The 230686-nt window shown below is 72.1% G+C and carries 212 protein-coding genes, 4 tRNA genes, 1 other RNA gene and 1 pseudogene (2 of these 218 cut by a window edge); 152 read left to right on the top strand and 66 right to left on the bottom strand.

Annotation, left to right across the window (positions count from 1 at the left end):
- Nucleotides 1–79, bottom strand: partial view of a transaldolase gene (gene tal, locus CcI49_RS01960; protein ID WP_054565740.1) — the 5' portion only. 1031 nt of this gene lie to the left of the window's left edge; the window shows 79 of its 1110 coding nt (coding positions 1–79); the start codon lies at nucleotides 77–79; its stop codon lies off the left edge, out of view.
- 850 nt (nucleotides 80–929) lie between these two features.
- On the opposite strand from tal, the gene CcI49_RS01965 reads away from it, so the two are divergent.
- The 4 genes from CcI49_RS01965 to CcI49_RS01985 all read left to right on the top strand — a co-directional run bounded on the left by CcI49_RS01965 (nucleotide 930) and on the right by CcI49_RS01985 (nucleotide 6902).
- A complete protein-coding gene (locus tag CcI49_RS01965) occupies nucleotides 930–1940 on the top strand; it encodes a heme o synthase (protein ID WP_054566523.1) in 1011 nt (336 codons plus the stop codon).
- 1032 nt (nucleotides 1941–2972) lie between these two features.
- Entirely contained in the window at nucleotides 2973–3872 is a 900-nt protein-coding gene (locus tag CcI49_RS01975; RefSeq protein ID WP_054565742.1) for an ArpA protein, read from the top strand.
- 116 nt (nucleotides 3873–3988) lie between these two features.
- On the top strand, nucleotides 3989–4831 hold the full coding sequence (locus tag CcI49_RS01980; RefSeq protein ID WP_076823859.1) for a class I SAM-dependent methyltransferase: 843 nt from the start codon (nucleotides 3989–3991) through the stop codon (nucleotides 4829–4831).
- Nucleotides 4832–4985: 154 nt separating this feature from the next.
- Nucleotides 4986–6902 carry a choline/carnitine O-acyltransferase gene (locus tag CcI49_RS01985; RefSeq protein WP_076824220.1) on the top strand — a complete coding sequence of 639 codons (1917 nt, stop codon included), beginning with the start codon at nucleotides 4986–4988 and terminating at the stop codon, nucleotides 6900–6902.
- An 82-nt stretch (nucleotides 6903–6984) separates the two neighbouring features.
- Here CcI49_RS01985 and CcI49_RS01990 read toward each other — a convergent pair whose 3' ends face one another.
- On the bottom strand, nucleotides 6985–7896 hold the full coding sequence (locus tag CcI49_RS01990; RefSeq protein WP_054565745.1) for an inositol monophosphatase family protein: 912 nt from the start codon (nucleotides 7894–7896) through the stop codon (nucleotides 6985–6987).
- Between the two features lie 103 nt (nucleotides 7897–7999).
- Between CcI49_RS01990 and valS the strand changes: the two genes are divergently transcribed.
- Nucleotides 8000–10663, top strand: a complete 2664-nt coding sequence (gene valS, locus CcI49_RS01995; RefSeq protein ID WP_054565746.1) for a valine--tRNA ligase — start codon at nucleotides 8000–8002, stop codon at nucleotides 10661–10663.
- A 158-nt stretch (nucleotides 10664–10821) separates the two neighbouring features.
- Nucleotides 10822–11340, top strand: a complete 519-nt coding sequence (locus CcI49_RS02000) for a gamma carbonic anhydrase family protein (protein ID WP_006539007.1) — start codon at nucleotides 10822–10824, stop codon at nucleotides 11338–11340.
- Nucleotides 11341–11610: 270 nt separating this feature from the next.
- On the opposite strand, the gene CcI49_RS02005 is transcribed toward CcI49_RS02000, so the two are convergent.
- Nucleotides 11611–11922, bottom strand: coding sequence for a DUF4235 domain-containing protein (locus CcI49_RS02005; RefSeq protein WP_054565747.1), 312 nt, complete (start codon nucleotides 11920–11922; stop codon nucleotides 11611–11613).
- Nucleotides 11923–12280: 358 nt separating this feature from the next.
- On the opposite strand from CcI49_RS02005, the gene dut reads away from it, so the two are divergent.
- From dut to CcI49_RS02025, 4 genes are all read left to right on the top strand, one after another.
- Nucleotides 12281–12859, top strand: coding sequence for a dUTP diphosphatase (gene dut, locus CcI49_RS02010; RefSeq protein WP_054565748.1), 579 nt, complete (start codon nucleotides 12281–12283; stop codon nucleotides 12857–12859).
- The gene (locus CcI49_RS02015; RefSeq protein WP_076823862.1) at nucleotides 12840–13532 is read left to right on the top strand and encodes a DUF3710 domain-containing protein; all 693 of its coding nucleotides are present in this window, start codon (nucleotides 12840–12842) and stop codon (nucleotides 13530–13532) included. The genes dut and CcI49_RS02015 overlap by 20 nt, the downstream gene beginning before the upstream one ends.
- A gap of 373 nt (nucleotides 13533–13905) precedes the next feature.
- Nucleotides 13906–14292 (top strand): OB-fold nucleic acid binding domain-containing protein, encoded by a 387-nt coding sequence (locus tag CcI49_RS02020; protein ID WP_054565750.1) that lies wholly within the window; start codon nucleotides 13906–13908, stop codon nucleotides 14290–14292.
- Nucleotides 14293–14323: 31 nt separating this feature from the next.
- Nucleotides 14324–15256, top strand: a complete 933-nt coding sequence (locus CcI49_RS02025) for a DUF3159 domain-containing protein (protein ID WP_076823864.1) — start codon at nucleotides 14324–14326, stop codon at nucleotides 15254–15256.
- Nucleotides 15257–15385: 129 nt separating this feature from the next.
- Here the strand turns inward: CcI49_RS02025 and CcI49_RS02030 are convergent, their stop codons facing one another.
- The gene (locus CcI49_RS02030) at nucleotides 15386–16141 is read right to left on the bottom strand and encodes a TrkA family potassium uptake protein (protein WP_076823866.1); all 756 of its coding nucleotides are present in this window, start codon (nucleotides 16139–16141) and stop codon (nucleotides 15386–15388) included.
- A gap of 25 nt (nucleotides 16142–16166) precedes the next feature.
- Nucleotides 16167–16829 (bottom strand): TrkA family potassium uptake protein, encoded by a 663-nt coding sequence (locus tag CcI49_RS02035; protein WP_054566524.1) that lies wholly within the window; start codon nucleotides 16827–16829, stop codon nucleotides 16167–16169.
- Nucleotides 16830–16995: 166 nt separating this feature from the next.
- Between CcI49_RS02035 and CcI49_RS02040 the strand changes: the two genes are divergently transcribed.
- The 4 genes from CcI49_RS02040 (at nucleotide 16996) to CcI49_RS02055 (ending at nucleotide 24865) form a co-directional block, all read left to right on the top strand.
- Nucleotides 16996–19119 (top strand): APC family permease, encoded by a 2124-nt coding sequence (locus CcI49_RS02040; protein WP_076823869.1) that lies wholly within the window; start codon nucleotides 16996–16998, stop codon nucleotides 19117–19119.
- Between the two features lie 278 nt (nucleotides 19120–19397).
- Nucleotides 19398–20720 carry a TRAM domain-containing protein gene (locus CcI49_RS02045; RefSeq protein WP_241839870.1) on the top strand — a complete coding sequence of 441 codons (1323 nt, stop codon included), beginning with the start codon at nucleotides 19398–19400 and terminating at the stop codon, nucleotides 20718–20720.
- Between the two features lie 817 nt (nucleotides 20721–21537).
- On the top strand, nucleotides 21538–23496 hold the full coding sequence (gene dxs, locus CcI49_RS02050) for a 1-deoxy-D-xylulose-5-phosphate synthase (protein WP_054565755.1): 1959 nt from the start codon (nucleotides 21538–21540) through the stop codon (nucleotides 23494–23496).
- A gap of 220 nt (nucleotides 23497–23716) precedes the next feature.
- Nucleotides 23717–24865: a lysylphosphatidylglycerol synthase domain-containing protein gene (locus CcI49_RS02055; RefSeq protein ID WP_076823871.1), complete on the top strand. Its 1149-nt coding sequence runs from the start codon at nucleotides 23717–23719 to the stop codon at nucleotides 24863–24865.
- A 92-nt stretch (nucleotides 24866–24957) separates the two neighbouring features.
- Here CcI49_RS02055 and CcI49_RS02060 read toward each other — a convergent pair whose 3' ends face one another.
- The 5 genes from CcI49_RS02060 to CcI49_RS02080 all read right to left on the bottom strand — a co-directional run bounded on the left by CcI49_RS02060 (nucleotide 24958) and on the right by CcI49_RS02080 (nucleotide 32159).
- Nucleotides 24958–27120, bottom strand: a complete 2163-nt coding sequence (locus CcI49_RS02060; RefSeq protein WP_054565757.1) for a 3-hydroxyacyl-CoA dehydrogenase NAD-binding domain-containing protein — start codon at nucleotides 27118–27120, stop codon at nucleotides 24958–24960.
- A 95-nt stretch (nucleotides 27121–27215) separates the two neighbouring features.
- On the bottom strand, nucleotides 27216–28421 hold the full coding sequence (locus CcI49_RS02065; RefSeq protein ID WP_054565758.1) for a thiolase family protein: 1206 nt from the start codon (nucleotides 28419–28421) through the stop codon (nucleotides 27216–27218).
- A gap of 518 nt (nucleotides 28422–28939) precedes the next feature.
- The gene (locus CcI49_RS02070) at nucleotides 28940–30565 is read right to left on the bottom strand and encodes an HRDC domain-containing protein (protein ID WP_054565759.1); all 1626 of its coding nucleotides are present in this window, start codon (nucleotides 30563–30565) and stop codon (nucleotides 28940–28942) included.
- Between the two features lie 111 nt (nucleotides 30566–30676).
- Nucleotides 30677–31330, bottom strand: coding sequence for a DUF3000 domain-containing protein (locus CcI49_RS02075; RefSeq protein ID WP_054566525.1), 654 nt, complete (start codon nucleotides 31328–31330; stop codon nucleotides 30677–30679).
- A gap of 475 nt (nucleotides 31331–31805) precedes the next feature.
- Complete coding sequence (locus CcI49_RS02080) at nucleotides 31806–32159, bottom strand: DUF3817 domain-containing protein (protein ID WP_054565760.1); 354 nt, start codon at nucleotides 32157–32159, stop codon at nucleotides 31806–31808.
- Nucleotides 32160–32360: 201 nt separating this feature from the next.
- On the opposite strand from CcI49_RS02080, the gene hemE reads away from it, so the two are divergent.
- The 4 genes from hemE (at nucleotide 32361) to CcI49_RS02100 (ending at nucleotide 38785) form a co-directional block, all read left to right on the top strand.
- On the top strand, nucleotides 32361–33443 hold the full coding sequence (gene hemE, locus CcI49_RS02085) for a uroporphyrinogen decarboxylase (RefSeq protein WP_076823873.1): 1083 nt from the start codon (nucleotides 32361–32363) through the stop codon (nucleotides 33441–33443).
- 301 nt (nucleotides 33444–33744) lie between these two features.
- On the top strand, nucleotides 33745–35157 hold the full coding sequence (gene hemG, locus CcI49_RS02090) for a protoporphyrinogen oxidase (protein ID WP_054565763.1): 1413 nt from the start codon (nucleotides 33745–33747) through the stop codon (nucleotides 35155–35157).
- Between the two features lie 139 nt (nucleotides 35158–35296).
- Entirely contained in the window at nucleotides 35297–36034 is a 738-nt protein-coding gene (hemQ, locus tag CcI49_RS02095) for a hydrogen peroxide-dependent heme synthase (RefSeq protein ID WP_054565764.1), read from the top strand.
- Nucleotides 36035–36889: 855 nt separating this feature from the next.
- Nucleotides 36890–38785 (top strand): sugar transferase, encoded by a 1896-nt coding sequence (locus CcI49_RS02100; RefSeq protein ID WP_235497812.1) that lies wholly within the window; start codon nucleotides 36890–36892, stop codon nucleotides 38783–38785.
- Here the strand turns inward: CcI49_RS02100 and cysC are convergent.
- Nucleotides 38779–40656 (bottom strand): adenylyl-sulfate kinase, encoded by a 1878-nt coding sequence (cysC, locus tag CcI49_RS02105; protein ID WP_054565766.1) that lies wholly within the window; start codon nucleotides 40654–40656, stop codon nucleotides 38779–38781. The genes CcI49_RS02100 and cysC overlap by 7 nt on opposite strands.
- Before the next feature lie 89 nt (nucleotides 40657–40745).
- Here cysC and CcI49_RS02110 point away from each other — a divergent pair, with 89 nt between their 5' ends.
- On the top strand, nucleotides 40746–41909 hold the full coding sequence (locus CcI49_RS02110; RefSeq protein ID WP_054565767.1) for an ATP-dependent DNA ligase: 1164 nt from the start codon (nucleotides 40746–40748) through the stop codon (nucleotides 41907–41909).
- Between the two features lie 104 nt (nucleotides 41910–42013).
- Here CcI49_RS02110 and CcI49_RS02115 read toward each other — a convergent pair whose 3' ends face one another.
- From CcI49_RS02115 to CcI49_RS02125, 3 genes are all read right to left on the bottom strand, one after another.
- Complete coding sequence (locus CcI49_RS02115; RefSeq protein WP_054565768.1) at nucleotides 42014–44062, bottom strand: hypothetical protein; 2049 nt, start codon at nucleotides 44060–44062, stop codon at nucleotides 42014–42016.
- A 31-nt stretch (nucleotides 44063–44093) separates the two neighbouring features.
- On the bottom strand, nucleotides 44094–44483 hold the full coding sequence (locus tag CcI49_RS02120; RefSeq protein ID WP_054565769.1) for a hypothetical protein: 390 nt from the start codon (nucleotides 44481–44483) through the stop codon (nucleotides 44094–44096).
- Nucleotides 44484–44651: 168 nt separating this feature from the next.
- The gene (locus CcI49_RS02125) at nucleotides 44652–45464 is read right to left on the bottom strand and encodes a pyrimidine reductase family protein (RefSeq protein WP_054565770.1); all 813 of its coding nucleotides are present in this window, start codon (nucleotides 45462–45464) and stop codon (nucleotides 44652–44654) included.
- Between the two features lie 173 nt (nucleotides 45465–45637).
- On the opposite strand from CcI49_RS02125, the gene CcI49_RS44050 reads away from it, so the two are divergent.
- Nucleotides 45638–45763 carry a hypothetical protein gene (locus tag CcI49_RS44050; RefSeq protein WP_255354713.1) on the top strand — a complete coding sequence of 42 codons (126 nt, stop codon included), beginning with the start codon at nucleotides 45638–45640 and terminating at the stop codon, nucleotides 45761–45763.
- 70 nt (nucleotides 45764–45833) lie between these two features.
- On the opposite strand, the gene treZ is transcribed toward CcI49_RS44050, so the two are convergent.
- The 3 genes from treZ to glgX form a co-directional block, all read right to left on the bottom strand.
- Entirely contained in the window at nucleotides 45834–47594 is a 1761-nt protein-coding gene (treZ, locus tag CcI49_RS02130; RefSeq protein WP_076823875.1) for a malto-oligosyltrehalose trehalohydrolase, read from the bottom strand.
- 136 nt (nucleotides 47595–47730) lie between these two features.
- Entirely contained in the window at nucleotides 47731–50322 is a 2592-nt protein-coding gene (treY, locus tag CcI49_RS02135; protein ID WP_076823878.1) for a malto-oligosyltrehalose synthase, read from the bottom strand.
- Nucleotides 50312–52555 (bottom strand): glycogen debranching protein GlgX, encoded by a 2244-nt coding sequence (gene glgX, locus CcI49_RS02140; RefSeq protein ID WP_076824224.1) that lies wholly within the window; start codon nucleotides 52553–52555, stop codon nucleotides 50312–50314. The genes treY and glgX overlap by 11 nt, the downstream gene beginning before the upstream one ends.
- Before the next feature lie 171 nt (nucleotides 52556–52726).
- Between glgX and CcI49_RS02145 the strand changes: the two genes are divergently transcribed.
- The 4 genes from CcI49_RS02145 to CcI49_RS02160 all read left to right on the top strand — a co-directional run bounded on the left by CcI49_RS02145 (nucleotide 52727) and on the right by CcI49_RS02160 (nucleotide 55618).
- Nucleotides 52727–53281 carry an NfeD family protein gene (locus CcI49_RS02145; RefSeq protein WP_054565772.1) on the top strand — a complete coding sequence of 185 codons (555 nt, stop codon included), beginning with the start codon at nucleotides 52727–52729 and terminating at the stop codon, nucleotides 53279–53281.
- Nucleotides 53282–53364: 83 nt separating this feature from the next.
- A complete protein-coding gene (locus CcI49_RS02150; RefSeq protein ID WP_054565773.1) occupies nucleotides 53365–54324 on the top strand; it encodes an SPFH domain-containing protein in 960 nt (319 codons plus the stop codon).
- Between the two features lie 278 nt (nucleotides 54325–54602).
- The gene (locus CcI49_RS02155; RefSeq protein WP_054565774.1) at nucleotides 54603–55136 is read left to right on the top strand and encodes a DUF3145 domain-containing protein; all 534 of its coding nucleotides are present in this window, start codon (nucleotides 54603–54605) and stop codon (nucleotides 55134–55136) included.
- A gap of 191 nt (nucleotides 55137–55327) precedes the next feature.
- Nucleotides 55328–55618: a DUF4193 domain-containing protein gene (locus tag CcI49_RS02160; RefSeq protein ID WP_006539043.1), complete on the top strand. Its 291-nt coding sequence runs from the start codon at nucleotides 55328–55330 to the stop codon at nucleotides 55616–55618.
- Nucleotides 55619–55667: 49 nt separating this feature from the next.
- Here the strand turns inward: CcI49_RS02160 and CcI49_RS02165 are convergent, their stop codons facing one another.
- A complete protein-coding gene (locus CcI49_RS02165) occupies nucleotides 55668–56258 on the bottom strand; it encodes an isochorismatase family protein (RefSeq protein ID WP_054565775.1) in 591 nt (196 codons plus the stop codon).
- Between the two features lie 185 nt (nucleotides 56259–56443).
- Here CcI49_RS02165 and CcI49_RS02170 point away from each other — a divergent pair, with 185 nt between their 5' ends.
- Together CcI49_RS02170 and CcI49_RS02175 are read left to right on the top strand one after the other, a co-directional pair.
- On the top strand, nucleotides 56444–57262 hold the full coding sequence (locus CcI49_RS02170) for a DUF3097 domain-containing protein (RefSeq protein WP_006539045.1): 819 nt from the start codon (nucleotides 56444–56446) through the stop codon (nucleotides 57260–57262).
- Nucleotides 57263–57506: 244 nt separating this feature from the next.
- A complete protein-coding gene (locus CcI49_RS02175) occupies nucleotides 57507–58337 on the top strand; it encodes an N-acetylmuramoyl-L-alanine amidase (protein ID WP_076823881.1) in 831 nt (276 codons plus the stop codon).
- A 155-nt stretch (nucleotides 58338–58492) separates the two neighbouring features.
- Here the strand turns inward: CcI49_RS02175 and CcI49_RS02180 are convergent.
- The 3 genes from CcI49_RS02180 to CcI49_RS02190 form a co-directional block, all read right to left on the bottom strand.
- Nucleotides 58493–58567 (bottom strand) — tRNA-Val (locus CcI49_RS02180).
- A gap of 14 nt (nucleotides 58568–58581) precedes the next feature.
- Nucleotides 58582–58653 (bottom strand) — tRNA-Cys (locus CcI49_RS02185).
- 44 nt (nucleotides 58654–58697) lie between these two features.
- A tRNA-Gly gene (locus tag CcI49_RS02190) sits at nucleotides 58698–58769 on the bottom strand.
- A 477-nt stretch (nucleotides 58770–59246) separates the two neighbouring features.
- On the opposite strand from CcI49_RS02190, the gene CcI49_RS02195 reads away from it, so the two are divergent.
- Nucleotides 59247–60404, top strand: a complete 1158-nt coding sequence (locus CcI49_RS02195; protein ID WP_054565777.1) for a chorismate-binding protein — start codon at nucleotides 59247–59249, stop codon at nucleotides 60402–60404.
- Between the two features lie 209 nt (nucleotides 60405–60613).
- Here the strand turns inward: CcI49_RS02195 and CcI49_RS02200 are convergent, their stop codons facing one another.
- Complete coding sequence (locus CcI49_RS02200) at nucleotides 60614–61045, bottom strand: SsgA family sporulation/cell division regulator (protein ID WP_006544472.1); 432 nt, start codon at nucleotides 61043–61045, stop codon at nucleotides 60614–60616.
- 557 nt (nucleotides 61046–61602) lie between these two features.
- On the opposite strand from CcI49_RS02200, the gene CcI49_RS02205 reads away from it, so the two are divergent.
- Nucleotides 61603–61674, top strand: a tRNA-Val gene (locus CcI49_RS02205).
- 594 nt (nucleotides 61675–62268) lie between these two features.
- A complete protein-coding gene (locus CcI49_RS02210) occupies nucleotides 62269–62835 on the top strand; it encodes an HIT domain-containing protein (RefSeq protein WP_054565778.1) in 567 nt (188 codons plus the stop codon).
- Between the two features lie 40 nt (nucleotides 62836–62875).
- On the opposite strand, the gene CcI49_RS02215 is transcribed toward CcI49_RS02210, so the two are convergent.
- Nucleotides 62876–65221, bottom strand: a complete 2346-nt coding sequence (locus tag CcI49_RS02215) for an elongation factor G-like protein EF-G2 (protein ID WP_076823883.1) — start codon at nucleotides 65219–65221, stop codon at nucleotides 62876–62878.
- Nucleotides 65222–65499: 278 nt separating this feature from the next.
- On the opposite strand from CcI49_RS02215, the gene pgsA reads away from it, so the two are divergent.
- The 4 genes from pgsA (at nucleotide 65500) to CcI49_RS02235 (ending at nucleotide 69487) form a co-directional block, all read left to right on the top strand.
- Entirely contained in the window at nucleotides 65500–66312 is an 813-nt protein-coding gene (gene pgsA / locus CcI49_RS02220; protein WP_054565780.1) for a phosphatidylinositol phosphate synthase, read from the top strand.
- Nucleotides 66313–66399: 87 nt separating this feature from the next.
- Nucleotides 66400–67263, top strand: a complete 864-nt coding sequence (locus CcI49_RS02225; protein WP_054565781.1) for a phosphatidylinositol mannoside acyltransferase — start codon at nucleotides 66400–66402, stop codon at nucleotides 67261–67263.
- A gap of 13 nt (nucleotides 67264–67276) precedes the next feature.
- Complete coding sequence (locus CcI49_RS02230) at nucleotides 67277–68461, top strand: glycosyltransferase family 4 protein (protein WP_076823886.1); 1185 nt, start codon at nucleotides 67277–67279, stop codon at nucleotides 68459–68461.
- A gap of 390 nt (nucleotides 68462–68851) precedes the next feature.
- Nucleotides 68852–69487: a hypothetical protein gene (locus tag CcI49_RS02235; protein WP_054565783.1), complete on the top strand. Its 636-nt coding sequence runs from the start codon at nucleotides 68852–68854 to the stop codon at nucleotides 69485–69487.
- A gap of 107 nt (nucleotides 69488–69594) precedes the next feature.
- Here CcI49_RS02235 and CcI49_RS44055 read toward each other — a convergent pair whose 3' ends face one another.
- Entirely contained in the window at nucleotides 69595–70407 is an 813-nt protein-coding gene (locus CcI49_RS44055; protein ID WP_076823889.1) for a hypothetical protein, read from the bottom strand.
- Between the two features lie 680 nt (nucleotides 70408–71087).
- Between CcI49_RS44055 and pdxS the strand changes: the two genes are divergently transcribed.
- From pdxS to cutA, 13 genes are all read left to right on the top strand, one after another.
- Nucleotides 71088–72050 carry a pyridoxal 5'-phosphate synthase lyase subunit PdxS gene (pdxS, locus tag CcI49_RS02250; protein WP_091274827.1) on the top strand — a complete coding sequence of 321 codons (963 nt, stop codon included), beginning with the start codon at nucleotides 71088–71090 and terminating at the stop codon, nucleotides 72048–72050.
- Nucleotides 72047–72658 carry a pyridoxal 5'-phosphate synthase glutaminase subunit PdxT gene (pdxT, locus tag CcI49_RS02255; RefSeq protein WP_054565785.1) on the top strand — a complete coding sequence of 204 codons (612 nt, stop codon included), beginning with the start codon at nucleotides 72047–72049 and terminating at the stop codon, nucleotides 72656–72658. The genes pdxS and pdxT overlap by 4 nt, the downstream gene beginning before the upstream one ends.
- Nucleotides 72655–73410, top strand: coding sequence for a YebC/PmpR family DNA-binding transcriptional regulator (locus CcI49_RS02260; RefSeq protein WP_054565786.1), 756 nt, complete (start codon nucleotides 72655–72657; stop codon nucleotides 73408–73410). The genes pdxT and CcI49_RS02260 overlap by 4 nt, the downstream gene beginning before the upstream one ends.
- Before the next feature lie 86 nt (nucleotides 73411–73496).
- On the top strand, nucleotides 73497–74036 hold the full coding sequence (gene ruvC, locus CcI49_RS02265; RefSeq protein WP_054565787.1) for a crossover junction endodeoxyribonuclease RuvC: 540 nt from the start codon (nucleotides 73497–73499) through the stop codon (nucleotides 74034–74036).
- Between the two features lie 37 nt (nucleotides 74037–74073).
- Entirely contained in the window at nucleotides 74074–74766 is a 693-nt protein-coding gene (gene ruvA, locus CcI49_RS02270) for a Holliday junction branch migration protein RuvA (protein WP_076824228.1), read from the top strand.
- 49 nt (nucleotides 74767–74815) lie between these two features.
- A complete protein-coding gene (gene ruvB, locus CcI49_RS02275; RefSeq protein ID WP_054566530.1) occupies nucleotides 74816–75883 on the top strand; it encodes a Holliday junction branch migration DNA helicase RuvB in 1068 nt (355 codons plus the stop codon).
- A 112-nt stretch (nucleotides 75884–75995) separates the two neighbouring features.
- Nucleotides 75996–76532: a preprotein translocase subunit YajC gene (gene yajC, locus CcI49_RS02280; protein ID WP_076823892.1), complete on the top strand. Its 537-nt coding sequence runs from the start codon at nucleotides 75996–75998 to the stop codon at nucleotides 76530–76532.
- Between the two features lie 211 nt (nucleotides 76533–76743).
- Nucleotides 76744–78867 carry a protein translocase subunit SecD gene (gene secD, locus CcI49_RS02285; RefSeq protein WP_076823894.1) on the top strand — a complete coding sequence of 708 codons (2124 nt, stop codon included), beginning with the start codon at nucleotides 76744–76746 and terminating at the stop codon, nucleotides 78865–78867.
- Between the two features lies 1 nt (nucleotide 78868).
- Nucleotides 78869–80104, top strand: coding sequence for a protein translocase subunit SecF (gene secF / locus CcI49_RS02290; RefSeq protein ID WP_076823897.1), 1236 nt, complete (start codon nucleotides 78869–78871; stop codon nucleotides 80102–80104).
- Nucleotides 80105–80290: 186 nt separating this feature from the next.
- Nucleotides 80291–80845 carry an adenine phosphoribosyltransferase gene (locus CcI49_RS02295; protein WP_054565791.1) on the top strand — a complete coding sequence of 185 codons (555 nt, stop codon included), beginning with the start codon at nucleotides 80291–80293 and terminating at the stop codon, nucleotides 80843–80845.
- A gap of 202 nt (nucleotides 80846–81047) precedes the next feature.
- Entirely contained in the window at nucleotides 81048–83591 is a 2544-nt protein-coding gene (locus CcI49_RS02300; protein WP_054565792.1) for a bifunctional (p)ppGpp synthetase/guanosine-3',5'-bis(diphosphate) 3'-pyrophosphohydrolase, read from the top strand.
- 23 nt (nucleotides 83592–83614) lie between these two features.
- Nucleotides 83615–86191: a RelA/SpoT family protein gene (locus CcI49_RS02305; RefSeq protein ID WP_076823898.1), complete on the top strand. Its 2577-nt coding sequence runs from the start codon at nucleotides 83615–83617 to the stop codon at nucleotides 86189–86191.
- Nucleotides 86192–86387: 196 nt separating this feature from the next.
- Nucleotides 86388–86717, top strand: a complete 330-nt coding sequence (gene cutA, locus CcI49_RS02310) for a divalent-cation tolerance protein CutA (protein ID WP_006540897.1) — start codon at nucleotides 86388–86390, stop codon at nucleotides 86715–86717.
- Between the two features lie 10 nt (nucleotides 86718–86727).
- On the opposite strand, the gene CcI49_RS02315 is transcribed toward cutA, so the two are convergent.
- Nucleotides 86728–88149, bottom strand: coding sequence for a helix-turn-helix transcriptional regulator (locus tag CcI49_RS02315; protein ID WP_235497813.1), 1422 nt, complete (start codon nucleotides 88147–88149; stop codon nucleotides 86728–86730).
- A gap of 228 nt (nucleotides 88150–88377) precedes the next feature.
- Between CcI49_RS02315 and CcI49_RS02320 the strand changes: the two genes are divergently transcribed.
- Complete coding sequence (locus CcI49_RS02320; RefSeq protein ID WP_076823900.1) at nucleotides 88378–90180, top strand: DEAD/DEAH box helicase; 1803 nt, start codon at nucleotides 88378–88380, stop codon at nucleotides 90178–90180.
- Nucleotides 90181–90354: 174 nt separating this feature from the next.
- Here the strand turns inward: CcI49_RS02320 and CcI49_RS02325 are convergent, their stop codons facing one another.
- A complete protein-coding gene (locus CcI49_RS02325; RefSeq protein ID WP_054565796.1) occupies nucleotides 90355–91224 on the bottom strand; it encodes a peptidylprolyl isomerase in 870 nt (289 codons plus the stop codon).
- 468 nt (nucleotides 91225–91692) lie between these two features.
- Here CcI49_RS02325 and serS point away from each other — a divergent pair, with 468 nt between their 5' ends.
- Nucleotides 91693–92955, top strand: coding sequence for a serine--tRNA ligase (gene serS, locus CcI49_RS02330; protein ID WP_054565797.1), 1263 nt, complete (start codon nucleotides 91693–91695; stop codon nucleotides 92953–92955).
- Here the strand turns inward: serS and CcI49_RS02335 are convergent.
- The 5 genes from CcI49_RS02335 to crtI (CcI49_RS02355) form a co-directional block, all read right to left on the bottom strand.
- A complete protein-coding gene (locus CcI49_RS02335) occupies nucleotides 92928–94007 on the bottom strand; it encodes a phytoene/squalene synthase family protein (protein ID WP_076823903.1) in 1080 nt (359 codons plus the stop codon). The two genes, serS and CcI49_RS02335, sit on opposite strands and share 28 nt — an antisense overlap.
- 37 nt (nucleotides 94008–94044) lie before the next feature.
- Entirely contained in the window at nucleotides 94045–95004 is a 960-nt protein-coding gene (locus CcI49_RS02340; RefSeq protein WP_006540903.1) for a VWA domain-containing protein, read from the bottom strand.
- The gene (locus CcI49_RS02345; protein WP_054565799.1) at nucleotides 95001–95969 is read right to left on the bottom strand and encodes a DUF58 domain-containing protein; all 969 of its coding nucleotides are present in this window, start codon (nucleotides 95967–95969) and stop codon (nucleotides 95001–95003) included. Before CcI49_RS02345 ends, CcI49_RS02340 begins: the two co-directional genes overlap by 4 nt.
- A 35-nt stretch (nucleotides 95970–96004) precedes the next feature.
- Nucleotides 96005–97180, bottom strand: coding sequence for a MoxR family ATPase (locus CcI49_RS02350; RefSeq protein ID WP_054565800.1), 1176 nt, complete (start codon nucleotides 97178–97180; stop codon nucleotides 96005–96007).
- A gap of 139 nt (nucleotides 97181–97319) precedes the next feature.
- Complete coding sequence (crtI, locus tag CcI49_RS02355; protein ID WP_076823905.1) at nucleotides 97320–98840, bottom strand: phytoene desaturase family protein; 1521 nt, start codon at nucleotides 98838–98840, stop codon at nucleotides 97320–97322.
- A gap of 341 nt (nucleotides 98841–99181) precedes the next feature.
- Between crtI (CcI49_RS02355) and CcI49_RS02360 the strand changes: the two genes are divergently transcribed.
- Together CcI49_RS02360 and metF are read left to right on the top strand one after the other, a co-directional pair.
- Complete coding sequence (locus CcI49_RS02360; RefSeq protein ID WP_083749274.1) at nucleotides 99182–99868, top strand: hypothetical protein; 687 nt, start codon at nucleotides 99182–99184, stop codon at nucleotides 99866–99868.
- 101 nt (nucleotides 99869–99969) lie between these two features.
- Nucleotides 99970–100872, top strand: coding sequence for a methylenetetrahydrofolate reductase [NAD(P)H] (gene metF / locus CcI49_RS02365; protein ID WP_054565802.1), 903 nt, complete (start codon nucleotides 99970–99972; stop codon nucleotides 100870–100872).
- Nucleotides 100873–101116: 244 nt separating this feature from the next.
- Here metF and CcI49_RS02370 read toward each other — a convergent pair whose 3' ends face one another.
- Nucleotides 101117–101368 carry a hypothetical protein gene (locus tag CcI49_RS02370; protein WP_006540910.1) on the bottom strand — a complete coding sequence of 84 codons (252 nt, stop codon included), beginning with the start codon at nucleotides 101366–101368 and terminating at the stop codon, nucleotides 101117–101119.
- Between CcI49_RS02370 and CcI49_RS02375 the strand changes: the two genes are divergently transcribed.
- Nucleotides 101331–102128, top strand: coding sequence for a CDP-alcohol phosphatidyltransferase family protein (locus CcI49_RS02375; protein WP_054565803.1), 798 nt, complete (start codon nucleotides 101331–101333; stop codon nucleotides 102126–102128). The two genes, CcI49_RS02370 and CcI49_RS02375, sit on opposite strands and share 38 nt — an antisense overlap.
- Nucleotides 102129–102147: 19 nt before the next feature.
- Here the strand turns inward: CcI49_RS02375 and crtI (CcI49_RS02380) are convergent, their stop codons facing one another.
- From crtI (CcI49_RS02380) to CcI49_RS02400, 5 genes are all read right to left on the bottom strand, one after another.
- On the bottom strand, nucleotides 102148–103701 hold the full coding sequence (gene crtI, locus CcI49_RS02380; protein ID WP_076823908.1) for a phytoene desaturase family protein: 1554 nt from the start codon (nucleotides 103699–103701) through the stop codon (nucleotides 102148–102150).
- 10 nt (nucleotides 103702–103711) lie between these two features.
- Nucleotides 103712–104917: a glycosyltransferase family 2 protein gene (locus CcI49_RS02385; RefSeq protein ID WP_235497814.1), complete on the bottom strand. Its 1206-nt coding sequence runs from the start codon at nucleotides 104915–104917 to the stop codon at nucleotides 103712–103714.
- A gap of 74 nt (nucleotides 104918–104991) precedes the next feature.
- Complete coding sequence (locus CcI49_RS02390) at nucleotides 104992–105864, bottom strand: carotenoid biosynthesis protein (RefSeq protein WP_054565805.1); 873 nt, start codon at nucleotides 105862–105864, stop codon at nucleotides 104992–104994.
- Nucleotides 105865–106004: 140 nt separating this feature from the next.
- A complete protein-coding gene (locus tag CcI49_RS02395; protein ID WP_083473122.1) occupies nucleotides 106005–106616 on the bottom strand; it encodes a GNAT family N-acetyltransferase in 612 nt (203 codons plus the stop codon).
- Between the two features lie 94 nt (nucleotides 106617–106710).
- Nucleotides 106711–107649, bottom strand: a complete 939-nt coding sequence (locus CcI49_RS02400) for a hypothetical protein (RefSeq protein ID WP_054565806.1) — start codon at nucleotides 107647–107649, stop codon at nucleotides 106711–106713.
- Between the two features lie 158 nt (nucleotides 107650–107807).
- Here CcI49_RS02400 and CcI49_RS02405 point away from each other — a divergent pair, with 158 nt between their 5' ends.
- From CcI49_RS02405 to CcI49_RS02430, 7 genes are all read left to right on the top strand, one after another.
- Complete coding sequence (locus CcI49_RS02405) at nucleotides 107808–108479, top strand: SAV_6107 family HEPN domain-containing protein (RefSeq protein ID WP_235497815.1); 672 nt, start codon at nucleotides 107808–107810, stop codon at nucleotides 108477–108479.
- On the top strand, nucleotides 108470–109174 hold the full coding sequence (locus CcI49_RS02410) for a hypothetical protein (protein ID WP_054566533.1): 705 nt from the start codon (nucleotides 108470–108472) through the stop codon (nucleotides 109172–109174). Before CcI49_RS02405 ends, CcI49_RS02410 begins: the two co-directional genes overlap by 10 nt.
- Nucleotides 109171–110883 (top strand): DNA polymerase Y family protein, encoded by a 1713-nt coding sequence (locus CcI49_RS02415; RefSeq protein WP_076823910.1) that lies wholly within the window; start codon nucleotides 109171–109173, stop codon nucleotides 110881–110883. The genes CcI49_RS02410 and CcI49_RS02415 overlap by 4 nt, the downstream gene beginning before the upstream one ends.
- Complete coding sequence (locus tag CcI49_RS02420) at nucleotides 110876–114172, top strand: error-prone DNA polymerase (RefSeq protein WP_076823913.1); 3297 nt, start codon at nucleotides 110876–110878, stop codon at nucleotides 114170–114172. Before CcI49_RS02415 ends, CcI49_RS02420 begins: the two co-directional genes overlap by 8 nt.
- 101 nt (nucleotides 114173–114273) lie before the next feature.
- Nucleotides 114274–114426: a hypothetical protein gene (locus CcI49_RS42410; RefSeq protein ID WP_162604157.1), complete on the top strand. Its 153-nt coding sequence runs from the start codon at nucleotides 114274–114276 to the stop codon at nucleotides 114424–114426.
- Between the two features lie 8 nt (nucleotides 114427–114434).
- Entirely contained in the window at nucleotides 114435–115637 is a 1203-nt protein-coding gene (dinB, locus tag CcI49_RS02425; RefSeq protein ID WP_076824232.1) for a DNA polymerase IV, read from the top strand.
- 192 nt (nucleotides 115638–115829) lie between these two features.
- The gene (locus tag CcI49_RS02430) at nucleotides 115830–116252 is read left to right on the top strand and encodes a DUF3040 domain-containing protein (RefSeq protein ID WP_054565810.1); all 423 of its coding nucleotides are present in this window, start codon (nucleotides 115830–115832) and stop codon (nucleotides 116250–116252) included.
- 190 nt (nucleotides 116253–116442) lie between these two features.
- On the opposite strand, the gene CcI49_RS02435 is transcribed toward CcI49_RS02430, so the two are convergent.
- From CcI49_RS02435 to CcI49_RS02445, 3 genes are read right to left on the bottom strand one after another with little or no spacing between them, the layout of a single operon-like run.
- The gene (locus CcI49_RS02435) at nucleotides 116443–118848 is read right to left on the bottom strand and encodes a DUF3488 and transglutaminase-like domain-containing protein (RefSeq protein WP_083749275.1); all 2406 of its coding nucleotides are present in this window, start codon (nucleotides 118846–118848) and stop codon (nucleotides 116443–116445) included.
- Complete coding sequence (locus CcI49_RS02440; RefSeq protein ID WP_076823919.1) at nucleotides 118845–120413, bottom strand: DUF58 domain-containing protein; 1569 nt, start codon at nucleotides 120411–120413, stop codon at nucleotides 118845–118847. Before CcI49_RS02440 ends, CcI49_RS02435 begins: the two co-directional genes overlap by 4 nt.
- 6 nt (nucleotides 120414–120419) lie before the next feature.
- A complete protein-coding gene (locus CcI49_RS02445; RefSeq protein ID WP_054565814.1) occupies nucleotides 120420–121448 on the bottom strand; it encodes a MoxR family ATPase in 1029 nt (342 codons plus the stop codon).
- 539 nt (nucleotides 121449–121987) lie between these two features.
- Here CcI49_RS02445 and mraZ point away from each other — a divergent pair.
- The 11 genes from mraZ (at nucleotide 121988) to murC (ending at nucleotide 138145) form a co-directional block, all read left to right on the top strand.
- Complete coding sequence (gene mraZ, locus CcI49_RS02450; protein ID WP_054565815.1) at nucleotides 121988–122419, top strand: division/cell wall cluster transcriptional repressor MraZ; 432 nt, start codon at nucleotides 121988–121990, stop codon at nucleotides 122417–122419.
- A 263-nt stretch (nucleotides 122420–122682) separates the two neighbouring features.
- Entirely contained in the window at nucleotides 122683–123702 is a 1020-nt protein-coding gene (gene rsmH / locus CcI49_RS02455) for a 16S rRNA (cytosine(1402)-N(4))-methyltransferase RsmH (protein ID WP_198955435.1), read from the top strand.
- Nucleotides 123699–125411: a hypothetical protein gene (locus tag CcI49_RS41890; RefSeq protein ID WP_076823922.1), complete on the top strand. Its 1713-nt coding sequence runs from the start codon at nucleotides 123699–123701 to the stop codon at nucleotides 125409–125411. The genes rsmH and CcI49_RS41890 overlap by 4 nt, the downstream gene beginning before the upstream one ends.
- The gene (locus CcI49_RS02465) at nucleotides 125408–127798 is read left to right on the top strand and encodes a penicillin-binding protein 2 (RefSeq protein ID WP_076823924.1); all 2391 of its coding nucleotides are present in this window, start codon (nucleotides 125408–125410) and stop codon (nucleotides 127796–127798) included. Before CcI49_RS41890 ends, CcI49_RS02465 begins: the two co-directional genes overlap by 4 nt.
- Before the next feature lie 195 nt (nucleotides 127799–127993).
- Nucleotides 127994–129559: a UDP-N-acetylmuramoyl-L-alanyl-D-glutamate--2,6-diaminopimelate ligase gene (locus tag CcI49_RS02470; RefSeq protein ID WP_076824234.1), complete on the top strand. Its 1566-nt coding sequence runs from the start codon at nucleotides 127994–127996 to the stop codon at nucleotides 129557–129559.
- The gene (murF, locus tag CcI49_RS02475; RefSeq protein WP_076823926.1) at nucleotides 129556–131106 is read left to right on the top strand and encodes a UDP-N-acetylmuramoyl-tripeptide--D-alanyl-D-alanine ligase; all 1551 of its coding nucleotides are present in this window, start codon (nucleotides 129556–129558) and stop codon (nucleotides 131104–131106) included. The genes CcI49_RS02470 and murF overlap by 4 nt, the downstream gene beginning before the upstream one ends.
- Nucleotides 131107–131113: 7 nt before the next feature.
- Nucleotides 131114–132181 (top strand): phospho-N-acetylmuramoyl-pentapeptide-transferase, encoded by a 1068-nt coding sequence (gene mraY / locus CcI49_RS02480; protein WP_076823928.1) that lies wholly within the window; start codon nucleotides 131114–131116, stop codon nucleotides 132179–132181.
- A 113-nt stretch (nucleotides 132182–132294) separates the two neighbouring features.
- Nucleotides 132295–133833 carry a UDP-N-acetylmuramoyl-L-alanine--D-glutamate ligase gene (gene murD, locus CcI49_RS02485; protein ID WP_054565820.1) on the top strand — a complete coding sequence of 513 codons (1539 nt, stop codon included), beginning with the start codon at nucleotides 132295–132297 and terminating at the stop codon, nucleotides 133831–133833.
- Nucleotides 133834–133891: 58 nt separating this feature from the next.
- Nucleotides 133892–135349, top strand: a complete 1458-nt coding sequence (gene ftsW, locus CcI49_RS02490; protein ID WP_076823931.1) for a putative lipid II flippase FtsW — start codon at nucleotides 133892–133894, stop codon at nucleotides 135347–135349.
- A 173-nt stretch (nucleotides 135350–135522) separates the two neighbouring features.
- Entirely contained in the window at nucleotides 135523–136653 is a 1131-nt protein-coding gene (gene murG, locus CcI49_RS02495; RefSeq protein WP_054565822.1) for an undecaprenyldiphospho-muramoylpentapeptide beta-N-acetylglucosaminyltransferase, read from the top strand.
- A 13-nt stretch (nucleotides 136654–136666) separates the two neighbouring features.
- Nucleotides 136667–138145, top strand: coding sequence for a UDP-N-acetylmuramate--L-alanine ligase (gene murC / locus CcI49_RS02500; RefSeq protein WP_076823933.1), 1479 nt, complete (start codon nucleotides 136667–136669; stop codon nucleotides 138143–138145).
- Nucleotides 138146–138218: 73 nt separating this feature from the next.
- Here murC and CcI49_RS02505 read toward each other — a convergent pair whose 3' ends face one another.
- Nucleotides 138219–138767, bottom strand: coding sequence for a nitroreductase/quinone reductase family protein (locus tag CcI49_RS02505; RefSeq protein ID WP_054565824.1), 549 nt, complete (start codon nucleotides 138765–138767; stop codon nucleotides 138219–138221).
- Between the two features lie 121 nt (nucleotides 138768–138888).
- A complete protein-coding gene (locus CcI49_RS02510; RefSeq protein ID WP_076823935.1) occupies nucleotides 138889–140622 on the bottom strand; it encodes a Mur ligase domain-containing protein in 1734 nt (577 codons plus the stop codon).
- A 303-nt stretch (nucleotides 140623–140925) separates the two neighbouring features.
- Between CcI49_RS02510 and ftsZ the strand changes: the two genes are divergently transcribed.
- The 7 genes from ftsZ (at nucleotide 140926) to CcI49_RS42415 (ending at nucleotide 146531) form a co-directional block, all read left to right on the top strand.
- On the top strand, nucleotides 140926–142530 hold the full coding sequence (gene ftsZ / locus CcI49_RS02515) for a cell division protein FtsZ (protein ID WP_054565826.1): 1605 nt from the start codon (nucleotides 140926–140928) through the stop codon (nucleotides 142528–142530).
- Between the two features lie 6 nt (nucleotides 142531–142536).
- A complete protein-coding gene (pgeF, locus tag CcI49_RS02520; RefSeq protein ID WP_054565827.1) occupies nucleotides 142537–143247 on the top strand; it encodes a peptidoglycan editing factor PgeF in 711 nt (236 codons plus the stop codon).
- Nucleotides 143244–144200: a YggS family pyridoxal phosphate enzyme gene (locus CcI49_RS02525; protein ID WP_076823937.1), complete on the top strand. Its 957-nt coding sequence runs from the start codon at nucleotides 143244–143246 to the stop codon at nucleotides 144198–144200. The genes pgeF and CcI49_RS02525 overlap by 4 nt, the downstream gene beginning before the upstream one ends.
- Nucleotides 144201–144210: 10 nt before the next feature.
- Nucleotides 144211–144774, top strand: coding sequence for a cell division protein SepF (gene sepF / locus CcI49_RS02530; RefSeq protein WP_054565829.1), 564 nt, complete (start codon nucleotides 144211–144213; stop codon nucleotides 144772–144774).
- Between the two features lie 94 nt (nucleotides 144775–144868).
- Nucleotides 144869–145123 (top strand): YggT family protein, encoded by a 255-nt coding sequence (locus CcI49_RS02535; RefSeq protein WP_054565830.1) that lies wholly within the window; start codon nucleotides 144869–144871, stop codon nucleotides 145121–145123.
- A gap of 93 nt (nucleotides 145124–145216) precedes the next feature.
- Nucleotides 145217–146254, top strand: a complete 1038-nt coding sequence (locus CcI49_RS02540; protein ID WP_054565831.1) for a DivIVA domain-containing protein — start codon at nucleotides 145217–145219, stop codon at nucleotides 146252–146254.
- Nucleotides 146255–146360: 106 nt separating this feature from the next.
- On the top strand, nucleotides 146361–146531 hold the full coding sequence (locus CcI49_RS42415) for a hypothetical protein (RefSeq protein WP_165615827.1): 171 nt from the start codon (nucleotides 146361–146363) through the stop codon (nucleotides 146529–146531).
- 310 nt (nucleotides 146532–146841) lie between these two features.
- On the opposite strand, the gene ileS is transcribed toward CcI49_RS42415, so the two are convergent.
- Nucleotides 146842–150198 carry an isoleucine--tRNA ligase gene (ileS, locus tag CcI49_RS02545; RefSeq protein WP_076823939.1) on the bottom strand — a complete coding sequence of 1119 codons (3357 nt, stop codon included), beginning with the start codon at nucleotides 150196–150198 and terminating at the stop codon, nucleotides 146842–146844.
- Nucleotides 150199–150698: 500 nt separating this feature from the next.
- Between ileS and lspA the strand changes: the two genes are divergently transcribed.
- From lspA to CcI49_RS02580, 7 genes are all read left to right on the top strand, one after another.
- On the top strand, nucleotides 150699–151565 hold the full coding sequence (gene lspA, locus CcI49_RS02550) for a signal peptidase II (protein WP_241839872.1): 867 nt from the start codon (nucleotides 150699–150701) through the stop codon (nucleotides 151563–151565).
- 235 nt (nucleotides 151566–151800) lie between these two features.
- The gene (locus CcI49_RS02555) at nucleotides 151801–152742 is read left to right on the top strand and encodes an RluA family pseudouridine synthase (RefSeq protein ID WP_054565834.1); all 942 of its coding nucleotides are present in this window, start codon (nucleotides 151801–151803) and stop codon (nucleotides 152740–152742) included.
- Between the two features lie 20 nt (nucleotides 152743–152762).
- Nucleotides 152763–153833, top strand: a complete 1071-nt coding sequence (locus CcI49_RS02560) for a hypothetical protein (RefSeq protein WP_083749257.1) — start codon at nucleotides 152763–152765, stop codon at nucleotides 153831–153833.
- A gap of 278 nt (nucleotides 153834–154111) precedes the next feature.
- Complete coding sequence (locus CcI49_RS02565) at nucleotides 154112–154756, top strand: DUF6308 family protein (protein ID WP_006544916.1); 645 nt, start codon at nucleotides 154112–154114, stop codon at nucleotides 154754–154756.
- Nucleotides 154757–154928: 172 nt separating this feature from the next.
- Nucleotides 154929–155891: an ABC transporter ATP-binding protein gene (locus tag CcI49_RS02570; RefSeq protein WP_054566537.1), complete on the top strand. Its 963-nt coding sequence runs from the start codon at nucleotides 154929–154931 to the stop codon at nucleotides 155889–155891.
- Nucleotides 155888–156907 (top strand): ABC transporter permease, encoded by a 1020-nt coding sequence (locus tag CcI49_RS02575; RefSeq protein WP_076823941.1) that lies wholly within the window; start codon nucleotides 155888–155890, stop codon nucleotides 156905–156907. Before CcI49_RS02570 ends, CcI49_RS02575 begins: the two co-directional genes overlap by 4 nt.
- 457 nt (nucleotides 156908–157364) lie before the next feature.
- Entirely contained in the window at nucleotides 157365–157943 is a 579-nt protein-coding gene (locus CcI49_RS02580; RefSeq protein WP_241839860.1) for a hypothetical protein, read from the top strand.
- A 109-nt stretch (nucleotides 157944–158052) separates the two neighbouring features.
- Here the strand turns inward: CcI49_RS02580 and CcI49_RS02585 are convergent, their stop codons facing one another.
- Nucleotides 158053–158727, bottom strand: coding sequence for an LON peptidase substrate-binding domain-containing protein (locus tag CcI49_RS02585; RefSeq protein ID WP_054566538.1), 675 nt, complete (start codon nucleotides 158725–158727; stop codon nucleotides 158053–158055).
- Between the two features lie 242 nt (nucleotides 158728–158969).
- Between CcI49_RS02585 and CcI49_RS02590 the strand changes: the two genes are divergently transcribed.
- The gene (locus CcI49_RS02590; RefSeq protein WP_241839861.1) at nucleotides 158970–159365 is read left to right on the top strand and encodes a hypothetical protein; all 396 of its coding nucleotides are present in this window, start codon (nucleotides 158970–158972) and stop codon (nucleotides 159363–159365) included.
- A gap of 106 nt (nucleotides 159366–159471) precedes the next feature.
- Here CcI49_RS02590 and CcI49_RS02595 read toward each other — a convergent pair whose 3' ends face one another.
- Nucleotides 159472–161808 carry a hypothetical protein gene (locus CcI49_RS02595; RefSeq protein ID WP_076823942.1) on the bottom strand — a complete coding sequence of 779 codons (2337 nt, stop codon included), beginning with the start codon at nucleotides 161806–161808 and terminating at the stop codon, nucleotides 159472–159474.
- Between the two features lie 125 nt (nucleotides 161809–161933).
- A complete protein-coding gene (locus CcI49_RS02600; protein WP_006545650.1) occupies nucleotides 161934–162155 on the bottom strand; it encodes a hypothetical protein in 222 nt (73 codons plus the stop codon).
- 160 nt (nucleotides 162156–162315) lie between these two features.
- On the opposite strand from CcI49_RS02600, the gene CcI49_RS02605 reads away from it, so the two are divergent.
- From CcI49_RS02605 to CcI49_RS02620, 4 genes are all read left to right on the top strand, one after another.
- Nucleotides 162316–163338: a Nif3-like dinuclear metal center hexameric protein gene (locus CcI49_RS02605; protein ID WP_076823944.1), complete on the top strand. Its 1023-nt coding sequence runs from the start codon at nucleotides 162316–162318 to the stop codon at nucleotides 163336–163338.
- Complete coding sequence (locus tag CcI49_RS02610) at nucleotides 163335–164078, top strand: C4-type zinc ribbon domain-containing protein (RefSeq protein ID WP_076823946.1); 744 nt, start codon at nucleotides 163335–163337, stop codon at nucleotides 164076–164078. The genes CcI49_RS02605 and CcI49_RS02610 overlap by 4 nt, the downstream gene beginning before the upstream one ends.
- Nucleotides 164079–164194: 116 nt before the next feature.
- Nucleotides 164195–165331, top strand: a complete 1137-nt coding sequence (locus CcI49_RS02615) for a bifunctional RNase H/acid phosphatase (RefSeq protein WP_054565840.1) — start codon at nucleotides 164195–164197, stop codon at nucleotides 165329–165331.
- Between the two features lie 256 nt (nucleotides 165332–165587).
- A complete protein-coding gene (locus CcI49_RS02620; protein WP_054565841.1) occupies nucleotides 165588–166649 on the top strand; it encodes a hypothetical protein in 1062 nt (353 codons plus the stop codon).
- A gap of 321 nt (nucleotides 166650–166970) precedes the next feature.
- On the opposite strand, the gene CcI49_RS43015 is transcribed toward CcI49_RS02620, so the two are convergent.
- From CcI49_RS43015 to rnpB, 6 genes are all read right to left on the bottom strand, one after another.
- Nucleotides 166971–167501, bottom strand: a complete 531-nt coding sequence (locus CcI49_RS43015; RefSeq protein ID WP_083749258.1) for a hypothetical protein — start codon at nucleotides 167499–167501, stop codon at nucleotides 166971–166973.
- Complete coding sequence (locus CcI49_RS43020; RefSeq protein ID WP_158230690.1) at nucleotides 167441–168079, bottom strand: hypothetical protein; 639 nt, start codon at nucleotides 168077–168079, stop codon at nucleotides 167441–167443. Before CcI49_RS43020 ends, CcI49_RS43015 begins: the two co-directional genes overlap by 61 nt.
- Nucleotides 168076–168678, bottom strand: coding sequence for a SigE family RNA polymerase sigma factor (locus CcI49_RS02635; protein WP_054565843.1), 603 nt, complete (start codon nucleotides 168676–168678; stop codon nucleotides 168076–168078). Before CcI49_RS02635 ends, CcI49_RS43020 begins: the two co-directional genes overlap by 4 nt.
- 285 nt (nucleotides 168679–168963) lie before the next feature.
- A complete protein-coding gene (locus CcI49_RS02640; protein ID WP_076823947.1) occupies nucleotides 168964–169365 on the bottom strand; it encodes a hypothetical protein in 402 nt (133 codons plus the stop codon).
- A gap of 50 nt (nucleotides 169366–169415) precedes the next feature.
- Complete coding sequence (locus CcI49_RS02645) at nucleotides 169416–170051, bottom strand: toll/interleukin-1 receptor domain-containing protein (RefSeq protein ID WP_083749260.1); 636 nt, start codon at nucleotides 170049–170051, stop codon at nucleotides 169416–169418.
- Between the two features lie 93 nt (nucleotides 170052–170144).
- Nucleotides 170145–170558: RNase P RNA component class A (gene rnpB / locus CcI49_RS02650), an RNA gene on the bottom strand.
- Between the two features lie 118 nt (nucleotides 170559–170676).
- Here rnpB and CcI49_RS02655 point away from each other — a divergent pair.
- Complete coding sequence (locus tag CcI49_RS02655; protein ID WP_054565845.1) at nucleotides 170677–171147, top strand: lipopolysaccharide assembly protein LapA domain-containing protein; 471 nt, start codon at nucleotides 170677–170679, stop codon at nucleotides 171145–171147.
- A 335-nt stretch (nucleotides 171148–171482) separates the two neighbouring features.
- On the opposite strand, the gene CcI49_RS02660 is transcribed toward CcI49_RS02655, so the two are convergent.
- Complete coding sequence (locus tag CcI49_RS02660) at nucleotides 171483–172130, bottom strand: MBL fold metallo-hydrolase (RefSeq protein ID WP_076823951.1); 648 nt, start codon at nucleotides 172128–172130, stop codon at nucleotides 171483–171485.
- A gap of 183 nt (nucleotides 172131–172313) precedes the next feature.
- Nucleotides 172314–173414, bottom strand: coding sequence for an S-(hydroxymethyl)mycothiol dehydrogenase (locus tag CcI49_RS02665; RefSeq protein WP_054565847.1), 1101 nt, complete (start codon nucleotides 173412–173414; stop codon nucleotides 172314–172316).
- A 717-nt stretch (nucleotides 173415–174131) separates the two neighbouring features.
- Here CcI49_RS02665 and CcI49_RS02675 point away from each other — a divergent pair.
- From CcI49_RS02675 to CcI49_RS02840, 36 genes are all read left to right on the top strand, one after another.
- Nucleotides 174132–175118 carry an AAA family ATPase gene (locus tag CcI49_RS02675; protein ID WP_006540347.1) on the top strand — a complete coding sequence of 329 codons (987 nt, stop codon included), beginning with the start codon at nucleotides 174132–174134 and terminating at the stop codon, nucleotides 175116–175118.
- Between the two features lie 234 nt (nucleotides 175119–175352).
- Entirely contained in the window at nucleotides 175353–176042 is a 690-nt protein-coding gene (locus CcI49_RS02680; RefSeq protein ID WP_054565848.1) for a Zn-dependent membrane protease, read from the top strand.
- A 107-nt stretch (nucleotides 176043–176149) separates the two neighbouring features.
- On the top strand, nucleotides 176150–177187 hold the full coding sequence (locus CcI49_RS02685; RefSeq protein WP_241839862.1) for a ScpA family protein: 1038 nt from the start codon (nucleotides 176150–176152) through the stop codon (nucleotides 177185–177187).
- Nucleotides 177184–177795 carry an SMC-Scp complex subunit ScpB gene (gene scpB, locus CcI49_RS02690; RefSeq protein WP_076823953.1) on the top strand — a complete coding sequence of 204 codons (612 nt, stop codon included), beginning with the start codon at nucleotides 177184–177186 and terminating at the stop codon, nucleotides 177793–177795. Before CcI49_RS02685 ends, scpB begins: the two co-directional genes overlap by 4 nt.
- Nucleotides 177792–178682, top strand: coding sequence for a pseudouridine synthase (locus tag CcI49_RS02695; protein ID WP_241839863.1), 891 nt, complete (start codon nucleotides 177792–177794; stop codon nucleotides 178680–178682). Before scpB ends, CcI49_RS02695 begins: the two co-directional genes overlap by 4 nt.
- The gene (locus CcI49_RS02700) at nucleotides 178679–179848 is read left to right on the top strand and encodes a prephenate dehydrogenase (RefSeq protein ID WP_083473127.1); all 1170 of its coding nucleotides are present in this window, start codon (nucleotides 178679–178681) and stop codon (nucleotides 179846–179848) included. The genes CcI49_RS02695 and CcI49_RS02700 overlap by 4 nt, the downstream gene beginning before the upstream one ends.
- A gap of 158 nt (nucleotides 179849–180006) precedes the next feature.
- The gene (cmk, locus tag CcI49_RS02705) at nucleotides 180007–180846 is read left to right on the top strand and encodes a (d)CMP kinase (protein ID WP_054565851.1); all 840 of its coding nucleotides are present in this window, start codon (nucleotides 180007–180009) and stop codon (nucleotides 180844–180846) included.
- Nucleotides 180843–181868 (top strand): lysophospholipid acyltransferase family protein, encoded by a 1026-nt coding sequence (locus CcI49_RS02710; RefSeq protein WP_054565852.1) that lies wholly within the window; start codon nucleotides 180843–180845, stop codon nucleotides 181866–181868. The genes cmk and CcI49_RS02710 overlap by 4 nt, the downstream gene beginning before the upstream one ends.
- Nucleotides 181869–181999: 131 nt before the next feature.
- Nucleotides 182000–183400, top strand: coding sequence for a ribosome biogenesis GTPase Der (gene der / locus CcI49_RS02715; RefSeq protein ID WP_054565853.1), 1401 nt, complete (start codon nucleotides 182000–182002; stop codon nucleotides 183398–183400).
- Nucleotides 183401–183605: 205 nt separating this feature from the next.
- A complete protein-coding gene (locus tag CcI49_RS02720; RefSeq protein WP_131830972.1) occupies nucleotides 183606–185306 on the top strand; it encodes a hypothetical protein in 1701 nt (566 codons plus the stop codon).
- 113 nt (nucleotides 185307–185419) lie between these two features.
- Nucleotides 185420–186553, top strand: coding sequence for a hypothetical protein (locus CcI49_RS02725; RefSeq protein WP_076823954.1), 1134 nt, complete (start codon nucleotides 185420–185422; stop codon nucleotides 186551–186553).
- A 129-nt stretch (nucleotides 186554–186682) separates the two neighbouring features.
- Nucleotides 186683–187168: a hypothetical protein gene (locus CcI49_RS02730; protein WP_054565855.1), complete on the top strand. Its 486-nt coding sequence runs from the start codon at nucleotides 186683–186685 to the stop codon at nucleotides 187166–187168.
- A 428-nt stretch (nucleotides 187169–187596) separates the two neighbouring features.
- Nucleotides 187597–187830 carry a hypothetical protein gene (locus tag CcI49_RS02735; protein ID WP_054565856.1) on the top strand — a complete coding sequence of 78 codons (234 nt, stop codon included), beginning with the start codon at nucleotides 187597–187599 and terminating at the stop codon, nucleotides 187828–187830.
- Between the two features lie 47 nt (nucleotides 187831–187877).
- Complete coding sequence (locus CcI49_RS41900; RefSeq protein WP_158230691.1) at nucleotides 187878–188048, top strand: hypothetical protein; 171 nt, start codon at nucleotides 187878–187880, stop codon at nucleotides 188046–188048.
- Between the two features lie 22 nt (nucleotides 188049–188070).
- Nucleotides 188071–189000, top strand: coding sequence for a hypothetical protein (locus CcI49_RS02745; protein ID WP_076823958.1), 930 nt, complete (start codon nucleotides 188071–188073; stop codon nucleotides 188998–189000).
- A gap of 61 nt (nucleotides 189001–189061) precedes the next feature.
- Nucleotides 189062–189346, top strand: coding sequence for a hypothetical protein (locus CcI49_RS02750; RefSeq protein ID WP_076823959.1), 285 nt, complete (start codon nucleotides 189062–189064; stop codon nucleotides 189344–189346).
- Nucleotides 189346–190149 (top strand): hypothetical protein, encoded by an 804-nt coding sequence (locus CcI49_RS02755; RefSeq protein WP_076823961.1) that lies wholly within the window; start codon nucleotides 189346–189348, stop codon nucleotides 190147–190149. The genes CcI49_RS02750 and CcI49_RS02755 overlap by 1 nt, the downstream gene beginning before the upstream one ends.
- Nucleotides 190146–190445 (top strand): hypothetical protein, encoded by a 300-nt coding sequence (locus CcI49_RS02760; protein ID WP_076823963.1) that lies wholly within the window; start codon nucleotides 190146–190148, stop codon nucleotides 190443–190445. Before CcI49_RS02755 ends, CcI49_RS02760 begins: the two co-directional genes overlap by 4 nt.
- Nucleotides 190442–191467: a hypothetical protein gene (locus tag CcI49_RS02765; RefSeq protein WP_076823965.1), complete on the top strand. Its 1026-nt coding sequence runs from the start codon at nucleotides 190442–190444 to the stop codon at nucleotides 191465–191467. Before CcI49_RS02760 ends, CcI49_RS02765 begins: the two co-directional genes overlap by 4 nt.
- Nucleotides 191468–191586: 119 nt before the next feature.
- Nucleotides 191587–191883: a hypothetical protein gene (locus CcI49_RS02770; RefSeq protein ID WP_131830973.1), complete on the top strand. Its 297-nt coding sequence runs from the start codon at nucleotides 191587–191589 to the stop codon at nucleotides 191881–191883.
- Nucleotides 191880–192314 carry a hypothetical protein gene (locus tag CcI49_RS02775; RefSeq protein WP_076823969.1) on the top strand — a complete coding sequence of 145 codons (435 nt, stop codon included), beginning with the start codon at nucleotides 191880–191882 and terminating at the stop codon, nucleotides 192312–192314. The genes CcI49_RS02770 and CcI49_RS02775 overlap by 4 nt, the downstream gene beginning before the upstream one ends.
- On the top strand, nucleotides 192311–192610 hold the full coding sequence (locus CcI49_RS02780; protein ID WP_076823971.1) for a hypothetical protein: 300 nt from the start codon (nucleotides 192311–192313) through the stop codon (nucleotides 192608–192610). The genes CcI49_RS02775 and CcI49_RS02780 overlap by 4 nt, the downstream gene beginning before the upstream one ends.
- Complete coding sequence (locus CcI49_RS02785) at nucleotides 192610–193170, top strand: hypothetical protein (protein WP_076823973.1); 561 nt, start codon at nucleotides 192610–192612, stop codon at nucleotides 193168–193170. The genes CcI49_RS02780 and CcI49_RS02785 overlap by 1 nt, the downstream gene beginning before the upstream one ends.
- On the top strand, nucleotides 193167–193493 hold the full coding sequence (locus tag CcI49_RS02790; protein WP_076823975.1) for a hypothetical protein: 327 nt from the start codon (nucleotides 193167–193169) through the stop codon (nucleotides 193491–193493). The genes CcI49_RS02785 and CcI49_RS02790 overlap by 4 nt, the downstream gene beginning before the upstream one ends.
- On the top strand, nucleotides 193490–193981 hold the full coding sequence (locus tag CcI49_RS42425) for a hypothetical protein (protein ID WP_198955437.1): 492 nt from the start codon (nucleotides 193490–193492) through the stop codon (nucleotides 193979–193981). The genes CcI49_RS02790 and CcI49_RS42425 overlap by 4 nt, the downstream gene beginning before the upstream one ends.
- Nucleotides 193978–194808, top strand: a complete 831-nt coding sequence (locus CcI49_RS02795; RefSeq protein WP_198955438.1) for a phosphoadenosine phosphosulfate reductase family protein — start codon at nucleotides 193978–193980, stop codon at nucleotides 194806–194808. The genes CcI49_RS42425 and CcI49_RS02795 overlap by 4 nt, the downstream gene beginning before the upstream one ends.
- A complete protein-coding gene (locus CcI49_RS02800) occupies nucleotides 194805–195029 on the top strand; it encodes a hypothetical protein (protein WP_131830974.1) in 225 nt (74 codons plus the stop codon). Before CcI49_RS02795 ends, CcI49_RS02800 begins: the two co-directional genes overlap by 4 nt.
- Before the next feature lie 162 nt (nucleotides 195030–195191).
- Nucleotides 195192–195587: a hypothetical protein gene (locus CcI49_RS02805; RefSeq protein ID WP_076823979.1), complete on the top strand. Its 396-nt coding sequence runs from the start codon at nucleotides 195192–195194 to the stop codon at nucleotides 195585–195587.
- Nucleotides 195584–196750, top strand: a complete 1167-nt coding sequence (locus tag CcI49_RS02810) for a DNA polymerase III subunit beta (RefSeq protein ID WP_076823980.1) — start codon at nucleotides 195584–195586, stop codon at nucleotides 196748–196750. Before CcI49_RS02805 ends, CcI49_RS02810 begins: the two co-directional genes overlap by 4 nt.
- Complete coding sequence (locus CcI49_RS02815; protein WP_076823982.1) at nucleotides 196750–196995, top strand: hypothetical protein; 246 nt, start codon at nucleotides 196750–196752, stop codon at nucleotides 196993–196995. The genes CcI49_RS02810 and CcI49_RS02815 overlap by 1 nt, the downstream gene beginning before the upstream one ends.
- Nucleotides 196992–197447: a hypothetical protein gene (locus CcI49_RS02820; protein ID WP_076823984.1), complete on the top strand. Its 456-nt coding sequence runs from the start codon at nucleotides 196992–196994 to the stop codon at nucleotides 197445–197447. Before CcI49_RS02815 ends, CcI49_RS02820 begins: the two co-directional genes overlap by 4 nt.
- Entirely contained in the window at nucleotides 197444–197983 is a 540-nt protein-coding gene (locus CcI49_RS02825; protein WP_076823986.1) for a hypothetical protein, read from the top strand. The genes CcI49_RS02820 and CcI49_RS02825 overlap by 4 nt, the downstream gene beginning before the upstream one ends.
- Entirely contained in the window at nucleotides 197983–198384 is a 402-nt protein-coding gene (locus CcI49_RS02830) for a hypothetical protein (protein ID WP_076823987.1), read from the top strand. Before CcI49_RS02825 ends, CcI49_RS02830 begins: the two co-directional genes overlap by 1 nt.
- Nucleotides 198381–198539 (top strand): hypothetical protein, encoded by a 159-nt coding sequence (locus CcI49_RS41905; RefSeq protein WP_158230692.1) that lies wholly within the window; start codon nucleotides 198381–198383, stop codon nucleotides 198537–198539. The genes CcI49_RS02830 and CcI49_RS41905 overlap by 4 nt, the downstream gene beginning before the upstream one ends.
- On the top strand, nucleotides 198539–198973 hold the full coding sequence (locus CcI49_RS02835) for an SLOG family protein (protein WP_131830976.1): 435 nt from the start codon (nucleotides 198539–198541) through the stop codon (nucleotides 198971–198973). Before CcI49_RS41905 ends, CcI49_RS02835 begins: the two co-directional genes overlap by 1 nt.
- Nucleotides 198970–199539 (top strand): helix-turn-helix domain-containing protein, encoded by a 570-nt coding sequence (locus CcI49_RS02840; protein WP_131830977.1) that lies wholly within the window; start codon nucleotides 198970–198972, stop codon nucleotides 199537–199539. The genes CcI49_RS02835 and CcI49_RS02840 overlap by 4 nt, the downstream gene beginning before the upstream one ends.
- A 29-nt stretch (nucleotides 199540–199568) precedes the next feature.
- Here the strand turns inward: CcI49_RS02840 and CcI49_RS02845 are convergent, their stop codons facing one another.
- Entirely contained in the window at nucleotides 199569–199931 is a 363-nt protein-coding gene (locus tag CcI49_RS02845) for a hypothetical protein (RefSeq protein WP_076824246.1), read from the bottom strand.
- A 99-nt stretch (nucleotides 199932–200030) separates the two neighbouring features.
- Between CcI49_RS02845 and CcI49_RS02850 the strand changes: the two genes are divergently transcribed.
- From CcI49_RS02850 to dnaE, 7 genes are all read left to right on the top strand, one after another.
- A complete protein-coding gene (locus CcI49_RS02850) occupies nucleotides 200031–200927 on the top strand; it encodes a DNA adenine methylase (RefSeq protein ID WP_198955439.1) in 897 nt (298 codons plus the stop codon).
- 53 nt (nucleotides 200928–200980) lie between these two features.
- On the top strand, nucleotides 200981–201493 hold the full coding sequence (locus tag CcI49_RS02855; protein ID WP_076823994.1) for a single-stranded DNA-binding protein: 513 nt from the start codon (nucleotides 200981–200983) through the stop codon (nucleotides 201491–201493).
- An 85-nt stretch (nucleotides 201494–201578) separates the two neighbouring features.
- Nucleotides 201579–202289, top strand: coding sequence for a hypothetical protein (locus CcI49_RS02860; RefSeq protein WP_131830978.1), 711 nt, complete (start codon nucleotides 201579–201581; stop codon nucleotides 202287–202289).
- Nucleotides 202286–202645 carry a hypothetical protein gene (locus CcI49_RS02865; protein ID WP_076823998.1) on the top strand — a complete coding sequence of 120 codons (360 nt, stop codon included), beginning with the start codon at nucleotides 202286–202288 and terminating at the stop codon, nucleotides 202643–202645. Before CcI49_RS02860 ends, CcI49_RS02865 begins: the two co-directional genes overlap by 4 nt.
- 87 nt (nucleotides 202646–202732) lie before the next feature.
- Complete coding sequence (locus CcI49_RS41910; protein ID WP_158230693.1) at nucleotides 202733–202888, top strand: hypothetical protein; 156 nt, start codon at nucleotides 202733–202735, stop codon at nucleotides 202886–202888.
- 67 nt (nucleotides 202889–202955) lie between these two features.
- Entirely contained in the window at nucleotides 202956–203243 is a 288-nt protein-coding gene (locus CcI49_RS02870; RefSeq protein WP_076823999.1) for a hypothetical protein, read from the top strand.
- 74 nt (nucleotides 203244–203317) lie between these two features.
- Nucleotides 203318–206980, top strand: coding sequence for a DNA polymerase III subunit alpha (dnaE, locus tag CcI49_RS02875; protein ID WP_083749278.1), 3663 nt, complete (start codon nucleotides 203318–203320; stop codon nucleotides 206978–206980).
- A gap of 3 nt (nucleotides 206981–206983) precedes the next feature.
- On the opposite strand, the gene CcI49_RS02880 is transcribed toward dnaE, so the two are convergent.
- Nucleotides 206984–207274, bottom strand: coding sequence for a hypothetical protein (locus CcI49_RS02880; RefSeq protein ID WP_076824003.1), 291 nt, complete (start codon nucleotides 207272–207274; stop codon nucleotides 206984–206986).
- A gap of 160 nt (nucleotides 207275–207434) precedes the next feature.
- On the opposite strand from CcI49_RS02880, the gene CcI49_RS02885 reads away from it, so the two are divergent.
- On the top strand, nucleotides 207435–207728 hold the full coding sequence (locus tag CcI49_RS02885; protein ID WP_131830979.1) for a hypothetical protein: 294 nt from the start codon (nucleotides 207435–207437) through the stop codon (nucleotides 207726–207728).
- Here CcI49_RS02885 and CcI49_RS40320 read toward each other — a convergent pair.
- Entirely contained in the window at nucleotides 207721–207939 is a 219-nt protein-coding gene (locus CcI49_RS40320) for a hypothetical protein (RefSeq protein WP_116437320.1), read from the bottom strand. The two genes, CcI49_RS02885 and CcI49_RS40320, sit on opposite strands and share 8 nt — an antisense overlap.
- 129 nt (nucleotides 207940–208068) lie before the next feature.
- Between CcI49_RS40320 and CcI49_RS02890 the strand changes: the two genes are divergently transcribed.
- Nucleotides 208069–208632 (top strand): hypothetical protein, encoded by a 564-nt coding sequence (locus tag CcI49_RS02890; protein WP_158230694.1) that lies wholly within the window; start codon nucleotides 208069–208071, stop codon nucleotides 208630–208632.
- Nucleotides 208633–208869: 237 nt separating this feature from the next.
- Nucleotides 208870–209220, top strand: a complete 351-nt coding sequence (locus CcI49_RS43025; protein ID WP_241839864.1) for a hypothetical protein — start codon at nucleotides 208870–208872, stop codon at nucleotides 209218–209220.
- 2 nt (nucleotides 209221–209222) lie between these two features.
- On the opposite strand, the gene CcI49_RS02900 is transcribed toward CcI49_RS43025, so the two are convergent.
- Entirely contained in the window at nucleotides 209223–209657 is a 435-nt protein-coding gene (locus tag CcI49_RS02900; protein WP_076824008.1) for a hypothetical protein, read from the bottom strand.
- 219 nt (nucleotides 209658–209876) lie between these two features.
- Nucleotides 209877–210185 carry a hypothetical protein gene (locus CcI49_RS02905; protein WP_076824010.1) on the bottom strand — a complete coding sequence of 103 codons (309 nt, stop codon included), beginning with the start codon at nucleotides 210183–210185 and terminating at the stop codon, nucleotides 209877–209879.
- A gap of 119 nt (nucleotides 210186–210304) precedes the next feature.
- On the opposite strand from CcI49_RS02905, the gene CcI49_RS02910 reads away from it, so the two are divergent.
- From CcI49_RS02910 to CcI49_RS02930, 5 genes are all read left to right on the top strand, one after another.
- Nucleotides 210305–210613, top strand: a complete 309-nt coding sequence (locus tag CcI49_RS02910; protein ID WP_158230695.1) for a hypothetical protein — start codon at nucleotides 210305–210307, stop codon at nucleotides 210611–210613.
- Nucleotides 210614–210712: 99 nt separating this feature from the next.
- Nucleotides 210713–210964: a hypothetical protein gene (locus CcI49_RS02915; RefSeq protein WP_131830980.1), complete on the top strand. Its 252-nt coding sequence runs from the start codon at nucleotides 210713–210715 to the stop codon at nucleotides 210962–210964.
- A gap of 99 nt (nucleotides 210965–211063) precedes the next feature.
- Complete coding sequence (locus tag CcI49_RS02920; protein ID WP_076824015.1) at nucleotides 211064–211366, top strand: hypothetical protein; 303 nt, start codon at nucleotides 211064–211066, stop codon at nucleotides 211364–211366.
- Between the two features lie 72 nt (nucleotides 211367–211438).
- Complete coding sequence (locus CcI49_RS41385) at nucleotides 211439–212089, top strand: hypothetical protein (RefSeq protein ID WP_131830981.1); 651 nt, start codon at nucleotides 211439–211441, stop codon at nucleotides 212087–212089.
- A 38-nt stretch (nucleotides 212090–212127) separates the two neighbouring features.
- Complete coding sequence (locus CcI49_RS02930; RefSeq protein WP_076824018.1) at nucleotides 212128–213093, top strand: hypothetical protein; 966 nt, start codon at nucleotides 212128–212130, stop codon at nucleotides 213091–213093.
- Between the two features lie 104 nt (nucleotides 213094–213197).
- Here the strand turns inward: CcI49_RS02930 and CcI49_RS41390 are convergent, their stop codons facing one another.
- Nucleotides 213198–214421 (bottom strand): ATP-binding protein, encoded by a 1224-nt coding sequence (locus tag CcI49_RS41390; protein WP_131830982.1) that lies wholly within the window; start codon nucleotides 214419–214421, stop codon nucleotides 213198–213200.
- A gap of 423 nt (nucleotides 214422–214844) precedes the next feature.
- Nucleotides 214845–215267: pseudogene (locus CcI49_RS02945) on the bottom strand (Clp protease N-terminal domain-containing protein); the annotation flags it as partial.
- Nucleotides 215268–215674: 407 nt separating this feature from the next.
- Between CcI49_RS02945 and CcI49_RS02950 the strand changes: the two are divergent.
- The gene (locus CcI49_RS02950) at nucleotides 215675–216730 is read left to right on the top strand and encodes a pentapeptide repeat-containing protein (RefSeq protein WP_076824025.1); all 1056 of its coding nucleotides are present in this window, start codon (nucleotides 215675–215677) and stop codon (nucleotides 216728–216730) included.
- Nucleotides 216731–216864: 134 nt separating this feature from the next.
- On the opposite strand, the gene CcI49_RS02955 is transcribed toward CcI49_RS02950, so the two are convergent.
- From CcI49_RS02955 to CcI49_RS02975, 5 genes are all read right to left on the bottom strand, one after another.
- On the bottom strand, nucleotides 216865–217158 hold the full coding sequence (locus CcI49_RS02955; RefSeq protein ID WP_076824026.1) for a hypothetical protein: 294 nt from the start codon (nucleotides 217156–217158) through the stop codon (nucleotides 216865–216867).
- A 77-nt stretch (nucleotides 217159–217235) separates the two neighbouring features.
- Nucleotides 217236–217442 (bottom strand): hypothetical protein, encoded by a 207-nt coding sequence (locus tag CcI49_RS02960; protein ID WP_076824028.1) that lies wholly within the window; start codon nucleotides 217440–217442, stop codon nucleotides 217236–217238.
- 178 nt (nucleotides 217443–217620) lie between these two features.
- Entirely contained in the window at nucleotides 217621–218934 is a 1314-nt protein-coding gene (locus CcI49_RS02965; protein WP_076824030.1) for a hypothetical protein, read from the bottom strand.
- Between the two features lie 157 nt (nucleotides 218935–219091).
- Nucleotides 219092–219778, bottom strand: coding sequence for a dihydrofolate reductase family protein (locus tag CcI49_RS02970; RefSeq protein ID WP_076824031.1), 687 nt, complete (start codon nucleotides 219776–219778; stop codon nucleotides 219092–219094).
- Nucleotides 219775–220542: a hypothetical protein gene (locus CcI49_RS02975; protein WP_076824033.1), complete on the bottom strand. Its 768-nt coding sequence runs from the start codon at nucleotides 220540–220542 to the stop codon at nucleotides 219775–219777. Before CcI49_RS02975 ends, CcI49_RS02970 begins: the two co-directional genes overlap by 4 nt.
- A gap of 224 nt (nucleotides 220543–220766) precedes the next feature.
- Here CcI49_RS02975 and CcI49_RS02980 point away from each other — a divergent pair, with 224 nt between their 5' ends.
- From CcI49_RS02980 to CcI49_RS03030, 11 genes are all read left to right on the top strand, one after another.
- Nucleotides 220767–221021, top strand: a complete 255-nt coding sequence (locus CcI49_RS02980) for a helix-turn-helix domain-containing protein (RefSeq protein ID WP_076824035.1) — start codon at nucleotides 220767–220769, stop codon at nucleotides 221019–221021.
- A 127-nt stretch (nucleotides 221022–221148) separates the two neighbouring features.
- Nucleotides 221149–221922 carry a Bro-N domain-containing protein gene (locus tag CcI49_RS42430; protein ID WP_076824037.1) on the top strand — a complete coding sequence of 258 codons (774 nt, stop codon included), beginning with the start codon at nucleotides 221149–221151 and terminating at the stop codon, nucleotides 221920–221922.
- Entirely contained in the window at nucleotides 221919–222188 is a 270-nt protein-coding gene (locus CcI49_RS02990) for a hypothetical protein (RefSeq protein ID WP_076824038.1), read from the top strand. Before CcI49_RS42430 ends, CcI49_RS02990 begins: the two co-directional genes overlap by 4 nt.
- On the top strand, nucleotides 222185–222484 hold the full coding sequence (locus CcI49_RS02995) for a hypothetical protein (RefSeq protein ID WP_076824040.1): 300 nt from the start codon (nucleotides 222185–222187) through the stop codon (nucleotides 222482–222484). Before CcI49_RS02990 ends, CcI49_RS02995 begins: the two co-directional genes overlap by 4 nt.
- Nucleotides 222481–222756, top strand: coding sequence for a hypothetical protein (locus CcI49_RS03000; protein ID WP_076824042.1), 276 nt, complete (start codon nucleotides 222481–222483; stop codon nucleotides 222754–222756). The genes CcI49_RS02995 and CcI49_RS03000 overlap by 4 nt, the downstream gene beginning before the upstream one ends.
- A gap of 219 nt (nucleotides 222757–222975) precedes the next feature.
- Complete coding sequence (locus CcI49_RS03005) at nucleotides 222976–224313, top strand: hypothetical protein (protein WP_076824044.1); 1338 nt, start codon at nucleotides 222976–222978, stop codon at nucleotides 224311–224313.
- Complete coding sequence (locus CcI49_RS03010) at nucleotides 224310–226022, top strand: DEAD/DEAH box helicase (protein WP_158230696.1); 1713 nt, start codon at nucleotides 224310–224312, stop codon at nucleotides 226020–226022. The genes CcI49_RS03005 and CcI49_RS03010 overlap by 4 nt, the downstream gene beginning before the upstream one ends.
- Complete coding sequence (locus CcI49_RS03015; RefSeq protein WP_076824047.1) at nucleotides 226019–228193, top strand: DUF3987 domain-containing protein; 2175 nt, start codon at nucleotides 226019–226021, stop codon at nucleotides 228191–228193. The genes CcI49_RS03010 and CcI49_RS03015 overlap by 4 nt, the downstream gene beginning before the upstream one ends.
- 234 nt (nucleotides 228194–228427) lie before the next feature.
- Nucleotides 228428–229609, top strand: a complete 1182-nt coding sequence (locus CcI49_RS03020; protein WP_076824049.1) for a DUF3987 domain-containing protein — start codon at nucleotides 228428–228430, stop codon at nucleotides 229607–229609.
- Nucleotides 229606–230130, top strand: coding sequence for a hypothetical protein (locus CcI49_RS03025; RefSeq protein ID WP_131830983.1), 525 nt, complete (start codon nucleotides 229606–229608; stop codon nucleotides 230128–230130). The genes CcI49_RS03020 and CcI49_RS03025 overlap by 4 nt, the downstream gene beginning before the upstream one ends.
- 352 nt (nucleotides 230131–230482) lie before the next feature.
- Nucleotides 230483–230686, top strand: partial view of a hypothetical protein gene (locus CcI49_RS03030; RefSeq protein ID WP_076824052.1) — the 5' portion only. The gene runs 150 nt beyond the window's last position; the window shows 204 of its 354 coding nt (coding positions 1–204); its start codon is at nucleotides 230483–230485; its stop codon lies off the right edge, out of view.

Below are 230686 nucleotides of genomic sequence, written 5' to 3' on the forward strand. Positions count from 1 at the left end.
TCCGGATCCGCTCCCGGCTGATGTCGTCCAGCCAGACCGCGACACCCGCGGCCGACAGGTCGGACAGTGGCTTGCTCATCGGACGTCCTCCTCTGCGCGGCCGTGTCGTCGCGCCGCAGTGGTCCGTGGTTGCGGTGGTTCGAGGCGATGGGTAGCCGGGGTGCTGGGGGAGCCGAGACTGCTGGGGATGTCGAGGTTCTGCGGGAGCTCCAGGTTCTGCGGGAGCTCCAGGTGCTGGCGGAGCCGAGGTGCCGGGTCGTCGGGTGCATGCGGGACGGGAGTCCTGCCCCACAATGATCGCATCTCGGCGGACGGCCCTCCGCCGCCGTGACACGCGCGGACACTGTGAGGCGACGGACATACGGTGCCCCTGGCCGAGCTCGTCACTGCCTTCGTGCCGCCTTCCTTACTGCTTACGGCGACCGTGCCGGATGTCCCTGTCCTCCGCCCTACCCTGTCGCGTGATCCTCACCCCAGTGTCCGTGCCCTGCCGGCAGGGAGGGAACGTGCCGAAGAACACTGGACTCGTTACCCGGGCCGGCCGGCGGCCGACGTCATGCGCATATCGTCGCGCAGCGTGGCGGGTCTGACAGCCCGGACGCACCGCCAGCCCGCAGCCCCCGACGGACGTCGCCCACAGGCGGGTTCGGAGCACTGTCGGGACGCAGCCCACGCGCACTCCCCGCCTCGCGGCGGCTAGACTCCGACACGTCGTAGAACCCACCCCACGCCCTACTCCGGGCACCGTCCCGCGCGGTTCGCTGGATGACCGCGCCGATCGCGAGGTCGTTCTGTCTCCCGAGGCCGTTGTTCGCCACCGGCAGGGCCTGCGCCGCCGCCCGGTGACGTCGAGCGGTGGCCGTTCGGCCACGGCGGGATCCGCGCTGCGCGGCTCCGTGCCGGGCGCGGTCCAGCCGACGAGCGCCGCTGTGACCGCTGCCGTCGTCCCGACGCCCGCCGTGGCGGGTCTGCCCGCCGCCGGCGCCATGGGCGCTGTCGGCGCGGTGTCACCCGCCCCGGCGGGGCCCTCCGATCTTGATCTCGCCGGCCCCCGAAGCCGCTGGGCCCGGGCCGCCGGCCGGACCCGCTCGTACATCGCGCTGATGAAGCTGCGGGTCGTCGAGCTTCTCCTGGTCTCCACCGTTCCGGTCATGCTCCTCGCCGAGCGCGGCATGCCGTCATGGTGGCTGATCGTGGTGACGCTCGTCGCCGGCACCCTGTCGGCGGGCAGTGCCAACACCATCAACTGCTACGTCGACCGTGACATCGACCAGCTCATGGGCCGCACCAAGCGCCGTCCGCTGGTCCGCGAGACGGTCGAGCCGGCGCAGGCGCTCAGGTTCGGCATCGTGCTGGGCATCGTCTCCACCCTGATGTTCGGCCTGCTGGTCAACTGGATCTCCGCCGCGCTGTCCGTGGGCGCGATCGCGTTCTACGTCTTCGTCTACACGCTGGGCCTCAAGCGGCGCTCGCCGTCGAACATCGTGATCGGCGGCGCGGCCGGGTGCTTCCCGGTACTGATCGGGTGGTCCGCGGTGACCGGAACCGTCGGCTGGGCCGCGGTGCTGCTCTTCGCCGTCATCTTCTTCTGGACACCGCCGCACTTCTGGGCGCTGGCCATCCGCTACAAGGACGACTACGCCGCGGCCGGGGTGCCGATGCTCCCGGTGGTGGCCACGACGGAGGTCGTCACCCGCCGCATCCTGCTCTACTCGTACGTGATGGTCGCGGTCTCGCTCGCCGTCGGCCCGGTCGCCGACATCGGGCTGGTGTACACGGTGCCGGCCGCGCTGCTCGGGGCCTGGTTCGTCGCGGAGGCACACCGGATGGTGGCCCGCGCCCACCGCGGTGAGGACATCCGGCCGATGCGCCTGTTCCACATGTCGATCTCGTACCTCACGCTGCTCTTCGCCGCCCTGGCCGCGGCAGCGCTGGTCTGAGAGCCCTGGGCCGGCAGGCCGTGGCCTGCCGGGCCACGGCCTGCCGGTCGCGTGACGGCCGGTCGCGGTCTGCTGGGCGCACGGCCTGGCGTGGGCGCACGGCCTGGCGGCCGTGCGACGGCGGCAGCCATGGTGAGGCTCGCGCTCCACCGACCCGGTTGGACCTCTGAGCGCCCGGTAGCCGGCTAGCCAGGTTTGGTGAGTCGCAAGAGTGAGCGATTTCGGTCGTTCCAACGACCGAAATCCTTCTTTCTTGCGGGTCGCCCGGCCGCTTATGCCCCTTTTGTTCCTCTTGGGGTAGGTTGTCGGTGCTACATGGCGGTGCGGGATCCTCGATGGGTGGCCGTACGGGTGCGGTTCGCATTCCGTCAGCACGGCTCCGCCAAGCCCATGCTGGTGGTCCGGATCCGCCGCGTCTCAGGATTCTGCTGCGAGCTCCAGAACGACCACGCTCCTCAACTCCTGCCAGCCAGCGGCGACTCCTGCCAGCCAGCGGTGACAGCCCGACGCGGGACGTTCTTCGCGCTGCGGCGCTGGACCCGCCTCCGCCGAAGGGCTGGATCTGACCGGCTCCCAACCGGCCCTCCCGATCGGCTGTCAACCGGCCGTCCCTCCAGCCAGCTTCTGGCCAGCCTGCCGGCCGAAGCCGTCCCGATCGGCCGCGCCGTCGTCTGAGAAGCCGGCGGCTGCACCGGATCGGAATGCCCAGCCGCGCGGAGGCCGAATCAGTCGACGGAACTCCGACGGTGGCCACTCCGATCCGGCCAAGAATGACACGTGGGCGCATCCGTGCAGGTCACAGTGTCGGCTACGGGTATCGAAAACGGCTGGTGGCGACGCTGGACGCACGGCCCGCCGGGGCGCATCCGCAGCTGGTGGCCGTGTTGCAGGTCACACCGCGCGCCGTTTCGTGCGGCTTGCGGGGAACACTGTGCGCATTCCCCGAATTCACGGCGGCCTTTCCGGTCGTCGCTGGATTCGCCGGTGGCCAGGCCGCCGTGCCAGGGTGACCGGCGGACGGAAGGATTTCCAATGGGCGGTACCGCGGCCGTGAACGTGAAAGCGACCTCGCCTTCGGCAATCGAGGACGTGATCGACACGGATCGCTATCCGCTGTGCTCGTGGCCCGACGGGGCCGCGGGTGAGCTTGTCGGGGACGTCCGCCGGCAGCTCGCGGATACCGGGTGCTGCGTGCTTCCGGATTTCGTCCGACCCAGCCTGCACGCCCGGCTGCGTGACGAGTGCACGACGCTCGCGCCGTCGGCGCACTACGACGCCGAGACCGTCAACGTGTACAACATCGACGCCGACGCGGAGCTGCCGCCGGGGCATCCCGGCCGGGTCGGAATGCTGCGCGGCAACGCCTTCGTGGCTCGCGACCGGATCCCCGCCGACCACGTCATCCACCGGCTCTACGTCAGCACCGCGTTCCGGTCGTTCGTCGCRGCCTGCTTCGGGCTACCGGCCGTGCACGAGCTCGCCGACCCGCTTTCGGGCCTGTGCCTGAACGTCGTCGTGCCTGGTCAGGAGCACCCCTGGCATTTCGACACGAACGAGTTCACCGTCAGCCTGCTCACCCAGGGTGCGGACGCCGGTGGGGTGTTCGAGTACTGCCCGGGAATCCGATCCGCCGAGGCGGAGAACTTCGACGACGTGTCCGCCGTTCTCGCCGGGGGAACCGAGGGGGAGCGTTTCGTCCACCGGCTGGACCTGCGGCCCGGTGATCTCCAGCTCTTCCTCGGGCGCTACTCGCTGCACCGGGTGAGCCGGGTCGCCGGCGCCACCCAGCGGCACAGCGCGATCTTCGCCTACAGCGAGCGACCCGGGGTGGTGGGCAGCGTGTCGCGCACGCGGCAGCTGTTCGGCCGGGTCCTGCCGGAGCACCTGGCGGCGGCACGCCGCGCCGTGCGGGTCGACGGACTGCTCGACTGAGTTCTCCGCGCGGTCGGACCGCGCATTCACCTCGCATCTCGGCCAGGTACCCGGCTGATCATCCAGCTTTCGTCGAGCGGATGGATCCGCTGAGTGGAAGGAGAGGAGCGCCAGCCATGGAATTCGACGCGACCGGAAAGGTCTCGCTCGAACACGTCTACACGCAGCCGGATCCGCGGGCCTATTTCCGTACGCTGCGGGTGCTGGATTATCACATTCCGCAGCTTGCCAAGCCGTACTTCTCGAAGGTCGTCGACGAGTGCCGGGAGACCCGCCCCGGCCGGCCCCTGCGGGTGCTCGACATCGGCTGCTCCTACGGGATCAACGGGGCGCTGCTGAAGCTCGACGTCTCCATGGACGAGCTGTACGACCGGTACGACGGAGCCGACGTCGGGCGGTCCCGGGCGGAGCTGGTCGCCCGCGACCGGGCGCTGGCCCGCGACCGCGGCGGGCTGCCCGACGTCGAGGTGATCGGCCTCGACACGTCCCAGCCGGCGCTCGCCTACGCGTACGAGGCGGGCTTTCTCGACGGCGCCGTGCACGCCGACCTGGAGACCCGGGAGCTGACCGAGCCCGAGCGTGCCCTGCTCGCCGACGTCGATCTGGTCGTCTCCACCGGCTGCCTCGGCTATGTCACCGATCGCACGCTCGCCCGGATCGTCGCGGCTGTCCGTGACGGCGGCCGGCGCCCGTTGCCGTGGATGGCGCATTTCGCGCTGCGGATGTTCCCGTTCGACCCGATCGCCGAGCTCCTCGCCGGGTACGGGTACCAGACGGAGGCGGTGGGCCGGCTGTTCGAGCAGCGCCGGTTCGTCTCCCCGCGCGAGCAGGCGCAGGTGCTGGAGACGCTCGCCGGGGTCGGGGTGGACCCGGCTGGCCTGGAGGCCGACGGCTGGCTGTACGCCCGCCTGTTCGTCTCACGTCCACCCGAACCGGACCCGGGCGTGGCCGCGCTATGAGAGCGTTTCGTGGATTACTCCCGGTATCTGATTGTTTCGCAATGGCCTGACCGGCACGGCGCGACCGGAGCCATCGCGCGACCGAGACACCACGCGACCAGAGACACCACGCGACCAGAGACACCATGCAACCGAGACGAGGATGACGCTGCGCATGACCGTCCAGACGAGCCAGGGACCGGCCGCGAACAGCGCCGCCACAGCGGCCGCCGCCGCTGCCGCTGGCACCTTCGACCACGAGGACGACCTGCCGCGCGTTCCGCTGCCCACCCTGGAGGACAGCTGCGCGCGGTTTCTCCAGTGGTGCGCCCCGCTGCTGTCCCCTGAGCAGCTCGCCGCGACCGAGGCCGAGCTGGCACGCTTCCGCGCGCCGGACGGCCCGGGCCCCCGGCTGCACGCCGAGCTCGCCCGCTACGACGTGAGCGACGGCGTGCACAGCTGGCTGGACGAGTTCTGGCCGGCCCGCTACCTCGGCCGCCGCGACCGGATCGCACTCAACGCCAACTTCATCTTCCTGTTCCGCGCTGCCACCGAGGCCGCCGGCGAAGGCGCCGGCTCGACCCCCGCCACCGCCGCGGGGCCGCAGCTGGAACGTGCCGCCGGCCTGATCGCGGCCGCGCTGGACTACAAGGTGCGCCTGGACGCGGAGCGGATCCCGCCGTTGCTGCGCCGCGGCCAGCCGCAGTCGATGGTGCAGAACCGGTACCTCTTCTCCACCACCCGCATCCCCGGCCTGGTGCAGGACACCGTCCGAGTGCCCTACAGCGCCGAGTGGCCGGGGCCGTCCGACGCCCGCCACATCCTGGTGTTCCACGGCGGCCGCATGTTCCGGCTGGACGTCCTCGGCCCGGACGGGTCGCCGCACACGCTCGACGAGCTGACCGCCGGCCTCGCCGCGGTGCGGGCGGCCGGCCCGGCGCCGGCGCCGGACGAGACCGCCGTCGGCCATCTGACGACCAAGGCCCGGGCCGCCTGGGCGGAAAGCCGCGCCGCGCTGCTCGCGCTCGACCCGGCGAACAAGGCCGCGCTCGACGAGGTCGAGACGGCGCTGTTCTGCGTGTGCCTCGAGGCCGTGACCCCGTCCGATGAGCTCGCCGCCTGCGATCAGCTGCTGCACGGCAGCGCCGCCGGCCGCTGGTACGACAAGGCCGTGTCGCTGATCGTTTTCCCCGACGGCCAGGCCGGCATCAACGTCGAGCACTGCGGGCTCGACGGCACCACGATCCTGAGCTTCGTCGACGAGCTGCTCGCCGCGCCCGCCGCCGAGCTGTCGGCCCGCTCCGGGGCCCGCCCGCACGGGCAGCCGGCGGTGCGTCCGGTCGAGTTCGTGCTCGACGACGCGCTGCGCGCGGACATCCGGGCGGCGGCGGAGTCGTTCGCCGCGTTCGGCGCCGGCACCGACTCGGTGACGCTGTCGTTCCCGGACCACGGCGCGAGTCGGGCCAAGGCGTTGCGGATCTCCCCGGACGCGTTCGTGCAGATGGCCTACCAGCTCGCCCACCACCGGGCGAAGGGGTTCGCCGGAGCGACCTACGAGTCGATCGCGACCAGGCAGTGGCGGTACGGGCGCACCGAGGCGATGCGCGTTGTCACGCCGGAGGTCCTGACCTTCGTGGCGACGATGAACGACCCGGCGGCCGACGCGGACGCCCGCCGCGCCGCGCTGCGCGACGCGGCGGCCGCGCATGTGCGCCGCGCCGGCGAGTGCCAGCGCGGCGAGGCGCCCGAACAGCATCTGTGGGAGCTGGCGTTCATCCAGCGCCGGGCCGGTGCCGAGCTGGGCGTGCCCGAGCCGTCGCCGCTGTACGAGACGCCCGGCTGGCTGGTGACGCGGGACGACTACCTGAGCACCAGCTCCGCGCCGTCGGAGAGCATCCGGTACTTCGGTTTCGGCTCGACCAGCGGCCACTGCATCGGCGTCGCCTATGTGCTGCTGCCCGACACGCTGAACATCTACCTCAGCACGCCGCGGCCGGCCGCCGCCGGGATGCACGCGTTCGCCGACCGGCTCCGCGAGGCCCTGCGCGAGCTCGACGAGCTGCTCGCCGGTGACCCCGCGGCAACCGGTTGATCCGGGGCGACGTGACCCGTGCCGGCAGCGACGTTCCCAGTCGCTGCCGGCCCAGTTGCTGCCGGCCCAGCCGCTGTCGGCGTTAGTCGCTGTCGGCGCGGGGGTGCTCGGCGAGCAGGGCGGTGAGGGCATCGAACAGCGGCGGGGGAGCGGCGACGACCAGGTCCTCGCCTGGCGCGCGCCCGTCGAGCCCACCGACCCGCAGGCCCGCCTCGGACGCGACCAGCGCACCCGCGGCGTGGTCCCAGGGATGCAGGCCACGTTCGTAGTAGGCGTCGACGGTGCCGGCCGCGGCGGCGCAGAGGTCCAGCGCGGCCGCGCCCATCCGGCGGATGTCGCGCACCCTGGGCACCACCCGGGTAAGCACCGCGACCTGCGCGGTGCGGCGCTGTTCGGTGTAGCCGAAACCGGTCGCGACCAGCGCGCCGCGCAGCTCCGTCACCGTGGAGCCGGTGAGCTTCTCGGGATCGGCCTCCCCGGGCGTGCCCGCGCCTGCACCCGCGCCCGGACCCGCGCTGATCCGAGCGGTGGCGGCGGCGGTGGTCCAGCGCAGGGCTCCGCCACCGCGGACGGCGGTGTAGGTGAGCCCGAGCGCCGGGGCGTGCACGACGCCCGCCACCACCTCGCCCGCGACCTCGGCGGCGATCGACACCGCCCAGTTGGGCAGCCGGTAGAGGAAGTTCACCGTCCCGTCGAGGGGGTCCACGATCCAGCGGACGCCGCTCGTGCCGGGCGTGTCCGAGCCTTCCTCGCCGAGCAGCCCGTCCTGCGGGCGCGCCTCGCGCAGCCGGCGGGCGACGAGGGCCTCGGACGCCCGGTCCAACGCGGTCACGATGTCGGTCGGGGAGGACTTCGTCGCCTCGGCCTCGACAGTTCCTTCTCGGCCGGCCAGCAGCAGCGCGCCGGCCTCACGGGCGACGTCCAGGCCTAGACCGAGCAGCTCGGCCGCGGCCGGCGGTGTGGTGATGTCGGGGGATGAGTCCACGGGCCCCATCCTGTCAAGGCGTCGGCCCGGCGCGGGGTCCGGTTGTGTCCGCCGCCCACCGTGCCGCCGCCGCCGTCGGGGAGACGATCGTGCGACCCGTAGGATTGGGCGCGTGGTGGCAACGGACAGTACAGAACGGCCGACCCGTGCGGTCCCCGCGAAGCCGACCCTGGATGGGCTCGAGGCGCGCTGGGCGCAGGAGTGGCAGGAGCGCGGAACCTATTCGTTCGACCGATCGGTTCCCCGGGAGCGCGTCTACTCGGTGGACACCCCGCCCCCGACCGTAAGCGGCTCCCTGCACGTCGGCCACGTGTTCTCGTACACCCACACCGACCTGATCGCCCGCTTCCAGCGGATGCGCGGCCGTGAGGTCTTCTACCCGATGGGGTTCGACGACAACGGCCTGCCGACCGAGCGGCGGGTGCAGAACTACTACGGCGTGCGCTGCGACCCGTCGCTGCCGTACGACCCCGACTTCGCCCCGCCGGCCAAGCCGGGCAAGGACCAGGTCCCGATCTCGCGGCGCAACTTCGTCGAGCTGTGCGAGAAGCTGACGATCGAGGACGAGAAGGGCTTCGAGGAGCTCTGGCGCCGGCTCGGTGTCTCGGTGGACTGGTCGTACACCTACGCGACGATCGACGCCCGGTCGCGGGCCGTCGCGCAGCGCGCGTTCCTGCGCAACCTGGCCCGTGGCGAGGCCTACCTGGCCGAGGCCCCGACGCTGTGGGACGTCACCTTCCGCACCGCGGTCGCGCAGGCGGAGCTGGAGGACCGAGAGCGCCCCGGCGCGTACCACACCATCGCGTTCCCGCGGCCCGGCGGCGAGCCGGTGGTGATCGAGACGACCCGTCCGGAGCTGCTGCCGGCCTGCGTGGCGCTGGTGGCCCATCCCGAGGACGAGCGCTACCAGCCGCTGTTCGGGCAGACGGTCCGCACGCCGCTGTTCGACGTCGAGGTGCCGGTGGTCGCGCACCGGCTGGCGGATCCGGAGAAGGGCTCCGGTATCGCCATGATCTGTACCTTCGGTGACCTGACCGACGTCACCTGGTGGCGGGAGCTGCGGCTGCCCGCGCGCGCGGTGATCGGCCGCGACGGGCGGCTCATCGCCGAGGCGCCGGATGCCATCACCTCGCCGGCGGGCCGCGAGTACTACACCCAGGTCGCAGGCAAGACGATTGCCTCGGGCCGGGTGGCCATCGTCGAGGCGCTGCGGGAGTCCGGTGCCCTGCTCGGCGAGCCGCGGGCGATCAGCCACCCGGTCAAGTTCTACGAGAAGGGCGACCGGCCGCTGGAGATCGTCTCCACCCGCCAGTGGTACATCCGCAACGGCGGCCGGGACGATCAGCTGCGTGAGCAGCTGCGGGCGCGCGGCGGCGAGCTGCGCTGGCACCCGGACTACATGCGGGTGCGGTACGAGAACTGGGTCGACGGGCTCAACGGTGACTGGCTGATCAGCCGGCAGCGTTTCTTCGGCGTGCCCTTCCCGGTCTGGTACCCGTTGGACGAGGCGGGCGACCCGCGCTATGACGAGCCGATCGTGGCAGCCGAGTCCGCGCTGCCGGTGGACCCGTCCAGCGACGTCCCGCCCGGGTACACCGCCGAGCAGCGCGGGGTGCCGGGTGGCTTCATGGCCGACCCCGACGTCATGGACACCTGGGCCACGTCGTCACTGACCCCGCTCATCGCCAGTGGCTGGGAGAGCGACGACGCCCTGTTCAACCAGGTGTTCCCGATGAACCTGCGGCCGCAGGCACACGAGATCATCCGAACCTGGCTGTTCTCGACCGTGCTGCGCAGCCACGCCGAGTTCGGCGCGCTGCCGTGGTCGGACGCCGCGATCTCCGGCTGGATCCTCGACCCGGACCGCAAGAAGATGTCGAAGTCCAAGGGCAACGTCGTCACCCCGATGGGCCTGCTGGAACAGCACGGTTCTGACGCCGTCCGGTACTGGGCGGCGTCGGGTCGGCCCGGCACGGACACGGCCTTCGACGTGGGCCAGATGAAGACCGGCCGACGCCTCGCCATCAAGATCCTCAACGCGAGCCGGTTCGTCCTGGGGCTGGCCGAGGCCGGGGAGGCCGACGGCGCGGGTGGTTCGGGCGAGCTGCCCGCCCCGCGGGAGGTCAGCGGCTCGGGCGCGGCGGCCGTCGGCGGCACTCCCGGCGTGGAGGCGATCACCGAGGCGTTGGACCGGGCGCTGCTCGCCGAGCTGGCGAAGGTCGTCGCGACCGCGACCGAGTCCTTCGACGGCTACGACTACACCCGGGCTCTCGAGGTCACCGAGACGTTCTTCTGGCGCTTCTGCGACGACTACGTCGAGCTGGTGAAGGGCCGGGCCTACGGTGCGCACGGGCCGGCCGGCGCCGCCTCCGCGCAGGCCACGCTTTCGCTCGCGCTGGCGACGCTGCTCACCCTGTTCGCGCCCTTCCTGCCGTTCGTCACCGAAGAGGTGTGGTCCTGGTGGCAGGAGGGTTCGGTGCACCGGGCTCGGTGGCCCGAGGCGGAGCGGATCCGCGCGGTGGCCGGTGACGGCCGTCCCGAGCTGCTGGACGCTGTCGGCGCGGCGCTGTCCGCGGTGCGCCGGGCCAAGTCCGAGGCGAAGGTCTCGATGAAGGCCGAGGTCGCGACCGCCCGGGTCGGCGGCCCGGCGCAGACCGTCGCACTGGTCGAGCAGGCGGCCGCGGACCTGCGCAGCGCCGGCGGGATCTGGGAGCTCACCCTGGACGCGACCGACGGCGAGCTGACGGTCGACGTCGTCCTGGTGCCGACGAGCTGATGGCGACGCGACCGCCGGCCGGCTGATGCCAGCAGGCCGGCGGTCGCCAGCAGGCCGGCGCTCTCCTGGGCGGTCGTGTCCCTGGGCGGCGGTGTTTCGTGGGCGGCAGTGGTCGCGGGCCGGGGGCGGGTGCCGGGGCCATCGGGCAGGATGGAAGCGTGGCCATCTACGCTTTGGGGGATCTCGTCCCCTCCATCGACCCGTCCGCCTACGTCCACCCCGACGCCACGATCATCGGGAACGTCTCGATCGGGCCGGAGTCGACAGTGTGGCCGGGTGTCGTGATGCGTGGCGACCATGGCCGGATCATCGTCGGGGCGCGGACGTCCATCCAGGACGGAACGGTCATCCACACGACCGCCCTGCACCCCACGACCGTCGGCGACGACTGCGTGATCGGGCACATCGTGCATCTCGAGGGCTGTGTGATCGAGGACGGCTCGCTGGTCGGCTCGGGCTCGATCGTTCTGCACGACGCACGGGTCCGCAAGGGTGCGCTGGTCGGTGCGGGCGCGGTGGTGGGTAACCGGGTCGAGGTCCCGGAGGGGGCCATGGCGCTCGGCGTCCCGGCGAAGATCCGGGAAGGTGCCGCCTCCCAGGAGATGATCCGGATGGCGGCCGAGTCCTACGTCGAGAACGGCCGGCGCTTCCGCAAGGAGCTCCGCCGCATCGACTGATGCCGAGGCCGTGGTACCGGATCTCGCTGAGGCACTGCACGTCGCCGGGGCGCGAGTGCAGCGCCTCAGCAGTTCCTGGCCGCCGGCCACCTCTCCTGCCGCCGCTGCTTCCAAGCAAGAAGTGAGGATTTCGGTTGCTGCAGCAGCCGGAATCCTCACTTCTTGCGGCTTGTCAAGCGGCTCCGCGCCCCATAAATCCGATTTGGTGTGAATCGTTGGCGCTGTGTGGCGGCACGGGATGCCTGGTGCCCCGACGAGTACCGCCTCGGGTCAGACGTCCGTCTTCGGGCTTGTCGACGCCGGGCGCATGCCGGGTGGCAACGAGCCCGTCGCCCGGACCCAGCCACGTGCCGCCGTCCGCTCGGCGGCCAGCCGGCCAAGGCCCACGGCGAGCCCGGACACCGCCGCCCAGACGATCGCCTCGGACCAGGCGGTCTCCGGGTCGGCCGGGTTCTTCGGCGGGTCGGCCTTGCGCACCCTGCGGTACGCGACACTGGCCCCTCGGCTCGCCGCGGTGCCGGCGAGTGCGGTCGCCGCCCCGCCAACGACCTTCCATCCCATCTTCGACGCCGGTCCGGCCACCCCACACCTCTCGTCAGTCCGCCCCGGGACGCGGTCTCCGGGGCGCGTTGCCTGTCCGTCCTGGTAGTTCCCAGGCACTGCGTGTTCCGAGCGCAGCGCCGTTGCGAGCACTGCGCCGTCCCGAGCACTGCCCGTTCCAGCCACTGCGTGTTCCGAGTGCTGCCCGAGCATTACCCGCCAGGGCACGAATACCCCGCTCGGCCGGCCCCCGACCCCGCTCGTGCCTCTCACGCACGCCTCGCTGCGGTGTCTGAAGTGTCATGGCCCCGGGCCACCGGCCAGGCGCCGACTGCTGCCAGCCGGCGAGTCGTTAGTGTCGCGGACAGCCCCACCCGGGTGAGAACAATCCAGGAGAATCATGACCGCGACCACCCCCACGCCGCCGACCGCCCCACGCTCGGGTGAGTGGCCGACCGGCGAGCCGCCTCCGTCGTCGCCAGCCTCCCTGGAGGTGCTGGTGCACAGGCTGGATCCGGGCCTGCCGCTTCCCACCTACGCCCAGCCGTCCGACGCCGGTGCCGACCTGGCGACCACGCAGGACGTCACGCTGGCACCGGGAGAGCGGGCCATCGTCGGGACGGGGCTGTCGATCGCGCTGCCTGCGGGTTACGCGGCCTTCGTGCATCCCCGTAGCGGACTTGCCGCGCGTCATGGACTCACTGTGGTCAACGCCCCCGGTACTGTCGACGCCGGTTACCGTGGAGAAATCAAGGTGAATCTCATAAACACCGATCAGAGTGAGTCGATCACTCTACGTAGGGGTGATCGGGTGGCCCAGCTGGTGATCCAACGAGTGGAGCACGCGGTCTTCCGGGAGGTCGCCGACCTGCCCGAGTCCGTGCGCGGCACGGGCGGCTTCGGGTCGACCGGCGGGTTCGGCCACTCCTCCGACGGTGGACCGCGAAGGGAGGACCACGGTGTTCGGTCGCGGTCGTAAGGCTTCGGTCGAGGCCTCGGCGGATGCGGATGCGGCCCGCGGCACCAGCCGGGACGTCGATCGGGTCGGGCCCTTCGATGCCGGTGACGCGCCGCAGGACGACGTCCACCGCCTGGACCTCGGCGCGTTGCGGATACCGACGCTGCGCGGCGTGCAGATGCAGTTCCAGGTGGAGGAGGCGACCGGCCGGCCGGTGACGATCATCATCACGGACGGGCGCAGCGCGATGGAGGTGGCGGTGTTCGCCGCCCCCAAGACGACGCCCCTGTGGGACGAGGTCCGCGCGGAGATCCTGGAGACGCTGCAGGCGGTCGGTGGCGCGGAGGGGGAGGGCCCCTTCGGCCCGGAGCTGCGGATGCGCCTGCCCACGAACCGGCCCGGTGAGACCATCCCCGGGCGCATGATCGGTATCGACGGTCCCCGCTGGTTCCTCCGTGCGGTGGTGACCGGCCCCGCCGGGCAGGATCTCAGTGCGGGTCCCCTGCTGGACGAGACTCTCCGGCGAACTGTGGTGGTACGGGGCGACGAGGCCATGCCGGTCCGTGACCCGCTGCCGCTGCGGTTGCCGAAGGAGGTCGCGGAATCCGACGGCGAGCCCCAGGAAACGGAGCAGGGCGCGACTGCCCGGCCCGAGATGCCGGGCCCCGGCCTGCGGATCAGCGAGACGCGCTGATCCGAGGCGCGCTGATCAGCGAGCCTCTTCCGGCCCACGGCCCACGGCCCACGGCCCACGGCCCACGGCCCACGGCCCACGGCCTGGCAGGCCGCAGGTCCGAGCCGACGGTGGAAGGGCTCAGCGGTGTGGCCGAGCGTGGAACAGTCCGGTAACGGCGCTGGAACGCTCGGCCATCCACCGGTGGCGCTCCGCGAGTTGTCCCATCCTGGGCGGGATCAGTGGTGGCGGGGGTCCGTCCACCGCATAATCCCGGTTCAGGGCGCTGACGCATGGCCACCTGGTGGGACCTTCCTCACCCGTTGGCCCGGTGACGTCCCGAGGTTCGGATTCCGTCGCCCGGCTACGGGAACGGTCGATGATCGGAGGAGCCGTGGGCGAAGGGCGCGGCTGGTTGGGACGGCGGTTCCACCGGCTGACAGCGGACAATCAGGAGTTGGAGGACGAGGACCTGCAGCGGGCCTCGGTCGCCGCGGGAGCGGAGCCGATGCTTGCCTGCCGGGATCGGGAGGAGGCCTGCGTCGCCGGGTCGATACGCTCGGTCACCGTTCGGGCGCGTTCCGGGGGGCCGAGTCTGGAGGTCGACCTCTATGATGGATCCGGAACCGTGACCCTCGTGTTTCTCGGCCGCAAACATATCGCGGGCATTGAGGCCGGTCGGTCGGTCAAGGCATCCGGTCGAGTGGTCGTTCGTGACGAGCGGACCACGATCTTCAATCCGCGATACGAGTTGCTGCCGGTCTCGTCGACCAGCGCCTGAGCGGCGCCCGGAGGACAGGACGTCTTCACCTATGCCACCAGCTCTCCCGTCGGATCCCTCCCAGTCGCGCCCGGAGCCGGAGCAGGCTGACCTCGGTGCGGCGAGGGGCCCGCTCGCGGGCTCCACTGAGCTGATGGGCGGTCCGTTCGCCCGGGTCGCCCGTGCCGCAGCCGCGGGGGACCGGAGCAGGGCCAAGGGCGGCGACGGGGCCAAGCGCGGTGACAGGGCCAAGGGCGGCGACAGGGACGACAGTGGCGAGGGCGCCGACGGCGCGGAGCCGGTACTGAGCCTCGCCGACGCCATCGGTGGGCCGCGCGGGATCATCGACAGCGCGATTCCGACGGTTGCCTTCGTCACGGTGAACGCCGAGAGCGGGCTGACCGCGGGGATCATCGTCGCCATCGCGGCGGCCGTGGGTCTGGTCGTCCTGCGCCTGGTTCGGCACGAGCCGCTTCAGCAGGCGTTCTCCGGGCTCTTCGCGGTCGGGTTCGCCGCCTTCATCGCCTCCAGGACCGGGCACGCGGAGGGCTTCTTCCTGCCCTCGATCGCCAAGAACGCCGTCTGCTCCGTCGCGGGGCTCGTCTCCGTGCTGGTGGGCCGGCCGATCGGCGGGTACGTGATGGCCGGCTTCGACAAGCGCTATGCCGACTGGCGGGAGAATCCGCCCGTCCGACGGGCGGCGGTGTGGGCCACGCTGGTCTGGATCGCCGTGTTCGGGGTGCGGTTCGTCGTGCAGGGCCTGCTGTACCTCGCCGGTGAGACCGGTTGGCTCGCGGCGGCGAACATCGCGCTGGGCCTGCCGCTGTTCGGAGTCGCCGTGCTGGCGACCTTCGCGATCGTGCGGCGTCTCGCGCCGCCGGCGGACGAGGTCCCGGAGGCGGCTGCCGAGTCGGGGCAGCCTGCCCAGGGGATGGCGCAGCTGGCCGCTCCTGACGAGCGGGCCTCCGCCTCTCGCCCGGACTGAGGCTCCACCCCGCCTGCCACGAAACGGCGCCGGGAGTTCGCTCGCCTGCCACAGCGCCAGCCGCTCGCCTGCCTCGGTACCACCGCGGCTGAGCTGCCGCCGGGCTCGGGGCTCAGTGCAGACCGGGGCTCAGTGCAGGCCGGCAGCGTCCCGGGAGCGTTCCCCGGCCGGAACGGCACCGAGCAGCTCGGCGAGGCTTTCCTCGGCCTCGCTCGTGGTGGCGACGGCCAGCACCTCGTCACCCGGCTCCAGGGCGCAGTCCGCGGACGGGACGATGGCGTGCCCGTCGCGCAGGATGACGACCAGCGCCGAGTCGGGCGGAAGCGCGACGTCGCCGACGCGCCGGCCGATGACCGGGGCGGTCGCGGTCAGGGTGAGCTCGACCAGCGACGCGTCGCCCTGGCGGAACTTCATCAGGCGCACCAGGTCACCGACGCTCACCGCCTCCTCTACCAGCGCGGTCAGCATGCGGGGCGCGGAGACGGCGACGTCGACGCCCCACGAGTCGGTGAACAGCCACTCGTTCTTGGGATGGTTGACCCGTGCCACGACCCGTGGCACGCCGAACTCGGTCTTCGCGAGCAGCGACACCACCAGGTTGACCTTGTCGTCGCCGGTCGTCGCGACCATCACGGCGCACTCGTCCAGCCCGGCACCGTCGAGCGAGGACAGCTCACAGGCGTCGGCGAGCAGCCACTGTGCCGCCGGCAGCGCGTCCCGGCGGATCTTGACGGGATCCCGCTCGATGATCAGCACCTCGGCGCCGTTCTCCAGCAGCTCCGCGGCGATCGAGCGGCCGACCTTGCCCGCGCCGGCGATCGCCACCCGGCGTCCTCTGTGCGAGCTCGTGGTGGTCCGCTGGTGTTCGTCCGGTTCCAGTGTCATCGCGCGGTCTCCCGTCCCTTGTCGCTCAGTCGTGCCCGGGGCCGGCGTGGATGATGGCGTCGGCCTCGACGGCCCGCGCCTTCACCACCGCGATGTGCAGGACGTCCCCGTCCTGGACCACGGTGCGTGCGTCGGGGAGCAGGCCGTCACCGAACCGGGTCACGCACACGACCCGCACCTCGGCCCGCGCCTCCAGGTCGGCCAGCCGCTTGCCCACCCAGCCCCGGGCCGGGGTGACCGCGGTGACCAGCACCGAGCCGGACGTGTCCGTCCACTCGGGGGCGACGGCATCCGGGATGAGGCGACCGAGGATCTGGTCCCTGGTCCAGCGGACCGTGGCGACGGTGGGGATCCCCAACCGCTCGTAGACCTCGGCGCGCCGGGGATCGTAGATCCGGGCCACGACCCGCTCAACGCCGAACATCTCCCGCGCCACCCGGGCGGAGATGATGTTCGAGTTGTCGCCGCTGGACACGGCGGCGAACGCGGCGGCCTCCGCGATGCCGGCTTCGATCAGGGTGTCCCGGTCGAAGCCGACACCGGTCACCCGCCGGCCGCCGAAGCCGGGGGACAGCCGGTTGAAGGCTGCCGGGTTCTGGTCGATGACGGCCACCGAATGGCCGAGCCGCTCGACAGCACCGGCGAGGGACGAGCCGACCCGGCCGCAACCGAGGATCACGACGTGCACGGGAAGTGAGCGTAGTCCGGTCGGGGTTGTCCGGTCGATGCCCAGGCCGTGGCCGTTCCAGGCGCCTGGCCTCGCGATGGCCTGCGGACGGAGGATCGCGTGTTCCGTGTAGTGCCCCACGTCACACCGTTGAAGGAGCTGTGACGACGGTCGGTAGCATCGCCGCGTGGCGCTCACAGACCGACTGAAGCGCGGATTCGTCGGTCGTCCCATCGGTAGTGATCGGCTCGGGGAAACCTTGCTGCCGAAGCGGGTCGCGCTTCCCGTCTTCGCCAGCGACGCGCTCTCCTCCGTCTCGTACGCGTCGGAGGAGATCCTTCTCGTCCTCGCGCTCGGCGGGATCACGCTGCTGCACTACACGCCGTGGATCGCGGCGGCGGTCGTGATCCTCATGCTGACGGTGGTGGCCTCGTACCGGCAGAACGTGCACGCCTACCCCAGCGGCGGCGGCGACTACGAGGTGGCGTCGGTCAACCTGGGGCCGCGGGCCGGTCTGATGGTCGGCAGCGCGCTGCTCGTCGACTACGTCCTGACCGTCGCCGTGTCGGTGTCGGCCGGTGTCGCGAACCTGACATCCGCCGCGACCGGGCTCGCCGAGCACAAGGTGCTGCTGGCCAGCCTCCTGGTCGTGCTGTTGACGCTGGTCAACCTGCGCGGCGTGCGGGAGTCCGGCACGGCCTTCGCGGTTCCGTCCTACGCCTTCATCGTCGGCGTGCTGGTCATGATCGTCACCGGGCTGGTCAAGACCGCTCTCGGTGACGCTCCGCGTGCCGAGAGTGCCGAATACCACATCCATCCGGAACAGAGCTTCACCGGCCTGTTCCTGATCTTCCTCATCCTGCGCGCGTTCGCCTCGGGCTGCACGGCGCTGACCGGGGTCGAGGCGATCAGCAACGGTGTGCCGGCGTTCCGGCGGCCCAAGAGCCGCAACGCCGCCACGACCCTGTTCCTGATGGGCGCCATCGCCGTCACGATGTTCGCGGGCGTGACGGCGCTCGCGCTCATCTCGGATGTGCACGTCGCCGAGAACCCCGCCGATCTCATCGGCAGCAACGGCGAGGAGCAGCGGACGGTCATCGCCCAGATCGCGGCCGCCGTGTTCGGTGACGGCTCGCCGGGTTTCGTCTACGTCGCTGCGGTCACCACGCTGATCCTCATCCTGGCGGCGAACACGGCCTTCAACGGCTTCCCGGTCCTCGGCTCGATCCTCGCCCGGGACGGATACCTGCCGCGCCAGCTGCACACCAGAGGCGACCGGCTCGCCTACTCCAACGGGATCATCCTGCTGGCCGGGTTCGCGATCCTGCTCATCGTCGTGTTCGACGCGCAGGTCACCGCACTGATCCAGCTGTACATCCTGGGCGTGTTCATCTCCTTCACCCTCAGCCAGACCGGAATGGTCCGGCACTGGGCACGTCTGCTGCGCGGCTCGGTGGACGCGGGCGCGGGCGCGGGCGCGACCGGGGCTGGTGCCGCGGCCGGTGCTTCGGCCGGCTCCGGTGACAGYGGGGAGAAGCTGGACGACCAGCTCACCGGGCGGGTGCCGCTGGAGCCCCGCATGCGTGGCCGGGTCCGGCGCTACCAGGTCGTGAGCTTCCTGGGCGCCTGCATGACCGGCGCCGTGCTCATCCTGGTGCTTCTCACGAAGTTCACCCGCGGTGCCTGGATCGTCTGCATCGCCATCCCGGTGATCTATCTCTGCATGCAGGGCATCCAGCGGCACTACGAGCGGGTCGCCAGCGAGCTGACCCCCGAGCCGGGCCCGCCGACGCTGCCGTCCCGTGTGCACGGTGTCGTGCTGGTGAGCAAGATGCACGCGCCGACCCTGCGGGCGCTGGCCTACGCGAAGGCCACGCGCCCCCACACGCTGGTCGCGACGACCGTCGCCGTGGACCCGGCCGAGACGGAACGGCTGCGGCAGGCCTGGGAGGAACGCGACATCAAGATCGACCTCGTCGTTCTCGCGTCGCCGTACCGTGAGGTCACCAGGCCGGTCCTGGAGTACGTCGCACGCATCCGCCGGGAGAGCCCACGGGACGTCGTCGCCGTGTTCGTCCCGGAGTACGTCGTCGGGCGCTGGTGGGAGCACCTGCTGCACAACCAGAGTGCGCTGCGCCTCAAGGCCCGGCTGTTGTTCCAGCCCGGCGTCATGATGACCAGCGTTCCCTGGCAGCTTGAGTCCAGCTCACATGCTCAGACGAGGCGTGACCACGCTGGGGCCGGCGCGGTCCGGCGCGGTCGGGTGCTGCCTTCGGACCAGGTACGGCCAGGTAACGGGAGCGGGACGTGACCGGGCGTCCGCCGCGCCGTGGCGGCCCGAACCGCCGTCGGACGGACCAGGGCGCCGCGCCGGCGCGGGCCGACCGGACGGCCCCGCGAGACCAGACGCCGTCGCGGGGGCAGGCGCCGCCGCGAGACCAGGCAGCACCGCGAGACCAGGCAGCACCGCGAGACCAGAAGGCGCCGCGAGACCAGGCGCCGCCGCGCCGCCAGACACGCCCGCGGGCCCAGACACCCCCACAGCCTCCGACGCCCCCGGACGAGCTGGTCGAGCTGGAGATCGGACCGGTGGCGCACCACGGCCTGTGCGTCGCGCGGACTGACGGGCGGGTCGTGTTCGTCCGRCACGCGCTGCCGGGTGAGCGGGTCCTGGCGCGGATCACCGACGTCTCCCACGACCGCTACTGGCGGGCGGACGCGACGGAGATCCTGGTCGCCTCCCCGGACCGGGTCGAGCCGCCGTGCCCGCACGCCCGCCCCGGCCAGTGCGGGGGCTGCGACTGGCAGCACGCGACACTGGACGCGCAGCGCCGTCTCAAGGCCACGGTGGTCGAGGACTCGCTGCGCCGCATCGCGGGCCTGGAACGCGCCGTGCGGGTCGAGCCACTGCCGGCGAAGGCGGATGACGGTCTCGGCTGGCGGACCAGGATGCGTTTCGCGCGCACCCCCGACGGCGGGGTGGGGCTGCGCGCGCACCGTTCCCACCAGGTGGTCGCGACTCCGGACTGCCGGATCGCGCACCCGTCGCTCGCCCAGGTGATCGCCGACCCCGTGTTCCTCCAGGGCCCGGCCGCGCCGGAACGGACCGGGCAGGCCGTCGACCTCGTCGCGGCGAAGCTGACCGAGTCTGGGACGACGTCCGACGCGGTGGCCTTCTCCACCAGTTCCGGCAGCTGGCAGCTGGTCCGGCTGCGTCCCGAGGGAGGCCCGGAGCCGGCGGCGCCCGAGGCGGGCGCGGCGGCGGAATCCGCCGGCCTGGCGGGACCTGTCGACGTGGCGGGACCTGTCGACGTGGCGGGAGCCGTCGAGGTGGTCGAGACGGTCGAGGGGCGTTCGTTCCGTCTTGAACCGGGTGTTTTCTGGCAGGTCCATCCGGCGGCGGCCGCGACGCTGGTCGACGCCGTGCGGACGGCGGCCGCGGCGGCGCCCGGTGAGACGGCCCTCGACCTCTACAGCGGTGCCGGGCTGTTCGCGGCGTTCCTCGCGGAGGCGGTCGGGCCGACCGGTCGGGTCATCGCGATGGAGTCCGACGAGGCCGCGGTGCGTTCCGCGGCCCGGAGCCTCGCGGATCTGCCCTGGGTGTCGCTGCGTTCGCTGCGGGTGACGCCCGCGACCGTGCGCGGTCTGGTCGGCGGGTCCGACCGGCAGGGCGGCGGCGTCGACGTCGCCGTGCTCGACCCGCCGCGCACCGGCGCCGGCCGTGAGGTCATGGCGGAGCTCCTCGGCCATCGGCCGCGCCGGGTCGTGTACGTGGCATGCGACCCCGCGGCACTCGCGCGAGATGTCGCGGCTGCCGCGGAGGAAGGCTACCGGCTTACCGCGCTGAGGGCTTTCGACCTTTTTCCCATGACCTCACATGTGGAGTGCGTGGCGACGTTGGAACCGGCGTAACCGGAACCGGTCACAGCCGTTTGTGACGGAATTTCCGGATCGCGCCTTTCCGGCGACGCCCGATGGCAGGCGGCCCGCGCGACTGTCGGCTCCGAGGTCCTCAGTCCCCCGGCCGGTAGTCCTGATTGCCTGCCGCGGCGGTCTTCCCGACGGTGTCCCCGGTGGCACCGATGGTGCCCCCTGTCGGCTTCGGCGGTACCGCTCATGGCCTTCGGTGGCCCGACCCGTGGTCTTCAACCGTCCCGCCCGTGCTCTTCGACCGTGCCTCTCGGGCGTCTCGGGCGTCTCGGGCGGACTCCGTCGGAGGCCGCGACGCCGGGCCGGCGGCGGCAGGAGCCGGTCGGCCGGTCCACTCGGCCCGCATCGGGGCCGCGCGGACCGGCCGGAGCGACCGGCTCCGGCGGCGGTTGCTGACACTGGGTAGTCGCGGAAGTCACGATCAGGGGTACTCGTAACGGCCGTCGGGATGTCACGAGAATGTCACGAAAAGATGACGCGGGTATGGAAGACTGACCGACGAACCCATGAGCCCGAGAAAGAACCCCGCCGGGCGGCTCGTTCCGCCGCCGCCGTGCTGGGCCGAGGCGATCGGTCTGTCACCGCCGCCAACGCGTCACGCCTGGTTCATGCCGTCTCTTCCGCGGTTACCCGTCGCACATTCCCGACAGCGGGAGGCGGATTCTACCGCGACCGGGCAGAATACCTGACGCTCTTCGGGCAGCTCACATGTCGGGAGCCCGTCTGCGGAGCCCACGGCCTGCTGCGTAGACTTTGCCGGACCCGGACCGATCCCCTTTCGGGGGAGGGAGAGCACGCCGTGTCGCTTCTGTCGACGATCGACAGCCCGCAGGACGTCAAGCGCCTCGACCACGAGGAACTGGTGGCGCTCGCGGCCGAGATCCGTGATTTCCTCATCCATGCGGTTGCCCGTACTGGCGGCCACCTCGGGCCGAATCTGGGCGCTGTCGAACTGACTCTCGCAATTCACAGGGTTTTTGACTCACCTTTTGACCGAGTCCTGTGGGACACCGGACATCAGTCATATGTCCACAAGATTCTCACCGGTCGTCGGGATGCTTTTGACCGCCTTCGCCAGCGCGGCGGGCTGTCGGGCTACCCGTGCCAGGCCGAGTCCGAGCACGACATCATCGAGAACTCGCACGCCTCGACCGCCCTGTCCTACGCGGACGGGTTGTCGCGCGCCTACGCGCTGCGCGGGGAGAACCGGGCCGTCGTCGCGGTCGTCGGTGACGGCGCGCTGACCGGCGGCATGTGCTGGGAGGCGCTGAACAACATCGCCGCCTCCGACCGGCAGGTCGTCATCGTCGTCAACGACAACGGCCGGTCCTACTCGCCGACCATCGGCGGGCTGGCCGACCACCTGGCCTCGCTGCGCCTGGCGCCCGAGTACGAGCAGGTCCTCGACGTCGTCAAGCAGGTCCTGGGGCGCACCCCGCTGGTCGGGGCGCCGCTGTTCGACGCCCTGCACGGCATCAAGCGGGGCATCAAGGACGTCGTGACCCCGCAGGGCATGTTCGAGGACCTCGGCCTCAAGTACGTCGGCCCGATCGACGGCCACGACGTGGTCGCGATGGAGTCGGCGCTGCGCCGGGCCAAGGACTTCGGCGGCCCCGTGATCGTCCACGCGATCACCCGCAAGGGCTTCGGCTACCCGGCGGCCGAGCAGGACGAGGCCGACAACTTCCACGCCGTCGGCGTCATCGACCCGGCCACCGGCAAGCCGGTCGGGGCGGCCAAGGGCACCACCTGGACGTCGGTCTTCTCCGACGAGATCGTCCGCATCGGTGCGGAGCGCCCGGACGTCGTCACGATGACGGCCGCCATGCTCCAGCCGGTCGGCCTGAAGGCGTTCGCGAAGGCGTTCCCGGACCGGGTCTTCGACGTCGGCATCGCCGAGCAGCACGCGGTCACCTCCGCGGCGGGCCTGGCGATGGGCGGCCTCAAGCCGGTCGTCTGCATCTACGCGACCTTCCTGAACCGGGCCTTCGACCAGGTCCTGATGGACGTGGCGATGCACCGCCAGCCGGTGACCTTCGTGCTCGACCGGGCCGGCATCACCGGTGAGGACGGCGCGTCGCACAACGGCATGTGGGACATGTCCTTCCTGCAGGTCGTGCCCGGCCTGGCGATCGCCGCGCCGCGTGATGAGGCGACCCTGCGCGCCGAGCTCGACGAGGCGATCTCCAACGTCGACGGGCCGACGGTCGTCCGCTACCCCAAGGGCAAGATCGCTCCGGAGACCCCGGCGATCGACCAGGTCGGCGGGGTGGACGTCCTGTACCGGGCGCCGGCGGTGGCGCGCCACCGCGAGGTGCTGCTGGTCTCCGTCGGGGCGATGGCCACGACCTGCCTCGACGTCGCCGCCCGGGTCGCGAGCCAGGGCATCGGCATCACCGTCGTCGACCCGCGGTGGGTCAAGCCGCTGGACCCGGCGCTGGTCGACCTGGCCCGTGAGCACGACCTCGTCGTCACCGTCGAGGACAACGGCCGCGTCGGCGGCGTCGGCGCGTCCGTCGCGCAGCTGCTGCGTGACGCCGACGTCGACGTCCCGGTGCGGGAGTTCGGTGTGGCCCAGCGCTTCCTTGACCACGGCAAGCGTGACGAGGTCCTCGCCGAGGTCGGCCTGGCCCCGCAGGACCTCGCCCGCAAGGTGATCGAGGCCGTCGCCCGGCGCCAGAACGCGCTGGTGGACGCCGAGGTCGGTGCGTCCGGCGCGGACGAGCCCAACCAGACGCCCGCCGCCGGCCAGGCCTGATCGCCATCCGGCAGGCATAGCGCAGCGCACTGCGGCAGGCACAGCGCACCGCGGCAACCGGGCCACGTCCTCGTCACGTGGCCCGGTTGCCGCGTTTTCTGGCTGCTTGTCTGCCGGCGCCCGGTGTGCGGCACGGCTGGCCCTTCTGACCCGGCTGACGTCTGCTGGCACCGTGGTGGGCGGCCACGACGGCGGTGCGCCGACCCCATAGTCTGACCAGGTGAGTCATGTCGACGGGGCGGGCCCGCGAGGGAAGAAGCAGGCCGCGCAGCCTCGCCGCCGGGGCGCGCGTTGGTGGGCGGTGCGGGGCGCTCTGCTGCTCGCGGCGGTGCTGCTGGTCGTCGCGCTGGTGGGGCAGTGGAACGACGTCCGCGACTCGGTCGGTGAGCTGACGGCGGCCGGCCTGGCCGGGTCCGCCGCCGCGACGGTGCTCGCGGTCGGCGCGACGGTGCTGTCCTGGCGGTCGGTGCTCGGCGGGCTCGGCGCGTCGTTGCCGCTGCGCGCGGCCGTTCGCATCTTCTGCGTCGGCCAGATCGGTAAGTACATCCCGGGCAGTGTGTGGCCGGTGCTCGCGCAGATGGAGCTGTCCCGCGACTACGGGGTCTCCCGGCCGAAGTCGGCGTCGGCGAGCCTGGTGGTGCTGGCCCTGGCGGTGCCGTGCGGGGGAGTGACCGCGGCGGCGACCCTCCCGTTCGTCTCCCGCTCGGCGCTCGCGGACTACTGGTGGGCGCTGGCGGTGGTGCCGCTGTTCGCGGTGGTTCTGCACCCGCCCGTGCTTTCGAGGCTGCTCGACCTCGCGTTCCGCCTGCTGCGGCGTCCGCCGCTGGACGAGCCGCTCACCGCGCGGCCGATCCTGGCCGGGGCCGGCTGGCTGATCGCGGGTTTCGTCTGGTACGGCGTCGGGACCTGGCTGCTGGTGCGTGACCTCGACCCGGCCGTCGGCGGGGCCCGGCTGGTGGCGCTGTGCGTCGGCGCGTACGCACTGGCCTGGACGGCCGGTTTCCTGGTGTTGGTGCTGCCGGCGGGGGCTGGGGTGCGCGAGGCGGTCCTGGTGCTGGCACTGGCCCCGGCGCTGGCCAGCGGCCCGGCCACCCTCATCGCGGTCGTCGCCCGGCTGCTGGCCACGATCGCGGATGTCGTCTGGGCGCTCGTCGGGGTCGCGCTGCGGCCCCGCGGCACGTCGACAGCGGGCCGTTACGCCGACGCCGCCGCCCACGCCGACGCCCACGCGGGCGCCGGCGTCAGCACGGATCTCGCCGAGGCGGTCGAGCCCGGCTCCGCCCGCCTCAGCGCGCGGCAGACGGGCGGAACCGGACCGGGGAGCCCGGGAGCCGCGGCCGTCTCCGGGACGGCACCTGGCGGCCGCTGAGGGCCACCAGAGGCCACCGAGGAGGGCCGCCCGCGCCGGCCGTCGCGCAGGCGGTTCCTCGGTGGTCGGAGACGGGTCCGAGACGGGACGGGTCAGGAGATGGTGGCGGTTCCGGGCGGGCTGAACCGCCGGCCGGTCACCCGCTCGCTGATGCCGGTGCGGTCCAGGTAGGGCGTGATGCCGCCGAGGTGGAACGGCCAGCCGGCGCCGAGGATCATGCACAGGTCGACGTCCGCGGGCTCGGCGACGACCTTCTCGTCCAGCAGCAGCCGGATCTCCTGCGCGAGCGCGGACAGTGCCGCGTCCCGGACCTGCTCCGGGGTCAGCGCCGCGCCTGTGCCTGAGCCGTCGGATCCGGTGCCTTCGCGGACGAGCGCGGCGGCCTTCGGGTCGACGATCTGCCGGCCCTGCGGGTCCGTCGTGTAGAAGCCGCCGAGCCCCGCGTCGACCAGCCGGGCCAGGCCCGCCGGTGAGCGGAACCGGTCCGGCATCGCGGTGTGCAGCGTCTCGGCCACGTGCAGCGCGACCGGCGGCCCGACCAGCGACAGCAGAACGAGCGGCGACATCGGCAGGCCGAGCGGGTCCAGCGCGGTGTCGGCGGTGTCGATCGCGGTGCCGGACTCCGTGGCGGCGAGCACCTCGCCCATGAAACGGGTGAGCAGCCGGTTCACCACGAAGGCGGGCGCGTCCGCCACCAGCACGGCGTTCTTCTTCAGCTTCTTGGCGACGTCGAGGGTGGTCGCGATCGTGGCGTCGTCGCTGCGCGGCGTGCGGACGACCTCGACCAGCGGCAGCACCGCCACCGGGTTGAAGAAGTGCAGCCCGGCGACCCGCTCGGGATGAGTCAGCTCGGCCGCCATCTCGGTCACCGACAGCGCGGAGGTGTTGGTGAGCAGCAACGTCTCCGGCTTGACGTAGGTCTCCAGCTCGGCGAGCACCGACTTCTTGATCGCCATGTCCTCGAAGACGGCCTCGATGATGAGGTCGGCGTCCGCGAAGGCGTCCTTGGTGAGCGAGCCGGTGACGTTGGCCTTGAGCCGGTTGGCCCGGTCCGCGGAGATCCGCTTGCGCTGCAGCAGGTTGTCGAACTCCTGGTGGACCCGGGCGACACCGGCGTCCAGGCGGGCCTGGTCGAGGTCGGTGAGCACCACCGGTACCTCGAGGCGCTGGGCGAACAGCGCGGCGAGCTGGCTGGCCATCAGGCCGGCACCCACCACACCGACCTTGGTCACCGGTCGCGCCAACGAGCGGTCCGGCCCGCCCACGGGCCGCTTGGCCCGCTTGTTCACCAGGTCGAACGCGTAGAGGCCGGCGACCAGCTCCTCGCCGGCACCGAGGTCGGCCAGCGCCGCGTCCTCCGCCGCGTACCCGGTGTCACGGTCCGCGGTCTCGGCCAGCGCCAGCAGCTCCAGCGCCCGGTAGGCGGCCGGCGCCGCTCCGTGCAGCCGGGCGTCCGCCAGGGTGCGGCCACGTTCGAGCGCCGCCGCCCAGGCCGGGCCGCGCTCGACGGTCGGGCGGCCCGCGGTGGGGTCGACCTCGCCGCGCAGCACGCGGCCCACCCAGCGCAGCGCCTCCTCCAGGAAGTCGGCCGGCTCGAGCAGGATGTCGCCGATGCCGAGCTTGAAGGCCTGCGCGGCGCGCAGCGTCCGGTTCTGGCTCAGCGCGTTGTCGATCATCACGGTGACGGCGTTGTCCGCGCCGATGAGGTTCGGCAGGAGCTGGGTACCGCCCCAGGCCGGCACCAGGCCGAGGAACACCTCGGGCAGCGCGAGCGCGGCGATGTCGGTGGACAGTGCCCGGTAGTCACAGTGCAGGGCCAGCTCGAGGCCGCCGCCGAGCGCGGCGCCGTTGACGAGGGCGAAGGTCGGCACCTTCCGGTCGCCGAGACGTCCTTCGCCGACCCGCCGCAGGGCGGTGTGCCCGAGCTCGCCGAGCGCGGTGAGCTTGGGTCGTACCTCCGCCGGGTCGGTCAGCGACGACCGGTACGACAGGTCGGCCCCGACGCAGAAGATGAACGGCTTGCCGGTCACCGCCACCGCGGCGACCGGCGGGTCGTGCGCCTCGATCTCGTCGACCGCGGCGATCAGGGAACGCAGTCCTGCCGGGCCGAAGGTGCTCGGGCGGGTGTGGTCCAGCCCGTTGTCGAGGGTGATGAGCGCGACGGGTCCGTCCACGCCGGGAAGCCGCGCGTACCGGACATGGGCCTGTGTGACGACCTCGTCCGGATGCTCAAGAGTCACCGCGGCGCTGCTCATGCTCCGTCTCCCATTCGGGCGAAGATTTCGGGGTGCGGGGTGCGGGGGTCGGGGTTCGAGGTACGGGCTTCGAGGTGCGACATGTGGGCCACCGGTCAGACGGCCTGGTGGTGCGGGTTCTCCCAGATCGTCGTCGCGCCCATGCCGATGCCCACGCACATCGCGGTCAGGCCGTAGCGGACCTCGGGGTGCTCCTCGAACTGCCGGGCGAGCTGGGTCATCAGGCGCACGCCGCTGGAGGCGAGCGGATGCCCCAGCGCGATCGCGCCGCCGTAGGGGTTGACGCGCGGGTCGTCGTCGTCGATGCCGAAGTGGTCGAGGAACGCGAGCACCTGCACGGCGAACGCCTCGTTCAGCTCGAACAGTCCGATGTCGTCGATGGTCAGGCCGGTGCGGGCGAGCGCCTTCTCCGTGGACGGGATCGGGCCGATGCCCATCACCTCGGGGGAGACACCCGCGAAGCCGAAGCCGACCATGGTCATCTTGCGGCTCAGGCCCAGTTCGGCGGCGACGTCGGCGGCTGCCAGCAGGCATCCGGTCGCGCCGTCGTTGATGCCGGCGGCGTTGCCCGCGGTGACCCGGCCGTGCGGCCGGAAGGGCGTCTTGAGCCCGGCGAGGCCCTGCAGCGTGGTGCCGGGTCGCGGCGGCTCGTCCGCGGTGACCAGCTCCCACCCGTTCTCGACGTGCCGCGCGGCGACCGGGACGAGGTCGGGCTGGATCTGGTTGTTGGCGTAGGCCTTGGCCACCTTCTCCTGCGAGGCGACGGCGTAGGCGTCGGCCCGCGCCCGGGTGATGCCCGGGTAGCGGTCGTGCACGTTCTCCGCCGTCATCCCCATGACCAGCGCGGACGGGTCGACGAGCTTCTCGGAGACGAACCGGGGGTTGGGGTCGACCCCCTCACCCATGGGATGGCGCCCCATGTGCTCGACGCCGCCGGCGATCGCGACGTCGTAGGCGCCGACCGCGATGGCGGACGCGGTCGTGGTCACCGCTGTCACCGCGCCCGCGCACATCCGGTCGATCGCATAGCCCGGGACGGACTTCGGCAGACCGGCGAGAATGCCGGCGGTCCGCCCGATCGTCAGGCCCTGGTCGCCGATCTGGGTGGTGGCCGCGATCGCCACCTCGTCGACCCGCTCCGGCGGCAGGCCGGGATTGCGGCGGATGAGCTCCCGGATGACCTTGACCACCAGGTCGTCCGCCCGGGTCTCGCTGTAGACGCCCTTCGCCTTGCCGAACGGCGTCCGCACGCCGTCGACGAACACCACATCACGCACCGAACCCCGCGCGCTTACGAACACACCGGCCTCCTCGACGCCCTTGTCCGTCGACGGCGCGTGTCCGACCCGCCGCCACCGGTGTCGGGCCGGATGCCTGAAGGTGTGTGCCGGCCGCGACGGGCACCAGCCTACGACAGGAGTTACCCGTGGGTAGGTAAGAGGTGTCACGATCGCGGACGGATCGGTGGTCGTATTTGCGAGGTAAAATCCGGCGCCCTCGGCGAACGCTGAACCGCCGCCGGGCCCTGGCGGTACGTCTCAGTGGTTCTTTTCTCGCATCTGGTCACGATGCGTGATGTGAGGTGCGGATTCTGGTCGTTGGGGAGTCCGCCGCGAGATCCCGGACCTCTGGCTGTCGTTGCTGCTGAGCAAGATCTGAGGATTCTGGTCGCGGGAACGACGAAAAGCCTCAACGCTTCGCGCCGCCGCTTCGGGCGGTCGCCGGCGACGTCGCTGCTGCCGCTGCTACCGAGCAAGCGTGAAGGATTTCGGTCCCGAGAACGACCGAAATCCTTCACGCTTCGGCCGGGCGGTGGCGGTCAGGAAGCGGAGGGCTCGTCGCTCGCCGCGGGCTGGGTCGGTGAGCGGCGAGGGCGCGTCGCCCGCCGCGGGGCGGCCCGGCGAGGAGCGCCGCCGGCGTCGGGCTCGGGACGTCCTCCTACCAGGCCTTCCGCCGCGCCGCCCGGGGCAGCAGAGGCGCCCGGGGCCGTGCTGTCCGCTGTCGTGTCGTTCGCGGCCGGCCCGGCCGTCGGCGTCGACGTCAGCGTCGGCAGCGGTGTCGACGGTGTCGACGGCAGCGGTGTCGGCGACGTCGACGGAGCGGTGCCCGTCGCCGGAGGGTCGACCAGCGCGGTCGCCACGGCGGTCGCCGTGAGCTCCACCTGCCAGGAACGTGCTCCGCCCGCGACCAGCGCGGCCGTCACCGACGCGGTGTCGCGCGACGCCGGCGGCGTCCAGGTGACGCGGCGGGCGAGTGCCGGCTCCAGCAGGTTCTCCACCGGCATGCCCTGCGCGGTGGCGATGGTGTTCAGAGCGGCCCGCACCCGGGCCAGCCGGGCGGCAGCCACCGGATCACGTTCGGCCCAGCGGTTCTGGGGCGGAAGCCCGTCTCCGCCCGGCCCGGCCGTGCTTGGGAGCTGGCTTTCCGGTAGCTCCGCCGCTGACCGCAGCGCGTCCATCCAGGTCTGCGCCGAGCGACGGATCTTCGGCCCGGAGAAGACCGGCAGCCGGGTCAGCGCGGCGACGTCCGCGGGCGCCTTGAGGACGGCGTCCATGATCGCGCCGTCGGGCAGCACCCGCCCTGGCGCGAGGTCACGGGTCCGGGCGACCTTGTCGCGGGCCTGCCACATCGCGCGGACCGCCGCGAGCTGGCGCCGGGTGCGTGCGCGGTGGATCCCGCTGGTGCGACGCCACGGCTCGGCGCGCGGTTCCCGCGGGGGAGCGGCGGCGATCGCCGCGAACTCCTGCCGGGCAAAGGCGATCTTGTCGCGYTCGACGAGCTCCGCCTCCAGCCGGTCGCGGAGCTCCACGAGCAGCTCCACGTCCAGCGCGGCATAGCGCAGCCACGGCTCGGGCAGCGGCCGGGTGGACCAGTCCGCCGCGGAGTGCCCCTTCTCCAGCGCGAAGCCGAGCACCCGCTCGACCATGGCGCCGAGCCCGACCCGCTCGTAGCCCAGCAGCCGCCCGGCGAGCTCGGTGTCGAACAGGCTGGTCGGGTGCAGGCCCAGCTCGGCGAGGCAGGGCAGGTCCTGGCTGGCCGCGTGCAGCACCCACTCGGTCGGGCCCACCACCTCCTGCAGGCTGGTGAGGTCGGGCAGTGCCACCGGGTCGATGAGGATGGTGCCGGCGCCCTGGCGGCGGATCTGCACGAGATAGGCGCGCTGGCTGTAGCGGTAGCCCGAGGCACGCTCGGCGTCGAAGGCGATCGGGCCGGTGCCGGCGGCCAGGCGCTCCGTCGCGCGCGCGAGATCCTGCGGATCGTCGAGGACGGGCGGGACGCCGTCGGCCGGCTCCAGCAGGGGGATCGGGACGGGCGCTGACGGCTCGGCGGCAGCATCGGCTGCCGCACCCTCGCTGACCAGGTGCGTTGAGTCAGGAACCGTCGACGTCACGATCGGCGATGGTACGTGTGAATGAGCGGGCTGGCAGCCCAGTCGGCCGAGCATTCCGACTAATTATACGCTTAGTGTTCGTCTTTGGCGTCGAGGTAGTCATCCCGGACGCGTTCTGTTGACATAGCGGGTGCGCTGTGTCTCCGCACGGAGGTGCCCGGCGGCTCAGGCCCGGCGCGCAGGTAGCGGAACGACCCCGGAGAGACGTGGTGGAAGGCCTGCCATCGCGGCCAGCAGATCGGCGAACGAGTGCAGATGCGCCGCGACGTCCGAATGGTTGAGCCCGCCCGCCGGTTCGGCCCCCCCGGCCGGGCCGGCCTGACCGGGCTCGGTCGCGTCCGTGCCGGCCCAGGTGGGTGACCACGAGCAGCGCAGCTCCACGTCGAAGTTGTCGCCATCGGTGGCCAGCACCCCGAAACGACGCGACGACGTGGTTGTCACCGTCCCGCCGAGGGCGTGGGTCTCGGCACCGTGCGACTGGAGCGACTCCCGCAGCCAGGACCAGGCGACACCGGGCAGCAGTGGATCGTCGGCCACCTCCGGGTCGACCGAGGCCCTCGCGTAGCAGACGACTCGGGCCAGCCCTTCCCAGGCGTCCTGGCCATCAGGGTCGAACAACAGCACGAACCGCCCGGACGCCGCCTCGTCATCGTTGGTGAGACCACCGGCGAGCGCGAAGGCGAACGGCGCGATGCGAGTCGGCGCGGGGATCTCCCGAATGGTGACGTCGGGCCGGAGCTCGTCCAGCGAGCTCCGCAGCGCGTCGGTGGCTGCGACGAAGAGGGCAGGCGCGGTGAGCTGCAGCCGTGTTCCCCCCATGGCCGCAACGTTAGGTGCTGCACCGTGATCACGCTGGTCGGACGTCGGAGAGTGCCGCTTGGAACCGTCCGTGCGGGTCTGGCCGGTTCGGGCGGGACGCAGCGGCGGGCGGRACGAGTCCGTGGGCTCGGCGGTGCCCGGCTCCGTGCTGTGCAGGCTCACGCCGGGCTCCTGCCGGTGCTGCTCTCGAAGCGCCGGTCACGCCCGCAGTCCGCGCGGTCGCGGATGTGATCGTCCGGGCTCACCAGGACCTGGTCCACTCGCGTCACTCCCCGGGCACGCCGTTGGCCGGCCGGAAGTGGGCGACGTGGGACATCGCGGACCGGGTGGGCATCGCGGACCGTTGTCGCACATTCCGACTGGACTGACGGTGCCACGGGTGGTGCGGTTCTCCGCGCATTCCCACCGGCGTGTCGCGTGCGGGCGGCTGTGCGCGGTGCGGGGCCGAAGCCCCATCCGCGAGAGTGCGGGTGATTCAGGCGGTTGCGCCGGACGCACCCGGTCCGCTCGCGGTGGAGGCGTCGAGCGGCCGCAGCCAGTGGCGTTCCACGAAGAAGGGCGCGAAGGGCACCACGGACGCACCGAGGGCGAGCAGGGTGCGCCCGATCTTCCACTGCCGCAGCACCGACACGTACAGCACCAACAGGCAGTACGCGATGAACAGGGTGCCGTGCGTCGGCCCGAGGATCCGGACCCCGATCGGCTCGTCGGCGCCGTACTTGATCGCGCTCGCCACCAGCAGCAGCACGAAGGAGACGGCCTCCGCCAGCGAGACGACGCGCGTGGCGCCCACCGGCCAGAAACCGTCCCGAGCGGAAGGGTCGGTCATCGGGAATCTCCTCGACGGTCGCCGCGGTCGGACCGCGGCCCGCTGTGGTCTCTGCGGGGTCGGTGACGGGCTCGGCGCCCAGTGGTGCCCTGGCCGCCCGGCTACCGTTCACCCGATTGGCTTCTACTGTCAGTAGAAGATATCGCACACAGTCGTGTGCCCAACCCGGCATCTGCTCGCCCGTCGTGCAACGATCGGGCTATGTCCCTCGGAAACACCGCCGTCGCGCCGCCCCGTGAGGGGGCTCCGCCCCGACGTCGTGACATCGTCGCGACATCGCCGTTTCTGCGCGCCGCGGCAGGGGACCGCCCGGACCGGGTACCTGTCTGGTTCATGCGGCAGGCCGGTCGGGTGCTGCCCGAATACCGCGCGCTGCGCGCCAACACGGCGATGCTCGACTCCTGCCGGAACCCGGACCTGGTCACCGAGATCACGCTGCAGCCGATCCGTCGGTTCCGCCCCGACGCGGCCATCTTCTTCTCCGACATCGTGCTGCCGCTCGCCGCGGTCGGGGTGGACGTCGACATCGTCGCCGGAGTGGGCCCCGTGGTGGCCCACCCGATCCGGTCCCGGGCCGACCTGGACATCCTGCGCCCGCTCGAGCCGGACGACGTGCCCTACGTGCAGACGGCCGTGGGCTCGCTGATCCGCGAGCTCGGCACGACACCGCTGATCGGTTTCGCGGGCGCCCCGTTCACCCTGGCCAGCTACCTCATCGAGGGAGGGCCGAGCCGCAGCCACATCAGGACCAAGGCCCTGATGTACTCCGAGCCCGAACTGTGGCACGACCTGCTCGGCCGGCTGGCCGACATCACCGCGGCGTTCCTGCGAGTGCAGGTCGACGCGGGCGCGGACGCCGTTCAGCTGTTCGACTCGTGGGCCGGCGCGCTCAGCGAGGACGACTACCGGTGCTACGTGGCCCCGCACAGCTCCCGGGTGCTGGCGGCCTTCGCCGACGACGGCATCCCGCGCATCCACTTCGGCGTGAACACCGGGCAGCTGCTCGGCGCGATGGGCGAGGCCGGCGCGGACGTCGTCGGGGTCGACTGGCGGGTCCCGCTGGACGAGGCCGTCAAGCGCATCGGCCCCGGCCGGTCCGTGCAGGGCAACCTCGACCCCGCCGCGGTCTTCGCGCCGGCCGACCTGCTGGCCGAGAAGGTGCGCGACGTCTGCCGCCGCGGCTCCGCGGCGCCCGGCCACATCTTCAACCTCGGCCACGGCGTGCTGCCGGAGAGCGACCCGGGCGTGCTCGCGCACATCGTGGACCTCGTCCACCAGTTCTGATCGTGGACCTCGTCCACCGGTTCTGATGGCCCCTCCGGGGGATCGCCCGGAGGGGCCAGCCGACGCGCGCGGCGGCGCGGCCGTGGCGGGTACCGGGACGGACACCCGTGGAGCGGGCCGCCCGCGCGGGCGAGCGGTGTGCTGAGGAGACCCGCGGCACCGCGGAACCGGATCCACCGACAAGACTGAAGGTCGACCGCGGCACCCGACGGGTCCGTCAGCGCGAGGCCGCCGCCTTCGCGCTCGACGGGCACACGTCGGAGGCGGCCGGACCGGTGACGGCTGAAGGGGCTGGAGACACGTGCGGGTCGTGATCATTGGTGGGGGCATCGCGGGCCTGGCGGCCGCGAACGCTCTGGCGGGCAAGGCCGAGGTCACCGTGATCGAGGCTGGTGACCGGGTCGGCGGCAAGCTGCGCACGACCCCGATCGAGGGGCTCGCCGTGGAGGAGGGCGCGGAGTCCTTCCTGATGCGCGTGCCGGAGGGGCTGCGGCTGGCGCGGCACGTCGGTCTCGGGCACGCGATCGTCCATCCGGCCACGACCGCCGCCGCGCTGTGGGTGGGTGGCCGGCGTCGACCGATTCCGCCCAACACACTGCTGGGCGTCCCCACGGACGCCCTCGGCCTGGTGCGGTCGCGGGTGCTCTCGCCGTGGGGGCTGCTGCGGGCCGCCGCCGATCTGGTGCTGCCGCGGACGACGCTGCCCGACGATCCGACCGTGGGCGGGTACGTCGGTGCCAGGGTGGGGCGGGAGATCGTCGACCGGCTGGTCGATCCGCTGCTGGGCGGGGTGTACGCCGGCCGGGCCGACGCGCTCTCGCTGCAGGCGACCGTGCCCCAGCTCACCCCGATCGCGACGGAGGACCGGTCGCTGCTGCTCGGCGCGCACCGGGTGCGGGCACGGACCGGCCCGGCACCGGCGCACACGCCGGTGTTCGCCTCGCTGCGCGGCGGGCTCGGCGCGTTCGCGCAGCGGGTGTCCGACACCAGCGGCGCGATCGTGCGCACCGGCCTGATGGCCCGCGAGCTGCGGCAGACCTCGGATGGCTGGCAGGTGCGCTGCGAACCGATCGGCGGTGGGGAGGCCCCACCTCCGTTCGCCGCCGATGCGGTGATCATCGCGGTGCCGGCCGGCGCGGCGCGGGACCTGCTCTCCCCGATCGCGCCGCACGCGGCGGCGCCGCTGGCCGGCGTGCCGTACGCATCGGTGGGCCTGGTCACCCTGCTCTACCGGGGGGTGACGCCGCCCGCGGGCAGCGGGCTGCTGGTGCCGTCCCGAGCCGGGTTGTCGATCAAGGCCGTGACCTACATGTCCGCGAAGTGGCCGCACGTGGCCGCTGGCAGTGATCTCACGGTCGTGCGGGCCAGTGTCGGCCGTGCCGGCGCCGAGGGCGAGCTACGGCGCGGCGACACCGAGCTGATCGGGGTGGTCGCGGCGGAGGTCGCCCAGGTGACCGGGATGATCGCACGTCCCGTCGCCGGCCGGGTCAGCCGTTGGGGAGGTGCGTTGCCGCAGTACCTGCCGGGCCACCTGGGCCGGATCGCGGCCGTTCGCCGGGCGTTGCCCGCAGGTCTCGCGCTGGCCGGCGCGGGCTACGACGGGGTCGGCATCCCCGCGTGCATCCGGTCCGGGGAGGCCGCCGCGGCGGCGGTGGCCGTCGGGCTGCCCGCCGGAGGCGCGGCGGCGACGGAATCGGAGCCGGCGGGAGCCTGAGCGCCGGCCAGGTGCCTGAGCGCCGGCCGGGAGTCCGAGGGCCGGCCGGGAGCCCGGGCGCCGGGCGGGGGCGGGAGCACCCGCGCGGTGGTGGGCGGTGACCACTCGCCACCGGGCGGCCGGGGTGGACAATGGTGTCATGTCAACAGGCGACGACGTCCAGCGCGGCGGTACCTCACCGCAGCACAGTGGTACCTCCTCGGCGCGGGAGCTCAACGACGAACTGCTCTACACCGGTTGGTCGGTCTTCGCTGCCCGGCGTCCGCTGCCCGCGGACCGTGCGGAGATCGTCACGGAGGTCGCCGCGCTCCTCGAGGGTGCGCTGGCCAAGGACGTGTACACCCGCGGTATCTACGAGATCTCCGGCTACCGGGCCGACGCCGACGTGATGATCTGGTGGACCTCGCCGAATCCGGATCTTCTGCAGGAGACCTACCAGCGGTTCMGGCAGACCGGCCTGGGTCGCTGCCTGGAGCCGGTCTGGTCCTCGGTCGGTCTGCACCGGCCGGCCGAGTTCAACCGGAACCACATTCCGGCGTATGTCCGCCGGGAGGACCCGCGCGACTACATCTGCGTCTATCCGTTCAACCGTTCGCTCGAGTGGTATCTGCTTCCCGACTACGAGCGGCGCGGTCTGCTCGCCGAGCACGGGATGATGGGCCGCGAGTACGAGGATGTTCGTGCGAACACGGTCGCGGCCTTCGGTCTCGGTGACTACGAGTGGCTGCTCGCCTTCGAGGCCGACGAGCTGCACCGGATCGTGGACTGCATCCGCCACCTTCGTGCCAGTGCGACGCGGCGTCATACCCGGCTCGAGACGCCGTTCTACAGCGGGGCACGCAAGCCCCTCGCGGATGTCGTCGCGGCGCTTCCGTAACGGCCTGAGGGCCTCGTCGCATTCCTCCTCAGGCGGGCCGATACCGCCTGTGTGACAGGAGAGGTCGGCACCTGCCCGGGCGCCCCCACCCGTCCGGCAGGCGCCGACCGCCCCGTTGCTGCCCCCACGGCCAGGTGACGCAGTCGACCTGGGCGGGCAGAGCCCACCGATCTCCGCCGGGCCCGTCGGGGCCCGGGTGATCGATGGTCGGCGGCCGGGTGCGCCCCGGACCGGCCATGACTGACAGTAGCATCGCCGTGGGTTTCTGTCTGCTACTCGTCAATGCGTGGAGCCGCAGGGTAGGTGCATTGCACCGCATTTCGGGTGATCGGACGCCTGTTTTACACAGCGTTACTGGCTGGTAATTCAACTGTCGTCACTGTTGGTTACCAGTGTTCCGGTGGGGTCTGTCGGCCAGCTGTCGTGAAGAAGGCGTTCGGGCTGGGCGGGGCGATGGTCCGCTGTGGTGCGCGTGCCGGTAACGTGGCCGCCTGACCATCGAGCGCCGCATGTCGGGGCTGGCGCAGGCCGTCGTCGGCCCAGGCCGGGCGCTGGTTTCGCGTCGGTTGCCCAGACCGCGCGCGCCAGGCCTGTCGCGACGTCCGCGCGGCTGCCCGGGTCACACGATCGCTGGAGGGCGGAGTCGGTGAAGCCGCGAGTGGACAGGCCAGTGGGGAATACGCGCCCGGCAGCCGCCGGGGCGTGGGGGGGCCGCGCCCGCGCGTACCGACTACAGGACCGGACGTGTATGAGTGAACCGCTACACCGGCAGGTGAGTCCTGATCGACAATTGGCCCGGCGGGGGGGTACCTGGGGGGTCGTCGCCGCGCGCCCGGTCCGTCGATCAGAACTGACATGCCGAAGGCCAGGGGGGGTCCTGCAGTGACGGATGTGTCCGGGGGAACGAGATCATTCGGGGGTGGGCGGCGGCGGTCTGACGAGCCCAGGCCGTCCGGCAGCCCGTGGCCGGCCAGCGCGACGGGCGTGGTGCCCCAGGCTCGCGGCTACTACGACCAGGACGAGCGCGGCTACGGCGAGCCTGGTTACGGCGAGCCTGGTTACGACGAGCGCGGCTACTACTACGACGAGGACGGCCCGGGGCGCGCCGGGCCTTCGGCGCGCCACGACTGGGCGGCCGCACCGGCCCCGCCGGCGTGGCCCGTCCCGCGGGTCGGGCCGGACGGGCCTGGCGGGCCGCGAGGGTTCGGCGAGCCAGGGCGTCCCGCCGGGGGGCGCCATACCGGCCCGGGGGCCCAGCAGTTCGCGTTCTCGCAGGTCCAGTCGTCGTCCGATCCGAAGAACTACCGCGCGCAGGTCGGCTGGGAACGTCGCTACGTGCGGTTGCTGGTGCTCTTCGACGCGGTCGCCTGTGTGGTCTCGGTGGGCCTCGCCTACTTCGTGCGTTTCGGTGACGTCGTCGAGTTCGACACCAAGCCCGTCTCGTCGACGCCCTACATCGTGATGACGGTCCTGCTGCCGCTGGCCTGGGTGCTGTCGATGTCGCTCAACCGGGCCTACGAGAGCAGGTTCCTCGGCGGCGGATCCGAGGAGTTCCGGCGGGTCGTGAACGCCGCGGCCCGGCTCACGGCGCTGGTGGCGGTCGCCTCGTACGCCACCAAGGCGGAGATCGCCCGAAGCTACGTGCTCATCGCCTTCCCGGCCGCGACACTGCTCTCGGTCGCGGGGCGCTCCGCCGGGCGCGGCATCCTGCACAGGATGCGGCGCCAGGGGCGTTGCCTGCACCGGGTGCTGGTCGTGGGTGCGGGTGAGTCCGCGGCGACCCTGGTCCGGCTCGCGCAGCGTGACCCCACCACGGGCTGGTCGGTCGTCGGGGTCTGCCTGGACCGGCTGCCCGGCCGGCACAGCCACGACCGACCCGAGCGCAGCGGCTTCGACCTGCTCGGTGTCCCCATCGTCGGCACTTCGGAGAACCTGCACACCGCCATTCAGGCGACGCACGCGACCACGGTCGCGATCGGCCCCCAGATGGACGGCGAGACGCTGCGACGGGTGCTGTGGGCGCTGGAGGGAAGCGATGTGGACGTCCTGGTCAGCTCCGCGCTGACCGACGTGACGGGCCCGCGGATCTCCATCCGGCCGGTCGCCGGCCTGCCGCTGCTGCACATCGAGGAGCCCGAGCTCAGCGGGACACGGCGGCTGATGAAGATGGCCTTCGACCGTCTCGTCGCCACCGTCGCGATCCTCCTCTTCTCACCGCTGCTGATCGGGCTGGGCCTGGCGGTGCGGCTGACCAGCCGCGGCCCGGCCATCTTCAAGCAGACGCGGGTCGGCCGCGGCGGTGCCGAGTTCCGGATGTACAAGTTCCGCTCGATGTACGTCGACGCCGAGGCGCGCAAGGCGGAGCTGGAGTCCCACAACGAGCGGGCCGAGGGCCTGCTGTTCAAGATGCGCGACGACCCGCGGATCACCAAGGTGGGCAAGTTCCTGCGGAAGTGGTCGCTTGACGAGCTTCCCCAGCTGTTCAACGTGGTCAACGGAAGCATGTCGCTGGTCGGTCCGCGGCCGCCGCTGCCGTCGGAGGTCGCCCGCTACGAGGACGACGTCTACCGCCGGCTGATGGTCAAGCCCGGCCTCACCGGCCTGTGGCAGATCAGCGGCCGCAGCGACCTGGAATGGGATGAGTCGGTCCGGCTCGACCTCCGGTACGTCGAGAACTGGTCGTTGGCGATGGACTTCGTCATCCTGTGGCGGACCCTGTTCGCGGTGCTGCGCCGCGAGGGTGCCTACTGAGGCGGCTCCTCGTCCCGAGGCGCCTGCTCGACCCAGCCGGCCTGGACCAGATGGGCGACCACCTGGTCCACGGCCTCGGTCGCGGACAGATCCGCCGTGTTCACGACGACCTCGGCGTCCACAGGTTCCTCATAGGGGTCAGACACGCCGGTGAAGGCGGGAATCACACCTGCCCGTGCCTTGGCGTAAAGGCCCTTGCGATCCCGCCCCTCGCACACCTCGCGTGGGGTCGACACGTGGACGAGGACGAATCCCGCCCCGCGGGCGGTGCTCATCGCCCGCACCTGCTCCCGAACCGCGCCATAGGGGGCGATCGGGGCGCACACCGCCGTCCCGCCGGCGCCCGCGACCTCGGCCGCGACGAAGCCGATGCGGCGCACGTTCGTATCCCGGTCGGCGCGGGAGAAGCCCAGTCCCTGGGACAGATGTGTCCGGACGATGTCCCCGTCCAGCAGGGTGACTCGCCGGCCCCGTTCGAGCAGCCGGCAGGCCAGCAGCCCTGCCAGCGTCGACTTGCCCGCGCCGGACAGCCCGGTGAACAGGATCGTGAGACCCCGCCGGGAACGTGGTGGCACGGCACGGACCAGCTCGGCCGCCACCGTTGGTGGGGTCAGCTCGGCCGGCAGCGGTGCACCGGCGTCCAGCAGGGCGGTGATCTCGTCGGAACCTGGAGCGCCGATGGCGGGCCCGGTCAGACTGCCGGCGCAGCCATACACCTCGGCCAGGTGCGCGCGCAGCGCGGTGAGCTCGGCCATCGCATCCAGCGCCGGTCCGCCCGCGTCGAGCTCGTCGGTGAGGCCGCCCGGCGAGGTGGCGCTCATCGTCGGCTCGCGGGGAGCCGCGAGCTGACTCGCCGGGACGACCGGCACGAGCACGAGCATGCCGCGTTGCTGCGGCGGTCCGGGCGACTGCGTTGCCCGGCTGGTGGATGATCCGTGACCGGAGGGACCTGCCTGGCCCGTCGGCGGCAGGTTCCGTCGGCCGCCCCTGGCGACCGCCTCCGACGCGAGTGGCTCGTGGGCCAGCGTGGCCTCGGTCGGGCGCAGCGGCGCGTCGATCGCGTCCAGCGCGGCGAGCAGGCAGCGCACGCGGAGGTGATGGGTGGCATCCGCCGGATCCGTGCCGCCGACGGGGACGAGGATCACGCAGTGCTTGCCCCGGCGGGTCAGCGCCCGGATCCGACCCACGTCCGCGGTGTGCAGCAGACCGTCGGCCCACACCGCCCACGGCGCGCCGGTGCCGGACGCCGTCCAGCCCCGCGCGGCGAGCTGGGCGCGCAGCTGCGGTGGGGTGAGGCGCAGCGCCGGATAGTCGGGGTGCCCGGGCAGCTCGAGACCCTGCACGGTGCCGACCAGGAGAGCCTGCCCCGTGCCGTCCGCGGCGGCTTCCGACGGGCCCGGGGTTTCCGACGGGCCCGGGGCTTCCGCCGGGCCCGGGGCGGCCGGCGGGGCAACGGGCTCGACCGCCAGCAGCCGCAGCGCGGCGATCATCACCCCTTCTCTGTCACGCAGGGCCACCTCGGAGCCGACGGTCAGGCCGGCGGCGACGTCCGCCGCGACGGGGAGGCTGGGTACCGGCGGGCCGTCGGGCTGCCGAAGCTGGCCGAGGTAGCTTGGCGCGGGCCCGAACACGCCGAGCAGCATCAGCTCGAGGTCGGCGAGCTGATGCGGGTCCAGCGTGACCGAGGGCCAGGCGATGGACGCCTCCCGCAGCTCGCGGGCTCGTCCGGGATCGACAAGCGCGAGAGCCTGGCCCGCGGACCCGGCGATCTGGTCGGACTCGATGGACGTGGCGGACAGACCGGCTGCATCATGCCCTCGGCGTGGCGTCCGGGCGAAGGCGCCGACGTCGTTGTCGGARGTGGCGCTCACACTCGCGACGGTAGCGGCTCGGCCACTCGGCCGCGTTCCGGGTCGCGACACGCTCGCGGCAGACCGGTGCGGTGCGGGAGTATCCGCACATGGATCTTCCCGTGATGCCGCCGGTGAAGCCGATGCTCGCGCGGGCCGCGTCCGCGATCCCACCGGGCATGCTGTACGAGCCGAAATGGGACGGATTCCGGGCGCTGGTGTTCCGTGACGGCGCGGAGCTGGAGATCACCTCCCGCAACACCCGGCCGATGACCAGGTACTTTCCGGAGCTGGTCGAGATCCTGCTGGCTGTTCTGCCGGAACGCTGTGTACTGGACGGCGAGATCGTGGTCATCGCCCCCGGCGGCCTCGACTTCGAGGAGCTCAGCCAGCGCGTTCATCCGGCGGCCAGCCGGGTGGATCGGCTCGCCCGGGAGACACCGGTGTCCTTCGTGGCCTTCGACCTGCTCGCGCTCGGTGACACGGCACTGGTCGGGGAGCCGCTCGCGCGGCGGCGCGCAGCCCTGGAGGACCTGCTCGCGGGCCGGACGGGCCCGGGCGTGGCGAGCTCGACCCCGCCGGGGTCCGGGCCGGCCGACACACAGCTCCCGCCGGGCCGCCCTCCGGCTGGTGTCTACCTCACCCCGGCGACGGACGACCCGGACCTGGCCGCGGACTGGTTCCGGCGCTTCGAGGGCGCCGGGCTCGACGGCCTGGTCGCCAAGCCGCCGGCCGGGCATTACGAACCAGACAAACGAGCCATGATCAAGGTGAAGCACGAGCGCACGGCGGACTGCGTCGTGGCCGGCTACCGGCCGTACAAGAACGACCCGGCGGCGGTCGGCTCCCTGCTGCTGGGGCTCTATGACGGATCGTCGCTGCTGTCGGTCGGGGTCACCTCGGCGTTCCCGATGGCGCGCCGCCGCGAGCTGGTCGGCGAGCTCGCGCCCCTGGTGACGGTGATCGACGATCACCCGTGGGCCCGGCCCGGCGGCCCGGACGGCACCGAGGGCGCGGACGGCGCGGCGACGCGGACTCCGTGGGACGCCGGGGAGAGCAGGTGGGCCCGCGGCCGGGACCTGTCGTTCGTCCCGCTGCGCCCGGACCGTGTCGTCGAGGTGCGCTACGACCACATGGAGGGCCCGCGGTTCCGGCACACCACACAGTTCGTTCGGTTCCGCCCGGACCGTGATCCGCTCGAGTGCACCTACGAGCAGCTCGAACGCCCAATCGGGTTCGAGATCGCCGACGTCCTGAGCGGTTCGGGTGGCTGACCGAAAGGTCGGTTGACCGGCCTGGCCGCGGACACCGGCCTGGCCGCGGACACCGGCTTGGCCGCGGGCACGGAACGAGGCGCGCGGACCCGGGCTGCCGGCGGTCACGGCCGGGCCCAGTCCGGCGCCCACCCGGGCACCACGTCCGAGGGCAGCACGCCGAGTATCGAGGCGACCCGGTCGTTGTTCGCCACGATCGCGGGGCTGGCCAGCCAGCGCTCGTAGGCCGCCCGCTGGCCGCGGCTCATGGCCTCGACGGCGATCGGCTCGTCCGTGGGGCCGAGGAAGTCGTCCGCCGGGCCCGCGATGAAGCCGTCGGCGCGGGGATCGCCGGTGTAGACGCGGGTCGCGCCGTCGGCCGTCGTGACCAGGACCGGGCGGAGCGGATCGCTGCCACGGCGCCGCCACAGGTCCGCGACCGAGGCACGGTAGCGGGCCTGCCAGTCGGGGAAGCGCCGCAGCCCGGCCCGAAGCTCCTTGAGAACCGCCTGGGCTGGCCCGGTGGGCTGGTTCGCGGCGGCCCGCCGGATCCGGTCCTCGACGATCTCGACCGTCAGGCCACGGGCGAGATTCGCCAGGGTGCGCACGAGGCTCGTGGGGTCGATCGATTTCACGGTCTCCGCCAGCACGTCCAGCAGCACCGCGGTGCGCCGCTGGTGCGCCGCCTCGTTCGCGGCGTGGTCACGAAGCTCCGCCTCCGCCACATCCGTGAGAGCGGCCCCGAAGAACGTCGCCACCTCGTTGGACTGGTGGTAGGCCAGGGCACGCGGGCTGGCCGGGTAGTAGCCCGTGTTGGGCCGGTTGTAGCCGCGGGTCTGCTCCCACGCCCGCAGGTCGAGACCGGCGGCGAAGGTCACCGCGTCGGCCGCCAGCAGCGGGGCGCTGGCACCACCGCGCAGGCTCTCGCGGAGCAGCGTGGCCCACTGGCCCGGCGTGAGGCCCAGGCCCGGCGCGCCCGGTGCCGAGGTGTCGGGCGGCAGCGGAGAGGTCACCGCGGCGTAGAGATCATCCCGCCAGGCGTGGAGGATCTGGCCGAAAGCGGCCCGCATGTGCGCGGACACGTGCGCGGCATCGGGCCGGGCCGTCATCTCGACGAGCCGGACGACGAACTCCCGCGCCGCGGCGGGCTGGTCGTGGCGCGCCGCCGAACCGCCTGCCGCGGCTATCAGGGCCGCGCGCGCGGGCTCGAGCTGCGCGGACCAGGCGTCGCCGTCCGGGCGCAGGGCGCGGGCCAGGCCACCACGCTGCAGATGGGACGCGGACAGGACTTGGGAGAGGTGGCGGGTGGCGAACTCCGTAGCCAGTCGCGGCTGTGCCGCGATCGCCCGCAGAAGTGCGGCGGCGTAGTCCCGGTGCATGGAACCGGCGGTCCACCGGCTCCCGTCGGCGGTCCCCCGCGGGCCCGGCCGCAGGCCGGCGTCGTGCAGCGAGCCGTCGGCCGTGCCGAAGAACAGATCCCCGAGGCGCTCGAGCAACGCGGGCGCGAACTGCCCGTGTGCCAGCAGTGGACCCAGCAGGGATGTCTCGACCTCGCCGGGACGGCCCGCCCGACTGAACCCACGCAGCCACGCCCCGGCCAGATCCCGCACCCCGCTGTATGTGGCGAGCCCACGCCCGAGGATGACCGCCGCCCGCTCCTGCGCGGCCGGCCCCGCCGGCACGAACAGCCGGTACAACAGGCGGGCGAGGCCGGTGGGACCCAGCCGGTCGAAGAACCCGGCCACGAAGTCCGGGTCGGTGACCCGTGCCCCGAGGTCGGTGAGGGCGGCGGTGATCCGCTGGCCGCCCGGGCGATCGGGATCGGGGCGCAGCAGTTCCTCCGCGAGCGCTCGGCCAGCGCCTGACGCCTGCTCGGAGGTCTCATACCGGTCGGACGAGGTGGGCATGAAGACCAGACGTGGACTGTCCCGGACCGCGGGGTCGGCGGCCTCTGCCAGCACCAGGCGGCGGTGCAGCCGGGCCTCCTGCTCCGCGGCCCAGGTGTCGACGGCCCGCAGCCGGTTCGGTGTGTCCACTGCCAGCGGAACGGCGGCGACCTGCGCCGTGAGTACCTGCGCCTGCGCCTGCAGGGTGCCACGGAGATCACCCAGCCTGCTGATCATTCGTTGCAGCGCCTCGGGATCGACGACGACGCGGTCGTCTGACATGGGCATGGACGTGGACCTGGCCCGCCGCCTGCGCTGCCTACCGGCGCCCGGCTGGCGCCATGGGCACCGCCCGGGCCGGGCCGGGATGGCGTGCCCGGGGGTCGTCGAGGCCCACCAGCTCGGACTGGCCGGCGAGCAGGCCGCGGCACTCGGTGACGCACGCCTCGAGATTGCCGAGGGCGGCCGCGCGCTGGTCCGCGGCCTGGCGCCACCAGTCGTCCGCCACCCGGCCCTGCCAGCCACCCGCGGTGGCCTCGACGAACAGCACGTCGAACGCGTCGGACACCGCTTGGCGCCCCGCCACCGCGACCGCCAGCGCGGCCTCGACCGCCTGCAGATACCGGTTCGGGACGCTGGGTTGGGGTGCTGTGCCGATCTGGGGTGCTGTGTTGATCCGGAGTGCCGCGCCGGGCTGAGGTGAGGGCATTGTGCCGCCGTCCGTAGCAGTGATCCGTCAGGGCGGGGCCGGCGTTCCGCGGTGCGGTCGCGCGGCCCCGAAGGACGTGATCGACGCTAGGCGTGGCCGATGGTGGCGGCCCGCTTCAGACCCGGACTGTGGACAACGTGAAGTCGTCCAGAGACCGCGTCCCGGGATTCACCGCCCGGCCGAGTCGGAATCGGCATCGGGCGTCCGGGCGAGCCGCAGGAAGAGGACGTCGCTCTCCTCGAGCACGTGCACGAGCCGCAGGCCGAGCGGTGCCGCCCAGGCTGGACCGGTCATCATCCCGAGCCGCCCCGGGCCGGCCAGCACCGGAGCGAGCGTCACGCAGGCCTCGTCCAACAGCCCGGCCCGGGCGAACTGGGCATGCAGGCTCGGGCCGCCCTCGGTCAGCACCCGCAGCAGGCCCCGGGCGGCGAGGGCGGCGAGCACGGCCGGCGGCTCGACGGTCCGTTCCCCACAGATCACGATGTCCGCGACCGGCTCCAGGGCACGCCGCGCCTGGGCCGGCGCCGCCTCGGAGGTCAGCAGCAGCGGGCGTACCGCCCCGCCGAACAGCCGGGCCTGCGGGTCGAGGTCGAGCCGGCCGCTGACGACGGCGACCGGGGGCACGGCCGCAAGCCCCGCGGCGACCCGCCGCTCCTGGCGTTCGGCCGGCACGGGAACGGGGCCGTAGTCCTCGACTCGGACGGTGCCCGCGCCCACCAGCACCACGTCGGACAGCCAGCGCAGGGTGCGGAACACCAACCGGTCGGCCGGTCCGCCGAGCCCGCCCGACCGGCCTTCGATCTCGATGGCTCCGTCGACGGAGGTGACGAAGTTGGACCGTACGTGGGGGACGCCCGGCACCGGCTCGGGCAGCGCGTACGCGGTGTCGAGATCGACGGTTCCGGTACCGCTCGCCTCGGTGTGTGTACTCCCGAAGGCACCCGCGGCAGCAGGGGCGCTGGTGGACAGAAGGACACGCATCTGCCCGACTGTAGCCGCCACCCGGTGGTACCGGTGTCCGGCCGCAGGTGCTTTCGCCAGGCCCGCCARACGCCCGCGGACACCCGGCGAAGGCACCGCGGACACCCGGCGAAAGCACCGCGCCGCACGGGCCGCCGCCGTCGGTGTCCCCGCGGGAGTGCCAGGATGAATGCGTGAACACGTACGTGCTGCTTCTGATCTGTGTTCTGATCGTCAGCCTTGCCGGGCTCGGCTCGCTGTACTACCTGCTGAACCGCAACGCGGCCCGCCGTCGAGCCGCCCGCCGACCCGGCCGTTGAGCCGCCCGCCGGCCCGGTCGTCGATCGGGCTGCCGACCGGACCGTCGGGCCGGCCAGGCCGGCGAGTGGGTCAGGCCGTCGGCAGCAGGCGCACCACGACGACGGACTCGCCCGCCAGTTCGACCCGGCCGGGCATGTAGGTGAAGCCGGGCCGGGAGGCCGCCGGCGCGTCGAAGGGCACCCCGTCCACCGGCACACTCTGCCGCTCGGTACCCAGGTTGCACACCACGGCGACGTCACCGTCGCGGGAGAGCCGGCGCAGCACGAACCAGTTCGCTCGCTCGTCGTAGGAGCAGCGCACGGAATCCAGCGCGGGATCACTGAGCTGCGGGAGCCGCCGGCGCAGGGCGATCAGGCGCCGGTGCCAGTCGAGCAGCGAGGCAGGACCGGGCTGGTCACGTTCGACCCAGTCCAGCCGGGACCGTTCGAAGGTCGCCGGGTCCTGCGGGTCGGGGACGTCCTGGGGCCCCCACCCGTGGGCGGCGAACTCGCTGCGCCGCCCGGTCCGCACCGCCTCCGCGAGCCCCGGGTCGGTGTGGTCGGTGAAGTACTGCCACGGTGTGGTGGCCCCCCACTCCTCGCCCATGAACAGCATCGGGGTGAACGGCGCGGTGAGCAGCAGCGCGGCTCCGATGCGCAGCCGGCCGTCGCTGAGCGTGGCGCTGGCGCGGTCACCGGTTGCCCGGTTGCCGATCTGGTCGTGGTTCTGCAGGAACGTGACGAACCGGTAGGCCGGTGTCCGGCGTGGCACCGGCCGGCCGTGGGCCCGGCCGCGGAACGTCGAGTACTCGCCGTCGTGGACGAACGCGGAGCTCAGCGCCTTGCTCAGCGTCTCGAACGAGCCGAAGTCCCCGTAGTAGCCCTGCCGCTCCCCGGAAAGGGTGGACCACAGCGCGTGGTGGATGTCGTCCGCCCACTGCCCGTCGAGACCGTGGCCGCCCGCCTCGGGTGCGGTGATCATTCGTGGGTCGTTGAGGTCGGACTCCGCCACCGCGAACAGCGGCCGGCGTTGCTGGGTGCCGAGCCGGTGCACCGCGTCGGAGATCTCCTCCAGCAGGTGCCGGGCCCGGTTGTCGACGAACGCGTGCACCGCGTCCAGGCGTAGCCCGTCGCAGTGGTAGTCCCGCAGCCAGGCCAGCGCGCTGTCGATGATGAACGCGCGGACCTCGTCCGAACCGGGGGTGTCCAGGTTGACCGCCGGGCCCCACGGGGTGCTGTAGCGGTCGGTGAAATAGGGGCCGAACCGGCCGAGGTAGTTGCCGTCCGGTCCGAGATGGTTGTAGACGACGTCCATGATCACGCCGAGGCCGCGGGCGTGTGCGGCGTCCACGAAGCGTTTGAGGCCCTCCGGGCCGCCGTAGGGCTCGTGGACGGCGAACAGCCCGACCCCGTCATAACCCCAGCCGTGCCGCCCCGGGTACGCGTTGACCGGCAGCAGCTCGACGATGTCGATACCGAGGTCCGCGAGGTGGTCGAGCCGCTCGATCGCCGCGTCGAAGGTGCCCTGCGGCGTGAACGTGCCGACGTGGAGCTCGTAGAGCACGCTGCCGGCCAGCGGCACCCCGCGCCAGTGGACGTCCGTCCAGGGGAAGCGGGCGTGGTCGACGAGCCGGGAGCGGCCGTGCACCCCGTGCGGCTGCCAGGCTGACCGCGGGTCGGGCAGCTCCTGCTCGCTGTCATCGAGGAGGTAGGCGTAGTCCGTCCCGTGCCGGGCGGACGGCACCTCGACGGTCCACCACCCGCCGGGGGCACCGGCCATCTGGTGCACCGTGTCCGACACGACCAGGCTGACGGTCTTCGCGGCCGGTGCCCACACCCGGAAGTAGCTCATGGTCTCCTGTCCTGAAACCGTGGATGTCCTGCAACCACGGATGCCCTGGAACTACGGATGCGCTGGAACCACGGATGCTCCGCAACCACGGATGATCCGGAACTACGGCGACTCTGGAACTACGGCGACTCTGGAACTACGGGGTGCGGATCAGCAGGCTCACCGGGAAGTCACGCAGCAGTCGCAGCACGTAGGCGGTCCCACCGTCGTGCCGGCGGCCGGTGAGCACGTCGGCCCAGCGGCCCTCGGGCAGCGTGACGGTGGTGTCACGCCAGCCGCCGCCGCGCCGCAGACCGAGCACGAGCCGCGGGACGACGGTGACCACCGACTCCGCCCGGCAGAAGGCGACCACGTGCTCGGCGGCCGACCCGGACGCCCACAGCGGCCGGTAGCTGCCGTGCTCGCCGAACCACTCCGGATGGTCCCGGCGGATGCGCAGCGCCCGCGCGACGACCAGCAGCTTCGCCGCGCCCGAGTCGTCGAGCAGGGGCGGGCGTTTCGGTGCGGCGAGCTCGGATCCGGGCTCCACGCCCAGCTCGGTGAGCATCTTGGTCCGCTCACCGAAGTTGACCGGACGCCGGTTGTCGGGATCGACCAGCGAGTGGTCCCACAGCTCCTGGCCCTGGTAGACGTCCGGTATGCCGGGCATCGTGAGCTGGAGCAGCTTCTGCGCGAGGCTGTTCTGCCGGCCGAGCTCCACCAGCGTCGAGACGTAGGTGTCGAGGGCCGCGACGAAGTCCTCGTCCTCCAGGGCGCCCTCGATGTAGTTGGTCAGCGCCGCCTCGTACGCGGGGTCGGTGTCCGCCCAGGTGGTGAAGTGCTTGGCCTCCCGCACCKCCTTGACCATGTACTGGGACACCCGTTCGGCCGAGATCGGCCACGCGCCGACCAGGGTCTGCACCAGCAGGTACATCGTGACCGGATCGGGCCAGCCCGCCTCCGGGTCGGCGTGCCGCTCGCCCAGGCGGGCCAGCCGCCGCACGATGTCGGCCCAGCCCCGCGGGTCCTCCGACAGCACGGCGAGCCGGGCCCGCACGTCCTCGGAGCGCTTGGTGTCGTGGGTGGACAGGGTGGTCATCGTCAGCGGCCAGGTGCGCTGGGTGCTGATGTTGGCTTCGTGGAACTCGTTGACGGCGCTGCGCGGATGCCCGGTCGGGTAGGCCGGGAAGTCGCCCGGAGCGCCCCCGACCTCGTTGAGCGCGACCATCGGGACGTACCGGTAGAAGGCGGTGTCCTCGACGCCCTTGGCCATCACCGGGCCGCAGGTCTGCTGGAAGCGCACCACGAACTCGGGTGGCCCGGCCAGTGCCAGATCCTCGATGAGATCGATCTCGCTGGTCCGGCCGGGCAGTGTCAGCCGGGCCTGCTCGCAGGCCCGGACGATGTGCCCGCGGGCCTCCAGGCTCGGTGTTCCGTCCGGTCGGATGTAGGCGCGGTACACCTCGAAGGCGGCGAGGACCTCCCGCAGCGCCTCCCGCAGACCGGCCCGGGTGAGGTCGGCGCGGTCGCGGCGGGCCTCGGCCAGCGCCAGGCCGGTGAGCCGGTCGACCTCGGGCCGCAGCACGCTGGTCAGGACGTCCATCTTGGCCTGCCGGGCCACCAGCGCGAAGTCGGGGGAGCGGCCGGTGACCTCGGCGTAGAGGGTGCCCATCGTGCGGGCGGACACCGGGTCCAGGAAGAGCCGGGTCAGCCGGTTCAGCGCTTCGTAGCCGGTGGTGCCGTCGCAGGCCCAGTTGTCCGGCAGGGCCTCCTCACGCTCGATGATCTTCTCGATCACCGTCCAGACACCGCCCGTCGCGTCGGACAGCTGGCGCAGGTACTCCTCCGGGTCGGCGAGGCCGTCCGGATGATCGATGCGCAGGCCCTCCAGGTTCCCGGAGCGGACCTGCTCGATCAGCAGGCGGTGGGTGGCGGCGAAGACGTCGGGGTCCTCCTGCCGCAGCCCGGCGAGCGAGGAGATGTCGAAGAAACGGCGGTAGTTCAGCTCCGTCCCGCCGACGCGCCACCAGCACAGCCGGTAGTACTGCGCGTCCAGGGTCGCTGCGACGTCGGACGGGTCGGCCGTGCCCGCCGCGACCGGGAGCACGTGGTCGTAGTAGACGATGACCCATTCGCCGTCCTCGTCCTGCTCGACGCTGATCTCGTCGGCGGCGAGGCTGTCGGCGAGCGACTGGCCGAGCAGGGGCAGCAGCACCCGCCCCGGGTTCTCGGGGGAGTCCCAGTCGATGTCGAACCAGGAGGCGTAGGGGGAGTCCGGCCCCTCGCGCAGCACCGACCACCAGGCCGTGTTCGTCGTTCCGGGAGTCAGCACGGCCATGTGGTTGGGGACGACGTCCGCGATGAGGGCCAGCCCGGCGCGGCGGGCGGCCGCCACCAGCCGGCGCAGGCCGCCGAGCCCGCCCAGCTCGGGGTTGATCTGGGTGTGGTCGACGACGTCGTAGCCGTGCGTCGACCCGGGCGCCGCTTCGAGGATCGGCGACAGGTAGAGGTGGGAGACCCCCAGCGCCGACAGGTACGGAATGATCACGGCGGCGTCGGTGAACCCGAACTCCATGTGGAGCTGGAGCCGGTAGGTCCCGGTGGGGATGCCCCGGCGCTCGCCGCCGTCGTGTGGGCCGCCCTGCCCGGGCCCGCCGACCCGCCCGGCCCCGCCGTCCCGACGGCGGTCGGGGGCGTGTCGCTCGGCGGGCCCGGTCCGGTCCGGGCCGCCGGGCCAGTCAGCTGACACGGCGCAGCACGAGGGTGGCCCGAGCGTCGATCTCGAGCGGGTCCTCGGCCTTGATCACCTGCTCGGCGTCGGTGGCATAAGCCCCGACGCCACCGAGCATCGCCGCGATCTCGGCGCTGGATGAGCGCGTGTCCACGATGATCTCCCAGGTGGTGCCGAAGTTGCCCGGTGGTACCACGAACCTGATCGGCTCGTGGTGGGCGTTGAAGAACAGCAGGAAGGAGTCGTCGACGATCGCCTCTCCGAGCGCGTTGGGGTCCGGTATGCCGTGCCCGTTCAGATAGCAGCCGAGCGAGCGCGCCGTGCCGGACTCCCAGTCGGTGTCGGACATCTCGCTACCGTCGGGACGAAGCCAGACTATGTCCTTCGCGGCCGGGTCGGAGGTTTCCGCGCCGCCCGGCTGTTCACCCGCGTTGGGGTCGCCGGCTGCGTCGCGGGTGCCAGCAGCGTGGTAGCCGCCACCGGCCGAGCCGCGGCCCGCCTCGCCCTGGAAGTACCGGCGACGCTGGAAGACCGGGTGCGCCCGCCGTAGATGGGCCACCTGGGCGGTGAACTCGACGAGATCGGCGTTGCGTTCGGCGTCCGCCCAGTCCAGCCAGGAGACGGCGGTGTCCTGGCAGTAGGCGTTGTTGTTCCCGTGCTGGGTGCGGCCCATCTCGTCGCCGGCCACCAGCATGGGCACCCCCTGTGAGAGCAGCAGGGTGGTGAGCAGGTTGCGCGCCTGGGCGCCCCGCAGACGGTTGATCACGGGATCGTCGCTGGGCCCCTCGACCCCGCAGTTCCAGGACCGGTTGTCGTCCGAGCCGTCCCGGTTCTCCTCGCCGTTGGCCTCGTTGTGCTTGTCGTTGTAGGAGACCAGGTCCCGCAGGGTGAAGCCGTCGTGGGCGGTGATGAAGTTGATGGATGCCCACGGCCGCCGGCCGCTGCTCTCGTAGAGGTCCGAGGAGCCGGTCAGCCGGGAGGCGAACTCGGCGATGCCGTGGTCCTGACCGCGCCAGAAGTCACGGACGGTGTCGCGGTACTTTCCGTTCCATTCGGTCCACAGCGGCGGGAAGTTGCCGACCTGGTAGCCGCCTTCGCCCAGGTCCCACGGCTCGGCGATCAGCTTGACCTGGGAGACCACCGGGTCCTGCTGGACGAGGTCGAAGAAGGAGGACAGCCGGTCGACGTCGTAGAACTCCCTGGCCAGGGTCGCCGCGAGGTCGAAGCGGAATCCGTCCACATGCATCTCGGTCACCCAGTACCGCAGTGAGTCCATGATCAGCTGAAGGACGTGCGGATGCCGGACCCGCATGCTGTTCCCGGTGCCGGTGTAGTCCATGTAGTATCTCTGGTCGTCGTCGACCAGCCGGTAGTAGGCCTGGTTGTCGATGCCGCGGAAGCACAGCATCGGGCCCATGTGGTTTCCCTCGGCGGTGTGGTTGTAGACCACATCGAGGATCACCTCGATGCCCGCCTCGTGCAGGTTGCGCACCATGGACTTGAACTCCTGGACCTGCCGCCCGTCGCCGCCGGCGGACGAGTAGCCGTTGTGCGGCGCCAGGAACGCGATGGAGTTGTAGCCCCAGTAGTTACGCAGGCCGCGGCGGACGAGGTGCTCGTCGTGGACGAACTGGTGGACGGGCAGCAGCTCGATGGCCGTCACGCCCAGACGGTGATAATGGTCGATCATCACCGGATGCGCCACCCCCGCGTAGGTGCCGCGGTACTCCTCGGGCAGGCCCTCGTGGCGCATGGTCAGACCGCGCACGTGGGCTTCGTAGATCACCGTCTCGTGGTACGGGCGACGGGGCGGGCGGTCGCCGTTCCAGTCGAAGAACGGGCTGATCACCACCGACTTCATCATGTGCGGCGCGGAGTCCGCGGTGTTCACGCTGTCCGGATCGCCGAAGTTGTAGCCGAAGACGGCCTGGTCCCAGTCGACCTCGCCGTCCACCGCCTTGGCGTACGGATCCAGCAGAAGCTTGCTGGGGTTGCACCGGTGGCCACGTGCGGGATCATGAGGCCCGTGGACGCGGTAGCCGTACCGCTGCCCGGGCAGCACGGCGGGCAGGTAGGCGTGCCACACGAACGCGTCGCGCTCCCGCAGCTCGATCCGCCGCTCGGTGCCCGCGGCGTCGAACAGACAGAGCTCGACACGCTCGGCGACTTCGGAGAAGATCGCGAAGTTGGTGCCCGATCCGTCAAAGGTGGCGCCGAGGGGGTAAGGGCTGCCTGGCCAGACCTGCGACATACGCACGAAGCCTACGGCTCGCCACCCGTCGCTGACCGGCTGGCGCGCGAACCGCGGGCGGCCGTTGGCTGCCACCACTGCGTTTCTTGTTGATCGTTTGACTGGTCGCCCTGTCCGGCGCCCGGTTGTTTCGCCGATCGCTGCTGTGGTGGCCGCGGGAGGGGGAGTCCCATGGCGGATGAGGTCGTCTGGGTCGTCGTGGCCGGTGCCCTGCTGGTGGGGGAGCTGTTCACCCTGAACCTGATACTGATCATGTTCTCGGTCGCCGCTCTGCTCAGCGCGGGCGTCGCCGCCCTGGGCGGGAATCTGATCGCACAGCTCGTCGTCTTCGCCGCCGCTTCGACCGGCCTCACCCTCGGCCTGCGGCCGGTCGCGCGGCGCCACCTACAGCACGGGCCGGAGCTGCGGACCGGAACGGAGGCGCTGGTCGGTGCGCGAGCGGAGGTCCTCGAACGGGTCGACGGGCGGGACGGACGGGTGCGGCTGGCCGGCGAGGTCTGGTCCGCGCGATCGTTCCCGGACACCGACGTGCTGGACGTCGGCGCGACCGTGCTGGTGCTGCGGATCGAGGGCGCCCGGGCCGTCGTCTGCCGCAGCGAGCCGAACCTGCCGCCCGGCCTCGACCTGCCCGGCCTCGACCCGCCCGACCCGGGTTCCGGCGGGCCCGGTTCCGGGGGGCCCGGTTCCGGCGGGCTGGGCGCAGGCGGGCCGGTGACTCCCGCCTAGGCCGGTTCCGGGCGTGCCGTTGCATCGTCTCGGACGTATGCCGGGGATCGGGACCTCGGCCTTGACCAAGGAAAGGAGTAGAGATGGGCGGAGTCATCGCGGCCGCGGTGGTGGCGCTGGTAGTTCTGATCTTCCTGGTTCGGTCCGTGCGGATCGTTCCGCAGGCGCGGGCGATGGTGGTGGAGCGGCTGGGCCGCTACCACCGCACGCTGACACCGGGGCTGGCGATCGTGGTACCGATCATGGATCGGATCCGGGAACGCATCGACCTGCGGGAGCAGGTCGTGAGCTTTCCGCCCCAGCCGGTCATCACCGAGGACAACCTGGTCGTGGGCATCGACACGGTCATCTACTTCCAGGTCACCGACCCGCGTGCGGCGACGTACGAGATCGCCGACTTCATCCGCGCGATCGAGCAGCTCACGGTCACCACGCTGCGTAACGTGATCGGCGGCATGAACCTGGAGGCGACGCTGACCTCGCGGGACCAGATCAACGGGCAGCTGCGCGGCGTCCTCGACGAGGCGACCGGCCGGTGGGGCATCCGGGTGAACCGGGTGGAACTGAAGGCGATCGACCCGCCGCGCTCCATCCAGGACTCCATGGAGAAGCAGATGCGGGCCGAGCGGGACCGTCGGGCCGCGATCCTGACCGCCGAGGGGGTGAAGGCCAGCGAGATCCTTCGCGCGGAGGGTGAGAAGCAGGCCGCGATCCTGCGAGCGGAAGGCCACCGGGAGGCACAGATCCTGGCCGCTGAAGGTGAGGCGAAGGCGATCGGGACGGTCTTCGGTGCCATCCACGAGGGCGACCCGGACCAGAAGCTCCTCGCCTACCAGTACCTGCAGATGCTGCCGCGGCTGGCTCAGGGGCAGGCGAGCAAGCTGTGGATCGTGCCGAGCGAGCTGACCTCCGCGCTGGGGGGCCTGGCCGGCCCCGGCGGGCTGTTCGACGTCGAGGCCCGCGCCGACCGGGCCACCCGCGGCCCGGCCAACGGCCCCGCCGGGCAGACCGGCCCCACCACGGCGGAGGAACCCATCGCCTGATCCGGCCCGTGCTGGTCCGAGGTGGGCCCTTTCCACCTCACGGCCCACGGTCAGGGAGGCCGAAGCCTGAGCCGACCACGGAAAAGGCTCACTGGTCCGGGCGGGCGATAGAACCAGTCACTCTGTTGGGGTGGGGCACGCCACAACTGGCACCAGGGGAGGGGGCGGGTCTAGTCCTGGCCCGCTGGTCATGGCACGATCGACTGGTATTCGAGGGGCTCACGTGACGAGACGCAGGGGAAGGCGTTCCTCGTCGACGGAGGTCCCGCGTGGTGGCAATGTCATCGACGGCTCGTGAGCTGTCATCCGGCACGTCGTCCTACGTCGTGCCGGGCAAGCTGGCCGTGCTGGCGTGTCCGCCGGCACTGTGCCCRCACCTGGAGTTCGCCGTGTCCGGCGCGCTGACCGCCCCGGTCTCCCTGACCTGGACGGCGCAGCCGGGCCAGCCCGGCTTCCTGTACGCCGGCCTGGAGTGGCGCGCGGCCCCGGGGACAGCGGGCCGGTTGGCGACCGTTCTGCGCCGGCTGGGGCACGTGACCTTCGAGACGGTCGAAGGCCCCTCCCCGGGGTGTGACGCGGAACGGTACTCCTTCACTCCCGAGCTGGGGCTGCACCGCGCCGCCATCGCCGCCAACGGGGACGTCGTGGTGGGCGAGGCGGCGCTGCTCGCCCTGCTGGAACGCGGCGAGGCGCGGGAGTCCCTGTCCCGGGGCCTGCATCGGCTGCTCGGCACCGCCTGGGATGATGTGCTGGAACCGCTGCGCCGCGGGGCACACGGCGCACCGGTCACCTGGCTCCGGCGCACTGGATGAGCCGTTTTTCCGGACAGACCGTGATCAGCCCGAAGCGTCCTTAGTCGGGCGTCCGCGCGGCGATGAGCGCCTGCTCATCTTGCTGTGGTCAAGCCCACATCGTGTTCCCGTGGGTCGGACGGGCACATACCCCCGGGGTCGTGCGTTGTGGGTTGCGCACGACAAGAGCACAACCTTTCTGGGAGAACTCAGTGGCCACCGATTACGACACCCCCCGAACAGCCGATCTCGAGGATTCCGAGCAGAGCCTGGAGGCCCTGAAGGCCCGGCGGGCGGACGCGGCGGCGGACCTTGGTGACGACGCTGATCCGTTCGAGACCGAGCTCGGCCTGCCGGGCGCCGATCTGTCCGGGGAGGAACTGACCGTCCGAGTCCTGCCACGGCAGGCGGACGAGTTCACGTGCACCAGCTGCTACCTGGTCCACCACCGCAGCCAGCTGCATGACGCTCGCCGCATGGTGTGCCGGGACTGTGCGGCCTGACCGCGGGTGAGGCCGCGGGGCCGCGGCGGGCGGTACTGGCCGGCGCAGGTCAGGCCGGTACCCGTACCCCCGCCTCGATCATCCGGGCGACCGCGCGTTCGCGGTCGCCCGAAACGCGTTCCACGAAGCGTGTGAGCGCGAGCGGGACAGTCACCTCAAGGCCCTGTTCCCGGGCGTCGAGGGCCGTCTCCAGCACGCAGTAGTCACCCGCCAGGCCGACCACGACGACGCTCGTCACCGCTCCTGCGGCGAGCCGCTGACCGAGCACGGTCGCGGACCGCTCGCCCGAACGCGGGTCCCGGACAGAGAAGGCCGAGTAGCCGTCCGCTCCGTCGACACCCTTGCGGATGACCTCACCGGCGATCACCACGCCGGGATGGAAATCCGCCCCGGGCGTGTCACGTATGCAGTGGGGCGGCCAGATACCCCCGTCGGTGACGAAGTGCGGTGTGGCCGGCGGATGCCAGTCCTGGCTGTAGAAGACCGGACTGCCCGCGTCGGCCGCCGCGGCGATCTCCTGGTTGACCCCGGCGACGATCTCCTCGCCACCGGCGACGTAGAGGCTGCCGCCGACCGTGGCGAAATCGTTCTGCAGGTCGATGACCAGAAGCGCCACCCCGTCGCCGTAACGCGTGCCCATCGCTGCGCTCCGATCCTCGGCCGGCCGGCCGGCCCGATCCCGCACCCGCTTGGCCGGACTCCGCGGGCGGGCTTCGCGGGCGGACGCCCAACGGCCCGCCCCACGGCGGCGGCTGATGGCTCGATCGGGACACCGGCGGCGTGTCGTCGGGAATGCCCGTCCCTGTCCCACTGTAGGTTGCGGGCGTGCGCAGCCGCGACTACGGATCCGATGTCCTGGCCCAGTCCAGCGCCGGCGCCAGGGCGCCCAGGCCGCCGCGGGCGGTCGAGATCGAGCGAGACCTGGTCGTGGAGGACGCCGAGTCGGGCTTCTGCGGCGCCGTGGTCGGTATCGAGGCCGGCGGCGTCATTCTTGAGGACCGGCACGGCCGCAGGCGGTCCTTCCCCCTGGACGGGGGCGTCTTCCTGCTGGACGGGGAGCCGGTGACACTCACCCGAGCCCGGTCGGCCGCGCCGCGTCCACCGGGGCGCACCGCCTCGGGCTCGATCGCCGTCCCAGGCCTGCCCGCCCGGGTGGCCCGGGCCAGCCGGATCTACGTCGAAGGCCTGCACGACGCCGCGCTGGTCGAACGAGTGTGGGGTGACGACCTGCGGATCGAGGGAGTCGTCGTCGAGCCGCTGGACGGTGTCGACGACCTCCCGGAGATCGTTCGTGGCTTTCGGCCCGGCCCGGGCCGTCGGCTCGGGGTGCTTGTCGACCACCTGGTCGCGGGCTCCAAGGAGAGTCGGATCGCGGCGGGCGTCACCGGCGAGCATGTTCTTGTCACCGGGCACCCGTACATCGACATCTGGCAGGCCGTGAAGCCTGCCTCGGTCGGCATCCAGGCCTGGCCCACGGTTCCGCGTGGGCGGCCCTGGAAGGAAGGTGTCTGCGCCGCGCTCGGCGTCGCCGATCCCGTCGAGATGTGGCGGCGGATCCTCGCGGCGGTCGACTCGTACGCCGACCTCGAGCCCGGCCTGCTGCGTGCGGTGGAGGAGCTGATCGATTTCGTCACCGCGCCCTGACTCCGTCCTGAGACTCCGTCCTGCGACTGCGTCCTGCGCCCGGCCGAGCTGTCGGGCCTGACACGGGAGGGCTGAGAACTAGCGCGTATATGGTTCTATACGGCTAGTTCAGATTGTCCGGCCCTTCGGTGGCTTCGTGGTGCGGGGCACTGGGCTGGTCGGCCTGTGGGGGGCGGACAGGAGCGGAGGGCGTCCATTGCCCAGAAGCAGGCCCGGGAGCAGGCCCCGGAACACGCCCAGAGCGGTGTCACCCTTTGCCGTACTCGCCGGCGCTGCGCTCGCGCTCATCGCCGTCGCTTCGGCAGGACTGGCGTTCTGGCCCGACGGCGCCAGCTCACCCGGCGCCCGGCCTCCCGGTGTCGAGGTCGCCTCCGCGCAGGATTCCCGGACCCTGCTCGGGCGGACCGTGGTACTCGATCCGGGTCACAACGGTGGCAACGGCGCCCACCCCGCAGCCATCAACCGGCGCGTCGACGCCGGTGGTTTCCAGAAGGAGTGCGACACCGTCGGCGCTTCGACCGACGACGGGTACGCGGAGCACGCGTTCGACTTCGACGTCGCGATCCGAGCGGCGGACGTCCTGCGCGCCCTGGGTGCCACGGTGATCCTCACCCGCAACGAGGACGACGGCGTCGGACCCTGTGTCGACGAGCGGGCCCGCATCGGCAACGAGGCCGGCGCGGACGCCGTGGTGTCGATCCATGCGGACGGGGGTCCGGCGGAGGGCAGCGGATTCCATGTCATCGCGCCCGCGGCCAGCCCGGACGGGTCGAACAACGCGATCCTGGACAGCTCGGGCCAGCTGGCGGACCTGCTTCGGGCGTCCTTCGGCGCGGCCACCGGGCAGGCCCGGTCCGACTATCTGGGTTCCGACGGCATCGCCATCCGCTCGGATCTCGGAGGGCTGAACCTCTCCCGGGTACCGAAGGTCTTTCTGGAGTGCGGCAACATGCGCAATCCCGGCGACRCCGCGCGGATCAAGGATCCAGCCTGGCGTCAGCGGGCGGCAGAGGGTGTCGCCGACGGGCTCGCCGCGTACCTGACCAGCAGCCCGCCGGGCGACGGCCGCTCGTAGGTGCAAGTGCCCGCCCGCGACGGATGATGTCCGTTCCTGATGTCCGTTCCCACCCAGTTCCCACCGGGTGATCCCAACAGGGGAAGTGATCTCGGACAGCAGAACGGCCACCCCGCCGGGGTGGCCGTTTCCGTTGCGCCGCAGCGCATCCGGAGTGGTGGGCGATACTGGGATTGAACCAGTGACCTCTACCGTGTCAAGGTAGCGCTCTCCCACTGAGCTAATCGCCCGCAATTTGGATCAGAGGCGGAGGCGGGAATCGAACCCGCGTACAGGGCTTTGCAGGCCCTTGCCTAAACCACTCGGCCACTCCGCCGCGAAAGGCCGTGATGGCTGCAATCTCTGACCACACCGCTTCCGAGCGGACGACGGGATTCGAACCCGCGACCCTCACCTTGGCAAGGTGATGCTCTACCACTGAGCCACGTCCGCATGTTCCGCTTGATCCCCCTTGGGGGACCCGGTTCGCCGATCGGATCGGCTTCCCGCTTGGCGGTGTAGGTAGCACTCTAGCGGACGATCGGGGCGGTCGTCGAATGTGAACGCCGCCGTGCCGGGATGTCGCTCGAATGTCGCCCGATCGTTGGTGGCGAGTTGGGCTGACAGTCACTTTTGGCGTCGGAAGCGGCGCCGGCGCTGGTCGAGGCGGTCGGTCGTCACTCTCGGTCGCCGGAAGGTCGCGATGGCGGCCCGCCCTCGTGGTGCAGGCGCCTCCCCTCCGGCTGGCCGGAGGGCGCCGGTCGGTGGGCAGAGGCCGGAGCACGGCCGACTGGCCGGCCGGTAGGCGCTGTATATCGGGTGGTGACGGGGTGAGCGCGGCCACGTCGACCGCGGCGATACGGTCAGCGGAATGAAGTACGCGAACAGGGGCATCACGACGGGGGGACGACTTTCAGGGAGCGGCGCGCAATGCGGTCACGGGCGGCTGGAGTGACCGTCCCAGGGGCGGTCCGGGGCCGGGAGTCCTATCTCCTGGCGGGAGGACTGCTCGCCACCGGCGTGGTGGACGTCTCCGACGACCTGCGCGTGCTGGACGGCGGCGGCTTCTGGGGAGTGGTCGTCGACTTCGAGGGCGGCTGCCGTTGCGTCCGCTTTCGCGAGGTGCGCCCGGCCCCGGCGGCCGCGGTGGAGGCCGCCGGGCCCTGGCAGGGGCCGGCACATGACTCGTGGGTCACGAGCATGGACGCCGCGGCCTATGTCGCGGGGGTCGGTGCGATCCGCGCGGAGATCGCCGCCGGCGAGGTCTACCAGGTGAACCTGTGCCGCCTTCTGTCGGCACCGATCGCCCCGGGCCCGGCGGGATCGGATCTCGCCGCCCTCGCGGCCGTTCTCGCCGCGGGCAACCCCGCGCCCTACTCGGTGGTGCTCGATGCGCCCGAGGCGGATCTGCGCATCGTCGGCGCCTCTCCCGAGCTGTTCCTCTCCCGAGACGGTGACGTGGTCCGTTCCGGCCCCATCAAGGGCACCGGCCGGACCGCCGCCGACCTTCGGGACAAGGACGTCGCCGAGAACGTGATGATCGTCGATCTGGTCCGGAACGATCTGGGGCGGGTGGCGCGACCGGGAAGTGTCACGGTGCCGGCGCTGTGCAGGGTCGAGCAGCACCCGGGCCTCGTCCATCTCGTCTCGACTGTGCAGGCGACACTTGCTCCCCAGGTCGGCTGGGCCGAGCTGCTCGCCGCGACCTGTCCGCCGGGATCCGTCTCCGGGGCGCCGAAGTCGAGCGCGTTGCGGATCATCAACCGGCTGGAGCCGGTCGCGCGCGGTCACTACTGCGGCGGCATCGGGTGGGTCGACGCCGACACCCGGCGTGGCTGGCTGTCGGTGGCCATCCGGACCTTCTGGCTCGCCGACGAGCGGATCTGGTTCGGTACCGGCGCCGGAATCACCTGGGGCAGTGACGCGGAAGCGGAGTGGCGTGAGACGGAGCTCAAGGCCGCCAACCTGCTGTCGTTGGCCTCCGCCGCGCCCTCGACCGCCACGAGCTGGAGCGGTCGGGCCGGACCGACGGCCGTCTCCCGCGGATCCGGGTACGACACGTCCGGGCGTGTCTCGGCGACAGGCTGAGGATCTCCGCGCCGGGGGATCTCCTTTTCGGTCGGGAGATCTCCCACGGATCTACCCGGACCCACCGGCCCACAGACCCACGGACACAGCGAAGCGCCTGGTGGGGGAGAGTCCCCACCAGGCGCTCATGTCGACGGGAGCTGACTTGTGTGCCGGATGTGCCCGCACCGGCCTGCCCGGGATCGGACACGACGCCGACCCCGGTTGCGTCACCGTTCGGGGCCGCCCCAGATCAGGAGGGCGAGCTCGGCGTCCAGATCGATGACATCGCTCTCTCCGCCGAGCGGCACGGCCGCATACGTTCGGCGGAGGAACGCCAGCACCTCGGCACGTGGCATCTCGAAGAGCGCGTGACCGGACGGACTCGACAACGACAGGCACACGATCCGCCCACCCGACTGGGCGGCGGGCCAGACCTGTACGTCGCCATCGCCGGCTGGCCGGCGGACGCCGTCACTGAGGAGCTGCCGAGCGAAGGTCCATTCCACGACCTCATCGGCCCCGGTGCGGAAGCCGATGCTGACCGCGTACGGGTCGGCCGGCTCGTATCGGACCGTGGCGGCGACCGGAACCGGAGCGCCACCGGGAACGACGAGCCGAAGGGCGAGTTCTGCGGTGATCGAATCGTGACGAATAGTCATCGGGCGGCCTCTCATGGTGCGTGGTGCGGGCGAGCACCCGTGTAACGAGATAGTTCCCYCTCTGAGTCCCGTTTGAAACAAGGTTATGCCAGGACAACATCCGTTACGGCGGTTCGGGCGAGTTGCCCTGCCCGGGAAGACCGACCGAAGTCCCCTGAGAAGACCCGGTCGGTCGCGGTGGTGATCGCCGAGCCGAAGGTGTCGCTCGGTGATCGTGTTCCGCGTTCGACTGAGGGTTCCCCCGAGCACAATGGCCGTTCTGCCGAGGCCGTGCCACTCATAGCCTTCCCTGTCCGGACCCGTCTCAACCACGGCGAGTCCCGGCCAACCCGGCGTGTCCCGAGGATCAGCCGGAGGGCAGACATGCCCCCATCCGTCCGTTGGCCACCCCCTGTCCGTCCCTCGGTCGTGTCCGTGTAAGCTGAGCCCAGGCTCGGTGAGGGCGCAACACGTCCGGCCGGAGCTGCTGGTCTGAGAGGCTTTGGGGTAGTTTGGAGGCGGCGCCGGCCGGTCCGGTGCATCGGTTCCGTTCTGTCAGGTAGCTTGTTGGATCGCGCGGGCGTATAGCTCAGGGGTAGAGCGCTGCCTTCACACGGCAGAGGTCCGTGGTTCGAAACCACGTACGCCCACACACCGCGCGGTATCTCCGCGTCATCGCTGCGTCGCCCGATGGCGGCAGCCCTCTCCGCTCCCTACGGTCGGCCACCCTCCCATCTGCGCTGTTGGGCTGTGACCTGCGCCCCTCCAGGGAGCCGACCGGTACCCCTGAGGGGTACCGGTACGTCCGATTCGGTGATCCCACAGTCGTCTCGAGGTCTCCGTGACGAAGGTCCTCGGGCCGGTTCGACGCCCAGAAAATCAGATGCCTCGTGCTGCGCGGTGGTGGCACTTTGGTGGTGGCGCGGCCTTTCGGCATAGCGGTATGGACCTTCGGCCGGTCCTGAACCGACGGCCGGATCTGTCCCGGACGTGCCCTCGGGGGAAGTCGCCCGGCCGGCTACCGGGCCCGGCCAGGTGCGGAGACGGCCTGCCGAGCGCCAACCGGTGGCGGCTCGTGGATGGGTACCGTGGTCCCGGACGGAAGCAGCGGAGGAATCCATGGCCGGTCGTCGGTGGGGCTGGTCCCGGGGCGTGCGGGAGGCGGCAAGCGTGGTGAGGTTGGCTCACGTCCGAGCGGCGGGCCGGCGACGGCTCGAGGTCGCGCGCCCGGCAGGCCACTCCCGATGACCGCGGCCACCGCTCCGGGCGGCGCGCCGCTGGACGAGCAGGCGGGTGTCGGTCATCCGGACGCCTTTCAGCGCCTCTACACACCGCATCGCATGGCGTACATAAAAGGGGAGGGGCGGTCGCCCGGCGACCAGTGCCCGTTCTGCGCCATCGTCGCGATGACGGACGAAGAAGGGCTCGTGGTCGCCCGCGGAAAAACGGTCTACGCCGTCCTCAACCTCTACCCCTACAATGCGGGCCATCTGATGGTGGTTCCCTATCGTCACGTCGCGGACTACGCGGAGATGAGTTACGACGAGACGGTGGAGATGGCACTCTTCGTGCAGCACGCGCTGCGCGCATTGCGGGTGGCCAGCGGCGCACACGGCTTCAACACCGGAATGAACCTCGGCACGGTGGCCGGTGCGGGTATCGCCGCGCATGTGCACCAGCACGTGGTGCCGCGGTGGGGCGGCGACACGAACTTCATGCCCGTGGTCGGGGCGACCCGGGTCCTGCCGGCGCTCCTCGGCCAGACCCGGGAGCTGCTCGCCGCGGCCTGGAGCCGCACAGAGCAGGTGTGAGGCCCGCGCACGGGCCTCACATGCGCCACCGCGACGAGGCTCAGGCCAGCCCGGTCACCTTCGCCACGAGCTGCTCCGGAAGCCGCTCGTAGCCATGGGGCCGGCGGGTGAACACGCCGGTCCCATGGCTGACGGAGCGCAGGTCGATCGCGTAGCGGGTCATTTCCAGCGCCGGCACCTCGGCGTGAATCATGGTGCGCCCTGAACCGCGTTCGAGTCGTTCTGTGCCGGCACCTGCGCCCTCCTGGGACGTCACGCCCACGACTCGGCCGCGGCGGGTCGCGATGTCGTTCATCACCGCGCCGACGTGTTCGTCGGGAACGTCGACGTCGATTTCCAGCACGGGTTCGAGCAGCACCACGCCGGCGGCGTTGGCGGCCTCGCGCACCGCCAGCCCGCCGGCCGCCTGGAACGCCAGGTCCGATGAGTCGACACTGTGTGCTTTTCCGTCGACGAGCCGTACCCGCAGATCAACGGCGGGGAATCCGGCGACCAGCCCGCGTTCCAGCTGGGCGCGCACACCTTTCTCGACCGACGGCACGAACTGGCGGGGTACGGCGCCGCCGACGACCTCGTCGACGAACTCGATGCCGCTCCCGGCGGGCAGCGGTTCCACGACGATCCGGCAGATCGCGTACTGGCCGTGCCCGCCGGACTGCTTGACCAGCCGGCCGACGCCCTCGGCGCTGGCACGGACGGTCTCGCGCAGCGGCAGGCGCAGCGGCACCTTCTCCAACGTGACGCCGAAGCGGTCGTGCAGGTGTTCCAGCACCAGGTCACCGTGGGCCTCGCCCATGCACCACAGGACGAGCTGGCCCGTGTCGGGGTCATGGCGCACGGTCAGCGTGGGGTCTTCGGCGCCCAGGCGTCCGAGCGCAGCGGAGAGCTTGCTCTCGTCGGATCGAGCCTGTGCCTGCACAGCCATGGGTAGCAGCGGCTCGGGCATGGTCCACGCCGGGAGGTACCGCGGGTCAGCCGGGTCGGAGAGAGTGTCCCCGGTCTCCGCGGTGGCCAGCCGGGTGATCACACAGAGGCCACCCGCGGCGCACTCGTCGACCGAGTGCAGGGACAGCCCGATCGGTTGGGAGAGGGCGCCGATCCGCTCGCGGTCCTCGTGGTCGGGGTGGCCCGCGGCGGCCCGGCCGTGCCCGGACACGTGCACCGACACGTCGGGGCGCAGCGTGCCGGAGAACACCCGGACCATCGACATCCGGCCGATGTACGGGTCGGTGGTGGTACGCACGATCTCGGCGACGAGTGGCCCGGACGGGTCGGCATGTGCGGGTGGGCAGGGGGATCCGTCCGGGCGGGTGAGCCTGGGCAGCGGGTGCTCGCTCGGGGCGGGGAACGCGTAGGTGAACAGGTCGAGGAGCTCCACCGTCCCCAGACCGGGCTGGAAGTCGTGCGCCCCCCGCTCGGGACCCGGTGGGATCATGAGCGGCAGCACCGGGTAGAAGGAGCCGCGGGCCACCGCGGTCTCCAGATCGTCCAGCAGGATCTTCGGATCGAGTTCGGCGCCGTCGACATACCGGTCGAGCAACGCCTCGTCCTCGCTCTCGGCGATGACCCCCTCGAGCAGCGCGCCCCGTGCGTCGGCCGCGGCTCCGGTGAGCTCGACCGGGTGTTCGTGCTCGTGGCGGCCGTCGGCCGTGTAGTCGATCAGCCGTCCGGTCACCAGGCCGATCAGCCGGCGGGGCGGTGTTCGCCGCGCCGCCCCGGCGCCGCCCGCGCCGTCGGTCCCGGCGGTGGCCGCGGTCGCCGGGTAGTCCGGGTCGGGGATGTTGGTTCCCTCCAGCAGGTAGACGGGGAGGACCCCGGTCCCGAACGCCTCCTGGCAGGCCATCACCATGGCATCGAAGTCGGCCCGGGGATGGTCCAGACGGGTGATGGCGATGGCGCGGGGCATGCCCACGGCCGCGCATTCGTCCCAGAGCATTCTGGTGGAGCCGTCGATCCCCTCGATCGCGTTGATCACGAACAGTGCCGCGTCCGCGGCCCGTAGCCCGGCCCGAAGCTCGCCGACGAAGTCCGGGTAGCCCGGGGTGTCCAGCAGGTTCACGGTCACGCCGCGATGCCGCAGCGAGCCGAGAACCAGCGAGACGCTGCGTTGGGCGGTTTCCCCGCCGGAGGCCGTGCCCGCGCCGCCTCCGGCGGCACCCACCCCGGGCCAGGCGCCGTTCGCTCCAGTTGCTCCGTTCGCTCCAGGCACCCGGTTGGATCCAGGCGAGGACGGACGGCTCTCGCCGGCCGCGGTGTCCGCCGTGACATCGACGTGGCTGCCAAGGTTCGCCGCCACCTGGAACAGGTGCTGCCGCAGGGTCGTCTTGCCCGCGCCGGTGTGGCCGACGAGAACGACGTTCCGCACATCGTGTGCCGCTGTTGTCATACCGCCTCCCATCGGGGCTCGGCGGGCCGAGTGCACACCGGCACCGTTCGAGGCCGGCGTGGTCCGCCTCGCGGCCAGCGCCGGGAGGGCCCGGCGGTCACTGCCGGTGCCCCGGGCCGAGGAGGTTGGCCATGACGCTGACGCGTACCCCGAAGAGTCCCCCGATGTGACGGGGACAACAAATCCAGGCCAGATCGTGATGAGAAATGAGCGGATCGTGACGGCGGTACTGTGAGACCGCCCAACCCGGGCGGTACACGACAGACGACGGGACGGACATGCTCGCTAGCAATGCGCGACCCCAGATCCAGAAGGTGCTCGATCCGTTGAGCCAGTGGGCCGCGCGGTCGTCGGTGTCGCCCGACCTGGTCACGATCATCGGAACGATCGGCGTCGCCGGCGGCGCGCTGGGGTTCTTCACTCTCGGGCACTTCTTCGTCGGCACCCTCGTCATCACCCTGTTCGTCTTCTCCGACCTGGTCGACGGTGTGATCGCCCGTGCGCGCGGGATCTCCTCGAAGTGGGGTGCCTTCCTGGACTCGACCTCGGACCGGGTGGGCGACGGCGCGATCTTCGGCTCGCTGGTGATCTGGTACGCGGGCGACGGCGACTCGCTGCCGCTCGCCGGCGCGGCGCTGCTGTGCCTGGTCGCCGGCTCGGTGACCTCCTATGTGAAGGCCCGCGCCGAGAGCCTCGGCTTCACCTGCAACGTCGGCTTCGCCGAGCGAGGCGAGCGGCTGCTGATCCTGCTCGTCGCCGCGGGCCTGTACGGCCTCGGCGTGCCGTACCTGCTGCCGGTCGCGCTGTGGTTCCTGGTGGGCGCGACCGTGCTCACGGTGGCCCAGCGTGTGGTCCACGTGTATCGGCAGTTCGTCCGCTCCGGCCGGCCGACCCTCGTTCCGCCGGCCGGCGAGTCGAACGCCGCCGCGGAGGCCGCGGAGGCCGACCAGACCGGGGCGGGTCCTTCGGTGGCCTCTTCGGTGGTGAGCCAGACTGGTGCGCCTGACCTGGCGGGCGGGGCCGGTGTGGCTGGTTCCGGCAACGCGCCGCGGGGCGTGCCGCCGGTCCCGCAGGTCGCGCCGGGCCGCTGAGGTGGGAGCGGGCTCGGCTGAGGTGGGAGTGGGCTCGGAGGCGGGCGTGGAAGCGGGCCTGGAACCAGTCGCGGGAGCGGGCTGCCGATGACGCTCGCTGGCCGGGTGACGCTGCTCGCCTACGTGCTGGGGTGGCGGCTGGTCCGGTTGCTGCCCGGGGCGCTGGCGGCCTGGCTGTTCCGGCGGGCCGCGGACCTCGCATGGCGCCGCGGCGGGCGGGGGACCACCCGGCTGCGGGCCAACCTGGCCCGGGTCGTTCCCGCCGGCACTGATCTGGACGCGTTGACGCGCTCCGCGCTGCGCTCCTACGCCCGGTACTGGATGGAGGTCTTCCGCCTCCAGGACATGCCGACGGACTCGATCGTCGGCCGGATGCGGGTGCTGGACGAGGCGAGGCTGCGCGGCGCCCATGCGACCGGCCGGGGCATGATTCTGGCCCTGCCGCACATGGGGAACTGGGAGCAGGCCGGCGCCTGGCTGGTCGCGACGGGGGTCCCGTTCACCACCGTCGCCGAGCGACTGCGTCCGGAGCCGCTCTTCGATCGTTTTGTCCGTTTCCGTGCTGCGCTCGGCATGGAGGTCGTTCCGCTGACCGGCGGGGAGCAGCCGCCCGCGGAACTGCTCACCGAGCGGCTGCGCGCCGGTGGGGCCCTCTGCCTGCTGGCCGACCGTGATCTCTCCGAGGCCGGCGTGGAGGTCACCTTCTTCGGGGCGCCCGCGACGATGCCGCCCGGCCCGGCCGCCCTCGCGCTGCGCACGGGCGCGGCCCTGCTGCCGGTGACGCTCTGGTTCGATGACGACGGCTGGAGCGCGCGGATCCATCCCGAGGTCGAGCACACCGACGTCCAGACCATGACCCAGGCGCTGGCGGACGAGTTCGCCGCGGGGATCGCCGCCCACCCGGCCGACTGGCACATGCTCCAGCGGATCTGGCGCGAACCCGTGCGGTGAGGAAGGGTCGGCTGTGAAGATCGGACTCGCCTGCCCGTACACGTGGGACGTCCCCGGCGGGGTCCAGGCACACGTGCGTGACCTGGCCGAGTCGMTGCTGGAGGCCGGCCACGAGGTCTCGGTGATCACACCGGTGGACGACGAGTCCGCCCTGCCGCCCTACGCCGTCGACGCCGGGCGCGCGGTGCCGGTGCCCTACAACGGCTCGGTCGCGCGCCTGCTCATGGGACCGGTGTCGGCCGCTCGGGTGCGCCGGTGGCTGCGCGAGCACGACTTCGACGTGCTGCACGCGCATGAGCCGACGGCGCCCAGCATCAGCCTGCTGGCCTGCATGCTCGCGGACGGCCCCCTGGTCGCGACGTTCCACACGTCGAACCCCAGGTCCCGCATGCTGACCGCGGCCCAGGTCGCGCTGCAGCCGTCGTTCGAGAAGCTGCGGGCCCGGATCGCGGTGTCCGAGGCGGCGCGTCGCACACTGGTGGAGCATCTGGGCACCGGTGCCATCCTCATCCCCAACGGCGTCGCGGTACGCGCCTTCGAGGGCGCCCGACCGCTGCCCGGGTACGGCGGGTCCGGCAGCGGCAACGGCAACGGCGACAGCACGACGGGTGCGGGTGCGGGTGCGCCGACCGTGGTCTTCCTCGGGCGCATCGACGAGCCCCGCAAGGGCCTCGACGTGCTGATGGCGGCCTTCCCGATGCTGGTCGAGCGGGTCCCGGACGCCCGGCTGCTGGTGGCGGGCCCGGGGGACACGGCCGCCGTCCGCGCGCGGATCGACCGCTCGCTGGTCGATCGGGTCGACCTGATCGGCCTGGTGCCCGAGGCCGACAAGCCCGCGGTCTTCGCCTCCGGGAGCGTGTACTGCGCGCCCAACACGGGGCAGGAGAGTTTCGGGATCGTGCTGCTGGAGGCGATGGCGGCGGGAACACCGGTCATGGCCAGCGATATCGACGCCTTCCGGCGGGTGCTGGACGACGGGCGTGCCGGGCGGCTGTTCGGCGTCGGTGAGCCGGCGGAGCTGGCGGCGGGGCTAGCCGATCTGCTCCGCGATCCCACGGAACGGGCGCGGCTGGTCGAACGCGGTCGTTCGGTGGTCATGAGCTACGACTGGCGGGTCGTGACACAACGCATCGTGAGCGTCTACGAGATGGTCTCCGGGGACCGGCCGGTGTCGGTCGCGGCGACGGACGAGAGCTGACCGCAACGCTGACGGTCGACCCCCGGTGTCGCATCGTGGCTCGGCGCATGCAGGGGGACTCGACTGCTGGTGCCTCCGGCCAGGCTGGATGCGGAGCGGAGATGATCCGTCGCGGTGTCCTTCGTGTGGTCGATCCCGGGGAGAGTTCATCCATCGGAGTTGACTACGCTGCGCGAGTTGACGTCCTCCCCTCCCGTGAAGTGAACGTGGGGGATTCCAACTACACGAACAGGGGTTCGCGGTGTTGAGGTTGGCTCATCCAGCTGTGACGTCGCGTTCCCGAACGGTGGTCCGCCTGACAGCGAACCACCGCCCCCTGCCCGGCTCCGCGGGAAGCCGGATCCCTCCCCGGTCCGAAGGCCGGGGCCGGGGTATTCTCCGGGGCCCCCGATGACGGTCGTCGTGGCCGTGGTTGTGCTTGTCGTCGCGGCCGCGACCTATCTGACCTGGCTCGCGAGCCGGCTCGACCGCCTGGCGAGCCGGGTTGACGCGGCCCGGTCCGGCCTGGTCGTGCAGCTTCTCGCACGGGCCGAGGCCGCGCAGACCCTCGCGCGGCGGTACGAGCTGTCCGAACTCGCCACCGCCGCCGAGAGTGCCCGAGCCGGCCACACCGCTGCGCTCGCCGACGACGCTCGGCCCTCGGCACCGGCCCGGTCCGCGGACGCGGCTCCGCCGCCCGCGGACGCGGCTCCGTCCGCCGGTGCTGGCCTGGATTCGGCCGCCGAGGATGCCGAGAACGCGCTGAGCCGCGCGTTGCGCTCCTCCGCCGTCGTGGCGGTGGGGCGGGAGACGCCTGAGGCCGTCGCGGCCCTGGACGCGGCGGCGGCCAGGGTGGCGCTGGCCCGCCAGTTCCACAACGACGCGGTGGGGGACGTCCGATCGCTCGCCGGGCGGCGCATCGTGCGGGTGCTGCACCTGGCGGGGCGGCGGCCGTTGCCGGCCTACTTCGAGATCGACGACGCGCTGCCCGTGCGCGGGGACGGCCCGCCCCACCCGGAGGGCCCAGCCGCGGTCTTCGGCACCTGACCAGCCGCGCCCGCGCGGCCGTGCCCGCGTCCGCTACCGCGCCCGCGTCCGCTACCGCGCCCGCGTCCGCTACCGCGCCCGCGTCCGCTACCGCGCCCCGGGCGGTGTCAGGCGTCCCGGGTGTCCGTGTCCGTCCCGCCGCCGGTGCCGCCTTGGCCGCGACCGGGCTGATCCTGCTGGTCGGAGCCCGAATCCGCCCCCGGAGCGGGGGCCAGGCACAGGACGAAGTCCGAGCCCCCGCCGGTCTCGGTGTACGTCGCCGTGGAGCGCGCCATCAGCTCGCACAGCGCATCCGAGTCGCCGGACACGCGGCTCAGGACGAGGAACTGGGCGTCTGGTGAGTCACAGCCGACGACCGCGACGCCGTCACCGTCCCGGCGGACGCAGTCTCCCGTGCTGACGCGGGTGGCGCCCGGCTGGCTCCCGACGATCACCCCGACCACCAGGACCAGCGCCGCGAGCGGGACCAGCACCCCGAGTGCGGCCGGCCGCCGGGTCAACGGCGGCTCCGGCCGCGGCCGCGGGCCGTAGGCGGGGCCCGGGGGAGGAAGTTTCTTGATCTTCAGGTTCGCGCCGAGGTTCATCACCAGGACCACCGGCGTGATCAGCAGGGAGGCGATGCCCCACCAGCCCTGCCACAGGGTCCGCGCGCTCATCGCGCGCAGCCTGGAGGTTCCGCAGTCCCGGCAGAAGGGGCCGGGTTCGGATCGGAACCGCATCAGGACGAAGAATCCCTGGTGCTCGCGGAGCGTCGTCTGCGCGGCCGGCGCGGCGCCGCAGACGCGGCAGCGCGGCCCGGGTGCTCCGGCGCCGGGCCAGCCGGCGTTCGGGTAGCCGCCTGCGGGCTGCGGCCAGCCGCTGCCCGGCGGTGGGCCGGCATGCGCGGGCCAGCCGGGGCCGGGCTGTGCGGTGCTGCCCACGGGCCAGTTGGCGCCGGGCTGTGGGGCGCCACCCGTGGGCGTCGGCGCCGCCGGTGCCGCCGGTGCCGGCCAGCCGGGCGGTCCGCCGGGGGGAGCGCCGAATCCACCGGGAGCCCCGGGGCCCCGGGGTGCGGGGCCTGGCCCGGGCCATGGCTCTGGGGGCGGCGGGCCGTAGGGGTTTGTCATGTTTCTCCCGGGTGCTCCTCGTCGCAGCAGGGCAGGATACTCCGAAGTCCGTCGAAAAACGATTTGTCCCCAAGACCCGAGATCCGATCTGGTGGGCGATGTGGCGACCGCCACCGCCACCGCCGCTGTCGATCTCGCCGATGCCGGCGACCGGGTAGGACCGGCACGGTCCGGCCGTACGATGGTTTCGCAGCCATTACGTGCGGGCCCGCCATGTGCGGGTCCGTCCAGCCCGGAACGACCGCCGGAGAGTCAGCTCCCTGCGCGGCCCGGTGCTCGGCCGGCCGATCCGTTCGTCCGGTCCCGCACCGCTGTGCGCGGTCCTGACGTCATCGGTGGTCCGCCCGTAGCCGAGGGTTCCTCGGGGGCACCGGCCGTGGTCGGTCGTCGCCGGATCAGGGGCGCCGGATCCATCCGGCGGTCACCTGCCGGTCGGCATCGTCGCGGGCGCCGTCCGGAGAACCCGTGTCCGCACTATTCGAAAGAGACACCACATGATGTCCGACGGCCCGACCACCACCGCCCCAGCCGCGGGCACCTCGCCGACCGGCCCCGGCACGCCGGGCGGCGGGGAGAGGCACGCCGGCACCGCCAGGGTCAAGCGTGGCATGGCGGAGATGCTCAAGGGCGGCGTCATCATGGACGTCGTCACTCCCGAGCAGGCCCGGATCGCCGAGGACGCGGGCGCCGTCGCGGTGATGGCGCTGGAGCGGGTGCCGGCCGACATCCGTGCGCAGGGCGGCGTCGCACGGATGAGTGATCCCGACATGATCGCCGGGATCATCGAGGCGGTCTCCATCCCGGTGATGGCCAAGGCCCGGATCGGGCACTTCGTCGAGGCGCAGATCATCCAGTCGCTGGGCGTCGACTACGTGGACGAGTCCGAGGTGCTGACCCCGGCCGACCCGCACCACCACATCGACAAGTGGGCTTTCACGGTTCCCTTCGTCTGCGGTGCCACGAACCTGGGGGAGGCGCTGCGGCGGATCTCGGAGGGCGCCGCGATGATCCGCTCGAAGGGTGAGGCGGGCACCGGCGAGGTCTCCAACGCGGTGGTGCACATGCGCACCATCCGGGCGGAGATCGCGCGGCTGTCGGCGCTGCCCCCGGAGGAGCTCTACGCCGCGGCGAAGGAGCTGCGGGCTCCGGTGGAGCTGGTCACCGAGGTCGCCCGGCTCGGTCACCTGCCGGTCGTGCTGTTCACCGCCGGTGGGATCGCCACCCCGGCGGACGCCGCGCTGATGATGCAGCTGGGTGCGGACGGCGTCTTCGTCGGTTCGGGCATCTTCAAGTCCGGTGACCCGGCCCGGCGCGCGCGGGCGATCGTCGAGGCCACGACGATGTACAACGACCCCGGAGTGCTGGCCAAGGTCTCGCGTGGTCTGGGTGAGGCGATGGTCGGCATCAACGTCGGTGAGCTCCCGCCGCAGGCGCGCTTCGCCGACCGCGGCTGGTGAGCCTCCCGCGGATCGGTGTCCTGGCGTTGCAGGGCGACGTGCGGGAGCACGCGCGCGCTCTCGCCGGGGCTGGCGCCGAGGCCTGCGAGGTCCGGCGGGCCGCCGAGCTGGAGTCGCTCGACGGGCTGGTCCTGCCCGGTGGCGAGTCCACTACGATCGGGCGGCTACTGCGGGTGTTCGAGCTGCTCGAACCGCTGCGGGCCGCCGTGGCCGGGGGCCTGCCGGTCTTCGGTTCGTGCGCTGGCATGATCCTGCTTGCCCGGGACGTGATCGATGGTCGGCCGGATCAGCCACTGATCGGTGGTCTTGATGTGGTCGTGCGGCGCAACGCCTTCGGTCGTCAGGTGGAGTCCTTCGAGACGGACCTGACGGTCGCAGGCGTCGACGGGCCGCAGGTGCATGCTGTCTTCATCAGGGCGCCCTGGGTAGAAAAGGCAGGGGACGGTGTGGATGTGCTGGCCCGGGTGGGCGACCGCCCGGTCGCCGTCCGGCAGGGGTGCCTGCTGGCCACGTCGTTCCACCCTGAACTGACGGGGGACATCCGGGTGCACCGGCTGTTCGTCCAGATCGTGCGATCCGAGCTCGGGCTCAAGAGGGGCAGGTCATGAGCGGTCACTCCAAGTGGGCGACCACCAAGCACAAGAAGGCGGTCGTCGACGCCCGCCGCGGGAAGCTGTTCGCCAAGCTGGTCAAGACCGTCGAGGTGGCGGCGAAGACGGGCGGTGGGGATCCGGCGGGCAACCCGACGCTCGCCGACGCCATCGCCAAGGCGAAGTCACAGTCGGTGCCGAACGACAACATCGACCGGGCGATCAAGCGCGGCTCCGGTGAGCTCGCCGGCGGGGCGAACTACGAGTCGGTCACCTACGAGGCCTACGGGCCGAACGGGGTCGCCGTGCTCGTCGAGTGCCTCACCGACAACCGCAACCGGGCCGCGTCCGACGTCCGGGTGGCGATCACCCGCAACGGTGGAACACCGGCCGACCCGGGCTCGGTGTCGTACCTGTTCAACCGCAAGGGCGTCGTGCTGATCGACAAGACGGCCGAGCTGACCGAGGACGACGTCCTGCTGGCCGTGCTCGACGCGGGCGCGGAGGAGGTCAACGACGTCGGCGAGGCGTTCGAGGTCGTCTCCGAGGCGACGGACCTGCACGCGGTCCGGGTGGCGGCGGGTGATGCCGACCTCGCGGTCGCCTCGGCGGACATCTCCTGGCTGCCCTCGGTGAGCGTGTCACTCGACGAGGAGCCGGCCCGGAAGGTCCTCAAGCTGGTCGAAGCGCTGGAGGACCTCGACGACGTCCAGAACGTCTGGTTCAACGCGGACATCTCGGACGACGTCATGGAGCTTGTGTCGAGCTGAGCCGGTCGCGGCGTGTCGCGGATGTCCCGGGTTGCCCCGGCCACTAGGATCGAACGGATGTTCGTGGACGTGGCCGGGAGGGCTCGTTGCGTGTTCTCGGGGTCGATCCTGGGCTGACCCGCTGTGGCATTGGTGTGGTCGACGGTGGCCCGGGCCGACGGGCCAGTCTGGTCGACGTCGGTGTGGTGCGTACGCCGGCGTCCGACGAGGTGGCACAGCGGCTGCGGGCCGTCTCCGAAGGCGTGGAGGAGTGGCTGGACCGGCTGCGCCCGGACGCGGTGGCCGTGGAGAAGGTGTTCAGCCAGGCGAACGTGCGCACGGTGATGGGTACCGCCCAGGCCGGCGCCGTCGCGATCGTGGCGGCAGCCCGCCGTGGGCTGCCGATCGGCCTCTACACGCCCAGCGAGGTCAAGGCCGCGGTGACCGGCAGCGGGCGGGCCGACAAGGCACAGGTGGGGTTCATGGTGACCAGGCTTCTTGATCTGGCGGAGGCGCCGAAGCCGGCCGATGCCGCGGACGCGCTGGCGCTCGCGCTGTGTCATCTGTGGCGTGGCCCGGCGCTGGCCCGCATGCGCGCCGCGGACCCTCGCGCCCGGGTGGCGGACCCGCGGGGCAGCCGGGCATGACGGCGACGGCTCCGACCTCGCCGACGGGACCGGCGGCGTGATCGCGTCGATCAGCGGAACCGTCGAGGCGCTCTCGCCCACCTCCGCGGTGGTGGACGTCGGTGGTGTCGGGATCCTCGTGTGGTGCACGCCCGCGACGCTGGCCGGGCTGCGGGTCGGTGAGCGCGCGAAGCTGTCGACGACCCTGGTCGTCCGAGAGACCGAGCTGACGCTCTACGGCTTCGCCGATGCCGACGAGCGGGATGTCTTCGAGATCCTGCAGGGTGCCGCCGGGGTGGGGCCCAGGCTCGCCCAGGCCGTGCTGGGCGTGCACAGTCCGGACGCGGTGCGCCGGGCGGTCGCGGCGGAGGACCTGGCCGCGCTCACCAAGGTTCCCGGGATCGGCCGCAAGGGTGCCCAGCGCATCGTCCTCGACCTGCGGGACAAGATCGGTCCGCCCAGCGCGCCGGTTCCGGCGCCACGCGGCGCGGTGGCGGCAGCCGCCGCCGTCGCCGAGCTTCGGCTTGGCGGCCCCGCCGAGCAGGTTCGCGACGCTCTGGTCGGGCTTGGCTACTCGGCGCGGGAGGCCCAGGACGCCGTCGTCGCCGCGGGCGCCGCGGCGGGCGCGGGCGCAGGTGGCGCAGGTGGCATGGGCGTCATGGGCGTCATGGGCGACGCGGGCGACGCGGGCGACGCGGTGGACCCGGCCGCGCTGCTGCGTGCGAGCCTCGCGATCCTGCGGCCGCGATGAGGGCATCGGTCCGGGCGCGGGCAGCGGCGTGGGCTGTCCGGGGGGCGTCATGACGGCGGACGACGGCGGCCTGGTCTCCGCCGCGGCGACACCTGAGGAGAGGGCGTTCGAGGCGGGTCTGCGCCCGCGGACGCTGAGCGAGTTCGTCGGTCAGCGGAAGGTGCGTGAGCAGCTCTCCATCATGCTGGAGGGGGCCCAGGGCCGTGGGCGGCCACCGGACCATGTGCTGCTCTCGGGTCCGCCGGGGCTGGGCAAGACGAGCCTCGCCATGATCATCGCCGAGGAGCTGGGAGTCCCGCTGCGGATGACCAGCGGGCCGGCGATCGAGCGGGCCGGTGACCTGGTCGCGATCCTCACCGCGCTGACACCGGGTGAGGTGCTGTTCCTCGACGAGATCCATCGCATCGCCCGCCCGGCGGAGGAGCTCCTCTACGCGGCGATGGAGGATTTCCGGGTCGACGTCGTCCTCGGCAAGGGCCCGGGCGCGACGGCGATCCCGCTGGACCTCGCCCCGTTCACCCTGGTCGGCGCCACGACCCGGTCGGGCCTGCTCACCGGGCCGCTACGGGACCGGTTCGGCTTCACCGCCCACATGGACTTCTACGGGGCCGACGAGCTGGCCCTGGTCCTCGCCCGGTCGGCCCGGCTGCTGGGCGTCAGGCTGACCGACGATGGCGCGGCTGAGGTCGCCGGCCGTTCCCGTGGCACGCCCCGCATCGCCAACCGGCTGYTGCGCCGGGTCCGCGACTACGCCGAGGTCCGGGCCGACGGTGTCGTCTCCCGGGAGGTCGCCCAGGCGGCGCTGCGGATCTACGACGTCGACGGGCTTGGCCTGGACCGGCTGGACCGGGCGGTGCTGGACGCGCTCGTGCGCCGTTTCGGCGGGGGTCCGGTCGGCCTCGGCACGCTCGCGGTGTCGGTGGGTGAGGAGGCGGAGACCGTCGAGGACGTGTCCGAGCCGTTTCTCCTGCGAGCCGGCCTGCTGGTGCGTACGGCACGGGGCCGGGTCGCCACCCCGGCGGCGTTCACCCATCTCGGGCTGGAACCGCTCGCTGATGGTCTTGGCAGGTCACAGGCGTCCATGGCGCTCTCCGGCGACGACTCGCCGCAGGCCTGAACGGACTGCCACTCGAGATGTCCGGCTTCGCCGGGAATCGCACCAGCGGCCTGCCCGCAGTGCGCGCGGCGCACCTACGTACGATCAGCCGCGACACTCAGGAGGGTAGGACGTGCAGGTACTCGCGACCATGACGACCGCGGCGGACAACGACGGCGGCAGCTCCATCAGCGGACTGATCTTCCCGCTGCTGATCGTCCTGCTGATCGTCTACTTCTTCTCCACCCAGCGGCGCCGCGCGAAGGCACAGCAGCAGCAGCTCGCGCAGATCGTTCCCGGCACGCTCGTCGTGACCACCGCCGGCCTGTACGCCACGGTCGTGGAGCAGGACGGCGCCGACATCCTGCTCGAGATCGCGCCGGATGTCGTGTGCAGGTTCAGTCGCAACGCCGTGGCACGGGTGATCAGCACGCCGGACTCGGATGCCGCTGACGGCGAGCACGGCGAGCACGGCGACGACGCGACCGCCTCCACGAACCCGCTGGCCACGACGCATGACGCCGACGAGGCCGGGGCGGCGGACCACGACGCGAAGTCATCCGGCTCCACTACGGAAAGTGACGACACGGACGGTGTCGGCGACGGTGACCGCGCCGGCGGTGCGGACGGGGCGGCTGGCCGGCCCGGCGGGCCGCGCAAGGAGCTCTGACCCGAGGCCGTACCCCGGGGTTCCCGCATCCGGAGCCCCGGGATGGTGGGTGTCGTGGGGTTGCCGTGGTGTTTGCTGCCGGGACCGTCACGCGCCTGTCGGCTGCGGGTGGTGTTACGTCAGGGCTGTTGGAACGTACCCTCGGTGACACTCGTTCGGAATCGTTGGGCGCCGCCGAGATCGGTGACGGTGTGTGAGGAAGGACCTGGCATTGGCACGTCGCTCGGCACGAGCGTCGGGAGGCATCTCCGTCGGCGCCCGGCTCGGAGCACTTGGTGCTCTGCTCGCCATCCTCTTTGGCCTCATGGCTGTTACCGGCACCTGGACGCCCAAGCTCGGCCTTGACCTCCAGGGCGGGACGAGTGTCATCCTCACGCCACGGTCGGTGACCGGTGGCTCGATCGACGACTCGGCGCTGAACAAGGCCGTCGACGTCATCCGCAGTCGCGTCGACGGCCTCGGTGTCGCCGAGGCCGAGGTGCGCCGCACCGGCGACACCATCGAGATCTCCGTGCCCGGCCGCGGCCGCAACGACGTCGTGGCGCTGGTGGGCCAGACGGCGGAACTGCGGTTCCGTCAGGTTGCCGGGTCGGCTGCCGCGCAGTCCGCGGCTACGCCGACCCCGTCGGCGACCGGCAGCCCGTCCGCGACGACGGCGCCGTCCACCGGTGCGACCGCGAGCCCGAGCGGAACGGCGGCTCCGGCCACCGGCTCGCCGGCACCGGCCGCGACGAGCGCGCCGGCCACCCAGAAGCCGGCTGCGCTGGGTCTCCCCGGAGCTGACAGCGGGTCCGGCCTCACGCTCCAGCCGGCGGCGTACACCGCACCGGCGGGTGCGGGCGGGGCACGCATCCAGCTCGCGGCGGCCACCAACACGACCAGCCCGGCGGCGGCGAGCACGCTCGCGGCCGCGGCGGCGACGAGCTCACCTGCCGCGGCCGCGACGGGCCAGCCGAGCGCTGCCGCCACGACGCCCGCGGCACCCGCCGCGTCCGCGTCGCCGTCCGCCGACCAGGCCGCGAGCGGCACCAGCACGGACGCGACGACACCGCCCGCCGATGTCCAGGAGAAGTTCGCCAACCTCACCTGCACGGCCAGCGGGGTCCGCGGTTCCGCGGTGAGCCTGGACCGCCCCGAGGACTGGACCGCCGCCTGCGACCGGGACGGCACGACCAAGTACCTGCTCATGCCGGCGGCCCTGGTCGGGACGGACGTGAAATCGGCCTCGGCCGGCCTGCTCAGCGGTGGCGGCACGACGAGCGTGACCACCGGCCAGTGGGTCGTCAACGTCGACTTCACCGGCAACGGCCAGAAGAAGTTCACCGCGCTCACCGAGAAGACGGTCGGCAGCCAGGTCGCGATCGTGCTCGACGGAGTGGTCCAGTCCGCGCCGCAGACCAACGAGCGCATCTCGGGCTCGGCGCAGATCTCGGGGGACTTCTCCCAGTCCGAGGCCCAGGACCTCGCCGATGTCCTGCGGTTCGGCGCGCTGCCGCTGGCCTTCGAGCGTTCGCAGGCCGAGTCGGTGTCCCCGACGCTCGGGCGTGAGTCGCTGCACGGCGGTCTGCTGGCCGGTGCCATCGGTCTCGGCCTCGTGGTGATCTACTCGTTCCTCTACTACCGTGCGCTCGGCGTCGTCGTGATCACCTCGCTCGCGGTGAGCGCCGCGCTGAACTACGCCGCGGTCACGCTGCTCGGGGATGCGATCGGCTTCACCCTGACACTGGCCGGTATCGCCGGTCTCATCGTCTCGATCGGTGTGACGGCCGACTCGTTCGTCGTCTACTTCGAACGGATCAAGGACGAGGTCCGCGCCGGCCGGAGCGTGCGGACGTCCGTCGACCGCGCCTGGCCGGCGGCCCGGCGGACCATGCTCTCCGCCGACACGGTGTCCTTTCTCGCCGCGGCGGTGCTGTACGTCCTGTCGGTCGGGTCCGTGCGCGGGTTCGCGTTCACTCTCGGCCTGTCGACCCTGGTCGACGTGCTGATCATGTTCATCTTCACCCGCCCGCTCGTCACGGCGCTGGTCCGCCGGCCCCTGTTCAGCACCAGCCGGTTCTCCGGGCTGACGGTGCGATCGGTGGGCGGATCGGCGCAGTCGCGGGGACCGCGGCTGGCCAAGCGCCCTGCGGGGCCCGGCCGTCCGGCCGCGGCCGCCGCCGGTGCGGGTGCCGGTGACGACGTGGATCCCGGCTCCCTGGACGTGGATGGGGACGGCGACCAGACGGATGACGGCGGGTCAGGCCCGCCGAACCAGGCTCCCCGGCTCACGAAGCCGGGGCCGGCGCGGCAGGGAACGGGCCGGCGCACGGCCGGGCAGAGGCGGGAGCACTGACATGTCGATGCTGGGGCGTCTCTACCGCAGCGAGTTCCACGTCGACTTCGTCGGCCGCCGGCGTGTCTGGTATGTCGTGTCCGGGGTGCTGCTCACGATCTGTGTGCTGAGCATGATTGTCCGCGGGTTCACGCTGGGTATCGAGTTCAAGGGCGGGGCCGTCTTCCAGTTCCCGGCGAACGGCGGCACCGTCGAGCAGGTCAAGGATGTCCTCAGCGACAGTGGGGTCGACGCCTCCGACAGCGTCGTCCAGCAGCTCGAGACGTCCAAGCAGTTCCGGGTCCAGACACCCACGCTGTCCGACGAGGAGACCGCGCGGGTGGAGGACGCCCTCGCGAAGCGTTTCAACGTCGCGAACCCGGACGAGAACATCGCGGTCTCGACCGTCGGGTCGTCCTGGGGATCCACCATCACGAACAAGGCGATCAAGGGTCTGATCGTCTTTCTCGTGCTGGTGATGGTCTACCTGTCGGTGCGGTTCGAGTGGAAGATGGCCGCGGCGGCGATGGCGGCGCTCATCCACGACCTGGTCGTCACCATGGGTATCTACTCCCTGGTCGGCTTCGAGGTCACCCCGTCCACGATCATTGCTGTGCTGACCATCCTCGGTTTCTCGCTGTACGACACGGTCGTGGTCTTCGACCGGGTACGGGAGAACACCGCCGGAATGGCGACGTCGTCGCGGCGGACCTACGCGGAGGCCACCAACGACGCGCTCAACGAGACGCTGGTCCGGTCGCTCAACACATCACTGATCGCGCTCATCCCGGTGGCGTCGCTGTTGTTCGTCGGCGCCGGGCTGCTGGGTGCCGGCACCCTGAAGGACCTCGCGCTCGCCCAGTTCGTCGGTATCGCCTCCGGTACCTACTCCTCGCTCTTCTTCGCGACCCCGCTGCTCGTCGACCTCAAGCGCAACGAGTCGGAGGTGCGCGCGCTGGACGCCCGGGTGGGGCGGGCCCGGGCGAGCCGGGCCAGGTCGGCCCGCGTCGCCGAGACCGGGCAGACCAGCCGGTCGGTGCGGTCCCGTCAGGGTGCGGACCCGGCCGGTGTGGACGCCGACGCGGACGGGCCGGACGTGCACGAGCCCGGTGACGCCGTGGGCGTCGCCAGTGGGATGCGCACCGCCTCGGCGGCGGCCGCGGCTGGACATGTCGGTGTTCCGTCCGCGCAACGGCGTGGCCCGAGGTCGAAGCCGACCCAGCCCCGGCGCTCCGGTGGTAAGAAGCGTTCGCGCTAGGGGGACGCAGGTCCGTCGCGCGTAAGGCAGGGCGAGGCCGGTGCGAAGCCGGGCGAACTGTGCGAAGTATCATGAAGTAGATGTAAAGCGCGTAAGACGCAAAACGGATAAACCGGCACGGCATCGGCGTGGACACGGCCGCCCGATCGGGCGGCGACGAATTTCTGAAGCGGAGAGGTCACCACGATGACGAGCGTCGAAAGCGGGCCGGCTCTGGGTGCGGCAGCGGAGGTGCTCGCCGCCCACGTCCGCGATGTCCAGGATTTCCCCAAGCCTGGAGTCGTCTTCAAGGACATCACCCCGCTGCTGTCCACCCCGGCGGCGTTCGGGGTGGTCATCGGTGCCCTGGCGGATCTCGCGCGAGACCTGTCGGTCACCACGATCGCGGGGATCGAGGCGCGCGGATTCCTGCTGGCGGCACCGGTCGCCGACCGGATCGGCGCAGGCCTCGTCCCGGTGCGCAAGGCGGGCAAGCTGCCGGGGGCGACCCGCCGCGAGACCTACGACCTGGAATACGGCACCGCCACCCTGGAGATCCACGAGGACGCGGTGGCCGCGGGGGAGCGGGTCCTGCTCGTCGATGACGTGCTCGCCACCGGCGGAACCGCCGCCGCCGCGCACAACCTGCTGCGTGGATGCGGCGCGGACGTGGTCGGCCTCGCGGTCCTGATGGAGCTGAGTTTCCTGGCCGGGCGTGACCGGACGGGTGCGCTGCCGGTCACCTCGATCATGACTCTCTGATCGGCTGAGCCGGTCCGGCGTCAGCACGTTCCGCTGGGTGGCAGGTGTTCGAGGGGTGTGGCGCGCCACGGCCACCTGAGTGTGGCCGCCGCGGGGTCTGCCCGGGGTTGCGGAAGGCCGCGCGGACCAGCAGCGTTAACCTCGATGTCAGGAGCCTTTCGCACATCCGTGCCATGGCCGAAGCGCAACGCAGGAGCGGCCCGTGCCCGAGGCGCCGCCGGTGACCACCGGAGCTGTGTCGGCGGCCGCGTCATCCGTCGGGGAGACGCGGCCGGTGTCGCCTGCCCTGAGCGCGGAGGGGTCCGCCGCACGCGGCGAGGCCGGTCACGGTGAGGTGACCCAGGCCGCGCCTGCGTCGTCCGCGGTGTCGATGGTGTCCGCGACGGCGGGCGGTGAGGATGACGCGGAGAGTGGTTCCCCGGTGGTGCCACGGCTGGGCCACGAGTCACCGCCACTGCCCCGTCGGGTGCGGGGGCGCTTCTCGCGCCTCGGCACTCATCGGGCCACCCCGCCGTCATCGTTGGACCCGGTGCTGCGCGGGCTCGTCGCGAACCATCCGCGGGCTGACATCGCGCCGGTGCAGCATGCCTTCGAGGTGGCCGACGCGGCGCACGCCGGCCAGGTCCGCTTCTCCGGGCACCCGTACATCACCCATCCGATCGCGGTCGCGAGCATCCTGGCCGACCTCGGGATGGACATCCCGACCCTGTGCGCCGCGCTGCTGCACGACACCCTGGAGGAGACGGACCTCCCGCCCGAGACGATCGAGGCCGAGTTCGGCCCGCAGGTGCTGCAGATAGTCGACGCGGTCAGCAAGCTCAACCGGGTCAAGGTCGGCGAGGCGGCGCAGACCGAGACCATCCGCCGCATGGTGGTCGCGATGGCCCGCGACCCGCGTGCGCTGGTGGTGAAGCTCGCGGACCGCCTGCACAACATGCGCACGCTGCGCTTCCTGCCCGAGCACAAGCAGGAGCGCAAGGCCCGCGAGACCCTGGAGATCTACGCGCCACTGGCCCACCGCCTCGGGATGAACTCCCTCAAGTGGGAGCTGGAGGACCTGGCGTTCGCCGCGCTGTACCCGAAGCGCTACGACGAGATCGTCCGGCTCGTCGCGGACCGCGCGCCCAGCCGGGACGTCTACCTCACCGAGACGTCCACGCAGGTCCAGGCGCAGCTCGCCGAGGCGCGCATCAAGGCCGTGGTGACCGGCCGGCCCAAGCACTACTACTCGATCTACCAGAAGATGGTCGTGCGCGGCCGGTCGTTCGAGGACATCTACGACCTGGTCGGCATCCGGGTCCTGGTCGACTCGGTCCGGGACTGCTATGCCGCGCTGGGCACGGTCCACGCGAACTGGAAGCCCATTCCGGGCCGGTTCAAGGACTACATCGCGATGCCCAAGTACAACATGTACCAGTCGTTGCACACGACGGTCATCGGGCCCGAGGGCAAGCCGGTCGAACTGCAGATTCGCACCCATTCCATGCATAACCGGGCCGAATACGGCATCGCGGCGCACTGGAAGTACAAGGAGGACGGCACCGGCTCGCGCTCGGGCGGCTCCGGCTCCGGCCGGCGCGGGGGAGCCAAGGCCGCCGGGGGTGCCGGCGGGACGGATCCGAACCTGCACAACTGGCTGCGCCAGATCCTGGACTGGCAGCGTGAGACCGCGGATCCGGGGGAGTTCCTCGACAGCCTGCGCTTCGACGCCGCCGCCGACGAGGTCTTCGTCTTCACGCCGAAGAGCGACGTCATCCCGCTGCCGCTCGGTTCGACGCCGATCGACTTCGCCTACGCGGTGCACACCGACATCGGCAACCAGTGCGTCGGCGCCCGGGTCAACGGCCGGCTGGCCGCCCTGGACACCGAGCTGGAGAACGGCGACGTGGTGGAGGTCTTCACCTCCCGCGCACATTCCGCCGGGCCCAGCGAGGACTGGCTGATGTTCGTGCGCTCCACCCGGGCCCGGACGAAGATCCGCCAGTGGCACGCGCGGGAGCGCCGCGAGGACGCGATCGTCGCCGGCCGGGACGCGATCGGCCGGGCGATGCGCCGCCACGGCCTGCCACTGGCCCGGCTGATGGCCGGCGACGCGCTGCTGACGCTGGCGAAGGACATGCGTTACGCCGACGTCGCGGCTCTGTACGCGGCGGTCGGCGAGAACAACGTCAGCGCGCAGGCGGTGGTGAACCGGCTGCTGCAGAGCCTGGGCGGCCCGGAGAGCGCGGAGGAGGACGCGGCCGAGACCGAGCTGCCGATCCGGGCGCTGCGCCGTTCCGGCGGCGATCCGGGTGTGATCGTCACGGGTGCGGCGGACGTCTGGGTGAAGCTCGCCCGGTGCTGCACCCCGATGCCGGGTGACGAGATCGCCGGCTTCGTGACCCGGGGCAAGGGCGTCTCGGTGCACCGCACCGACTGCGTCAACCTCGTCAGCCTGCGCGGCGGCCCGCACGACCGGACCGTCGCGGTGGAGTGGGCGCCGTCATCCGGCTCGGTGTTCCTGGTGGTGATCCAGGTCGAGGCCCTCGACCGGACCAGGCTGCTGTCGGATGTGACCCGGGTGTTGTCCGATCACCACGTCAACATCCTCTCCGCGTCGGTCACCACGACCCGAGAGCAGGTGGCGGTCAGCCGTTTCACCTTCGAGATGGGTGACGCCAAGCATCTCGGCCACATTCTCGACGCCGTCAGGTCCACCGACGGCGTGTACGACTGTTTCCGGGTCACCTCGGACGTACAGAGCTGACTGCGAGCGCGAGGGGGCACGCCGTGAATGCTGAGGCCGCGGGAGCGGGTCTGCCGGCGGGCGGCTTCTCGCCCGCGCTGTCCCGAGCGGACGGCGACGACGGTGACTCGCGGACAGTCATCGCGGCCCGCCAGGCCAGCCTCCGGCTGGCGCACCTGGCCCGCCGGATGGCCGCGCCGCGAACCCCGCAGGTGCCCCCCGAGCTGCGTGATCTCGTCGAGGCACACCGCGACTTCCACCCGAAGGCCGACATCGCCGCGGTGATCCGCGCCTACTCGGTGGCGGAGCGACTGCACGCCGGCCAGACCAGGCGAAGCGGCGACCCCTACATCAGCCATCCGCTCGCGGTCGCGGAGGTCCTCGCCGAGCTGGGCGTCGACACCACGACCATCATCGCGGCGCTGCTGCACGACACCGTCGAGGACACCGGCTACTCGCTCACCGCCGTCACGGCGGAGTTCAGCGGTGAGGTCGCCAACCTGGTCGACGGTGTGACCAAGCTGGACAAGATGCGTTTCGGGGAGGCCGCGGAGGCGGAGACCCTGCGCAAGCTGATCGTCGCGCTAGCCCGCGACTACCGGGTCCTCGTCATCAAGATCGCCGACCGGCTGCACAACATGCGCACGCTGGGGTTCATGTCGCCGGCCAAGCAGGAGAAGATCTCGCGGGTCACGCTGGAGGTCCTGGCGCCGCTGGCGCACCGCCTCGGAGTAAGCGTGATCAAACGGGAGCTGGAGGACCGGGCGTTCGCCGTCCTCAACCCCGAGGAGCACCGCCGGATCTCCGGCCTGGTGGACGACTTCACCGCCGCGGAGCGGGCCAGCGGCACGGTCTCCGGGCTGGTGGACCAGCTACGGACGGCGCTCGCCGAGGCCCGGGTCGACGGTGCGGTCTCGGTCCGGATCAGCCACATCTTCTCGATCTTCAAGCGGGCCCAGGAGCGTGGCCGCGCGCCGCGGGACTACACCGACATCGTCCGCGTACTCGTCCTCGTGGACGACGTCACGGACTGCTACGCCGCGCTCGGTGTCATCCACGGCGTGTGGCGCCCGGTGCCGGGGCGGCTGCGCGACTTCGTCGCGACCCCCAAGTTCAACATGTACCAGAGCCTGCACACGTCCGTGACGGACGACTCCGGGCGCACCGTCGACATCCAGATCCGCACCCCGTCCATGCATCGGCTGGCCGAGACCGGCATCGTGGCGAAGCCGGTCGGGCCGGGCGCCGACGGCGCCCGCCTCGAAGGCCTGTCCTGGCTGCACAGCCTGCTGGACTGGCAGGTCGACACGGTCGACCCGGGGGAGTTCCTGGAATCGCTGTCCTCGGACCTGAACTCCGACGAGGTGCTGACCTTCACCCCGAAGGGCAAGATGATCGCGCTGCCCGCGCGCTCCTCACCGGTCGACGTGGCCTACGCGGTGCACACCGATGTGGGGCACCGCGCCATCGGCGCCCGGGTGAACGGCCGGCTGGTCCCGCTGCACACCCGGCTGCGCAACGGCGACGTCGTCGAGATCCTCACCTCGAACCTTCCGGGAGCGGGGCCGAGCGAGGACTGGCTTGACTTCGTGCGGACCTCCCGGGCCCGGGTCCGGATCCGCAAACGCCTGGCCCGGCAGCGCCGGGATACGCACGGACGGTCGCCACACGGCATCGCGAGCGGTCTGACCTGGCCGTTCGGGCACTCGGGCGACCCCGCCCGGCGTGATGGCGCGACCGGGACGAGCACACCCGGGAGGATCACACCCGGGCCGGTCGAGCGGCCCGGCCAGGCCGCCGGGACCGCCCACGGTGCCGGGAGCCCGGCCGACGCCACCCCGGACGCCCAGCCCGTGGACGCCGGCCTTGCGCAGACCGCACCGGCGGCAGGGCCGGCCGCATCGGCAGGGCAGGCCGTGCCGGCAGGGCAGGCTGTCCCGACGGCGGCAGTCGCCCTCGGCGGCACCACCGCACCGACCGCTCCTTCCGAGCCCACCGCTCCTGCCGCGGCCTCGGATGGCGCGGCCTCGCGTGGCGCCCGGCGGGTGCGGCGTGCCGTGCCGGGAAAGCAGGGCGAGCGCTCGGGCGACGCCGGTGGTCTCACGGGCCGCGAAACAGCCGGGGAGGTCGCGGCACGCGGCGCCGCCCGCCGCGGAACGCAGAACTGGGCGGGCTTCGCCGAGATCGAGGGCACGGATGTGCCAGTGCGTCTCGCGCGATGTTGTCTTCCGCTCCCCGGAGACAAGGTTGTCGGCTTCACGACGCACAGCAGTGCTGTCTCGCTGCATCGTCGGGAATGCGCGAACGTCGCCTCCTCGGCGTCATCACGCGAGCAGGTGACCGTGGCGGGATGGGCCGCTGCGGAGAGTCAGACCTTCCCCACCGAAATCGCGGTTGAGGCCTTCGATCGTTACGGCCTGCTGGCAGATATAACCGAAGTTCTCTCTGACACGTCCGCGTCGGTGCGTGCGGCGTCGACCTCGACTTCGGAGGACCGGGTGGCGCACGCCCGCTTCACGATTGAGGTCACCGGCCCCGAACAGCTCGATCGGGTGCTGGCGGCGGTACGCAGCGTTGGCGGTGTCTACGACTGTTACCGGGCCTGCCAGACGATCGTGTGACGCCGGGGGCCGGGATCCGGGAGCCTTATGCGCTCCGTGTCGCTATGGTCCCGGAAGTCGCTTTTCAACATTCCCCGGCCCGATCGGGTCGTGTACCGAAAGAATCACCCGTGGTCATCGGCGAAAAAACGTCGGCGCCGACGGTGGTCCGATGTAGAGTATCTCGCATCGCCATCGGTTATGGGTGGGAGTACGCGTGGGATTCCTTCAGGTCATCACGAGCATCGACTCACCAGACGCAGCGGACCGTATCGGCAGGGCGCTCGTCGAGCGGCGCCTTGTTGCCTGTTTCCAGGTGGTCGGGCCGATTCGGAGCACTTACCGGTGGAACGGCGAGATCGAGCAGTCGGAGGAATGGCTCTGCCTCGCCAAAACAACGAGTGAACGGCTGGCCGACCTGATCGCGGAGATCACCGCCGCGCACCCGTACGAGACGCCCGAGATCATTGCGACCCCTATCGTGTCGGGTCACACGGACTATCTCGACTGGATCACGGCGGAGACCGCCCCGTCGATCCGGAGCTGAGGCTCCGGCCTTACACGAGCGCGCGAAGCTGCTCGTCGAGATCCCGGACGGCCTGGGTGTTCTGCCAGGGCCGCAGATGCTCCCGAACCCGCCGGATCCTGGTGAGCCCCAGTGAGAAGTCGGTTGCCGCGACGATGGCCAGCGACTCGGCCGCGTACTGGGTCGCGGCGTCGATCTCCCGCCGCTGAATGTGCACCTCGGCGACATCGCCGAGTAACAAGGAGCGCTTCTTGGTGCCGCTGTGCGGAGACGTGGCACGCAGCGCCTCCGTCGCCGCGGCGTGGGCGGCGGCTGGCCGGCGCAGCCTCGTGTAGGTCGTGACCTTGATGCCGTCAAGCCGGCCACGGTCGAAGAACTGGGTCCAGACCCGGTCGCCGTCGTCGGCGCGGTCGAAGGCCTCCTGAGCGCGGTCCAACGCGGCCAGTGCCGCCCGCCCCTCGCCGCGGGCGGCCTGTTCTTCGGCCTCCCGCCCGGCCAGCCACGCCCGGGTCATGATGGTGCTCGCGCCCGCGGCGCGGCGCTGCGCCTCCGCCAGCAGCGCGCAGGCCTGGTCGTGACGACCGACCCCGGCGCTGTGGTAGCTCTCGTAACCCAGTACGCAGGCCCACAGCGCGCTGTCGTCGGCCTCCCGCGCCGCCTCGATCGCGACCCGGTAGTACGCCAGGGCGGCCGGGACGTCGTTCATGTCGAACGCGAGCCAGCCGGCCAGCGCCGCGGTCTCGCCGGCGGTCGCCGCGAGGTCGCGGCGAGCCGACGATCGGCCGCTGGACTCCAACAGCTGCGTGAGCGTCCCCAGATGACCGGTGACCCTGGGGAACAGCGCCCGGGCGGGAACGCGCTCCTCCAGGCTGTACAGGCCCGCCGTGCATCGGCTCAGCTCGTCCGCCAGCTCCGGGGTGACGGTGGTGCGCCGGCGCAGCGCCGCGGACAGCCGCTCCCACGGCGCGTTGTCGGGCCCGGCCGTGCCCAGCGGGACGACGGCGACGCCACCCGCGGCGGCGAAAAGCCGCAGGAACCCACGGCGCTCGACGGGAATGTCACCGGACGGTTCGGCCCCGGCCTCGGCCTGGATGAGAACGGTTCCGGCCGGGCCGATGCCGTGGGAAAGCTTGTCCGTGGCGGCGGGGAGCCGGCCGGCCAGGCCGGTGCTGGGGTCGTCGTCGACGAAGCCGAGTTCTGCCGAGGAGCGCTCGAACAGCGCGCGCAACAACCGCTGGTAGCGAAGGCTGGGCTTTTTGTCGCCCTTCTCCCACTTGCAGATCATATTTCCGGTGACGCCGGCCTCGCGGCCCTCATGGATGACGGAGAAGCGTCGGATCTCGCTCGCCAGGCGTTCCTGTGACCAGCCGCGTTCCTCTCGGCTGGTGCGAAGCCGAACGTTCGGAGTACGGGCCGGGCCGGCGGTGGCCGGCCTGGGGTCGTTTGGTCGCATGCTCCTTGGCGAGGTGTGACCCGCCGACGTTCCTGCCGGGCGCTCCATCGGGACCTCCGAGTCAAGCAGTTGACTTCAGGAGCTTAACCGTGTGTTAGCAAAGGCGGTGATACCCCTCGTGTGGTCCTTCGGTGACAAGAAACAGGCAAATCATCGAACGGGCGACCGCGCTCCGTGACGGCACGCGGCGTCATCGTCTCGCCGGTGCGTCACCATAGAGTCTGGTGTGTGAGAGCTGGTCCTCTGCCCCCGAGCCCCCGTGGCCCACGCTCACGCGTGCAGGCCCGGCCGCTGCGGGAGTGGCAACGCGCCGCCCTGGAGATCTACCGCTCGCGCACCGCCTCGGGCGGGCGGGACTTCCTGGCGGTGGCGACGCCGGGTGCGGGCAAGACGACCTTCGCCCTGGAGATCGCCGCCGAGCTGCTGGCCGCCGGTGAGATCCGGGCGGTGACGGTGGTGGCCCCGACGGACCACCTGAAGCGGCAGTGGGCCGGTGCGGCCTCGGCCGTCGGCATCGATCTGGACCCGACGTTCCGCAACTCCGCCGGTGCGACCGCGTCCGACTACACGGGTGTCGCCGTCACATACGCCCAGGTCGCGGCCCATCCGGCGCTGCACCGGATGCGTACGGCGGCCCGGCGCACCCTGGTGATCCTCGACGAGATCCACCACGCGGGGGACGCGCTTTCCTGGGGCGAGGCGGTGCGTGAGGCGTTCACGCCGGCCGCCCGTCGTCTGGCGCTCACCGGAACACCGTTCCGGTCGGACGTCAGCCCGATTCCGTTTGTCACCTACCTGCCAGATGCGGAGGGCGTCACCCGCAGCGTCGCGGACTCCAGCTACGGCTATGCGGACGCGCTGCGCGATGGCGTGGTCCGTCCTGTGCTCTTCCTGGCCTATTCCGGCGAGATGTCGTGGCGGACGAGCGCGGGTGCCGAGCTGAGCGCGCGGCTCGGTGAGCCGCTGAACAGCGAGCAGACCGCCGCGGCGTGGCGGACCGCGCTCGACCCGCAGGGCAACTGGATGCCGGCGGTCCTCGCGGCGGCTGACACCCGGCTCTCCCAGGTACGCCGGGGCGGCATGCCGGACGCCGGCGGCCTGGTCATCGCGACCGACCACACGACCGCCCGCGCCTACGCCGRCCTGCTGCGGGGGATCACCGGGACGTCTCCGGTCGTGGTCCTCTCCGACGACCCCACCGCGAGCTCGAAGATCGCCACCTTCCGGGAGTCGACGGACCGCTGGATGGTCGCCGTCCGGATGGTCAGTGAGGGCGTCGACGTCCCCCGGCTGGCGGTCGGCGTGTACGCCACCTCGGCCTCGACGCCGCTGTACTTCGCGCAGGCGGTCGGTCGGTTCGTCCGCGGCCGCGGCCGCTCGGAGACGGCGTCGGTCTTCCTGCCGAGTGTGCCCGCGCTGCTCGCGCTGGCCGGTGAGATGGAGGTCCAGCGTGACCACGCGCTGGACAAGCCGATGCGCGAGCCGGACGCCTTCGACGACGACGCCCTGCGGGAGGCGAACCGCCGCCGGGACACGCCGGACAAGCCGGACAGTCCGTTCACCGCGCTGGGATCGTCCGCCCAGCTGGACAGGGTGATCTTCGACGGTGGTGAGTTCGGGACCACGGCGCAGGCCGGATCGCCGGAGGAGGAGGACTTCCTCGGCCTGCCCGGGCTGCTCGAGCCCGACCAGGTCGCCACCCTGCTGCGGCAGCGTGAGGCCGCACAGCGGGCCGCCGCGGCGAAGGCCTCCGCGGCTGCCGCGGCGTCCACCGAGCCGGTGGTCCCGGCGGCCAGGCAGGGCGAGGCGGCGGGGGAGCCGGAGGCGGCCGACCGTCCGGTCCACGAGCGGATCGGGGAGCTGCGCAAGGAGCTCAACAAGCTGGTGGCCGCGCACTACCACCGGACCGGCAAGCCCCACGGGATGATCCACGCGGAGCTGCGCAGGTCCTGCGGCGGCCCCCCGAGCGCGCAGGCCAGCGCCGCGCAGCTACAGGCGCGGATCGACACCGTCCGCCGCTGGGCGGGTTGACCCACACAGCCCACCGCGACCACACAGCCCACCGCGACCACACAGCCCACCGCGACCACACAGCCCACCGCGGCCACACAGCCCACCGCGGACCTGGCCGGCGATGCCGCCGGCCTCGCGGTGGGCGGTGGGCGGTGCTGGACCGGTCTGGTGCTCGACCGGTGCAGGGCGGGTTTACTGCTCCTGGTTGATCTCGATGGACTTGATCTGGGCCTTGCTCGCCGGGGTGCCGTCCGAGCCGCCGCCCTCGATCCCCGGGGAGGTCAGCTTGTCCAGCACGTCGAGACCCTCGGTGATGTGGCCGAAGACGGTGTAGCCACCGGCCAGCGCGGACGCGCCGTCCGCGGTGGGATCGGCGTAGTTGATGAAGAACTGGCTGCCGTTGCTGTCCGGCTGGCTGCTGTGCGCCATCGCCAGCACGCCGCGGTTGTAGTTCACGCCCTCGGTGTTCTCGTTGGCGTATCCGAAGCCGGGGCCGCCCGTGCCGGTGGCGGTGGGGTCGCCGCACTGCAGGACGCTGATGCCGGCGTCGGCGCCACCGGTCTGGCGGTGGCAGGCGGTGTCGGTGTAGAAGCCCGCCTCGGCGAGGGAGCGCAGCGCGTTGACGGTGCAGGGAGCCTTGTCGGCGTCCAGCGCGGCGGTGATCGTGCCCTGGTCGGTGGTGATGACCATCGTGGCCGGGTTCTTGTTCACCGTCGCGGCGGCGGTGGGCAGTGAGACCTGGCGCGAGGGCGCCTCGCCGGTCGACGTGTAGACGCAGTCGCCGACCTTGCTGGTCTGGCCGGCTGGCAGCGCCGAGGTCGTCGGGGTGGTGGCCGTCTGGGTGGCCGAGGGCGAGGTCGAGGTGATCTCGTTGTTGTCGTCGGAGCCACCACTGAGCAGGACGCTCGCGATCACCGACCCCACGATCGCGACCACGACCACCGCCGCGATGACGGTGACGCGCTTGCGCTGCCGCAGGTGGGCCTCACGCCGCCGCTGTGCCTGGCGCGCCGCCCGCGCGGCGGCGAGCTCCCGCTGCCGCCGTTCCCTCGTGCTCGACACCGTCGCCGGCCTCCCGCTTCTGTTGTCCCGTGACCACCGGATGGTCCTCAGGCGGTCGCTGTGCCGTCCACGTTCCCGTCGCGGACGAGTCTGTCCAGGTGGCCTGTGGACGACCTGTGAGAAGGCGGGCGACCGGTGGGCCGGACGCGTGCCGTCGATCTCGGCCGCGGCGAGGCCCGGCAGGACGCGGCCTCCGGGGATCTGACCTGGCCACTTTCGTCACACAGGGTACTCGCCGGGATCGTGGYGGAATCCGGTGCGCAGGATTCGGTCGCGGTGTCGTGTGACGTGTCATGCGAGGTGCGGGCGCGGGGCCGTGGGCGTCGGTGTGCTGCGGGTGCAGTGCTGTGCGGGGGACCGGCCGAGCCGCGCCGTGGAGGTGGACATGGCGCCTGAAGGAAGAGGGCCCCTCGGGTGCGGCTGATAGCGTCTTGGCTCAGGACCCGACGCGAAGGCTGACACGAATTCATGCTCGACAAGCGCTTCATCCGGGACAATCCCGACGCCGTTAAGGACGCCGTACGGCTCAAGGGTGTCGATCTCGACGTGGACGAGCTGCTTGCGCTCGACCAGGAGAACCGCAAACTGCAGTTCGAGGTCGACGAGGCACAGGCGCGCCGCAAGTCCTTCGCCAAGCAGTTCGCCAAGGCGGACGAGGCCCGTCGCGCCGAGCTGCGCGCGGAGCACGTCGAGTTCGACCGGCAGCTGCAGGACCTGCGTGAGCGGCTGGCCCAGACGAGCGCCCGGCTGTCCGAGCTGATGCTCCTCGCGCCGGGCATTCCCTGGGAGGGCGCACCGGTCGGGCCGGACGAGTCCGCGAACGTGGTCATCCGCACCGTCGGGACGCGTCCCGAGTTCGACTTCCCGCCGCTCGACCACACCGAGCTTGCGCAGATGCGGGGCTGGGCCGAGTTCGCCCGCGCCCGCAGGGTCGCCGGCGAGCGGGCGTACGCGCTGGTCGGTGACATGGTCATGCTGGAGCGGGCGGTGCATTCCTATGCGCTGGACCTGCTGCGCGAGCGGGACTTCACCCCGGTCGCGGTGCCCGCGCTGGTCAAGGAGGCACCGCTCGTCGGCACCGGCATGTTCCCCAAGGGCCGGGACGAGATCTACGAGATTCCCGCCGACGACGCGTTTCTCGCCGGCACGGCCGAGGTCGCCCTGGTGGGGCTGCATTCCGGGGAGATCCTCGACGCCGACCAGCTGCCGATCCGGTACGCCGGTATCTCGCCGTGCTTCCGCCGGGAGATCGGCAGCGCCAGCCGCGACGTTCGCGGGCTGCTGCGGGTCCACCAGTTCGAGAAGGTCGAGCAGTTCGTCCTGTGCGTGAACGACCCGGCCGAGTCCGCCCGCTGGCACGCCGAGCTCCTCGCCACCGCGGAGCACATCCTGACCGATCTCGGCCTGCACTACGAGGTCGTCGAATGCGCGACCGGCGACATGGGCCTGGGCAAGTTCCGCATGAACGACATCAACACCTGGTTTCCCACGCTTGACCGTTTCCGGGAGACCCACAGCTGTTCGACGCTGCATGACTGGCAGGCCCGGCGGGCGAACCTCCGTTACCGCGACTCCGGTGGGAACATCCACTTCGCGCATACGCTGAACAACACCGCGGTGGCGACACCCCGGCTGCTGGCCGCGATTCTGGAGAACTTCCAGACCGCCGACCAGCGGGTTCGCGTACCGGAGGTGCTGCGGCCTTACCTGGGCGGGCGCGACCTGCTCTGACCGGGCGCGCTGCCCTGGTCGAGCTCCCTGTTCTGACCGGGCATCCTGTTCCCACCGGATGCCTGGTCGCGCCGGGAGTACGCGGCCCGGACGAGACCGGGCGCCGCGACACCGAGGCGCCGGCCCAGCCCGACCGACACCCGCCGGTCGAGAATCTGGTAGTCGGCGCGTTCGATCTCGTCCAGGATTCCGCTGTAAAGCCGGAACGCGGTCGACACGCAGTCCCGGGACGTCGGGTGCAGCAGCCGGATGCCTGGGCGGGCGGAACGGAACAGCTCGCGCGCTCGGGCGATCTCGAACGCCAGCAGGCGGCGCACCGGGCCGTCGGCCACCCCGGCGGCGAGGTGATCCCAGGTCACCCCGAACAGGTCCAGTGAGCTCTGCGGCAGGTACACGCGCCCGCGCCGCAGGTCCTCACCGATGTCCCGGATGAAGTTCGCGAGCTGGAAGGCGACACCGAGGTCGCGGGCGTACGGTTCCGCCGCGGGGTTCACCGGCTCGAGAATGGGCAGCATCTGCAGACCGATGACCACCGCCGAGCCGTGGATGTAGACCATGAGGTCATCCCAGGTGGCGTAGCTGGTGATCGTCAGATCCATGGCCATGGAGGCCAGGAAGGTCTCGAAATAGCCGACCGGCAGATCGAACCGCCGAATCGTGTGCAGCACGGCGGGCAGCACCGTCGCCTCAGCATCCGCGGCCGTGGCCGCGGCCTCCGCAGTCTCACCTTCGGCTGTTGCGCCGGTTTCCGCCGCCGCGACGTCGGCCCCGGAGGCCAGTGAGGCCAGCAGGGTGCTGCCCCATTGCCGCAGCCACTGGGCCTTCGCCTCGTCGGTCAGCGTGGAGTCGAGATCGTCGACGATCTCGTCGGCATAGCGTGCGAAGCCGTAGAGGGCGTGGACATGCGGCCGTTTCCACTTCGGCAGCAGGAGAGTGGCCAGGTAATAGGTGCGCCCGTGCGCCGCGTTGAGTTCCCGCGCCCGGCGGTAGGAGGCACGTAGCCGCTCATCAGTGACACCGGCGGCGTCCAGTTCGCCGCGCAGACCACCCACATCAGCCAGAGTAGTCGAAGTCGCCTGAGCAGCAGGTTCAGGGCAGCCGCGAGGAGAAGGCCAGGGAGAGCGCCGCCGCGGCCAGGCCGAGACCGAGAGAAAGCCCGATGAACCAGGACGTTATCTCACGGTATTCGGTGCGGTACCCGATGGAGCTGCCCAGGCCGCGGTAGACGGACTGCAGCTCGTCACCGGTGGTCGCCCGGTGGTAGGAGCCACCGGTCTGCTCGGCCAGCTCGCGCAGCGCGTCCTCGTTCACGGGGACGGGAATCTGCTGCCCGCCGACATCGAGGGTTCCGTCCGAGGTGCCGTAGGCGATGGTGTCGACCGGAACCTCGGCGTCCCGCGCGGCGGTGGCGGCCTGGGTGTTCGGCCGGCCGCGGGTCGTCTCGCCGTCGGAGAGCAGGACGATCGCGGCGGGCGGTGGTGGCTGGCCCTCGTCCGACATCCGCTCGCCGGCGGTGGTGATCGCCTGCAGTGAGGCGAAGATGCCCTCACCGACCGCGGTAGCGGGGCCGAGCTGCAGGCCGCGGATGCCGGACCGGACCGACTCCCGGTCGGTCGAGGCCGGGACCAGGACAGCCGCCGACCCGGCGAACGAGACCAGACCGAGGTTGATGCGGGGCGGCAGCTGGTCGACGAACGCCTGGGCCCCCTGCTTCGCGGCTTCGAGGCGGGTCGGCTGGATGTCGGTGGCCGCCATCGAGTTCGACACGTCGATCGCCAGGATGATGGTGGCCCGCTCGCGGGGAACCCGCTCGGCCCGCGCCGGCCGTGCCAGCGAGATCACCAGCCCGGCCAGGGTGAGCAGCAGCAGCGCCGCCGGCACATGGCGGCGCCACCACTGCGGCCGCCGCGGCAGCACGCTGGACAGCAGCGCCGTCGAGGACAGCCGCGCCGCGTAGACCCGGCGGCGCATCGACACCACGATGTACGCCGCCGCCAGCGCGGCCACCGCGACGAACAGCCACAGCCAGTGGCCGGCGAGGAAGCTCACGCGCCCGCACCCACCGGTGGCCGCCGGGCCGCGCCACGGGTCACCCGCGACGCCGACACGTACCGGACGATGTCGACCAGCCAGTCCGAGTCCGTGCGCAGCACCAGATGCCCGGCGCCCACCCGGCGCAGCGCCAGCGCCACCTGGGCACGGTGCTCGGCCGCGGCCCGGCTGTAGCGCTCGCGGACCCGCCGTGACGAGGTGGGCACCTCCAGCACCGCGCCGGTCTCCGCGTCCACGACGGAGAGCAGCCCGACGGACGGCAGGACCAGCTCGGCGGGGTCGAGGACCTCCACGGCGAGCAGCTGATGGCGTGCCGCGAGTGCCCGCATCGGCCGCTCCCAGCCCAGGTCGGTGGAGAGGAAGTCGCTGATGACCACGGCGAGGCCACGGCGGCGGCGCGGCCGGTCCATCGCGGCGACCGCCGCGGCGAGGTCGGTGGCCGCGGAATGGTCAGGCCGCCGCACGGGACGGTCGTGAGCCGCCTCGGGAACGGACAGGAGCGCCCGCAGCAGGGTCCGCAGCCCCTGGCGGCCCGGCCGGGCTGGAATCAGCTGCGGCCCGGTCGGGGTCAGGGCGAGGGCGCCCATCCGGTTGCCGGTGCGGGCGGTGAGGAAGCCGATCGCCGCCGTGGCCGCGATCGCCAGCTCCCGCTTGCGGATCGAGGTGGTGCCGAACTCCTGGCTGGCGGTGAGATCCACCAGCGCCCAGGTCTCCAGCTCCCGGTCGGCGACCAGGTCGTGCACATGCGGGACCGTCGTCCGCGCCGTCACGGCCCAGTCCATCCGCCGGACGTCGTCGCCGACGTGGTACTCGCGGCTTTCGGCCTTCTCCGTTCCCTGACCCGGCAGGAGACCGAGATGGTCGCCGAGGAGCATGCCGTCCAGGCGGCGGTTGACGGCGAGTTCGAGGCCGCGCAGCGTCCGCTCCACCGACGGTGAGGTCGCCGGTGGCTGGGAGATCACCCGCGGCGTGGTCGCGCCGGGCCGATCGGACCGTCTCACCGCGCCGGCCCGCCGTCGAAGTACTCGGGGAAGCCGGTCCGCGGATCGGTGTGCCAGCGCCCGGAATGGGTCGGCGGCGGTGAACGGTGCCCGTTGTGCAGGCCGTGCTCGGCCGCGTTCTGCTGGCGGGGGGCGATCTGGGGAGGCGGCAGCGCGCCGAGGATGCGCCGGGCGATCTCCTCGGCGGTGAGTCCTTCCGCAAGAGCCTCGTAGGAGAGCACCAGGCGGTGCGGCAGCACGTCGAGGGCCACCGCCGCGACGTCGTCGGGGACGACGTAGTCACGCCCGCGCAGCAGCGCCAGCGCCCGCGCGGCGGAGATGAGCCCGAGTGACGCGCGTGGTGAGGCACCGTAGGCCAGGTGCCCGCCGAGCTCGGGCAGGTTGACCTCGGCCGGCGAACGGGTGGCGAGCACCAGGCGGACGGCGTACTCGGTGATCGCGTGGTGGACGAACACGTCGTCCGCACGGTTCTGCAGGCGGACGAGCGCGTCCGGGTCGAGGACGGTCTCCGCGGTGGGTGGACGCACCCCCATCCGCCGGACGATCTCCAGCTCCTCGGCCGCGTTCGGATAGGGAACCGTCACCTTCATGAGGAAACGGTCACGCTGCGCCTCCGGCAGCGGATACACGCCTTCGGACTCGATCGGGTTCTGTGTCGCGAGAACGAGGAAGGGCAGCGGCAGCGGATGGGTGACCCCGCCCAGGGATACCTGCCGTTCCGACATGACCTCCAACAACGCCGACTGGACCTTGGCCGGTGCACGGTTGATTTCGTCCGCGAGAACGAAGTTGGCGAACACCGGGCCGAGCTCTATATCGAACGTCTCCCGGCTGCCGCGGAAGATCCGCGTCCCGATGATGTCGGAGGGGACCAGATCACTGGTGAACTGGATCCGCACGAAGGAGCCACCGACGACCGTCGCCAGCGTCTGCACTGCCAGCGTCTTCGCGACGCCGGGCACACCCTCCAGCAGGCAGTGCCCGCGGGCGAGCAGCGCGACCAGCATGCGCTCGACCATGTGGTCCTGACCGACGATGACCTTCTTGACCTCGAAGAGCGCCCGTTCCAGCAGCGCGGCGTCGGTGGCCACGTCATGGGCCGGCGGATCGGCGGGCGTCCGGGCCTCGACGTCGGATGCCGCCACGCCGGGATCGGTCGTCCACTCGTTCATGAGTCCATCCTCCCAGACAACGGACGGAATCGAGGGCCCGAGGACTCGGGACAGTGTGGTCGGAAGCCTCTTCTAAGGCGCTCTTCAGGAACTCCGTCATCTGATGGCGGCGGGCAATCCTGGTGAACACACGGCGGAATCACGGAATGTCGACCAGCGCTCGGGTGCGGTAACCGCGATCACGGCCGAGGACCCGCTCCGCCGCCAGTCGGCCTGAAATCAACACCATGGGCACCCCCACCCCGGGCCGGGTGCCGCTTCCGGTGAAGATCACGTTGTCGAGGCCGGGTGCCAGGTTGCCGGGCCGGAACGGCCCCGTCTGGGAGAACGTGTGCGCCGCGGCGAACGGAGCTCCCGCGGCCATGCCGCGGCTGCGCCAGTCCGCCGGGGTGGTGATCTGCTCCACCTCGACCGCCGAGCCGAAGTCGGCGTAGCCGGCGCGCTCGAGGACGGCGACGACCTCGTCGCGATAGCGCGGGCCGAGGACGGACCAGTCCAGCGGCGCGGTGAGGTTCGGGGTGGGGAACAGGACGTAGTAGCTGTGCGCGCCGGCCGGTGCCGCCGCGGGCTCGGTCACCGACGGCGTGCTCACCAGGAACGACGGGTCGCTCATCAGCTCGCCCCGACTGATGATCTCCTCGAAGGTGCGCCGCCAGGCCTGCCCGAAGTGGATCGTGTGATGCGTCGCCTCGGGGTGGGCGACCCGGGCGCCGGCGAGCAGCAGGAAGCAGGACGGCGAGAAGCGCAGCCGGCCCAGCCGGGCCGGCGCGACCGACGGCGGAAGCAGGTCACGGTAGGCGACCGGCAGATCGGGATTGAGGATCACCACGTCCGCCGGCACCCGCTCACCGTCGGCCGTGTGCACGGCCACCGCCCGCCCGCCACGCACCTCGACCCGGCTCACCTCGGACCCGTAGCGGAAGACCGCCCCGTGCCGCGCCGCCGCGTCCGCCATGGCCGTGGCCACGGCATGGGGGCCGCCGTCGACGTGGTAGACCCCGGCCACCGAGTCCATGTAGGAGATCACCGCGTAGAGCGCCAGCGCCCGGTGCGGATCGAGACCGGCGTACATCGCCTGGAAGGAGAACAGCCGTCGGGTCCGCGGGTCGCGCAGGTACCGCCCGACCACGGTGTCGAGGCGCCGGAAGCCACCGAGCGCGGCGACCCGGGCCAGGGACGGGCGCAGCAGCGCCAGCGGCGAGTCGACCTGGGCGTCGATGAAGTCCCGCATCTCGGCCCGGAACATCCGGGTGGCGAAGTCGGTGAAGCGGCGGAAGCCCGCGGCCTCCGCGGGCCCGCACAGGTCCCGCACCCCCTGTTCGGTGTCCTCCGGGTCGGCCCGGACGTCCAGGACGGAGCCGTCGGCGAACCGTGCCCGGTACATCGGGTCGAGCCGGCGCAGGGTCAGCCACTTCTCCAGGTTCTCGCCCACGGAGTCGAACGCGTCGGCGATCAGCTCCGGCATGGTCAGCACGGTCGGACCGGTGTCGAAGCGGTAGCCGCCCAGCCGCAACGATCCCGCCCGACCGCCGGGGGAGTCCTCCCGCTCGAGTACGGTCACCCGCCTGCCGGCACCGGTCAGCCGCAGCGCGGCCGACAGCCCACCCAACCCCGCCCCGACGATCACGACATGCTCCGCCGGTCCGGTCACTGTTCGCATGGGACGTCCTCTCCGCCGCGCCTCTGCCGCAGGTCCAGCGTTTCACCAGGACGGACGGCGGTGCGGGCGGGACCACCTCGGTGGGTTCCGGGCGGAGCCTGCCCTGAGACGACCGTGGCGGGGAATCGTCGTCTCGGCCCGTGCCGGTCCGCCGACCTGCTGATCTGCCGCCAGGTCGTGGCACCGCCGCAGGAGCCGCACATCTCACCACCCGCCGGGACGTCCGGCCCGGTCCGACCGGCTGGGAAACCGGTAGCGTTCGACCGTCCCGATCTGTGATCTGTGAACTGCGGGCTGTCTGTCCGGGTTCGCGGTTCGCGGCTCCCACGCCCGGAGGTGTCGTGTCCGATCTGGTGGTCGTTGCGCTCGGCATCATGCTGCTTCTGGTCGCCGGCAGCGCCTTCGTCCTGCTGCGCATGCCGCCGGAGCGGCTGGAGAGCACGGTCGACGGGGTGGCGGCCGTCGAGGCCCGGCTCGCCGCCGGCCGGGTGGAGATCGGTGAGTACGACCGTTCGAACATCCGGGTCGAGATCCTCGCGCGCCGCCGGCCGGGTCGGACCCGGCCGGTGCTGACCCGTGCGGGCGACGTGCTGCGCCTGGACGGCACCTCCAGCGACGCGGTCGTCCGGCTGAAGCTGCCGCGAGGGACGAAGGGCCGGGCGGAGGTCAGATCCGGAGAGATCACGCTCTGGGGTTCCGCCGGCGACCTGCTTCTGGTCACCGAGAGCGGCGGGATCACCGGGCGGGAGCTCACCGGCGGCCGGATCAATGCCCGTAGCCGCACCGGCGACGTCAACCTGCACTTCGACGCGCCCCCGGACAACCTGTCCGCGGTGAGCGACGAGGGCATGGTGATCCTCGTCCTTCCCGACGGGGACTACGAGGTTGAGGTGGAGACCGGGAACCCGCAGCTGGCGTCGGTCGAGCTGCCCAACGTGCCCGCGGCCCGGCGGCGGGTGTTCGCGCGCAGTGTCGCCGGCAAGATCTGGATCAAGCGTGCCTCTGAGCAAGGGCCAGTCCGCATCTGAGCGGTCCGCATCTGAGCGGGGCGGAATCTGAGCGGGGCGGACCCGGTCCGGGTCTGCGTCACTGCGGGACTACGCTCGTATCTCATGACGGGGTTCCACGCATGACAGCAGTCGGGAACGCGGCGAGGACGACGGCCAGGACGGTGGCGGAGTGCCTGGCCTCGGGGCGGACGTCGTTCTCCTTCGAGTTCTTTCCGCCGAAGACGGCCGAGGGCGAGCGGCAGCTGTGGACGGCCCTGCGTGAGGTCGAGGCGCTGCAGCCGAGCTTCGTCTCCGTCACCTACGGCGCCGGTGGCTCGACGCGGGACGGAACCATTCGGGTCACCGAGCGGATCGCCACCGAGACCAACCTGACGCCGATCGGCCACCTCACCGCGGTGAACCACTCCGTGGCCGAGCTGCGGCAGGTCATCGGGGGCTATGCCGGTGCTGGTGTACGTAACGTTCTGGCGCTGCGCGGTGACCCTCCGGGTGATCCTCAGGCGGAGTGGGTACGTCATCCCGACGGTGTCGCGTATGCCGAGGATCTCGTCCGGCTGGTCCGTTCACTGGGGGACTTCTGCGTCGGCGTCGCGGCCTTCCCGGACAAACATCCCCGGTCTCCTGACCTGGAGACGGACGCGCGTTTTCTCGTCCAGAAACTGGACGCCGGCGCGGACTTCGCGATCACCCAGTTCTTCTTCGGCGCCGACGACTATTTCCGGCTGGTCGAGCGCGTTCGTCGGCTGGGTTGTGACGCACCGATTATTCCCGGTGTCATGCCGGTGACCAACGTTGCGCAGATCGTGCGTATGGCGCAGCTGTCCGGGGCTGAATTCCCGGCCGATCTTGCTGCCCGGCTGCAGGCCGTGGCCGATGATCCGGCCGCTGTTCGCGCCATCGGGATCGAGGTGGCCACCGAGCTCTCCGAACGGTTGCTGGCCGGCGGAGCACCGGGGATTCACTTCATCACGCTGAACCGCTCCGGTGCGACGCGGGAGATCTACCAGGCGCTCAACGGCTGAAATCCGGCCGACAGCGCAACGGCCGGAGGCCGGGCACCGGCCGGGCCCCGGCCCCCAGGCACTGGCGGCCGGGCGCGCCGGCCGCCCGGCACCTGGCTCCGCCTCACCCGCTGCCGGAGGCCCAATCCAGCCGAGCCTCGGGCCCGGGCCGGCGCGCGCGGTCCGGGCCGAAGCGGGCGCGGCAGCCGGGTCGGTCAGTGCAGCGGTACCGAGTTCCGGGCGTCGAGTCGGCCCAGTCGTCGGCTCAGTCCTGGTCCTCGTAGGCGTCAAAAACGCACAGTAGCCATTCGTCGCGGAACGTCTGCTCCCGTACGAGAGCGAATCCGGCGTGGTTCGCCGCGTCCACCACGGCGGTGACCAGACCGAGATCGAGAGTGTTGAACACCTGGGTGATTCGCACGGCGAGGACCACCTGGTCGCGATGGGCGCTGAAAGCGTGATCCGGGTCCAAATCCTCAATGGACTCGACGACACCGGTCGGCTGGTCGGATACCACGACGGAACTCTACGGCGCGGGCACGATGGATGACGTGCGTACCCGAGTTCCTGATCGAGAGACCTACCTGGTCGAATGGGCCGCGTTGCACGGTGGGTACGACCCCCGGACAGGCTCTGGGATGGTCCGTTTCTGGCTTGGGCTGACATATCTCCTGGCCAGGCCGCTGGCCGCGGCGGGCGTGGCGCCGGGAGCGGTGACGGCGGCGACGGTGGTCGCCGCCGCGCCGGTGATTCCCGCCGCATGGGCGGGGGCCCGTTGGGTGCTGGTCTGCCCGGTGGTTGTGATCCTCAGCGGGCTTCTGGACAACCTCGACGGTGCGGTTGCCATCCTGCGGCGAAGGGTGACGGCCTGGGGCTATCTGCTCGACTCGGCGACGGACCGGGTCTGCGACATCGGCTACCTGGTCGCGTTCTGGCTGGTCGGTGCGCCGGGCGAGCTGGTGGCCGCGGCGGGTGCCGCTGCCCTGATGCTCGAATATCTGCGCGCCCGTGCGGCCGGGGCCGGTCATGGCGAGATCGGTGTCGTCACGGTCGGGGAGCGTCCGACCAGGATCATTCTCGCGGCTGTCGGCCTGGCGGCGGCGGGGCTGCTGCCGGCGCACGCGGGAGCGGCCGCATCGGCGGGCGCCGCCGCGACTCTCGCGGTGTGCGCGGTCGGGCTGGTCCAGTACCTCCTGTCGGTGCACGGGGCGTTGACAGCCGCTGCCCCGGACGTGGCGGGGCCGAGCGCACCCGCGCCAGGTGAGACCGGCGGATGAGGCCTGCCGGCGGGGTGCGTCAGGCCGGTCCGACCAGATCGGTGACGATTTTCGCGGAGAGGGCGACGAGTGGCAGGCCCCCGCCGGGGTGGGCGGAGCCGCCGACCAGGAACAGCCCCGGAACCGGGGACTGGTTGCGAGGCCGCAGGAAGGCCGACCGGGGTCCGTTGGAGGAGACACCGTAGATCGAGCCGCCCGGAGCACCCGTCCGGCGGGCCAGATCGGCCGGGGAGATCGTCTGGTACCAGCGCACCCGCGCGCGGACATCGAGGCCGCGGGCGGCGAGAACGTCGAGGATCCGGCGGGCGTAGGCGTCGGCGAGGCCAGGTCGGTCCCAGTCCAGGCCAGCACGCACCTCCGCGTCACCGCCCGGGCTGCCCGAGCTACCCGAGGCCCTGTGTGGGCTGGCGTTGACCAGCACGAACCAGGCCTCGTCACCGGGCGGGGCGGCGGCGGGATCGTCCGGTGACGCTATGTAGATGGTGGGGTCCCACGGCAGCCTGCCACCGAAGACGGCGTCGAACTCGGCGTCGTAGTCGGCGGGGAACAGCACGTTGTGATGGGCCAGCCCGGGCGTCCGGCCCCGCAGCGCCAACAGCAGGACGAAGCCCGACAGCGAGGGCGCGAGCCGGCGCACCCGTCGGCGGCTGGCCGGATGCTCGACGAGCGGTCGGGTGCCCCGCCGCCCCGGATGTTCCGCGGACGGAGGCGCACCGTCGTAGAGACGCGTCGCGTCGACATCGGAGACGACGACGTCGGCCGGCAGCACGACACCGTCGGTGAGCCGGACGCCGTCCACCCGCCCGCCGGGGGTCAGCGAGATCCGCGCGACCGGGGTTCCGGTGCGGATCACCGCCCCACGCTCGGTCGCCCGCGCGGCGATCGCGTGCCCGAGCAGACGCAGCCCACCCGGGATGTACCAGCCGCCGAAGCGGCGCTCGACGTGCGGCACCGTGACCAGGGCCGCGGGAGCTCGCCGCGGATCCGATCCGGTGTAGGTCGCGTAGCGCTCCAGCATCATGCGCAGCCGTGGGTCGGTGAGGTGACGGCGACCGAGCCCGCGCAACGTGGACGCGGGCGCGACTGTCGCCAGCGCGCCCGGCCGGCGCACGGCCATCCAGGCCAGCGCCCGCAGGGACACCGGGCTGCGCAGGAACGGCTGCTCCGACACCTCCCAGACCCGCCGGGCCCGATCGTCCAGGCGGCGCCATTCGTCGCCGGCGCCGGGGGCGAGACGCGCGTCCAGAGCGGCGAGGAACGCGGCTTCGTCGGCGGGTGCGTCCAGCACGGTGCCGTCGGCGAAACGGTAGGAGGCGATCGGGTCCAGACGGCGCAGGGTGAGGACGTCGCCGAGCGGGCCGCCGGTGGCGGCGAACAGGTCCTCGAAGACCGCGGGCATGGTCAGCAGGGAGGGGCCGGTGTCGAATCCGTAGCCGTCGCGTTCGTACCAGCCGAGCTTGCCGCCGATCTGGTCGGCGGCCTCGCACACGGTGACCCGGTGGCCGGCGGCGGCCAGCCGGGCGGCTGCGGCGAGCCCGCCGACACCCGCTCCGACCACGACCACCGTTGCCACGTGGTCGACCCTATGCGCGGGCCCCGTCCCGTCTGTTCTGGTCGCTCTGTCCCTTGCGGTCAGGCCGCCGCCGGTCAAGGCCCGTCAAGGCCTGGTGAGGCCGGTCGAGGGCCCGGCCAGCGGGCGTCGGCCCGGCCAGGAGGCGTCCCTTCCAGTGGGCGGTGCCCCGCCAGCGCCGCCACCACGACAGCGCGGTGAGCTGGCCCAGCAGACCCACGGATACCGGGTGGGCCAGTGCGTCCGGCCAGCTGCGGCTGCCGGTGCGCCGGGCCGCGACGACCCGGCCCGCCACCCCGGCCAGATAGCCGGCCAGACCGAGCCGGGAGCCGCGCAGGGCGGCCACGGCCGGCACGACGAACAGCCAGCCCAGGCCGGCCAGCTGCCCCAGACTGGCGGCGGGGCTCCCGCCCGCCGCCCACAGCGATTTGGCGTAGCCGTCGCGCAGCGGCGCCCATCCGTCGTACATCCAGGTGGTCGCGAGATCGGTGCCGTCGGCCACCACCCCCCGCCCGCCGGAGCGCTTGACCGCGCGCAGCAGTGCCAGGTCGTCGAGGACCGCGCCACGCACGGCCGCATGCCCGCCGGCCCGGGCGTAGGCCGCCGCGTCCACGCACAGGAACTGGCCGTTGGCCGCGGTCAGCGACGGCCGCGCGGAGCGTTCCGCGGCGCGCAGTGGCAGCAACGCCAGCCACGACCACTGCAGAAGCGGCTGGACGAGCCGTTCGGGCACCGAGACGGCGACCTGGCGGGGGTAGGGCGAGACGAGGTCGAGCCCGGCGCCGCGCAGGAGGCCGACGGCGCGGGCCACCCCGTGCGGTGCCACCGTGACGTCCGCGTCGACGAAGACGATCACCGTGCCGGTGGCCTCGCGGGCGGCCCGGGCGCAGGCGTGCGGCTTTCCCAGCCAGCCTGGTCCCGGTTCGGGCCCGGTCAGGACCCGCAGGCGTGGGTCCTCGGCGGCCAGCTTGCGCACGATCGTGTCCGTCCCGTCGGACGACTGGTCGTCGTAGACGAGCACCTCGAGGTCGGCGACGTCCCGGGAGGCCAGCAGGGCTGTCAGGCAGGTGTGCACCCGGTCGGCCTCGTCCCGCACCGGCAGCACCACGCTGACGCGCTCCCGGACGGGGACACTGCCCGCCGGGCCGCGCAGCAGCCACGCGTTCACCGCCGTGTGGGCTGCGACGACCAGCGCGCCGACGGCGCCGGAACGTGCCACGGCCCGGGCCACCGCCCGCGGCGGGGAAGGCGTGATGTGGTGGTCTGCCTGTCGTCTCCTGGTCCGGCCTGTGCTCACGCATCGGAGCGTGCCAGGTTCCCGCCACGGGCGGCGCCACGGCGGCCTGGCAGCACRCCGAGCCCGAGGAGGACGCCCATCGCCACCCCGCCGACCAGGGCGACCCCGGGACGCCCGAAGAAGGCCAGGTTGGCCAGCACCGAGGAGAGGTAGGTCCAGCCCAGCAGCGTCATCGGCAACCGGTCGGAGCCTGTGCTGTTGGAGCCTGTGCTGTTGGAACCTGCGGGGCCGGCGGCTGTGTGGCTGGCGGCCGTGGGACCAGAGGTGGAGCGGCTGGCGGTCGCGCGGTCGGGCAGCGCGGCGAGTGCGCCGGTGAGGACGGTTCCCACCAGCAACCATCCGGCGGCGTTGCTCACCGGGATGCCGTTGATCGCGGGACCGCCGGACGACCACGACCAGTAGCCTTCGGCCACCATCTGAGGGTCGAGGAAGAAGTCCCAGGCGGTGAGGGTGGCGCCGCCGACCAGCGCCGTCACGGCCCATCGCGTGCCGGCGCCTGCTCCGGCACGCAGGCGGGCGGCGCAACGGTGGCCGAGGGCCAGTGCCGGCAAGCCCATCATCGTCCACGCGAGCGGGACCACGACCGGGACTCCGACCAGCTTCGGGCCGAGCGCTCCGCCGTAGGTGTAGTCCCCGAACGGCCAGCCGGTGTGGACCCCGACCGACTCGGCGATCAGGCCGGTCGCGCTCGCCACGGACGCCGCTGCCACCGCCCGGCCGAGGCCCTGCGCGGCTGCGGCGGCGCCTACCGACGCGGTGCAGAAAGCCAACACGGAGAGCACGGTGACGGTTGCGCGTTGATCCCCTGACGTCAGGGGATAGCAGATCTGGAGCCCGATGGTCGCCGCTGCCGCCAGCCAGGGCAGCACGGTGCTCCCGCCCGGCCAGGCTGGGCGGGAGACGCCGGAACGCCACACCACCCCACGACGAAGCCTGGGGCCGGTGTGCTGTGGGCGGGTGTGCTGTGGGCCGGGACGGTGCGGGTCGGAGCCGGTTGGTGCCGACCGGCTCAAGGCACCTGGGCCGGTTGCCCGGTTGTGGTCTGCGCGGACGAGGTACGCACGGCCGGCCCGGACAGATCCTTACCGAGCACGGCGTACTCGGTGTAGCTGCCGGGAAAGCGGAAGTGCGACAGCAACGGCACGAAGCCCTCGCTGGCGTACAGGCGGCGGGCGCGACTGCCGGGCAGTTCGAGCGCGGACAGTGCCGCCGTGCGCTGCGGGACGTCGCGCAGCAGCTCCTGCAGCAGGTCACGGCCGATCCGGCGGCCCTGGTAGCCGGGCAGCACGTGAAGCTCGACCACCTCCATGCAGTCCGCGAGCCAACGGACGGCGTCGTCGGGCGGGAGTGCTGCGGCGACCACGTCGTGCCACCACTGGCCGACCTTGCCGGGCAGCCCGTAGGTCATGCCGACGACCTGGTCGTCCGGCGTGAGCGCGACGACGGCGCGCAGGTCACCGCGGTCGAAGTGGCGTCGGGCGTGGGTCGCGCGGTCCCGCGCGGCCCGCACCGGGTCGTCCTCGTGCTCGTCGAGAAAAGCCGCCTTGTAGACGCCGATGACGTCGTCAAGCCGAGCCCGCATCCGAGCCGGTGACCACCGCACGATCCGGACGTCGGTCACGAGCCTCGCCTCCTGTCGCACCGGGCCATCCGACGATAACGCGCCGCGGACGCTCGTTGCCCGTTGGCGGGGACCGGTCTGGCGAACAGTGCTATTACGACCCGCCATCAGCGGCGTCGGGTGTGCGCGGAGCATCCGCCCCATGCTCGTCTGTGTGCTCCCCGCGGCGCTCCGTCGCGTCATCGGTCACATGTGCCGTCGGCAGTCGTGCCGTCGCCCCGAGGCGGCCCGCGCAGGGGTCCGTGCCCCGGACCGTCCCGTGTGAGCCGAGCACGGCGAAACGGGCGAACAGCTCCTCCGCGTACCAGCGTTCCCGGGGAGTTCGTTGGACGACCGCCGCGTGGGCCCGCCCCTGGTAGGCGAAGGCGCGCAGGGCGGCGCTGTCCCGCCACACGCTGAAGGTGCCCTGGTAGCCGATCGGGGCCTCGCCGATACCGGCGGTGAACAGCAGCCCGTCGGCGTCGCGGAGCTCCGCCGCCACCGGCGGTACGGCGCGCCAGAAGAGCACGGCCCGCCGCGGCGCGAGCCGGGCCCGGGTGAGGGCCACCACAGGCGTGTCACGAGCCGGCGTGTCGCCTGCTGGTGCGTCGCCTGCCGGTGCGTCGCCTGCCGGCGTGGCCACCGGTGCGTCGTGGCGGTCGTGTACCGGTGGGCGACCCGAGCCGGCGCCGGGCTGTGGCCCGAACGGTGCCTGCCCTGACCACAGCCCTCGGGAGTGCAGCGGACGCAGGTCGACCCGCCAGCGCTCGTCGGCCAGCCGCGCCCAGGCGCGGATCGTGCTCGAACGCTCGAACGCCCGCGCCGCCGCGGGTGTGTCCCACACGGCCAGCAGAGCCCACCGGGACGGGTCGGCGTCGAGAGGGGTGAAACGGCGGCCGCCGCCGGTGCCCAGCAGCCTGCTGAAGGTCAGCCCGGACGCCTGCCGCAGCCGCGGACGGTCGAGGGCCATGCGGGCCGCCGCCTGAGCAGCCCGGCGCCTCGGGACATGCCAGAGGTCGAAGGTGACGAACATGCAGGCCTTCACCGCCTCCATCGATCTGTCGGTCGCCTCGCCCCGCCGCCTGGCCCGATGGTGTGCCGCGCCGGCGGTTGACGTTCTGTTGGGCCACTACTATATTCGAACGTGTGTTCGACGTCCGAATGGGTGGGCGGGCTGACGTCCGAGAGGCCGGTACCTGAGAGGTGATCCCCATGGGCGCGGTTCGAAGGAACACCGTCGACGGGTGCGCGGCGGTTGGTGGCGAGCACGACGGTGGCCGGGGCGGCGGGGAACCTGACGGCCGGAGCCCGGTGGGTGGTGGCGCACCGGTGAGCGGGCCTGGTGGTGTCGACCGGCCAGGCTCATCCGGTGCCGCGGTGGCTTCTCGCGGGGGCGCGCCGACCGCGCCCGGGCAGGTGCCCGGGCGGCCCGCTGGTCGAACCATGCTCCCCGCCGCGGGGTTGCCGCGGCGTTCCCGGGACGAGCTTCTCGCCTCGGCGCGGCGTGGGCTGGCCGAGGCGGCCTTCGCGCGTCGGCCCGGCGAGCGTTACGCGCTGGCGCATCTGGCCGCGCTGCGGGTCGCCGCCGCTGTTCTCGCCGCCCGGGCCCAGCCCCGTCCGGGGCATCGGGGCCGTCCGGCGAGTGCCTGGCAGCTGCTGGCGGTGGTGGCTCCGGAGCTCCAGGAGTGGGCGGCGTTCTTCGCCGAAGGCGCCGGCCGGCGCGCGGCGGCCGAGGCCGGGCTCGCCGTCGTGACGGCCAGGGATGCCGATGATCTTGTTCGTCAGGTGGAGATCTTCCTCGGGATCGTCGAGGCGGCGCTGGGCGTGCCCTCCCAGCCGTCGTTGACGCAGGCCGAATCCTCCGAGGGGTGGACGTGGCGCTGAGTGCGCTTCAGCAGATCGTGGCCCACCCGGCGGCGGCGCGGGCCGGTGTGGCGCGGGCCGGCGCGGGCGGTGAGCGGCTTCTCCCGGTGCTGCCGGCGTTGGCCCGGGTGCTGCCCGCGGGCGGTCTGCGGCGCGGCACGACGGTCAGCGTCAGCGGGTCGTCCTCGTTGTTGTTGACGTTGTTGGCCGAGCCCTCCCAGGCGGGTGCCTGGTGCGGGGTGGTGGGGCACCGGTCACTGGGGATGCTGGCCGCCATCGAGGCGGGAGTCGTACCGGAGCGGCTGGCCGTGGTGGCGGATCCCGGGCCGCGGTGGCCGGTGGTCGTCGCGGCCCTGCTCGACGCAATGGACATCGTGGTCCTGCGGCCACCCCGGGGCGGGAACGGTTCTGACGCCCGCAGGCTCGCGGCCCGAGCCCGGGAACGGGGCGCCCTGTTGCTGGTCGCGGGCGACTGGGAGGCGGCAGACCTGCGGCTGTCGGTGGTCGCCCGGCGCTGGAGTGGGTTGGGGCAGGGCCATGGGCATCTACGTGGCCACAGCGCCCTGGTCCGGGTGGAGGGCCGGGGGGCGGCCAGCCGGCCCCGGCAGGTGTGGTTGGCGGGGCCGGGGCATCTGGTCGGGCCGGCCCTGCCGGGCATGCCCGCGGAACTGGCGGAGACGGTGACGGTGCTGCCGATGGCCGCCGGGGCGGGATGAGGCCCGTGTCGACTCGGATGCTCGCGGTGCACATCCCGGACTGGCCCGCCGTCGCGGCCGGCCGGCGGCCGGGTGAGGCGGTGGCTGTCCTCGCCGCCAACCAGGTTCACAGCGCCGGTCCGGCGGCCCAGGCCCGCGGGGTGCACCCGGGGCTGCGGCGGCGGGAGGCACAGGCGCGCTGCCCTGACCTGGTCCTCGTGCCCGCCGATCCGGACCGGGACGCCCGGACCTTCGAACCGGTCGTGGCGACTGTCGAAGGCGTGGTGCCCGGAGCGGAGGTGGTGCGGCCCGGCGACTGCCTGGTCCGTTCCCGAGGCGCCGCCCGCTACTTCGGCGGCGACGGTGTGGCGGCCGCCCAGGTGCGGCGCGCGGTCGAGGCGTGCCTTGAAAGCGCGGATCTTCAGGCGGTCGTCCGGGTCGGTGTCGCCGACGGTCCGTTCGCCGCGCTGGCGGCCGCCCGTCTGGGTCGGATCGTCCCTCCCGGCGGTACTCCGGGCTTCCTCGCCCCGCTGCCCGTGGAGCTGCTCGACCGGCCGGAGCTGGTCGACGTCCTGCGTCGGCTCGGCCTGGCCACGCTCGGCGCCTTCGCGGGGCTGCCCGCGGCCGACGTGCTGGCGCGGTTCGGTCCGGATGGCGCTGTGGCGCACCGGCTTGCCCGCGGGGAGGACGAGCGGCCACTCGCACCCCGTGAGCGACCGGTCGACCTGAGCGTGTCCGTGGAGTTCGAGGCGCCGGCGGAGCGGGTGGAGCAGGCTGCCTTCGCCGCACGCCGGCTCGCCGAGCAGGCCCAGGAGCGGCTGCGTGACAGCGGCCTCGCCTGCACGCGGATCGTCATCGAGGCGGAGACGGAGCACGGGGAACGGCGGCAGCGGGTCTGGCGGCATGACGGGCCGCTGTCCGTCGCCGGCATCACCGACCGGGTCCGCTGGCAGCTCGACGGATGGCTGACCGGCACCGCACAGGAACCGGGCCCCACCGGGCGGCCGACATCCGGGCTGGTGCTCGTGCGGGTCACCCCGGAAGGGCTGCTGCCGGGGGATGGTCGTCAGCTCGGGCTCTGGGGCGAGCCCGGGGCCGCGTCCGGCCGGGTGGATCGGGCTCTGACCCGCGTCCAGGGGTTGCTCGGTCCGGGCGCGGTCACCATCCCCGTGGTCGAGGGCGGGCGTGATCCGGCCCGGCGGGTGCGGCTGGTTCCCTGGGGAGAGCCCCGGGAGCCTGCGGAGCTACGGGAACCTGGCGAGTCCCGGGAACCGGCGAAGCCGCGGGAACCGGCGGGCTCGCGGGAACCGGCGAAGGCCGGCCGGCCTCGCGGCCACGGTGGAGGCCCGCGCATCCATGGTGGGCGCCCGGGCGGCTGCGGCCGGGCCCGTGGAGAGGGGGCTCCGCCCTGGCCGGGAGCAGTTCCCGCGCCCGCGCCGGCCACGGTGCACGACGAACCGCTGCCCGCGCTCGTCCTCGACGAGGGCGGAGAACCCGTCGGAGTCAGCGGGCGCTGCACGGTGACGGCCAGCCCGGCCTGGCTGTCGGTCGACGGAGCCGCACCCACCCGGATCACGGGCTGGGCGGGCCCATGGCCGGTGGACGAGCGCTGGTGGGATCCGGCCGTCGGTCGGCGCCGTGCCCGCTTCCAGCTGGTGGCGGCGGACGGGTCAGCGTCCCTGCTCTTCGTGGAGATCGGCCGCTGGTGGTTGGAGGCCACCTATGACTGAGAGGCTGGTTGAGAAGCTGACTGCGAAACCCCAGGTGCCGGTGGTGCCCTACGCGGAGCTGCACTGCCATTCGGCGTTCAGCTTCCTGGATGGCGCCAGCCAGCCCGAGGATCTGGTCGCGGAGGCCGTCCGGCTCGGCCTGTCAGCCCTCGCGCTGACCGATCACAACGGGATGTACGGCACCGTCCGGTTCGCGGAGGCGGCGGCGACCGCGGGGCTGCCCACCGTGTTCGGCACGGAGGTCTCGTTCGGATCCCCGGCCCCCCGCGACGGGGCGGCGGATCCGGACGCGACCCACCTCGTCATCCTCGCCCGGGACGCGGAGGGGTACCGCCGGCTGTCCCGGGCGGTGTCCGACGCGCATCTGGCCGGCGGGGAGAAGGGAATCATGATCGCGGAGGTGGAGGCCTTCGCGGCGGCCAGCGGAGGGCACTGGCAGATCCTCACCGGCTGCCGCAAGGGCGCTGTCCCGCGTGCGCTGGCCGCGGGAGAACCGGCTGTGGAACACGAGCGGGGGATGGCCGTGGCCGAGCGGGGGGTGGACGTGGCCCGCCGTGCCCTCGACGAGCTCGTCGGTCTGTTCGGCCGGGAGAACGTGGCCGTCGAGCTGTGGGACCGCGCCGCCCCGCTCGACTCGGCCCGCAACGACGCTCTCGTCGAGCTCGCGCGGGACGCCGGGCTGCCGGTCGTCGCCACCGGCAACGTCCACTTCGCCACGCCGGCGTCGGCGCGGCTGGCCGCGACCATGGCGGCCGTGCGGGCCCGGCGGTCCCTGGACGAGATGGACGGCTGGCTGCCCGCGGCCGGCACGGCTCACCTGCGGTCCGGCCCGGAGATGGCCGCCCGGTTCGGGCGCTATCCGGGGGCGGTCGATGCCGCGGCCCGGATCGGCGCGGAATGCGCGTTCGGTCTCGATCTGGTCGCGCCGCGGCTGCCGGACTTCCCCGTTCCCCCCGGGCATGACGAGGCGAGCTGGCTGCGGCTGCTGACCATGCAGGGCGCCGTCCGCCGCTACGGCCCCGCGCAGGCCGAGCGGGTCGCGGGGGCCTACGACCAGCTTGTCCACGAGCTCAAGGTGATCGAGCAGCTGGGTTTTCCGGGTTATTTTCTGATTGTCCATGATATCGTCGAGTTCTGCCGGAGAAGCGATATTCTCTGTCAGGGGCGCGGCTCGGCGGCGAACTCGGCGGTCTGTTACGCGCTTGGCATCACCAATGTGGATGCGGTCTCCTTCGGCCTGCTGTTCGAGCGATTTCTCGCGCCTGAGCGGGACGGCCCTCCGGATATCGATATCGATATCGAGTCGGGGCGCCGGGAAGAGGTCATCCAGTACGTCTACGGGCGCTATGGCCGGGACCGGGCCGCGCAGGTCGCGAATGTGATCACCTATCGGCCGCGGTCCGCGGTGCGTGATGTCGCCCGCGCACTGGGTTTCTCGCCCGGCCAGCAGGACGCCTGGTCACGGCAGATCGACCGGGGGATGCCACGCCCCGCCCATCCCGCCGACCGGCCCGACACCAGGGCCGATGCCGATGGTGGCGCCGGTGCCGGCATCGAGGCACCCGACTCGTCGGCGGGGATTCCGGCCGAGGTGCTTGATCTGGCGGGCCAGCTTCTCGGGTTCCCCCGTCATCTGGGGATCCATTCCGGCGGGATGGTCATCTGTGATCGTCCGGTCGCGGAGGTGGTCCCGGTCGAGTGGGCCCGCATGCCGGGGCGCACGGTGGTGCAGTGGGACAAGGACGACTGCGCCGCGGCCGGGCTGGTCAAGTTCGACCTGCTGGGCCTGGGCATGCTGTCGATGCTGCACGGTGTCTTCGACCTCATCCGCACGCATCACGGCCGGCAGCTCGATCTCGGTTCGATACCGCCGGAGGATCCAGCGGTCTACGACATGCTGTGCGCGGCCGACTCCGTCGGGGTCTTCCAGGTGGAGAGCCGTGCGCAGATGTCGACCCTGCCCCGGCTGCGCCCGCGGCGGTTCTACGACCTGGTCGTCGAGGTCGCCCTCATCCGGCCGGGGCCCATCCAGGGCGGCTCGGTGCATCCGTACATCCGACGTCGCAACGGAGCGGAGGAGGTGGTCTACCCGCATCCGCTGCTGCGCCGTTCCCTGGAGAAGACGCTCGGGGTGCCCCTGTTCCAGGAGCAGCTCATGCAGATGGCGATCGACGTGGCCGGGTTCACCCCCGCCGAGGCCGACCAGCTCCGGCGGGCCATGGGGGCCAAACGCGCCACGGAGCGCATCGACCGGCTGCGGACCCGTTTCTACGCGGGAATGGCGGTGAACGGTATCACCGGGGCGGTGGCGGACGATCTGTACGCCAAACTCGCGGCCTTCGCGGACTTCGGTTTCCCGGAGAGTCATTCGGTGAGTTTCGCGTTCCTCGTCTATGCCAGCTCCTGGGTGAAACTGTATTACCCGGCGGCTTTCTGCGCCGCGTTGCTCAACGCGCAGCCGATGGGTTTCTACTCGCCGCAGAGCCTGGTCGCCGACGCACGTCGGCATGGTGTCGTCGTGCACGGGCCGGATCTCAACGCGTCCGAGGCGGGGGTGACCCTGGTCGGCTCGCCTGCGGCGCTGCGGCTCGGTCTGGCCGGGGTCCGGCGGCTGGGCGACGCGCTGGCCGAACGCATCGTCGCCGAACGCCGCGCGTGCGGTCCCTACCAGGACATGAGCGATCTGGTGCGCCGGGTGGGGCTGCGGAGCGAGCAGATCGAGGCCCTCGCGACGGCCGGGGCGTTCGGTTGTTTCGGGCTGGCCCGGCGGGAGGCGTTGTGGGCGGCCGGGGCGGTTGCCCAGGCTCGTCCGGGCCGGCTCGACGGCATGGTGTTCGGCGCGGACGTGTCGGCCGTCGCCGCCGCGCTGCCGGGGATGACCACAACGGAGACCGTGGTCGCCGACCTGTGGGCGACCGGGATAACCCCGGGCTGCTATCCCACCGAGCTTGTCCGCGGCCGGCTGGACGAGCTGGGAGTCGTGGTCGCCCGGCGGCTGCGGGATCTCGGCGGGGGCCGGCGGGTGCTCGTGGCCGGGGTGGTGACGCACCGGCAGCGTCCGCGGACCGCGGGGGGCGTGACCTTCCTGAGCCTGGAGGACGAGACCGGCCTGGTGAACATCATCTGTTCTCGTGGGGTGTGGGCCAGGCACCGGTCGGTGGCCCGGTCGGCACCGGCCCTGATCGTGCGGGGCCGGCTGGAGAGCGCGCAGGGTGTGGTGAACGTGATCGCCGAGAGCCTGCGGCCGCTGCCACTGGCCGTGGGCCGGCGGTCCAGGGACTTCCGATGACGGCGCGGCTCCGGCCGGCACAGCCCTTGCATACAGTCACAGACTCAGTCACCATCAGTTACTTTCGCGGGTGGGGTGATTACCGAGAGTGGTGATTTCTGGTGGCTGTGACTCGTATGGACGACCGGCAGGCGGCAGCGGAAGCGAAGAGCCCTCTGCTGCGACAGCGGAACACCTGGCTGCGGCGGCTGGCCGGGCTGTCGGCCGGGGGGCTCCTCCTCGGCCTGATCATCGGTCTGCTGCTGCCGCGCTAGGACCGGGCCTGCCGGAATGCCCCATCCTGCACGTGGACATGGACGCCTTCTTCGCCTCGGTGGCGGTGCGGGACACTCCCGGGCTGCGCGGGCGACCGGTGATCGTCGGGGGTGGTGACCGCGGCGTCGTGCTGTCCGCGACCTACGAGGCCCGAGCCTTCGGGGTACGCAGTGCCATGCCGATGGCGCAGGCGCGCCGGATGTGCCCGGCGGCGGTCGTCGTCCCCGCCGATCACGGGCGCTACCGCGAGGCCTCTCGCGCGATCATGGGCGTCTTCCGCGACCTGACCCCGCTCGTCGCCCCCATCTCCCTGGACGAGGCGTTTCTGGACGTCGCCGGGGCGCGGCGGCTGTTCGGCGGCCCGGTCGACATCGCGCGGGCGATCCGGGCGCGCATCGCCGCGGAGCAGGGGCTCACCTGTTCGATCGGGGTGGCGCCCTCGATGTTCGTCGCGAAGATCGCATCGACCCGCTGCAAGCCGGACGGACTGTCGGTGGTGCGTCCCGAGGAGGTGCTCGCCTTCCTGCACCCGCTGCCGACGGCGGCGCTGTGGGGAGTGGGGCCGCGCACCGAGGAGACGCTGACCCGGCTGGGGCTGCGCACCATCGGCGACATTGCACGGACCCCGGCGGACACGCTGCGCAGGGCGCTGGGAGCGGGTGCCGCGGATCATCTGATCGCACTCGCGCACGGCCGTGACGACCGCCGGGTCGACCCGGACCGCACCGAGGTGTCGATCGGCGCGGAGGAGACCTTCCCGGCGGATCTGGCCGAGCCCGAACCGCTGGCACGAGAGCTGCTCCGGCTCTGCACCCGGGTCGCCGGCCGGCTGCGCGGGCGTGGCCAGGTCGCTCGCAACATCTCGATCAAGGTCCGCTACGCCGACTTCACCACTGTCACCCGAGCGCGTACGCTGCGCGAGCCGACCGACGTCACCTGGCTGGTCTACCGTGCCGCCCGGGAGCTGTTCGACGAGCTGTGGGGCACCCAGCGGCCACGGGTACGGCTGGTGGGGGTGCGGGCTTCCGGCCTGGCGGCGGCCGCGCGGGCGGGGCGTCAGCTGACCTTCGACGAACAACCGGCACGCTGGGCGGACGTGGACCGGGCTACCGACGGGGCACACCGGCGGTTCGGGGACGGATCCGTCCAGCCCGCATCACTGCTGGCATCTCCGTCCGAACACCGGACGGTGATGATCGTCCGCCCATGATCGTAGGATGGGCCTGGCATGAACGCGGCCGGCCCGGGCAAGACGCCAGTACGCCGAATCGCTCTGGTCGGTAAGGGTTCGAACCTGCTTGGACACAGCATGACCAGTTGCCTACCGCCTCGGCCCCGCACATGCCTATTCTTGGGTGTCAGGTTCCGTCCGGCGGGCCTGAAGGTCGTGGGAGGAGCGTCGATGCCGCTCTCGGAAAACGAGCAGCGCCTACTGGAGCAGATCGAGCGCGCTCTCGTCGAGGACGATCCGAAGTTCGCGAGCACGGTCCGTTCGACGAATCCCCGGACTTACCTGCTCCGGCGGGTTCGGCGCAGTGCGGGGGTGTTCGTCCTCGGTCTCGTCGTCCTCGTCGTGGGGGTTGTCCTCAACCAGGTGCCTCTGACGGTCATCCTGGGGATCCTGGGGTTCGCGATGATGCTCTTCGCGGCTCTTCGGGGCGCTGCGGACCTGCGGCGGATGAGCGGGCGTGGGCCTGACACCGGGCGTCGTACCCCGGGGGCGAGAGGCAGGCCCGGCGGCAGGCAGCGCCAGCCTCGCTCGTCCTCGTCGTTCATGGAGCGGGTCGAGGAGCGCTGGCGCCGGCGCTGGGAAGACGGCTCCTGAGCCGAGGCCGAGACCTGTGAGCGCCGAGACCTGTGAGCCGAGACCTGGGCTGTGAGCCGGCTTCAGCCAGCCGGCGGTCCAGGTCCCGGGTCAGTCCAGGCTCCCGCCAGGTCGCCAGGACCCCTTGGCTGGGTCCGCCGGTTGGCTGGGCCCGCCAGGACGGCTGGGCCCGCCAGGACGGCTGGGTCGGCTAGGCCCCCTCGCGGGGGCCGCTGCCGGTCACCGCGAGGACCGGTCTGTCATCGTGGCCCGGCGTGATCCGTCGCAGTACGGATGGCGGGGCCACGGTCGCCATCGCCCGCCGCCCACGCGGCGTGACGGACCACAGCACCCTGCGCGCCAGCGCCAGATCGGTCAGCAGAGCAGGGTCGAACGCGATCGTCCCCGTTGGGGCGTAGCGAGCCCGTTCCTGGGCCGTGGCCAGCCGCATCAGCGCGTCCCGCGCCGCGAGGATCTCCGGCGATCCGGCCTCGGGCCCGGCCTCCAGGAACGAGATCAGGCGTTGCGCGCCGGATCGTGGCGAGTCGCTGCTTCGCAGCCGGATCCCGAGGTCGGCGGCGATGTCGACAAGCTCGGCCCAGACGGCGTGGACCCGAGCGACCAGCGCCGCGTCCGTCGGAGCCGCCGAGCCCGCATGGCCGTGCGGGCCCGCGGCCATGCGGCGCCGTCGCAGCACGAGCCGGGTCAGCGCCGGCACGCTGAGCAGCCCCAGAACGCCGAGCCCCAGCCCGACCCAGGGCAGCCACGGCGGCGGGAACGAATGCGTCCGGGCACCCCTGGCGGCCGACCCCACCGGTTGCTCCGCCTCCTCATCGAGGGCGCCCGGGTCCGCGGGAACGGGCGTCACGACCGGGGTGGGCTCGACCCCGACCGAGTCGTCCGCCTCGGGGGTGGACGACGCTCCCGCGTCGTCAGCCGGGTCGGTGGACGGTGCGTAGTCCGGTGCGGGGGTGCTCCCGTCGGTGCGGCGGGTTGGCTCGAAGGGGATCCAGCCCAGTGTCGGGAACCAGACCTCGGGCCAGGCGTGTGCCTGCTTGTTGGTGATCAGCCAGCTGCCGTCGGACTGCTGCGTTCCATGCGTGAAACCGATGGCGACCCGGGACGGCAGGCCGAGCAGCCGTACCAGCACGGCCATGGCGGAGGCGAACTGCTCGCAGTACCCACGCCGGCTGGAGAACAGGAAGTCGGCGAGGGCGCCGTCCTGAGCTGTGGGCGCCCCGGTCAGGTCGTAGGTGAAGTCCGGGCCACGCAGATAGTTCTGGATGGCGACGACCTTCGCGTAGTCGGTGTCGGTGCGGGCGGTGACCCGGTCGAGCAGCGTCGGCAGCCGGGGATCGAGGCCGGCGGGCAGGGCGGTCACGACGCCCATGGAGCCGGGCACGGCGCCGGTGGCGGCCCTGATCTGCTCGGAGGTCGGATCGGGAACCTCGGCCTGCACGGTGTAGCGCAGCCCGGCGGTGGAGGTGCGGGTGGAGAACACCGTGCCGGTCGGCTCGGCGAGGCGCCAGTCGCCGACCAGGCCGTCGAAGCGGGTGGGGATACCCGGGACGGGGAGGTACCTTTCGGTCATCTCCTTACTTACCGTCACGGTCGCTTCGACCGGAACGGTACGGACGTCCGCCTCGGGTCCCGGCAGGCCCTCGCTGACCCGGGCATCCTTGGTGGCGTTCAGCGTCCGGAGCGTGAAGCGCTGGCCGTCGAAGTTCTCCAGCGCGGTGAGCCGCAGGTAGTTGGGGGTGGCGGTGGACACCCGCAGCAGCGGGACCTCGCGTTCGTTGTGGATCTGCTGGGACAGCGAGACGATGGGCTGGATGACGCTGGCCGAGCTGCGGCCTTCGCTGGCCCCGATCGCGCTGCCTCTGTTGACCACGCCCCGCCCGTCCAGAGACGGCAGCACCAGCGGCACGACCGCCGCGATCACCAGGCAGCCCGCGGCGATCTGTGCCCCGAGCCCGCCCAGCCCGTTGCTGATCATCCTGGGGGAGCGGTCCCCCGTCAGGCGGCCCCACCTGGTCACCATGCGGTTGCCGTCCAGCAGCATCAGCGCGACGAAACCGATCGCGCCCAGCACGAAGGGCAGGATGCCCACGCCGGCGGGGAGGATGGCGGCCGGGACGAGGAAGAGCGCGAGCAGCGGGATACCCGCCAGCGCCGGCCGGTCGACGACGACGACCAGCAGATCGACGGCCATGACGACCACGTAGGTAGCGACGAGGACCAGGACGACCAGGCCCGGTTGCTCGGGCACCGGTACCGCGAGCTGCCGGATCTCGTCCCTGATCGGCGTGGCCAGGTCGAACAGGGCCGACGTCGAGGCAGGTGTGGGGATGAGACCGAGCAACGCGGCCTCGTGGGCGCCCACCGCGGTGACGGACATGCACAGGCCGACGAGGCTCAGGCAGAAGCCGGTGAGCGCGGGGTGCCGGATCGACCGGCCGACATGCCGGCCCAGGACGGCCGTGCCCACCCCCACCACTGTCGCGATCAGGACAGGCCGGAACCACCAGATGGTGCCGGCGAACAGCGGTGCCATGGCGGTGCTGGCGAGCAGGCAGGCCGCGCCGCCGAACACGGAGGCGATCGGCCGTGGGGTCACCACCCGCGGCCTGCCGAGGTGGCCGGTCCGCCCGTGGTGGCCGCGGTCGGGGAGGGCTCATACGGCGAGCCGGGTCGGTAGAGCGGCCCGGTGGGCCCCGGGGCCGGGGTGGGCGTCACCCCCGGTGCCGTTCCGGGTGCCGGACCCGGGCCTGATGCCGAGCCCGGCACGGGAGTCCGCGGCCCGGCCCCGGTCGGCCGCGAGCCTGGCCGCGGCGTGTTGGTGCCGCCGGCGCCGGCGGCACCGCCGCCGACACCGGCTGCGCCAGGCGCAGCACCAGCACCGGCACCAGCACCGAAACCGCCGAGGCGCGAGTGCGTTCGTCCGCCGCCCGCCCCAGGACGGAAGATCCGCGGCCAGGTGTCCGCCAGCCGTGTCGTGCGGTCCGCGACCAGCACGGTCCACCCGTGCCTGGTCAGGATGTGCCGGGACATCTCGACGGTGTTGGCGGCGGTCGACTCCTCGGCGCTCCACTGAGCGATGTCGGTCAGCACGGCGATCGCCGGTGCCTTCCGTGGCCGGGCACCGGCGATCAGGGTGGCAGTGGCCTGGTCGACCCGTCCGAGCACGACGACCACCATGCCGGAGTGCTCCGCGGACCGCAGGCTCGCCAGCGCCGGGTTCAGCAGGGCGGACGGGCTCGGCTCGATGACCGCGAGCTGGTCGAGCAGCGCGCCGACGGCGTTGCCGGGGCCGGTGGCGGCCACCCTGCTGCCGGTGAGCAGTCGCACCCCGTAGCCGCTGCGGGCGAGGTTGACCGCGATCGAGCCCGCCGCGCTGACCGCCCACGAGAACGGGCCGTCGGGATGGTCCGCGGGCCAGGAGTCGGCCCGGGTGTCGAGCAGCACGGTGGCCGCACCGGTGAGTGGCCGCTCGCTTCTGCGTACCGTCAGCTCACCGAGCCGGGCCGTGGTCTTCCAGTGGACCTTGCGCAGGTCGTCTCCGGATTGGTAGGGCCGGGTCGTCGATTCGTCGTCACCTGCCCGAGCGGAGGAACGGCGCACCGCGTTGTTGAGCGTCGACAGCCCGACGGAGGGCACCAGCGGCATGCGTTCGAGCGCGGGCGCGACCGTGAGGTTGTCCTTGCCGCGGAAGCTGCGTTCCAGCTCGCACAGGCCGAACGGATCGGTCAGCCGGATGGTCAGCGGCCCGACCTGGTACCGGCCGCGGGTCTGGGCCCGCATGGAGTACGACAGGTCACGCGAGCCGCCCGGCTCGATGCGGTCCACCACGAAACGTGCCCGGTGGCCGAGATGGGATGTCACGTCCTCGACGAGCAGGACGGACGAGCGCAGCCGGGAGACGTTGTCCAGCCGGATCCGTACCGCGACGGTATCCCCGGCGGTCACCCGGGGTGGGTCGAGCCGGCGCGTGCAGGCCAGGCGGTAGCGCGTCCGGGCGACGAACGCGGCCGCGACCAGGGGGAACATCAGCAGCAGGAGGGCGACGGCGAGCAGGTCCTGCTCGCCGATGATCGCGGCCGCGGCGATGCACGCTCCACCGGCGGCGAGGAAGGAGCAGCCGCGTACCGTCAGCCCGCGCAGTGCGGCGATGTAGTCGTGCACGTGTCTCTAGCGACCGCGCCGCGGCGGCCGCGGTTGCGCCTGCCGGGCGACCGGGATCCGGGCGATCAGGTCGGTGACGATCCGCGCCGCGATGTCGTTCGTCGGCTCACCGGAGAGCGTGATCTCCGGGTGCAGCAGGAGGCGGTGCGCGAGCACGGCACTGGCCAGTGCCTGGACGTCGTCGGGGAGCACGTAGCCGCGCCGGTCGATGGCCGCGTGTGCCCGCGCGGTGCGGATGAGGTGCAGGGCCGCCCGCGGTGACGCCCCCAGCGTGATCTCGGGATGTCGCCGGGTGGCGCCGACCAGGTCGACGATGTACTGCCGGACCTCGTCCGAGACGTGCACGGAGCGGACCAGGCCGGCGAGCTTGGCCACCTCGGCCGCGTTGGTCACGGGGGCGACACCCGTCAGCGGATCGTTCTGCCCGTGGTTGTCGAGCATCGCCAGCTCGGCGGCGGGGGAGGGGTAGCCCATCGAGACCCGGGCGGTGAACCGGTCGCGCTGGGCCTCCGGCAGCGCCCGGGTGCCGTCCATCTCGATCGGGTTCTGGGTGGCGATGACCATGAAGGGCGGCTCGAGGCGGTAGGTGACCCCGTCCACGGTCACCTGGTGCTCCTCCATGCATTCCAGGAGCGCCGACTGTGCCTTCGGTTCCGCACGGTTGATCTCGTCGCCGACCACGATGTTCGCGAAGACCGGGCCGGGCCGGAACTCGAAGTCGCGGGTTCCCTGGTTGTAGACGCTCACCCCGGTCACGTCGCTGGGCAGCAGGTCCGGGGTGAACTGGATCCGGCGGACCCGGGCGTCGATGGAGCGGGCGAGCGCCTTGGCCAGCATGGTCTTGCCGACACCGGGCACGTCCTCGATCAGCAGGTGGCCCTCGGCGAACAGGACGACCAACGCGGTGCGGATCACATCTGACTTGCCGTCGATGACGGTCTCCGCCGAGCGGCGCACCCGGTCGGCGACCTCGGACAAGTGATCTATGTCGGCCGCGGGGTCATGCCAACGCAGAACTCCCGGCTCCGTCACCACGGTGTCGGCCTCCCTTGGATCTCGTGTCCTGGCCGCTGCCACCGTTACGGGAATGTTGTCCCGTGGCGTCCCGGTCGTCTCACGGGTCCCCCCGCTACACCACCCGGACATGACCGCGACGTGTCCTGCTCCCCTCTGAGTGTGACATCCGTTCGGGGGTGCCCGGGGCGACTGGTCGTCGTTGGTCCTTGCTGGGCCGGCAGTGGGTGATGGAGCGCGGTCTCGGCTCGCACCGTGATGCGCATTCGTAACATTTGCCGATTGCGCTCTGTGATCAATCAATCGCCAATTCAGCCGCTTTATACCACCTTCGTAGTGGCGAACAACCGCTGCTCCCGTCCGGAGTGGGGGAGGTGGGGTGTAGCGGGGTGTCATGGGGGTGTGAGGTGGGGGGGAGTGGAGTAGAGTGGCGCGCAGTGGGGGAGGGGAGCTTGCGGCGCGGGTAGCCGTCGTCTGGTGAACAGCTGCCGTCGGGTGAACCAACCGTCGTCTCTGGTGGCCAGGGCGCGTCTCGGTCGGAGCCAGGCGGGGAGGTGCCGGTGTTTCTCGGCAGCCACACGCCGCGGCTGGACGACAAAGGGCGACTGACGCTGCCGGCGAAGTTCCGGGAAGAGCTGGAAGGGGGGCTAGTGATCACAAAGGGGCAAGAGCGTTGTCTCTACGTGTTCCCTCTGGCGGAGTTCGCCCGGATCAGTGAGTCCCTTCGTACGGCTCCGGTCACGGCAAAGGCGCTTCGTGACTACAGTCGTGTGTTCTTCTCCTCGGCGGCGGACGACGTTCCCGACCGGCAGGGGCGGATCACTATTCCCGCTGCGCTACGCACTTATGCCGGGTTGTCCCGCGAGTGTGTGGTGAACGGCGCCAACACCAGGGTCGAGATCTGGGACTCCACCCGATGGGAGACCTATCTGGCGGACCAGGAGGAGACCTTCGCCGAGCTGTCGGAGGAGGTTCTGCCCGGAGTCATCTGAGTTTTCACAGGCACGATGTGACCATCGGTCGTCTGTCGAGGTCTCCCCCCGCTCCCACCGGCCGCCACTTCCCCGGCGTCCGGCGAACGAGCGGGGCGGGACCTGGGTGTACGACCCCATCGGCCGTTCCCTCGCAGAGCCGCTTCCGTCGTCGGCGCGGACTCGCGGCATCCCTGATCCGTGCACCGTGAGATGGAAGAGGATCACAGCGCGCCGGCGGCGGCGCGCCCGGCGTCACCTGAACCGGCGTGACCGTCCGGGGGATGTTCCAGTTTTCGACAAGGGCCGAGGGGTTGGCAGTGGACGTCACGCACACGCCGGTGCTGACCGAGCGCGTCGTCGAGCTGCTCACTCCCGCCATGCAGGGGCCCGGGGCGATCGTGGTGGACACGACCGTGGGGCTGGGTGGGCATTCCCTGGCCCTGCTTGAGGCATTTCCGCGGGCCCGGCTCATCGGGCTTGACCGCGATCAGCGCGCCCTCGCCTACAGCCGCCACCGGCTGGGCGACCTCGGTACCCGGGTGGATCTGGTGCACACGGTCTACGACCAGCTGCCGGACGCTCTTTCCGGGCTGGGTGTCGCCGAGGTGAACGGGATTCTGTTCGACCTCGGTGTCTCCTCCATGCAGCTCGACATGGATGAACGCGGATTCGCGTACTCCCGGGACGCGCCGCTGGACATGCGGATGGACCAGGAGCGCGGGCCGACCGCGGCCGACGTGCTTAACACCTACGATGTCGACTCCCTTACCCGCATCCTGCGGAACTACGGCGAGGAGCGCTTCGCCCGCCGGATCGCGCAGGCGGTGGTGAGCGCGCGGCAGACGGCCCCGTTCACCACATCCGCGCGGCTGGTGGACCTCATCCGCGATGCCATTCCGGCGGCGGCCCGGCGCACCGGCGGGAATCCCGCGAAGCGAACCTTCCAGGCATTGCGTATTGAGGTGAACACCGAACTGGATGTGCTCGAGCGGGCGCTGCCGGCCGCATTCGACGCGCTGGCGGTGGGCGGCCGGCTGGTGGTGCTCTCCTACCACTCCCTGGAGGACCGGCTGGTGAAACGCGCGCTCGGGCCGCGGGCGGTTCCAGCCGTACCGCCGGATATGCCGGTGATTCCCGACGACGCCCGCCCGACGCTGCGCTGGCTGACCCGTGGCGCCGAGCCGGCGTCCGACCAGGAGATCGAGCGGAACGCGCGGGCCGGATCCGTCCGCCTGCGTGCCGTGGAACGCGTGGCGGCCGAGCCGGGCCGTGCACAGAACCCGACCGGAGGTGTCCGATGACCGCTCCCGCGCACCCGCTGCCCCGTGGCGGTCGCGCCCGTCCGGCTCGTCGCGCGTCCGGTTCCGCGGGCCACGGGACGGACCCGGCCGGGCCTGAGTTCCGCCGCGCCGAGTACGTCTATGACAGCACCGCATACGACCGGGCCGACTACGACGAGGGTGCATACGACAGCAGCGCGTATGCCGATGCCGCATACGACCGGGCCGGTCAGGCCACCGTGACGCACGACCAGTCCGTCGAGTCCGGCGAGTCCGTCGAGTCCGTCGAATCCGGCGAGACGTACGGCCAGGTCACCGGGACGTACGACGAGGCCACCGGGCAGCGCGGCCGTGGCGGCGTGATCCCGCAGCGGGACGGCTCGGCGTCCGAGCCGGCCAGGCGCGATCGGAGCACCGGCTCCGGCCGGGCCCGCTCGCGCGGCCAGAACCACGAAGGTGCCGGCGTCGACATCGCCGGCTACGCCGACATGGAAGACCAGACGATGGACGGAACCGGAACGCGTCCCGCCGCGACGAGGGCCGCTCGCGCGGGCACGGCGGCCCCGCGTGCCCGCGGCGGCGCACGATCGGGCGCGGCGGGCAGCGGCACCGTGCGGTCGGGCGCCGGCCGGTCCTCCGTAGCCCGGGGAGCCGGTGCCGCCCGCACGACCACGAGCCGATCGGCCGCGGCAGCCTCCCGATCCACGGCAGCCTCCCGATCCACGGCAGCCTCCCGATCCGCCACAGCCGCGACCAGGTCCGGCGCGGGCACGGCCCGTGCGGCCGCCGCGACGGCGGCGACTCGTTCAGGTACCGCGGCGAGCCGTTCCGGATCGGCCGCAGCCAGCTCTGGTGCGGCGGCGAGCCGTTCCGGATCGGCCGCAGCCAGCTCTGGTGCGGCGGCGAGCCGTTCCGGCGCGACTGCGCGGGCTGGTGCGGCGCGGCCGGGATCCGGCCGGTTGGCCACGTCGATGGGGGTCGGTGCCACGAGCGCGCCGCCGCTGGGCTCGCCGCTGCTGCGCCCGGACTGGCCACGGCTGTCGTCCTGGCGTCTCCCAGGGCGGTCGAACGCACCGCGTGGTCCCTTCGTGGCTCTTCTGCTCGTCCTGATGGGAGCGGGCCTGCTGTCCCTGCTCCTGCTCAACATCGCGCTCATGGAGCACGCGTTCCATGCGGACGAGCTCGAGCAGAAGGCCGCCACGCTGGCCCGTCAGGAGCAGGAGCTGTCGGTCCAGCTCGACGAGCAGTCGGACCCGGGCCAGCTCGCCGCACGTGCCACCCAGCTCGGGATGGTTGCCGGCGAAGTGCCCGTGTTCCTGCCGCGCGACGCACCGCTGCCGCCGGGTGCGCGTGTGCTCACCCGCGAGGCGGGCAGCGGGATGCTGCTGGTGGTGGTCCCGTCGGCGGCGGCCGACGGAACGGCCTCGACCGGATCCGCCGCGGCCGGAACGACCGCGACCGGAACGACCGCGACCGCGACCGCGACCGGAACCGGCGCCGGTCAGGACGCGACGGGCACCGCCGGGACGACCGCATCCGCGGGAGCCGGTACGCCCTCGGGGACAGGTGGCGCCGTGGGGACCGGCACGGCGGCGCAGGGCCAGGGCCAGGCTCAGGCGCAGGGATCGGCTTCGGCGGACGGCCAGGCCACGAGCGGCGACGGGGCGGCGGCGGGTGGCGAGCCCGCCGCCGGTGCCCGAGCCGGTGGAGAGGCGGTAGCCGGTCAGTGAGCTCGACGGGTCGCGGGCCGGCATCCGGCCGTGGACGTTCCCGGCTGCGTCTCGTCACCAGCTCGCCCGCGGAGCCGAGCTCGGGCAGCGACGACCTGCTCGACCCGGCGGTGCGCCGGTTCTCCGGCCGTGATCCGGAGCAGGAGCGCCCGCGGGTGCCTCCCGCGCGCCGGGTGCCCCCGCGCGGTGCCCCCGCTCGCCGCCCGCCGGTCCGTCGAGATCCCGATCCGGTCGAGGACGACTGGTTCGACGACTACACGGATGCCGAGGTCGACGGCGTCGAGACGATCACCGGCCCGCGGGCGGCGCCTGGATCCGTGCCCGCCCGTGGCGGCCGGCGGACCTCGGCCGGCGGCACGTCGGCCGGTGGCACGTCGGCTCGCGGCCGCTCGGCTGACCGTGGCCGTTCGGCGGAGCGCGCCGGGTCCTCGGCCCGGGGTGCGTCCTCGGCGAGGAGTGGGGCGGCAGGGACGGGCCGTCAGCCGGCGCGTTCCACTGCCCGCGGTACCGCGGGGGCTTCCAGGACCAGGCCCGTCCGGGGCGCGCCTGTTCGCGGGGCGGCTCGGAGCCGGACCGGGTCAGCCGGGCGGCGTCCGCCGGCACGGCGCGGGCTGGACGGCTCCGCCACGCGTGCCCCACGACCGTTCGTGCTCGCGAGCCCGCGGCGGCGGATCCGGGCGTCCGTCGTCCTGATGGTCGCCGTGCTGGTCGTGATCGCCGGCCGGCTCGCGCAGCTGCAGGGCTTCGGGTCGTCGGCCTACGCGGAGGCGGCGCACCAGCAGGTCCTGCGCAAGTCGGTGCTGCCCGCCGACCGTGGAATGATCACCGACCGGCATGGTTACCCGCTGGCACGGGACATCGAGCAGCGCGCCGTCTACGCGGACCCGTTCGTGATGTCCGAGGCCGAGATCCTCACGGCCGCGCGCAAGCTCGCGCCTGTGATCGGCAGATCCGAGAACGAGCTGCGGAAGCTGATGACGACGAACCGCAAGGCACGGTTCGTCTACCTCGGCCGGGGGTTCGAACGGTCGGTCGGCGACGAGGTCACCGGGCTGGGCCTGAGCGGCATCGGCGTCCTGGACGAGCGGGGGCGCAGCTATCCCGCGGGGACCCTCGGCGCGAACTTCGTCGGCTTCACCAGCCGCGGTGACAACGACGTCCTCGACGGCCGCGCCGGGCTGGAGCTGGCCTACGACGACGTGCTGCACGGCACGAACGGCCGCCGCCAGATCGAGGCGGACCCGTCCGGACGCGAGATCCCGTCCGCGCAGAGCATGGAGAAGGAGCCGGTCGACGGATCGACGCTGCGCCTCACCATCGAGAAGGACATCCAGTGGGAGGCGCAGCGAGCGATCGCGGAGGCGGTGCGGGACTCCGAGGCCGACGGCGGGACCATCGTGGTGATGCAGCCGAAGACGGGGGACCTGCTGGCCCTGGCCGACGCTCCCCAGTACGACCCGAACAACATCACCGAACGGGACCAGGACGCGATCGGGAACCGCTCCACCGGCCAGGCCTTCGAACCGGGCAGTGTCAACAAGGTCATCACGATGGCCGCGGCGCTCGACCGCAGCCTGATCGACGCGACGACACCGATCACCGTTCCGTCGTCCATCGAACGGGGTGGGGTCAGGATCAACGACTCCGAGCCGCACGGGACGGAGCACCTCACCGCGGCCGGTGTGCTCGCGCGGTCGAGCAACATCGGGACCGTGCAGATCGCCGAACGGGTGGGCAGCGCCAACCTGGAGGAGATGATGCGCGCGTTCGGTCTCGGTGAGAAGACCGAGCTCGACTTCCCGGGTGAGACGGCGGGCATCCTGCCGGCGGCGTCGGACTGGTCGGGCAGCCAGGCGGCGACCATCGCCTACGGCCAGGGCATGTCGGCGACCGCGATCCAGATGGCGTCGGTCTACGCGACCGTGGCGAACGGCGGCCTGCGGGTCGCGCCGCGGCTGGTGGACGCCATCATCGGCCCGGACGGGGTGGCGCAGGAGACAGCGCGTGAGCCCGAGCGCCGGGTGATCTCGACCGAGACGGCGACCACCCTCACCCGCATGCTCGAGGAGGTGGCCACAGACCAGGGCACCGCCCCGGCCGCCGAGGTCACCGGCTACCGGGTGGCCGGCAAGACCGGTACCGCCAAGCGGTACGACGCGGCCAGCGGGGGCTACAAGGGCTACGTCTCGTCGTTCATCGGCTTCGCCCCGGCGGACGATCCGCAGATCGTCGTCGAGGTCGTGCTCGACAACCCGCAGAAGGCGTACTACGGCGGCGAGGTCGCCGCGCCCGTCTTCTCCAAGGTGATGAGTTTCGCGCTCACGACGCTGGGGGTGCCGCCGCCGGGGACCAGGCCGGAGCCGCTGGTCCTCGATCTGGACCGCTAGCACCGTGCCGGCCTGTGACCGTCCCACCGAGCCGCGCACGCCCTCCGTGTCCGGAGTGTCCGGGGCGGCGCGCCCTGTTCTGGCTGGCGGTTCGCCGGTGAGCTGCCCGAAGACGGCCAGGTCGTCCCGGTGGACCACCGGCGTCCACGACGCCCGTGCGGATCCCCTGACTCCCCGCCCACTAAGGTCGTGTCCGTGACCTCCCCGGCACTACGTCCGGCAGCGCCGTCACCGCGGTCGCTGGCCGCTCTGCCTGGCGTCCTGCACCCCGTCGCCGTCGCGTTCGAGCCCTCCGGTGAGCCCGGCCCCTCCGGTGAGCCCGGCCCCGGCGTGCGCCTCGATGACGTCCGCGTCACCGGCGTCACCCATGACTCGCGTGCGGTGATCCCCGGCGATCTGTACGCGGCCCTGCCCGGCGCGAACGTGCACGGCGCCGACTTCGCCGTCGGTGCCGTCGCCGCGGGGGCGGTCGCGGTGCTCACTGATGCGTCCGGTGCCGCCCGGCTGGCCGGCCGGGTCGGGGTCCCCGTGCTGGTGACCGACGACCCGCGCCGCGACCTGGCCCCGGCGGCCGCCTGGGTGTACGGCCGGCCGACCCAGGCGCTGACGCTGCTCGGTGTCACCGGAACCAACGGCAAGACCACGACCGCGTTCCTGCTGGACGCCGGCCTGCGGGCCGCCGGCCACACCACCGGCCTGATCGGCACGGTGCAGACCCGCATCGGCGGCACGGTCGTCCCGTCGGTGCGGACCACGCCCGAGTCCAGCGACCTGCAGGCCCTGTTCGCGACGATGGTCGAGCGCGGGGTCACCGCGGCGGTGATGGAGGTCTCCAGCCACGCGCTGGCCCAGCACCGGGTCGACGCGCTGCGGTTCACCGGCGCCGCCTTCACCAACCTCAGCCAGGACCACCTGGACTTCCATCCGACGATGGAGGACTACTTCGCCGCCAAGGCGGCGCTGTTCGAGGCCGGGCGCAGCAAGGCCGCGGTGATCTGCGTCGACGACGACTGGGGCCGCCGCCTCGCGCGGCAGCGCCCGGACGCGCGAACCTACTCTGTCACCGGTGCGGACGCCGACTGGTGGCCGGAGGATGTCGTCGCCGGCCCGGCCGGCACGGTGTGCCGCGCGCTCGGCCCGGACGGGGCCAAGGCGGACCTCTCGGTAGCGCTGCCCGGCCGGTTCAACCTGGCGAACGCCCTTGGCGCGCTGGCCCTGCTGGCCGCGGCCGGAGTCCCGCTGGAGGCGGCGGCGGAGGGGATCTCCTCGCTGACCGGCGTTCCGGGCCGGATGGAGCGGGTCGACGGGGGCCAGCCGTTCCTCGCCGTCGTCGACTTCGCGCACACCCCGGACGCTGTGGTCACCCTGCTCGAGGCGGTCCGCCCGCTGGTGACCGGGCGGGTGATCGTCGTGCTGGGCTGCGGCGGTGACCGGGACCGCGCGAAACGGCCGCTGATGGGCGCCGCCGCCGCCCGGCTCGCGGACCTCGCGGTGTTCACCAACGACAACCCCCGGTCGGAGGACCCGGCCGTGATCCTCGACCAGGTCGTCGCCGGCGCCCGTGAGGTGGCCGGCATGGGCCGGTTCGTCGTCGAGCCCGACCGGGCGGCGGCGATCGCGCTGGCGGTCGCCGCGGCCGGGCCGGCCGACGCCGTGGTGGTCGCGGGCAAGGGGCACGAGACCGGGCAGAACGTCGCCGGCGTGATCACCCCGTTCGACGACCGTGAGGTGCTGGCCGCGGCGCTGCGGGCCGCGCGGTGATCGCGCTGAGCCTCGCCGAGGTGGCGGCAGCGACCAGGGGCCGGCTCGCCGACTGCGCGGGCGTGGACCCGGCGGCCCTGGTCACCTCGGTGGTGATCGACTCCCGGCAGGTCGCCCCGGGCTCGCTGTTCGTGGCGTTGCCCGGGGAGCGGGTCGACGGGCACGACTTCGCGGCCGCGGCCGTCGGGTCCGGTGCGCTGGCGGCGCTGGCGGCGCGGCCGGTGGGCGTGCCGGCGGTCATCGTCACCGATCCGGCGGTGGGCCTGGCGGCGCTGGCCGCGAGCGTCCGTGACCGCTACACGGCCACGGTGATCGGCGTGACGGGTTCGGCGGGCAAGACCACCACGAAGGACCTGCTGGCCGACCTGCTCGGCGGGCCGGACGGCGACAGTGCGGCCGATGGCTCCGGCGGGCCCGGCGGGCTGGGTGCCACGGTCGCCGCGGTGGGATCGTTCAACAACGAGATCGGCCTGCCGCTGACCATGCTCCGCGCGGAGCCGGAGACGCGCTTCGTGGTGCTGGAGATGGGCGCTCGCGGCATCGGGCACATCGCCACGCTGTGCGCGCTGGCCCGTCCGCAGGTGGGGCTCGTCCTCAACGTCGGGTCGGCCCACGTCGGTGAGTACGCCGACGGCCGCCGCGGTATCGCCGTCGCGAAGGGCGAGCTGGCCGAGGCGGCCAGCGAGCTGGTCGTGCTCAACGCGGACGACCCGCTGGTGGCGCCGATGGCGGCCCGGGTGCAGGCATCGGCGAAGGTCATGCTGTTCGGTACCGGCGCCGGGGCGGACGTCCGCGCCGAGCGGATCGAGGTGGACGCCGCCGGGCGGGCCGCGTTCGACCTGCTGGCCTCGGGTGAGCGCCACCGGCTGCGGCTGGGGCTGATCGGGGCACACCAGGTCGCCAACGCGCTGGCCGCCGCTGCCGCGGCGATCGGGCTGGGCCTCGCACCGGCCGACGCCGCGGCGGCGCTGGAACGGGCCCGGCCGCGCAGCCGGTGGCGGATGGAGGTCACCACCACCCCCGGCGGTGTCGTGGTGCTCAACGACGCCTACAACGCGAACCCGGAGTCGATGCGTGCCGCGCTGGCGGCACTGCTGGACATCCGGGGCGACGGGCGGGCGTGGGCGGTGCTCGGGCCGATGGGTGAGCTCGGTGCCGGCGCGGCCGAGGCCCATCGCGACCTCGGCCGGCTCGTCGCGAGTCTCGGCGTGCCGCGGCTGGTCGCGGTCGGGCCGGGCGCTCTCGGGATGCACGAGGCCGCCCGGGAGGACGTCGGCTGGGCGGGCGAGTCGACCTGGGTGCCGGGTGTCGACGAGGCCGTGGCCTTCCTGGGAGGGCAGGTCCGTCCCGGCGATGTGGTGCTGGTGAAGGCGAGCCGGTCGTTCGGGCTCGAAGCAGTGGCGGCGGGGCTGGCAGCGGGGCCTGTCACGGGCAGCGGTGCCGGTCAGGAAGATCGAAAGGACGGCGTCGCGGGCGCCGCGATCGAGGGGACCGAGTACACGTGGAATACGGTGGGGCACTCCGGCGAACCTGGCACGCGCGGGTGACATTCGCGTGAGAGGCGTTCTCGTCGCCGCGCTGGTCGCGCTGGTGGTCTCGCTGCTCGGCACCCCGTCGGTGATTCGTTTCTTCCGACGCCAGGGCTATGGGCAGGAGATCCGCGAGGACGGCCCGTCCAGCCACCTGACCAAGCGAGGCACGCCCACCATGGGCGGCACCGTCATCATCCTCGCCACACTGGTCGGCTATTTCGTCGCGCATCTGGTGGCCGGCATCGGCCTCACCGCGTCGGGCCTGCTGGTGCTGATGGTGATGACCGGCCTGGGTGTGGTCGGCTTCCTGGACGACTACATAAAGATCCGCAAGCAGCGCAGCCTGGGCCTCACGGCGCGGACCAAGTTCGCGGGCCAGGCGGCGGTCGCGCTGGCCTTCGGGCTGCTGGYCGTCCGGTTCAAGAACGACGCCGGCCTGCTGYCGGGCTCGACGTTCATCTCGGTGGTGCGTGACACCGGCTTCTCGGTCGGGCTGATCGGGTTCCCGCTGCTGGCCTGGATCATCATCGCCGCGACGTCGAACGCGGTGAACCTGACCGACGGCCTGGACGGGCTCGCGGCCGGCACCTCGGCGATGGTCTTCGGTGCCTATGTCGTCATCTCGTTCTGGCAGTTCGGCAACATCTGCGAGGCCGGTGCGCTCACCCAGGGCTGCTACTACGTGCGTGACCCGCTGGACGTCGCGCTGGTGGCCGCCGCGGCGATGGGTGCGTGCTTCGGCTTCCTGTGGTGGAACGCCAGCCCGGCCAAGATCTTCATGGGTGACACCGGTTCACTGGCGCTCGGCGGGGCCTTCGCCAGCATCGCGATCGTCAGCCGCACCGAGCTGCTGCTGTTCGTGCTGGGCGGCCTGTTCGTGATCGAGACCCTGTCGGTGATGATTCAGGTGGCCTTCTTCAAGGCGACGAAGAAGCGGGTGTTCAACATGGCGCCCATTCACCATCACTTCGAGCTTGCCGAATGGCCCGAGACTACTGTGATCATCCGATTCTGGATTGTTTCCGGACTGGCGGTCGCGTTCGGGCTGGGGCTGTTCTACGCCGAGTTTCTCTCCCATGGGGGCGGTTGACGATGAGTAGGTCCGGATCGCGGCGCGGCGGAGAGGCGGACATCGCTTCCGGGGGGGCCGCGGGCGCGAGGAACGATCCGGACAGCACACCAGGGCCGATGACGCCAGGACCGATGGCGACGGGACCGGCCCCGGCGGGAGGCGCCGAGATCCTGGACGCGTCCGAGCTGGCGGGAAGGCCGGTTCTGGTGGTCGGGGTCGGTCTTTCCGGCGTCGCGGCGGCCGAGGCGCTGGCAGCCCGCGGGGCACGGGTGACGGCCGTCGACGCGGCCGACGGCCCCGGCCAGCACACGGCGGCCCACCGGCTGCGCCAGCACGGTGTCGAGGTCCGCCTCGGCGGGCTCCCGGCGGGCCACGGAGCGGCCACACTGGTCGTGACGTCGCCGGGCGTGCCACCCACGACGCCGCTGCTGCGGGCCGCGGCGGCCGCCGGTGTCCCGGTGTGGGGGGAGGTCGAGCTCGCCTGGCGCTGGCGCGGGCTGTCCCGCTGGCTCGCGATCACCGGAACCAACGGGAAGACCACGACGACCGAGATGCTCGGCGCGATGCTGCTCGCCGGTGGCCGGCGGGCCACCACGGCCGGCAACATCGGCACGCCGCTGGTGACGGCGGTCGACGCCCGCCCGCCCTACGACGTCCTCGCGGTCGAGCTGTCGAGCTTCCAGCTGCACTACACCCAGACCGTCGCGCCGCGCGCCGCAGCGGTGCTCAACGTGGCGCCGGACCACCTGGACTGGCACGGCGGGGCCGCGGCCCACGCGGCGGCCAAGGCACGGATCTGGGCGGCGCCGCAGACCGTGGCGGTGGGCAACGCGGACGATCCGGCCAGCCTGGAGCTGCTGGCGCGGGCACCCGGCCGGCGGATCACCTTCGGCCTGGACCCGAACGGCAGCCCGCGGCCCGATCTCACCGTGGTCGGCGGCTATCTGGTCGACCGTGCCTTCTCCGGCGGCCGGCTGATCGCGGTCGCCGACCTCGGCGCGGCCGGCCACTCACCGGGTCGCGGCTCGGGTGCCGCCGGTCGGGTGGCCGCCGGCCGGGGCGCGAGTGTCGACCAGGCCGTGCGGGCCGAGCCGGGCGGGCTGGCCGCCAGCTCGCTGCCCACCGTCGGCGCCGACCTCGGGCCGCACAACATCGCCAACGCGCTCGCCGCGGCGGCGCTCGCCCGGGCGGACGGCGTGGACCCGGCCGCCATCGGCGCCGCGCTCGCGATGTTCCGCCCCGGAGCCCACCGCAACGCCACCGTCGGGCTCCTGCGCGGTGTCCGCTACGTCGACGACAGCAAGGCCACCAACCCGCACGCGGCTGCGTCGTCGCTGCGCGCGTACCCGTCGGTGGTATGGATCGCGGGCGGCCTCAACAAGGGCCTGGAATTCGACGATCTCGTGGTCACGGCCCGGCCTACCCTGCGCGCGGTGGTGCTGATGGGCCGGTGCGCCGACGAGATCGCCGCGGCTCTCGCCCGACACGCCCCCGATGTCCCCGTAGAACGCGCCGGCGGCATGGACGATGCGGTGGAGGCCGCCATGAAGCTCGCGGCACCGGGTGACACGGTGCTGCTCGCCCCCGCGGTGGCCTCGATGGACATGTTCCGTGACTACGCGGAGCGCGGTGACCTGTTCACCGCGGCCGTGCGGGCACGGGAAGGCTGAACGCGTCGGCGCGACCGTCCCCACCGGTGCGTCGGGGAGGGGGAGTGTGAGCGAGCGCATGACCGGCGCGCGTACCACGCGGGCAGGGGGCCCCGGGCGCGCCACCGGCACCGCGTCCGGTTCCGTCGGGTCGTCCGGGTCGTCCGGGGGGTCCAGAGCGGCGTCCAGGGCGTCCAGGGCGTCCGTGGCCGCCACGGCCGCCACCATCGCCACGGCGGGTCCCGGGCAACCCGGTCGCGGTGATCCGCCGGTGTCGGACGAGGCCGGCGAGTCCTGGGTGGACGACCCGCGCACGCCGATTCTCGACCGCCCGATGGCGTCGTACTACCTGCTGCTCTCCTCCGCCGGGCTGCTGTTGCTGCTGGGCCTGGTGATGGTGCTCTCCGCGTCCAGCGTGCGGTCCCGTCAGGACTTCGGTTCGTCCTACACGCTGTTCCTGCGGCAGGCGACCTGGGCCGGCATCGGGATCCCGCTGCTGGTGATCGCCAGTCGCCTGCCGGTGCGGGTCTTCCGCGCGGCCGCCTACCCGCTGCTCGGCATCACGGTGGTGCTGCTGATGGCGGTGCTCGTGCCCGGGATCGGGCATGTCGAGAACGGCTCCAGGCAGTGGATCCCGGTCGGTCCGTACACCCTGCAGCCCAGCGAGTTCGCGAAGATCGCGCTGTTGCTGTGGTGCTCGGACGTCCTCGTCCGCAAGCACCGCCTGCTGGTCGACTGGAAGCATCTGATCATCCCGGTGGTGCCCGGCTTCCTGTTCGTCGACCTGCTGCTGATGCTGGAGCCCGATCTCGGGGGCTCCATCTGCGTCACCGTCGTGCCGCTGGCCGTGCTCTGGGTCGTCGGGACCCCGCTGCGGATCTACGCCGGCCTGCTGGGCGGCATGGTCGCCGCCGCCACCGTCCTGGCGATCAGCGCGCCGTACCGGCTGGAGCGGCTGATGTCGTTCCGTGATCCGTTCGCGGACGCCAGCAACACCGGGTTCCAGGCCGTCCAGGGCATCTACGCGCTGTCATCCGGTGGCTGGTGGGGGGAGGGGCTGGGGGCGTCCAAGGAGAAGTGGCCGGACCTGCTGCCCGCCGTCCACACCGACTTCATCCTCGCGATCATCGGTGAGGAGCTGGGCCTGCTGGGCAGCCTGGTGACGGTCGGCCTGTTCGGGGTGATGGGCTACGCCGGTCTGCGCATCGCGCACCGCACCGACGACCTGTTCATCCGGCTCGCCGCCGCGGGGGTGACCGCGTGGCTCATCGCGCAGGCCGTCGTGAACATGGGCGCGGTCGTCGGGCTGCTGCCGATCACCGGGGTGACCCTTCCGCTGGTGTCGTTCGGCGGGTCGGCGCTGCTGCCGACGATGGGCGCCCTCGGCATGCTGCTGGCCTTCGCGCGGGCCGAGCCCGACGCCGCGCGGTACCTGGCGCAACGCGCCGAGGCGCGCCGGGAGGGCCGGGCGAACCGGGTCTGGCTGCGCCGCCGCCGCCGCTCCGCAGCCGCTCCTCTCGCGCAGGACCCGGCCTGACCCGAGCAGACCTGAACCGACCCGAGCAGACCCGCCCCAGGCTCGGACATGCCCCGCCCGAGGCTCGGACATGGCCCGGACCGGGCCCGGACGGGCAGGCCCGGCGAGCCACGCCGGGCCTGCGACCGACCATGTTGTGTGCGGCCGGTGCCGATGTGGAATCGTCAGGGCCGATGTTGCGAAGTGTGCTGCTCGCCGGCGGCGGAACTGCCGGCCATGTGGAACCGGCGCTCGCGGTGGCCGACGCGCTGCGTGCGGACAACCCGCGGATCCGGGTGACCCTGCTGGGCACCGAGACCGGCCTGGAGGCGAAGCTGGTGCCCGCGCGCGGGTACCAGCTGGCCACCGTGCCGAAGGTGCCGATGCCCAGGCGTCCGACCCCGGCGCTGCTGACCGTGCCGAACCGGCTGCTGGCCGCGGTCGGCGCGGCCCGCGCGGCGATGCGGGAGGTGCGCGCGGACGTCGTCGTCGGCTTCGGCGGGTATGTCGCCGTGCCGGCCTATCTCGCGGCGCGCCGGGCGAAGGTGCCGATCGTCGTGCACGAGGCCAACCCGCTGCCGGGCCTGGCCAACCGGCTGGGCGCGCGCCTCACCTCGTTCGTCGCCACGTCCTACCCCAGCACCCCGCTGCGGGGCGCCACGCTGACGGGGATCCCGCTGCGCGAGGAGATCCTCACCCTGGACCGCTCGGTGCCGGCCGCCCGGGACGCCCGGGCCCGCTACGGCCTTGACCCGCACCGGGCGACCCTGCTGGTGTTCGGCGGCTCGCAGGGCGCCCGCTCGCTGAACAGCGCGGCCGTCGGTGCCGCGCGGGCCCTGACCGGTGCGGGCATCCAGGTCCTGCATGCCGCCGGGCCGAAGAACTACGACGAGGTCGTCGCCGCGCTGCCGGCGGGCCTGCCCGCGCCGTACCGCGTGCTGCCCTACCTGGACCACATTCCGTCCGCCTATGCCGCGGCTGACGTGAGCCTGTGCCGGTCCGGCGCGATGACCTGCGCGGAGCTCGCCGCCGTCGGTCTGCCGGCCGTGTACGTCCCGCTGCCGCACGGCAACGGCGAGCAGCGGCGCAACGCGCTCCCCACGGTCGAGGCCGGTGGTGGCCTGCTGGTGGAGGACGCCGAGCTGAGCCCCGAGTGGCTGGCCGCCAACCTGCTGCCGCTGCTGACGTCACCGGAGCGGCTGGGCAAGATGTCCGCGGCGTGTGCGGGCAGCGGGCATCCGGACGCCGCCCGGACGATCGTCGAGATGATCAGACAGGCGGAGGCGACCCGCCGCCATTCGGGTCCCCGGCACGCGGCGGGCTGAGGACTCCGGCGTGATGGCGCGCGATCTTCCCAAGGGATGGCGGCGGGTCCACCTCGTCGGTATCGGCGGAGTAGCCATGAGCGGCCTCGCGCGGCTGCTGGTCGCCCGGGGCGCGGTGGTGTCCGGGAGCGACGCGGTCGAGTCCCGCCAGCTGGCGCAGCTGCGGGCGCTGGGTGTTCCGGTCACGGTGGGTCGTGATCCGGCCGGCTTCGACCCGGGCGGCCTGGCCGGCGTCGATCTCGTCGTGGTGGCGCCCGCGGTGCCCGCCGAAGATCCCGAGCTGGCCGAGGCCCGCCGGCGTGAGCTGCGGATCCTGACCCGCTCCGCCGCGCTCGCCGGGCTGATGCAGGGGCATCGGGGCGTCGCGGTCGCGGGCTCGCACGGGAAGACGACCGCGGCGATGATGCTCACCGCCGCGTTGCAGGCGTGCGGGGAGGACCCCACCTTCGCCGTCGGGGGGGACCCCGGCGAGGCGGGGTCACAGACCCACGCGGGCAGCTCCGATCTGATGATCGTCGAGGCCGACGAGGACGGCGGCGCGTTCTGGCAGCTCCAGCCGCACGGTGCGGTGCTCACCGGGGTGGCCGACGAGCATCTGGACTTCTACCGGACGGTGCCCGCCCTGCGCGCGTCGTTCGCGACCTTCCTGCACCGGGTCGAGCCCGACGGCTTCCTGGTCGCCTGCGTGGACGACGAGGCCGCCTGGAGCCTCGCCACCGAGGCGGCACGCCATGCCGCCAAGGCCACCGAGGCCACCGGGGGCGCCGGCAGGTCCGGTGGGCGGGGGCCGTGGCTGACCGGGTACGGGTTCGGACCGTCCGCGGACCTGCGCATCGTCGCGGCGGAGGTCTCCACCGCGGGCACCAGCGCCGAGATCATCGCTCACGGCGTACGCCTGGGCCGGATGTCGCTGCGGGTGCCCGGCCGCCATCACCTGCTGGACGCCGCGGCCGCGCTGGCGACGGGGCTCGCCCTGGGGGCGCCCGCGGACGGCCTGCTCGCCGGGCTGGCGTCGTTCGCCGGGGTCCGGCGCCGGTTCGAGCCGCTGGGCTCGGCCGCCGGGGTCCGGGTCGTCGACGACTACGCCAACCACCCGGACCGGGTCACTGCCGCGATCTCCACCGCGCGGGCGCTCGCCAGCGGCGGACGGGTGGTCGTCGCGTTCCAGCCGCATCTGTACAGCCGCACCGCGCTGCTCGCCGAGCGGCTGGGTGAGGCGCTGCGGTCCGCCGACTCGGTCGTCGTGATGGACGTCTACGGCGCCGCCCAGGCACCCGAGCCGGGAGCCGGCGGTGCGCGGGTCGCCCTGGCGGCGCGCGGCGGGCAGGCCGAGGTCGGCTACGAGCCGTCCTGGTCGGCGGTTCCGGGCCAGCTGATGGACCGGGCCCGCCCAGGGGACGTCGTCCTCACCCTGGGTGCCGGAGACGTTACCCAGATCGGGCCTGAGTTGCTGCGCCTGCTGACCGCCCGCGCCGCCTCCCACCGCGGCTAGCGCGCCTCCCGCGGGAGGCGCGGCCGCCTGGCGGTGTTCCGTCGGCGAGCCCTCGGAGAGGGTCGGGGAGGCCTCAGCGCAGCGGCGCGAGGATGACGACGGGGATCTCCCGGGTGGTCTGCTCCTGGTGGGAGCGGATTCCCGGCATGCCCTCCACCAGTGCCTCGTACAGCCGCTCCCGCTGGGCGCCGGTGGCGGTGGACGCCTGCGCGTCGAACCGGTCGGTGTCGACCTCGACGGTGACCTTCGGCTGTGCCAGCAGGTTGCGGTACCACTGCGGATGCTCGCCGGCGGCCATGTTCGACGCGTAGACGACCAGGCGGCGGGATCCCGAGCCCTCCGACCGGTCGGCCTCGCCGGAGCTGCCAGCCTCGCCGGAGCTGCCAGCCTCGTCCGCGGAGCCGTCGGCCGCGGCTGGCAGCTCGGATTCGTCCGGTACGTAGCCGAGCGGCGTGGTGTGCGGGCGTCCGGTGGTCTCACCGACCGTGGTCAGCAGCAGCAGGCGTGAGCCGGCCAGGGTCTTCTCCAGCTTCCCGCCGGTGGCCCGGTACTCGTTGATCACCGCCTGGTTGACCACCCTGAAGTCGAATTCACGACTCTGTGCGGGCCGCGTCTCGGTCATCGTCGATCCTCACCCTCGCCATCGGAGCGGCCGGTGGGGCTGTCACGCGGCCACTCACCGACGATTGTCACGCGGCGCAGTCAACCATTCGCGCAGGGTGGTGGCCGGCAGGGAAGGCCTGTCAGGCCGGTCGCGTCCTGGGGATCTGTCCCATCGTGTCCGGAACGGGGGTCTGGTCGTGGTCGCCGGGGCGGCGGAGCCGATCCAACAGGAGCGGGCCGACGGTGGTGATCGTGCCGGCGCCCAGTGTGAGGAGCAGGACGCCCCGGTCGCCCTGGACGTCGTCCGCCGCCGCGTCCAGGTCGGTGAGGAGCCGGTCGAGCAGCTCGGGCCAGCTCACATAGTCGCTGCGCCGAGGCCGGCTGATCCTCTTGGCCAGATCGGTCGCGTGCAGGCCGAGGTCGTCCGTCTCGCGTGCGGCGTAGATGTCGGTGACGTAGACGCGGTCGGCGTCCTCGAAGGCGGTCGCGAAGTCGTCGAGCAGCGCGGCGAGCCGGCTGAAGGTGTGCGGCTGGGTCACGGCCCAGACCTGGCGCCCCGCCGCCCGGTCGCGGGCGGCCCGCAGGGTGGCCCGGATCTCCGTCGGATGGTGGGCGTAGTCGTCGACGATCTCGACGGCGGTTCCGCCCGCCGTGATCGCCTGGCCGACGGTGTCGAAGCGCCGGGCCGCGCCGGAGAACGTCCCCAGCGCCCGCAGCGCGGTCTCTGGCGCCACCCCCAGCTCCGCCGAGGTGGCGAGGGCGGCGAGGGCGTTCAGGGCGACGTGCGGGCCGGGGAGCGCCAGCGCGAGCTCACCCACCTCGACGCCGTCGTGCCACACGGTCGACACCGAGCCGCCGCCGGGCCGAGGCGTATAGCCGACGGCCTGCCAGGTCCGCCCCGCCGCGAAGCCGTAGTCGACGACCCGCGCCCGCGCCGCCGCGCCGGTCTGGTCGAGTGTGGGCCCGGTCTGGTCGGGTGTGGCACGGAGCTGGTCGGGCGCGGTGCGCGGCTGGTCGGGTCCGGGCTGCTCCGGTGTGGCGCGCGGCTGGTCGGGTGCGGTGCGCGGCTGGTCGGGTGCGGCGGCGCGCTGGTCGAGCCGGGCGAGCACGGCGGCGACCCCGGGGTGGTCGCCGCAGACCACGAGCCGCCCGCCCGGGCGCACCCGCGCGGCGAAGTCGGTGAACACCGCGTGGACCGACGCCTCGTCCGGGAAGAGGTCCGGGTGCTCCCACTCGACATTGGTGATCACGGCGAGCTCGGGGTCGAGCCCGGCGAACGCGCCGCCGTATTCGTCCGCCTCCAGCACGAACACATCGCTCGTCCCGGCCACCGCGCTGCCCCCCAGCTGGGCCACCTCGGCGCCGATGACGGCGGTGGGATCCACCCCGGCGGCCCGCAGCACCAGGGTGAGCATGGCGGCCGTCGTGGTCTTGCCGTGTGAGCCGGCGACGGCGACCAGCCGGTAGGCCGCGGTCAGCTCCGGCAGCCAGTCGGAGCGACGCATGACGGGGATGCCGAGCGCGCGGGCCGCGACGATCTCTGGGTGGTCGTCCCGCAACGCGCTCGAGGCCACGATGACGTCCGCCCCGCGCAGCTCGGTGGCCAGCGTGGCCGGGTCGGCGGGCGGCCCGACGCGGACCGCGATTCCCAGCGCCCGCAGCATGGCGACCCGGGCCGAGTCCTCCTGGTCGCTGCCCGAGACCTCCCCGCCGCCGGCCAGGTGGATCTGGGCCAGGGGCGACAGGCCGGAACCGCCGATGCCGAGAAAGTGCACCCGTTTCGCCCGATCGGGCTGTGGCTGGGAAGGGGTGACGAAGGACGCCGGCCCGGCCTTCTGCGCGGCCGCGGGTCCTGCCGAGTTCTGACCGGTCACGCCACGCAGTACACACCACCCGGCACATGCGCGGTGCCGGCGGCCGGGCGAGCCGGTACCGGTGTGACGAAGGGGACGTGAATCCCATCGGTGTGACGCGCCGACAGCTTCCTTGACCACTGCCGAAGCCGTGCCTACTGTCCGATCCACAGTCGGAAGTTGACATAACTGTAACCGTCTAGCTGACGGTGAAGGTTGAGGCTGCTCGGCTGCTTCCCCGCTCCATCGGTCGCAAGACCGCGGGCTCCGGAGCCGGGGAGCCCCCCTGCCTGCCCACCTACGCCGCTGGAGGACCGACACCGCATGGCAGCCCCACAGAACTATCTCGCGGTCATCAAGGTCGTCGGGATAGGCGGAGGCGGCGTGAACGCCGTCAACCGGATGATCGAGGTCGGGCTCAAGGGTGTCGAGTTCATCGCCATCAACACCGATGCCCAGGCATTGTTGATGAGTGATGCCGACGTCAAGCTCGACGTCGGCCGTGAACTCACCCGTGGCCTGGGCGCCGGTGCCGACCCGGAGGTGGGCCGGCAGGCCGCCGAGGACCACCGTGAGGAGATCGAGGAGGTCCTCAAGGGGGCCGACATGGTCTTCGTCACGGCGGGTGAGGGTGGCGGCACCGGTACCGGTGGCGCCCCCGTGGTCGCCAACGTGGCCCGTTCGCTCGGTGCACTGACGATCGGTGTGGTGACCCGGCCCTTCACCTTCGAGGGCCGCCGCCGTGCCACCCAGGCGGACACCGGTATCGACACGTTGCGCAACGAGGTCGACACCCTCATCGTCATCCCGAACGACCGCCTGCTCGCGATGACCGATCGCGACATCAGCGTGCTCGACGCCTTCCGCAGCGCCGACCAGGTGCTGCTCTCCGGTGTCCAGGGCATCACCGACCTGATCACCACGCCTGGTCTGATCAACCTCGACTTCGCCGACGTCAAGACCGTCATGTCCCACGCCGGCAGCGCGCTCATGGGTATCGGGCGCGCCCGCGGAGACGACCGGGCGACCGTAGCCGCCGAGCAGGCCATCGCCTCGCCACTGCTGGAGGCGAGCATGGACGGCGCCCAGGGCGTCCTGCTGAACATCTCGGGTGGGTCCGATCTGGGCCTGTTCGAGATCAACGCGGCGGCCGAGCTGGTGGCAGACGCCGCGCATCCCGAGGCGAACATCATCTTCGGTGCGGTGATCGACGACGCGCTGGGTGACGAGGTCCGGGTCACGGTGATCGCCGCCGGGTTCGACACGGTCCAGGACCGGCGTACCCGGACGCTGGCGAACCAACGGCGTCCACCTGGCCCGGGCGCAGGCCCGGGGACCGGCCCGCAACAGCTGCCGGCACCCGGCCAGGCCAACCCGCCGCAGAACCCGGGGGCGGCGCCGAACGCCACGGTGCTGCCGCCCATCCCGAGCGTCACCGCGCCGCCGCGGCCGGCGCCGACCCACGCCAGCTACCTGCCGCCGTCCGGCCCCCAGGTCGGTCACTACGTGCCGGAGCCGTTGCCGGACGACGGCCCGGCCGCCCCGGCCGGGGGAGCCGCCGCGGCCGGGACCGGCGGCGGTCAGCGGCTGCCCGGCGCGCCACCGCGGCGGGACTACCCGGAGGCGGGCGGCGAGGGCGGTTTCGGGCGTCCGGCCACCGCGGGGGCTGCCCCCGGCGGCCCGGCGCAGGGCACCGGGCAGGCGCCGGTGCACCAGGCCTCGGCGCAGGCCGCGCCGCCCCGGCCCGGGCTGGCACACAGCACGGGCCCGGTCGGTGGGGCTGGCACGCAGGACGCCGGCGGGCCCGCGATGGCTGCCCACCGTCCCGAGCCGGCCCGCCCCGGCCCGCGGCCGAACTACCCGCCGCGCCGCCCGGTCCGGCCGGTGGCCGACGACGACGAGCTGGATGTTCCGGACTTCCTGAAGTAGGCGGCGATGCCCGTCCTGGTGACCACCCGCGACGGCGGGACGAGCGGGCCGCCCTACACCGGGCTCAACCTCGGCGATCATGTAGGTGATGATCCGGAAGCCGTCGCGGCCAACCGGCGGCTGCTCGAGTCACGGGTCGGGCAGCCCGTCCGGTTCATGCGGCAGGTGCATGGTGCCCGTGTGAGCGTGGTGCGCGGCCCCGGGCCGCCACCGGAGGCGGACGCCATGGTCACGGATGTGCCCGGGGTGGCGCTCGCGGTACTGGTGGCCGACTGCGTGCCGGTGATGTTCGAATCCCCGGCCGCGGTCGGTGTCGCCCATGCCGGACGCCAGGGCATGGCCGCCGGGGTCCTGGCGGCCACGCTGGAGGCCTTTGACGGCCTCGGCGTCGACCGTGCCGAGCTCCGGGTCACCCTCGGGCCGGCGATCTGCGGGCGGTGCTACGAGGTTCCCGCGGCGATGCGGTCGGAGGTCGGGCGGGTTGTCCCCGGCAGCGCGGGGACCACCCGCGCCGGTACCCCGTCGCTCGACCTGCGGGCGGGTCTGCGGGGCCAGCTCGCCGCGGCGGGCGTCGGACCGGTGACCGTGTCGGATATGTGCAGTGCGGAGTCGAGCGAGCTCTTCTCGTACCGCCGCGACGGCCGGACCGGGCGCTTCGCGGGCCTGGCCTGGCTGTCGGATATCCGACCGGTGGGCATCCGGCCGGTCGGCACGTGAGCGTCGTGGATCCGCGGCGGGCGGAGGGGCTGCGGTCCCGCCTGACCGTCGTGCGGGACAGGATCGTCATGGCGGCCCGCGCCGCCGGGCGTGATCCCGAGGACCTGACGCTGATCGCCGTCAGCAAGACCTGGCCGTTCGAGGATGTCGTGGCCCTGTGCTCTCTCGGTGTCCGGCACTTCGCCGAGAACCGCGAACAGGAGGCCGGGCCGAAGGTCGAGGCGGTGCGACGGGTCCTGGCCACGCTGCCGGCGCTTTCGGCGGCCCCCGGGCCGGGGAACGCAGGCGCCGGGAACAGGCCACCGACCGGGCGAATCACTCTGGCGGGCCCGCCCGACGGGGCATGGTTTCCATCACGTGCTGACGGCCTCGCGACCCTCGGCTCGGCCGTCCGTGTCGATGTGCCGGTCTGGCATTACGTCGGCCAGCTGCAACGGAACAAGGCGCGTTCCGTCGCCGGATGGGCACACTGCGTGCAGTCGGTGGACCGGGTGAGGCTCGCCGAAACCCTTTCCAGGGTGGCCACGGAAAGCGGCTCCACCATTGCCGTGTGTATCCAGGTGAGCCTCGATCGGGTGGGTGACGTGGCCGTCCCGTCGGTTGCGACGGTCGATAAGGCCTTTCCCACCAGGGAGAATTCCGCTGCGTCGCCGCCGGTGGCCGCGGAGCGCGGCGGTGCGCGGCCGGAGGACGTCCCGGCGCTCGCCGAGCTCGTCGCGCGCGCTCCAGGGCTCGTTCTGGCCGGCGTGATGGCTGTCGCGCCCCGCGGCGTGCCGCCACGCCCGGCGTTCGCGCGACTGCGGGTAGTGTCCGAACGGCTGCGTGGCGACTTTCCCGAAGCGACGATGGTGAGCGCCGGGATGTCAAGTGATCTTGAGGATGCGATCGCCGAGGGCGCGACACACCTACGGATCGGCACCGCTTTGTTCGGTGAACGGCACGGTGTCCCTTAGAGTCGCGCCCATGGGGCTCGGTCGCAGGGCGATGGTCTACCTCGGGCTCGCCGAGGAGGACGACGACTATCTCGACGACGACTACGACGACGACGATGGGCATGATGATGCCGTTCGAGGCGCCGTACGAGACGATCGGCGGACCACGGCCGACCCGGTTCCGATAGACCGGTCGGTCCGCCGGATCGAAGCACGGGAGGAATCAGTCGCCATGCCGCGACGTCCGCCAGTGGAGCACCTGCGACCGTCCGCGCCGACTCCGATGCGCCGTGTGGCGCCGGTCGAGGAGCCGCGGCCCTACCGGATCACGACGCTCCAGCCGCGCAGCTACAATGAGGCGCGTCAGATCGGTGAGGAGTTCCGCGATGGGACTCCCGTTATCATGAACCTCACCGAGATGGATGACGTCGACGCCAAGCGGCTGGTCGACTTCGCGGCGGGGCTGATCTTCGGGCTCCGCGGTGCGATCGAGAAGGTGACCAACAAGGTCTTCCTGCTCTCGCCGCACAACGTCGAGGTCACGGAGACGGACAAGCGACGCATCCGTGAGGGTGGTTTCTACAACCAGTCATAGCAAGGTCAAGACCGTCCGGTAAGGTCGTCAGAGGCTTCCCCACGTCACCTCAGGAGAGAGCACCATCAGCGCACTTGGATCGCTTCTCTTTTGGGTGCTGACGGCCTACCTGCTGCTCCTGATCGTGCGGTGGGTCCTGGACCTGGTACGTGCTCTCAGTCGTTCCTTCCGGCCGACCGGTCCCCTGGTCCTGGTCTTTGAGATCGTGTACACGGCGACGGACCCCCCGTTGCGTTTCATCCGGCGGTTCCTTCCGCCGTTGAGGGTGGGTAGCGTTGCACTTGACCTCGGCTTCCTGCTCCTCCTCGTGGTGATCATGGTTTTGAGGAGCTATGCGCAGGAGCTGTGACGAGGTCATGTGCACACCGCGACCGCAGGCAGGGCAGACTGCCCGCAGACCGCCCTCTCTTCGGGGAGCGGCGATGCCGCACGAGGAGGCGACGTGGCGCTGACACCGCAGGACGTTCAGAACAAGGTCTTCAGCCCGACGAGGTTCCGTACGGGCTATAACGAGGACGAGGTCGACACCTTCCTCGACGAGGTGGAAGCCGAACTGACGCGGCTGCTTGACGAGAGCAGCGACCTGCGCCGCCAGCTCGACGAAGCCCGTCGGTCCGGCGGAGGTGGCCCCGGCGTGCCGGCACACCTCATCGAGGAGAACCAGCAGCTGCGGCGTCAGCTCGAGGAGACCCGTCGGCATCTCGGCCAGGCCCAGGCGCAGGTGGCACAGGCGAGCCGCGAGCGTCAGGCGCCGGTGGGGCCGCCCGGTGGCCCGGTTGGCCCCGGTGGCCAGGCCGGTCCCGTCGGCGGCCAGCAGGCCGGCCCACCCGTCCCCGGCGGCCCGACGGCCGTCATGCCGGCTCTGGTCGGCGGCGGTGGCCAGCCCCCGGTCCGCCCCGGCGCCCCGGGAGCTCCCGGGCAGACCGACGCCGACATCGAGCAGCGGGTCGCGCGGACGCTGGTTCTCGCCCAGCGCACCGCCGACGAGGCGCTGCGCGAGGCGCGGGCGGAGTCCGAGCGGGCCCGGCGCGAGGCGCGAGCCGACGCGGACCGCATCATCGGCGAGGCGCGGGCGCACGTCGCCGAGCAGCTCGGTGGGCTCGAGGACGACAAGCGCCGGCTGGAAAGCCAGGTCGAGCAGCTGCGGGCCTTCGAGCGCGAGTACCGCACCCGGCTGCGGGCCTACCTGGAGATGCAGCTTCGCGATCTCGACGGTATGCCGACCCAGCCCGCCGTCGGCCCGGGTGGCCCGTCGCGCCCCGGCCTCAACCCCGGTCAGTCGGCACCGACGCCCGTCCCGGCGAACGTTGGCATGCAGAACACCGGCCCGGGGCAGCCCGCCCAGCACCTGGCCGCTCCGGCCTTCCAGACCGGCCCTCCGATCGGCGCGGGAGCTCTTGCCCGGGAGGCCAACGGCCACAACGGCCGCCCGGATCTGGATCCTGGTCGCCGGGAGGCGGCCGGAATGCAGGAGTTCTGAGCCGCCCGTGCTCTTCCCCATCGGCGCCTGGTCCGCAGCGAGCTGACCAGGCGCCGATGCTTTTGTGTGGTCTCTTCCTCGATGCCCAGCTCAGGATCGGTGCGGCATGGTGATGGTCAGCGGTGCTCTGGTAGCGGTTGCCGCGGTGCTCGCGGTCGTGGGTCTGTTCGGTGCCACAGCCTGGACCTACACATCGCTCGTCGTGCTCTGCGTCGGGGCGGCGTTGCTGCCCCTCGCGGTGGCCCGGCGGACCGCCGGGTGGCCCGGGGCTCGCTAGCCGCTGGGTCTGCCGCTGCTGCCGACCAGGAGTTGAGGTTCGTGGTCGTCGGGGAGGCTGTCGCGGATTGGCGCTGATCAAGATCGCCGGTCGGTGGGTGGGAGGCTTGCACTCCACGAACGCGGCCGGCCCTCGGAGCGCCCGGTAGCCCGGTAGCCCGATTTGGCGAGTCGCAAGAGTGAACGATTTTGGTCGGGCCTATACCCGTACGGCCACGTGCTGGCTACGCTGGCGGACCAACCAGACCGGTAGCCCGGCCTTCACCGGTAGCCCGGCCCCCGACGGGGCCGGGCCCGGAGTCCCGGGTTGGTCAGCTGGTTGCGGTCACAGACCGGGCGACCCGGCTCAGGGCGAAGGTCAGCCCGAGGTCGGCCGACGATCCCTGGTGCCACCCGGCCGCGGTCGGCAGCTCCTGATCCGGCGGTGTCTCCAGGAACACGGTGGCCAGGATCTCGTCCGCGACCGTCGCGCCGTGCTCGCGCAACGCCGTCTGGGTCTCCTCCCGGCCGGAGCTCCAGTGCAGCTCGATCCGGTCGGTGATCTCCAGCCCCGCGGCCCGGCGGGCGTCCTGCAGGACCCGCACCACGTCACGGGCCAGGCCAGCGCGGGCGAGCTCCGGGGTGACCGTCAGATCCAGTGCGACGGACAGACCCGACTCGCTGGTGACGGACCAGCCCTCCCGCGGCGTCTCGGTGATGATCAGCTCGTCGCCGCCGAGGTCGATGGCCTCACCGTCCACGGTCACCGTCAGCTGGCCGTCCACCGGCGCCCCGGCGGCGGCGACCGCCGTGGCCACCGCCTTGGTGCGACTGCCGAAGCGCCGCCCCAGTGCGCGGAAGTTGGGCTTCACGCTGATGTCGACCAGGTCCGAGGTCGCGGCCTCGACCGTGACGACGTTGAGCTCCTCGGAGATCTGGCCCCGCAGCTCGTCGGACACGTCCTCGAAGGCGGACGAGCCGACCACCGCGCGCGGCAGCGGCTGGCGGGTCCGCACCCCGCTCGCGGCGCGGGCCGAGCGGCCGAGCTCGACGATCCTGCGCACCAGGTCCATCTGGTCGGAAAGGCCCGGTTCGACCAGGTCGGCTGGCAGCTGTGGCCAGGCCGCGAGGTGGACCGAGTCCGGTGCCCCCGGCAGGATGCCCGAGAACAGGCGCGACCACAGCCAGTCCGTCAGGAACGGGGTGAACGGTGACATCACCCGGGTGAGTCCGTCGAGGCAGGTGTAGAGGGTGGCTAGCGCGTTCGGGTCGCCGGCCCAGAACCGCCGCCGCGAGCGCCGGACATACCAGTTGGACAGGTCGTCGACGAAGCGCGCGATGCGCCGCCCGGCCCGCAGCGAGTCGAAGTGCTCCAGGGCCTGGTCCACCTCGGCGACCGTGTCCGCGAGCTCGGACAACGCCCACCGGTCCAGCACCGGGCGCCGGGCCGGAACGTCGGCCGCCGACCCGGCGGCGGCCTCGGCCGGATCGGCCGCCGTCGCCGCGGTGCCGGCCCCGTCCGCCGCCGTCGGACGCCAGTCGGCCGCGCCCGCGTAGAGGGCGAAGAACGACGCGGTGTTCCAGTAGGTGAGCAGGATCTTGCGGACGATGTCCTCGATGGCCTCGTGCCCGACCCGCCGGTCCGACCAGGGTGAGCCACCGGCCAGCATCAGCCACCGGACGGCGTCCGCCCCGTGCTGCTCGAACAGGTCGAACGGGTCGAGGACGTTGCCCAGATGCTTGCTCATCTTGCGGCCGTCGGCGTCCAGCAGCAGGCCCAGGCACAGCACCGTCTCGTAGGACGACCGGTCGAACACCAGGGTGCCGATCGCCATCAGCGTGTAGAACCAGCCGCGGGTCTGGTCGATGGCCTCGCAGATGTACTGGGCCGGGTAGTGCTGGGCGAACTCCTCGGCGTTGCGGTGCGGCGCGCCCCACTGGGCGAACGGCATGGCGCCGCTGTCGTACCAGACGTCGATGACCTCGGGGACCCGCCGCGCGGTGGCGTCACAGCTGGGGCACGGCACCGTGACGTCGTCGACGAACGGGCGGTGCGGGTCGAGCCCGGAGTGGTCCTCCCCGGCGAGCGCGGACAGCTCACCGAGCGAGCCCACACAGGTCAGATGGGACGGATCCGCCTCGCACCGCCAGATCGGCAGCGGGGTGCCCCAGTACCGGTTGCGTGACAGCGCCCAGTCGACGTTGCCCCGCAGCCACTCCCCGTAGCGCCCGTCGCGGATCCGGCCGGGATGCCAGTCGGTCCGCGCGTTCTCGGCGAGCAGCCTGTCCCGCACCGCCGTCGTGCGGATGTACCAGGACGGCAGCGGGTAGTAGATCAGCGGGGTGTGGCAGCGCCAGCAGTGCGGGTAGCTGTGCGTGTAGGTCAGTGCCCGCCACATCAGGCCCCGGGCGGTGAGGTCGGCGGACAGCGGCGCGTCGGCGTCCTTGAAGAACAGGCCACCCACCAGCGGGACGTCGGGCAGGAACCGGCCGTCCGGCCCCACCGGGTTGACCACGCCCAGGCCGTTGGCGCGGCACACCGCGAGGTCCTCGGCGCCGAACGCGGGTGACTGGTGGACCAGCCCGGTGCCGTCCGTCGTCGTCACGTAGTCGGCGAGCACCACCGAGTGCGGACGGGCCGGCGGCGGTGAGCCGGCCGGCGCGGCGGCGACGACCTTCGCCGCCGCCTCCTCGAAACGTGCCAGCTCGACCAGCTCGAACGGCCGCGCGTAGCGGGTGCCGGCGAGCTCGGTGCCGGAGAAACGGTCCAGGATCTCGGCGTCCTCACCGACCGCGGCGGCCAGCAGCGGCTCGGCGACCACCAGGAGATCACCGCTCGCGGCCCGGGCGAGCACGTAGGTGACCTCCGGGTTGGCCGCCACCGCGGTGTTGGAGACCAGCGTCCACGGCGTCGTCGTCCACACCAGCAGGTGCGCGCCGCGCCCGGCCAGGTCCCGCGGGCCGTCCAGGATGGGGAAACGGACGTACACCGACGGGTCGGCGGTGTCGCTGTAGCCCTGGGAGACCTCGTGGTCGGACAGCGGCGTCTCGTCGCGGGGGCAGTACGGGGTGACCCGGTAGTCCTCGACCAGCAGCCCCTTGTCGAAGATCTGCTTCAGCGACCACCAGACGCTCTCGATGTACTCGGTGTCCATCGTGCGGTAGGCGGTGTCCAGGTCGACCCAGTAGCCCATCCGCTCGGTCATCGCGGAGAAGTCCGCGACGTGGCGCAGGACGGACTCGCGGCACTTCGCGTTGAACTCGGCGATGCCGTAGTCCTCGATGTCGCCCTTGCTGGTGAACCCGAGCTCCTTCTCCACCGCGAGCTCGACGGGCAGGCCGTGGCAGTCCCAGCCGGCGCGGCGGGGTACGTGGTAGCCCTTCATGGTCCGGTAGCGCGGGAACAGATCCTTGAACACCCGGGCTTCGACGTGATGGGCTCCGGGCCGGCCGTTGGCGGTCGGCGGGCCCTCGTAGAACCTCCACAGCGGGCGGTCCGCGCTGGCCTGCAGCGACCGGTGGAAGACCTTGGTGTCCTTCCAGCGCTCCAGCGTCTCGCGTTCGAACGCCGGCAGGTCGACCCGGGTGGGCAGGCTCCGGAACAGGGACGCCGACGCCTGCGCCGGCGTGGGTGCAGGCGGGGCGGACTCGGGCGTGTTGGCCGCGGGTACGTCGGGCGTAGCGGTCATGGTGGCGGTCTCCGTCGGCGGGTGGGGCTCTCCGGCGGAGGGACGACACCCCCCACGTCACTCCCCGCGGCGTCAGTCGCCCGCCGACAGGTGTGGTGGGGAGGTACCGCGGTACCACCCTCCTTGCACGCCCGGGCCGGGCTGCCCTGACGGACAGCGGCGGGCGGCCACTCTTTGTCTGCCGCGGTGGCCGGATCTACTGGGGGCGGCTGCCCTGTTCTCCCGGCGGCTCAGGGGTGATCTTCACGGCGCGCTGGCCACCGGGCTCGCACCGCCCCCGGCTCGCTGTGACTGCGCCCGCCGCTACTCGTCCCGTCGACGCCTTTCCGCGTCCCCCAGCGTAGCCGACGGCGCACAGGTCTCGACGCGGGCACGGCGGGTCGCTCGCGGGCGCCGCCCGGCGAGCGGATCGTCCCGGCGTGACCGGAGGGTGCGGGCGCACCCGTAGAGTGGTGGCTGTGGTGGGCGAGCCGGGAGCAGAGCTGAGTGCCGGTGGTGCCGTGCCGTCGGGTGCCGTGCCGTCGAGTCCTGTGCCGTCGGGTCCTGTGCCGTCGGGTGCCGCGCCGTCGGGCGCCGGGCCCGCGCCGGGCCGGCGTCTCACCCCACGGCCAGCAGTCATGATCGTCGCGGTGACCGCGGTCTGCCTGATCGCGCTGGATGTGGTGACCAAGATGCTCGCGGTCGCCAAGCTCTCCGGCCGCGGGCCGGTCGAGATCATCCCCGGCGCGCTCGACCTGCGCCTCACCCGGAACTCGGGGGCGGCGTTCAGCCTGGCCGGCGGCGCCACCGTGTTCCTCAGCCTGGTGGCGTTGGCCGTGGTCGTGGTCGTCGGCCTCACCGCCCGGCGGCTGGCCTCGACCGGGTGGGCGTTCGTCTTCGGGGCGATGGTCGGCGGTGCGGTGGGCAACCTGATCGACCGGATCTTCCGTGCGCCCGGCCCGCTGCGTGGCCATGTGGTCGACTTCGTCCACATCCATCACTGGCCGATCTTCAACCTGGCGGATTCGGCGATCGTGTGCGGCGGAGTGCTCGCGGTGGTGCTCTCGCTGCTGGGGATCGGGCTGGACGGCAGCCGGCTCACCGGCGACCAGCCGTCCGGGGCCAGGCCCGGCACTCCTGGTGCACCCGCCGCCTCCGGAGCCGCTGCGGTGTCTGCTGCCTCCGGTGCCGCTGCCGGGCCGCCAGCCGTTTCTGCCGGGCCGCCAGCCGTTTCTGCTGGGCCGCCGGCCGTGTCTGCTGGGGCGCCGGCTGTGTCCGGCCTCCCCGGCGGTGCTGCGGCGCCCTCGGGGACGGGTGCCGCGGCCGGGCAACCTCGACCGGATGATCCGCGCCAGCCGTCGGATCCGTCCAGGCCAGGTGGGCAATGAGCCTCTTTCCTCTGACGGTCCGCGACAGCTGGCGGGCAGGAGTCGAGGATTTCGGTCGCCAGAGCAGCCGAAATCCTCAACTCTTCGATTCGTGGCCGCGAGCGGCCGCCGTGGCTGGCGTTGCTCCCGAGCAGGAGTTGGGGATTTCGGTCGCCAGAACAGCCGAAATCCTCAACTCCTCTCGTCGCGGCCCCTGCGCGGCTACCGACCTGGAATCCCGGATGGGAACGGCCCGATGACGACGTCCTACACGGATCGGCGTTCGGTGCCGGTTCCGGACGGTCTGGACGGCATGCGGCTCGATGCCGCTCTCGCCCGCATGTTCGGGCTTTCCCGCACCGCGGCCGCGAGCGTCGTGGACGACGGGCAGGTGAGCGTCGACGGCCAGGTGCGGGGCCGCTCCGACCGGGTCGCCGGTGGTGCGTGGCTGGAGGTCGCGCTGCCCGCCCCGCCGCGTCCGGTGACGGTCGACGCCACCCCGGTCGAGGGGCTGGGCATCCTGCACGACGACGACGACATCGTGGTGGTCGACAAGCCCGTGGGCGTGGCGGCGCATCCGGCGCCCGGCTTCACCGGGCCGACGGTGATCGGCGCGCTGGCCGCGGCCGGCTACCGAATCTCCACCTCGGGTGCCGCCGAGCGGCAGGGCGTCGTGCACCGGCTCGATGTCGGCACCACCGGGATCATGGTCGTGGCGAAGAGCGAGCGGGCCTACACGCTGCTCAAACGGGCCTTCCGTGACCGCGAGGTGGAGAAGGTCTACCGGGCGGTCGTGCAGGGGCATCCGGACCCGCTGCGGGGCACGGTGGACGCGCCGATCGACCGGCACCCCCGGCGCCCCGGGCTTTTCGCGGTCGTGGCGGGCGGCAAGCCCAGTGTGACCCACTACGACACCGAGGAGGCGTTCCGCTCGGCCTCCCTGCTGTCGGTCCGGCTCGAGACCGGTCGCACGCACCAGATCCGGGTCCACCTGTCGGCGCTGCGCCATCCCTGCGTGGGGGATCTCGCCTATGGCGCGGATCCGACGCTGGCGCAGCGGCTCGGCCTGGAGCGGCAGTGGCTGCACGCCGCCAGCCTCGCCTTCGCCCATCCGTCCGACGGCTCCTGGGTGCGCTTCGTCAGCCCCGATCCCGACGACCTCGCCGAGGCCCTGAGACGGCTGAACGACCAGACCTGACCATGCCTGCCAGGAAACCGGTGTCTCCCCGTGCCCAGGGAGCTGCCCCACCGGACCCCGACGCCGCGGCGGGTGATGACGGTCCTGCGGGCGGTGACGGTCCTGCGGGCGCCCCGGCGTCATCCTCCGGCCTGCTCGGCCTGCTCGACCGGGTGGACGACGCGGCGCTGCCGGCGATCGGGCGGGCGCTGAACTGGGCGCAGGCAGGTCTGGGCTCGGTCGGGGACCGCCAGTGGGCGGGGGCGAGGCGAGCGCGTGCCGCTGTGACCGCCAGGGTGGCCGTCGACGACGCGCCGGGGGCTGTGACCGGGGCCGAGCCGCGGGCAGCACGAGGCTGGGCGGCCGCGGGCGTGCTGGAGGCCGCCTTCCGGGTGCTCGTCCTCGGGCTGGTCGTGCTGATCGTGGTTGGGGCGGTCACCACCATGCTGCGCGGCTCCGATTCCGGCGGCGCCATGTCCGGCTCGAGTTCGGGCGCCGGCTCCGCTTCCGGGGCGGCGGGCTCCGCCGTCAGCCAGTCCGGAACCGCCGATGCCGCCGCCGACGACGACGGTGCCGCGGCCGGTCCGGTCGAACCCAGCATCGTGGTGGGCCCGGCTGCCGGTGACGCTGCCGGGGCCTATGCCGACAGGACACGGTCCGAGCTGGAGTCGCTGAGCGCGGCGGCGCCCGCCGCCGACCTCTACGCCGTCGTCAGCCTGACCGCCTACCAGACACCGGCCGAGCTGGTCCGGACGCTCGCGGACTACCGGGTGACCGAGGTGTTCTTCCGGGTACCCCCGGACGGTGCCGAGACGTCGGCGAACGTTCGTGACCCCGTCGCGGATGTCGAGTCGGCCTTCGACAGCGCCGCCGACGCCGCCGAAACCCTTGCGCGCGAGGACACGGATGCCGTAGCCGCCCAGCGGGCGCATCTGGAGGCGATGGCGTTGCGCGCCCGGTGCGGATGTCTGTACGCGGCCGTGGTGCGGGCCCCGGCGGAACGTCTGCTCGAGCTCACGCGTCGCGGGCCGGTGCGCACGGTGCATCCCGCGCCGCCGGGCAGCTCGCCGTCCGCCGTACGATTCGTCCCGTTGGACCCGGTCCGCTCCTGACCCGGCTCGCGATCCGGCCGACATTCACCTCGTTCGGGCCTGATCCGATCGTGTCGGTCGTTGCTTTCCGTCCTGTGCGCTGCGAGGTGCCCACCCGCACGTCGCCAGCGGCACGCCTGGGCGGGGCGGCTTGCCCGGTTGTCCCACGGGGGCGTCTTCCGCGTGCGGGGGGTGACAGGGCAGGATTGCTCGTGGTGCGCATCGGCGCGTGCCGGCGAGTCGCGGTCCGGCCGTCGACGACGACGACGGGGGTGGTGTGACATGAAGGGGGCGCTCGGGTGAGGCTGGCGAGGGGCACCCGGGAGGTCTTCGATGCGGAGAGCCTGCTGGAGGAATACGTAGGCCCGCGCCGACGAGGGCTTCGGTACGCCTATCCGTACTACGACGGCCTCGTCACCAACGGCGACCCCGACCTCCTGTGTACCGGAGATCTGCTGTCGCCCTGCCTGCTCGGTGTGAGCGTCGACGTCGACCGTATGCACACCCTGACCGCGCTCCTGCCGCTGCTGCAGCGCGCGCTGGACCGGCTTCCGCCGGGCATCGAGCTGATCGAGGCGGACGAGGTCACGCTCGACCTGGTGGCCGCCCTCTACGACCCGCTCGACGATCCCGACGTCGCCGACCGGGACGTCAAGGGCTCGCTGATCGCGAAGGTGCTGCACCGCAAGCGGCCGGCCCTGGTTCCGCTGTTCGACTCGAAGGTCAGGATCTTCTACCAGCACGAGGACTGCGTGCCCCCGTCGCCGCGGGACGGGCGGTCCTGGCGGCAGTACATGCAACTGCTCGTCCGTGCCATGCAGCACGACCTTCGGGAGAACGCCGACGAGTTCCGCCGGCTCGCGGGCCTCGTGCCGCCGGGTGGTCCGCCGGTGACGCCGCTGCGGATCCTCGACATCGTGGTCTGGATGAGCAGCGCCGTCTGACCGTGTCGTATTGCCCTGACTGTGTGGTTGTCTCTGCTGTCGGTACCGGCGCGCGGGCCGGGCGCGTGACGGGGTGTTCGAGGGTGTCGGGGCGTTCGGGTGTGCCGGCTGGCCCGGGTGTGACGTCGGTGGCATCGGCCCGCGGCGCCACCTCGGCGTGGCGGCTGCGAGAATGACAGCCGTGCTGAGCTACGCCGTGCGTGGCCTCACCCGGCGGCACGGTGCCGGGGAGTGCGCCGTTCTCGCCAACGACCGTATCGATCTCGACGTTCGACCGGCCGAGGTCTTCGGCGTGCTCGGTCCCAACGGGGCCGGAAAGACCACACTTGTCCGCCAGCTGATGGGCCTGCTTCGGCCCGACGCTGGCTCCATCACCATGTTCGGTCACGACATCGTCAACCGGCCCGCGGCCGCCGCTCGGATGGCGGCCTACCTCGGCCAGGACGATCTCGCCCTGGCCGACCTGCCGGTCGGGCTGGCCGTGGAGACGACCGCGCGGCTTCGCGGCCTGTCCCGCGCCGCCGCGCGCCGCGAGCGTGACGAGGTCATCGAGGAGCTCTCGCTGGGCGCGGTGGTGAGCCGGCCACTCGGGCGGCTTTCCGGTGGTCAGCGCCGGCTGGCCTGCGTGGCGGCCACGCTGGTCGGTGAGCGCCCCGTGCTGGTGCTCGACGAGCCGACCACGGGCCTGGATCCCTCCGCGCGCCGGTCGGTGTGGGCGGCGCTCGAGCGCCGGCGGGCCGAGCGTGGGACGACCGTCGTGCTGATCACGCACAACGTGCTGGAGGCCGAGACCGTCCTCGACCGGGTCGCCGTGCTGGAGGCCGGTCGCGTGATCGCCTGTGACTCACCCGGCCGGCTCAAGGCGTCGGTGTCGGACGACGTCCGGCTCGACCTCGTCTGGCGGCACGACCCACCGGTGGATGATCCGACGGTCGCCCGGCTCGCCGCCACGGCGCGGGTCACCGGCCGGCGCTGGACGACGCGGCTCGCGCAGGCCGACGCGCGGGACGCCCTGGGCCAGCTCACCTCCGGGCCGGCGTTCGCGGCCCTGGACGATTTCAGTCTCGCGACTCCGTCGTTGGAGGACGTGTATCTCACTCTCGGCGGTACCTGCCGTGATCTGGAGCGGACATGACCTTGACGACGCCTCACACCGCGGCCGGCCCGGGGACACCCGCGCCGGCCGGCTCGGCTGGCTCACGCAAGCCCGCGGTGGCGGTTCCGGTGGGCTCGCTGAAGCTTCCGGTGGCCGAGGCGGCTGGTGCGACGAAGCTCCCGGCGGCCCCGGCGGCCGAGGCCGCTGCGGTGGCTGAGGCGGCGCAGGCCGCGGTGGCTGACGCGGCGGTGCGGCCCATCGCGGACCTGGGCGACGGCGTGGCTGACGCGTCACCGGTGCCGCTCCCGCTGGGGACGGCCTTCCCGGCCGCCCTCGCGGCCGTGTACCGGGGCCAGCTGGCCCGTGCGCGGGTGGCGCGGGTGCCGTTGCTGTTCGTCGCCGCGTTCCAGTCGCTGGGCATCATGATCCTGTTGCGGGGCATCGTCGACGTCGGCGACGACTCGGCGGCGGCCTCGGTCGTGGCCGGCTCGACGGTGCTCGTCGTGGCCTTCGTGGCGCTCAACCTGCTGGCACAGCGGTTCGGCGCGCTTCGCGCCGCCGGGGCGCTCGACTACTACCTGACACTGCCGATCTCCGGCGCCGCGGTCGTCCTCGGAACGGCCGCGTCCTACGCGACGTTCGCGGTACCGGGCACGATTGTGACGGTGTTCGTCGGCTCGGTACTGTATGGCCTGCCGATGGCGGGTCTGTGGCTGTTGCTTCCGGTCACGGTTCTGGCCGGGGCGAGCCTGGCCGGCATCGGTGCGGCGATCGGGTTGCTCGCGCCGAAGCCGGAGCTCGCGACGGTCGCGGGTCAGCTCGGCATGAGCGTGGTGCTGTTCCTGGGGGTCATTCCCGCCGACAGGCTGCCGGGTATCGGGCGCCTGGCGCGTGACCTGCTGCCGAGCAGCTACGCGGTCGACGCACTGGCCCAGGCGTTCGCGCCCTCGGTCGACTGGGTGGGAGTCTCGGCGGATCTCGGGGTCTGTGCCGCGGTCGCCGTGGCCGCGCTGCTGGTGGCCGCACACGCCCTGCGGCGCGTCACCCGCTCCTGACCTCGGGCCCGCCGCACGCTGGGCGTGGCTCCGGTCGCCGCGGGCCGGAGCGACCGGGCCCGGACCACCGGTGGTCCGGGCCGAGCGGCGGGAGGCGGGGCCGTCGCGGCGGCGGGTACGGTCGATGCCTGAGTCCGGCATCGACGGGGGTCGGCTCGCCCTGGATGAACCGGGTCACCCCGGAGGATCCGGGTCGAAGGGCCGGTGTGGCTGGCGAGGAGACGGACGGGTCGTGGCAGAGTTGCCGGGCGGCACCCGGGGCACCCGGGACATATCGGTGTGTTCCGCGCCGGATGGGCACCCGCGGGCCGAGGATGGGGCCGAGCCCGTTCCGGCTGACCCTGCGGCCTCCTCAGACCGGTCCGCCGGGACACCGGCCGAGCCGGCGGACACGGTGACGCCCATCGGGCCGGCGGTACCGGCGGAGCCAGCGGCGGCGGTGCCGGCGGAGCCAGCGGTGCACGAGGAGGCAGTGGTGTCCGCGGCGGATCTGGCCGAGGGCGAGGCCGCGGCCTGGGCGAGCACGTCGCCGCCGCAGAGCATGCGGGCCAGGCTGCTCGCCGGGGCCGTGTGTGCGCTCGCGATGGTCGTCGTGGGTCCGCTGCTGGGGTTGTTGTGGGCCGCCTGCGCCCCCCACCTCGACGTGGCGGCGGTGCTCGCCGGGGCGATGTCCGTCTTCTCGGTGCAGAGCACCGTCGACGCCTACTTCGCGATGATCTGCGCCGTGGCCGGAGTGATCGGCGGCCTCGTCACCTACTGGCGCGCGGCGGACGTGGGCTGGCCGGTCGCGGTCGGCCTCGGGGCCGGCGGCGTCGCCGGCTCACTGCTGACGGGGGAGGTCGGGCGGCTGCGCCGCTCCGACGCCGCCCTCGACTCGCTCCCTCCCAACGCGACCGACCTCCTGCGTGACCTGGCGGACTTCCACGTGCGGGCCACCGGCCTCTACCTGGTGCTGCCCGGAGTCGCGCTGCTGGTGCTGGCGTTGGCGCTCTGGGCCGGCGGGACCACCTTCGGCTGGCCACGGCGCCGCCGCTGACGGAGCCGCCGCTGACGGCGCCGCCGCTGACGGCGCCGTGCTGACAGCGTCGCCGCAGGAGCGAGCCGGCGGGGCCGGAGCCGGATCGGGTCGGCGTGTGCGCGCCGGGTCAGTTGGAGCTCGGCGTGATCCGGTTCAGCTCGCTCGAGCCGACGGTCGTGATGCGTTCGAGCAGGCCGAGCTCGCGGCGCAGCAGGGCCCGTTCCCCGCGCAGCCTTGCCGCGGCGTCCGGCGCGGCGAGAAGTTCCTGCCGCTCGGCGATGTCGTTGGCGACCGCCGCCGCGACGAGGAAGGACAGCGCGATCGGGTCGGTCGGCAGCTCGGGCAGCTTGACCTCGACGGTGCCGCTGGCGGTGAGGCGCTCGGTGTACTCCCGCAGCAGCCGGGTCACCACCGCGGCGTTGCCGGCGGCGGCGGCCTCGTCGCCGACGACGTCGTCGAGGTACTCGACATCGCCGACCAGGTAGGGGTGGCTGCTCTCGTCGACGGAGTGGACCCGGAAACGGGAACCGCCCACGGTGACCATCGAGAACCGCCCGTCCGGGAGGGCCTCCACCCGGCGGACCAGCGCGGTGCAGCCGATCTCGTAGGTCTGCGGCACCGCCGGGCCGACCTCCCGGCCGCGCCGGATCGCCACCACGCCGAAGCGGCGCGGTTCGGTCTCGGGTATTTCGAGCAGTTCGCGGACCAGGACCCGGTAGCGTTCCTCGAAGATCTGCAGTGGCATCAACAGACCTGGCAGCAGGACAGTACCGAGCGGAAACAGCGGCAGTCGCTCACTCACCGTCGCCCGCACCCCCTCACGTCGCAGCATCACCGACCCGTGAGTGGGCCCGTATGTTCCCACCCTGTCCTGTACCGGCCGCCGCGTCCATCCACCGCGGCGGGCGTCACGCGCCGCGGTGGCGGCTGATCCCCGAGAGCGGCTGATCCCCGAGAAGAGGAGGACACCCGGTGAGTGCTCGAGGCCCCGCGCAGTCGGCGTGCGGCGAACCGGAACCGGAACCGGGGAACGGGGAACCGGCTGTGCCGGAGCCCGAGCCCGAGTGGGTGCCGGTGCCGGTGCCGGAGCCGGAGTCGTCTGGGCCGGGGGAGCCGGGGTGGGGGGCGCCGCGCGAGCTGTTGTTCGTGCTGGCCGAGGACGCCACGGCGGCGGGCACGGCTCTGGACGTCATCGGGCGGTGGGCGCAGGTGACCGCGCGCCTGCCGCCGCGCCTCGCGCTGGTGGTCGTGCCCGCCGGGCGGCTGGCGGACGCCGCCGCCGTTCCCGGTGTTCTGGGTGTCTTCGCCACGGACGTCCCGGTGGAGCTGGCCGCGACGCTGGACCCCCGGGAACGGCTCTTCGTCGACGGCTGGCTGGCCCGCGCCGTGGCGAAGCCGCCACGCCCCTTCGAGGGCCGGCCCTGGGACGAACCGACCTGACCCGTCCTCGAGCCCGCGCCAGCCGGCCCAGCGCCAGCCGGCCCGCGCCGGTCGGAGCCGGCGGTCCGGTCCGGCCGGGCCGCCGGCGTGGGGGTTCGCCCTGGAGTCAGAGCACCCGCTGCGGGGTCGACCAGACGGCGTCGGCACCGGATCGGGTCAGCAGGTACAGCCGGTTCGCGACCCGGGCCAGCACCTCCAGGTTCCCGGAGTAGTTGCTCTGGATGAGGGCGACCGAGTCCACATGGCCGAGTGACGCGCCGAAGGGCCGTGGCCCGCTCCAGGCCGGTGTCGCCCGGTTGTTGTCACGGAAGAAGTGGATCAGCCCGGTTCCGGCGGCGGGCACCACCACCTCGAAGTTGCGGGCGCCGGGGTAGAGGCTCTGGATCAGCACCGGGTTGCCGGAGACCCCCTCGGCGAAGACGCCGTTCGTCCGCCAGACGGCGGACGAGTCACGGGTGAGGTGCACCAGCCGGGTGCCGACCAGCGCGACGGCCTCCAGCAGGCCGGCGCCGCCGCCGAGCGTGCCGTGGATCAGGCTGACCGCGTCGACCCGGCCGAGGTTCGCGGCGAACAGCTTCGGCGCGCTCCAGGGGTAGCCCGCGACGTCGTGGTTGCGCCACATGTGGATGATGCCGACGTCCGCCGCGGGTGCGAGCAGCTCGAAGTTGCCCCGGCCGCCCAGCCGGCTCTGGACCATCGACGGCACGCCGCCGACGTTCTGGGTGAGCTGGACGGGTGGGCGCCACTGGAACGCGCCGGTGCTGTCCCGCCAGAGGAAGAACAGGCGGCTGCCGACGCGGACGACGGTCTCCAGCGGCCCGGGGGTGGCCAGGGTGCTCTGCAGCATCGTGACGGCGTCGACCCGGCCGAGCGCCTGGGCGGTCTGCCAGGGGTCCCGCCAGGGGGTGTCGCGGGCGTCGTTCTCCCGCCAGACGTGGGTGAGCCCGGAGAACGCCGAGGGCACCACGACGTCGAAGTTGCCCCGCACGCCGAGCCCACGGGACTGGATGAGCACCGGGTTGCCGCTGACGCCGTGGCCCCAGCCGATGTGGGCGGGGGTGTACCGGCACAGGGCGAACGTGTTGGCCCGCATCAGGCAGTCGACGGGTGCGGGGGCGCAGGCGTCGCAGTTGCCGTTGGGGACGCCGTACCGGCCCCAGCTTCCGCCGCAGTCGCAGCCGGCGCCGGCGTATTCGTCGGGCGCGCCGAAGATGTGCCCGGTCTCGTGCGCGAAGACCCGGTCGATGTTGTCGGGGCCCCAGCCGTCGGCGTCGGCGGCGAGCACGAGGCGCGGCCCGCCGATCGACGCGTAGGCGAAATGGCCCAGCGGGTACTTCGTGACGAAGGCGCAGTAAGCCCATTTCGTGCCGAGACGCCCGCGCAGCCCCTCGACGTAGTCGTAGACACCGTCGAAGGTCGGGGCGTAGCCGAGCCGGCTCATCGCCGGGTTGCGCCACACCGACTCCAGGTCGCTGGCGCCCGGGTCGGCCGGGGTGGACAGCTGGACCAGCTGGATGTCGTAGCTGAAGGTGAGCTCGGCGGCCGGATTCTGCGTCGCGTACCAGGACAGCCCGTTCTGGACCTCGGCGACGATCTTCGTGCGTTCCGCGGCGGACATCCGCAGTGCGGCGGTCGGGCCCTCGACGAGGATCAGGCCGACCGCGACCGAGCCCTCCAGATAGGAGCTGAGCCCGCTGGTTCCCGGCGCGCCGGCGGTGCTCTGGGCCGCGTCGGTGCCGTTCGCCGAGGGCGCGTTGAGCAGCGTCGGCATCAGGCGGGGGGTGACGGACGTCCCCGACCCGCGGGCCGGGGCGATGTCGGTGCAGGGGCGGGCCATGTCCCAGGGCGCGGCGTCGCGCGGGCGGGAGCGCTTGCGGCGGCGGTAGCCGTCGCTGGCGCGCAGGCGGAACGCCTCCACGCCGAGGGACTCCGTCCGGCTCAGGCCGCCGGGAAGGGCGAGGGTGGACACGATCGTCCCGTCGCCCGGGGCCGGCTGGGCGGTGGTGGTGCCGGTGGTGCCCGTGGTGTCGTCCTGTGCCGCGGCGACCGTCGTGTCCTGTGCCGGGCCGGCATGCGGCCGGCCGAGGACCCTGACCCGGCCGTAGCGGTGCACCGTCCGCTCGCCGTGCTGGGCGCCCGCGTTGCCGCCGGCGCCGGCCGGCGCGGTCGAGCGGCGGGTCCTGGCTCCCCAGACGGGCATGTCGTCGAGGGACGAGTCGTCCAGCAGCCCGCGGGCGGTCCCGCCTGCGCCCGTCGCGTCCAACTCCAGCGCACCGGCCGCACCGGTCGCGCTGGTCAGGCCGGTCGGGTCCGGCGAGTCCTCCTGGCCGCCACCGGCCGCTGGATCCCGCGGGCCGAGCAGGCCGCGCCGGGTATCCGCCCCAGGATCTGGATCATCGATGGTGATGAGGATCCGTTCGTCGGCCGGTACGTCCCCCGCCATGGGAAATCAGGTGTCCTCTCGTAGGGAATGCTTTGCGAGGTTGTATCGCGTTGAGCCGACGTTGTTGTCGGATTTCCGGTTTTCTGGCAGCAACCGACCCGGCGGTGGTCCGGGCTGCCCCGGGTTCACTGCTGCAGGCGCGGACCCGGGTTGAAGGTCGGCGGGGCCGGCGCCACCGGGGCGCCCTGCTGCCACGAGCTGCCGACGGCCAGCCGGTCCGGTGCGGCCATGGCGTCTGCGACCTTGCCCATCAGCGCCTCGACCAGGCGCACAGCCTGCGCCGTCGCCAGGTTCAGAACAATCTCCGAATCCCCGGCGATCTGGAAGCGCACCGATACGTCAGCCATGCTCCAACCCTTCTTTCCGGCGTGGTAACCCCGTGCGGACGTCCTACRCCAGGGGTGACGTTACGGGTCAGGCCAGGACGAACTGACGGCGCCCGGTCAGTTGACGGCGGATGGTCACCGGTCGACGCCCCCGAGCGGTCGTCCGGGTAAGGTCGCGGGGATGACCACCGTTGCTGCGACGGTCCGTGACTGCGTCTGGGCGCTCGAATCGTGCTATCCACCGGCCTGGGCCGAGGCGTGGGACGCGGTCGGGCTGGCGGTCGGCGACCTGGATGCCCCGGTCCACGACGTGCTGTTCGCGGTGGACCCCACGCCCGAGGTCGCCGCCGAGGCGGCCGCCAGGGCACAGCTGCTGGTGACCCACCATCCGCTGTTCCTGCGCGGCGCCCACAGCGTCGCCGAGTCGACGACCGGTGGCCGGGTCGTGGCGACGCTGGTGCGGGCCGGGGTGGCGCTGTTCACCGCGCACACGAACGCCGACGTCGCGGACCCGGGCGTCAGTGACGCCCTGGCGGCGGCGATCGGCCTGCGCGACGTCGGGCCGCTGGTGCCCAACGGGTCGCGCGCCGAGGGCGGGCGCGTGCGCACGCGGACCGATGCCGGCACCGAATGCCGCGGGCTCGGGCGGGTCGGTGTCCTGCCGGCAGCCGAGCCGCTCGCGCAGTTCTGCCAGCGGGTCGCGCAGGCGCTGCCGGGGACCGCCGGTGGGGTGCGGGCGACCGGCGCTCCCGACCGGGCCGTGCGCCGGATCGCCGTGTGCGGCGGCGCGGGTGGCGAGCTCGCCGCGGCGGCCGCGGCGGCCGGGGCGGACGTGCTGGTGACCGCGGACGGCCGCCATCACCACACCCTCGACGCGGTCGGGGCGCATCCCCTGGTCATCGTCGACGTCGCGCACTGGGCCAGCGAATGGCCGTGGCTCGCCGGTGCCGCCGACCGGCTGCGTGCCGGGCTGGCCGCGCGGGGACGTACCGTGAACACGGCGGTGTCCACACTTGTCACGGATCCGTGGCGGCTGCAGGTGTCGGCGACACCCCGGCCGGACCAGCCGGCCCAGCCGGAACGGCCCGAGCAGCGTGACCAGCAGGACCACCCAGAACAGCCCGACCACGCAGATCATCTGCCCGCTCCGGTCCACGCGCCCGGTGCGCGTCCGGAAGAAGGGTTCCAGGCGAGGAGCTCATGAAGGCCGACCCAGCAACGCAGCTTCGCCTCCTCGACCTCCAGGCGCTGGACACCGCGCTTGACCGGCTCGCCGCCCGGCGCCGCGCCCTGCCGGAGCTCGCGACCATCGCCGAGCGGTCGGCGGCGTTGGACAGCGCCGACGCGGACATCGTCCGGGTACAGACGGAGATCGCGGATATCGGGCGCGCCCAGCGGAAGCTGGAGACCGAGATCGAGCTCGTCCGCACCCGCGCCGACCGCAACCGCACCCGGGTCGACTCCGGCCAGGTCGGCAACCCGCGGGAGCTGGAGAACCTGCAGGCGGAGCTGGCCTCGCTGGCCCGGCGCCAGGGCGTGCTCGAGGACGAGGCGCTCGAGCGGATGGAGGCGGTCGAGGCGCTCGAGGTGAAGCTGACCGACCAGGTCAGCGGGCGAGAGCGCCTCGCGGACGAGCGGCAGGCCGCCGAGGTGCGCCGCGACGAGCAGTTCGGTGAGATCGACACCGAGGCGGCGAAGCGGCGCGGTGAGCGCGACGCGCTCGCGCCGTCGCTGCCGGGCCCGCTGATCACCCTGTACGAGCGCATCCGCTCGTCGTCCGGGGGCGTCGGCGCGGCCGCGCTGGTGCGGCGGCGCTGCGAGGGGTGCCACCTGGAGCTGTCCGGCGGGGACCTGCGCGCGGTCGCCGCGGCCCCGGCCGACGAGGTGGTGCGCTGTGAGGAATGCCGCCGCATTCTGGTCCGAACGGCCGAATCGGGCCTCTAGGGCCGGATTCGTCCCCCGTCCGCTGTTCACGGCGTCGCACGGCCGGTAGAGTCTCCCCTCCCCCGTGGGGGCGGCCACCTCCTCCGCGGATCCGGACGAGCGAGGGGAGTGACGGCATGAGCGCTTCGCGCAGGCTGGTCATCGAGGCCGACGGAGGTTCCCGGGGCAATCCCGGGCCTGCCGGGTACGGCGCCCTCGTCCGGGACCCGGCGACCGGTGAGGTGCTCGCGGAGCGGGCCGCCGCGATCGGGACGGCCACCAACAACGTCGCCGAGTACGAGGGCCTGCTCGCGGGGCTGCGGGCCGCCGCCGACGTCGCCCCCGACGCCGACCTCGAGGTCCGGATGGACTCCAAGCTCGTCGTCGAGCAGATGAGCGGGCGCTGGAAGGTCAAGCACCCGTCGATGCGCCCGCTCGCCACCGAGGCCTCGGGGCTCGTCTCGCGGTTCCCGAGCGTCCGGTTCGTCTGGGTGCCCCGGGCCCGTAACGCCGACGCCGACCGGCTGGCCAACGAGGCGATGGACGCGGCTGCCGCGGGCCGCACCTGGGAACCCGCGATCCCGCAGTCGCCGGATCCGCTGCCGCACCAGGCGCCGACCACCAACCGCCTGTCCGGGTGGATGGCCCCGCCCGCGCCGCCGACCGTCACGGTCCTGCTCCGGCACGGCCAGACACCACTGTCGGTGGAGAAGCGGTTCAGCGGCACGGTGGAGGCCTCGCTCACCGACACCGGGCTCCTGCAGGCAGCGGCGGCGGCCGACCGGCTGGGTGCCGAACCGTTCGATGCCGTCATCTGCTCGCCGCTCAAGCGGGCGCGCCAGACCGCCGACGCGCTCGCGCGCGACTACGTGATCGACGAGGATCTTCGCGAGACCGACTTCGGTGCCTGGGAGGGGCTGACGTTCGCCGAGGTCCGGGAGCGTTTCCCGGACGAGCTGAACGCCTGGCTGGCAGATCCGGCGGTGCCGCCGCCGGGTGGTGAGAGCCTGCTGGGCACCGTCGCGCGGGTCGCCGCGGCCCGGGACCGGATCATGGCGGAGTACGCCGGCGGCCGCGTCCTGGTGGTCTCACACGTGACCCCGATCAAGGGGCTCACCCAACTGGCGCTCGCCGCCGAACCGACCGTGCTCTACCGCCTGCACCTCGACCTGGTGTCGATCACCACGATCGACTGGTATTCCGACGGGCCTGCCGTTCTGCGCGGCTTCAACGACACCCACCACGTGGCCCGTCTCGTCGTCGAAGGCGAGTAGCAGCCTCAGGCGACCGGCTCCCCGCGTGGGGAGTCGGTTGGCCTTTCGTAGTGCAAAAGTGGGTGTGTGCGGAGCCAGTGGACACACCTGCCCGCACCAGCTGCGCAACAGTTGTGTCCCGCAGTGGCACACCCGGTGACGAGCCCTCCCGAGCGGACGCAGGATTCCGTGACATGTGCGGAGTGCGGGGTCCGTCGACGGCGCCACCTCGGAGGCGGTTGCCGTCCTCCGCTGTGCCACGCGGAGGACATCAACGATGGATGCCAGTTCCCGGCGCCGGCTGCTGGCCGCCGGCGCCCTGCTCCCGCTCGACCTGCTCGCCGCCGGCGAGCGCCTCGGCGTGGGTGGATGGCTGGGCGCGGGTGGGCGGCTCGATGCGGGCGACGGCGGCATGAGTCCGTCGTCGGATCTCCTCGGGCATCTGGACGGCCGCGTCGCGCAGATCACCGCCGACTACGAGCGGTCCCCGATCAGCGCGACCGCCGCCCAGCTGCGTCGTCACCTGCCCGTCGTCCGCTCGCTGCTGCTGCGTGACTCCATCCCGCCGCTGACCCGGCTGCGGCTGCACCACGTGACCGGGCGGCTCGGCGCGCTCTGGGCCACCACCCGCCATGACCTCGGCGACGTCGCCGGCGCCGCCGCCGCGTTCGACGAGTCCTACGCGCATGCCGCCCAGGCCGGCGACGCCACGCTGATGTGCTGGATCCGGCTGTGGCAGTCGTCCCTGGCCCGCAAGGCCGGGCGGCTGGCGGACGCGGCCGAGCTCGCCGCCGCCGGGGCCGCGCTCGTCGGCAGCGGCACGCCGGCGGCGGCGCGGGCGGCCGCCATCGAGGCCCGCGCCCACGGCGCCCTCGGTGACCGCTGGGCCGTGCACCAGGCGATCGGCCGGGCCTGGCACATCGCCGGTGTACTGAGCCCGGACCAGCACGGCGAGCCGGGATTCTCGATCGACACGCTGCATGTGCTGACACTGTCCGAGCTGTCCGCCGCCGCCTACGTCGAGCTGGGCATGCCGGGCGCGGCGAGCGTCTACACCGACGCGGCGATCCACCACCTGGACGCGGCCGGTGCCACCGGCCTGCGCTCGATGGTCCGCATCGCCGCCGCCACCGCCGCGGCCAAACGACGCGACCTGGACCAGGCGGTCGAGCTCGTCGACCAGGCCCTCACGATCTCCGGCGACCGGCCGAGCACCGTCATCGCCGGGCGGTCACGAAGGTTCGTCTCGGAGGCCCGCGGCTACGTCGGCTGGCACGCCGATCTCGACGACCTCGACGATCGCGTCCGCGCCTGGCACGCCCCGCGCCTGGCCCCCTGACCGCGCAGTGCGCGACCGCGCCCAACGGCGAGGAGCTCCGCCGGGCCCCAGGCGGCGCGACGTTCGCACGCCAGGTCGCGAACCGGGTCATCGACCACCGCGCCCGCCACGGCCTGTCCCAGCGGGACCTGGCGAGGCTGGTCGRCATCGCCCAGCCCGCGATCTCCCGCCTGGAACAGGCCGAACACCAGCCCTCACTCGAGACACTCGCGAAGCTGAGCCGCGCGGCCGGCCTCATCTTCCACCTGGAGGTCACCGACGGCGCGGTCGACGTCGTCGAGACCTGACCGGCCGGAGTCGATCCGTCTGTCCGGGGAGGCCTCACCCGTCGCTGGTGGGCGTGCCGACATCCGTCGCCGGTGCCATCCTCGGAGCGGACGTCAGGGGCGAGGGCAGGTGGGTCTCGGCGGCCTCCGGCCCGTTGCACGCCGGTCGCTGGCCGCAGGCGGCAGTCGTGGCGTGGGTAAGCAGTTTTCCGGTGGAGTCGTAGGCGTACAAGGTCAGCGGCGTCTGGTTCAGGGTCTGGAACTCGGCGACATCCGGGGTCGTGACCTGGATGAGGGTGATGAAGGCGCCGGTAGAGGGCTCGAAGGGGACGATCACGGCGTCCCCGGTCGGGAGCGCTGCGACGAGTTGGGCGACGTCCGGGGCGACCCGGCCGACGGCCCACCGCCGCGCGTTCCACGCGCCCAGCTGGCCGGACCCGTCCTCACCGGAGCTGAACACCTCGACGGGGCTCGCCGGCGGCCCGCTCAGGTCGTGCTGGCCGGGTGACCACAGAACAGGGCCGTTCAGACCGGCGAAGTCGGGGGCAAGGTCGTCCTCCGCCCGGTCTCGCTGTAGGCCCGGCACATCCCGCCACCACCGGCGTCCACGATCAGGACCTGCAGGCCCCACCGGCCGGCGACGGCGACCATCTGGCGCGGAGCGTCCGGCGGCAGCTGGGATTCGTACGGCGTGCCGCAGTGGGAGTCGACGATGCCCCGCTGGGCGGCGGTGAGGGCCAGCAACCGCGGGGTGTCCACGTAATGCAGCTGGACCGGCGGCCCGCCTGCGGCGGCCGGTACCTCGGTGGGGGTGGCGGCCGGCGCGGCGGGGTGGACGGGCGGAGAAGTGCGGACCGGCGCCGAGGAACGGCCCGGCGGTGAGGTGCGGACCACGCCGGGGGACCCGTCCGCGGGCCGGATCGTCGCCCGGCCCTCCGGTGGGCCACTGGTGAGGACACCCACCCCGACCAGGACGGCCGCGAGGACCGCGGCGCCGGCCGGGACGGCGACGGTGAGGCGACGGCGCCGCCGGCGGGCGGCGGGCCCCGCGGCCACCGCGGTCGGCACCAGCCCGGCAGGCAGTCGGACGTCCAGCTGGTTGGCCGCCGTGTGCAGCCAGCCGGCGATGGCGTCGTCGGAACTGGGTGGCGAGGTCTCGTTCATGGAAGCTCCTCCCGCCCGATGACGGGGCGTGCGACCCGGGACGGGCTCGGCGGGCCGGCTGGGCCAGGGAGGCCAGCGGGATCGGCGGGGCCGGTGCCGAGGCCGGTGACCGCGGGATGGGCACGCAGTTTGGCGAGGCCTTTCGCGGCCTGGCTTTTCACCGTGCCCGTCGAGCAGCGCAGCAGCGTGGCGACCTCGGCCTCGGGCCGGTCCTCGCAGTAGCGCAGCACGACGACGGCCCGTTGCCGCGGCGGCAGCGTGGCGAGCGCCGCGGCCAGCCCCACCCGGTCCTCCACGGCGGCGAGCTGCGACGACGGCTCCGCCCGCTCCGGCGGGACGTCGACGAGAACCTGGCGGACCCGCCGGCGGCGAAACCGACGGGCGTTCGCGTTGACCATCACCCGGCGGGCGTAGGCGTCGGGCCGGTCATGACCGCGGACCCGCGGCCAGACGACGAACATGCGCACCAGCGTCATCTGCGTCAGCTCCTCCGCCTCCCCGGCGTCGCCGGTCAGCAGAAAGGCGAACCGCAGCAGCCCGCCCGCCCGCGGCGCGAAATACGCCGTGAACCCGTCGCTGTCGCCCTCGTCTGTATGCAACCCGACCTCCCTGCCCTACAGAGGCCAGCAGACGACTCCCGGGTTGCCCGGCTTTCCGAACTTGCCCGAAGGCCCGGCCTCTCCTCCACCGTGAAGGAGAGGCCGATGGGTTCGTTACCGAACGGAAGGCCCTCCTCTCGAGGGCCTTCCACCTGACCTCAGCGAGATGGCGCGGTCGCCAACGGGCCGCCTGCGGCGTTCACAGCGCCGCGGTGAACGGCACGGCGAGTACCTGGCGCAGTGCCTCGGCGGGTTTGTCGGACTTGCCGTGCGAACTGGCCCTGATCAGGCGACCGGGATGTTGCTGATGATCAGCGGGTAGTCGCTGCGGTGGAAGTCGGTGATGGTGAGGGTGAGGGAGGTGACGGCGGGGCTGCCGTCATAGACGACCAGCTCGAACGGAATCGTCTGGCCGAGGGTGGGCGTGTTCTCCCACTCGCCCGGCGGATCGGGTGAGGTACCGGTCGGGGCCGTCAGCTTGTGGCCGTTCTGGTCCCGCAGTTCCCACCCCATAGAGGTGTGGGAGTTCGCTTCCGTGCGCAGGACGGTGCCCCGCACCGAGATCGCCGGCACGGGCGGATCCCACCAGCGCGGGAACGGCGCGGCGGTCGTTCGGCTCACCCCGGTGACCTCGTAGGTGTAGCCGATGGCCTGCACGGTCCACGGCCCGGGACCGTCGGCGTTCACGACGGTCGGGCCCGGTGTCGGCGCCGCGACGGTGGGCGAGGCGGGCGCCCTCAGCCCGGCCCGTGCGTCCTCGATACCGCGCCGGACGGCCGGCGCGACGTTGACCGCGACGACGACCAGGATCGTGACCGTGACGATCGCGACGGCCTCAGGTGCGCCGCCCGGCGGGCCTGCACCCGGCGCTCGGGCGGGAACAGCGGGCGCGGCCCGGAGGCGATGACCACAGGGAATCGCGGCTGTGCGGGTGGCTTGCCCCGCTCCCCGAGCGCGGCGGCGAGAATCCGGCGCCGTGACTCCTCCTTGCTCACCCCGAACAGATCCACGGAGATCACGGTGGAAAGCAGCCCTGGCCGCTTGCAGTCCTCGACCCGGAAGACCAGCAGGCCCCGGCGACGTCCCAGCGGGTCGCGCTGCCAGGCGGTGCGCATCTCCGCCGTCGCGAAGGACGACTTCATATAGCGGGCCGAGAGGATCACGACCGTGCGCGCGGCCTGTTGGAGGCCCTCATCCATCTTCTGGATGAAGTTGTTGCCCGGCTGGAAGTCCCATTTCTGGATGACGACGCTGTAGTTCGCATCCTCCAGCACCCAGGCGACCCACTCGGCCCAGTCCTCGTCGGCACCGGTGTAGGAGATGAAGAAGTCCGGGCTCGCGCCGGCTCTCTCCGCGGTGCCCAAGTGGGTCATGCCGGCAGTATTGCAGTCACTGTCTGACAGCGGAGCGCGTGTCCACGCGCAGCGTGGACGGCTGAACCCTGCTGCAGGTCAGTGGACGCGGGGCGGACGAGCTGGCCTGTACGCCGGGTTCTGTACCGGGTCGCCTTGCGGCTTGCCGGTGACGGTCATCCATCTAGGACCGCCGTTGCCGGTGGCCTCCAGCGGCCTACCCGCAGGCTCGGGCGGGCAGCCCTCGAACGCCTGCGCAGCCCTGACCGAATCCGGCCGGGGCCTCTTGGCCTTGCTCCAGGTGGGGTTTACCTAGCCGCCCGGGTCACCCCGGGCGCTGGTGCGCTCTTACCGCACCGTTTCACCCTTACCGGCTCCGTGCGGTGCCGGCGGTCTGTTTTCTGTGGCACTGTCCCGCGGGTCACCCCGGGTGGGCGTTACCCACCACCTCGCCCTGTGGAGCCCGGACGTTCCTCGGCGGCACCGGGGTCAGTGCCCCGCTGCCGACGCGACCGCCCGGCCAACTCGTCCGCGGGGCTCAGCATATGGCACCGGCCGTCCTAGACTGCGTCCACGGGTATCAGTGCCCGGAATGACGAACTCCTGCCGGCCTGGGCTGGCTGGACGCATCCGCAGGGGGCGGGCGATGACGGCACCACAACAGCCGGGTGGCGGCCTGGACAAGTCGCTGACGGCGGCCCCGGGGCAGCTCCCGCCGGCGACCGGGGCCCTGCCGGCCCAGCCGCAGCCCGGCCCGTCGGGCCCCGCCGGCGCAACCGGTGCACCGGGCACGCCGGGTGCACCGCCGGCACCGGGTTCGCCGGGCACCGGGCCTGGCGGGGGTGCTCGGGCGGCCCGGCGGGGGGTCGCCTACTCGACCTACGCGATCACGGTGCTGGTGCTGCTGATCGCGATCGCGGTGATCCTGTTCGTGGTGAAGAACGACCAGCAGATGAGCATCTGGATCTTCGGTTCCACGCAGGTCATGTCCGTCGCCGGCGCGCTGGCCGCGGCCGCCGCGGCGGGGCTGGTGGTGGGCCTGCTGATCGGGGTGATCCCGCAGATCAGGCTGCGCCGGCAGCTACGTCAGCTGCGCCGGGACAACCGCACCAGCTGACCGGCGACACTGCTGCGCGTTCCCGTGGCGGCGCCGATGGCTCCGCCACGGGGATCGGCGTGGTTGTCCCGCGAGATCCCGCCTCGGTGCGGCCGGCTCGATGCTGCCGTTCGAAGAGTGAAGGCTTCTGGTTGTTCTGGCGACCAGAATCCATCACTCTTGTCAGGTAGCGACGTCGGTCGCGGCCCTCGGGGCCCGGATCCGGCGCTCCTCGGGATTCTGCGACAACCTCAGCCCCGACACGCGGCGAGCATCGGAAATCCCCAGCGCCAATTCACGACCGGCGCACCGGCGCGCCAGCGCACCGGTGCTCAGTTGAACTGAACCCGAAGGATTCAGTGACCGCGGCGCACCCAGTCGTCATAGTCGACCGCTTCCTCGCCGATCGTGGTGTCATCGCCGTGGCCGGTGTGCACGATGGTTTCCGAGGGAAGGGTGAGCAGCTTTCCGCGGATGGAGGAGAGAATCGTCGGGAAGTCGGAGAAGGATCGCCCGGTCGCGCCCGGTCCGCCGCGGAACAACGTGTCGCCGCTGAACAGCACCGGGTCGCCGCCCAGCTCACCGAACAGGCAGATCCCGCCGGGGGAGTGACCGGGAGTGTGCAGCACGCGCAGCGTGCCGCCCGCGATCGGGATGGCCTGGCCGTCCCGCAGCGGCTGGTCGGCCGGGCGTTCCGGGTAGATGTGGCTCCACAGCTCCGTGTCGTCCGGATGCAGGGCGATCGGTGCGCGCACCCGGTCCGACAGCTCCGCGGCCGCGTTGATGTGGTCGTTGTGACCGTGCGTCGCGACGATCAGTGACACCTTGCGCCCGTCGACGGCCGCCTCGATGACGGCCGGGTCGTGCGCCGCGTCAATGATGATCACGGTGCGGTCGTCGCCGACGAGCCACACGTTGTTGTCGACGGTGAACGACTGTCCGTCGAGGGTGAAATCCCCTCGGGTGATGACTCTGTCGACGCGCTGGACGCCGTTGACCGTCACGTTGACTCCTCTCGGCGCCGGCCCCCGTCCGGTACCGGCAGACCCCGACCGACCGTACCCGTCCGATCGTCGGCGCGACGTCCCGCCGGCCGGCCACACCCGTCCGGCTTCACCGGAACCGGGCATAACGCCCAAGGTTGGACGGAGCGCAAGTCACGGGTCGCGGGACGGCGGCGGGGTGGGTCAGATCAGGACGACGCTGCGCAGCACCTCGCCGCGGTGCATGCGCTCGAACGCGGCCTCCACATCGCCGATGCCGATGGTCTCGGTGATGAACGCGGACAGGTCGAGCCGGCCGCGGCGGTGCAGGTCGATGATGATGGGGAAGTCCCGGGTCGGCAGGCAGTCCCCGTACCAGGACGAGGACAGCGACCCGCCGCGGCTGAACACCTCGATGAGTGGCAGCTCGAGGGTCATCGACGGGTCCGGCACACCGACGAGCACGAGGCGGCCGGCGAGGTCGCGGGAGAAGAAGGCCTGCCGGTACGTCTCGGGACGTCCGACCGCCTCGATGACGACGTCCGCCCCGTTGCCGTCCGTCAGCGCGCGCACGGCCTCGACCGGGTCCTGCGTGCTGGAGTTCACGACGTCGGTGGCACCGAACTTCCGGGCCCATTCCAGCTTGCGGTCGCTCAGGTCGATCGCGATGATCCGGCGGGCGCCCGCCACCGAGGCGCCGGCGATGGCCGCGTTGCCGACCCCGCCGCACCCGAACACGGCGACGGTCTCGCCGCGGCCGACCCGTCCGGTGTTCACCGCGGCGCCGAAGCCGGCCATCACCCCGCAGCCGATCAGGCCCGCGGCCTGCGGCGGGACGGCCGGGTCGACCTTGACGCACTGCCCGGCCGCGACCAGCGTCAGCGGGGCGAAGGCGCCGATGCCGAGGGCCGGCGTGAGCGGCGTGCCGTCCTGCAGGGTCATCGGGTTGACCGCGTTGCGGGAGTCGAAGCAGTACCAGGGCGCGCCGCGCAGACAGGACCGGCAGACCCCGCAGGGGGCCCGCCAGGCGAGCACGACGTAGTCGCCGGGGGCGACCGAGGTGACGCCTTCGCCGACGGCCTCGACCGTTCCGGCGGCCTCGTGCCCGAGCAGGAACGGATAGTCGTCGTTGATCGCGCCTTCCCGGTAGTGCAGGTCGGTGTGACACACGCCGCAGGCCTGTACCCGCACCCGGGCCTCGCCGGGCCCGGGAGCCGGCACGACGATCTTCGTCAGGCCTACCGGCTCACCCTTTCCTCCGGCGACGACCGCCTCCACCGTCACTGCCTGTGGGCCCTCGGCCATGGCACTCCTCTTTCCGTTCGCGCCGGTGATTCCGCCGCACCGATGCGGCGGCGCAGGCATCAGCCGGCGAACTCAGCCAACACCCGACCGTCGCCGTACCGCAATGTGCGCCAACGCGGAAGCCCGTGGACACGACCGAGTGGAGACGGCGGGTGAAGCGGCGACTAAATCACCGCGAAACGCGCCGGGTGGGCACCGAAGTTCGAGTCATGCATGCGAGATTGAGCGCGACACGCCGACTGGCGGGCCCCGAGACGGCCGATACCGGGTCCGGGTCGGTACGCTCCAACCGGTCCGTTTCTGCTCGTCACAGGAGGAGATCTCCGCCGAAGACGCAGTAACAGGCGACACACAGCAAGCCCGCAAGCCAGCGACAGCCCGCAAGCCAGCGACAGCCCGCAAGCCAGCGACAGCCCGCAAGCCAGCGACAGCCCGCAAGCCAGCGACAGCCCGCAAGCCAGCGACAGCCCGCAAGCCAGCGACAGCCCGCAAGCCAGCGACAGCCCGCAAGCCAGCGACAGCCCGCAAGCCAGCGACAGCCCGCAAGCCAGCGACAGCCCGCAAGCCAGTGACAACCCCGAAGCGGTGACGAACCGCCCCGAACGAGTGACACCCCGAACCTAGTTACACCCCGAACCTAGTGACGCCCCGATGCAGTGACCCACCCGAACGAGTGGCGCAGGGACTGTCCGAGCAGTCGTGAGGAGCAGGTACTTCGTGGTCCGTTCCGACTCCGCGGTCACCGGTCCGCCGGGCCGCCGCTACTACGGCGAGGTGACGGTCGGCGAACCTCGCCTGTCCGAGGACGGCCGCCTGGAGGTTGGCGAGGATATCGCCGACGACGGTACCGGCAAGCCGGGCCCCACCGGGCGCCCCATGCCCGTCTTCCCGGTGCCGGACGCACTGACCTCGCATGGCCCCGCATGGGTCGTCGCGATGTGTAACCAGAAGGGTGGCGTGGGGAAGACCACCAGCACGATCAATCTCGGCGCGGCGCTGGCCGAGTACGGCCGGCGGGTCCTGCTGGTCGACTTCGACCCGCAGGGCGCGCTCTCGGTGGGCCTGGGCATCAACCCGATGCAGTTCGAGGTCACGGTGCACGACCTCCTGCTGGGTGGCGACGTCGACATCCAGGACACGATCGTCGAGACCCAGGTGGAGAACCTCGATCTGCTGCCCAGCAACATCGACCTGTCGGCTGCCGAGGTGCTGCTGGTCACCGAGGTCGGCCGGGAGCACAGCCTGGCCCGCACCCTCGCCCCGATCATGGATGTGTACGACGTCATCCTGATCGACTGCCAGCCCTCGCTGGGCCTGCTCACCGTGAACGCGCTCACCGCCGCCGACGCCGTCATCGTCCCGCTGGAGTGTGAGTACTTCGCGCTCCGCGGCGTGGCGCTGCTTCTGCAGACCATCGACAAGGTGCGGGAGCGCCTCAACTCGCGGCTTGAGCTCGCCGGGATTCTGGCGACCATGTACGACGCCCGAACACTGCACGCCCGGGAGGTCCTCGCCCGGGTCGTGGAGCGTTTTCCCGACGAGGTCTTTCACACCGTGATCAACCGTACGGTGCGTTTTCCGGAGACGACCGTCGCGGGTGAACCAATCACCACCTATGCCCCCACATCGGTCGGCGCGGCCGGATACCGTCGACTGGCCCGAGAACTGATGGCTCGCTACGCGACGCCGCCAGCCGTCGGGTGATCCGATCGGTCGGTGACCGGCCCGCTGGGCCGGGCGCCGCACCACGGGACCGGCTGCCGCGTCACCTGGGCCGGCTGTTCGGGCCGCTGCCCGGGTGGTCGGCCACGGTGATGCCGCCGCCGGTCGGGTCGGGTGGTGAGCGGGCCGGGCGGTAGGCGGCACGGTCGCGGGGAGACGGGGCCCGGTCGGCGGGTCCTGCGACAGGGACAACCGATCGGGGACGGAAGAAACGCTGTGCTGTTTCAGCTCGCCGAGCCAGCGGCGCTGCTCGGCATCCTGCTTGCCTTCGTCGTCGGCGTCTTCGTGCACGACGCCGCGCAGATCTTCGCCGCCCGCCTCGCCCGGGACCCGCTGCCCGCGCGGTCCGGGAGGCTGACCGCACGGCTGGGAACCCAGCGGGTCAGCCCGTTCAGCTGGGTCGGTGTGCTGCTCAGCGGCGCCGGTTGGAGCGAACCGATCCGGATGAACGACGTCTGGCGCCGGCGTCGGTTCCACGTCACCGCCGCGTTGCTCGCCGGCCCGCTTGCCTACGCGCTGCTGGCCCTCGCGGCGCTGGGCGGCACCCGTGGGCTCACCGAGTTCGTGCTGATCGTCCAGGGTGATCGGGTGGCAGAGACCTTCGGTGCCAGCTTCGCGGTCGAACTGCTGATCTGGATGGCGTACACGTTCGCCTCGATGTGCATCCTCAGCCTGGTTCCCGTCCCGCCGGCCGACGGGGGGCGCATCCTGTTCCTGCTCGGGCCGCAGAGCGAGGGCTGGCGCAAGGCTCATTACCAGCTCACCGAGCGCAACATCGGCGTCGCGATCCTCCTCGCGGTGGTCCTTCTGCCGGTGCTCTTCGTGGGCTTCCCGTCCGTGCTCGGCCAGCTCACCCCGCCGCTGCTGCGCGGCCTGGGCTCGCTGATCGGGCTCGATCTGCCCTGAGCGAGGACGAGCCCCACACGGACCGGGCCGAGGCGACGGCACCGGCCGCAGGCACGGCGGCGGCATCAACGGCCACGGCGGCACCAAAGACTGTGGCACCAACGACTGTGGCGACCGGGGCTGCGGACGTCTCCGCGGTCTCGGGGGCCAGCGCGCGAGGGGGCCGCACCGAGCCGTTCGTGGTCGAGCTGGACAACTTCTCGGGGCCGTTCGACCTGTTGCTCTCGCTCATCGCCAAGCACCGGATGGACGTCACCGAGGTGGCGCTGTCGAAGGTGACCGACGAGTTCGTCGCGCATATCCGCCGCCTCGGCGACCGGTTCGACCTGGGGCAGGCCACCGAGTTCCTGGTGATCGCCGCGACCCTGCTCGACCTGAAGGCCGCCCGCCTGCTTCCCGGCGCGATCTCCGACGACGAGGCCGAGGACCTCGCCCTGCTGGAGGCGCGCGACCTGCTGTTCGCGCGGCTGCTGCAGTACAAGGCCTACAAGGAGGCCGCCTCGATCTTCAGCGCGATGATGGCGCTGGAAGCCAGGTTCGTCGCCCGGGCGGTGCCGCTGGAGCCGAGGTACGCCGCCGCGCTGCCCGAGGTCCAGATCAGCATCGGCCCCTCCGAGCTCGCGGCGCTCGCCGCCCGGCTGCGGGAGCCGCCGCTTCCGCCGCAGGTGGCCACCGACCACGTGCACCTGCCCAGGGTCAGCGTTCGCGAGCACATGATCGCCGTCATCGGGATGCTGCGTGAACTCGGTGTGGCCTCCTTCGGCGTGCTCTGCGTCGGGCTGCTGGAGACGATCGAGGTCGTCGCGCGCTTCCTGGCGCTGCTGGAGCTGTTCCGTGAGGGACGCATCACCTTCGAGCAGGAACGGCCGCTGGGTGAGCTCATCGTCCGCTGGGTGGCCCGCGCCGAGGATGAGGACCGTCCGGTCGGAGCATCGCTCTACCCTGGCGAGGCAGGGCAGGACGGGCCCGCCTTCGACCCGGGCCTGCCGGATCTGACGGCCGCGGCGCCAGCCGAATCCGGATCCGTGGCCGGCGACGGATCCGAGGCCGGCGACGACGGCGGAGACTGGGACGGTGACGACGACCTGGCCGGCCGTCGGAGAAGGCCGAGGAGGCCTCGAGGAGCGAGGAGAACCACGGAGTGAGCGGCGATCCCACCCCCGCGGGGGAGGCGGGGGCAACAGGCGCGACAGCCGTCGAAGAGGCGAGCCGCCCCTCGGACATCGCGCTGGTGGAGGCGGTCCTGATGGTGGCGGAACGGCCGGTGGGCGTCGCCGAGTTCGCCACCGCGCTCGACATCCCCGCCCGCCGGGTCGAGCAGCTTCTCGTCGAGCTGGCCGAGGCGTACAGGCGCGAGGAGCGCGGCTTCCGGTTGCGCCACGTCGGCAAGGGGTGGCGGCTCTACACCGCGGACGAGTGCGCGCCATGGGTGGAGCGTTTCGTGCTCGCGGGGCAGTCGGCGCGACTGTCGCAGGCCGCGCTGGAGACGCTCGCGATCGTCGCCTACCAGCAGCCGGTCAGCCGCGGGCGGATCTCGGCGGTGCGCGGCGTCTCGGCCGACGGGGTCATCCGCACCCTCACCGTGCGCAACCTGGTCGAGGAATGTGGCCATGACCACGAGTCGGGGGCCATCCTCTACCGGACCACCGACTACTTCCTCGAGCGGCTGGGCCTGCGCGACCTTGACGAGCTGCCCCCGCTCGCACCCCTGCTGCCCGGCGTCGCGGATATCGATGACATCGTGGCGTCATGAACGGCACCGTCTCCGACTCGAACGACCCGAACGACACCTCCGACCTCGCTGGTTCCGACCACGGCGGTTTTGACCTCGCCGACCCCGGCCGCGTCGCCTCCTCCGGTGCGGGCTCCGCCTCCGGTGGCTCCGGCCGGCCGGGCCCGAAGGCGGGGCCGGAGGCTGAGGGCATCCGGCTGCAGAAGGTGCTGGCCGCGGCCGGCATCGGGTCCCGCCGGGCCAGCGAGGAGATGATCGACGCCGGGCGGGTCCGGGTCGACGGTGAGGTCGTGCGTGAGCAGGGCCGCCGGGTCGACCCGGAGCGGGCGGTCATCGAGGTCGACGGCGAGCGGGTCGTCACCCGGACGGGGCTCGTGCACCTGGCGCTGCACAAGCCCCGCGGTGTGCTGTCGACGATGGCCGATGACCGGGGCCGGCCGACGATCGCCGACCTGCTCACCGAGTTCGGCACCAGGCTGTTCCACGTCGGCCGGCTGGATGCCGACAGCGAGGGCCTGCTGCTGGTGACCAACGACGGTGACCTCGCCCACCGCCTGATGCACCCCTCCTACGGTGTGCAGAAGACCTATCTGGTCGAGATCAGCGGCCCCGTCCGCAAGGACCTGCCCCGCCGGCTGCGCTCGGGGGTGGAGCTGGAGGACGGCCCGGTGAAGGTCGACTCCGCCAGGATCATCGACATGGCCGCCTCCCGGGTGATGATGGAGATCATCCTGCACGAGGGCCGTAACCACGTCGTGCGCCGGGTGATGGAGAGCGTGGGCCATCCGGTGCACCGGCTCGTCCGCGTCTCGTTCGGCCCGGTCGCGCTGGGTACCCTGCGGGCCGGCCGGGCCCGGCACCTCACCCGGCACGAGGTCGGTGCCCTCTACAAGGCGGCCGGTCTGTGACGTCCAACAGGTTCGCCGCGCCGTATGTGCGGCCCGGGGTCGACACGGCGGCGGCCGACCCCCCGGCCTGGGACGACCGGAACCTGCCCGAGCTGCGGCGGGTGGCCGTCGTCGGCTCCGGGCTGATCGGTACGAGCATCGGGCTGGCACTGTCCGCGCGCGGGATCGAGGTGTTCCTGCGGGACACCGACGAGGCGCAGGTCAAGCTGGCCGAGGCGATGGGCGCCGGCCGGCCGTGGCAGGGGGAGCGGGTCGACCACGCGGTGATCGCGACCCCGCTGCCGACCGTCGCCGCCCAGCTGCGGGAGCTGCAGCGGGGCGGCCTGGCCGCCACCGTCAGCGACGCCGGCAGTGTGAAGGCACGTCCGCTGGTGGAAGCCGTCCAGCTCGGCTGTGATCTCGGCAGCTGGTGCCCGGCGCACCCGATCGCCGGGCGGGAGCGGCACGGCGCCGTGTCGGCCCGTGCGGACCTGTTCGCCGAGCGGGTGTGGGCGATCTGCCCGGTCCCGCACACCGGTGCCGACGCCGTCGCCGCGACCGCGGCGCTGGCCCTCACCTGCGGAGCCATCCCGGTCCGGACGACACCTGAGCGCCACGACGCGACGATGGCGGTGCTCTCCCATGTGCCGCAGCTCGTCGCCAGCGTCCTCGCCGGGAGCCTGCTCGGGCTGGACTCCCACGACCTGCCGTTCGTCGGCCAGGGCTTCCGGGACACCACCCGTCTCGCCGACAGCGACGCGGCCCTGTGGGCGTCGATCATCGACGGCAACCGCGGCCCGATCGCGGAGCGGGTGCGCCTGCTCGGGCGGGAGTTCACCCACCTCGCCGACGTGCTCGCCGAAGGCACCCGGGAGGAGGTCGTCGCCGCCGTCTCGGGGGCGATGGGCCGCGGCCACCGGGGCCGGGCGCTGCTGCCCCGCAAGGCCGGTGCGAAGGCACTTCCGTGGGGGTGGGTCGGCGTCGTTCTCGACGACCGGCCGGGCCAGCTGGCGGCCCTGTTCGCCGTCATCGGCGAGTGGGAGGTCAACATCGAGGATGTCGGGCCGTTCGAACACAGCCTCGACGCGCCGGCCGGGATCGTGGAGATCGCCGTCGACCCGGCGGGTGCCGATGGCCTGGTCGAGCGGCTGACGGAGGCCGGATGGACGGCATACCGGCGCTCCTGACGGAGCAGCGAGTAGCCTGATCCGGGTCGGCCGCCCGGCAGGTGCCCGTAGGGACCATCGGCACGTGCACCGGGGACCTCGGTGTATGGAGTCGGTGCTGCCGGCCGGTTGCACAGAACATGCGGGTCGACAGACACGCGTCCGGACGGAGGAGACGGGTGAGCCCCGACGACGGGTCCGCTGCGCCGGGGGTTGCGACCACCGGCAGCCACGACGATGTTTTCGTGACGGAGGACCAGGAGACCACGCGGTCTTCGTCCTCGTCGCAGGCGGGAGCCGCCCCCGCGCCCGACCCCGCCCGGTCCGCCGCCGGCGGCCTCGTGGTCGCGGTGGACGGGCCCGGCGGCTCCGGGAAGAGCACCGTGTCCAGGCAGATCGCACGTCAGCTGCGGCTGCGGTACCTGGACACGGGTGCCATGTACCGGGCGATCACCCAGGTCGCGCTGGACCGGCGCATCGACATCGAGGACCCGGTCGCGGTCGCGGAGGTCGCCGAGCGCACCGTGCTCACGATCGGCACCGACCCGGACCAGTCGACGATCCACGTCGACGGCGTCAACCTCGACGAGCAGATCCGTACCCGGGCCGTCACCAACGCGGTGAGCGCGATCGCGGCCGTTCCCGCGGTGCGGGCACGGCTCGTCGCCCAGCAGCGAGAGATCATCGCCGAGTCGCTCGCCGCCGGCGGCATCGTGGTCGAGGGCCGCGACATCGGCTCGGTCGTCGCACCGGAAGCCCCGGTGAAGGTCTTCCTCACCGCGTCCACCGAGGTGCGCGCGCTGCGGCGGTCCCGCCAGCTGGGGGAGAAGGGCGTCGACGACGTGGCCCGCACCCTCGCCGAGCTCGACCGGCGGGACGCGCTCGACAGCTCCCGGACGGTCGACCCGCTGTCCATCCCGGAGGGCGCCATCGTGCTGGACTCCAGCACGCTGTCGGTCAGCGAGGTGGTGGACGAGGTCATGCGCCGCAGCGAGCACCTCCTGGCGCCGGCACCATGACCAGCCCGGACGCCATCACCAGCTCGGACGGCCCGGCCAGTTCGGCGGGCCCGGCCGGCCAGAGCGGCGCACCGGCGGTGAATGCCGCCGCCGTCGACACCAAAGGTGTGGGCGCGGTCGACACCAAAGGTGCGGGCGCCGTCGACACGGTGAGCGTGGCTGAGGAGACCCCGGAGGCGCCCGCGGCGCAGGTGGCGTTGGCGCGACCGGCTGAGCTGGCCGCCCAGCCCACCGCCTCGTCCTCGGGCACGTCCCCGGCCGCCACGGCCGCCGCGTCCCCAGCCGCCACGGCCGCGGCGTCCACGACAGCGAGCCGGGCCGGGGCCCGAGGCACGGCACCTGCGCACCGCGGCGCGGCGTCCAAGCCGTTCAACGACATCACGCACCGCGTGCTCAAGCCGCCGGTGCGCTGGGTGCTCAACCACCTCGTGATGAGTGTCACCCACGAGGGCTGGGAGAACATTCCCCGCGACGAGCCCCTGATCTTCGCCGGCAACCACAGCAGCTGGATGGACGGCCCGCTGGTCGTCATCGAGGCGCCGCGCACCGTGCGGTGCCTGGTGAAGTCCGAGATGTACAAGGGCATCGTGGGCTGGTGGCTGACGTTCGTCGGCCAGATCCCGGTGGACCGCGGCCGCCCGGACCGGGCCGCGCTGCACACCGCGCTGGACGAGCTCAGCCGCGGCGGCGCCATCGGCGTCTTCCCCGAGGGAACCCGCGGCAGCGGCGAGATGGCCGCCGTCCAGCACGGCATCGCCTACCTCGCGGTGCACGGGCGGTGCCGGGTGCTGCCGGTGGCCTGCATCAACACCGGGGACGCCCTGCCGAAGGGCGCGCGCTGGCCACGGCGTTCGGTGAAGTGCCGGGTCGTGTTCGGTGAGCCGTTCGCGGTGGAGGTGCCGGCGAACCCCCGGTCCCGGCGGGCACTCGCCGCCGTCGCGGAGGACATCCGGGTGCGCCTGGCGGACCATCTGACAACGGTGCGTGCCGGTGCGTCCGGGGAATCCGCGTCGGCGGAGTAAGTTCTACCGGATCGCTGTTTGTTCCGGGTGCGTCGGACGGGCCTGTCGTCCACGGAAGGGCAGCTCGTCAACCACCCACCGAGATGTCCAGCCCGAGCCGGATGTCCAGCCCGAGCCGGAGTGCAGCAGTCATGAACATCGAAGACCTCGCCGCCGAGACCCACGACGACCTCGCGGGCCGGGGCTCCTCGGCGTCGGGGCCGGCCGCCGGCGGGCAGCCGGTGCTCGCCGTCGTCGGGCGGCCGAACGTCGGCAAGTCGACGCTGGTCAACCGCATCCTCGGCCGCCGCGCCGCGGTCGTCGAGGACACTCCCGGCGTCACCCGCGACCGCGTCGCCTACGACGCGGTCTGGAACGGCCGCCGGTTCACCGTCGTCGACACCGGCGGCTGGGAGCCGGACGCCCGCGGCCTCGCCGCCAGGGTGGCCGAGCAGGCCCGGGCCGCCCTCGACACGGCCGACGGCGTGCTGTTCGTCATCGACACCACGGTCGGCGCGACCGACGCGGACGAGGCCGTCGCCAGGGTCCTGCACCGGTCGGGCCGGCCGGTCATCCTCGCGGCGAACAAGGTCGACGACGCGCGGACCGAGGCCGACGCGGCCGCGCTGTGGAGCCTGGGCCTGGGTGAGCCGTACCCCGTCTCCGCGCTGCATGGCCGCGGCAGCGGTGACCTGCTCGACGCGGTCCTCGCGGTGCTTCCCGAGGCGCCCAGGGAACGCTTCGTCGAGGAGGACGGCCCGCGGCGGGTGGCGCTGATCGGCCGGCCGAACGTCGGCAAGTCCAGTCTGCTCAACAAGATCGTCGGTTCCGAGCGCTCGCTGGTGCACGACGTCGCCGGCACCACCCGCGACCCGGTCGACGAACTCGTCACCGTCGGCGGCGAGACCTGGATGTTCATCGACACGGCCGGCCTGCGGCGGCGGGTGAAGGAGGCGTCCGGCGCGGAGTACTACTCCTCGCTGCGGACGGCGTCCGCGCTGGAGGCCGCCGAGGTCGCGATCGTGCTGCTCGCCGCCGACGAGCCCATCACCGAGCAGGACCAGCGGATCATCAGCATGGTCACCGAAGCCGGGCGGGCCCTCGTGCTGGCGTTCAACAAGTGGGACCTGCTCGACACCGAGCGCCGGCTCGACCTGGAGCAGGAGATCGTCCGGGACCTGGGCCGCGTCGCCTGGGCGCCCCGGGTGAACATCTCCGCCCGCACCGGCCGCGCCACGGACAAGCTCGCGCCGGCCCTGCACACCTCACTGGAATCCTGGGGCACCCGCATCCCGACCGGGCGTCTCAACGCCTGGCTCACCGAGATCGTCGCGGCGACGCCGCCGCCGTCACGGAGCGGCAAGATCCCCCGCGTGCTGTTCGCGACCCAGGCCGGGGTGCGCCCGCCACGCTTCGTCGTGTTCACCACCGGCTTCCTGGAGTCGGCGTACCGCCGGTTCCTGGAGCGCAAGCTGCGGGAGGACTTCGGCTTCGCCGGCACCCCGATCGAGATCTCGATCCGGGTCCGCGAACGCGCCGACCGCCGGGCCTGACGCCGACCTGTACCTTCGCGGCCAGGTCCGGGATCGGCTCGTTTCTTCTCCGACCTGCCTGCGTTCGGTTGGCTGATTCGGTGTGATGACGGCGCCTGTGGCGCGAACGCGAAGCCCGGCCACAGCCCCCTGGCCATCTTGGCTGCCTCGAACCGCTTGACTGCTGCTACTCTAGGTAACTAGTCAAGTGCGTAGAGGAGTTTCGATGACGGGTTCTGCAGCGTCCGTTCGTCGACCGGTCCCGGTTCGCGGCCGGCGGGCGACGGCCTGGCCCGATCATCAGCATGTGCCCGAGCTCGGCACCTGGCCGACCGCCCACGTGGCGGCCGACCAGGAGGCGCGGCGTGGCCCGACCGCGGCGGCGGACGGGCAGCGTCGATCGCCTGAGCTGGTGCCCGGAACCCTGTACCGGTTCGTGCAGGGCGTCGACGAGCGCCCCACGCCGATGTCGCCTGAGCAGCTTCAGAGCCTGCAGGACCCGTTCGCCGCCCGCCTGCTGGCTTCTGGCGTCTTTCCGATGACGCTGCCGGAGCTGCTCGGCGGCCTGACCGAGGCCAAGCTGCTGCTGCGGCAGCGGTCCTACGTCATGGGCGAGGCCGGGCAGATCCCGCCGGAGCAGGCCCGGCAGGCGAACCTGTTCCGGGACCTGCGCTACGTCGTGATCCGCTCCGACCACGGCGGCGAGGCTGACCTGCTGGTCAGCACCAGCGCGGTCGACCCGCCGGAGATCACCTTTCTGCAGGTCGCGGCCTGGGATGACGAGCACGGCCTGTTCAACTACTACATGCGCGTCGCTGGTAGCTGGGTGTGGGGCGGCGACTCGTACAGCGCGCTCGCCCCGGAATCTCGCGGTAGGGGGTGCTTCGACAGCCATGTCAACGGCAGCGTGGTGATGAAGGAGCTGCGCGCGCCCTGGCTGCACTGGAAGTCGATGAAGGCAGGGGTGCGGCTCGACGACGACGACCCACTGCGCACCGAGCCGCTGTTCCGCGACGCCGACGGTGCGGAGGACCTCGAGCTGCTCGTCCGCGCCTCGGTGAGCAGATGGACGCACGCTCGACTCGACCGGGTCGACCGGGCTGGGCAGATCGACCACCCGGACTGGCTGTTGCGCCACCTGTGTACCAGCACGACCGTGAACCTCGCGAGCTCCGACCAGGAGAGCCGGGTGCTCGCCGCGTCGCAGGACGAGAACGACCGGCTTGTCGTCCCGACCAGCTTCTGGCTCGACGTCGACCTGTTGCTGAACACCCTGGAGATCCCGGCGAACATCGACCCGGTGGCTGTGCCGGTGGCGCTGTACGCAGCCGGTCTGCACAAGTACGACTACGCGCTGGTCGAGGGGGACTTCCGCCAGCCCGGCGACACCCACTTCGCGTTCTGCGTGCCGGAGCCGGCGTTCGAGGACACTGAGGTGGTCAGGCAGATGGTGAGACGTGGGCTGCTCACACCACGCCTGGTGGCCTGCGTGGCGATGGTGGACTTCCCGAACCCTGTGTTCAGCGATGCCCGGGAACGGCTGCTCGAGTACGTACCGGACGGCCCTTTGGAGCTGCCGGCCGGCGTGCCGGGCCGGTTGGCAGCGGAGTTCGCCGCTGCGATCCTCGCCGTCGCCGAGAAGACTCCTGACGGCAGCCCGGAGCGGGAGTTCGCCGCGAACTGGCAACTCGGCGACAGCGGTTGGCAGGATGCCTTCGCCACCCGCCTGGAGGACTACATGAAGGCGGTCGCCGCGCAGGCTGCCATGCCAGCCGGGTTCGATGCCTACGTCCGGCTGGCGGAATCCCGGCGGAACCGGTTTCGGGCGATGCGCCTCGCCGAGTTCACCCTCACCCTGCCGACAACCAACATCCCGCGAGGCGCTCCGCCGCTGCGGATGACCGCTGGCGGCGCCGTGACCGCATGACCGCCGCGGCCACCTGAGTGCGCGGTGATCTGCGGCTGCCGCGGCGATGGAGCGATCACCTTGTCGGGCGGCCCGGCGCCAGCCGGGCGGCGGGCCCGTCGAGAGGAGCTGTAATGACGGTACTGAAGCAGTTCGATCCACCTGGGCACCTGACCGACCTCGACGCGAACGGCAGGGCGGTGTGGAGCAGTTTCATCTCGGAGCAGTTCGACGCGTCCGCCGCCGGCCGGCGTGACCACCTCAACGACGCCCCGCGGGCCCGCTTCTACAACCCGACCAGGGTCGACACCGCCCCCGACGCGCAGACCAGTGACATCAGCTGGATCGCGTTCCCACGTAACATCAAGGTCAACTCGGTAGCGGACGTCCAGCGTTGGCGGCGCGCCGACGCCTCGCGCGACGTGCAGGACGAGTACTGCGAGTGGAGCGTCACCCGAAACGAGCAGGGCCAGATCACCCGGGTGGACTTCACCTGCGAGGGCCCGGAGTACTGGGAGGTGCTCGCCCAGCTGGACCCGGCCAGGGTCGTCCGGCTCTACCAGGAGTTCGTCAGCCCCAAGGTGAGCCAGGGCGACCTGTTCGACGCCTCCGGCAACTATGTGCGGCGCAATCCCTGGAACACCGGAACCGTCCAGGGGGCGATGCACCTGGTCCAAGGGGCGAACACGCTCTCCGCCGAGATCGAGCTCGCCGCCGCCGCGACCATCGTCCGCGTGGTCAACGACACCGAGCTCACCAGCGAGCAGGAGCTGATCAAGTGCTCGCAGTACGGTGACGCCACCCGCAACAGCGACCCGCACATAGGCGGGGTGGTCAACGGCCTGGCCCGCCTCGACGCCGACATCACCCTCGCCAACCCGGTCGGGCTGTACTTCGACGACCTGTCGACGGCGGGCTGGGAGAGTCCGGACGGCTCCGACCCGAAGCGGTTCTGGACCTACACCCGCGGCGAGGAGGGCCACCCGGTGCGCGCGGCTTTCGAGGTGCCGGCAAGCGAGAACTTCACCGTCAGTGACATTCGCGTCGGCGGCCAGCCGATCCGCTTCGGCGCGCAGATCGCCGATTTCATCAGCATCAGGCTGACCGGGGTCGCGTGCCGGATCGGGAAGAGCCGGGTGGCGCCGATGCCCTGTGTCGCGCCCACTCTGGACGTGACCGGTGCGCCGGTGACGCCCGCCCCTGTCGTCGCCGCCGGTCCGTCACCCTCCGCTGCGATCCGTGACATGGACGTCATCGCCACCCGCTGACACCGGGCGGCCACGTGCCGAACTGCATGTGCGAGTCGATGTCCTCCGCGTGCACCGGCCTGACCACCCCGGCCCCGCCGGTCGAGCCGCCGAGACCCGCGGCGGAGACGCTGACGCTGGCTGCCTGGCGTGAGCGCTGGTGGCGACCTGTTGCCGGTCGACCCGCAAGGCCGCGCGCAGCTCGAGGAGACGGACCGCTGCTGGCGGCTGCACCTGGAACCCAGCTGGGGAGAGACCCTCCTGGCCGGGTTCGACCGGCCGGACATCCAGGACTGGGCGGACGAGGATCTCGCCGGGTGGAAGGCACCGGGCACGGTCGAGCTGATTTACGAGGACCTCCAGCTCCTGCTCTCCGGTGCGGCGGACAATCGGCCAGCGATTCTGACGTACAACCCCCGCTACAACATCCGGCTACCCGAGGGAAATGACGCCGAGGCCATTCACACCGACGCCTCCGACACCGCCGGCATCCCGGACTCGGCGGCCAAGGCCCGTCTCGGGCACAGTCGGCGCGGTCGGGGCATCTCCGGGGTTTACTCCCACGTCCTGCCTGAGACCGAGGACCGAATCATCAAGGTCCTCCGAGCTCGGTACGAGGCGGCGATCCTGCGCTGAGCCCGCCTGCGGCTCTGGCTGGCGTCCGCAAAAACCTCCATGGCGCCTCATGAAAGCCAAAAGCCCTCTCCATCGATTTTGATGGAGAGGGCTTTTCCCCTGTCGGGACGACAGGATTTGAACCTGCGACCCCCAGACCCCCAGAGTGGTGCTTGATCGTTAGCGGGTGGCCGTCCTGCCAGGCGCTCGACCACCGTACCTTGCTGCGCTACAGCGGTTTTGAGCGTCCATTGGCACTGTTCGGCGGTCGTCGTCGGCGCCGATCAACAGTGATCGTTTGAGCCGAGTTCCCATGGAGTGCCCATGGGAACTCGGCCTCGGCGGCATCTCGTCGATCTCGGAGATCTCTCTGCTTCTCTCGTCTCACCGACATATACTGCTGTTGAACCTGAATGCATCGGGGTGTAGCGAGACGATTGGGAGTGGCCATGGGACGACTCACCTGGGAGCCGGCCACCTGGCCGGGCGACCCCGAGACCCCCGCCCTGGTGGGCGAGGTCGATGGCGCGGAGGTGTACGTCGGCGAGGGCCCCGTGCCGGGCCGGTTCGCCGCCGTGTTCCACGGACTGGACGCGATGACCGACCGGCTGCCGAACATCGAGGCGGCAATGGACTGGTCCGAGCGTGTGGTCGGCCGCGCCACCGCGCGAGGCCTGCTGTGACCGCCCCCGGCCTCACGGACCCCTGCGGCCGGTGCGGGCGCCGGGCGGTGGACCACGAGCCCGTGTTCGGCGAGGGCGGCCTTTACGTCGACCGCGGGCCCTCCGTTGACGAGCCCGGCGGCTGGGCCACCGACCCCAGCACGGGCGAGCCCGCCCGCATCACCCCTCACGTCATCGGCTGCCTGGGATTCGTCCCGGCGGAAGGAAGCGCCGCATGAGCACGAGCACCACAACTACTGGATGAGCCCCGAGCAGGAAGCGCGGGCGGAGGCCGACAGCCTGCGGAGCAAGCTCGCGGCCACGGAGGCCGAGAACACCCGCCTGCGCCAGCGCCTCGACCTGGCCGAGCAGAAGGTCGACAGCTACCGCCACCGTGCTGCGGCGGCGCAGGTGGACGCCGAGCGCAAGGAGCGCAACGCGGGCGCCCAGCTCGACCGCGTGCTAGCCGAGCTGCTGCGCCGGGGTGTGGCCACCGACCTGGTGCCGGACTCGTGGCGCTCCCTGCGCCCCGGCGACACGGCTGAGGCCGAGATGCGGGCCGGCTGGCCCGGGGAGGTCGCCCTGACCGGGCGTTGTCGGGAGCTGGAGGAAGCCGTGCTCGCGGCCGAGCGGCACGCGAACGAGGCTCACCGGCGGCGAATCGAGGCTGACTGGTCCCGGGACCAGTGGATCGCCATCGCGATCGGCCTCGGCCACCAGATGGGCAGTGGCAAGGGCGCGGACCTCATGGAGAAGGTCTCGCCCGAGCTGTTGACGGAGCGGTCACGGGACCGCGCGGCCGAGCGCGCCGCGCTGGACGCCCAGCCCGAGCGCAAGGACCAGGAGGAGGACGTCACCACCTGGCGCAACCGGGCCGTGGGGCTGGCCCGTCTGGTACGCCAGATTCCGCGCCTTCCCGCGAAGCCGGCCAAGCTGTCCGCCAAAGAGCTGTCGGCGCTGGTCTGGGCGATCCGGCCGGCCCAGGCCGACTACTGGGCCACCGCGGGTGAGGCGCCCAAGCTGCCCCCGGCGTTGATCTCGGAGGCCTGCCAGGTCGAGGTCGAGCGCGCGGTGGACCACTACGCCAGCCATGCCGAGGTCATCGGCAAGCGGTTCGACGCGAACGGGTTCCGCACGCGCGCGCTGGCCAGCCTCGGGGTCGAGGTCGAGAGCACCGGCGACGCGGCATGAGCGTTTACCCGCCGGAGCCCGCGTGCCACACGAACACCACCACGACCACGAGGGAGCACCCGTGATCGAGAAGCTGTACGAGTCCGACGGCTACACCTACGGCGAGCCGGACGGGCCGGGCGCCATCGGCCGGGCGGTCGAGCACCTGCCGTCGGGCGCCGTCACCGCCCGCACCTTCTACGACGTTGGAATGGACGAGCCGGCTCGGGAGCTGTCCGTGGAACTGGGCCGCGACTTCACACCGCTGTTCGGCTCCCGGGAGGACGCCGAAGGCTTCCGTGACTGGCTGGTGGGCTCCCTGGACGCGGGGATCGATGCAGCCTGRCCACAGGGCGGGAGCGAGTGATGGTCGCACTCGTCCCGGAGGTCCGCGCAGCCCTTACCTCCGCTGTCGTCGACGGCACCACCGTCCGCCTCGCGGGCAAGCTCGACCGCGGGACGTACACCGCCACGGACAAGGCGCTGCGCGCTCTCGGCGGAACCTGGAACCGCAAGGCCGGCGCCCACGTCTTCCCGAGTGCGCCGGGCGAGGCGCTGGCCGCGCTGCTCGCCAGCGGCTCGGTGCCGGCGATGCCGAAGGCCCCACACCAGGTCGAGGGGTACTTCGCCACCCCGGATGCCTTGGCGCAGCTCGTGGTCGAGGCCTACACCGACATCCCCGATCTCTCGCCGTTTGCGCGGGTGCTGGAGCCATCCGCGGGTGACGGCGCCTTGGTCCGCGCCATCCGCCGCGTCAACCCGGTCGTCGAGGTGGTGGCCGTCGAGCCGAACGCCGAGCGCGCCGCCCGGATCGACGACGGCAGCGGCCTGGTGAACGTCCAGGCGGACCGGTTCGAGGACGTAGCACTGCGCCACCTCCAGGCCGAGGCGCGGCCGTTCGACGCCGTGGTGATGAACCCGCCCTTCACGCTGCCGGGTGCGGCCAGTGCGTGGATTGATCACATCGAGCTGGCCTGGCCGCTGCTGTGGCCCGGCAGGTCGCTGACCGCGATCGTGCCCGCCGGCTTCACCTACCGCACCGATCGCAGGCACCGAAGCCTTCGCGAGCGGGTCGAGCAGTATGGCCGCTGGAGGGCGCTGCCGGAGAAGTCCTTCGCGGCCTCGGGAACCGATGTCGCGACCGTCGCGATCTGGATGGAGAAGCCATGACCCCCGAGGTAAAGATCGACTACCGCGACTTCGTGCCCGAGCGCCCCGACGATGCGGATGTCTGGTCGGCGACCTTCCCTGCCCGCGGGTGCGACGAGGCTGTCGAGATCCTGATCGACCACGGCCTGACCGAGGCGAACGGGCCGGACGACTACTACCAGCCCGACGGCTCGGTGCTCCTCTATCCCCGCACGGGGGAGCGGAGCGAGATGCACGGAGCCTTGCACGGCTTCCCGCCGAAGTACGAGAAGCGGGTGGGTGACCTGCTGGCCCGCCGTGTCCGGGGTGAGCGATGAGCGCGGTGCTCGACCACTGCTGGATCTACAACGGCCACGCCCTGTACGTCACCTCGAAGCCGCTCCGGATTCGCAACGACTGGCGCTCGAACTGGGAGGTCTACTACCGGCCGTTCCCGTACGCGCGTACCGAACTGGCGGGCATGGTGGGCCGGCAGGTGCTGGCGGAGCACGAGGACCGGGACCAGGCTTGCAAGGCTGGTGAGGTCGCGGTGGATGCCGGAGACGCGCGGACGCCGCCGGACATTGAGCAGACCCGACTCAAGGCTGAGAGTCTGGACCGCGAGGGCGGCGTCGCGGGGTTCATCGCGCCGGAGAAGCTGCCCCAGCTCGACGTGGTGCCGTTCCGGTACGAGCCCGCCTGGCCGCCGATGCCGCCGGACGGGCTGGAGATCGGCCGGGACGACGCTGGCACCTGGCGCACCTACCAGGAGCGGTACCCGGGCTCGACGCTGACCGCGGGCCACGCGGACAACATCGAGGCGTACTGGGCCTGCCACGTGCTGCGGGACCTGGCGCCGTGGGCGATCGCCATCGACGTGCGCGCCGAGGCCGAGGGCGAACCGTCACGGTGCCGGCTGGAGCGCGAGATCCTGGCCGGGCGTGTCGACGCGGCAGGGAAGAGGTATGCGAGCTGGCGCAGCACCATCCACCCGGAGCCGAAGGCGCCGCGGGAGGTCAAGGGGGCCCCGGGGCTTGTCCTGGTGAACGCCGGGCGGGGGGACTGGTCGGTGGTCCGCAGCGTCGACAGCCGCCGGCTGCTGGTCGGGATCGGCTCGCAGGCCAAGGCCGCCACCGCCGCTCGCGCGCTGGCCGCACTGGGTGACCTGGTCACCGTGCCGGTCTACGTCCTTCCGCACTTCCCCGCGTTGCGCGAGGACGTCAAGGCGATCGAGTGGGAGGCCGCGGGACTGAGCCTGGAGGCGTCGCAGTGGGCCGAGCAGCACCGGGCCCGCGCCGCCGAGACCCGCGAGGCGGTGGCCAAGGAGGCCGCCCGGGAGGCCGCGCTGCGGCGGCGATGACCCCCTGAGAGAAGCCGAGAGCGCCCACGCTTACCCGTGGATCTCTCGGTTTCTCTCTTCTAACTGTCATATGCTGCTGTTGTGCCCGCGTAAGACGGGACGGAAGGGAGGGTGTGTCGATGGTCGCCACCACCGCACCTGGCCAGAAGCCGCGCGTCATTCCACGTAACCGCCTGGAGTTCTCCGAGATCAAGGCCTTCGCGTTGAGCGGCGCGATGACCTGCGTGGTTCAGAGCAGGGACTCCGACTACCGCGAGATCCCGCGCACGCCGGAGTCAGCCTGGAGCTGGCTGGACGAGGACCCGAAGGCCCGCCTGCTCGACCTCGGCGACGGCGTCTACAAGATCGAGCGGTTGCCCCGGCCGATGTGGTACCTGCTGCGGCCGAAGCCAGCCGAGGATGAGGCCGCATCATGACCGCCCACCGCGAGGGCAACGTGATGGTGCTGGTCACCGGGGACAGCGCCCCCATCGATGGCTGGTCGGAAGACCGCACGTGGTTCTCCTGCCCGTGGTGTGGCACCGGCCAGCGGGCTGACGAGCACACCTGCCCCAACCCGGCGTGCGTGGCCTCCCAGTGGGCGGACGAGCAGTACGTGCGGGACGTCTTCACCCGCCTGGCCGCCGCGGACGCCCACCGGGAGCAGGTGCGGCGCGAGGCCGCATCCCTCGACCGGAGTCGCGAGGCAGGCGAGGCCGCCCGGCAGACCGCCTGGGACGCGGTGGCCACGGAGGCCGCCGAGCGCGGAGCCTGCCTGATCTGCTTGCGCGGCTCGCCCTGGGAGGGCGGCCACCCGCGCTACGTGCGGCACCGCCGGGCCGACCACCACGACAGGAGCGCGCGATGACCAAGTACCTGGCCTGGGGCGGCGACTTCGAGGACGCCGACATCCCTCTTCTGCTGGGCAGCGACGACGTGGCGAACCTCCTGGAGAGCAGCCACTACACCGGCCTGACGCCCTTCGCCGGTCTCGCCGAGGTGAAGGTGGTCGACGGCGACCTGACCGTCACTCGCGTGGAGACCACTCGGGCCGGCACCACGACCGACGAGCAGGACTACCTGCACACCACCTACGACGTGGTGCCGGTCGACGGCGGTCCGGCGGTCGACCGGGTCACGGTCCGCATCGACGGGCGCGCGTGATGGCGACCAACGACACCTGGGACGGCGAGTCCGTCATGTACCGGCGCCGGGTGGAGATCCCGGGCGGCTACGACCTGGAGGCGCACCGGAACGCCTGGTCGCCGATCTCTGGTCACCGTGAGGCCGACGGTGTCTGCGCCGAGGACGGCGAGCCCTGGCCGTGCTCGACCTTCTCCGCCGCCCCGGAGTGGACGCGTGTCCTCACCGCGCACGGGATCTACCCGAGCGAGGTGCAGATGGGCATCGTCGTCAGCCCCGGCGATGCCGAGGTGGATCTGACCTGCACCGGGTGCGGGCGGGCTGCGCGGCCCGTGCGGCACATGGGCGCCTGGCAGTCCGGGCTGACTCCCTGCGAGGGCGACCGGTTCTGCTGGACCTGCACGGAGGCGTACCTGTCCGATCGCACCAACCCGCCACGGACCGGCGCGGGCGGGACGCCCACGGGCTCCCGCGAGCTGGACTACATCACCCCTATCTCGCCAGGCCGGCTTTCCGAGGAGGACCGGCAGACCGTGCGTGCCAATCGGCGCCGGGGCCGGGGACGACGGAGCGCAGTATGACCACCTCATCGCCAGACCAATTCGACCTGGCGACCGTCTGGAGGTCCCTGTCGGGCGGGGCGGACTACGCCGACGACGTCACCGACGAGGGCGACGGCACGGTGGCGGTCAATGCCTGCGGCTGGGCCGAGGAGGTGCTGCGGGCTGCCATCGCCACCGGCAAGCCGGTGCGGGTCTGGGCCCGCGACCGCACGCGGCTCACCGCCGAGGACATTGCGGAGGCCGAGCGCACCGCCCAGGCCGCCGGGTGGCTCACGGAGCTACCGCTGGACCGCCCGTGGGGCTGGGTCGTGCCGCCCGAGCTTGCAGGGGAGTACCTGTGACCGCGCCCGCGCAGGCCGTGCCGCCGCCGGCCGACCCGAGCGACCTGCTGGGCCGGTGGGGCGACCTGACGTTCATCCAGGGCCGGCTGGACGGCGGGTGCCGCTACTGCGGCAAGGGCGGGCCGCACGGTGACCACCTGCCCACCGCCTGCCGCGCCTGCGGGATGAGGATCTGCCGCTACCCGGCCGAATGTCCGATCTGCTTCGTGGGACTGCTCGACGGTGTGGCCTACACCCTCGGCTCCGGGCCGGTCTGCGGGTACGCGAGATGCGGCCAGGCAGCTGTCGCGAAGGCTCCGCGGGTGCGCTTCGTGTGCGCGGACCACCTGGACCGGCCCACGCAGCTGCTGGTCGGGCGATACACGCGGCAGCGCGTGACCCTGGGCGAGCTCGTCCGTGGGCGTGCGGAGAGGACCCGCACGATCGGGCGGCCCGAGCCGACGTTCGCCCATTCCCGCTGGGTGTGGGTGCCGGGAGCGACCTCGTGAGCGCCTCGTCCGGCCCCGACCTCGGCGACTACGACCTGATCCTGGCGAACTCCAGCGCGGGCAAGGATTCGCAGGCCGCGCTGGACGTGGTCGCGCAGGCGGCCCGCGATGCCGGGGTCACGGACAGGGTGATCGTGGTCCACGCCGACCTCGGCCGAATGGAGTGGCCGGGAACGCGGAAGCTTGCGGCCGAACACGCCGCCCACTACGGGCTCCCGATCCGGATCGTTCGGCGCGAGATCGTCGACAGCGTCACGGGCGAGCGGCGACCGCAGGATCTGCTCGACCAGATCGAGGGCCGAGGCCGGTGGCCGGACGCCGCTCGCCGGTACTGCACTTCCGACCACAAGCGGGCGCCGTCCCACCGGCTCATGACGGCGCTGGTGCGCGAGCGCCAGCATCTCGGTCGTCCGGTGCGCATCCTGAACGTCTTCGGGTTCCGCGCCGAGGAGTCCCCGGCCCGTGCCCGGCGGGAGCCGTTCCGGCGTGACGACCGGGCGTCCAACGGCCGGCGGCATGTCGACGAGTGGCTGCCGATCCACGGCTGGACGACGGCGCAGGTCTGGGAGCGGATCGCGACGGCCGGCACCCGCCCGCACCCCGCGTACGCCGCGGGGATGCCTCGGCTGTCATGCCGCTTCTGCGTGCTTGCCTCCCGCTCGGCGCTCGTCCGCTCGGCGCAGCTCAACCCCGAACTGGCGGCCGAATACGCGGCCGTCGAGGCGCGCATCGGCCACGACTTCCGTCACGGGCTGCCGATGGTCGAAATCGTTGCCCAGGCCAGGTCGGCACCGGCTCTCCACGAGGCAGAGAGATGGGCGGCATGACGATGTCCGGTGGCGAGGAGGTCTGCGCCTACGGTCGCTGCCTGGCCCCGGGCGAGCGGTTCGTAGTCGCGGTGGCCGGCCGCACCAACCCGTCCGCCCTCGTCGGTGCTCCCGTGCTCGAGCCGGTGCTGATGTGTCCCGCGGACGCCGAGGAAGCCGTGGATCACCTGGGCTTCGCCTACGTCGAGGATGTCCTGACCGGCCCGGGAGGACCCCTGTGAGGACCTCCGCCCCCTACGCCTGACCCCCGCCGGCGGGTGCCCTGCGAGCTTCTCGACGACGCACCCGCCAGTTCTTTTGTCTCTCTGCTTCTCTCTTCATACTGACGTATACTGCCGTTGTGAGGGAGTAAGACGAGACCCTCGACCGTGAAGGAGTCAGGCGTGACCAACCCGCTGGACCTGCTGACCGCCCCGCCCGTTCTTCCCGACATCGCCGACCCTGGCTACCACGCGGCCTACGAGGTGCTGGAGGACCACCCGCTCACCCGGGGCGCGGACCATTCCACCCGCTCCTCGCTCGCGCAGCGGCTCGCGGACGCGGTCAACGAGAACTACCTGACCCCCGCGGACCTGGACAAGGAGCGGGAGGAGGCCTACGAGGGGTTCAAGGAGCTGCTGGAGCGTCCCAAGGTTCCGGAGTACATCCGCCGCGTCGTGCCGGAGTGGGTGCAGACCCGCTTCGACACCGAAGTGGCCGCCGAGGCCGCGAAGGCCGCTGCTGCCGCGAAGGCCACCGAGACCGCCGGCACTGAGATGCCACTGGCTGGTGCGGCATGAGGGCCACCCTCGCCGCCCAGGACCTCGCGGACGCGGTCGCGTGGCTGGGCAAGGTGCGCCACTACAGCGACGCCAGCCAGGTGCAGTCCGCCTTCCACATCACTGCCGAGGACGGCCGCCTGACCCTCCAGGGCACGGACTTCGACGTCTGGGCCACGGCCGAGGTCGAGGCCACCGTGGACGCCCCGGGCGATGCGATCCTGCACGCCAAGCTGGTCGCAGATGTGGCCGGGCGCCTGCGCAAGGCCCCGGTCACGCTCGACCTGGAGGGCACCACCCTCACGCTGACCTGCGGGGCAATGACCCTGCACGCGYACACCATGCCCCTGGTCTGGCCGCAGGTGATGGCGGTGCCGGAGGAGATCGGCAAGGTCAAGGCCGAGGCGCTGCGTGACGCGGTGGCCCGGGTGGCTCCCGGTGTCGGAGACCCCAAGGCCGACCCGCCGTTCCGCTCCATCTCCCTGGACACCTCGGACACGCTCACCCTGGCCGCCACCGACCGGCGCCGCCTCGCAGTGGCGCGGGTGACCTTCGAGCCGGTGCTGGACTACACCGGCGATGCCGGGGTGCTGCTTCCGGCGGCCCTGGTCGACATCGCCCAGGGCCTGCCGAAGACCGGCGAGGCCACGCTGCACCTGGACCCGGTCAGCAGGGCCACCCAGGGCGCGCGCCGGTTCGGGCTGAGCTGGCCGGGCCGGGTGGTGAGCGCGGGCACGGTGATGGGGGTCGCGGCGCCGTACGCCAACACACTGGCCATCGCCAAGCCCGTGCTCACGGCGAAGGTGGACCGGGCCGAATTGCGGGACGCGGTGCGGCGCGTGGACCCTGCCGCGAAGCGGGACGAGGTCAAGGCCATCCGCATGGACCTGGTCTTCCGGACTGGCGAGCTGGAGCTTGCTGGCGCCTCGGCGGCCGGGGAGGCCCGCGAGACGGTCGAGGCGGACTACAGCGGCCCGGAGATCCCGCTGCACCTCAACGCGAAGTACCTGGCGGACGCGCTGGACGCCGCTGGCGGCGAAATGGTGCACATCGGCCTGGCCAAGACCGACGCCGACCCGCGCAAGCACGCCACCCTCATGATCACCAATCCGGCGGACCCGAACTACACCCACGTCCTCACGCTCATTCGCCAGGCGGTCGCGCCGGCCCGGAAGGCTGCGTGATGGAGGCCTTCTACGTCACCGTGCTTCGCGGTCGCGCGACGGGCTGCCTGCTCGGCCCCTACGACACCCGCGAGGACGCCGAGGCCAACGTCGACCGCGCCAACCGCGCCACGTGCGAGCTCGACCCGTGGTGCGGGTTCGACGCCTTCGGTGTTACGCGGGTGGTGCCGCGCCCGGGGCGCACCCTTCCGGACGGCTTCCTCAACCAGCGCATCGGACTGACCCCCGCCAGGAGCGCGGCATGAGCTTTCCCGTCATCCGCGAGCACGGTATCCACTACACCGATCTGGACCCGATCCAGGTCCGCGAGGGCCGGCCCTGGATCGAGGACCCCGAGTACCCCGTGGAGGTCTTCGCCGAAGAGGTCAAGGGCGGCGAAACGTGGGGGCCTCAGCGCGCCGAGGACAGGTGGGCCCAGCTCGCGAACCCGACCAGCACTGCCCCGTACGAGCGCGTGGTGCGGGATATCGACTACGGGGACTGGCGCGAGCCCACCGACGCCGATGTCGATGCCGCGCGTCGCGGCAAGGGGCACCGGCGCCTGGACTGGGGCGTGCGTGACGGCGACGGCCACCACTACTACTACGGCTCCCACGACGCCGCCCGCCGGGCGGTCCATGACAACTACTACGGCTGGGAGCTGGCCGTCCGCGACGTGACCCCGAGCACGTGGGCGCGAGTCGGGGGCGAGTCGTGAGCACCCTGCGGTACGCCGGCGACCTGGGCGAGCTGCTCCACCGGCCCAACCTCGAATGGTCCCCGGGCGCCATGGGCACCTACCTGCGCGAGCTGCACCTGCGTGACGCGGACAAGGCAGCAGAGAAGGCGCAGCGGCTTATCGCTTCTGGCGCCTCGCACCAGCAGATCATGGACGCCCTGGCCGCAGCGGAGTACCACTCCCGCAGGTACCCGGAGGATCAGCGCGAGCACCGGGCGGTCACGGACGCCTACGCCAGCGAGCACAGCCTGCGCGGCTGGCACCGCCGCGAGGAGGTCCTCGGGAAGGCGCTCACGGAGACCAGGATCTTCGTCAACTACATCCGGACACCCGAGTGCGGGGACCGCGGTCGGTACCGCATCCACGACCCGGGCTGGAGGATCTCGGACGGTTCCCGCGTCTGGGTCGTCGACGACGACACCGGCAAGGCGGTCGCCCGCTTCGGCTTCGAGGGACCGGTAGAGACCGCGCGGGCTGAGGCCGAGGCGTGGATCAGCGCGGCGGGTGATCGCTGATGACCACAGACCTGTCCATCCCCACCGGCGTGACCCGCATTCGCGAGGTCGTGGGCCGCAACGACCGGCTGAGCGTCCCGCGCGCCCCCGGCCCGCACGCGCTGATCGTCGGCCACATCATGGCCTTCGAGATCACGGACGAGGCCGCGCACCGCCAGTTCGGCGGCACCTACCGCTCGAAGGGTGAGCTGGTGTGGGCCTCCGGCTGGGGAACCCACGCCGCCGAGGTACTGGCCGCGGACGCGGCCGGGCGCGGCTGGTGGGTGGACCACAACGACCTGCGCTCTGTGCTGGTGCGGCCCGAGGACATCCTCGGCGTGGCCGACACCGGCCCCTTGGAGCCGGATGACCTGCGCGCCTACGACCGTGTGACCGCCGGAGTCCGTGGGGCGTCGGCATGATCGTCGTCCTGCTGCCGTACGCCACGTTCGGCCTTGTCGTCCGTGACGGCTTGGTCGTGCTCGCCCCGCCGATCTCGCGCCGCTCGCTGGGCCGCCCCGCCCGTGAGGTGTGGGACTACTACGCCCGGCGCGGCCGGGTCGTGTGGGTGCCGTGATGCGCATCCTGGCCACAGGCGCCCGCGTGTGGCGCGACCCGCGTCGCGTGTGGGCGGACCTGGACAGGGTGCGCGCGCTCGCCCAGTCCAGGGGGCAGCAGCTCACCGTGGTGCACGGCGACGCCTCGGGCGCTGACCGACACGTCCGCACCTGGTGTGAGCGGAATCCTGGCGTCGGTCACGAGAAGCACCCCGTCTCGCCAGCCGAGTGGCGGATCAACGGCCCGATCGCCGGACATCTCCGCAACGGACGCATGGTCAGGCTCGGCGCGAACGGCGTCGTCGCCTACTGCGTGCTGTGCAGGCAGTCGGGGCCGTGCTACGGGCTCGGCGGAGTGCTGCTGCCGGCCGGGCACGCCACCCACGGCACCTGGGGCTGCATGGAGCTGGCGCGGGCTGCCGGCATCACGGTGTGGGAGCGGTGGGCAGCATGAGCCGCCCCAACGCCAAGCTCACGGTCGCCGATGTCGTGGAGATCCGGGAGCTCATCGCCGCTGGCGCGAGCAACCTTGACCTCGCCCCGTTGTACGGCGTCTCGGTCGAGACGATCCGCAGGATCAGACACGGACACAGGTGGCGCAACCTCGGCGAGGTACCGCGGACGCATTGCTACCACGACCACCCCTATGCCGAGCACGGCTACCTCGATCCAAAGGGAAAGCGGCGTTGCCGCGCCTGCGAGCGCCTGTGCGCCTCCTCGCGGCGGCCGAGCCGCGAGGAGTACCTCGCTAAGCACGAGGGCCACGAGCTGCGCACCCGGACCGATGGCGCCGTGTTCTGCCTCTCCTGCTGGCGCGGCGAGGCCTACGTCGACGAGATCGCGGTAGAACGCGCCGTCGCCGGTGACCCGCCCGAGTACCTGACCGTCGCCGAGCGGGCTGAGGCGATCGACCGCCTGCTCGCCACCGGGATGTCCCAGCTCGCCGCCGCCCGGCGGCTGAAGATCTCGGTCCGCACCGTGCAACGACGCGCGGCCGAGCTGCGTAAGGCGGCGGCATGAAGCCGCCGCTTCCCTGCTCGGGCCGGGCCTCAGCCTGCGGAGCCGTTGGCTTCCGCGCCAGCGCGCCGCGGCGTGGCGTTGAACAGGCGGGCAAGGTACTCGGTGCGCAGGACGCCGCGGCCATCCGCGCCGATGTAGCCGACGTCCCGGGTGAGGTAGCCCTCGGGGTAGTCGTAGCCGGCCGAGGTGACCTCGCCGTTGCGAGTCCACCAGGCCTTGCGGTGGGTGTCGCAGCGGTCGCAGGCATGAATGACGTGGTAAGCGCGCGCCTCGCGGTCCCAGGTGGCGGTGTGCGGCTGCCAGCGGTGCCCCATGGTGCGGCATTCCACGAAGCTGACGGGCAATTCATGCGCCCAGGACTCGATGCTGCGACGGGGAGCCTGCTCGGGCACGGTGGCGTCCTTTCTGAAGGGGCTGCGGACGGGGCGAGTACGACCGGCGGCAGTGTCGCGCATGTTCGTGTGGAAATCACGCCATCTGGCGGGATCCGCGTGTCGGCGCTTTCATTGGCCTGCGGCATGAAGCCGCCCTTCCCCTACTACGGGGGTAAATCGAGGCTCGCCCCCTGGATCGCCTCGCTGTTGCCAGCACACCAGGTCTACGTCGAACCGTTCTGCGGCTCGTCCTCCGTCTTGTTCGCCAAGACGCCAGCGGCGCACGAAGTCATCAACGACCTGGATGGCAACGTGGTCACGTTCTTCCAGATGCTCCGCGACCGCCCGAACGAGCTTGTCCGGGCCTGCCGACTCAGCCCGTACTCCCGAGAGGAGTACCGGGCTGCCCGCCTCGATGAGGACGTAGACGACCTTGAGCGGGCCCGCAGGGTCTTCGTCCGAGCGAGTCAGGGTTTCAACGCCAACGGCCTGTCCCGAGGGCGCCCTGGCTCGTGGTCCAACGGCCATCGTCAGGGGCGGCGCTCCCAGGCCGCACAGGTCGCGGATCTCGCTGACCGCCTCTACGAGGTTGCGGACAGACTCCGCGGCGTCGTCGTAGAGAACCGTGACGCGCTCGAGCTAATCCCCGCCTACGACGGACCGCGTACAGCAATCTATGCCGACCCGCCCTATCTCGCCGAGACCCGATCGAGCCTGGCAGCCGGCGGCGGGCAGCGAGCCAGTGACTACTGGCACGACTCCTCGGAACCAGACAATCACCGGGCTCTCGCGGCGGTCCTGCGTAAGTGCCGCGGCGCCGTACTGCTCAGCGGTTACGACTCCGACCTGTACGCCGAGCTGTACGGCGACTGGTGGCGCACCTCGATGTCGGTGACCCGGCCGACCACCAACCGTGCCGGAGGCACGGGGACGAGCGCCGTCGAAGTCCTCTGGTCCAACCGCCCGCTGCTCGCCGACGACGGGCCCATCGACCTGTTCGCACTCGAAGCCTGACCGCGAGACCGCCTCGCGGGACACCACCCCCACCGCCACCGAAGGAGATCCACATGGCCGGAGAAGTTTCGATCACCGTCACCGGGAACTTGACCAGTGACCCCGAGCTCAAATTCACCCCGAACGGCGCCGCGGTTGCCRGCTTCACCGTCGCGTCCACCCCGCGCACCTTCGACAAGGGCAGCAACGAGTGGAAGGACGGCCAAGCCCTCTTCCTGCGCTGCTCGCTGTGGCGCCAGCCCGCCGAGAACCTCGCGGCGTCCAACCTCGTCAAGGGCTCGCGGGTCATCGTCACCGGCCGGCTCAAGCAGCGCAACTTCGAGGACCGCGAGGGCCAGAAGCGCACTGTCATCGAGCTGGATGTCGAGGAGATCGGCCCGTCGCTGCGGTATGCCACCGCGCAGGTCACCAGGACCGAGCGCGGCCAGGGCAACCAGAACGGCGGCGGCCGGCAGCAGGCGCAGCGGCAGCCCCGCGGCCCGCGGTCGGACGGCAGCGCCGGCACCTCGGATGACCCGTGGTCGATGCCCGCGGGCGGCTACGACAGCGACGAGCCGCCCTTCTGATCCATCCGCCCTCCGAGGTGCGCGGATCGACCGGTTCGCGCACCTCGGCCCGCCCCCACTGCTCCAGCCAGGAAGCGAGGCCGCCATGGCCCAACCCAAGAAGCCAGCGCCCACCACGCCGCCAGTTACCAGTGTCGACCTCGCGAACCTGAGCAGCCTCGTGGGCGAGTACGTGCACATCAGCCGGCCCCCGACGCCGCTGGAGGCGGAGGCATACGGCGGCGGCTTCGAGAACATGGGCGGCAGCGGCCTCGTTGTCGCGGTCCACCCTGAGCAGACCATCCAGCAGAGCCACGGGGGCAAGACCGAGAGCCTCACCGGGCGGCAGGTCGACTTCGACTACGGCATGGGCACATTCGCCACCGCCGACGCCACAGTCCAGGTGGACCACGCCGCCGCGATCTCCGAGTTCGTGGTGCGCGCGGCCCGCGCCGGCCAGGCCGTCGAGGACGTGCTCGCGCGGGCGCTGGCGGACGCCAGCCGGCACCACGGGCTGCCCGTAGGCACCCTGATGCCGGACGTGCGGGGGATAACTCTGCTGCTCCGCGACCTCGACGCCGCAGTCGAGTTCCGAATCGGCGACAGCCGCGCCCATTGGATCGAGGGCCAGCCACCGCCGTCGGTCGAGGTGAAGCCGGCAGGCGGAGGCGAGTGGACGATTGGGCGCGGGCGGACGCTGTACGGCCGCACGAGCGGGTGGGTACGCGACCCGGAGCCCACCGACGACTTCTACTGGGAACGCGATGAGGCACTGAGCGTCGCGCGCCAGCTCCTGGCCGGCGAGGTGGGGCGATGACGGACGCTCGCGCCTCGCTGGACGAGCTGGCCGCTCTCTCGACGGGAGGGGGCGGCATCCGGGAGGACTACAAGCCGACCCACTACTTCCCCCACGGCCTGTGGCTGCCTGGCATCGCCATCACCGACGGCCAGTCCGAATGGGGAGCCCTGGGGCTCGGCCGCAGCCCCGAGGAGGCCGCGCAGCGACTCCATGGTGAGTTGACCAACCTGCCCGAGGGGCAGTGGGTCCAGGCCACGCAGTTCGACCAGGGCCGCAACGGCCCGCAGCGCAGCGACTGGCCGACTCGGCGCGTGGCCCGGGACGGCGAGCGCTGGATGTACGCCGACGAGGAAGCCGACAGCCGTGATCAGTGAGAAGCGCCTGAGCGTCCTGCGCGCGGCCGACGAGGGCCGCCTGCTGTACCGCCCGGACCCGGAGGCCTGGGCGGTCAACGGCGGAACGTGTCCACCTCCGCGCGGGCGGCCACCCGGGCCGGTCTGCTGGCCGAGCCGCCGTCGTTCTTCGGCCGCGTGGACCTGACCGACGCGGGACGGGCGGAGCTGCCAGACGACGGCGACGAGGACGAGGGCGAGGCCCACGGCGCTGCGGGTCACTGACCGCAGGCCCGATCTTTCACATCCGACCCCCGAACGGCGCACAGGCGCCGAGAACAGGAGAAGCACCATGAGCGACTACCGGCGGCACCTCGAAGTGTTTCAGTCCGAGCCGTTCGAGCGCTCGGATGGCGTTTCATCGTTGGGCGATGGCGGCGAGATCTACGCCCGGCGAGGCTTCCACGACGACGAGCGCGACGACCTCGGGCTGGTGACCGTCTCCTTCGCCGGCCACGGCTTCTCCTTCGAGAGCCCGGAGGCCATCGAGAAGTACCGCGATTKGGTGAACACCAATCTGGACGCGGCCTCCGCCGCCGCGTTCGGTGCCGAGACCCCCGACCTCGACAGCGGCGCCTGACCGCACACCGACTCGCCTCCGCCCATCCAGGTGCCCTCCGCGCCCGGGTGGGCAGGGCGGGCGAGGAGGACCTCATGCAGACCCCCACCAGGGACGCCGGCCAGTTCGTCCACCTGCACGTCCACACCGACCACTCCATGCTCGACGGCGCCGCCCGCATCAAGGATCTGGTCGCCGAGGCCGCCCGGCTCGGCATGCCGGCGGTCGGTATGACCGACCACGGCACCATGTCCGGCGCCTACGACCTGCACCGCGCGGCCACGAAAGCGGGGATCACGCCGGTCATCGGGATCGAGGCGTACGTGGCCCCGGCCGGCCGCGAGCACAAGGCCCCGGTGTTCTGGGGTGGGGCGCACCAGCGCTCCACCGACCAGTACGGCGAGGGCGGCGACGTCTCCGGCGCCGGCGCCTACACGCACATGACCATGCTGGCCTGCGACGCCGAGGGTCTGCGGAACCTATTCCGGCTGTCCTCGACGGCCTGGACCGAGGGCTACTACCGCAAGCCGCGCATGGACGCAGAGGTGATCGCCGCGCACGCGGGCGGGATCATCGCGACCACCGGCTGCCCGTCGGKGGAGGTGCAGACCCGGCTACGGCTCGGCCAGACCGCCGAGGCCCTGCGCGCGGCCGAGACGTACCTGGAGATCTTCGGTCGGGAGCACTACTTCCTGGAGTTGATGGACCACGGCTTGGCGATCGAGCGCAGCGTGCGGGACGGCCTGCTCGACATCGGCCGCCGGCTCGGGYTGCGCCCGCTGGCCACCAACGACAGCCACTACGTCACACGGGACCAGGCCGGGGCCCATGACGCGCTACTGTGCGTGCAGTCCGGCAGCAAGCTGGCCGACGCCAAGCGGTTCCGGTTCGACGGCAACGGCTACTACCTCAAGAGCGCCAGCGAGATGCGGGCGCTGTGGGACGACCAGGTTCCTGGAGCCACCGACAGCACGCTGCTCGTCGCGGAGATGATCGGCGACTACGGCGAGGTGTTCGCCCACCGGGACCTGATGCCGGCGGTGCCGCTGCCGGCCGGGGCCACCCCGGAGTCCCACCTGCGCGCGGAGGTGGCCGCCGGACTCGCCCGGCGCTACCCCGGCGGCGTGCCGGCCGACCGGGGCGAGCGTGCCGCCTACGAGCTGGACGTGATCTGCGGCCGGTCGCTGGAGACGTACATGCTGCTGGTCGCGGACATCACCCGGGAGGCCCGCGAGCGCGGCATCCGGGTGAACGCCCGTGGGAGCGCGGTCGGGTCGATCGTGGCCTACGCCCTGGGGATCACCGGCATGGACCCGATCACCTACAAGCTGCTGTTCGAGCGGTTCATCAACCCCGAACGGCCCTCGATGCCCGACATCGACCTGGACGTGGACGAGCACCGGCGCGGCGAGCTGATCGCCTACGTCGCCGACCGCTACGGCCACGACCGGGTCGCGCAGATCATCACCTTCGGCACCATCAAGGCCAAGGCGGCCGTGCGTGACGCCGCCCGCGTGCTGGGGTTCCCATTTGCGGTGGGGGACAGGATCACGAAGGCCCTGCCTCCCGCGGTGATGGGCAAGGATGTGCCGCTCGATGCCGTCGACGACCCGAAGCACCCCCGATACGGCGAGGCCGCCGCATTGCGGACGATGCGTGAGGCGGACTCGACGGTCGGCCAGGTGCTGGACACCGCCGCCGGGCTGGAAGGGCTGATCCGCCAGGCCGGCGTGCACGCCGCCGGGGTGATTGTGTCCCGCGAGCCCCTGGTGGACGTTCTGCCGGTGTGGCGCCGCGACGATGGTGCGACGGTCACCGGGTTCGACTACCCGACCTGCGAGGCCATGGGCCTGCTCAAGATTGACTTCCTGGGCCTGCGCAACCTCGCGATCATCGAGGCCGCGCTCGCCCACATCCGGCGCACCCGCGGCGAGGACATCGCCCTGGACGAGGTGCCGCTGGACGATCCGGCGACCTTCGCGCTGCTGTCCCGCGGCGAGACGCTCGGGGTGTTCCAGCTCGACGGCGGGCCGATGCGGGCGCTGCTGCGTGCGATGGAGCCCAGCGAGTTCGAGCACATCTCCGCGGTACTCGCGCTGTACCGGCCCGGCCCGATGGGTGCCGGCGCCCACACCGACTACGCCGAGCGGAAGAACGGCCGGCAGGAGATCCGCCCGATCCATCCGGAACTGGCAGAGGCGCTCGCGGACGTCCTCGACGACACCTACGGGCTGATCGTCTACCAGGAGCAGGTCATGGCCATCGCGCAGAAGGTCGCCGGCTACTCCCTCGGCAAGGCCGACCTGCTGCGCCGCGCGATGGGCAAGAAGAAGAAGGAGGTACTCGACGCCGAGTTCGAGCCGTTCTCCGCGGGCATGCGGGAGCGCGGCTACTCCGACGAGGCGATCGGCACGCTGTGGGACATCCTGGTGCCGTTCTCGGACTACGCCTTCAACCGGGCCCACACCGCCGGCTACGGGATGGTGTCGTACTGGACGGCGTACCTGAAGGCCAACTATCCGGCCGAGTACATGGCCGCGGTGTTGACCTCGGTGGGGGACAACAAGGACCGGATGGCGGTCTACCTGGCGGAGTGCCGGCGGATGGGGGTGAAGGTGCTACCGCCGGACGTCAACACCTCCGAGCTGGACTTCACCCCGGCCGCCGGGACCGTGCGCTTCGGCCTCGGCGCCGTGCGCGGCATCGGATCGGGCGTAGTGGAGGCGATCGTGGTCRCCCGGAACGCGCGCGGGCCGTTCGGTTCGTTCGCGGACTTCCTGGACAAGGCCGGGGCGACAGCCTGCACGAAGCGTGCGGTGTCCTCACTGGTCCAGGCTGGGGCGTTCGACTCGCTCGGGCATCACCGCCGCCCGCTGTTCGGCGCTCACGAGGCGGTGATCGCCGCGGCCGTGCCCGCGAAGCGGTACGAGGACGCCGGACACCTCGACCTGTTCGCGGAGACCGCCGCCGAGCTCGGCGAGGACGCGCCGGCGCGTCCGGGGGAGAGCGTCGACCTGACCGGTCCGGAGTGGCCGACCGCGGAGTTGCTGGCCCGCGAGCGGGAGATGCTTGGGCTTTACGTCTCGGGCCACCCGCTGCACGGCGCGCAGGAGCTGCTGGAGCGACACAGCACGGTGGCGCTGGCAGACCTGGAGGAGTCCACCCGGGACGGGCAGGAGGTGCACATCGCCGGGCTGATCTCGGCGGTAGAGCGCAAGGTGAGCAAGTCCTCGGGCAACCCGTGGGCGCCAGTCACGCTGGAGGACCTCGGCGGGATCGCGGAGGTGCTGTTCTTCTCGCGGACCTACCAGGAGTGCGCACACCAGCTCGCCGTCGACGCGGTGGTCTCGATTCGCGGGCGGGTCAGCGTGCGGGATGGGGCGGTCAGCGTGGTGGCCGACGCCCTCACCGTGCTCGACCCCGGAGCGACCACCGACGACGGGCCGGTCGGGCTCGCGCTGGAGGCGGACGCCGTCACCGACGAGCTGGTGGAGAAGCTGCGGGTGGCGCTGGAGGCCCACCCGGGGCACCGGCCGGTGCGAGTGCGCGTGCTCGGGGAGGCCGGGCGCTGGACGCTGACGGAGCTAGGCCCGCGGGTGGCCGCCACCCGCGGGCTGCGCGCGGAGTTGGAGCGGGTGCTGGGTGCGGACGCGGTGGCGCATTGGCCGGTCAATCCGCCAGCGCTCACCACGCGGACGGTGCCCCGGTGGAACGGACAGGCCCGCCGCGGGTACAGGCCGAGGCGGCCGGCGGCGTAGACCTCACCGGTCCGGCGGGTCGCTCCAGCCGGGCCGGTTGCGATCCAGCCACCCCTCCACATCCGCGCGCAGCCACAAGCGGATCTGCGGGTCCGCCGCGCTCGGGTGCGCCACCACGGGGTCGGGGAACCCCTTGGAGTTGGCCACCTCGACGGYGTAGGAGCGGGCCACCCGCTCGCCGCGGCGGAAGTCCCGGCGGGCCTGGCCCAACAGGTCGCGGAGCTGGTCGATGCCGACCAGGTCACGCAGGTCTGACCTGTGTATCCACTCCTTGTCCCTGCCGGACTCAGCCACGCACCCGGACGCTAGAACCGGAGGGGCGTACCGGCTGGCCGTGGTGTACGGCCGTACGGTAATCGGCTACCGTGAGCGGTCCACTACACATGGCGCGGCCCCGCCCGGTGTGTCACCACCGAGACGGGGCCGAGTGCGAACGGTCAGGAGAGGACCGCCCGTGCCATCAAAATCATCTCACCCCTTCCCTGCCGTCGCCGCGATGTGCACCGGCCAGCCGCCCGAGCCTCGGTACGAGAAGCCGGCGCCGTACGTGGTGGAGGAGGATGACCATGGCGCCACCGTGCGGATCAGGTCCGGCGCCGCCGGGGCGGACGTGCTGCTCGGGCTCCTCAGTGCGCTGGCAGGTCGGCCACCCATGCGGCTGTACCAGGTGGCGCCGGAGCGCGGGGGTTTCATGATCCGGCTGGTGCGGGATGTGCCGGACGACCTCGGCCCAGGTGGCCCTATCTGAGCTCGTGGCCGATCTGCTCGGGCAGATCGTCCACTCGGCCGGCCAGTGCCACGGTCGCGCAGGCCTGCGCGTAGGCCAGCAGTCCGGCCTGGTCGAGCTTGTTCGGGTCCACCTTGGCGATGGCGTCGGTGGCCGCCTGTAGGTAGGCGGTGCCGTCCACCAGGAGGCGCCTGTGATCGAGGATGGGGCGCGGGGGGCGTCGCACGGTCACCTATCCATCATGACCCCAGTGCGTTACGTGGGGGACGCACTGTCGGCAATCGGGTGCACCACGCGCTCCAACTCGCACCGGTCGTTCCGCCCCTCTCGTCACACCGGGACCGACTGTCGGTGTGGCGAGATGGGGCGAGGCGGTGCGGGCGATACCGTGCCGGGCATGCCGCCGATCTTCGCCGTCGACGCCGAGACCAACGGGCTCTACGGCCTGGTATGGGCGATCGGGGCCGTGGTGCTCGAGCCCGAGTCCGGCACGGTCACCGCCACGTTCCGCGGGCAGCTCTCGCCTGGCGAGGTCACCGACGACTGGACCCGCGAGCACGTGGTTCCGGTGGTGAACCTGCCGCGCTACCCGTCCCGGGCCGAGCTGCTGGAGGCGTTCTGGGGCTTCTGGGAGGGCTACCGGGGCGAGGAGCGCGCCTCGGCGGTGGCCGACGTGAAGATGCCCGTGGAGTCCGGGCTGTTCCGGGCCTGCGTCGAGCGAGCTCCGGCGAAGCGCTGGAACCGAGGGCCCTACCCGCTGCACGAGCTGGCCAGCGCGCTGTGGATGGCGGGATTCGACCCGGACATCGACCGGCGGGCCTTCTGCGGCCGGGCGGACCTCACCCCGCACGACCCGGTGGACGACGCGCTGCTGGCGGCGTTGTGCTGGGCACGCCTCGACCGCATGCGCCCGGTGACTGTGTGAGGCCGAAGTGCGGGTAACCGTCGCGATCCCCACGCACCCGCCTCGCCTGCGCTCGGGCCTGCTCGACCGTGCCGTGCGCTCGGCGTGGTGCCAGACGGTCACGCCGGCGGCGGTCAGCGTGGCGGTGGACCTGGACCGGGCCGGCGCGTGGGCGACCCGGGCACGGGCGGTGGAAGCCGTGCGCACGGAGTGGACGGCGTTCCTGGACTCCGACGACGAGCTGCTGCCGCAGCACCTATGGAGCTCGGCGCCTGCGCGGCCGACACCGGCGCGGACTACGTGTACTCCTGGCCGCGGACGGTGGGCGGTACCAACCCGCACGAGCACTGGTTCGGCGTGCCCTGGAAGAACGCCGAACCCCACGACACCACGATCACCGTGCTAGTACGTACCGAGCTGGCCCGCGAGGTGGGGTTCAGCGCGCCGCACGGGGGCGAGGATCTGCGGTTCACCCTCGGGTGCGTGGCGGCCGGCGCCCGCATCGTGCACCTGCCGGAGCGGACGTGGATCTGGCACCACCACGCGGGGAACACCTCGGGGCGGCCGGACCGCTGGGGCGCCGGCGACGCGCACGCGGTGGCCGGCTGACCTCAGTCGCCCTGATCCTCGTCGCGCCGGGCTCGGCGCTCCTCGCGCTCCGTTGCCAGGCGTTCCAGGCCCGCGCGATACCGGTCAAGCACATCTGGTTCGGCCGGCAGCTTCTCTCCGCGACGGTGTGCGCCCAGCACGCCCCGACCTTCGAACACGATGTCCCAGAGCACGGTGTGGGGCTCCCCGGGCATATGTGCGTAGTCGGAGTGGTACAGGATCTCGATCACGAACGCCAGCCGCCGGCGCACCTCGGCGTCGTCGAGGTCGAGGATGTGCCGTCGCGCTCCCGCGATGATCGGCCCCATTCGCTCCTCGTAGTCGCGGTCTCTCCCGAGCAGGCTGTCTTCCGCCAGGACATCAGCCCGGTCGAGCAGATCGAGGATCTCGCCCGCAGCGGCCTCGGCTCGGTCCCGGATAACCGCGCGGCGGGCCATCCGGGCCTGGAGCAGGGTTGCGGCCAGGCCGCCAGCGGTCGACAGGGCGCCACCGAGAAGGACGCCGAGCAGCGTGCCGAGAATGACAGCTCACCTCCGTGTACAGACAGATCGCCACCAATGGTGCCTGCTCGGCGTGACCACCCCGTCCATGCACGACGAGACCCCCGGGCCGCGGGTGCGGCACCGGGGGCGGTGGGCGAGGACGGGCGAACGCGGTCAGGACTCGGCAGCGGCGGGGGCGTAGACGGTGACCGTGTCGCCGTAGAGGCGAGCCGGGCGAGGGGAGCCCTTCACAGGCACCTCCACGTAGGCGTCCTCGTCGGGACGGCCGGAGAAGGTGTGGAACACGGCGTCGCCAGCGACGACGGCCACGGCGCCGTAGTCGCCAGGCTCCGGGCTGACGATCACATCGCCCTTACCCAGGACGCCTGGACCGACGAGGGAGAACGCGAGGTCGGTCGCCTCGCTGGTGTCGATCGCCGCGGCGAGGCGACGGGCCGCGGATGGGATGAAGTCACTGGGCATCGCGGACTCCTTGCGATCTGTGTTCGTCTGTCTACAAGGTCGACACTACATCACTGTTGTTTAGATCAAGGCGCCCCGCGGGGATCGCTACAAGATCTTTACGCTGGTGGTGTTGTAGCTTGGTGCTCATGGAGGAGGCCAACGGCTTCGAGGTGGCCTACGCCGCGCTGGACCCGGACCGCTGGAAGCGCGCCCAGGCCGACGCCATCRCTCTGGTCACCCGGAGGCACTACCTGGACCTGAAAGCCGCCGGCGTCCAGCAGCCACAGGTGACCGTGGCCGAGGCGCGCGAGGTCAGCCAGCAGAACGTCTCCCGCGCGGTGACGCGTGGCCGGGAGGCTGCCCACGACCCGGAGCGGTACGCCGCAGCCTTCGCGCTGGCGCGGGCGGCGGGGGTGGACCTGGAGCTGCTCTACGGCCGGGAGTAGGGCAAAGCCGCCCGGGACGGGACGGTCGTTCGACTGGAGTGCTGCGGGACGGCAAGGCGAGCGGGATGCGCGGCACGGTGACCGGCGAGGATGCCGGCCATGTCACCGCACATCGTGCCGCCCCAGAAGTCCGAAGCGCCGGGCGACATCGCCCGGCGCGCCGTCGTCGCCCTCGACGCCGGGCGAACCCAGGAGGGGGCGGCGCTGGCCATGGCGGCACTCACGCTCCAGTTGTCTGAGTCGGGCTACACGCTGCGCGGCCTGGCCGGCATGTTGGACGAGACCAGGCCTGTCCACGAAGGGCTCACCAAGGCGCTGCGGGACTTCCCCCGGGAGTTCCCGCGCCGATGAGCGTGCCGGGGTATGTCGGCGCGAAGGTGCGCGGCCCGCAGGTGATCAGGGCACGGTCGGTCAACACCGGGCGGCCTCGCGGCGACCTATCGTGAGCGCGTGCGCCGGGCCGCCAGCGGCCGGTGGGGGCACGGCCCGGCGCACGCTCTCGGCACGTATGTGCAGGTCAGTGGTGCCAGCGTGACGCGGATGTCGAACGTCTGTGCGATGCTGGTGGGCGTGTGGCTGATCATCGACGGCGAGCGGTACGAGCTTTCCGGGGCCTACGTCGACGCCGAGGCCGAGCGGAAGCGGATCGAGCAAGCGATCTTCCGCTGCGAGGTCGAGCAGATCCACCTCGCCGACGGGCGCCGCGCCCTCGTGAACTGGCGGTCGGTCCGATTCGTCTCCGTCGAGGAGTAGCGCGGCGGAGGCACGCGCGCTTGCGCTCCAGCAGAGCGCAAAGGCCGCCACGGTCTGTGATTGGGTAGAGCCATGGGGGAAAGTGAAAATTCATGGTGGCTCGGCGAAGTCCGGCCCGAATGGGGCGGTCACACGTGGCGCGCCCTCGAAACCGCTGGCAGGTCCGCGCTGGTCGCCGAGGCGCGAGTCTGGGCTGACGCGCCTGACGGGTGCTTCTATATCCACGCCACCTCGCTCGATGCCGCGTATGCGTTCGCCGTGGCTGTAGCCGACCGGGCTACCACACAGCTGCTGGCCGGACAGACGTCGGCGGCCTCGCCCTTGGTAGTCGGCCTGCTCGATGAGCTGTCAGTCCCCGAAGATCCCGATCCCGACCTCACCGAGCGGATCCGTCGCGAGCACGGATCCTGGACTTCGGTGGACACTCGCTTCGGCTACCTCAGTCAATACGCTGAGCGCCTGGAGAAAGCGCCCCTGGCACTGCTGCGACTGCCGTTCGCCAGCAGTGAGGAGATCAATCACGTACTTGACAGGGTGGCCGATCATCGCTCGAGCCACTTGCTGCCCACACTCGTCGCAGGGAATGTTCCTCCTCACCAGTTCACTCCAGTCTTCGGCCCCAGGATCGGTTGGCGACTGGGATTCGCTGAAGTCGACGGTCGTCCGATCGGAAGAACCGAAGCAACCGCAGCAGTGCTGGATCTCGATCGCCCGCCGTCGTGACAGGTCCCTGTCGATGACCCGCGGGTACACCCAGCAATGTGGCAGCGATTCGGCTCCCACCTCCRCTGGCACTGGCCCGGCCGACCGACACTCTCGTCCCACCCAGCGCCCGGGGTCGCGCACTGCTGTACGAGCCGAAGTGGGACGGGTTCCGCGCGGTCGTCCATGAGGGTCGGATCTGGTCGCGGCACCAGCGTGAGCTGACCCGCTACTTCCCGGACCTGTCCGCGGCGCTCGCCGGCGTGCTGCCGGACGGACTCGTGGTCGACGGCGAGGCGGTCTGYTGGGGCCAGGCGGCCGGGCGGCTCGACTTCGCGAGCCTCTCGCGCCGGCTCACCGCGGGCCGCGGGCTCGCGCGATGGGTGACCGAGTACCCGGCTCAGTTCGTCGCCTTCGACCTGCTGGCCGACCGCGACGCGGATCTCAGGCCGCTCCCGTTGGCTGCTCGGCGCGAGGTCCTCGTGGCGGCGCTCGCCGGGGTCGGTCCGCCGGTCACGCTCTGCCCGCAGACGGGGGACCTGGCCGAGGCCTGGGGCTGGATGGACGACTACCTCCCCGCCGGGCTGGAGGGTCTGGTCATCAAGCGGCCCGACCAGCCGTACGTCGCCGAGCGGATCTGGTGGAAGTATCGCGTCCGCTGGCCGGTCGACCTCGTGATCCTCGGTGTCACCGGGGCGACGAGCTCGCCGAGCGCGCTGCTGCTCGGTGCCGTCGTGCCCGACCGCGGACTGGTGCCCGTCGGGGCGAGCGTCCGGCTCACCCGGGCGGCGGCCCGCGAGGTCGGGCGTGCGATTGTCCCGGCCGGTCAGAGGCGTCTGCGCCGGCTCGCCACGTTCCCGGGCTCCAGCGATCCGGTGCTGGTCCAGCCGGTGGCGCCGGTCGTGGCCGAGTTTCTGGTCGACGTCGCGATCGAGGGCGGCCGGCTGCGGCACCCGGCGCGCTTCAGCCGGCTGCGCCTGGATCTGGACCCGGGTGCAATGGAGCTGGCAAGCCGGCGGACGTGACCCTCCCGGGCTGCCGGTGCAGACGATGACGGGTACCCCGCTGTTGGGTCATGAGTCGGTCCGCTGACGTCTGACGCGGCCGGATATCGGGCGCTGCTCTGTCGCTACGAAACGGCGAGGCGGTCTCCGAGCCCCACGGAGCGCAGGAGCGGACCCCAGAGCCTGTCCATTGCCGTTGTCAAATCGCCGTCCATCTCGGGAACAGTGATTCGGGCGGTGCGTTGATAGTCGGAGGCATTGTAGGTGGTGACGGAATCCCAGCGAAAAAAGTCGGCGCTGGTTGGAGTCGGTACGACACCGTTCAAGCGGTCTAGACGGACTCCAACATCGAGCTGGCCATGTTGGCCCGACTTCTGGCGGATCTGATCGAACATGCCAACGATATAGACGGTTGCAGAAACGGCGAAATGCCAGTCGAGGACGCGCCTGTTTCGATCTTTATCGATAATTCCGTTGATTGTGAATTTGAGTGCGCCGGATTCGTCGAGGTGCAGGAATCCTCTGCGGCCGGAGGTTGCTTCGGCCCCTGTGATCGCCACGCCTCGTGGCTGGCGCCCCTGACTGGTACCCCCGCCCAGGTACTCCAACGGCGAGAACGTGCCTCCGTAGAGGCAGGTGGCGAGCGCCGAACTGCGTGAACCTTGGGTCTGCACGTAGGCCGCAGCCGCCGTGTCGGCTTCTCGCTGCCACCGCCACCAGTCGTTCTTCGCGTAGACGCCGGCCATGACGCTGGCGTCTCGGAACGGCGCAGGCTCGGCGACGATAATAAGCCTTCCGGACGAATCTGGAGGGTAAGTCTTGCCTGTTTCATTGCTGGTAGCTTCGAGGGAATTCTCGATATGGACCGACTCAAGCGTGCGATTCTGGTGAAGGCGAACGACCTCGGCATCCGACAAGTGACGGATGCCGCGTTCACCTCGTCCGAAATAGCGATTATCGACCATAATCGGCGCGAACGGATGGGCGGGGACCTCTACGACGAGGAGGCCAGTCATATCATTCGCCGGATCGACCAGGGGAGTGATTCTGATTTCCACTGGGGGATCACAGCGGTGCAGAGCGGCCGAGTCGATTCGCTCGGCGAGCCCGGCGAGTTCGACCGGCACAACTCTGACGCCGCGGCCGAGGTTATCCTCGTCGACGCCCACGATGAGTACGCCTCCATCGAGAGCGAGGGCAGCGAGGTGCTCAGCCATCTTGCGCTTAGCGGCGTCGGTCTGCTCGTAGGTCAGCTTTAGCTCAATGTAGTGGTTCTCGGTGACCCGCCGGGCATCGACATCCGAGACGGCACTGGCGTAGGTGGTCGGCGTCCACACGGGTCTATCCATGACCCGTGATCCTCCCAGGCGCTTGGTTACGCACGCCCCACCGGGGTCCCGGCAGACGCACGCCAGTTTGCAGTCAGCAACCAGACCAGGGCGTGGGTGCGTGTGCACGGTGTCGGGCGGCGGGTACATCGCCCGCCGGACTGGAGGGTCTGTTGTGGCCAGGGTTGGGAGCTGACCAGTTGACCGCGTATTCTGCGCTCTTGTCTTGCCACGGGCGCGGCCTGGACAGCGGCGGCCTGTTCAGGTGGGCGGTGGCTCGCTGTCGGGATCGATGCCGTGTGCGCGCAGCAGGGCGCGCAGGCGTTGGACCTCGCTCTGCAGCGTGTCGTTCTCGTCCGCTCGCGACTGGGGGACGGGTCGTCTGCGTTCGATGGTTTCGATGGCTGCGAGATCGTCCCCAGAGGCTGGTCCGGCTGCGGCTGCCAGGCGCGAGACCTCCTCGCGGGTCCGGGTGAGATCCGCGCCGATTTCCGCCAGGACACGGCCGGCGAGGCCATCATTCGCACTGATCAGGCCGAGCAGGATGTGCTCCGGGCCGACAACGTCGTGGCCGAGCCGCTGGGACTCGTGCAGGGAATGCTCCAACGCGGTCTTGGCGCCCTTGGTGAACGGGATGTGGCCGTGGGGCGGTTGATCGCCTGTCCCAATGGAGTCTTCGACCCGGCTGCGGATCGCGTCGCCGGAGGCGCCCAGGGCGGCCAGCGCCTTGATTGCCAGGCTCTCGCCTTCGCGGATCAGGGCGAGCAGGATGTGCTCGGTGCCGATGTGAGGATGGGGCAGCCGTACTGCCTCTTCATGGGCTAGCACGACGACCCGCCGGGCCCGTCCGGTAAACAGCTCGAACATGCGCTCCTCTTCCGCCCCGCGCTCGACTCGGTAGCACAGCGTTGACCGGCGGCGACTGCATCAGGGTATTGGTGTGGTTCGGCGGCRTCTCCGCCGATTATGGGCTGTCCTGCCCGTCTGGTACTGCGGTGCTCGCCGCCGTATCGTGGAAGGCTCTGTGCCCAACTAGGGCATGACGGTCGGGGATCCGGGTTCAGCGGGCGGTGCGGTTCGGCAGGCCGGTGATGCTGCGGGCTGCCTCGATGTCCTGACCTGGTCATCAAACGCGCCGATCAGCCGTATCTGGCCGAGCGGATCTGGTGGAAGTACGCCTGGAACTGGACCCAGGCGCCGTGAGGGCCGCGGACCGGCTGGCGCAGTAGCACCCGGAGCGTGACTGGCGAGCGCGGAGGCGTACAAACCTGCCTATGGCGGATCTCGGGGGAGGGCGTCGACGGAGTAGTCGGCGATGGTTGTGGATCGTCGCTGGGATCGCCGCAGTGGGCGCAGTAGCTGCGGTCGTCGGGATCTGGCATCTTCCGGACCGTATGTACCCGCCGGGCACTGACGGCGGGGCGGAAGCGCGGGCTGCGTTGCAAGGCGGCCTGCTGACCGCCGCCGCCGCCCTCACCGCGGTGGCTGGCGCCCTGATCGCACTCGACGAGACGCGGCAGGCCAACGCTGAAGTACGCCGCGCGAACGAGAACACCCATGTTCGGGAGCTGTACGCCACCGCGATCAGCCAGATCGGCTCGGACACGATCGACGTGCGCCTGGGCGGGATTTATGCGCTGGAGCGGATCGCGGTGGATTCTCCGGACGATCAGCGCACGGTGGTTGAGGTGCTCTCGGCGTTCATCCGGGAGCACACCCGTCTGTCTTCCACCGGGACCCCTGAAGCCGAYCGGCGTCCTACTACGGACGTTCAGGCGGCACTCACAGTGCTCGGACGCCTTCCTGCTCGCGATGGCGTCCCACGCGCTGATCTGAATGGGGCAAACCTCACCCGCGCCGTTCTAGCTGAGGCGGATCTCACCGGTGCCTGGCTGCTCGGAGCAGATCTCACGCACGCCGATCTACTCAGGGCGAACCTGACCGAGGCCGTGTTGGTCGAGGCGAACCTCGCTCACGCCCGGGGGGATACAACGAACCTCACCCGTGCCTGGATGTCTAAGGCGAATCTGACCGGCGCCATGATGACGCAATCGAACTTCTCCAATGCCCAGTTGTTCAACACCAATTTCACTGGCGCCTGGCTGTTCTTGGCTAATTTCACCGATGCCCACATGTCCCGTGGCTCGATGAGGGCGAACTTCACCGATGCATCGCTGCTCGCGGCGCGAGGGTTGACGGCCGACCAGGTAGCGGTGGCGATAGGAAGCGCGGGGACGTTCTTGCCGGAAGAAGTGGAACGCCCGGAATCATGGCCGTCGTATGACCTATCGGTAGATCCATGGCGCGACCACAATCGACCAACTAGCTGATCCGCCGTTTCAGGTACGAGCCCAGCCAGTACCGCCTCGGCCCGCGGCGACTGCTCCCCGCCGGCCAGCCCCGCCCGCGCCTGCTCGACGTAAGCTGCCGAGGCATCCAGATCGATCGCGGCGCGAACCTCGTTCTAGTCGCGGAAGATGTCGTGCGAGCCGACTCGCGCCCAGATCACGTGCGGGTCGGTGCCGCGGCCGGGCTGCGGCGGGCCATAGGACCACAGGGCGCGGCCGTCGGCCGCCCAGCTCATCTCCCACATGCCCGGCCTGCTCTTGTACGACTTCACGCGCAGGGACGGGTGAAACCGTCCCTCGGCCAGCCCCTGGACGAACTGCTTCCGGGCGCGATCGAACGCGGCACGCTGCTCCGGGCGGAGCCGCCGGTAGTCGGCGAGGAAGCGGGGGGCCGCCTCGAAGGTGGGCATGGCGTCACGCTAGGTGGCAATGCTCCGAAACGGTGCGAAGCGTGCCAAGAGGTAACGCCAGGACTACGTACAGGCCCTCAGCTTGCCCGGGGGGTGGCGTGCGGATCGGCCACCAGCTCGGCCAGCAGCGCGTCGAGGGCGCCTTCGGACGGACAGATCACCGACCGGCCTGCCTCGACATCGGCCATCGCCTCGTCGAAGGCGCGCTCCGCCCCCGGCTCGGGTTCGTCGACCCATTCGTGCGGGTCGGGCACGGAGTACGGAAGGTCCGCGGGATGCGTCATCGGCCTCACCGCTCCTCACGTCGTCCTGTGCCCCGGGCATCCGGGCGGTTGGTGCAAGGGTAACCGCGAGACCACCCAGGCACCCCCCGAAGTGGCCACGCGGTGGGGAGAGAGGCCACATCCGGTGGTCAAGTGGGACACGCCCGTGGCCAGCAGTGGCACGAGGGGCCCCGGCGTGTCACGCCACCAGTGCGGCCAGCACCGCGGCGGCCCGCGGCGACTGCACCCCTCCTGTCAGCCCCAGCCGTGYCTGCTCGACGTACGTACGGGATGCGTCGAGCTCGCCGGCTGCGGCGTGGGCCTCCGCGAGATACGCCTGCGTCAGCACCACGTCCCGCGGGTACTCGCCGAGGCCGGGAAGCTGCGCCGTCAGGATCTCCACCGCCCGGTGCGGCTCGCCCACCATCGTCAGCGCCCGGCCGTTCTCGAGCACCATAGGGAACTCCGCGCCCTCGGCCAGCCAGTACGCCCACGGCGGGCCGTCGCCAGCGCGGGCGCTGTCCAGGATTGCGGTGCCCCGAGCGAGGGTGGACCGGAAGCCGGCAGCGTCCCCGGCCGCCGCGCGGGTGCGTGCCTCCAGGCCGGTCACGATCGCCCGGACGGTGGGCGCGGCCGAGTCCCGCAGGCCGACCTGCGCGGACTCGAAGATGGTCACCGCCTCGCGGTGCTGGCCGGCGAGCGAGGCGTTCAGCCCGAGCAAGGCCAGCACGTACGCGCCGTGCTCGCGGTCGCCGAGTGCTGTGGAGGCGTGCAGCGCGGCCACCAGGTAGCGCTGGGCCAGGGCGTGCTGGCCGGCGTCCACCGCGGACCAGCCGGTCAGCTCCGCGAGCTCGGCCACGATGCGGTACATCGCCGGCCGGCGGGCCTCCGGCGTGGAGCGCAGAGCCTCGATCGCCCAGTGGGTCTCCCGCGCGGACCAGGGGAGTACCGACTGCCCGCCCTCGGTGTCATCCAGGCGGCGCAGCGTTTCGATCAGCGCGCGGAAGGCGTCCAGGCGGGAGGGCGCGCCGATCGTCGCCTCGGCCAGTGGGACGGCGCCCGCCACCCCGGAGACCAGCCACAGGTGGGCGTGCTGGGTCAGTGACGGGCCGCGCAGCAGGGTGAAGCGCCGGGTGTCGGTCGCCCCGCGTGATCCGAGCTCGCGCAGCACCGTCTCGGCGCCGGCCGCGTCGTAGCTCGCGTCGATCCCGTCGTCGGCGGGCACGGTCTGGTCCTGGCGCTGGGCGCCCAGCAGGCCGAGGTCGGCCGCGCGCAGGGTCTCGCCGACGCGCTCGGACAGCGCGTCGGCGATGTAGCCGGGCAGCGGCGGGTGCGGGGCGACACCCTTCAGCCACTTCCACGGGGTCTTCGGGTGCACCGTGTGCTCGCGGTGCCCGTCGACCTCCAGTCGGGCGTTGACCGCAGCGGCGAGGCGCTCGGGAGTCCAGCCGGCGCGCTGGAGCGCCGCGTCCAGGTGGGTGTTGGTCACGGCGGACCGCCTTCGCTGGGTCATCGGCCATTCCTTCCTACGACGGTAGATCCCTGGCGACGCCGCGTGCACCGGTGCGCACTATCGGCACCAAGCGGCACCCGCGCCGACGGGTACAGGCCGGCGCGATCCGCGCTTTCCTGGACCCGTGGGACGTCTGGACTGCGTGAGCGCTGCGCTACTACCCGGCGAGGTAGCGCAGCAGAACGACGTCACCGATCGGCCGCGCCTCGGCCAGCGTCAGGCAGTGGTCAGGGTTCCAGGGGAACTGCCCGTCGCCTACGAACTTCGGCGCGCGGCTGTCGCCCACGAAGAACGGGGCCACCGCCAGGTGCAGCTCGTCCACCAGGTCGGCGGTGAGGAACTGGGTCAGCACGCTGGTGCCGCCCTCGACCATCAGTCGCCGGACGCCGCGGTCGGACAGGTTGGCCAGTACGGCGGGCAGGTCGAGCGTGGGGCCGGCGTCCACCACGGTTGCAACGGCGGCCACCCCCTCCGCCACTGTGACCTCCAGGGCCGGCGTCGGGCAGTACACCAGCCGCTCGGTGCCATCCGCGGTCGCGGTGAAGAAGCTGGCCGCTGGGTCGAGCCGGCCGCTGCGGGTGAGCGTGACCTTGGCGGGGGAGGGCGTGAGGCCGGCGGCCACGCGGACGTCCCGGCGAGCCTGGGACCGCACCAACAGGCGCGGGTTGTCCCGCCGGATCGTCTCGGCTCCCACCAGGATCGCGTCGCAGCTCGCCCTGACCTCGTCTACCCGGTCGAAGTCCTCGTCGTTGGACAGCAGCAGTCGCTCGGGACCGGCACTGTCGATGTAGCCGTCCAGCGACATCGCGCAGCTCACCAGCACGTAGGGGTGGGTAGCGGTCATGAGGGCTGGCCGCCGTGAAGGGGCTGGGCCGGCAGCAGTTCGTCGACCAGGCGGGCGTACTCCGCCGGGCCGGCGGAGGACAACGCAGCGAAGCGCTCGTCGCCTATCCAGGCTCGTCGCACCGGGTCGTCCAGCATGGCGACGAACGCCGCCGAGGCGGCGCCGCCACTGGTGGCCATCGGGAGAATCTTCTTGCCCAACGAGCTGGCGATGCGCACCTCCTCCTCGGTGCCCTGGCCGCCGCCGACCACCAGCACGTACTCGGAGCCCTTGACCACATTGGGGTGACCGAACACGCCAGTGACCGAGCCCAGTTCGGGCGGGCGGTGGTGGTCGGCCACGTACGTCAGGGCCTCGATGCCGACCCCGGCCGGGCCGTGGGTGACACGCAGGCGCCGCCGGGTCAGCAGCTCGCCGAGTGCCCGGACGGTCGCCGTGACCACCTCGTCGTCCGTGGTGCTGGAGCGGCTACCGATGATCGACACGGTGGGCTCGATGGCGACCTCGGGGGCGAACCACCCAGTTACCACGTAGTTGACGCCCTTGGCCATCTGGGACACCCGCCCAGCAGTCAGACCGAGCGCGCGTGCGATCTCCTCCTGCGTCAGCCCGGCCTCGCGCGCCTCGAGGATCGCCAGGCGGCGCAGCCGGGCCGCCTCGGTGATGAATCCCTGCTGCTCGTCGATCACCCGCAGCAGGAACCGGGTGCGCTCGACCGGGTCCTCGATGGAGGAGGCGGTAGAGCGCAGTGTTGCTAGATCCATGTCTGCCCCTGTCCGTCGATCCGACACGCAGGCAAGTTTAGCCCCCCTATTGATCGGGTGCGGAACGTGAGGATATAGTCCCCCTAAACCTCCGGGAAATCCGGGGCTGGACGAGAGGAAGAGGCCGACCCCCGAGACCCCCGAACGCAAGCGGCCCTGGCTGGCGCGCCAACGCCAACCAGGGCCAGTGAGACAACCCCCAACCGCCAGGAAGAAGGAAGCTCGTGCTCCATTCTGCCGTCCGGCTGGCAGACCAGCCAGCCGCCCCGGCTCGGCTACTGCGTCGGCCAACCCTGATCGCGACCGGCCTGGCCTCCAGGCTGCTCGGCGTCAGCGACAAGACCGCGGTGAAGATGGCCGAGGACAACGGCCTGACCGTCGTCCGTACCGGCGGGGGACACCGCCGGTACCACCTCGACGAGATCGAGGCACTCGCCCAGCGTGGCTCGGCTCCCGTCGCCCGTGCGAGCGCGGCATGATCGCCGCCTTCACTCGCGTCGCGCGGGGCTTGGCCGCCGCGCTCTGCTGCTTGATCTGCGGCAGCATCAGCCACGAGGCAGAGAAGTGCCCGCACCGCTGGGACTTCCACCGCGCGGGTGGTGCCGCGTGACGACCGCCAGCGGTGGCGCTGTCGCCACCTTCAAGTTCGAGGGCGCCGAGATTCGGACCCTCCTGCTCGACGATGTGCCGTGGTGGGTCGCGTCCGATGTCTGCGCGGTGCTCGACATCCGCAACTCCCGCGACGCGATCTCGTCGCTCGATGACGACGAGAAGGGGGTCGGTACTGTCGACACCCCTGGTGGCCCCCAGCAGATGTCGACCATCAACGAGCCAGGCCTCTACTCGCTGATCCTCCGAAGCCGCAAGACGGAGGCGAAGGCGTTCAAGCGCTGGGTCACGCACGAGGTCCTGCCGACGCTGCGCCGCACCGGTCGCTACGAGGCCCAGGCCGCGCTCGACACGGACGGGGCGATGAAGGAGCTGGGGCTCCTGGACCTGGCTCGCTCGCTCGGTGGCCTCACCCCTGCGGAGACGCGCCACCTCAGCCGGCAGGTCATGGCCAGGGCCGGAAAGGTCGCCGAGGATCCCGAGCCGGAGACGCCGGAGCAGGCCACGCTGCTGTGGATTCACCGGCGCTACACCCCCGGCCAGGAGGTCTCCCTCAAGGAGATGCACCGCGGGCTGGACGGCCGGTCCTGGGCCCGCAGGGTCGCAGGCCTGGAGCCGGTGGTGGTGCAGCTCGTCGCCGACGGGCACCTGCGTCAGGTGCCGCCGCCGGCGCCGAAGCGGGGACGCCCGGCGTCCCCACGGTTCGAGGTGCTGACCAGGTCAGACCGTCCGATCCTCACCGTGGTGAGTGGCCAGGGGGTCGCGTCGTGAACCCGCTGGACGCGCCCGCGCTCGGCGACAGCGCCCTGGACGCGATGGCTCGTGCCGTGGCAGGCACCACCCGCGCGGCCGGACGCCCCTACTACTCCGACCCGGCGTGGCTGGGTGACGAGGCCGCCCTGCGCCGTGAGGCCGAGGTGGGCGACCCGGCTCTCTACCACTTCACCGACCAGGCACTCGCCGAGGTCGTCGCCCTCGACTTCGAGAACCACTCCGCCGGCGCGGCCGGCGACCTGACCCTCCTGGAGGCGTCGTGACCAGCCCCACCACCCGGACCGGCTTCGACGACCCGTTTGACGGCGAGGACGCCAAGGCAGTACTGGCCGCAGCCGCCGAGGCGGTCGACCCGCTCGCAGAGCGGATGGTCCCGGCCCGGCTCCTGGAGGAGCTGTGCGAGGACCTCACCCGGATGATCGAGTCCGAGCAGGACGCGCGGCGCGACCCCGACGCCGACGAGACCGACCGCGACCGGGCCGGGATGGCGGCCTTCGCCCTGGAAGGGGCGCGAGAGCTGGTCAACCGCCAGCTCGGGAAGGTCTTCGGGCTGTCATGAACGCCCGCGCCCTCCCCGCCGCCGGGGCCCCGTGGATCACCAGCGGACCCTTCGCGGCCGGGCACGGTCCCGCGCGGGGCACCCTGGCCCGGTACGACCTCGGTGACGGGGAGGGTCTCGACGTCGAGGTGCTCGGCCTGGCCGGTGACGGCGAGACCGACCTCAACGGCGTCGAGGCGCCGGACGAGACCAGCACCGGCGAGGCGCACTACTGGCTGCGCGGGGAGGGCTTCGGGGCCTTCCTGGGCGCGGCCTCCGAGCTGACCTACTGACCACCGGCGACGCGGGCAACCGCGTCGCTAGCCACCCTGAACTGGCCCTACGCACGCCCGCAGAGGTCTCTGGCTATCTCGGTACACCGTGGGACGCGCCCCAGCTGATGTTGTCAGCAGAGAGGTGTCGGAAGAAGGTGGACCGACAGGCAAAAGGCCCCCGACCGCAGATCGGGGGCCCTGCTGGACCGCTCGCGCTTGGGGCAACGAGAGGTACCGATGACGACGACCATGCTACCGGCGCCCGAGCCGGAGGACGCCGACGCGGCCCGGCAGCGCGGCGTGGAAGACCGTGGCCAGCGGCCGTCTGCACCTGCCGCCGGCACCGCAGGTGGCGCGCCCCTGAGGGTCCTATCCCTTGGCGCTGGGGTGCAGAGCACGACGCTCGCGCTCCTCGCGGCCGAGGGTGTGCTCCCCAAGCCTGACGTGGCGATCTTCGCCGATACAGGCTGGGAGCCGGAGGCCGTCTACCTCCACCTGGCGCGCCTGGAGAAAGTCATGGCAAGCGCTGGCATTCCCCTCCTCCGGGTATCCCACGGAAACCTGCGCGATGACGTCCTCGATCCGCACGTGTTCGCCACTCTGCCGGCCTACACCAGCACCAAGGTCATTTCGGCAGTGCCAGTACAGAGCAGCGCCGTCCCATGCGAGGGGTGCACTGGCACTGGCTGGGCGGATGGCGTGGAGCGCTACGACGACGGGTTTGGCTTCCGTATCACCGGTGCGCAGTGGCATGCCGACCTGAAGGAGCAGTACGGACACCTGGGGGCGCTGGTTCTGGACGACCTTCCGGAGCCGCCGGCCGGTCTCTGCCTGACCTGCAAGGGGCAGGGGCACCGCTACACAGAATTCCGGACCGGGTCGCGAATCAAGAAGGGCCGCGGGCCTCGGCAGTGCACCCCGAAGTACAAGGTCGAGCCGATCGACCGCAAGGTGCGCGAGCTGCTGGGAGCGCGGGTACGTGAGGTCCCCTGCAAGTACTGCTCGGGCAGCGGCGTACGGCTTGCTCCCTGGGACCCCAATGCCGGCCCCGGGCCGTGCAGCGTCTGCCGCGGGCGTGGCGAGCGCCGGCTTGTCGGGAGTGCCCCCGAAAGGGCATCCGCGATCCAGTGGATCGGCTTCTCGACCGACGAGATCCATCGCGTGAACAACGGCCGGTTCCCGCGGTACGTCACTCCCGAGTACCCCCTGCTCGACCTCGGGATGAGCCGCGAGGACTGCCAAGCGTGGCTTGGCGAGCGCGGGTGGGGGGAGACCCCGAAATCGGCCTGCATCGGATGCCCCTTCCACGGCAACCGGATGTGGCGGCAGATGCGTGACCACGACCCCGAGTCGTGGAAGGACGCCGTCGCCTTCGACGGCGAGGCACGCACCGGCCGCGGACTGGACGGCCAGCGATTCCTGCACGCCTCTCGCGTTCCGCTTGAACTCGCCCCCATCGACCCACCGCTGTTGACGGTTGAGGCGGCGAGCCTGGCCGGCGGCGCTCAGGACTTGGAGGACGGCGACCCAGACGGATGCTCGCCCTACGGATGCCGCAGCGGGAGCGCGGCGTGAGTGCCCACCTGGCCCTGCGGCCGTACCAGCGCGAGGCCATCGAGGCCTCTCATCGGGAATGGAAGAAGAACATCCTTCGGCCCGCCATCATCATCCCGACGGGTGGGGGCAAAACTGTGGTTGTCGCCCATCTCATTGCCGAGATCTGCGCCCTCGGCGGGCGGGTGCTCTTTCTCGCGCACCGCGAGGAACTCATTGATCAGGGTGCGGAGAAGATCCGCGCGATAGCTACCGGGCTGCGCGTGGGCATCGAGATGGCCAACCGTAAGGCCACCCTCGCCGATGACGTGGTGGTGGCCTCGGTGCCCACCCTGGCCTCCGCCCGTCGGAGGGAGAAGTGGCCGCGTGACCATTTCACCGTGGTGATCGTCGATGAATGCCATCACGCGCTCAGCCAGAGCTACGTCACCGTACTGGAGCACTTCGGCTGCTACACCTCCACGCGCGCCCTGGGTGTCACCGCCACGCTGGCCCGCGGGGACGGCGAGGGCCTCGGTGGGGTCTGGCAGACGGTGGCCTACGAGCGCTCCGTGCTGGAGATGATCTGCGAGGGGTACCTGGTCAACCCGCGCGGCCGGCGCGTGCAGGTGGACATCGACTTCTCCGCGGTCCGTACCAAGGGCGGGGACTACGTGGCCTCCGACCTGGGCGAGGCCCTCGCCGAGGCCGGCTTCGAGCAGCAGATCGTCGAGGCCTACCAGCGGCACGGAGGCGGGCGCCCGGGGCTGGTGTTCACTCCCACAGTGGCCACCGCGCAGTCGGTAGCGGAGGCCCTGCGCGCGGCCGGGGTGAAGGCGCAGGCCGTCTGGGGCGAGATGGACCGCGACGCGCGGGCCAATGCGATCGAGGGTCTGCGCAACGGTGAGCTGGACATCCTCACCAACTGTGCGGTGCTCACCGAGGGCACGGATATCCCGCGCGCCAAGGTCGCCATCATGGCCCGGCCGACAAAGTCCGGCGTGCTCTACCGGCAGATGGTAGGCCGGGTACTGAGGCCATACCCGGGCGAGAATGATGCGCTCATTCTCGACATTGTTGGGAGTACCACGGATCACCGTTTGTGCACCCTGCTCGACCTCGCGGACGGTGAGATCAAGGAGAAGGTCAAGAAAAAGCCCGAGGAAGACGAGCAGCAGGAGCTTTTCGACGGCGAGGACCTGGTCGGGGCCGTGGAGCGCATCAGCAAGGCCAAGGTGCGCAGGGTCTCCGCCGAGGAGGTCAACCTGTTCGCCTCCACCTCGAGGGTCACCTGGCTCCAGACCAAGACCGGCGTCTGGTTCATCCCCGCCGGCGACGGCCAGGTGTTCGTGCGGGAGTCGTCGTTCAAGCCGGGCACCTGGGCGATCGGGGGGATGCCGCGCACGGGTGACCCCGTGCCGTTCGGTAGCGCACCCGACCTCACCCTGGCCATGGCTCTGGGCGAGGAGCACGCCGCCCGCGTCGAGCGCAAGGCCGGCTCCCGGTTCGCCCGCAAGGGCACCAGGTGGCGGGACCGCGAGCCCGGCACCGAACAGCTCCAGGCGGCGGAGCGGTGGGGCGTCCACCCGCCCCCGGGTGCCTCGGCCGGCGAGGTCAGCGACCTGATCTCGATCGCCATCGCCACCGCGCGCATCGACGGCCACTTCGCTCGGCAGGCCGCACGGCCCCTGCGCCTGCCCACCCGCCCCGGACAGCAGGCACCGCGCGTGCCGGTGAGGACGGCAGGATGAGGGCCCTGGGCGCGGACGGCGCCAGCGAGTCCGGCGCGGCGGGAAGCCGCAGGTCAGGGCAGCAACGCGGCGGCGGCGAGCGGGACGCCCAGGTGCACCTGCACCCCGCGGCCGTCGCCGCGGGCGCGGACGGGCCGGAGATCGACCCCGGGCTGCTGCGCGCGGAGCGGGAGTGCCTGGGCCTGGCTCTGCGGGATCCCGAGGCGCTGACCGTGGTGCTCGGAACGCTGGAGTCCAGCGACTACCTGCGCCCGGCCCACCAGATGATCCACGCGGCACTCATGGAGATGCACCCCGAGCGGCCTGTGGACGAGGGGTCGGTGGTCACCTACCTGTCCGAGCGCACGATGCCGATGGGCTCGGGCAAGCCCATCCCCCTGCTGAGCCGGGTGGGCGGGGCGGTCTACCTCCACGACCTCGTCTGGAACACCAGCGCCACGTCCGCGCAGGCCGGGTACTACGTGCGCCAGGTGGCCGACGCCGCCACCCGCCGGGCCGTCGCCGAGCAGGCCGACGCCCTGCGCCAGTTGGCCGCCTCCAGCACCGTGGAACCCGAGCTGCTGGAGGGGATGCTCGACAAGATCCGCGAGCGGCTTCGCTGGCGGCCGGGCGTGGGCTGGGCCGAGCCCCGGCCGCTGAACCGCGCGATGCCGCCGCTGCCGGTGGACTCGCTGCCCGGGGTGGTGCGCCGGTTCGTGCACGCGGTGGCCGCCACCACCCAGACCCCGCCCGACCTGGCCACCTTCGCCGCGCTGGCCACCCTGTCCGGGGCAACGAGGGGGGGCTGGGAGGTGCGGGTCACCGGGAAGTGGACCGAGCAGACCTGCCTGTACCTGGCGGCGTTGAGCGACTCCGGAAGCCGCAAGTCCGCGGTGGTCAAGGCCGCCGCCGGCCCGCTGTCCGAGCTGGAGTGGAGCGCGCAGGACGTCGCGGCCCTGGCCCGGGAGCGCGCCGAGCGGGAGCTGACGACGAAGCGACTGGCCGCGGCGATGGACCGCGCCGCCCGCGAAGGCGACGAGGAGGCCAGGAGGGAGGTCGACGAGCTCTCCGAGCGCCTCGCGCTGGAGGGGGAGCCGACCGAGTTCCAGATCCTGGCCGACGACACCACCGCCGAGGGCCTGGCCATCCTCATGCGCGACCAGGGCGGACCGCAGGCGATCATTGTGGACGAGGGCGGGTTCCTGGGCACCTTGGCCGGTCGCTACGCCTCCAGCGGCCAGGCCAACGTCGACTTGGTGCTGCGCGCCTACGACGGCGCGTCCGTGAAGATCAACCGGGCCAGCAAGCCCGCCATCCGCATCCGCCGGCCGATCCTGTCCATCGGGATGGTGGTCCAGCCTGACGTGATCAACGAGGCGCTGAAGGTCCGGGCGTTCGTGCAGCGAGGGCTGATGGCTCGGTTCCTTTACGCCCTGCCGGCCACCACCGTGGGCACCCGTGGTCTGGAAGCCCCGGAGATGGACCCCGCCGTGGAGGCCGAGTGGGCCGGCGTGATCGGCAAGATCGTCGCAGCCAGCCGGGACCTGACCGGCCGCGATGAGGTGTGCGGCATCCACCTCGACCACGCCGCGCGAGTCGCGTTCGACTCCTGGCGTGGCCCCAGCGGTCACGAGGGCCGGCTGCACCCCGAGCTGGGGGACCTGGTGGACATCGGCTCCTGGGCGTCCAAGCTGCCCGGCGCGCTGGTACGGATCGCCGCGCTGTTCGCGCTCGCGGAGCGCCCCGGCGACGCCCACCCGATGGTCACCGGCCCGGAGATGCAGGCCGCCCTCGACCTCGCCCCGTACCTGGTGGAGCACGCCCGAGAAGTGCTGGTGGGAGGCCAGTCCGAGCGGGGGGAACGCCTGCGCGCGGTGCTCGGCTGGCTTTCAAACTTTTCTCGAGGCGAGGACCAGCTGCCAAAGTCAGAAAACCGCCCCACAAATGCCTCAGAAGCGGACATTGAGGGTGAAGCGGTCACGTTCAACCTCCAGGATGTGTACCGCGCGCTGGACGGCCGGGCGTGGGTGACCAAGATCGCCGACATCGAGGATGTTGTCGAGCACCTGGCCGATCTCGGCTACGTGCGGCGCCTGCCCGCCCCGACCGAGCGGCGCCGCGGTCGGCCGCCGTCGCCGCGCTACCAGGTACATCCCCGCGTCGTGGCCGTCGCCCGCCGCGGACGGCGGTAGTTGATCATGCCGTTTCTGAATGACTTTTTCCACCGGCTCTCGCGGTCAAGGTGCGGGGGGAGGCGCGATCGAGCGGGTTTACCAAGATCATTTAAGTCAAGAGCTAACTATCAACTAGTTGCGAGGAACGGTGAAAAAAGGCGTTCAGAACCTCGTGATCATGGATTTACCTCGAATTAGCCGCCGGAGCAGGTCCGAGAAATCAAACGAGAACCCGCCGAGAGGGAGACGACCATGACCCAGACCACCAACGCCCAGGTCAGCGCCACTGCTGCTCCCCTGGCCGCCGCGCTGCCCGGTGGCGCCGGCCGCATCGCCACCACCGTCGCCGCCAGCGCCCAGCTCCCCACCGCGCTGACCGCGCTGGCCGCGCTCAGCATGCTGTCCGCCGCCACCCGCGGGCGCTGGCGCGTCCGGCTGGCGCCGGACTGGACCGAGTCGCTCGCGCTCTACACCGCCGGGCTGGCCGGGCCCGGCCGCGGCAAGTCCTACGCCCTGTGGCCCCTGGCCGCCCCGATCTTCGAGAAGGACTGGGAGCTGGAGCAGGCGCGGCTCAGGGCACTCCCGCGCGACCGGGACATCACCGCCCGCCTGGAGGCCGCCATCGAGACCGGAACCCACGGCGCCCACGGCGAGCGTGGCCCGGCCCTGACCGAGCCCATCGACCCGGTGCGGCTGTGGTTCGCGGACGTCACGCCTGACTACCTGCCGGCCTTCCTGGCACGCCACGGCGGCACCAGCGCGCACTTCGGCGACGGCGAGCTGCTGCGCGCCGTCGCCGAAACCGACGACAGCGCCGGGCGGACCACCCTGGTGAAGGCCTACGACGGAGACCGGCTGCGCGTCGACCGCCTCGGCCAGCCGAGCGACGAGTTCGGTAGCGCCGAACTTGTCACCGCGGACCTGGACGAACCGTTCCTGGCGGTCGCGGTCCTGGCCCAGCCGGACCTCCTCGGCGAGGCGCAGCGCAACCCGACGCTGCGGCCCCTGCTGGCCCGGTTCCTGTTCGCGGTGGCGCCACCGATCGTCGGTACCCGCAGCCTGGACGCCCCGGAGGTACCCAGCGATGTGACCGCGCAGTGGGACCGGACAGTGCGGGCCCTGCTCGGCACCGCCCTTGCTGCCGAGACGGTGACCGAGCTGGAGCTGACGCCGGAGGCGGGCGAGGTGTTCACCGCGTTCCGGGCCGGCTGGGAGCCCCGGCTTCACCCGGAGACCGGCGACCTCGCCGTGATCGCGCCATGGGCGAGCAAGTACCCCGGAACGGTCGCACGGATCGCCGCGCTGCTGGCGCTGGCCGACGACCCGGCCACCGCCCAGGTGGGCGTGGAGCACATGACGGCTGCCGTGAAGCTCGCCAAGACCCACGTGGCCGGGGCCCGTGCGGTGCTGGCCGGAGCGGCGGTGGCGGCGTGAGCCCGGCCGTGAAGGGGACCGCGGCCCCTCGGCCACGCAAGCCCCGCCGCACCCCGGTGGTCCAGTGGCGGCGCAAGCGCACGCTGGAGGGGGGCGACTTCGAGGTCCACAGCGTGATGCCCCCGCTGGAGGCGGTGGGGTTTGTGGCGGTGGCCTCCCGGCTGTCGCGGGGGCCCTACGACGTGTCCGCCTGGCGCCCGCCGCACCTGCTGATCGTCGCCGCCCGGCTGACCGGGGTGAGTCTGGACGGCACGGTGGCGACCAACCCGAGCTTCTCGGCCAAGGAGCAGAACACCCTGTGGGAGCTGTCGCTGCGGTCCACCCCCGGGTTCCAGGTGGTGCCGCTGATCGCGACAGCCCGGCATGCGGCGGCCCCGGGTAGGGGCTGCGAGTGCTCAGGGCTGCCGAGCGACCCGGTGCGGTTCATGGCGCTGACGGGACCGTCGGCCGGGCCGGGCCGGGCGCCCAACTGGCGAGCCTGGAGCCCAGAGGACCTGTTGGAGCTGGAGCGGGCCGCGTAGGCAAAGTGAAGCCTCTAAGAAGGCCGTAGTCCGTAGGCTATTGCCGGGGGTAGACCTACCTGGCGGGGCGGTGCGTTCGTGGCCCTACGGGGACGCTGGGGGCCGCGATGGGGGTTTGGGGGGCGAGGGGGTCGGAGTGGGTGGGAGCAAATCTTTCTCCCAACCACGCCACCCGCCCCCACCTCCTTGTCGCACCCCATCACCGCACTGCGTCGGCGGCGTCGTGCGGCGCGGCCGGGAGAAAGATCCGTCAGACTTTCCGACCTTGATCGACAGTCCGCGGCACTGTAGCGCGAAGGTAGGCTCGTATGCTGTAGTCCACTCGGGTCAAGCCGATCTTCGGAGGTGTGACGTGGCCGACACCAAGCGCGTTTCCCGTGCGGGCCGCCCGTCCTTGCCTCGCGGCAAGGATGCCCTCGACCGGGCGGTCGCCCTGGCCGACGAGATCGATGCGGCCGGCGGCCTGGAGAGCCTGGCTCAGGACGACCCGCGGCGCCTGCGGTTCGCCCGCGCGGTGATGCGGGTGGCGGGTCTGGAGACCCTGCCGATGAGCAAC

Source organism: Frankia sp. CcI49 (genome assembly GCF_001983215.1).
Taxonomy (GTDB): domain Bacteria; phylum Actinomycetota; class Actinomycetes; order Frankiales; family Frankiaceae; genus Parafrankia; species Parafrankia irregularis.

What these genes read in the sequence shown, in the direction of transcription:
- CcI49_RS01980 (WP_076823859.1), top strand. Translation starts at nt 3,989, where the DNA reads ATGGAATTCGACGCGACCGGAAAGGTCTCGCTCGAACACGTCTACACG.
- CcI49_RS02125 (WP_054565770.1), bottom strand. Translation starts at nt 45,464, where the DNA reads ATGCGTGTCCTTCTGTCCACCAGCGCCCCTGCTGCCGCGGGTGCCTTC.
- CcI49_RS02725 (WP_076823954.1), top strand. Translation starts at nt 185,420, where the DNA reads ATGACGGTACTGAAGCAGTTCGATCCACCTGGGCACCTGACCGACCTC.
- CcI49_RS02025 (WP_076823864.1), top strand. Translation starts at nt 14,324, where the DNA reads ATGCCACCAGCTCTCCCGTCGGATCCCTCCCAGTCGCGCCCGGAGCCG.
- CcI49_RS43020 (WP_158230690.1), bottom strand. Translation starts at nt 168,079, where the DNA reads ATGAACGAGACCTCGCCACCCAGTTCCGACGACGCCATCGCCGGCTGG.
- CcI49_RS02780 (WP_076823971.1), top strand. Translation starts at nt 192,311, where the DNA reads ATGACCAAGTACCTGGCCTGGGGCGGCGACTTCGAGGACGCCGACATC.
- CcI49_RS02375 (WP_054565803.1), top strand. Translation starts at nt 101,331, where the DNA reads ATGGACTCGACGACACCGGTCGGCTGGTCGGATACCACGACGGAACTC.
- CcI49_RS41390 (WP_131830982.1), bottom strand. Translation starts at nt 214,421, where the DNA reads ATGGATAGACCCGTGTGGACGCCGACCACCTACGCCAGTGCCGTCTCG.
- ileS (WP_076823939.1), bottom strand. Translation starts at nt 150,198, where the DNA reads ATGACCGCTACGCCCGACGTACCCGCGGCCAACACGCCCGAGTCCGCC.
- CcI49_RS02835 (WP_131830976.1), top strand. Translation starts at nt 198,539, where the DNA reads ATGCGCATCCTGGCCACAGGCGCCCGCGTGTGGCGCGACCCGCGTCGC.
- CcI49_RS02430 (WP_054565810.1), top strand. Translation starts at nt 115,830, where the DNA reads ATGCCGCTCTCGGAAAACGAGCAGCGCCTACTGGAGCAGATCGAGCGC.
- CcI49_RS02800 (WP_131830974.1), top strand. Translation starts at nt 194,805, where the DNA reads ATGACGATGTCCGGTGGCGAGGAGGTCTGCGCCTACGGTCGCTGCCTG.
- der (WP_054565853.1), top strand. Translation starts at nt 182,000, where the DNA reads ATGAACATCGAAGACCTCGCCGCCGAGACCCACGACGACCTCGCGGGC.
- CcI49_RS02620 (WP_054565841.1), top strand. Translation starts at nt 165,588, where the DNA reads ATGGATGCCAGTTCCCGGCGCCGGCTGCTGGCCGCCGGCGCCCTGCTC.
- CcI49_RS02820 (WP_076823984.1), top strand. Translation starts at nt 196,992, where the DNA reads ATGAGCTTTCCCGTCATCCGCGAGCACGGTATCCACTACACCGATCTG.
- CcI49_RS02710 (WP_054565852.1), top strand. Translation starts at nt 180,843, where the DNA reads ATGACCAGCCCGGACGCCATCACCAGCTCGGACGGCCCGGCCAGTTCG.
- CcI49_RS02420 (WP_076823913.1), top strand. Translation starts at nt 110,876, where the DNA reads ATGACTGAGAGGCTGGTTGAGAAGCTGACTGCGAAACCCCAGGTGCCG.
- CcI49_RS41890 (WP_076823922.1), top strand. Translation starts at nt 123,699, where the DNA reads ATGACCGCTCCCGCGCACCCGCTGCCCCGTGGCGGTCGCGCCCGTCCG.
- CcI49_RS02555 (WP_054565834.1), top strand. Translation starts at nt 151,801, where the DNA reads ATGACGACGTCCTACACGGATCGGCGTTCGGTGCCGGTTCCGGACGGT.
- CcI49_RS02400 (WP_054565806.1), bottom strand. Translation starts at nt 107,649, where the DNA reads ATGGAGGCGGTGAAGGCCTGCATGTTCGTCACCTTCGACCTCTGGCAT.
- CcI49_RS43025 (WP_241839864.1), top strand. Translation starts at nt 208,870, where the DNA reads ATGGAGCTCGGCGCCTGCGCGGCCGACACCGGCGCGGACTACGTGTAC.
- dut (WP_054565748.1), top strand. Translation starts at nt 12,281, where the DNA reads ATGACCGCGACCACCCCCACGCCGCCGACCGCCCCACGCTCGGGTGAG.
- CcI49_RS02615 (WP_054565840.1), top strand. Translation starts at nt 164,195, where the DNA reads ATGAGCGCTTCGCGCAGGCTGGTCATCGAGGCCGACGGAGGTTCCCGG.
- CcI49_RS02405 (WP_235497815.1), top strand. Translation starts at nt 107,808, where the DNA reads ATGGGCGCGGTTCGAAGGAACACCGTCGACGGGTGCGCGGCGGTTGGT.
- CcI49_RS02295 (WP_054565791.1), top strand. Translation starts at nt 80,291, where the DNA reads ATGACGAGCGTCGAAAGCGGGCCGGCTCTGGGTGCGGCAGCGGAGGTG.
- CcI49_RS02100 (WP_235497812.1), top strand. Translation starts at nt 36,890, where the DNA reads ATGCCGAAGGCCAGGGGGGGTCCTGCAGTGACGGATGTGTCCGGGGGA.
- CcI49_RS02890 (WP_158230694.1), top strand. Translation starts at nt 208,069, where the DNA reads ATGGGGCGAGGCGGTGCGGGCGATACCGTGCCGGGCATGCCGCCGATC.
- CcI49_RS02900 (WP_076824008.1), bottom strand. Translation starts at nt 209,657, where the DNA reads ATGGCCCGCCGCGCGGTTATCCGGGACCGAGCCGAGGCCGCTGCGGGC.
- CcI49_RS02610 (WP_076823946.1), top strand. Translation starts at nt 163,335, where the DNA reads ATGAAGGCCGACCCAGCAACGCAGCTTCGCCTCCTCGACCTCCAGGCG.
- CcI49_RS02655 (WP_054565845.1), top strand. Translation starts at nt 170,677, where the DNA reads ATGACGGCACCACAACAGCCGGGTGGCGGCCTGGACAAGTCGCTGACG.
- CcI49_RS41385 (WP_131830981.1), top strand. Translation starts at nt 211,439, where the DNA reads ATGGGGGAAAGTGAAAATTCATGGTGGCTCGGCGAAGTCCGGCCCGAA.
- ftsZ (WP_054565826.1), top strand. Translation starts at nt 140,926, where the DNA reads ATGGCAGCCCCACAGAACTATCTCGCGGTCATCAAGGTCGTCGGGATA.
- crtI (WP_076823905.1), bottom strand. Translation starts at nt 98,840, where the DNA reads ATGCGAACAGTGACCGGACCGGCGGAGCATGTCGTGATCGTCGGGGCG.
- CcI49_RS02030 (WP_076823866.1), bottom strand. Translation starts at nt 16,141, where the DNA reads ATGACACTGGAACCGGACGAACACCAGCGGACCACCACGAGCTCGCAC.
- CcI49_RS02735 (WP_054565856.1), top strand. Translation starts at nt 187,597, where the DNA reads ATGGGACGACTCACCTGGGAGCCGGCCACCTGGCCGGGCGACCCCGAG.
- CcI49_RS02415 (WP_076823910.1), top strand. Translation starts at nt 109,171, where the DNA reads ATGAGGCCCGTGTCGACTCGGATGCTCGCGGTGCACATCCCGGACTGG.
- pgsA (WP_054565780.1), top strand. Translation starts at nt 65,500, where the DNA reads ATGCTCGCTAGCAATGCGCGACCCCAGATCCAGAAGGTGCTCGATCCG.
- CcI49_RS02600 (WP_006545650.1), bottom strand. Translation starts at nt 162,155, where the DNA reads ATGGCTGACGTATCGGTGCGCTTCCAGATCGCCGGGGATTCGGAGATT.
- CcI49_RS01990 (WP_054565745.1), bottom strand. Translation starts at nt 7,896, where the DNA reads ATGGGGCCCGTGGACTCATCCCCCGACATCACCACACCGCCGGCCGCG.
- CcI49_RS02790 (WP_076823975.1), top strand. Translation starts at nt 193,167, where the DNA reads ATGACCACCTCATCGCCAGACCAATTCGACCTGGCGACCGTCTGGAGG.
- ftsW (WP_076823931.1), top strand. Translation starts at nt 133,892, where the DNA reads ATGACCGGCGCGCGTACCACGCGGGCAGGGGGCCCCGGGCGCGCCACC.
- CcI49_RS02840 (WP_131830977.1), top strand. Translation starts at nt 198,970, where the DNA reads ATGAGCCGCCCCAACGCCAAGCTCACGGTCGCCGATGTCGTGGAGATC.
- CcI49_RS02775 (WP_076823969.1), top strand. Translation starts at nt 191,880, where the DNA reads ATGACCGCCCACCGCGAGGGCAACGTGATGGTGCTGGTCACCGGGGAC.
- CcI49_RS02260 (WP_054565786.1), top strand. Translation starts at nt 72,655, where the DNA reads ATGAGCGGTCACTCCAAGTGGGCGACCACCAAGCACAAGAAGGCGGTC.
- CcI49_RS02215 (WP_076823883.1), bottom strand. Translation starts at nt 65,221, where the DNA reads ATGACAACAGCGGCACACGATGTGCGGAACGTCGTTCTCGTCGGCCAC.
- secF (WP_076823897.1), top strand. Translation starts at nt 78,869, where the DNA reads ATGTCGATGCTGGGGCGTCTCTACCGCAGCGAGTTCCACGTCGACTTC.
- CcI49_RS02080 (WP_054565760.1), bottom strand. Translation starts at nt 32,159, where the DNA reads ATGACCGACCCTTCCGCTCGGGACGGTTTCTGGCCGGTGGGCGCCACG.
- CcI49_RS02210 (WP_054565778.1), top strand. Translation starts at nt 62,269, where the DNA reads ATGACCGCGGCCACCGCTCCGGGCGGCGCGCCGCTGGACGAGCAGGCG.
- CcI49_RS02745 (WP_076823958.1), top strand. Translation starts at nt 188,071, where the DNA reads ATGAGCCCCGAGCAGGAAGCGCGGGCGGAGGCCGACAGCCTGCGGAGC.
- CcI49_RS02955 (WP_076824026.1), bottom strand. Translation starts at nt 217,158, where the DNA reads ATGCCCACCTTCGAGGCGGCCCCCCGCTTCCTCGCCGACTACCGGCGG.
- CcI49_RS02815 (WP_076823982.1), top strand. Translation starts at nt 196,750, where the DNA reads ATGGAGGCCTTCTACGTCACCGTGCTTCGCGGTCGCGCGACGGGCTGC.
- CcI49_RS02970 (WP_076824031.1), bottom strand. Translation starts at nt 219,778, where the DNA reads ATGACCGCTACCCACCCCTACGTGCTGGTGAGCTGCGCGATGTCGCTG.
- pgeF (WP_054565827.1), top strand. Translation starts at nt 142,537, where the DNA reads ATGCCCGTCCTGGTGACCACCCGCGACGGCGGGACGAGCGGGCCGCCC.
- CcI49_RS02115 (WP_054565768.1), bottom strand. Translation starts at nt 44,062, where the DNA reads ATGCCCATGTCAGACGACCGCGTCGTCGTCGATCCCGAGGCGCTGCAA.
- CcI49_RS02770 (WP_131830973.1), top strand. Translation starts at nt 191,587, where the DNA reads ATGGTCGCCACCACCGCACCTGGCCAGAAGCCGCGCGTCATTCCACGT.
- sepF (WP_054565829.1), top strand. Translation starts at nt 144,211, where the DNA reads ATGGGGCTCGGTCGCAGGGCGATGGTCTACCTCGGGCTCGCCGAGGAG.
- CcI49_RS02195 (WP_054565777.1), top strand. Translation starts at nt 59,247, where the DNA reads ATGCGGTCACGGGCGGCTGGAGTGACCGTCCCAGGGGCGGTCCGGGGC.
- CcI49_RS02720 (WP_131830972.1), top strand. Translation starts at nt 183,606, where the DNA reads ATGACGGGTTCTGCAGCGTCCGTTCGTCGACCGGTCCCGGTTCGCGGC.
- CcI49_RS02645 (WP_083749260.1), bottom strand. Translation starts at nt 170,051, where the DNA reads ATGACCCACTTGGGCACCGCGGAGAGAGCCGGCGCGAGCCCGGACTTC.
- CcI49_RS03000 (WP_076824042.1), top strand. Translation starts at nt 222,481, where the DNA reads ATGAACGCCCGCGCCCTCCCCGCCGCCGGGGCCCCGTGGATCACCAGC.
- CcI49_RS02915 (WP_131830980.1), top strand. Translation starts at nt 210,713, where the DNA reads ATGTCACCGCACATCGTGCCGCCCCAGAAGTCCGAAGCGCCGGGCGAC.
- CcI49_RS02960 (WP_076824028.1), bottom strand. Translation starts at nt 217,442, where the DNA reads ATGACGCATCCCGCGGACCTTCCGTACTCCGTGCCCGACCCGCACGAA.
- CcI49_RS02200 (WP_006544472.1), bottom strand. Translation starts at nt 61,045, where the DNA reads ATGACTATTCGTCACGATTCGATCACCGCAGAACTCGCCCTTCGGCTC.
- CcI49_RS02235 (WP_054565783.1), top strand. Translation starts at nt 68,852, where the DNA reads ATGACGGTCGTCGTGGCCGTGGTTGTGCTTGTCGTCGCGGCCGCGACC.
- CcI49_RS02060 (WP_054565757.1), bottom strand. Translation starts at nt 27,120, where the DNA reads ATGAGCAGCGCCGCGGTGACTCTTGAGCATCCGGACGAGGTCGTCACA.
- CcI49_RS02110 (WP_054565767.1), top strand. Translation starts at nt 40,746, where the DNA reads ATGGATCTTCCCGTGATGCCGCCGGTGAAGCCGATGCTCGCGCGGGCC.
- CcI49_RS02315 (WP_235497813.1), bottom strand. Translation starts at nt 88,149, where the DNA reads ATGCGACCAAACGACCCCAGGCCGGCCACCGCCGGCCCGGCCCGTACT.
- CcI49_RS02605 (WP_076823944.1), top strand. Translation starts at nt 162,316, where the DNA reads ATGACCACCGTTGCTGCGACGGTCCGTGACTGCGTCTGGGCGCTCGAA.
- CcI49_RS03005 (WP_076824044.1), top strand. Translation starts at nt 222,976, where the DNA reads ATGACGACGACCATGCTACCGGCGCCCGAGCCGGAGGACGCCGACGCG.
- metF (WP_054565802.1), top strand. Translation starts at nt 99,970, where the DNA reads ATGACAGCAGTCGGGAACGCGGCGAGGACGACGGCCAGGACGGTGGCG.
- CcI49_RS02860 (WP_131830978.1), top strand. Translation starts at nt 201,579, where the DNA reads ATGGCCCAACCCAAGAAGCCAGCGCCCACCACGCCGCCAGTTACCAGT.
- CcI49_RS42415 (WP_165615827.1), top strand. Translation starts at nt 146,361, where the DNA reads ATGGTGATGGTCAGCGGTGCTCTGGTAGCGGTTGCCGCGGTGCTCGCG.
- CcI49_RS02865 (WP_076823998.1), top strand. Translation starts at nt 202,286, where the DNA reads ATGACGGACGCTCGCGCCTCGCTGGACGAGCTGGCCGCTCTCTCGACG.
- CcI49_RS02695 (WP_241839863.1), top strand. Translation starts at nt 177,792, where the DNA reads ATGAACGGCACCGTCTCCGACTCGAACGACCCGAACGACACCTCCGAC.
- hemE (WP_076823873.1), top strand. Translation starts at nt 32,361, where the DNA reads ATGTCCCTCGGAAACACCGCCGTCGCGCCGCCCCGTGAGGGGGCTCCG.
- CcI49_RS02755 (WP_076823961.1), top strand. Translation starts at nt 189,346, where the DNA reads ATGGTCGCACTCGTCCCGGAGGTCCGCGCAGCCCTTACCTCCGCTGTC.
- CcI49_RS02570 (WP_054566537.1), top strand. Translation starts at nt 154,929, where the DNA reads ATGACAGCCGTGCTGAGCTACGCCGTGCGTGGCCTCACCCGGCGGCAC.
- CcI49_RS02145 (WP_054565772.1), top strand. Translation starts at nt 52,727, where the DNA reads ATGGCGGATGAGGTCGTCTGGGTCGTCGTGGCCGGTGCCCTGCTGGTG.
- CcI49_RS03015 (WP_076824047.1), top strand. Translation starts at nt 226,019, where the DNA reads ATGAGGGCCCTGGGCGCGGACGGCGCCAGCGAGTCCGGCGCGGCGGGA.
- CcI49_RS02575 (WP_076823941.1), top strand. Translation starts at nt 155,888, where the DNA reads ATGACCTTGACGACGCCTCACACCGCGGCCGGCCCGGGGACACCCGCG.
- CcI49_RS02075 (WP_054566525.1), bottom strand. Translation starts at nt 31,330, where the DNA reads ATGGGGGGAACACGGCTGCAGCTCACCGCGCCTGCCCTCTTCGTCGCA.
- CcI49_RS01985 (WP_076824220.1), top strand. Translation starts at nt 4,986, where the DNA reads ATGACCGTCCAGACGAGCCAGGGACCGGCCGCGAACAGCGCCGCCACA.
- CcI49_RS02505 (WP_054565824.1), bottom strand. Translation starts at nt 138,767, where the DNA reads ATGACCGAGACGCGGCCCGCACAGAGTCGTGAATTCGACTTCAGGGTG.
- CcI49_RS02665 (WP_054565847.1), bottom strand. Translation starts at nt 173,414, where the DNA reads ATGGCCGAGGGCCCACAGGCAGTGACGGTGGAGGCGGTCGTCGCCGGA.
- CcI49_RS03020 (WP_076824049.1), top strand. Translation starts at nt 228,428, where the DNA reads ATGACCCAGACCACCAACGCCCAGGTCAGCGCCACTGCTGCTCCCCTG.
- CcI49_RS02830 (WP_076823987.1), top strand. Translation starts at nt 197,983, where the DNA reads ATGACCACAGACCTGTCCATCCCCACCGGCGTGACCCGCATTCGCGAG.
- CcI49_RS02760 (WP_076823963.1), top strand. Translation starts at nt 190,146, where the DNA reads ATGACCCCCGAGGTAAAGATCGACTACCGCGACTTCGTGCCCGAGCGC.
- murD (WP_054565820.1), top strand. Translation starts at nt 132,295, where the DNA reads ATGGCGACGGGACCGGCCCCGGCGGGAGGCGCCGAGATCCTGGACGCG.
- serS (WP_054565797.1), top strand. Translation starts at nt 91,693, where the DNA reads ATGCTCGACAAGCGCTTCATCCGGGACAATCCCGACGCCGTTAAGGAC.
- pdxS (WP_091274827.1), top strand. Translation starts at nt 71,088, where the DNA reads ATGATGTCCGACGGCCCGACCACCACCGCCCCAGCCGCGGGCACCTCG.
- CcI49_RS02905 (WP_076824010.1), bottom strand. Translation starts at nt 210,185, where the DNA reads ATGCCCAGTGACTTCATCCCATCCGCGGCCCGTCGCCTCGCCGCGGCG.
- CcI49_RS02165 (WP_054565775.1), bottom strand. Translation starts at nt 56,258, where the DNA reads ATGGGCACGCGTTACGGCGACGGGGTGGCGCTTCTGGTCATCGACCTG.
- CcI49_RS02225 (WP_054565781.1), top strand. Translation starts at nt 66,400, where the DNA reads ATGACGCTCGCTGGCCGGGTGACGCTGCTCGCCTACGTGCTGGGGTGG.
- CcI49_RS02765 (WP_076823965.1), top strand. Translation starts at nt 190,442, where the DNA reads ATGAGCGCGGTGCTCGACCACTGCTGGATCTACAACGGCCACGCCCTG.
- CcI49_RS02975 (WP_076824033.1), bottom strand. Translation starts at nt 220,542, where the DNA reads ATGGATCTAGCAACACTGCGCTCTACCGCCTCCTCCATCGAGGACCCG.
- murG (WP_054565822.1), top strand. Translation starts at nt 135,523, where the DNA reads ATGTTGCGAAGTGTGCTGCTCGCCGGCGGCGGAACTGCCGGCCATGTG.
- CcI49_RS02350 (WP_054565800.1), bottom strand. Translation starts at nt 97,180, where the DNA reads ATGAACGAGTGGACGACCGATCCCGGCGTGGCGGCATCCGACGTCGAG.
- treZ (WP_076823875.1), bottom strand. Translation starts at nt 47,594, where the DNA reads ATGAGCTACTTCCGGGTGTGGGCACCGGCCGCGAAGACCGTCAGCCTG.
- glgX (WP_076824224.1), bottom strand. Translation starts at nt 52,555, where the DNA reads ATGTCGCAGGTCTGGCCAGGCAGCCCTTACCCCCTCGGCGCCACCTTT.
- murC (WP_076823933.1), top strand. Translation starts at nt 136,667, where the DNA reads ATGGCGCGCGATCTTCCCAAGGGATGGCGGCGGGTCCACCTCGTCGGT.
- CcI49_RS02150 (WP_054565773.1), top strand. Translation starts at nt 53,365, where the DNA reads ATGGGCGGAGTCATCGCGGCCGCGGTGGTGGCGCTGGTAGTTCTGATC.
- CcI49_RS02595 (WP_076823942.1), bottom strand. Translation starts at nt 161,808, where the DNA reads ATGGCGGGGGACGTACCGGCCGACGAACGGATCCTCATCACCATCGAT.
- CcI49_RS02120 (WP_054565769.1), bottom strand. Translation starts at nt 44,483, where the DNA reads ATGCCCTCACCTCAGCCCGGCGCGGCACTCCGGATCAACACAGCACCC.
- CcI49_RS02785 (WP_076823973.1), top strand. Translation starts at nt 192,610, where the DNA reads ATGGCGACCAACGACACCTGGGACGGCGAGTCCGTCATGTACCGGCGC.
- CcI49_RS41905 (WP_158230692.1), top strand. Translation starts at nt 198,381, where the DNA reads ATGATCGTCGTCCTGCTGCCGTACGCCACGTTCGGCCTTGTCGTCCGT.
- rsmH (WP_198955435.1), top strand. Translation starts at nt 122,683, where the DNA reads ATGTTCCAGTTTTCGACAAGGGCCGAGGGGTTGGCAGTGGACGTCACG.